The following is a 230,686-nucleotide window of genomic DNA, read 5'->3' on the forward strand; positions in this document are numbered from 1 at the left end:
CTTTATACTTTAGGGCGTTAGCTTCATAATCCTATTATCTCCCCTTTAATTTGGTTTGCCATACACCAATGTTAATAGAATGTGCCGCATAATGCTATGCCAGGCTACAAATTAATCAGCGTAGTAACATAATAATTAATGGTAATCTAAAAAGATAACAAACCGAACTATTTGGCTAAAAAGTAAAGTCGGTTTTTTGAATATTAGTGCGTCTAATGCCCTGTATAACTACTTATAAAATTGAGTAGATATACGTATAATAAATTTACATCACTATCATATATTTGTTAGTAATACGGGCCGTGGATACGTTAAGTACTTAAAACAAATTTTTAATATTTTTTAACAAATCATTCAATAAACTTCACCTAAACACAAAAAACAAAAATGGCAGATTCCCCAACAATTAAATTTTCATGGTTACAATACAACGTTAGCGACATTGAGTCTTTAATGGCAGCTCATCCAAGCATGGATAGCTTTGTATTTGGTTACCTTTTTCCTGAATCAGGCGATGCATTACAACTTGTAGCTTATGTGCACTTATCTGAGGTAAATAAGTACGATCCGCATTATGATGTTTTATCGGTTTACGCAGATGAACCTGCATTATCTGTAAATGGCCCTATTCAGTTATGCGATAATGTGCTTGCTGTTGAAGATATGAGAAAGGAACTCGTAGATGCACACGGTGTAAAGGCTGATTATATAATTTTTGCTCCTATAATAAATGCTGCAAATTATGTCTATTATCAGCTTCAGGCTTATCAAAATGGTGTTGGTGGTGCAAAACCACGCCGTTTGCATGAAGGCGACGATTTTAATACTAATCCATCACCACCTGCAATATAACTGTAGGTTAAAGCATGTTGGAATTTATAACGTTTTTACTTGATTGGTCGGAGGTTTGGGCAATATTAATTCCAGCGGCTATCCTTATCAGAAGAAAACAACCGGAAAAACTTGCTCCGGTTGTTTTTTATGTTTGGATGGCATTATTTATAAATGTTGCTATTGATGTAACCTGGAAATTGCGCACGGTTTTGCCGGCTTCGTATAATTCAAATAACTATTTGTATAACCTGCACTCTGTAGTGCGGTTTTTTTTATTTGCCATATTTTTCATCAGGTTGGAGCAGCCTTTTCTGGCATATATTAAAAAGGCATTAATGGTTATATATGCTTTGTTTTTAATTGTAAATTTTGGATTTTTTGAACGTTTTTTTAATTATTGGCAATTTAGTAATCGCTTATTATCTGTAGAAGCTGTATTGCTTTTATTTTACGTGCTTCAATATTACCTATTCAAAATAGGTGAAGGAATGGAAGTGTTTAGCTATAATTCGGACTTTTGGATAGTAACCGGGCTAGGTGTTTACGTAAGCATTAATTTTTTTATATTCCTTTTATACCATGAGTTAACTGTTCGTATGCAGCACTTCGCTATCAATTTATGGAATGTGCATAATATTACTTTTATAATTTTTAATTTGTTTTTAGCCAAAGGTTTTAATGAATCCAGAGAATGATGATATCCGATTTTATTTGGTAGTGGGCATTGCCGCAATGCTTTTACTGTTTGTAAGCTTTTTGCTTATTTTTATATTCGCTCAACGGAAGCGTATACAGTATCAAAACTCGTTGCAAACATTAAAGGAAAGCCAGCAACACCAGTTAATAGACGCGGCTGTGCGTAGCGAGGAGTCTGAGCGTCATCGTATAGCAGAGGAGCTACATGATGAAGTGGGGGCCATCCTATCGTCAACCAAACTACATGTGTACGGTATAGGCACTGATGATATGGATGAATACCACCAGGTGTTGCATAAAAAGTGTATCGCGTTGCTGGATGATGCTATAATTAAGGTAAGAGGTATATCGCACAACCTGCATTCAAGTATTTTGAAAGAGTTTGGTTTAAATGAAGCAATAAAACACTTTGCCGCTAAAATGAGCTCAGGTACAGTAATGGAAATTACTACAGAACTTGATTATAGTTATATTACAGCCGATCCTAAAGATGATATTAATGTTTACCGGATTATACAGGAATTAACAAATAATATTTTGAAACACGCGCATGCTGATAAGATCCGCATCAAATCGCAGTTTGATAAGAAAATATTGACCATGACAGTTTTGCATAATGGCGATGGGCTTACACAAGCTGATTTTGAGACAAAGAGGTATAACAAAGACGGGCTTGGATTAAAAAACATTCAAAACAGGGCGATACTGTTAAAAGGAAACCTGAATTTTTCGAAGAATGCCAACGGTTCTAAAATTAATATTTTGATTCCACGAAACTAAAATGAGCAAGATAAAAGTTGCTATAGCCGATGATTCCGTCATCTTTAGAGAAGGCCTGAAAGTTAGTTTGTTAGCTGACGAAACATTTGAATTGATATTAGAGGCCGGTAACGGAGAAGAGTTATTGGCAGGTATTGAAAAAGCAATGCCTGATGTTATTTTGATGGATCTTAAAATGCCGGTAATGGATGGCATGGAGGCTACCAAGGCTGTAAAAAAGCGTTATAGTAACATTAAGGTACTTGCTGTAACTATGTATGATGATGAAAACTTCATTATCCATTTAATGGAAAATGGGGCAAACGGCTATCTTTTAAAAAATGCCGACCCGGCAGAAATTAGAAAAGCTATTTATGCCGCTGCCGAAAATGGGTATTACTTTAATGACCTGGTGAGTAAAACACTATTAAAAAAGGTTATAGTAAAACAAAACATAAAGCCCTCGTTCAATAAAAAGGTTGAGTTTACCGACCGGGAACTCGAAGTATTGAAATTGATTTGTAACGAAAAAACAAGTACCGAAATAGGTGAGGCGATATTTTTAAGCCCGCGCTCTGTTGAGGGTATCAGGCAACACTTGCTCGATAAAATAGGTGTGCGCAATACTGCCGGTATAGTAATGTTTGCCGTTAGGAATGGCTTGATATAACGGTGCTTATATCCTAATCGCTCTGAACGCGTAGCGATACTGTTACGTTTTAAGCTTGCAGATTTTTGCAGTCAAATAGTTATTTTTGATTAAAACCATATCCTATGAGCCAGATCAAAAAAGAAGACATCCAACAGGAAGTGTTTGACCTGTATGATGATTACGCCCATGACCGGCTGGACCGCCGTAGCTTTGTACAGAAACTATCGTTATATGCTGTGGGCGGTTTAACTGTACCTGCTCTGATGAGTTTTCTAATGCCGGATTATAAGGGGACGCTCCAGACTAAAATGGACGATTCCCGATTAAAATCTGAATATATTCATTATGATTCGCCAAAAGGCGGCGGTAGCATTAAAGCATTATTATCGGAACCAAAGGATAATAAAAAGAAACTAGGCGGTATTATTGTGGTACACGAAAACCGTGGTTTAAATCCTTATATTGAAGATGTTGCCCGTAGAGCGGCATTAGCCGGTTTTATTAGCCTTGCGCCGGATGCCTTGAGCCCTTTAGGCGGTTACCCCGGTAATGATGATGAAGGCCGCGCCATGCAAAGTAAAAGAGATCCTAAAGAAATGGTGGAGGACTTTTTAGATGCATTTAACTACCTGAAAAATCATCCGGATTGTAATGGCAAGGTAGGTGTAGTTGGTTTTTGTTATGGTGGTGGTATAGCCAATACGCTGGCCGTACGTTTGCCAAACTTGGCAGCAGCGGTACCCTTTTACGGCGCCCAGCCTGTAGCTGATGATGTGCCTAAGATACAGGCGCCTTTATTATTACATTATGCTTCATTGGATACCCGCATAACGGGTGGCTGGCCGGCTTATGAGGCGGCCTTAAAAGCAAATGGTAAAAAATACCAGGCCTATATTTACGAAAATGTGAATCATGGTTTTCATAACGATACAACGCCACGCTATGATAAGGCCGCTGCGGAACTAGCCTGGAAACGGACTATTGACTTTTTTAGCGAGCAACTGAAATAATGATGGATAAGTGTAAGACGATCAGGATTTAGCTGGCAAAATTTGGAGCAATAACTAACGCTCAACAGATACGTTTTTTGCCAGGGTTTTAAATCTGTCACCATTTTCCTGCAACACGGTTATTGTTATGTGGCCGGTCTTACTCGTATTAATATCTTTTACCCGGCCCGTTTTACCCTTGTGCGTGCCACCAATAACCGTGCAGGCTGCACCATCTTTTAAACTGTTATCTGAATCGGTTTGCATATACTACAATGTTAATACACTTAAGCTTATTGAATCCTTTCCCGTAGTCTCCTTTCGATGTTTTTGGAAGGGGATTTTTTTATCTTACCAAAGTTAATAATCAAGTTGTCACTGTTGGTAACTTCTATTTGGAACATCCGAATGAAAAATTAATCTTTAAAGATAACGATCCTACACAATTTTCTAATAGCCTTTAAGCGGATTGGGAAATTAGTTCACCGTAATAAGTATCTTCATAATCAATGGCGAAGTCAAAATCAGCAAATACACCTTCGATTAAGGACAGCAAGCCTACTGGGCATGCCAGAACTACTCCTTCCGAATTGCGATCAGTAAAGCTTTTTTGGGGACTAATGGACGATAAACACATCATGGGCAAACCGGAAGCCTCAGATAAACACCCCAATCATGACGGCATTTTTGAGTTTACGTTGGCTGACGGAACACCAGTAGGCAACTTCGCAGTACAGATCAAAACATTACAAAAACGCTATACCAATAATCCTAAACATCAATGTAAACTTGGCTTTCTTGCTTATTGCCATAAAACCAATCTACCAGTGATTTTAGTTGCGGTCGACCAAGCCCGATCCTTGGTTTATTGGCGTCACATGGATCCTGCCACAATTAACGAAGCCCAGGCAAATATTTCGGGTCAATCCGTGATGATCCCCTTTGCTAATGATCATGTTATCGATTTAGCGCGGCAGGATTATGTCAGGGCATGGCAAACCATCGTCGAGCAAGATGTAGCGTTGCGAAAAAATTCAGACGAGCGTGAACGGGCTTATGAAAGTATGGAAGAGGAATTTAAAGCATTTCGGCAACAATTGGCACCACCAGAAATGCTAAACCAAGAAGAGGTGGCATCTTTTCAGCGGTATCTGGATCAAATCAATTCTATCCTCGACTATGAATTTCCGGTTCTAAAAACTCACGCCTATCCAAATTACTGGAAGATAGGTGTAGCTGTTGCCAAAACGGGCTTGGGTGAGCGTTCTCACTTCATAATCCCTATCGCTTTCGGCAAAAGCGAGCTACCGGTACGCCAACTGGAAATAACCACCGAAAAAGAAATGATGGAAGTCTTTCATCGACAAGGTGCGACCGTATTGTATAGCGGAACGATGGAAAGTATTTTAAACTTCCATGAATATCATGCTTATACCGTGGTAAAAGATGATATATTGCGCGCTTTTAACAAGTCACCGCTATTTGTGCCAGAAGAAAAGCTTGCAAATGAATATTTAGCAGCATTCGTGGGTACTTTTTACGCTTTGCTGGGTTTACACTATAAAGAGCAGCCCATTGCATTAAAGGAACTCCAATATTTATTACATGCTGTTCTGCCTGTGTCCTATGAAACAAGACATAGCGATATCGCTGATGGGGTTACTGACCTTAATTACGGCATTGATAGTGAAAAAGACAGGTTACCACAGCAACATTATAAATATCGCATCGATAAAACGAAAGCATTGCTTCAGGAGGGGTATATACCTCAGTATCGCACGAATACCTATTCTAAACTTTTTTATGTGCCCTTAGTGCATCGATACATTTCTTTTTTATTAGAAGTAGGACAAATTCAATTAATGCCCGTCTTTGCCACCGATCCTTTGCAGCGTAGTCATACGCCTATTCATACTGGCATTCTTAACATGCAGTTAGTGAAGAAAAACCTTCAATTTTTTTTTTAGTCGCATTCAAGAAATATATGAGCGTTATCTCAAAGAGAATTTTAAGCACAGCGTAGATAAAGTTGATTTTTTTGATGGGGCGTCGCTGATGGTATTCGTTCTGCAAACCGTGGGGCATGCGGCTGCGAAACCGTATATAGAGTGCTACCGCATACATGATGACCGCTTCGGGGAACGTCGAATATTGTATTACAATGATACGGATACGGACAATCCGATTGACCGGAAACGATGGTATGTAGACCGCGACCCAACCTGTGTTATTTACGGACAACGTTTTGTCATTTCTTCAATGACCGTTACGCCAATCGACTTTTTATTTGAGCGGTCGCCGTCCTATGCTTTTATCAATAAACAGATATTGAAAAGGTTGGAAAGTTACTTGGAAAAAAAGGCACGCTCACCACGAAATTTATTTATAGAACCAGTGAGCGATAGCGATTCCATTATAAATTAGTAATGTATAGGTTATAGAAGGACTGCTTTACGGGTTATGAGTCTTAGAAACTTGTTGTACCCATGTTGTACCAAAATAAAGCAGCCCATTGCATTTTACTACAACAGGCTGATTATCAAGTAGCGGGGAGCAGGATCGAACTGCCGACCTTAGGGTTATGAATCCTACGCTCTAACCATCTGAGCTACCCCGCCGTTTTGCATTTGTTGATAAGTGGTTTGCTTATCATGCATTTATTTAATTGCAACTACTTACCTTACGGCTGTGTTACCCCTTTTTTAAAAAGGTTTGCAAATATAGCAGAAATTCGTTTCCTTTAGAAAAAATGTTAACATTTACCACCTAAGTAATTTATAACCCTGTACTGTACACATCATCATGTCGGAAAAGAAAAAATTTAATATAGAATACGAAATAAAGTCGTCTCCAAGAATACTGTATAGCTTTCTGAATGAACCCAATGGGTTGGCACAATGGTTTGCCGATGATGTGAACGTAAGAGACTCGATCTACACCTTTACCTGGGATGGCGAAGAACAAAAAGCAAAATTGGTGGGATTAAAAGAATATAAATCGGTAAAGTTTAAATGGATGGACGATGAACCTCAGTGCTACTTTGAGATGGAAATTATCCAGGATGAGCTTACCAATGATGTTGCCCTTAGTGTTACAGATTTTGCTCCCGAAGAAAACATTGCCGAACGTAAATTGATATGGGATAATCAGATTGATTACCTTATCAGCGTTATAGGTGCATAGGGAGAATAAGCGCCCTATTTTTGTATTGTGAAAAAGATACACCTGCTAATTTTAAAAGCCTTTATCAGGCCTTTCATTGTAACCTTTTTCATTGTGATGTTTGTGTTTTTGATGCTTTTCCTGTGGAAATACATCGATGATATGGTGGGTAAAGGCTTCGAATGGTATACCATCCTCAAACTCATGATGTATGCCTCGGTAACCAACGTTGCCATGGCACTGCCCCTGTCGGTACTTCTCTCTTCTATCATGACTTATGGTACGCTCGGCGAAAACTACGAACTCGTAGCGATTAAATCAGCAGGCATATCATTAACCCGGGCGCTTTATCCTATGATTATTGTGGTGAGCATACTGGCCATATCTGCCTTTTTCTTTTCCGATTATACGTTGCCGGTAGCTAACCGCAAGTTTTTGACGTTGTTGTATGACGTTCGCGAACAAAAATCGGCAAAATTGATCAAGGTGGGGGTTTTTAATAACAGCTTCCCGGATTATAGCATACGTGTAGGTCGTAAAGACGCGGATAATCAACGTTTGTACGATATCATGATTTATCAAAAGAACAAAAGCAAAGCCGGTAACGATATTATTTTCGCCAAAGAGGGGGTAATGACCCGCTCGCGTGATAATTCGTACTTAATTCTCAAACTAAAAAACGGGGTGCATTACCAGGAATCAAGCGGCGAGAATGTTTATAACCCACGTCAAAAATTTACACGTTTTTATTTTAAAGAGACTTCTCAAAAGCTGGATTTGTCGGGCTTTACACTGCATCGCACAAACGATTCACTTTTTAATGGGGCTTTCCAGATGATGAGTTCAAAACAATTGATGTATACTTTTAAAACCGTTACAAAGCAAACAGGAGAATTAGAGAAAAACAACTATGCTATTATTACACCCAACATCAAATATTTTGTTGTTCCGCACCAGCCTGTACCACCAATCCCGGTTATTATTCCGTATGGTAAAGTAATTGATGCCATACCGGCCGATCAACAAGCCAATGCCATTCAAAATGCAAGTATGGAAGCAAAGATCATCAAGAACATTATGGGTGATAAAGTGGTAGATTATATGCAAAGGCAAAATGATCTGCGCAAATACCTCGTTGAGTATCAGAAAAAATTTACCCTATCGGCTGCTTGTATAATGCTGTTTTTAATAGGAGCGCCTCTGGGAGCCATTATCCGCAAAGGCGGCCTGGGATTACCGGTAGTGATATCGGTAATATTCTTTCTTATCTATTTTATGATAACCAGTATTGGCGAAAAAACTGCGCAAAACGGCACGCTGTCTCCCATCTTAGGTGCCTGGATGGCTATTATTATACTAACGCCTATCGGGTTATTCTTATCATACAAGGCCTCTAATGACTCTGTGTTATTTGATGCCGAAATGTATAAGCGCTGGATAAATACCCTGGTAGCCAGGTTTAAAAAAGGGTAAGTACATTTGCGTAAGATGGGAGTTATCCCGCAGGGGCTTACCAATGATGCTGCCCTTAGCGTTACAGATCGTGCTCCGGAAGAAAGTATTGCTGAACGTAAATTGATATGGGATAATCAGATCAATTACCTTATCAGCGTTATAGGTGCATGGGGAAAATAAATTCCCTATTTTTGTATTGTGAAAAAGATACACCTGCTAATTTTAAAAGCCTTTATCAGGCCATTCATCGTAACCTTTTTCATTGTGATGTTTGTATTGCTGATGTTATTTCTGTGGAAATACATTGACGACCTGGTTGGAAAAGGCTTTGAATGGTACACCATACTTAAACTTATGATGTATGCCTCGGCAACCAATGTTGCTATGGCGCTGCCCTTGTCGGTACTCCTCTCTTCTATCATGACTTATGGTACCCTGGGCGAAAACTACGAGCTTGTAGCCATCAAGTCTGCCGGTATATCATTAACCCGGGCGCTTTACCCCATGATCATAGCAGTTAGTATGCTGGCCGTATCTGCTTTTATTTTTTCGGATTATATGCTGCCGGTAGCTAACCTTAAGTTTTTTTCGCTTTTGTATGATGCCCGGCAGCAAAAATCAGCCAAGCTGATCAAGGTTGGAGTTTTTAACAGCAGTTTTCCGGGCTATACCATACGTGTAGGCCGTAAGGATGCTGATAACCAGCGTTTGTACGACATAATGATATACGAGAAGACCCTCAATCCCGGAGGGAATAATGTGATATTTGCTAAGGAAGGTGTAATGACACGTTCGCCCGATAATTCATTTTTATTGTTAAAATTGAAAAACGGCGTTCGGTACGAAGAGTCGGCCGCAGAGAACGGGTATAATCAAAGACAAAAATTTACGCGCTTTTACTTTAAAGAAACGGAGCAAAAACTCGATCTATCAGCCTTTAGTTTACACCGTACGCCCGAAAACTTGTTTAAGGGCTCGTTCCAAATGCTGAGCTCAAAACAACTGATAGATACTTTTAAAGTTGCACAAAAGCAGTTTGTGCAATTGAATATTAACAACTACGTAATAATTACACCTAATATAAGGTACTTTATAGTACCACACAGCCCTGTTCCGCCTATAAAAACAGTGATACCACATCATAAAGTTATTGATGCTATTCCTGCGGATGCGCAATTGGCCGCTATTCAAAACGCGGCATCAGAAGCCACCATCATTAAAAACATGATGGGTGACAAGGTTACCGATTATTTGAACAGGGAAAGCATTTTGCGCAGGTACAAAGTAGAGTATCAAAAAAAATTCACCTTATCTGCAGCTTGTTTAATGTTGTTTTTAATAGGAGCGCCATTGGGGGCTATTATACGTAAAGGAGGCTTAGGTTTGCCGGTTGTAATTTCGGTTATCTTTTTCCTTATCTACTTTATTGTATCCAGCATAGGCGAAAAGTCAGCACAGAATGGTTCATTATCGCCCATATTTGGAACATGGATAGCCATTATCATTTTAACACCTATTGGCCTGTTCTTATCGTACAAAGCGGCAAACGATTCCGTATTGTTTGATATGGATATTTACAGACGAGGTTTTACAAACCTGGTAAAACAGGTAAAGCGTAAATTTGCCCGTAATTGATTTTACACTAAACCGACCAGCTTAGTTGCAGAGTTGCGTATTTTTGTATAAATATTGATAACCAGTGGCTTGACAATGAATTATCAATATACTAATATTTTGAAAGCATGTTAAACAGCATACACGAAGCGATTGAAGATATAAAAGCCGGTAAAATTATCATTGTAGTTGATGATGATGACCGCGAGAACGAAGGTGATTTTTTAGCTGCCGCACAATTTGCAACACCCGAGGTAATAAACTTTATGGCCCGTTACGGGCGCGGGCTGATCTGCGCGCCTATTACCCAAAAACGTGCTACCGAATTAGATCTCCTGCCAATGGTGGGCCATAATACTTCATCGCACGAAACTGCTTTTACCGTATCTGTTGATTTGATAGGTAATGGCTGTACTACAGGCATATCAGCAACAGACCGTTCAAAAACCACATTGGCATTGATAGATCCGGCTACAAAACCGGAAGACCTGGGCAGGCCGGGGCACATATTCCCCCTGATAGCAAAAGACGGTGGCGTAATACGTAGGGCCGGCCATACCGAAGCCGCTATTGATTTTGCTGTAATGGCAGGTTTGGAGCCTGCGGGGCTGATCTGCGAGATTATGAAGGAGGATGGTGAGATGGCGCGTGTGCCCGATCTGATGATCATGGCTAAAGAATTTGATATGAAGATCGTATCTGTTAAGGACCTGATAGCATACCGCCTGGAGCACGAAACGATGATACGTAAGGAAGTATCGGTTAAGCTGCCTACAGAGTTTGGAGTTTTTGATATGGTGGCTTACACGCAGTTAGATACAGGCGAGAACCACCTTGCCCTGGTGAAAGGAAGCTGGGAGGATAAAGAACCAGTTTTGGTACGGGTTCACAGCTCATGCGTAACAGGCGATATATTTGGCTCATGCCGGTGCGATTGCGGGCCGCAGCTACACAAAGCCATGGAGATGATAGAGAAAGAAGGCAAAGGCGTGATCGTATACATGAACCAGGAAGGCCGCGGGATAGGCCTTATTAATAAACTTAAAGCATATAACCTGCAGGAAAATGGTTTTGATACCGTTGACGCTAATTTGCAGTTAGGCTTTAAAATGGACCAGCGCGATTATGGTATTGGCGCCCAGATATTACGCAGCCTCAACATCACACAAATGAGGTTAATGACCAATAACCCTAAAAAGCGTGCGGGACTTGTTGGTTACGGGTTAGAGGTTATTGAAAATGTCGCAATGGAGATCGTACCTAATCAGCACAACGAAACTTATTTACGGACTAAGCGCGATAAAATGGGACATTCCATTTTATTGAACCACTAATCGTCGTCTTCGTTTGCCAGTGGGGTTGGTTTTGATTTGTTAACATTGGTTGAATCCTTTTTTGCAGGAGCATTACGCCCGCCGCCAAAAATGTTTTTGAAAAACTCGCCAAACGTATCAAAATCGCGCCGGTAAATTAAGCCCAATCCATTTACATACGTAGGTACCGCTAATGGATTGTTAAGCGTGTTTATTGTGGTGTTATTTAATGCCCGGTAAGAGTACGTTCCCAATAACCGCCCGTCCTTCCGGATAAGGTATTGGATACCAAAATCTTTTGTTAAGTTGTTAAAGTTGGAGCTTAACAAAGTTTGCGAATTAGTGCCTGTGCCGCCAAATAAGTCGCCCTGATTGTTAAATAAGCTACCACTAAGCAATAACCTGTCGTTAAAAAAGTGAAAGGTTGCACTGGCTTCCTGTGCCGATTTAATGTTAATATCAACACCCTTAATATTAGTTTGGGCAAACAGGCTGTTAAACTGGTTAAACACATATTCTGTTAACGCATCCTGGGCGGTATTGCGCACCGTACTGTTTAAATTATTGTTGGCGGTTGATGAGAACTGGCGGCGTACAATTAAGCTTACGGCCTGCAGGCTCCGGTTGGTATTATCGTTTAAATATGTACTCAGATCATCCTTTATATTCGGGTCTGTGGGGAAATTAAAATCGAAATCAATATTTGGTTTGATCAGCGGCCCGCTTAAACCTAATTGTGCCTGCACTAATTCAAACTTGCTTGGCGAGGAAGACCCGGCGGCCTGGTACAAAACAGCAACATCGGCCCTTACATCATATGTTGCTTTAAGATTAATGGTAGCATTGGTTGGATCACCGGCCCAGCTAATGGTACCGCCTTGCGAAACCTCGAATAATTTACTGATCACACTTTTGGCTGTGAACTCAAACTTACCCGACGATATAAGGTATGAGCCATACATATCAAAATCACCAAGGCTGCTTATCCGCAGGTTTAAATCGCGGGCAGTTCCGTTACCGGTTAAAACACCATAATCGGTATAAATTTTAACAGTGGTTTTTTCATCTGCCGAAAGGTCGAAATTAAGTTTTATGCCTTTAAAAATATTGTGCCTTTTTATATTCTTAAGCGTGTCTTTAGGGTTAACATAACGGATAAAATCATAGTCAGATGCTGTACTTGATGTATTTAACGGAATGTTAAAAACAGTCCCTTCATTGGTTGTGGCTTTGATATCAATGCTCATATCATCAACCGGGCCTTTAAACGAAAAATCACCCGTGCCATAAGCCGTACCATAGTATAAGCGGTTATCCCTGTATGTTGTGTTGAGGGCTAACAAACGGGTAGCCCTGACCGCAACATTAAGATCGGGGTTTGAAAGTTCCTTACTCAGGTCAACTGTTCCATTAGCAATACCCTCGCCGCCCTGGTTATCTTTTATGCTCAGGTTATCAATTTTAATCAGGCTATTTTCAATAGTTACCTTATCATTAATTATATATGGCGTTTTAAGATAGTTTACAGTTAAGCCGGTATTTTGTAAGGTAAGCGTACCATTTATTAACGGCTTGAATATAGTGCCTGTTAGTTTCAGATCGGATGAGATGGCTCCTTTTAAATTTGAGACCAGGCTTTTTACAAAGGGCTCTAAAATAATAGCCTGGGTTTGGTTCATTTTAACAACAAAATCGAGGGTGTTATCAGTTGGGGCCAGGTCATAAGTGCCGCTTGCATTCAGGGTTTCCAGGCCCCGGTTAAATACACTTAATTTTGAGTTGAGCACTTTATCAGTACTGTTCAAGCGGGTGTTAAATTTAACATCGCCAAGTAAGGTTTTATTAAAGGACAACGAATCAATGGTAAGATCGGATTCAAACCCAATTTTGCCGGTTATTGATGCGACATTGATATCGCCATTCATGGTGCCATTTAAATAAATACCACTGGCTTTACTTAACTGGTCGAGCGTATTCATATTAAACTTATCAAAAGTAAGCTTTAACATGTCAGCCGGATCGGGTGAGATAATGCCATTGATCTTTACCTTCTGGGGGCCATTGGATAGCTCAAACCCATCTATCTTTGTTTTGCCGCCTGCTATTTTTATCTGAACGTTCTCTTTGAGTTTCCATGTTTTATTTTCCAGGATAATGTCAGATGGTAACAGTTGCAAGGCTGTGGTGGTGTCGCTGTTAAATTTGAACAAGCCATAAAGATCGAGCTGGTTCACAGCATTCTTATCAGATAGTTTTATATTGAAGTTTAAACTGTCGCGCTTTAAAAAGTTTGATATGTTGATGTCTTTTACAAACAGGCTATCGCTAAAATTTACTTTATTTAAAGCAACGTTGAGGTTGAGCAGGTTATCGCTTGTGCTTTCATCAATAACCAGGTCATGAAAAACAATATTATTGTATTTTATCGTTTTTACAGACCCGGTGAGCACCGCGGTTTTATCTATCGAGTTAAATTTGCCTATAAAGCTGCCCTGATCGGGCAGGCTCAATTCGGGTGCAAAAAATTGGGTAAGCGGCTCAAGGTTTCGTATTTTGAAGTTGAACTCAAAATTTTGCGGTTTAATAGCCGCTACACTTGTTTTTAAGGATGGGATATATTTTTTGGCTATTGATTTAAAGTAATCGGGTAATGTGCCAAGGTCATAATTACCTGCTAAACTACCTTCGGCAAGGTCCGATTGTAATATCAGCTTACGCGAATTTTCTACTCCTGAAGCTTTAAAGTAAACAGAATCAATAAAATAGTTTTTGCCGGGCTTTTGCAGGTGTATGGTTTTAAGCAATATGCTGCCATCAATATTGCTGATGTTTGTACCGGTAAAGTTGGTGGTTAGTTCGGCGTCAACGCCAACGGTGTCTTTTAATAATTTAAGCTGGTTAAGCTTGGCTCCTTTTATGCTGGCATAAAAAGTAAATACAGGTAATTTATTACTCAGGTCAATATCACCCGAAAAATCAAGGTGCAGGTTTTTATCATTTACCAATACGCCGCCAACAAATTTCTTTTTGTTAAAGGTGCCGTTAACGGTGAGGTTATTATAACGATACCCCTTAAAATCAAAATAGGTTAATTTGGCATCGAGGTTATTGGCTAAATTTTTAAGCTCGGTACCACGGCCTTTAATATTGCCTGTAAAGGTGGTACGGCCCAGCAGGTCATTATCTGTTAATGTGCCCAGGTCAAAATCGTGCGTGTTTATTTTGCCGCTGTAGCTTGGCACACCTTGCTTATCTATCTTTAAGTTAATATCCGAGTTAAACCTGCCCAGCTTGGTTTTAAATTCGCCATAAGCGATAAAGTCGTTTTGAAAACCGGTGAATTGCCCGCTAAAATTGATGTTACCAAACTTGGCTACTACATCGGGCACGTGCCGGTTAGGTGTGCCGGTAAACCTGCTGTAAAGCAAGTCGATATCTTTTTTGTTGGATGATATTTGATCGAACTTTAAGTCGAGAAAAGTTTTATCCCAGTTGGGCAGGCCTTTTAAATTGAAATCGCCTTTTATGTAAGTTGCCTGCCCGGCGGTAACCATCAGGTTTTTAGCTTTTAAATTATTTACAAGCCCTTTAATACGGCCATTGAGGCCAAGGTCGAAAAATATGTTTTTAAGGTTAATGGTAAAAAAAGCCACATCGAGCGATGATACGTGCGAGGTTTTAAAATGGGCGTCCATGTATACCTTGTTCTCATAATCCGAAAAATCTTCGAAAGATTTGAACTTCATTTTATAGTAATCCTTTACTAATGAACGGTTGGTTTCCAGTGTAAGGTTTTTCAGCTCGATCTGGTTGGTGTCAACTACGGCGTTGGCTGTTAAGTTTTTTAAATTAAAACCACTTTTTTCAAGCAGGGTTAGTTGATGTATATCCGCTTTAAACAAATGATGTTTAATATCGAGCCCGGTTAACACTACCGAAAAGCGTTTTACATCAATATCATCAAAATTTACATGATCGGGAATGGTAATTTCGTGACTCAGATAGTTGCGGTACCTGAATCGTAGGTTGTTTAACGTAAACTGCTTGAAATCGATTTTCCAGGGTTTGTCAACGGTTTTTACCGTATCGTTGGATTTGAAAGCATCCAGTATAAATTTAAAATTGCTGGTACTGTCTTTTTGCCTTTTGATATATACCGAACCGTTATCTAACTGTATGTTTTTAAAAATTAGCGTACGGTTTTGTATACTGCTGAAGATGGAGAAATCCAACAGATCTACAGATAATTTTGGTGTATTGAGCAGGGTGTCTTTTTGTTTATCTAAAACAAACAAATCTTCTAATACTACCGATGAGAACGGTTTGATATACAGGCTTTTTATACCTACCGTTGTACCCAGTTTGGTTGAAAGATAGCTTGTAGCCTTTTTAGCGGCCCATGTTTGTACAGGTTTGTATTGAAACAGCAAAAGTATGGTGCTGATGAGTACCACCAATACCAATACTATCCATAAAACTATTTTGAGCAGTTTTTTAATAACTTTGTAGCGTTAAAATATTTAAAGTGCCAGTAATACTCGGAATAGAATCTTCTTGCGATGAAACCTCAGCCTCTGTTTGTGTTGACGGTAATATACTAAGCAATATTATTGCCAATCAAACAATCCATGCGGCTTATGGCGGCGTTGTGCCCGAACTGGCATCGCGCGTACATCAGCAAAATATCATTCCGGCTGTACAGCAGGCAATTATTAACGCAAAAGTAAGCAAAAATGATATTGATGCCGTAGCTTTTACACGCGGACCCGGACTTTTAGGCTCATTATTAGTTGGGGTGTCTTTTGCCAAGAGTTTCGCACTGGCTAAAAACCTGCCGTTGATTGAGGTAAATCACATGCAGGCACATATTTTAGCGCATTTTATTGGCGATCATAAGCCTAAGTTTCCATTTCTTTGCCTCACCGTTTCTGGCGGACATACGCAAATAGTTTTGGTAAAGGACTATTTTGATATGGAGATCATCGGCCAGACACTGGATGATGCCGCGGGCGAAGCTTTAGATAAAACCAGCAAAATACTTGGTTTGCCATATCCCGGCGGGCCGCTGATTGATAAATACGCGCGCTTGGGTAATGCCAATGCATATGCTTTCCCCGAGCCAAACATACCCGGTTTTGATTTTAGCTTTAGCGGCTTAAAAACAGCGATACTCTATTTTATCCGTGACAACGTAGCTGCCGACCCGCAATTCCTGGAAAAGAATATGCCCGACATTTGCGCTTCGGTGGAGCAACGAGTGGTAACTATTTTGCTGAATAAGTTGAAAAAGGTAGCCGAAAAATATAACATTACACAGTTGGCCTTAGCCGGAGGGGTATCGGCAAATACGGGTTTACGCCAGGGCCTTACCAATTTGTGCGAAAGCAAAGGCTGGGAAAGCTTTATCCCTAAGTTTGAGTACTGTACCGATAATGCAGCCATGATAGCCATTGCCGGATATTACAAATATTTGAATAATGAATTTGTTGGGCAGGATGTTGCCCCGTTGGCACGTATGCCGTTTTAATGATTTTGAGATATGGAATTTAATGCAGCTTCTTTAATTTTTTGGGCAATATTTGTAGTGCCAATGGTAGCGGGTTTAGGCTGGATACTTTGGCAGGATAAACGCCGCCGTAAAAGCGGGCTCATTATGCTGGTCGTGCTGGTTGTAGTGGCTGTTGTTTATATGTATGTGCGTACAAAGGGGCTGTAAGCTACTCGTCCTCGGCAAAGGTGAGCACGTAATCGTTACAATCTTTTATCGAAAACTCGGTAGCGCCATAAAAGGTTTTTTCGAGGCCTTTTAGTATGGTTACTTTATCTTTTATCTCTTCGAAAAAACCGCGGATATTTTTGATGTTGATATAAAATAAAAGCGAGCCGCCATCTGTACGGCTGATATCGCTTAGCTCTTCGCCCAGGCTGGTAAAGGTTTGGAACATCATGGTTACGCCGCCATTCTTCATCATCGCCCAAACGAAATCGCCTTCTTCGGGTACCGTCATCGCGACAGTAAAACCAAGTAATTTGTAGAACGCTATTGTTTCGTTTATGTCTTCGACGAATATGTTAGGGGTTAGTGCTTCCATTTTTCTAAAATACAAGGGATATGGTGATGTTACAAGCACCAATGGATATTTAATAATAACTTAATGTAACTATGGTTTCTATTAGTTAAGTGAAATGAATTGATAAAGTGTAATTGTGTATTGTACTGGTAGTAACTACGGAGAAAAACTCTTGTTTTTTTCTACAAACAGGTAGCCCCGATGGGCATATTTACATTACTCAATAATGTCCAATTAGTTACCGTAATTAGCAAGCTTATCGTAATCGATATCTGGTTTTTGTGATGTGATAATACAACCAAGATATTCAGTTCCTGCATCATTAAAATAGAATGTTTTACCTGACCGGTTTATTTTATGTTGGATGTATACAGTTATCATTTGTTCATCTTCGGCTCTTAAGCGAAGATTACTTTCAAGTTCCAACCAGCCTTCGATATTATAAAACATATCATTAGGTGGCGAAACTAATGTTTGATAAAGCCTTTTTGTACTTTCCACATTGACAGAGCTTGCCGATTGGTTGTACGCGCTCGATTCTCCAATAACCTGTTTAATTAATGGAATGTCAAGTTTTGGATTGCGGTAAATGTCATCTCTATTTAAATAGGCTTGAATAAGTTTCTTAACTGATATAACATCAAATTCAATATCTGTATTTTTATATTGTGCCCCATCACGGTTAACCTGGAAGTTTTTTAGAAGAACCCTGTTAAGATATTTTCTAATAGCAATTTGGTAAATACAGTGATCTGTCCAGCTTCTCGAAAAGTGCAGTGTATCGTTTATTACAAACACATTCCATTTATCATCCATACCTGACGAATATATCCCTTGTTCAAAGACGGCGAACTCTTCGTGTGAAATATAGACTCCAAGTTCTGCCTGATCAAATTTTGTCGGGAACGAATTGATTATTTGTATTTTTCTCGATTCTGTCATTGCTAAATTCCGATTATACGAACTTACAAAACTTCCCAAACAAAAAAAGCTCCCCAAAAAATCGGAGAGCTTTATGCTTTTCGCTTTAAACTTAATTAAGCTTGTTGACGGCGAATAATGTTTAACGCGCCACCTGCTTTGAACCACTCAATTTGTTGCTCATTGTAAGTGTGGTTAACATCAATGGTATCGGTTAAGCCGCCTTTGTGGTGGATAACAACCTGCAGTGGTTTACCCGGCGTAAAGCTTTGTAAGCCTACGATATCGAATGTATCGTCTTCCAGAATCTTATCATAATCGGCAGGGTTGGCAAATGTCAGGCCAAGCATACCTTGTTTTTTAAGGTTGGTTTCGTGTATACGTGCGAACGATTTTACCAAAATAGCGCGTACACCTAAGTGACGTGGCTCCATAGCGGCATGCTCACGTGACGAACCTTCACCGTAGTTCTCATCACCTACAACGATAGAACCAATACCTGCTGCTTTGTAAGCGCGCTGTGTTGCCGGAACCGGGCCGTATTCGCCTGTCAGTTCGTTTTTAACTGTATCTGCTTTATCGTTAAAGTAGTTGATAGCACCGATGAGCATATTGTTAGATATGTTATCTAAGTGACCACGGAACTTCAACCATGGGCCTGCCATAGAAATATGATCGGTTGTACATTTACCTTTGGCTTTTATCAAAAGCTTTAAGCCGGTAATATCAGTACCTTCCCATGCCGCGAAAGGATCAAGCAATTGTAAACGGGTTGATTTAGGGTCAACCTTAACTTCTACTTTGCTGCCATCTTCGGCCGGGGCCTGATAGCCTGCATCTTCCACAGCGAAACCTCTAACCGGTAACTCGATACCCAGTGGCTCGTCAAATTTAACCTGCTCGCCTGCGGCGTTGGTTAAGCTGTCGGTTAACGGGTTAAAGGTTAAATCACCTGCAATAACAAATGCGGTAACAATTTCAGGCGAAGCCACGAACGCGTGTGTGTTCGGGTTGCCATCCTGGCGTTTTGCAAAGTTACGGTTGAACGAGGTGATGATAGAGTTTTTACGTGTAGGATCGTCGGTATGACGTGCCCACTGGCCAATACACGGACCACAAGCATTTGCCAATACCACACCGCCCATACTCTCGAAGGTACCTAAGTAACCATCGCGTTCAACAGTGTAACGTACCAGCTCAGAACCCGGGGTAATGGTAAACTCGGCTGCTGTTTTTATGTTTTTGCTTACCGCTTGTTCAGCTATTGATGCCGCGCGGGTAATATCTTCATAAGATGAGTTGGTACATGAACCGATCAAACCAACTTCCAGTTTAGTAGGCCAGTTGTTCTCTTTTACCGCGTTAGCGAATTTTGAGATAGGCCAAGCCAAATCAGGAGTGAACGGACCGTTTACATGCGGCTCCAAAGTGTTCAGGTCAATTTCAATTACCTGGTCAAAGTATAACTCAGGATTAGCGTAAACTTCAGGATCGCCGGTTAAGTGTTCTTTAACGGTGTTGGCCAGATCAGCTATCTCGGCACGCTCGGTACCACGCAGGTAAGCTTCTGATTTTGCATCGTAACCAAAAATAGAAGTGGTAGCGCCAATTTCGGCACCCATGTTACAGATGGTACCTTTACCTGTTGCAGAAAGCGACTCAGCGCCTTCGCCAAAGTATTCAACTATCGCGCCTGTACCACCTTTTACAGTAAGGATACCTGCAACTACCAGGATTACGTCTTTAGCTGATGCCCAGCCCGACAGTTTACCTGTTAATTTAACACCGATCAGTTTAGGGAATTTAAGCTCCCATGGCAAGCCGGCCATTACGTCGCAGGCATCGGCACCGCCAACACCTATGGCAACCATACCCAAACCACCCGCGTTAGGCGTGTGAGAATCGGTGCCGATCATCATACCGCCCGGGAAAGCGTAGTTTTCTAAAACAACCTGGTGAATGATACCGGCTCCGGGTTTCCAGAAACCAATACCGTATTTATCTGATACAGAAGCAAGAAAGTCATAAACCTCTTTGTTCTGGTCTTTTGCTGTGGTTAAGTCAGTATCGGCGCCTATTTTAGCCTGGATCAGGTGATCGCAGTGTACGGTTGATGGTACGGCAACCTGCGGCCTGCCTGCCTGCATAAACTGCAATAATGCCATTTGTGCGGTAGCATCCTGCATAGCAACACGATCGGGTGCAAAGTCAACATAGTCAACACCACGAGCGTAAGCATTGCTTGCGTTGCCTTCGGTAAGGTGAGTGTATAAAATTTTCTCGGTTAGAGTAAGGGGTTTACCTGTTGCTTTGCGGGCGGCTTCAACACGGCTGCCTAAGCGGGCGTAAACCTTTTTGATCATGTCTAAATCAAACGCCATAATATTGATCTTTTTTATGTGAAAAGTATTTAAAAAACAAATTGCGACCTGCTTTTTAAAGTGTGCGGCGAATGTACAAAATTTAGTATGGAAATGATAATGAAAGGATTGGGAAATTTTATTTAGAAATGTTATAAATAGAGACGGCGGTAAATGCGCCCGCTTAAATCTGAAGCATATCTAATTGTTTTTTAGCTAAAAAATTAATGCATTGTTAATCAGGGTATTATTTAATGCAGCTTCTTTTTTTCGGAATGTTCTCTAACATGTCAATAAAATAAATTAATAACTATTATAATTGCTTTTTGTTTAATGTTTTTATGATCGATATCCCCGTATCTTCCACACCTAATGAGAAAAGTATAAAGGAGTTAATAGCCACACTCCATTTGCTGCCCGGTATATTTATTATACACCAGCTGCCGGATTTTGTGGTAAGGTACATGTCGCCTAACGGATTGGATATGTTGGGCCTTACCCTGGAAGAAGTGTGCAGCATGACTGCCGCTCAATATTTTGAACGTTTTTTTAACCCTGAAGATGTGTACCAGTATGCGCCTAAGGTACGGGCATTTTTAGAGCGAAACGACGAAAGCTCTATCTCGTATTTTCAGCAGGTGCGTTTGAAAAATAACCCCAATTGGGTTTGGCACCTTAGCGTTACGCGGATATTAACCCGTGATGAGAATGGGAAGCCTGTATTATCGATAACAACGGCACACCCGATAGAATCGCACCAGCATGTTACAGTTAAGGTGGACAGGCTACTGGCTGAGAATGAATTTTTACGACAAAACTACACGCAGTTTTCAAAACTATCACAACGGGAACGCGATGTTTTGCGTTTAGAGGTTCTGGGACAAAATTCACAACAGATAGGGGAGCAATTGTTTATCTCGCCCGAAACGGTAAAAACGCACCGTAAAAATATTAACAGGAAACTGAATGTAAAATCAGCATACGAGCTATCGCTTTACGCGCGCGCGTTCGACCTGGTGTGTCTATTCATTACAAGCTCCAGCGTTGTTTGTAGCTTGTGCGCCTGATAGTTCTTTTTCGATGAGCTTGCTATAATAATTTACCGACATTGCTCCCATTGTTACATTGCCGTTTACAACAATAGCCGGTGTACCGGTTATACCCACGCGATGGGCTTCGGCAATATCTTCGTCTATTTTATTTTTATAAGTATGTTTTTGCAGTGCTGCCTTAAACTTTACAGTGTCAATTTGCTTGCTGCTTACCCATTTTGATAGTGTGCTGATATTGAGGTTGCGCTGGTTATCGAACATGATATCATGAAGTTCCCAAAACTTACCCGTTTCATTGGCATAAGCCCCGGTTTCGGCAGCTAAAACAGCATGTTGGTGTATATCGAGCGGCAAAAAGCGGAAATACACTTTAACAAGGCCCTTATCTACATATTTGCTTTTAATTTGCGGAAAAACCTCGCGTGCAAATACTTTGCAAAACTCGCATTCAAAATCAGAGAAAATAGTCATGATAACTTTAGCGGAATCAGCCCCTATAGCCGGTGATGTTTTGCTGAAAGTTAATTTTACAGGAGCGGCAACCGGGGCAGCGGCAGCAGAAATATCGGCAATTTTTTTATTGAGTTTATTGATGCGCCTGTGTAAAATAAAGGTATAGGCAAATAACACAATTAAGATACCTCCTTGCAGGGTGTATATCAAAAAATCGATACGTGTATTTTTAGTACTAAACATTAATATAGCATAGCGTTATAAAATGCGGCAGCCAACTATGGGCTGCCGCATTTTAATAAATGTTAGTTGCAGTAACCGCAGGAAGGTGCGCTTGATGTTTTAATTTGGTTATAAGAACTACAAACCGATTGCACCTGCGCATTTGATAGCGCTTTACCATCAAGGCAGCGGTAGGCATAGGCGGCACCGCAAAAGGCATCAAGCTGGCCATCTTTTGTGGGGCTTTTGTAACTGCCGGAGCATACGCCGCTCGATGAACTTGAACTTGGTTTTGGTTCCTCATCATCGTCTAAAAGATCGCAGGAAGCTAAAGCAGCTACTGCAAAAAAGGTGGCGAAAAAGAGTAGAAATGTTTTTCTCATAATTTTTTGATTTAAGGTGGATTATAAATTAAGTATTAGGCATTAATAATAGAATTGTGTTACTGTACGCTATCCCAAATATCTTTAGGTAACGCGTCTTCGCAGGGGCATTTGCTTTTATCAACAATAATAAGCTTTAATGACCGGGCTACTTTAGCGGCGTAAATTTTAAAGCCCTCTTCATTATAGTAAGCGTGCGCCAACGCGGCAGCGGCGCAAAACGCCCATGCCTGCGTATTAGACGGATCGGTTTTAAGTTTGGCGGTATAGTTATCGGCAATTTGTTTGTATTTGGCAATAACTTCTTTTGGGGCCATACTGTTGGTGCCGGTATTGAAGATCAGTTTGGTTACATTATCCGGCGTGCTTGGGTGGTAGCAACCCAATGTTTTCTGATCTATCACCTCTACAGCGTAATCAATGTTATTAACAGGATTGGTGAAGGTGTAAATATTGTTTTTGGCGTATTTGTATGGCGATGTTTTATTGGGCTCTACAATGGTGAGCGTATTGTTGCTGTACAGGATGTTTACGTTATAATTACCATCGGATGTGGTATAAGTGCCTGTTAAAGGGACTATCTGGGCAAACGCCGACAATAAGCAGCAGGTAAGTATGCAGGTAAAAAGTATTTTCATAAGGATTGGGTTCTGATGCAAGGGGCGACATCAGGTTAGGTAAAATTATCCTTTATACAACGGTACGTCAATACCCATAGTTGGGTATTTTAACGGCATACAGATAAAATAATCAGGCTTAAATTTGCAAAATTTAAGCCTGATGCCAGAAATGATGATTGGGCTGTTTAATGCGCCTCGAGCCAGTTATTGCCGGTGCCTATCTCTACCACAATTGGTACTTCGGTTTTTATGGCATTCTTCATGTTTTCCATAATGATGGGTTTTACCAGTTCGATCTCGTTTTTATGGACATCGAACACCAACTCATCATGCACCTGCATGGTCATGCGCGAATCGAATTTGTGCGCCTTAAACTCGTGGTGAATGTTGATCATGGCTATCTTGATCATATCGGCAGCAGAGCCTTGTATGGGGGCATTAATGGCATTCCGCTCGGCAAAGCCACGTACGGTTTGGTTTGCCGAGTTAATATCGCGCAGGTACCGCCTACGGCCCATCAGGGTTTGTACAAAGCCATTCTCGCGGGCAAAATTCATGGTATCGGCCATATACTGTTTAATGCCGGGGTATTGCGCAAAATATTGTTCAATAATGTCGGCCGCCTCTTTGCGGGGAATACCCAGGTTTTGCGATAAGCCGAATGCTGATTGCCCGTAAATGATACCAAAGTTTACCGCCTTGGCGTTGCGGCGCATGGTGCTATCAACCTCTTCAATGGTTTTGCCATAAACTTTGGCAGCTGTAGCGGTATGAATATCGATACCCTGGATAAAGGCATCCATCATATTGGCATCCTTGCTGATCTCGGCAATGATGCGCAGTTCTATTTGCGAATAATCCGCCGATACGATAACATGGTCATCATTACGTGGTATGAACGCTTTACGCACTTCGCGGCCACGCTCGGTACGGATAGGGATATTCTGCAGGTTGGGATTGTTGGAACTTAGCCTGCCCGTTGCGGCCACGGCCTGGTTGTATGATGTATGTACACGGCCTGTTTTTGCATTAACCATTAAAGGTAATGCATCCACGTAAGTTGATTTTAGCTTTTGCAGCTGGCGGAAATCCAAAATATCGCGAACGATATCACTCTTCGCGGCAAGCGCTAACAGCACATCTTCGCCCGTTTGGTACTGGCCTGTTTTGGTTTTTTTAGCTTTGGGATCAAGCTGCAATTTTTCGAACAATACTTCGCCCAATTGTTTTGGCGATGCTACGTTGAATTTTACCCCCGCTTTTTCGTACACTGTTTTCTCCAGTTTGGCAATATCTGTTTCCAACTCTTTCGAAAATTCTTTCAGTGTATCATGGTCTATCCGTACACCTTCAAATTCAATATCAGCCAATACATAAACTAATGGATTTTCAATTTCCATGGCCAGTTTTTCTGCATTAACTTCTTTTAGTTTTGGTTCGAAAATGTGTTTTAGCTGTAGCGTGATGTCGGCATCCTCGGCGGCGTATTCTTTTATTTTTTCTATCTCTACATCGCGCATGTTGCCCTGGTTTTTGCCTTTGGCGCCAATGAGCTCAGTAATGGAAACGGGCGAGTAACCCAAATAATTCTCCGAAAGGATATCCATACCATGACGCGTATCCGGATCGATCACGTAATGGGCCAGCATGGTATCAAACAATTCGCCCGCCATGGTAATGCCGTAATATTTAAGCACCAGGATATCGAACTTAATGTTTTGGCCTATTTTACCGATGGCGGGGTTTTCAAATAGCTCCTTAAACTCCTGTATCATCGTGGTTGCCAAATCGCAATCCGCGGAAGCGGGCACATACCAGGCCTCGCCCTTTTTAACCGAGAATGACAGGCCCACTAATTCGCATTGGTTAGCATCTGTCCCGGTGGTTTCGGTATCAAAACAAAAGCTGCTTTGTTGGCTGAGTATCGCGATCAGCTCTGCACGTTTTGCGGGCGTATCGGCTAAATGGTACGTGTGCTCTGTATTGCCAATGTTAGTTAACGCAACGGCTGGTTCAACATCGCTGATGTCAATTTCATCTACAACCATAGTGGTGCGTCCTTCATCAACAGGTGCGCCAAACAGGTCTGTTTGGATAGATACCGCCTTGGTTTCGGTGATACTAAATCCATCACCAAACACACGGCGGCCCAAAGTCCTGAACTCTAATTCAGCGAACAGGGGTTCTAACAGATCCTTACTTGGGTCGCACATTTCCAGGCCTTCTTCGTCTAATTCAACAGGGGCATCCAAAATAATGGTCGCCAGTTTTTTAGACATTAAGCCTTGCTGCGCGAAATTGATTACGTTTTCCTGCAATTTGCCTTTCAGCTCATGCGCGTGCTCAATGATGTTTTCCATCGAACCATAAGTTTTGATCAGTTGCTTGGCCGTTTTTTCGCCTACGCCGGGGATACCGGGAATACCATCTACAGCATCGCCCCAAAGGCCTAAAATATCTATTACCTGCAGCGGGTTTTCAATTTCCCATTTGGCCAATACTTCTTTTACGCCCATTATTTCCATCTCGTTTCCCATGCGTGCCGGTTTGTAGATGAAAATATTATCGGATACTAACTGCGCAAAATCTTTATCGGGTGTCATACAATACACCTGGTAACCTTTGGCTTCAGCTTTTTTGGCGAGGGTGCCTATAATATCATCGGCCTCAAAACCATCCGAAGTGATGAGCGGGATTTTGAAACCTAATATTACTTTAAATATGTAAGGCAGGGCAGCGGCCAGATCTTCGGGCATGGCCTGGCGGTGGGCCTTGTATGCTTCGAAATCGGTGTGGCGCTCGGTGGGGGCTTCGGTATCAAAAACTACGGCCATGTGGGTTGGTTTTTCTTTACGTAAAACCTCCAGCAAGGTATTGGTAAAGCCCATTACCGCCGAAGTGTTTACCCCGCCCGAAGTAAATCGCGGAGCTTTGCTCATTGCAAAATGCGCCCGGTATACCAGGGCCATACCATCTAAAAGAAATAATTTTTTCATACTATGATTTCACCGATTGCTTTTGATTTCACCGATTAGGGTTTGGCTCGACACCGATGTTACGAAGTTAATAAATGAACGTTTATAAGGAAAGATAAAGTCGGCAATCGCTTCAATTTTATATATGGCCCTATGCGATTCCCTCGTCAGGGGAGGGCGTTGTGACGTCCTATTTAAATGAGCAATCAAACACATGGTCATTCACCATACCTGTTGCCTGCATATGCGCATAACAAATGGTGGTGCCGAAGAATTTGAAGCCACGCTTTTTCATGTCTTTGGCTATCGCGTCGGAGATATCTGTTCGCGCCGGAATGATATGACCCTTTGTATTGCTGTTATTTATAGCCTTGCCACCCGGCATAAAACTGTACAGGTATTTATTGAACGAGCCAAATTCCTTTTGTATGGCGATGAACAGCCGGGCATTGGTAATGGTTGAATATACTTTGAGCTTATTGCGGATGATGCCTTCATCCTGTAAAATGCGTTGGGCATCTTCATCCGTAAAGGCCGCAACCTTTTGCACATCAAAATTGGCGAAAGCCCGGCGGTAGCCTTCGCGGCGTTTTAATATGGTGATCCAGCTTAAGCCTGCCTGGGCAGATTCCAGTACTAAGAACTCGAATAGGGTTTCGTCATCGTGAACTTCTTTGCCCCATTCTTTATCGTGGTATTCCATGTAAAGCGGGTCGGTTCCGCACCAGCGGCAGCGGGTTAAGTCCGGAGTCTTGAGTCCTAAGTCTTGAGTCGAAAGATTTGAGTCTTGAAGCATCTTATTTAAATTTTTCGTGATTATTGATCATGTAAATTAATAGCCTTGATATTTCATCGGCTTGCTTATCTAACGAGTCGAATTTTTCCTGGTCGATATATTTACAAGCTAATGCTGCATCAAGCCAGGCTTGTGTTTCGCTATTTTCCATATCGGCGTCGGTGAGCTTACTAACAAAGTGATTTGGGTATTTACGCTTTTTGTAAGATTCGGCAATTGATGCAAATACTGACCTTGATGAGCGCCTTATCTGGTCAATCAAGCTATAGGTTTCTTCTTTAGGAAAACTTTTACTTAACCAAAAGATTTCCATCGACAATGAAAAAGCTTTTTTATATGCGATCAAATCTCGAAATGAGCCCATTTAGCTTGCTTTTAATATTTATCGCAATGTAAATAAAATAACAAATACTACGACTCCTGACTCAAGACTCTCGACTCAGGACTTAGATCTCATTTAACTCATCCCAATACTCCACCGCCCTGCGGTAATGTGGTATTACTATCGATCCGCCCACCAGGTTAGCTATCATAAATACCTCATTCAATTCGTCATGCTTTACGCCTGCCTCGTGGCATTTACCTAAATGGTATTTTATGCAGTCATCGCAACGCAAAACCATACTGGCTACCAGGCCCAGCATTTCTTTGGTTTTTACATCCAACGCGCCATCGGCATAGGTAGTGGTATCTAAAGCAAAAAAACGTTTGATATTGGTGTTTGATGATTCCATTATCCTGTCGTTCATTTTGGTACGATAGGTTTCAAAGTCGTCTATTAGTTTTCCCATGGGGGTAGTTGTTGAGTTATTAGGTTATTGAGTTGTTTGGTTGTTGCAGTGCTATGCATTGACGCTACGCTCGCTTTGAGAAGTTTTCTCGCCGCTGCGCTCGCTCGAAATGACAATCTTTTTTATTTATAGTCGTCATAGTTTAACTCTATCGCCGGGTCCCAGAGCAATTTTTTAAAGTTCTTTACTTTATCATCTTCAATTTCAACGCCTTCGTTTTCCAATAATTGCTGCATCATGGTGGGGCTGCCAAAATGGTGCTTGCCGGTGAGCAGGCCAATACGGTTTACTACACGGTGCGCAGGGACAGGCGGCATAAGGCCCGGGCAGTTACCCATTGCGTAACCCACCATGCGCGATGTGCCTGCCGTACCCAGGAAGTTGGCAATGGCACCGTAGGATGTTACTCGCCCATGTGGTATCTGGCGTGCTACGGCGTACACCTTATCGTAAAATGAATCTTCCTGCGTTTTTTTGTGCATGGCTATTCAAACGAAAATTTAACGTAGTTGATGTTTTTATTATGCGCCAGGTATTTACCCTCGTAATATGTTTTTATGGAGAGCACTTCGGTAACAAAAGCCGAATGGTACAGGTCTTCTGTTTGGATATGTTTGTTCAGGCCATACTCTGCTATTTTTTCTACGGTATAAGCGTGCAGGCCGTCGTTATCGGTTTTTAAGTGTACCACGCCGTTTGGTTGAAGCACTATCTTATACATATCCAAAAAACGTTTGGATGTCAGGCGTTTCTTTTCGCGGCTGATCTGCGGCTGTGGGTCGGGGAAGGTGATCCATATTTCTTCTACCTCGCCGGGAGCAAAGTAATCTAACAATGTCTCGATCTGTATGCGCAGGAAAGCCACATTGCTGATGCCATCTTCAATAGCCGTTTTTGCACCGCGCCAAATGCGGTTGCCCTTATAATCAATCCCGATAAAATTTTTATCCGGGAAGAGGCGCGCCATGTTAACGGTGTATTCGCCTTTGCCGCATGCCAGCTCTAATACTACCGGTTTATCATTCTTAAAAAAGTTGTTGGCCCATTGGCCCTTCATTGGTTTGCCTTCGTCAAGTTGCAGTACATTAGCAAAGTCCGCAATTTCGGCAAAGCGTCTTATCTTATCTTTTCCCACGTTTATTCTAAAAAATGTAAAAATAGCTTTTCCTTTTTTATTGGTACGGATAGAGTTTATATATTTGAGCAAAAGACAATATATTTTGGAAAAAGACGCAAAAATATACATCGCCGGGCACCGTGGTATGGTAGGTTCGGCTATACACCGTAAACTGGTTAAAGAGGGTTTTACAAATTTTGTTACCCGCGGCTCAAAAGAACTTGACCTGCGCGACCAGGTTGCAGTAACTGAGTTTTTTGCAGAAGAAAAACCTGATTATGTGTTTTTATGTGCTGCCAAAGTAGGGGGCATTGTTGCCAATAATACTTACCGCGCTGAGTTTTTGTATGATAATTTACAGATACAAAACAACGTGATCCATAACTCGTACCTTAACAATGTTAAAAAGCTGTTGTTTATGGGTTCGAGCTGTATATACCCGAAGATGGCGCCACAGCCTTTAAAGGAAGAATACCTGTTAACAGGGTTGCTGGAAGATACTAACGAGCCTTACGCCATTGCTAAAATAGCAGGCATTAAAATGTGCGATGCTTATCGCGCGCAATATGGCTGTAACTATATTTCGGTAATGCCTACTAACCTGTATGGTTATAACGATAACTATCACCCGCAAAATTCGCACGTATTGCCGGCTTTAATACGCCGTTTCCATGAGGCAAAAGCCAATGGTGTGCCAAACGTTACCATTTGGGGAACAGGATCACCTAAACGTGAGTTTTTGTTTGCTGATGATTTGGCCGAAGCATGCTATTACCTGATGCAGAACTACAGCGAACCCAACCTGATCAACATTGGTACCGGGCATGACCTGTCAATTAAAGACCTGGCTATGCTGGTGAAGAAAACAGTTGGTTACGAAGGCGATATTGATTTTGATACCACTAAGCCCGATGGTACGCCACGCAAGTTAATGGATGTATCGAAATTGCATAGCTGGGGCTGGAAACATAAGGTAGACCTTGAAGAGGGTTTAGCGCTTGCCTACCAGGATTTTTTAAAGCTTACTGAACAAACTGTTAATTAATAGCTTTCGCTAAGCGGCGGAATACCGTAATCTACCGGTTTCTTTTTATCTTTTTTGCCCAATGGGATGAATGATCTGATCTTATCCCAAACGGTAGAAACGGTTTCGTGGTTGATAATACCCGATGCCTTTTGCGATACGAGGTTAACCAGCATTTTTACCAGGAAGTTTGAATTTCTGAACAGGGTTTTGTTTAATGCGAAAGGTAAAAACAGCCTTGATGCCAAAGCCACCAGGTCTTCCACATTAAAGAGATTGTCTTTTGCAGGATTGGAACTAAACCCAGAGAATATAGTGGAAAATATGGCCGATGGGCTGCTGAAGTGTTTTTTTATAGCAGCTTCCTGTTCCGTTTTCTGAACCTTAAGGAGGGCTATTTCTGCCCTCAGATCGTTAATATTATTGATCGCCATTTTCTTCCCCTTTCTTTCCCAATAGTTTTTTGATCAGGAAGTTGATGATCTTAGGTTCGATGAATTTCTTATCAAACACGGCAACAAATACAGCAATAAAAAGATAAATTAAGGCCACAATGCCAAAGCCCATCCAATAAGCACCTAAAGTTGCACCCAGGTATAATGCAAGTGTTATGCTAAAAAACAGGATGGTTACCGCGGTACACAAAAGCACAAAAACCTCGGTAATTAAACTTGCCGAAAAAGATGTGCCCTTTTCAATGGCCTGCAGGCGGGCAAGTTTAATACGGGTTTCAATATATTGCTTAACCTGGTCGGTTAGGCCTGGCTTTTCGCCGTTTGTGCTTTCCATATGGTATTTATTAAACATCCCGCCAGTGGGGGCGGGATGCTATATTATGCGTGTTCTATATCGTCCTGGTATTCTTCTTCAACACCCTTGGCTTTATTTTTAAGGTTGTTAAATACTTTGTCTTTCAAACCTGCAAGGTTGTTGATCTCGGCAGAAGCGGTTTCTTTTATCGAATCGCCAAGGTTTTTTAATGATTCGGATAATTTGTCGCGTGTTTCAGAGCCTGAATCCGGTGCAAATAAAATGCCTAATGCCGCGCCTGCCGCTAACCCTGCCAACAGCGCAACTACTATTTTGGTATCGTCTTTCATAATACTTTGTGTTTAATTGTGATATGATTGATTATTATGTCTTTATTACAAAACTACATCAAATGCCATTAATTACTAACTAATCAACCCTGTTTTTAACAGATTGTTTTGATATTATTCATCATTATTGGTGTTTATCCTGTCTAAACGCTCTTCGGCCATGCGGTTGGTTTCATATATTTCTACCAGCAACAAAAAGAACGATAGTAAAACCGGGCCAAAAACTAAACCCAATATACCAAATAAGGGTATGCCTATAACTACACCAATAATGGTAATGAGCGGGTGCGTATTGGCAACGCGCTTATTAATAAACAGGCGCAGGTAATTATCCAGGTAAACCACCAATACAAAGCCCCAGCCCAATAAAAAGAAACCCTTCCAGGTATGCCCGTTAAAAAATAAGATGATGCTGAAAGCAATTGACATAACAGGCACGCCCACCACGGGCAAAAAAGATATGAATGTACCGATCACTCCCCAGAATATAGGGTCGGGAAAATCAACTATGGTTAGGCCAATAGCAAATATAATGCCTTGCGATAAGGAGATGATGCCCTGCCCCAAAACGTTTGAGTAAGTAGCGTTGCGTAACTCTGATGCGAATTTTAGCGCGTGTACTTCTCTAAAAGGCGCATACCTTACCAGCGTAGCCTCAAACTCTTTTATTTGGGTAAACATATAGAAGAGCAAAAAATACATCACCAATATGGTAAGCGAAATATCAGCCGCGCTGCTTAAAATAGAGGGGAACAGGTTGGTTACAAAGTTCCCTACCTTTTCGTTAATATTTATGGTATCTACAAAGTGGGGCTGGTTAAGGTGCGATCCCGCAAAGGCATCAACCTTACTAAGCCACTCCTGTATAGGTAAATGCGACGAGGCCAGCTCGCTTATCTTATTGACAACCAAAATGCTCACTGCTAAAAATGGGATAACAATAGCAATAAAGGAAATGACTATGATGAGCGTTGTTGCCCGGCCGCTACCCCAGCGCCGCTTTTCGGTAAGGTTTAAATATACCGGCCTGAATATGGTGAACAGTACAATAGCCCCTAAAATTGAATTGGTTAGTCCGCGTAAGGCAAAAACTAAAAAGCATCCTAAAATAACTATACCAACCAGTATAATGTTATTGCGTTGTTTATAGTTAAATATTGACATTGGGCTTTGTTTAATTTATGCATTATAAACAAAATAAAGCTCAAATGTTTGTGTGATATTACAATTAAGGTTTGTTTAAAATGCTGTTAATATTGTTACAGCTTGTGGCAATAGCGTCGAGGTAAAATTTGCAATCGTCGTTTGGGTTGGGTATTTCATAGCGCAATTGCTCAACTGCCAAAATGATATTTGAAAGCTGGTTTTTTATATCGTGCCTTAAAATATGTCCCTCATCGGGTTTTTGCTCATCGCTCATCAGGTTATTATTTATCAAGGTTGTTGGCTTTCATTTTATTGTAGAGGGTTTTACGGTCTATTTTTAAAATTTCGGCAGCTTTGGTTTTGTTAAAGTTTACCTCGCGCAATACGCGCAAAATAGTTTCGTATTCGGCCTCCATGGCGGCGTTCTTCAGGTCGTGCTTAATTTCTTTAACAGGCGTGTGGCCGGTTGGAGCGAATACTGCCTCTGCCATCATTGGACGCGAGTTAATGGTCATTTCTAAAGGCAAGGCTTTTATTTGCACCTCTTCGCCTTCGGTTAGTAAAGCTGCGCGGCGTACCACGTTCTTCAGTTCGCGAATGTTGCCTTGCCACCGGTAGTTCAATAAACACTCGGTAACTTCGGGCGAAAAACGGCTCACATGGCGGCCCAGCTCTTCGTTGGCTAAGGCTAAAAAGTGTTCGGCTAATAACAGGATATCTTTACCACGGTCGCGCAGAGGTGGCAGATCAATAGTAAACTCGTTAAAGCGGTGATAAAGATCTTCGCGGAATTTGCCGTTGCGGATGGCATCCTGCAGGTTCTCGTTTGTAGCCACAATAATGCGCACATCCAGATCTATCTCTTTTGTGCCGCCTATGCGGCGTACTTTGCGCTCCTGTACGGTACGCAGCAGCGCTGCCTGGATATCGTATGATAAGTTGGCTATCTCATCCAAAAATAAAGTACCGCCATTGGCCAACTCAAAATGGCCTATTTTGGTGGTTAAAGCACCGGTGAAAGATCCCTTTTCGTGACCGAAAAATTCGCTGCCGGCCAGCTCTTTAGTGAGTGAGCCGCAATCCATAGCAATGAAGGGTTTATCTGCGCGGTTGCTATTGAGGTGAATACTTTTAGCTACTGATTCTTTTCCTGTTCCGCTTTCGCCGATGATGATAACGCTGTACAGGGTTGGCGCAACCAGCTCTATCTGGTGTACCAATTCTTTTGAGGCACGGCTGGTACCTACAACAAAATCGTTGGAGGCGATGGTTTTTTTTGCCGGCCTGCTTGTTTCGGCAGGGGCAGCAGCAGGAATGGAATGATTGGTAATTTCGGTTAAAGCCTTTTGGGTTTCAATGGCTTTATTTATGGTAGTTAATATCTCATCGGGGTATAATGGTTTGGTAATATAATCATAAGCCCCAAGCTTAATGAGCTCTACCGCCATTTTAATATCCGAGTAACCTGTAATGATGATAACCCCTGTATCCGGGTGCTCGCGCTTTATTTTTTTGAGCATTTCGCGCCCATCGGTATCTTCCAGCCTGAAATCGCAAAGTACAAGGTTGAATTTATTGTTCTTTAACTGCTCGGCTGCGGTGGCACCGCTGGTAGCAGTTGAAACATTAAAGCCATTGCGGGTTAGAAATTTGGAGAGCAAAAGGCCCACATTAACTTCATCATCAATGATCAGGATATTTTTCATCGGACTGGTTTTATAGGTATCAGGTGGTTAAGTTACACACAATTTATCATTTGGGCAAAATTTTCTACAATGTTTATTTATGAGATAATATTATTATAAACAAAAATAGCGATGAGCCTGGAGGCCCATCGCTATTTTTTAACATGTTGGTATGCTTATTACAAACCAAAAGCGTAAGCTAAACGTAAGCCAACAAAGCCTAAGTTGCTACCGTTTGTTACCAATGGGGTATTACCTTCGTAACGTACACCTGCATCAATGTAGTTTTTGCCACCAACAGGGAACAAATAACCTATTTGCGGAGCGTAAGTGAACAAGGTAGAGTTAGTAGCACCGATATCTTTTTTGTTAGCTACGAATGATGCACCAGCTTCTGCCTGTACATAAAGGCTTGGCGTAGCAAAATACTTTAAACCAGCTTTAGCAGGTATCAATTGGATGTTTTTAACATCAACACCACCGATAGTTTTACCTAAGAAGGTATTGTAGCCAGCGTTTACAGTAACAAATAAGTCGGTTGCAACCGGGATATCTGCTTGTAATGAACCGCCAAGGTTAACATTGTAAGCGTTGTTAAAATCGCCAACAGGGATACCGGCTTCTGCACCGATGCTTAAACGAACACCATTATTTGAACTAGATTTTGTACTTGACTGAGCGTTTACGCCTAATGATAAAGCTGCAAATGCTAAAGATAAGATTGAGATTTTAAATGTAGTTTTCATGATCTTGTGATATTATTTTATTGTGTTTTTTAATTAACGCAACAAAGTAACGGTACAAAACATATATGATTTATCATCCAAAAGTAAACACTATTCAATCGATTGATTAACAGCGTTTTATTTTTTGACTTTTATGGTATTTTGGTCAGTTTATTGTCAGGAATGTTAAATTTCGCATATTTTTAAACAAACGAGGTGAATTATTTCATGTTAAATGAATGAAAACATTTTGCGCTTTTAACGTTTTATTAACTGCCGTGATAGAATATTGAGGTAATAATCCCGTTCTTCAAATACAACATCACCAACAACTAAATACTATGGATACCAATCTGAAAAAGATACTGATACTTGATGATAATGAAGATATATTGGAAATGGTTAAAGAAGCGATGCTTAGCGAAGGCTATGATGCTGAAAGCATCAGCGCTACAAACGACATTATACAATCGGTAAAGGAATACGGCCCCGACCTGGTATTGATAGATTATTTATTACCCGGTATAAATGGCGGCGAACTTTGCCATCACATCAAAACCAACCCCGAAACGGCACATATCCCCGTGGTGATGTTATCGGCTTACCCAAGAGTGCTGGCATCTTTAGGTAATTACGGATCGGACGCGTTTATTGCCAAGCCGTTTTCGCTGGAGGAACTGACAGGTACAGTGAAAGGGTTGTTAGATAAAGCTGAGCACGCGGCGGTGTAGACTCACCCGGTCGTTGCTGCGCCGACCACCCTCTCTAACGCAAGCGTTAAAGAGGGTAAAAACAATTAATCACTCCCCTTTAAATTCGGCAGGGCGCTTTTCTAAAAAGGCGGCTACTCCTTCTTTAAAATCATGCGTGCCCATACATTTGGAGAACTCGCTGATCTCGGTTTCAAAACCATTAACATCGCTGCGGGTGGCGGCGTTTACGGCGGTAATGGCCGACGCGATGGCAAGCGGCGCGCGCTTTAATATTTTATTTAATAGCTCTTCGGCTTTGGTTAGCAACTCTTCGGGGCTAACTACATGGTTTACCAGGCCAAACTGAAGTGCATCGGCTGCGGTTACCATATCCGATGTCATGATCATTTCAAGCGCTTTGCCGCGGCCAACCAGTTGGGTTAGGCGTTGCGTGCCGCCGTAACCGGGGATGATGCCGAGGGTAAGTTCGGGTAGGCCCAGTTTGGCATTATCGGATGCGATGCGGATATGGCAGGCCATGGCCATTTCTAAACCTCCGCCCAAAGCGAAACCATTTATAGCCGCTATAACGGGCTTGCTGCCATTGGCTATCAAGTCAAAAACTTTGGTATGGCCGTTTTGTGCCAGCTCGCGACCGGTATGGGCATTCAAATTAACAAACTCGGATATATCTGCACCGGCAATAAAGGCTTTTGGCCCTGCACCTGTAATGATAATGCCGCCCACATCGGGGTTAGCAAAGGCACCGGTAAAAGCAGTATGCAACTCGGCAAGGGTAACCGCATTCAAAGCGTTCAGTTTGCTTTCGCGATTGATGGTGATGTATTGGATGCGGCCCTTATTGGTAATCAGCAGGTTCTCAAATGCCATAATACATTGGTGTTAAAAATTACGGTGCTCTTTTACCCAGTCGGTAATATAGGTAACAATATCTTTTGTGGTTGTGCCGGGCGGGAACAATTGCCCTACGCCCATCTGGTTCAGTTCCTTCATATCACTTTCGGGGATAATGCCCCCGCCGGTAATCAACACATCGTCCATCCCTTTTTCTTTCATGATGGCCATTATTTTGGGGAAAACTGTCATGTGTGCGCCCGAAAGTATGGATACGCCAATAGCGTCAACATCTTCCTGCAGGGCGGCGTTCACCACCATTTCGGGGGTTTGGCGCAGGCCGGTATAAATTACTTCCATACCTGCATCGCGTAAGCTGGTAGCGATGATCTTGGCGCCTCGGTCGTGTCCGTCGAGGCCAACTTTGGCAACCAGCACGCGTATGGGGCGGTTAAATTCGGGTGTAATCATAATTTATTCGAAGCTAAGCATTTTAACAGAATTTCGAATGTTGGATTTTCAATTTCGAATTTTGAGATCAGTCACTTTTTATGTGTAAGGCTATTGGATATACGACGGTACCAGCCGAGCAGGAGCAGGTGGCGAAGTTTATTATGGGGGTATGAGTGAGGGGGGGTTATACAATCGTTTCACTTTCCGGCATGCCATTGATATAAGTGTCAATAAATTTAAGCACCTTATCAATTACCCGCTCTACCACCGGCTTGCGTTCCAATAGTTTTGGTTTTTCTATCAGGATGTCAAATACATCATCTCTCAGCGGCTTGCGCTCTGTGAATAGGTAATTGCCGATAATGTCATTCAATTTTTCCGGCACGAGGCCTTCTTGCTTACATAAGTCTACCAAAGCTTTTCGTTTTTCATCATTAACGAAAGCATCGAATGCGGCCGGGATTTCATCAACGTCCTCAATTAGAGGTAAATTCTCTATGATGAATTTTTCAATCAGTTCCTTTTTTGAACGTAGTTGAATTTCACCTGTCAATAAGTCCAAGATGGCTTTTCGCTGCTGCGCCTGTTCTTCCGTCGTTCCGTATTTTAGTTTGGCTAATAGTTTCAGGATGTATAATACATTGATCTCGTCGCGATGGATTAATTCCAATTCAAAATCAACGTCGTTAAGTATAGATACTTTTTCTACCGAATTATCGGTCTTTACTTTGTCGTATAAGTCGAGGTATTTGCTACGATAGTCGTTAAAGGTTTGCTCGGTCATACCAAGGCTGTCAAAGCTAAAGTCGGCAAAGGTGGTCAAGATGTTTTTGATACGAAGTAATTCCCTGAAGGCTTTTACAAAGGACAATTCATCTTCTTCGTGCTCAAGGTAGTTCACACTGTCAACCGTTGGGGTTATGGCATACAATTCTTCAACGCCCTTATTGAATTGCGCTACATAGTCTTCGATAGGCTGCATGATGATCACATCTATCGCATCTTTGTTTGAGAACAAGGTTATTGCTTCGTCGGTAGCTGCTTTTAGATTGCGAAAAACCACGATGTTACCTTGCGATTTTTGCTCATTTAAAATACGGTTGGTACGAGAATAGGCCTGTATCAATCCGTGATATTTTAAGTTTTTATCAACGTAAAGTGTGTTTAGTGGTTTGCTGTCGAACCCGGTCAAAAACATATCGACTACAAGCAATATATCTACCTCTTTATTTTTTACCTTTTTTGCGATGTCGTTATAGTAATTGTAAAACGACTGGCTGTCTTTTGTAGAAAACTTGGTGCCATACATGGCATTGTAATCTGTAATAAACTCGTCCAGCTTTTCGCGGGTATGTTTGTTTATCGGAGCATTGTCGTCTATTTCCAATTCGGGGTCGGGGATAAACCCGTTGGCGTCTTTATCGTCTTCGTTAGCACCGTAAGAAAATATGGTAGCGATGCGCAGACGATGCTCCCCGGCTAACTTTTTGGCCTTGAATAGCTCGTAGTATTTAATCAGGGTATCAACACTGCTTACGCAGAACATACCGGTGAATGTGCGGCCGTGAGTTTTTTTATCGTGATTTTGAAGGATATAGTCCGTTATCTTGTTTAGCCTGTCAGGCGATTCCAACAACTCTTTTGTATCAATATCTTCAACTTTTATATCGATGTTGTTGTTGCTGTCTTCCTTTTGTTTGTACCTGCCTACATACTCTACCGAAAACTTTAATACGTTCTCATCTTTTATGGCATCGGTTATCACATATTTATGCAGACAATCATCAAAAAGTTCCTTGGTCGTCCGTTTGCCTAATTCATTTTTTATGGCGTTATCGGCAAATATCGGTGTGCCGGTAAAGCCGAATAGCTGGTGGTTATTAAAGAATGCTTTTATGCGGTTATGTGTTTCGCCGAATTGGCTGCGGTGACATTCGTCGAAAATGAAAACGATACGCTTATCCTTCAGCTTTTCCATCCGGCTTAGGTAGCCTGGTTTGCTTATGGCAGTATTGAGTTTTTGGATGGTGGTAACGATCAGTTTGGTATCATCGCCTAACTGTTTTACTAATGCCTGAGTATTATCAGTGCCGTCAATGCTACCTTTGCTAAAGCTGTTGAACTCTTTGGTGGTTTGGTAATCAAGGTCTTTTCTATCTACCACGAAAACTACTTTGTAAACCTGTGGCTGTTTTACCAAAAGCTGACTGGCTTTGAACGAAGTGAGTGTTTTGCCCGAACCCGTGGTATGCCAGATATAACCGTTTTTAGCGGTGGTTTTTACCCGCTCAATAATAGCCTCAGATGCGTAATATTGGTAAGGGCGCAATATCATGAGCATTTTTTGCGCCTCGTTGAGCACTGTATAGCGGGTGATCATTTTTGACACATGGCATGGTTCTAAAAATATCTTAGTAAATTGCTCTAACTGGGTAATTACCTTATTCTCCCTGTCTGACCAATAGAAAGTTTGTTTGAATGACTGATGCGGGTTATTAGCGTAGTATTTGGTATTAACGCCATTACTGATGACAAATAATTGAATGTATAAAAATAAACCGTGCGATGCGCCGTAGCTATGGCGGTGGTAACGATTGGTTTGGTTAAAGGCCTCCTTTAACTCCAACCCTCGACGCTTTAGTTCTATCTGAACCAAAGGCAGCCCATTAACCAATATAGTAACATCATAACGGTTTTTATAAGCCCCCTGCATAGTTACCTGTTGGGTAACCTGGAACTGATTTTGGCACCAATGCTCCTGGTTTATAAACTCGATGTACGCGCTGTCGCCGTTATCTTTGGTGTATTGTACCTTATCGCGTAGAGTTTTAGCCCGCTCAAACAGGTTACCTTTGTTCAAATGATTGAGTGTTTTCTCGAACTCCGTATCGGTTATGGTAACCTCGTTATGCTTTTCTAACTGGCTTTTTAAATTAGCAAGTAAGGCCTGTTCATCTTTTAAGACAACATACGCATATCCCAACCCTTTCAGCTGAATAACTAAATTATCTTCTAAAACTTGCTCGGGCTGGGTTGTCATTTATATGAACATTTGTTGTATTAGTCCTTTTTTAAATATTTGGGCTTGTTGAAGCTGTTGGTTTACAAGGTCGATCTTATTGTCGATAGACGAAAGAAAATCTCCTATTTTTTGTTGTTCTTTTAAAGATGGTAGCTGAATAGTTATCTTGTATATGGTAGACGCACTTAAACTTGGAACTCCAGAAGCTTCATTATACAAGTACCAGTTTATAATCGTAAATCTATGATATAACCATTTGGCAATGCAATTTTCATGCACTTCGGTATAAAACAAAGTGTCAACCGTCCAAAATGGCGTATCCATATATTTGGGATTATCAATTGTTCCTTTGCGGCCAATTAAAACTGACGGCTTATTATATAAAAAATCATTTGTTCGCCCAATTTCGCCTCCCGTTCCTAATATAGGATAAGCACCTTGACTTCTTATAATAGCTTTTTGATCTTTGCCATATTTTATAGTAATCAAATCCTCCAATTTCATTTCTTGCCAATCCGGAAACTCTTTCCCATTCCCATCTTTAAAGCGAATCTCTCGAGCAAATAGCTGTTGACTAGCCCCCTTTTTATATTTTTCTAAAAGTGCCTTTTTGCTGATAAGTTGCTGTATTTTGTCATCGATTGCTGTAAGGAATGTGGCGATCTTTTTTTGTTCTTTCTTTTGAGGAACATATATCGGATCATTTAAAACATAAGCATTATTAATTTTCATATCGTTTTTTGCCCCCTTTTTCACTAGGGGTCGTAAATAACGATTTGTGTTTGCATCTAACGAAAAATAGAAGTCTAAAAAAGTTCCATCAGCGGTATTGCCATTTACTTTGTAAACAGCATATAAAGTAGAAACGATCCCGGGTTTTCCTTTATTAATTTTTATAACGCCATATGGGTTTTCTTTTAATGGACTTTTTGTATAAACTATATCGCCTACTTCTAACACATGGTAATTATGTACTGATTCGCCTGCATACGACCTTCCCAAATGTTTTATCTGATTAACAACTCCAAATTGTTTTGAAACAGATAGCACTTGTGATTTATCATATTTCAACTTGTAATTTCGCTGTTTTGCTTCATACAATAATTGATTTAAAGGCATACGTTTCCATGAAGACCTAAATTCTTTAAACCTCAATGTAGGAAATGCATTTGTGTTATTTTCCATTTTAGAAAGGAGAATCGATATTTAGTTCCCTACAAAAAGCCGCAATAGTTTTATCTATTAAAACAATGTCGTCCTCAAGTTCTCGTAATTCACGAGATATAGTAGTCAAATCTATAGTTTCTTCTTCCTCGAATGTATTTACATACCTTGGAATATTAAGGTTATAATCATTGTCGGAAATTTCTCCAAGTGTTGCAATGTGACTGAATTTATCAACTTCGTTCCTTTCACGGTAAGTTTCTATTATTCTTGCAATGTCTTCTTCTCGTAATGAATTTTGTGTACCTCTCTCAAAATATTCAGCAGAACTAATAAAAAGAACGTTGTCGGGGTTCTCTCGACATTTTTTAAATACCAATATGGCTGTGGGGATAGATGTGCCATAAAACAGGTTGGCGGGTAGGCCTATTACTGCATCCAAGTAGTTACGATCCTCAATTAGATATTGCCTTATGTGCGCCTCTGCACCACCCCTGAATAGTACGCCATGCGCCACAACTACTGCCATTGTACCATTATCGGTCAAGTGGTGCACCATGTGCTGTACAAAAGCAAAATCGGCTGTCGACTTTGGCGCCAGCCTGCCGTATTGGCTAAAACGCTCGTCGCCCATATGCAAAGGGCTTGCACTCCAATGAGCCGAGAACGGCGGATTGGCTACTATCGCCTCGAATTGTTCGCCTATATGTTGTGGTTGTTCCAATGTATCTTCCTGTCGCAAGTCAAACCTGCGGTAATGCACATCGTGCAATATCATATTCATACGGGCCAAATTGTAGGTGGTGCGATTAAGCTCCTGCCCATAAAACTTGCCTACTTCGGTAACCTCCTTAGCTACCCGTAAAAGTAAAGATCCCGATCCACACGCCGGATCGTACACCGAGCGCAGCCGTGTTTTGCCGGTAGTTACCAGTTTTGCCAATACCTTTGATACTTCCTGCGGGGTATAAAACTCACCGGCTTTTTTACCTGCCCCGCTTGCAAATTTACCAATGAGGTATTCGTAAGCATCGCCTAATACATCCGAGTTGGCATCAGCTAAATTAAAATCAATCTTATTTAGATGTGCTAATACTTTGGAAATCAATGAGTTCTTTGCCGATTCGGTACGACCCAGTTTAGTCGAGGTAAGATCAAGGTCTTCGAACAGGTTATCAAAATCGTCCTGGCTATCGGTACCCATTGTACTTTGTTCGATGTTATTGAGTATACGGGCAAGGTCGGGTAGTATAAAATTGCTTTTTACTTCGGCATCCTCATCATCCGCATCAGCGTTACCACGCTTGGCTATTTCGCTGAACAGTTCCGATGGTTTTAAAAAGTAACCTAATTTAATGAGGGCTTCCTCTTTTATCGCCTCAAGGTAAGCATCTCCTTTTTGGGTGCCTTCTTTGATGTTCTCGTATTTTATGCCATCCTCTTTTAATATATCGTCGGCATAGATGTGCATTTTTTCGGACAGGTATTTATAGAATATAAAACCTAATATATAATCGCGAAACTCGTCGGCATCCATTTTGCCACGCAGGGTGTTGGCAATGTTCCATAGTTGCTGCTCAAGCTGCTTCTTTTGATCTTCTGACATTAATAACCTGTAGATTTGGGGACTGTATGCGAAGATAGCAAAGTGTCACGTTTTATGTCAAAATTTTGCAAATCCCACCAAAATTTTGTACCTTGTATGGAGTTACAAAGGAATAAGGAGTAAAGATCAAGGACTTTTTGAAATTCTTACTTTTACCCCCCCCCCCGCCTGTTGGCTACCTGTCGCGCAGGGATTGCTTCGTGCCTCGCAAAGACGTGGTGGTTAGGGTGGCGTTTAAATCTTACTTTATCCCCCCTTTCAATTATTGATTTATTGATTGTCTGAATGATTGAATGGGAAGAGTTGGCTACCTGTCACGCAGGGATTGCTTCGTGCCTCGCAAAGACGTGGTGGTTAGGGTGGCGTTTGAGTCTTACTTTATCCTCATGCCTGTTGGTTACCTGTCGCGCAGGGATTGCTTCGTGCCTCGCAAAGACGTGGTGGTTAGGGTGACGTTTGAATCTTACTTTATCCCCCCCCCCTTGCCAATGATTGAAGGATTGATTGTCTGAATGGTTGAATGACAAAAAGAAATAATGAAAATACCCAAGAATACCCAAGACACCCAAGTCTTTTTGGGGTTACCCATGGCGCTTAGCGCAAGGCCCCGCAAGCAGCTAAATTGCGAATTTGATAATTAGCGTTCTCGAAATTAGCTGAAAACACCCAAGTTTACCCAAGGTTTTTGGGTTTTGTATTGCGAAAATGGCAATGGAGCCAATGGTTGAAGGATTGATTGACAGAATGATTGATTGTTCAAAAAGCATACCTGCCGCCGGCCAATCAAATTGGATAGACAGGTATTCAATCAATCAATCATTCTCTCAATCGATCATTGTTAGTTAGACATGGCTTTGTTGAGCGCGATGATGGCTTCGTCGAAGCTTTCGCGGGCGATAAGGAACTGGATGTTTACCTGGCGCAGGGCGAAGCCGGCGCTTTTGATATCGATACCTTTGCTTGCCAGCGCGCCTGCCGATTTAGCGAGTAAGCCGGGCTGATCGATATTGGAGCCGATGAGGCAAACCATGGCAACGGGTTCAACGGTTACTTTTTCGAAGAGGTCTTCCAGCTCGGCAATGAGCTTTTTGTTGAAGTCTTTCTCCCAGATAACGATGGATATGCTGTTGGCGCTGGTGGCCTTAAAGTTATAGCTGATGCCGAGGTTGTAAAACACCTGCATGATGCGGAAATCGGACCCTACGTTGCCAACCATGAGCGGGTCGTAAATATCGATGATGAGCAGTTTGGTGGTGCCGGTTATTACTTCTACACGCTTGCTGTCGCACACATAGTCTTTGGTGATGAGTGTGCCCGGGTGCTCCGGTTCGAAGGTGTTTTTGATACGTAGGTTGATGTTGTTGATCTCGAGCGGCTTTGATGCTTTAGGGTGGATGGCTTCCATGCCCACATCGGCCAGCTGATCGGCAACATCGTAATTGGTGAAGCCTACGGGTACGCAATTATCTACACCAACCAAAACCGGGTCGGCACTGCAAAGGTGGTATTCTTTGTGGATGATGGCTTCGCCGGGGTTTACGGCAACGGCAATTTTGCAGAAGGTAACCTCGCTGTAACCACGGTCAAACTCGCGCATAATACCTTCGGTGCCTTTGGCGTAGCCGGTTACGATGCAGATGGTTTTGCTGAAATCGATATGGCTGAAGGTATGCTTGATGCGCTGATCGATGGTGTATGATTTATGATCGTGGAAACCACTCAGATCAACCAATGTAGCGTTGATGCCCATGTTCTGCAAGATGTTGGTGAACACCCAGGCAGAGTGGGTTTCGCCGATAGAGGCGAGGATCTCGCGGGCGGCCTGTAAAATGCCTTCGGTGCTTACATAGCCCGAAGCCAGTATATTGGCAAGGTTATCCAGGTAATGCTTGGCATCGCGTACACGCTTCTCGATGAACTCATCGGCAGCAGCAAGGTCAAGGCCCAGGTCGACATATTTTTTGTTGAGGTTTTGGAGCTGGATGATCAGGTCTTCGATAGACTGGTGAAAATCCTGGTATTTGGCAATGCGGTGGTAAACGCCCGGCTCGCCGGTCTTTTTGTTTTCGAGCAATAAATTGGTCACCCCCGAAAATGCCGAAACCACAAAAATGCGGTTGTATAAAGCATCGCCTTCGCGGTTATATAATATGATGTTTTTGATGACATCGCCAAGGGCACTCATGGATGTGCCACCTATTTTTTCTACTGTAAGCATGTTATTTTGCTATCCCTGACTGGTTTAGTGGGCGCAAATTTATAAAAATAGGCTATTAGTAAGAATTTATTATCTATTGGGTTGATAGATTTTACTGAGCCCCCTTTTTAAGCGATGACCCCCTGATGATCATTTCCGATTTCAGTACGATAGACTCGGTTAACATCATGTCCGTCACTTCGCGTAAATGGTTAATAAGGGTACGTGCGGCAACCTCGCCCATTTCATAACTTGGATAGTTAATCGTTGTTAAGTTAGGATCAACCAGTCCCGATATCGGGTCGTTATTAAAACCCGCTATGGCGATATCTTTTGGTATGCTTATGCCGGCCAGTTTGAGTTCGCGCATGCAATAGGCAGCAAAAGCGTCATTGGTAATAAAAGCGCCATCGGGTAAGGGGTTAATAGCGAGTATCTGTTTGGCGGCGTCAACATTTGGGCCAATGTGCTCATCCATGTAATTAATGATGAGTAGCTCGTCGGTATATTTCAAGCCGTTGTCCTCGAGTGCCTTTTTATAGCCTTCAAACCTGTCGGCATATACATTGCGTTTCAGGTTACCGGTAACATGTACTATTTTTTTGCAACCCTGTTCGATCAGGTGGGATGTGATCTCGTAGGCGGCTTTATAATTATCTATCACCACGTTGGGGCAGTCTTTATGCTTATATACCCTGTCGAAGAAAAGCAAAGGGATCTTCTTTTCGATAAAAACCTCAAAGTGGCTGATGTCTTCAGTATCGTAAGCGAGCGATGCCATTACGCCGTCAACCCGGCTATTGAACATGGTGTTGGCATTGGCAATTTCCTTTTCAGTATTTTCTAATGACTGGCTGATAATAAGGTTATAGCCCGATTCGCTGGCCACTTTTTCCATTCCCGCTAAAACGGTTGCAACAAAATAACTGTCTAACCGGTGTATAATTACGCCAATGGTATTGGTACGTTTAAGCCTTAAGCTACTGGCAAAGGTATTGGAGCGATAACCCATCGCACGGGCCGTATCCATTATTTTCTTTTTGGTTTTACGGCTTATTGCCGGATGATCGCGCAGGCCGCGACTTACTGTAGCGGGCGAAATATCAAGCTCTTTAGCAATATCGTAGATGGTTATTTCTTTACTTTTCATTATTCAGCAAGCAACAAGGGTGTAGGTTTTTACAAACTAAATGAAAAATATTATCAAATAAAATTACAATCGGTTGCATTTTAAAATTTAATCAATAATTTTACCCCTGAATTGGTGTATTAACTATACTAATATCCTTTTATAAACTAATAAAATTTGAATGCTGCTTCTCGGTATTGATGTAGGTACATCCTCTATAAAAGTGTCAGTTGTTGATGCGGTATCGCAAACATGCGTTGCATCTGCGCAATATCCTGATACTGAATCGCCCATTACATCGCTGCAGCCCGGCTGGGCAGAGCAATCGCCGCAAATGTGGTGGGAGCATGTGCAAAAGGCCATATTGCTGGTGCAAAAAAAGGGTGGGTTTGATCCTAAAGATATTAATGCAATTGGAATAGCTTATCAAATGCACGGTTTGGTACTGGTTGATAAAGACCAGAACGTATTGCGCGACAGTATTATCTGGTGCGATAGCCGTGCCGTAGCCCTTGGCGAAAATGCTTTTGACACTATTGGCCATGAGCAATGCCTGAGCCATTTGCTCAACTCGCCAGGGAATTTTACGGCTTCAAAACTGGCATGGGTTAAAGCTAATGAGCCTGAAATTTATAGCAAAATTGATAAGATAATGCTGCCCGGCGATTATATAGCCATGAAGCTGACGGGCGATATTACCACAACGGTTTCGGCTTTGTCTGAGGGGATATTTTATGACTTTTTATGCAACAAATTGTCAGATGATGTAATGAAATTTTACGGTTTCAGCGGAAGCGTCATCCCCGATATCCAACCTGTATTTTCAGAGCATGGTTTTTTGAAACAATCGATTGCCGATAGTTTAAATCTTAAAGCCGGTATCCCGGTAACTTATAAAGCCGGCGATCAGCCAAATAACGCCTTATCATTAAACGTTTTACAACCCGGCGAAGTTGCAGCAACAGCCGGAACATCAGGTGTGATATATGGTGTAAGCGATAAACTGGCTTACGACAAGGAGTCGCGTGTAAATACATTCGCGCATGTTAATTATGCCGAAGAGCAAAAGCGTTTAGGTGTATTACTTTGCATAAACGGCACAGGCAGCCTTAACCGCTGGACGAAAAGCCTTTTTGGCGAAAGCGTTAGCTATCAGCAAATGAACGATGAGGCGCAGGGTATAAAACCCGGCAGCGAAGGCTTGCGCATATTGCCTTTTGGCAATGGTGCCGAACGTATGCTGAACAATAAACTTATCGGCGTTCATTTTCATAACATTGATTTGAACTTACATACAAGGGCGCACATTTTCAGGGCGGTACAGGAGGGTATAGCTTTTTCTTTCCGTTACGGATTGGATATTATGCGCAGCAATGGCATGAACCCAACGGTGATACGGGCCGGTAAAGCCAACCTGTTTTTAAGCGGCTTGTTTACACAAGCCTTTGTTGATGTTACCGGCGTACCGGTAGAATTATACCATAACGATGGTAGTGTAGGCGCTGCCTTAGGCGCTGGTATTGGCTGCAGGGTTTATACATCGCCGGCCGAAGCATTTACAAATGCCAAACCAGTGCAACTTATTGAACCGGGCAAGTACAATTACGAGCAGATGTACACCGAGTGGAAAACATTATTACAAAAGCAACTCACAATAGAATAACACACATAAAAATAATAAAATGGCAAATGTAGTTTTAGGGGAAAAGGAATTTTTCAAAGGTATAGCACAGGTTAAATATGAAGGCCGGGAGTCTGATAATCCACTGGCTTTTAAATGGTATGATGAGAGCCGCGTTGTAGCAGGCAAAACACTGAAAGAGCATTTGCGCTTTGCCGGTGCTTACTGGCACTCGTTTGTGGGTAATGGCGGCGATCCTTTCGGTGAGCCTACACACGTGCATCCATGGAACGTTAAAGCTGATGCTGTTGAACGCGCCAAAGATAAAATGGACGCCGCGTTTGAGTTTTTGACCAAAATGAACCTGCCGTTCTATTGCTTCCACGATGTGGATGTGGTTGATTATACCAATGATATTAAAGAAAACGACCGCCGTTTACAGGCACTGGTTGATTATGCTAAACAAAAACAAGCGGATAGCGGTGTAAAACTGTTATGGGGAACAGCTAACCTGTTCTCACACCGCAGGTACATGAACGGCGCTACTACTAACCCCGATTTCCACGTGTTAACACATGGCGCGGCGCAGGTTAAAGCTGCTTTAGATGCTACCATTGCCTTAGGTGGCGAGAACTACGTATTCTGGGGTGGCCGTGAAGGGTACATGACTTTGCTGAACACCGATATGAAACGCGAACAGGAGCATTTTGCAAAATTCCTGCACACAGCTAAGGATTATGCCCGCAAGCAAGGCTTTAAAGGTACTTTCTTTATCGAACCAAAACCTTGTGAGCCATCAAAACACCAATACGATTATGATTCGGCAACGGTTATTGGCTTTTTACGCCAGTACGATCTGTTGAAAGATTTTAAGCTGAACCTTGAAGTAAACCACGCTACTTTAGCGGGTCATACTTTCCAGCATGAGTTACAGGTTGCTACAGATGCAGGCCTTTTAGGCTCGATAGATGCTAACCGCGGCGATTACCAGAATGGCTGGGATACAGACCAGTTCCCTAACAATATTACCGAAATTGTTGAGGCTATGCTGGTAATACTAGATGGTACAGGTTTACAAGGCGGGGGTATTAACTTTGATGCCAAAATACGCCGTAACTCAACCGATCCGGCTGATCTGTTCTACGCGCATATTGGTGGTATGGATATATTTGCCCGTGCTTTGATCATTGCGGATAGCATCCTGCAAAAGTCTGATTACAAAAAAATACGCACGGAACGCTACTCCTCTTTTGATAGCGGAAAAGGAAAAGATTTTGAGCAAGGTAAACTATCGTTAGAAGAATTGCGCCAATTTGCTATAGATAACGGCGAACCGGCAGTTGCAAGTGGAAAACAAGAATATTTAGAAAATTTGATTAACAATTATATTTAATCTATTATTGTAAAATGTACACTAACTAAAGGTGTACATTATAAACCATAAAACCTAAGTATCAAAAATGAAAACACTCCAAACCGGTGATTACCTGGTATTCCTGTTTTACTTTGTTGTTGTTGCCGCCTACGGATGGTGGATATACCAACGTAAAAAGAATGTTAATGCCACATCCAACGATTACTTTTTAGCCGAAGGTTCATTAACATGGTGGGCCATTGGTACCTCCCTGATTGCATCGAACATATCTGCAGAACAGTTTATCGGCATGAGCGGTTCGGGCTTTAAACTGGGCCTGGCTATATCAACTTATGAATGGATGGCTGCGGCTACCCTGGTAATTGTTGCTGTGTTCTTCATTCCGGTATATTTAAAAAATAAAATATTTACCATGCCGCAGTTTCTACACCAGCGGTATAATGGCACAGTGGCCATGATTATGGCTATATTTTGGTTGTTTTTATATATCGTGGTAAACCTGCTGTCAATTTTATACCTGGGCGCTATCGCTATCCATGGTATTGCTCCTGAGTTTTCCATTGGCTTGTGTATTATATTGCTGGCTGTATTCTCGGTAATTATTGCACTTGGCGGTATGAAGGTTATCGGTTATACCGATGTTATACAGGTATTCTTTTTAATATTGGGCGGTTTGGTAGCATCATACGTTGCATTGAACCTGGTAAACAGCTCAACAGAACCATCAAGCGTGGGTGGTATGTTCAGCGGTTTAAAACAGGTAACCACCCAGGCTGCCGATCACTTTCACATGATATTCCAGAAAGACAATAAAAACTATGTCGATCTGCCGGGATTAAGTGTGTTATTAGGTGGTATGTGGATCACTAACCTTAACTATTGGGGCTGTAACCAGTACATTACCCAACGTGCCTTAGGTGCTGATTTGAAGACTGCGCGTAGTGGTATTTTATTCGCCGCGTTCTTAAAGCTGTTAATGCCGCTTATTGTGGTTATACCTGGTATAGCGGCTTATGTGTTGTATCAGCGTGGTATGTTCCATACTGCCGATGCGGCAGGTATGCTTACCCATAACGGCATTACCGATGTAAATAAAGCATACCCATCTTTACTGAACTTGTTGCCTACTTATATGAAAGGTTTGGCATTCGCGGCACTTACCGCGGCTATTGTGGCCTCACTTGCCGGTAAAGTAAACAGTATTGCTACTATATTTACGCTTGATATCTACAAAAAGGCCATTAACCCTGATGCATCAGAGGCCAAGTTGGTAAACCTGGGTAAAATATCTGTAGCTGTTGCTATGGCAATGGGTGTAGTATTAGCCTACCTGGTTGGCGAAGCTTTAATGGGCGAAGGCAAACAAGGCTTTAACTATATACAGGAATACACAGGCTTTTTCTCGCCGGGTATCTTAGCGATGTTCCTGTTGGGTTTCTTCTGGAAAAAAGCTACATCTAACGCGGCCTTATTTGCTACTATAGGTGGTTTTATATTGTCTATTGTATTAAAGTTCCTTCCAAAATTTGCCGACCTGAGCTTTTTAACCCCTTATGGTTACTATGCGCCAAACTACGGTAACGGCGGTGCATACGAAATACCATTCTTTGACCGTATGGGCTTTGTATTCGTTATCTGCGCGGTAGGTATGTGGATCATCAGTATTATTGAGACCAATAAGGGTGTTAAACCTAACAGTCTCGAGGTTGATACTAAAATGTTTAAAGTTACACCGGGTTTCGCTATCGGATCATTGGTGATCTGCGGTATATTAACCGCCTTGTACACCATTTTCTGGTAATATTAATCCTTTAAATATTAAAATGCCGCCCTGCTTAAAAAGGGCGGCATTTTTTTTGCGATAAATTTTGCCCCGCCAATAAAACCTGTATCATTGCATAAAGAATTATATAGTGGACGACATAGCTATCTACCTGCATTACGCGCCAGTTGCCTCGGTTATATTTGCAATTACCATCGCATCATCATTATTGGCTTTTTATAGTGATGACCTGTATACCCGCATGATATTGAACCCTTATAATGTATATAAGGGTAGCGAAATATATACGTTGCTTACCAGTGGTTTTATCCATAAAGATTGGATGCACCTGGCGTTTAATATGATGTCGTTCTCTTGTTTTGCTTTCAGGCTCGAAATGATTTTGGGTCATTGGCAATTCGGATTACTATACATCGCCAGCCTTGTTTTGAGCGACTTGCCTACAGTGTACAAAAACCGGAAAAATTTTTGGTACCGGAGCCTGGGTGCATCAGGAGCAATCAGTGCCGTGGTGTTTGGTTACATCATGTTCGATCCGCTGGCCAAATTGCAGATCATGTTTATCCCAATTGGTATACCGGCTATCTTGTTTGGTGTTTTATACCTGATATATTGCGTATACGCATCACGCCGTTCGGCCGACAATATCAACCATGATGCGCACTTTTATGGAGCAATATGCGGAATAGTATTTACGATTATCCTGATACCCCAATCGGTCCACATCTTTTTTGGGAAGCTGGCGCAAGCCTTTGGTGCTTAATTTAAAGCGGCTGATCAATATGCTCCGCAGGGATAAAGTTGTTTTCCTTATCCAGCAAAAAGCTCATGGGATGCTCAGGGTTTTTAATGATCTCTAACAATAAAAAGCCCCAGCGTTTCCAAAAGCTTTCCAGCACTTGTCCGAATGTTTTACCTAACCACTCGTCAAACAGGGGTTTTACGCTCATACCTTTCAAACTCATGGCTTCTAAATATATCTCATCGCCAACTGGTAAAATATTGTATTCAGGCAAGCGGTTAAACAGGTAGGCTGAGTAAAATATGCGCCCGCAAAACTCCTCGTATTGTATGGGGTGCAAAATCTTATCTTCTATTTTGGATAGGATGTTTTTATGATAGTTGCGGTTAGCTCCGTTATCCTGCAGGCATATAATGAGGCCAAAATCTTTCACGCGGATAGAGAAGGTGAGCGTATTGATCTCATCGCGGTAAGCAAACTCATTTTCCGGGTTGGTTACCTTGAATAAGAACATGCTGTATGGTTTAAACTCTTCGAATATGAGGGGTTTATTAATGCTCTGCAGCATTAAATGCAGGTTGCTGAATTTGTGGATAATAGATTGCGAGATATTAAACTCTTCGCCCTGCTGGTGCGACTGGCGGATGGCCATCTGTACTTCGCTAAAAATAATGCCATATAATAGTTTACCCGCCCATTGAAATAGCTGCAGCTCATCCAAAGCTTTTACAGCCTCATAGCCGCCTTCAAATGCGTTGGCAACGCTTTGCTCTAATGGCTCAAGGTATTGCTCGTTTATGGCAGCAGAACAGGGTATTTTCAAATCCTTATATGTAGCCATGCTTTCGTCGAGCAGCTTAAAGGGCTGGTCGTGCAGGCTATACCTATTCATCAGCCATGCGGGGAAAACCTGTATCTTTTCTTCGGGCGAACTGAGTGTTTCGCCGCTTAAAAAACATTGGTTGTTGCTGAAGTTAAACTTTTCGAACGGCTGATATAATTGTACTGACATTGCCGCAAAGATAAGATTGAAATGCGACAGAATTTTTTAGATTTGATTTTTAACATGCGGCTGACTTACCAACCCTTTTTGCTCGAACTAAAACATCCCTTTACCATCGCTAAGTTTTCGCGTACAGCAACGCCAATAATGCTGGTGCAGTTGCATTATGAAGGTTTTACAGGTTATGGCGAAGCCAGTATGGTACCTTACATGGGCGAAAGCCATCAATCGGCCACGGAGTTTTTGGATAAGGTTGATGTATCGCAGTTTAAATACCCTTTTGATTTTGAAGGCATCATTAGTTACCTGGATCAGTTAGCGCCCGGCCAGCCTGCTATAAAAGCCGCAGTAGATATTGCTTTGCACGATTTGGATGGCAAGTTAAAGCAGCAGCCTTGCTGGCAATTGTTAGGTAACGAGCCTAAACTAATGCCCATTACATCGTACACTGTAGGTATTGATACGCCTGATGTGATGGTGCGGAAGTTAGAAGATGCAGCAAGTTTTAAAGTAATAAAAGTAAAACTGGGTAGTAGTGACGATAAAGCGATAATAAACACCATACGCTTGGTAACAAATGTGCCCTTATATGTGGATGCCAACCAGGGCTGGACAAACCGCGAACAAAGCCTTGACTTGGTCCATTGGCTTCATGAACAAGGTGTAAAGCTAATAGAGCAGCCCTTCAGTAAAACTGACCCGGATAGTAATGCATGGTTAACCGAACACAGCCCCATTCCCATTATTGGTGATGAAGCCGTACAACGTTTACCTGATGTTGCTAAAGCCAAAGGTGTTTACCATGGCATCAATATAAAGTTGATGAAATCGGCTGGAATGTTTGAGGCTAAACAGATGATAGATGAAGCACGAAAACTTGGTTTGCAGTTGATGATAGGCTGCATGAGCGAAACGAGTTGTGCTACTTTAGCTGCTGCCGCACTTGCACCACAATGTGATTATGCCGATCTGGATGGTCCCTTTCTTACCAAAAACAACCCCTATACTATGCCGGGATTTACAGATGGTAAATGGGTGTTAAATGATGGTCCGGGTTTGGGGCTTATAGTTTAAATCACTTTAATTCCACTTTTTTACCTTCAAACATTTTCAGTAATACCTCGTCCAATTCAGCCTCCGTCATACCCCATTTTATAGCAGGGTTATAAAAAGTTTGGATGATGTGCGCATCTAAAGGTTGTATTTTTTCGGGCAGGTTAATGGGGTTATAATCAAACAGACTATGGGTATAGCCCTCAGCGATGCCGGTAAAACCAAAGCCATTCATTATTTGCCTTTGTGCCGCAGGGAGTGTTGCACGCCTTATCAATTCTATCATGGAAGTAAAACCATTTTCGTTCGATGAGTAATATTCACCGCCCACCTTGTTGATTTTCTCCAGGTAGTCCATTGCTTCTGGATTGATCAAGCCTTTTACTTTACTCAATTCCCCGGTAATGATACAAAAGTTCACTTCGCTGTCGTTATCGGTTTTTGTGATACTCAATCCCGTTAAATGCGATAGCTGTGCGAACAAGCTATCTACTTGTGCGAGAGCAAGATCATTGCGCGGTTTATCAGCGCCAAACCTGCCATATACTTTATAACGGATGGGCGTATGCCATTTTTTAACTACAAGCCTGGCATCCAAAGGTGTGTTTTGAGCCAGCACTATCGATTTAAATAATGCAAAATCTTTTAAGGCCTTGTTACCGGAATTACTTTTAGCCGCAATAGCTTGTGATTTGATTTTTTCGGCAACCTTTGCCGAATCGGTACGATGAATGCTATCGCTTAAGCTTTTAACCGACCTGTATTCAAAGGGCAGCATATCGCCTACGCGCTTTACGCTCATATCACCAAACCACTGTAAGCCGGTATCATGAAATCCGTTTTGATCAATATAACAATCCGTTATGGTTTGCGACATCTGCGATGGATAAGCGGTATTGTTATCATGGATAATTACCATGCGGTATTTCAAATTGATCACTTTTTCGAGCTTGTTATTCAAACAAACAATGCTATCGGCATCCATCGGACGCAGATCGGCAGTGTAAATTTTATAGTGTGCTTTTTTTAAGGAGTTGCTCCACAAGGCCCGGATAAACTCCATGCGCGAGCCACTGTATGCATCCTCGCGGTTACGGATGGTCTTTTTTTGTTTAGCGGCAGCGGCATCCTCAGTAAAAATAAAATTGCCCGCAAATTTTACCTCTTTGGGCATCCGTAAAAAGCTGTCTAAAAAATAGCTGATATGATAGCCAAGCTTCTTATTCTCAATTTTAATGGGTCCATCGCAAAAGGCGGTAAGCGCACCCGTTTTTTTATCATAATCTAACTGAATATCATCCATATTGGTAATGGTGCAACTCAAAGCATAATCTGATGTTCCAAGAAATTCACGCTTAAACATCCAAACCTTGTTTTCGCGCGACATGCCGTCCGACCCGATACGCACTTCCCTCAACTGGTGCAGTTTTGGTTTGAGGTAAACTTTTAAAGGCTGGTCTACACTATAACTGGTTACTGTGGTAGAATAATAGCCAATACAACTTACAATAATGGGGATATGCCCAGGCTTTTCTTCGATGGTAAAATTACCATTGGCCCGGGTTAATGTGCCCGACATGGAACCACCATAATACACACTCGCGTTTGCAACCACGGCACTGCTATCATGCTCTGCACGATATACCTTACCGCTCAGTGTTTGCGCACTGAGCCATAGGGGTAGTACAATAAGTAAAGTGATGAATAATGGCCTCATCATAAATTGGTTCAGGTAGGTAAAAATAATAATAATCCAAAATTATTCCGTGCCTGCTGTTACGGTGTTGGCGTATAATCCACAGGTAGCATTTCGGCAACTTTATTCAGGCCCCATGCACCATCGTAGGTAATAGCCGCGGGGTTTGTAAATACACCGTTACTATCAAAAACGGCGTACTTACCAGTAAGCGCAACTACCGTGGTAGGATAATCAGGCATATCAAGCGGGTGATATACATTCTTATTGACGTTGCCATCGTGCTTTTTGGTGTAGATCACATACAGAAAATCAGGATATAACAGGGCCTGCATATCTTTACTGTCGGTTGGGCGCACATAGTCGGTTAAGGCTAATGGCTTACTCACCAGGTACTCCATTGTTTTAGGTAATTGCATTTTTGCACCCCAGTAGTTTAGCGAGTCCTGTGCATGAGCATCAGTAAATTTGTTAAGGACAAACTGCCGCATTTTTGCCCTGATCAAACTATCAGGCGGCCGCGCCGGGTTGGGTTTGCGGATCAATCGCATTACTTTGAACCCTTGCTGCTCAACCTCGGTATTATAAACCGAACGCAAAAAATGCATATCGCTGCCTTTATAAACCTCCAGCCGTTTTTTTGCCCATTGCCGCTGCTGTGATGGTTTGCCTTTCATTTCTTCGAATAAAACCGGCCCCTCGTAATACACAAAGTTACGGCCGTAATCCTTAACAAATTTGTTGACCTGGTAATACAGCTTATATCCCAAAGCATTGTTTTCTATGATGAGGAAATCATCTGTATTGGAGTTTAGGGTTTTGCCGGGTGTATCATAATCAAAATTGATCACATCGGGGTTTAATATTTTACATTGCTGCGCATTATCCGACAGGCCGATAAACTCACGCTTAAAAACTGCTAAATACCTTTCACGGTTAGCATCTATCCCTATCTTAACCTCCTTTAGTTGATTGATCCTGGGCGACAACTCAATAACAGGTAGGTTTATTGCCGCGCCGCTAATGTTAACGTTTTGATGATGTGGCTCAAAACCAATGAATGATACCACCATATCATAGGTTCCGTTTTTGGCATTAGTTAAAGTAAAAGTGCCGTCTTCAGCGGTGCGGGTTCCAATTATCGAGTTACTCAAAAATACCGTAGCATAGCCTACCGGTTTTTTATCCGCAGCGCTTATTACCTTACCGGTGATGGTAGTTTGAGAGAAAGATAAAACAGGCAGCAAGATAAGGAGGAAAGCTGTTTTTATGAATAGAATAGCACAAGTCTTCATAACACGGTTTGATAACTATAAATATAGTTATCAAAAGCTATAAAAACAAATAGTTGACTCTGATCGAGCCAACTAATTTATTCTATGCTTTACATCTCCCCCTTTAGGGGGCAGGGGGGCTAATCTTTTCCCAATATAATGGGTGCACCTTTGCCGTTCCCCATAATGATCACTTTAGCATTTGGCGATAAGGCTATTTCTTTTTGGGCCTTAATGCTTTCGTATTGTAATTGCTTATCGGACAAACCTGTCGAAAGGATCTTTTGGTAATCAGCTATACCTTGTGCTTCTACACGTTTACGCTCAGCTTCCTGCTTTTCTTTTTGCAGTACAAACTGCATTTTCTGCGCATCCTGCTCGGCGTTAATTTTCGATTCGATACTGGCTTTTACCGATGAAGGCAAAGCGATGTTACGCACTAACACACTTTGCAACTCAATACCATTTTTAGCAAACGCTGTAGTAATGGTTTTTTGAATGCGCATCTGGAACTCCTCCCTTCGGGTTGAGTATAATGCCACAGCTTCAAAGTAAACCGCGTTATCACGTATAGCAGTGCGGGATACCGGGCGAACAATGTTATCAATGTAATCGGGGCCTATATTTTGTAACAGGTATGGCGCTTTGCTCGGCACCAGGCGATATAAAACGGTAATATCTATGGTAACCTCCAAGCCGTCGGATGATAACACTCTGATGGCATCATCGCCTACTTTCTGGCCTTCGGTGGTGGCCGCGCTCATGGTATAGTTTTGGGTTTTGGCATCAAATACCGTAACCGATACTGCAGGGTTGATAAAATGGAGGCCGCTTTCCAACACTTCGTTTTGTACTTTACCAAACAGCGATTGTACACCCATTGTACCCTGCTCGATAATTTTAACGGAAGAACTGATGAGGCCCAATACAACCAGCACAACACCACCGATAGTTATTGCGCCCGAGAAACGACTGTTTGGCGAGGGAGTGTTTTTTACCACCATGCCTGCAATAAGCGCGATGATACCAAGAATTGCTATGAACATTGTTTTAAGGATTAGACCCTAAAGTTACTGTTTTTTCTGCATGTTCCTGATGTCTTTTATCAGGCGTATTTTGAAGATGATAACCATTACAGCTAAAAAAATACCACCGGCAACATAAGCCCAGTTATGGTTTTTAACGCTATAATAAACGGTTAACAGGCATAAAAAAATACCTATGTTATATAAAACGTTAAGAAATACTTTTAAGCCCATTAATATACTTCTATGGTAGAATCAATCTCTTCGGCCCAGGCTAATATACCGCCTGTTAAATTATACAGGTTGGTAAAGCCGTATGGCTCCAGTTGCATAATGGCTACGGCACTGCGTTTACCGCTGCGGCATTGCATAATAACAGGTTTATCGGTAGCTATTTTATCTTTTTCTATCAATATACCGGCAAGTGGGATCAAAGTGCCACCCAGGTTTGACATTTCATACTCAAAATCTTCGCGAACGTCGATCAGTTGAAAGTCTTCGCCATTGTCTATTTTCTCTTTTAATTCTTGTACGCTTATTTCTTTCATAGCAAATCAATTATAGCACGAAGATAACCGTTTTTATGAAATTTTGGTGAATTGATAATTACACTTTAAGCTGTAACATTCAAGCCTTACAGGCGTTTAATAACAAACAGTTACAATAATTCGCGATATTACGGCATGAGAAATATAACACGCTTTTTTTGGTTTTGCTCCGGAGCGCATATCGAAACACTAAAAAAATACCCTATCGAACATAACAAGTATGTTGGTATAGGGGCCACTATATTTTTCACGGCCCTGTTTGCCAGCCTTTCGGGTGGTTATGCCATGTACTTTGTATTTAGTGGCAGTGCCTTTGCGGTGGGTTTCGCTATCCTTTTCGGGATAATATGGGGCCTGGCTATTTTTAACATGGACCGCTACATTGTGAGCAGCATTAACAAGCGCGGCACCACCAATCAGCAGATATTACAGGCTTCGCCACGTATTTTACTGGCCATAATGATCGGTTTGGTGATATCGCGCCCGCTGGAATTAAAGATCTTTGATAAAGAGATCCGCGCCAAGCTGCGTACCTCATACCTGCACGGGCAGAAAAGCAAAATTGATACCCTGCAACTGGCCTACAACCAAAAATACGCGCAGGAACTGGGTAAAAACAGCGACCTGAAACACGAGCGCGATTCGCTTACCAAAGACATTAACCGCTCGCGCGTGCAACTTAACCAGGAAGTGTTCGGTAGTAAAAGCGATCAAACTTCGGGCATTGTAGGTTACGGCACTTACGCCAAACAAAAGCAAGGCGTTTTAGAAGAAAAGCAAGCCCGCCTTAAAGTGGTACAGGATGCGTTGGATAAACAAGATGCCTTTTTGAACCAGCGTAAAGATCTCGACGGGCTAAACAATGTGGTGCTGTTCTCGGATAAGCAACTCGACAGCCTTGCCAACATTGCAGGTTTTGCCGACCGTAACTGGGCCTTGGGCCAACTGGCTTTTCGCCCCGATGGTACGCGCGACCTGGATACCTACCTTGCCGAAAGTTTTATAGGCTACCTGTTCATCTTGTTTGAGTGCTTGCCTGTATTTGTAAAACTCATGTCGCCGAAAGGATCATATGATGAAGCCATGGCCAGGATAGAAGATGCAGATGTTCACTTTGCCGAAAGGGACAAAGAGCACGAAATTTCGGTAACAGATCAAAACTTCGACCACCGTTTAAAAACAGATATAGCCAAACGAAAGCAGATCATTACCGATCAATCAGCTTTTGATTTGGAGCGGCATAGGTATGATTAGGTATATAATTTCTTACTTCAAATATAATTTCACATCCTTCATTAACCTACCCACCGGGTAGCGGTTCCCGGTCTTTTCGTGGTAAGGCGAGTTGAGGTAAATAAACTCCAGCTGCGCGTTGGCGCTCTTAATAAAGTTAGGGTCTTTGGCGCTTTGTTCATCCAGCTTTTGTTTCAGGGCCGGGTCTTTCTTTAACAGGTCGGCGGCAATATCCTCAAATACGTAATCAGAGAAATGCTCTTTTTCGGATAGCACCGAGTCAAAAAAGTTCCAGGCGAAAAAGGAATCAACACCCTGCGGCTCCAGCGTTTCAACAATATAGCGGTTAATGGCCTGGTTGGTATAAACCACGTAATCGCCCGCGAAAAACTTAACGGCCATGTCTGTTGGTTTTAGCTGTACATTGCTGTGCAGGTAATGGCCTTCGTAAGGGCGGGTTGGGGTGCGCATATCGCCAATATAATACATCTGCAGGTTCAGTGTAGTATCATGTGTAAGGCGTTTCATGGCCACCTTATTTAATTTAAAAAGGTCTATCACCTTAGCCCATGCCTGCGGGATAATATAAGCCACCGGTTTATCAGCAGTAGCGGTTACTACGTATTTGTTATAGTAACGGATAGGCTTGCTGTAGGGCTTATTACGGTCATAATACAAACGGCTTACACCACTTACATCGCTGGGTTTGTGTTTGGCCTCGTAACCATGGAAAGTTATCGTATCATACGTGCTTGCATCCAGTTTCCAGTTCAGGGCAAATGTTTTTTGTTGCTTCACCTGTTCATCAGCCTGTTGCTGCAGATTGCGGATAAGCGCGGCATCACGTTCACAGATATCGATCAGGTTCTGCATAAAATCGTAAGTAGAATACACGCGCGGCGCAAAGGGCTTTAGCATATGCGTTTCGGTAACATAGCTGATGATGTTATGCTGCACGGTATAACCTGTTGAAAATCGTGGCGTTTCAATAAAAGCCACAATACCCGAGTCGGGCGTACCTCGTACACCTTCCACATAAGGCGTCATTTCATACCCGCTTTTCTTCATGCGTTTGTATAGTTCGGGCGTTAAGGTATTGCCGGTATATTTGGCCAATATGGGGTTTTGTTTGTCTTTTTGTGTTTCAATCAGCGTCATTACGTATTGGTAATCGGCGCCATCGCTGGTGTGGTTATCTAAAAAAACCTGTGGTTGCCATGTGTTCAGTATTTGCATAAAAGCAAGCGCGTTGCGGCTGTCGGCCTTAATAAAATCGCGGTTCAGGTCCAGGTTGCGTGAGTTGCCGCGAAAGCCATAAGCCTCCGGCCCGTTCTGTGTAATGCGCGAAACGCCACGGTTCATGCTGCCATCAATATTGTATAGAGCGATAATGCATACCACCACATTTTTAGGCAGGCTGTTCTTTTTCAGCATATCGCGCACCAGCATCATACTGGCATCAATGCCTTCGGGCTCGCCGGGGTGGATACCGTTATTGATAAGGATAACTGTTTTACACTGCTTTTTGATCTGTGCAGGATCAAAAACCTTATCGCGCGAAAGCACAATTAAACTGAGCGGCTTTCCAATATCTGTCGTGCCGTAATTGATCATTCTTACCTGCGCTTTTCCTTTTACCAGTTTTTGGTAATAGCTAATCACTTCAGGGTAAGTGGCTGTATAGTTTTTATCCTTGTGTTGTTCAAAAGGGGTAAGCTGGGCGCTGGCGGTTTTAATAAATAGTGCCAACAGCAAAAAGGCAAGGCTTTTTTTCATGGTTGTGAAGTCAGTTTAAAACAAATATAAGTTTTGCCGCCATACATTTGATCGGTTTTGGCAGATTATAATTTATATCGGCACAACAAATTTAAGCGTATGATCTGCTTACTTAAAAATTATAATTGTAAAAACGACGTTTATTTATTAGCCTTGTAAATCATTACAAACCAATTATGAAAAAAACACTGATCAGCAATATCATTTTGCTGTTTTTGGCCCTGCCATTTGCCTACGCACAAAAAAAGATAAAAGTGCCCACCGAAAAGGATATGGGCGCTTACCTGATGGTTTATTTTAAAGATGCCGACCATAGTTTGCATTTTGCCCTTAGCAAAGACGGGTATAGCTTTACCGATGTAAATAACGGAGCGCCTGTAATTAAAGGCGATACCATTGCCGAACAAAAAGGCATTCGCGACCCATATATTTACCGCGCACCCGATGGTACATTCTACCTTGCCCTTACCGATCTGCACATCTACGCCCAAAAAGAGGGTTACCGTACCACCCTATGGGAACGCGATGTGGAAAAATACGGTTGGGGAAATAACCGCGGCATAGTTTTAATGAAATCGAAAGACCTGATACATTGGACGCACACCGTGCTGCGGGTAGACAAAGCTTTCCCTGAACTTGCCGACATAGGCTGCGCCTGGGCACCCGAACTGATATACGACGAAGTGAAGAAGAAAACCATGATGTATTTTACCATACATTTTGGTAAAGAAAAGTGTAAGGTATACTATACCTATATGAACAAAGATTTTACAGCGATGGAAACCCTGCCCAAACCAATTTTTGACCACCCCGGCGGCACTGAGTATATTGATGCCGACATTACCAAAGTAGGCAATAAATACCACATGATGTATGCCCTGCACGATGGTGGCTCGCACGTGGAGCAGGCCGTTTCCGATTCGGTGAATACAGGTTATGTTAGTATACCTAAACGGGTGGATGCCGAAAAAGTAGGTGATGAGGCTCCCACCGTTTACAAACTTATTGGCCAGGATAAATGGATATTGGTGTATGATATTTACCGCATTAACCCCCACAACTTCGGCTTTAGCGAAACTACCGACTTTGTAAACTTTACCAACCTTGGACACTTTAACGAAGGAGTAATGAAAGCAACAAATTTTTCCATACCAAAGCATCCGGGCATTATCCAGATCACCAAAAAAGAGGCACAAAAATTGGCGACAATTGGAAAATGACCACGACCTTTTAATTGCAGAGTTATGAATAAGTTATTCGCATTTTATTGCGCATTAGGATGTTTATTTCTGATCGGCACAAGCTGTTTGGGACAAGACTATCCCAAAGTATCCTTAGCTGGAGATTATGGCGACCCGACCATCATCCGCGAAGGCAAGGATTATTATATGACCCACTCTGCATTTTCCAACGCGCCGGGGTTGCTCATCTGGCACTCTACCGACCTGATGCACTGGGAGCCGATTTGCCGGGCGCTGCCATTTGTACCCGGTAACGTGTACGCGCCCGATATGCTTAAATACCAGGGTCGGTATTATATCTATTTCCCGGCGGGCAGCAATTACGTAATATGGGCCGATAAGATAACCGGGCCATGGAGCAAACCTATAAATCTGAAAGTAAATAATATAGACCCGGGCCATGCCGTAGGCGAAGATGGCAAACGCTACCTGTTTTTAAATGGCGGCAACCGCGTTAACCTGACTGACGATGGTCTGGCTACTGATGGCCAACCCATGAAAGTTGTTTACAACGGTTGGGATTTTCCGAAAGAATGGGTAACCGAGGGCAAATGGCTCGAATCACCCAAAATAGTTAAGCATGGCGATTACTTTTATTTAACCAGTGCCGAGGGTGGTACCGCGGGGCCAAAAACAAGTCACATGGTGGTATCGGCACGCTCAAAAAGCATTAACGGGCCCTGGGAAAACTCGCCCTATAATCCCATTGTTCATACCTACTCGGCTACCGAGCCCTGGTGGAGCAAGGGCCACGGTACCATTATTGATGATGTGAACGGCAACTGGTGGATAGTTTATCATGCTTACAAAAACGGCTATTATACTCTTGGCCGTTTTAATTTGGTTGAACCGATAGAATGGACAAAAGATGGCTGGTTCAAACTCGCTAAAACGCCTAAAAAGGCATTGGTTAACGAAGTTAAAAAAAGCGGAATGGAACTATCGGATGATTTTGGTGGGAAAGAACTTGGTTTGCAGTGGACGATATGGTGGCAACCGACGGTAGACAATTTTCAGTTAAAAGACCATAGCCTGTACCTTGATGCCAAAGGCAACGACCCCGCAACCGCGCGCAAATTGGTTTGCATCCCAACAGATACCGCATACCGCGCCGAAGTAACCATACGGCCGGGCGAAGGCTGTTCAGGCGGCTTATTGCTTTCCTATAACGACAAAGCTTTCACAGGCATTATCGCAACGGCAACAAAATATATGGTGTATGATACTGCCCGAAATTATAAGGAGTTTCCGCGAACCAAGAACGGCCCATTTAAATTGCGGATAGACAACAACCGCGAGCACTGCACATTTTCGGTAAGTGATGACGGAAAGAATTGGACGATAGTAGCCAATGATGTTATAGTTACCAGCCTGCAACACAATAATTATAAAGGTTTTTTTGCATTAAAAATAGCTTTGGCCGCCATTGGACAAGGACAGGTGAAGTTTAACGATTTTAGATACCAGGCAACCAAGCCTATTGCAAAATAATCAGTGTAATCAACTTTGAAATCGGTGTAATCAACATATATTTGCGCCAAATTATAATACCATGAGTTTCAGAATAGAACACGATACCATGGGCGAGGTACAGGTACCTGCCGACAAATACTGGGGAGCGCAAACACAACGCTCACGTAACAATTTCAAAATTGGCCCCGAGGCTTCAATGCCTAAAGAAATTATAGCCGCGTTTGCCTACTTAAAAAAGGCTGCAGCTTATACCAATACCGATTGTGGTGTGCTTGGCGCTGATAAACGCGACCAGATAGCAGCCGTTTGCGATGAGATATTGGCAGGTGGTTTGGCATCCGAGTTCCCGTTGGTGATCTGGCAAACAGGTTCGGGTACGCAATCGAACATGAACGTGAACGAAGTTGTTGCTAATCGTGCGCACGTATTGGCAGGTAACAAACTGGGAGAAGGTAAAACCTTTATCCACCCCAATGATGATGTGAACAAATCACAATCATCAAACGATACTTACCCTACAGCCATGCACATCGCGGCATACAAAATGCTGATCGATGTGACCATCCCCGGCATTGAAAAACTGCGCGATACGCTGAAAGCGAAATCTGAAGAGTTTAAAGCCGTGGTTAAGATTGGCCGTACCCACTTAATGGATGCTACGCCTTTAACTTTGGGACAGGAGTTTTCAGGCTATGTATCACAATTAGATCATGGTTTACGTGCTTTACGCAATACATTGGATCACTTGAGCGAACTTGCCCTTGGCGGCACGGCTGTTGGTACAGGCATCAACACGCCTAAAGGTTACGATGTGAAGGTTGCCGATTACATCGCTCAATTTACCGGCCTGCCATTCCGCACTGCCGAGAACAAATTTGAGGCCCTTGCCGCTCACGATGCTATTGTTGAGAGCCACGGTGCATTAAAACAAATTGCCGTATCATTAATGAAGATAGCTAACGATATCCGTATGCTGGCCTCGGGTCCGCGCTCGGGTATTGGCGAAATACATATTCCGGATAATGAGCCGGGCTCATCTATTATGCCGGGTAAAGTTAACCCTACCCAAAACGAAGCCGTAACTATGGTTGCCGCGCAGGTAATGGGTAATGATGTTACCATCTCTATCGGTGGTTCAAACGGCCATTACGAGTTGAACGTGTTTAAACCGGTTATGGCAGCTAACTTTTTACAGTCGGCCCGTTTAATTGGCGATGCCTGCGTATCGTTTAACGATCATTGTGCTGTTGGCATAAAGCCAAACTACGAAGGCATTAAAAAGCACCTCGAAAACTCATTGATGCTGGTAACTGCTTTGAACCCGCACATCGGTTATGAGAACGCTGCTAAAATTGCTAAAACCGCATTGAAGAACGGAAGTTCATTGCGCGAAGCCGCTATCGGTTTAGGTTTACTCACCAACGAGCAGTTTGACGAGTGGGTTAAACCCGAAGACATGATAGGCGGTTTGAAATAAACAAAGCCCGATATTTACACAGACCCTTTCGTGATGAGCGAAAGGGTCTTTATATTTACGCCCAATGCAGAAGCCTTTTAACTTTCAACTCTTAACTTTCAACTTAAAAAGGGCTTCTTGCTTACTGCTTCTTGCTTCATGCCTCTTTTCCTGTAGTTTTAATCCACCGCTCCAGGGCAATGGTGTTAAAGCATTACAAGGCGAGTGGAAACAAGATACCATCGGCAACAGCAAACAACTGGTAAACTATACCCTGTACAACTTCCGCTTTAGCTGCGATTCGGTTTTTATCCGCATGGAAAATTTCAGCAAGGTAAATTATGGTACTGATACCTGCATGAACAAGGGCCACTGGCTTGAATATGCCGGGGCCACTTATGATCAGAAAGAAAGCAAACTCCACGTCAAAGGTTTTTATTGCGATGCCAACTATCATTTGAAAAACCCGGGCGGCTGTTTTAACTCAGGAGTATATGAGGATACCTTTAGCTTGACGATGAAAGACGATTCGGTGTTGGAGTTGTTGCCCGTTTCGAGCACCGTCCCCATCAAACTAAAATTAACTAAACGTACAACCTGTACACCAAAGCCCTTATAATTTATGAAGATACTTATGGTTTGCCTTGGCAACATTTGCCGTTCGCCGTTGGCGCATGGCATTATGGAGCATTTGGTAAAGGAGAACAAACTGGATTGGGAGATCGACTCGGCGGGTACAGGCAACTGGCATATTGGCCAGGGGCCCGATAGGCGCTCCACCCGCGAAGCAAAGAACAATGGCATCGACATCAGCAGCCAGGTTTGCCGTCAGTTTCGCGTAAGCGATTTTGATGAGTTCGACCTGATCTTAGTTATGGACCGTAATAATAAGGCCGATGTATTGCGCCTTGCCAGCACTGATGCCGACCGTGCTAAAGTAAAAATGCTGCTCGGCGATAGAGAAGTACCCGATCCTTACCATGATGATACACTATTTGCACCGGTTTTTAATATGGTGATGGAGGGTTGTAAAAAAATAATAAGTGCTTACCAATAAGTTACTGCATTCAATAAATTGAATATTTGCTAATTTGAAGCCCTTATTTGGGGCTTTTTTTATTGATTTGGTATTTTGTAAGTGCTTGATGCGTGATAAAATGCTATCAATAATTGAAAAAAACAGGTTTATAGCTTTAATGCTTGTATTGTTGAATGTAATTTATTGTATTACATATAAAAATTCATAAAAAACACATTTCCTTGTTGCAGGTTATTAACTTAGCCTATATTTCATAAATACGATTGTACTAACACCCTGATGAAGATATTCCACCTGAGTGCCGAATGTTATCCCGTTGCAAAAGTTGGCGGTTTGGGCGATGTTGTTGGCGCGTTGCCAAAATATCTGAACCAAATGGGCCATGAGGCATCGGTAGTGATGCCTTTTTACGACCGTAAGTTTACCCGGGAAAATGAGTTTGATAGCGTGTTCCGGGGATCAACGCTTTTAGGCAAAAAGCGATACGAGTTTGAAGTATTGAAAGAAAAAACAGATATACTGGGTTTTGAGTTGTTTATGATAAAGGCCCCCGGGCTGCTCGATCGTGAGAACGTGTACAGCTATCCGGATGAAACGGAGCAATTTGTTTTCTTTCAACTGGCTTTTTTAGATTGGATCTACTGGTCGCAACAAAAGCCCGATGTTATTCACTGCCACGATCATCATTCAGGTTTAATACCGTTTTTGATTTATCATTCTGATCTGTATAAACGCCTTGCAAATACGCCTACCGTTTTAACCATACACAATGGCCAATACCATGGTGCGTTCAGTTGGGATAAATCATATTACCTGCCCGAGATAGATCAATGGCAAACCGGTTTGCTGGATTGGCGCGGAGGCATTAATCCTTTAGCATCAGCAGTAAAATGTGCCTGGAGATTCAGTACCGTATCGCCAAGCTACCTGCACGAGTTAACCATTCAATCAAACGGGCTTGAATACCTGTTTTATACCGAGTACAAAAAGGGTGTAGGCATCATCAACGGAATAGATACTCAAGTTTGGGACCCGGCTACCGACCCTATGCTGACCAAGGGATATACTGTTAAAACCGTTGATGCCGGTAAAAAGAAAAATAAAGAAGCACTGTGTGAGCGCTTTGGTATATCATCCGATAAGCCATTGTTCAGCTTTATTGGCCGTTTGGTTGATGAGAAAGGCGCCGACCTGCTCCCGGCTATCATCCGCGCCAGCTTAGACGAGCATAACCAGGAGTTGAACTTTTTGATATTAGGATCAGGCGATACTGAAGTTCAACATGCCTTGCTCGAACTAAAAGAACAATACCCGCAATGCTGCGCAGTATATATTGGCTACAATGAAGAACTGGCGCACCAGGTATATGCCGGAGCCGATTTTCTGCTCATGCCATCGCGGGTGGAGCCTTGCGGCTTAAACCAACTGTACTCGTTACGCTATGGCACCGTACCTATTGTGCGCAATACAGGTGGCTTAAAAGACTCGATAATTGATTTTGGCGAAGAAGGGGGCTATGGTATTAAGTTTAATAACATACGAGCCGAGGAGGCTGTATATGCCGTTAGCCGGGCCTATGAGTTATACAAAAATACACCGCATTTAAAAAAGATCAGACAGATAATGATGGCGCTCGATTTTTCGTGGGATAAATCGGCAAAAGAATACGTTAATTTATATGAAAGCCTTAAACTCTAATAATATGACATCGAATGTAATTTGCATTGTACTTGGAGGCGGCCAGGGTAGCCGCTTATCACCACTTACTGCATCGCGCTCAAAACCCGCAGTGCCTATTGCCGGTAAATACCGGTTGGTAGATATTCCCATCTCAAACTGCCTGCACTCTGGTATCGATCGTATATTTGTGCTCACGCAGTTTAACTCGGCTTCGTTAAATAAACACATAAAAAACACCTACCATTTTAGCAACTTTAGCGATGCTTTTGTTGATATTTTAGCAGCAGAGCAAACACCTACCAGCGGTGGCTGGTTCCAGGGTACTGCCGATGCGGTTAGGCAGAGCCTGCACCACCTTTCGGTACACGAGTTTGATTATGTTTTGATCCTTTCGGGAGATCAGCTTTACCAGATGGATTTTGAAGACATGCTGGATAAACACCAAAAAGCAAATGCCGATATCTCTATCGCTACCATCCCTGTTGACGTTGCGGATGTGCCTGGTTTTGGTATCCTGAAAACAGATAAGGAAAACTGGATAAACGCCTTTGTTGAGAAACCTAAAAAAGATTTCGAAACGTTGGTATCCGAGGTTAGCCCCGAAATGAAAGCCGCGGGGCGTATTTACCTGGCATCAATGGGTATCTATATTTTTAACCGCAAAGTATTATATAGCCTTTTACAAGGTAACGACCGTACCGACTTTGGTAAAGAGATACTGCCGCAATCCATCAACAGCCACAAAGTGTTGAGCTACCAATACGAGGGTTACTGGACCGATATCGGTACCATAGCGTCATTCTTCGAGGCTAACCTTGAGTTAACTGATGATATCCCTAAGTTTAACCTTTTCGGCAAGTACCATATCTATACCCGCTCACGCATGTTGCCGCCCTCTAAAATATCAGGGCCAACCCTAAATAATACCATCATATCTGATGGGTGCATTATTAATGCAAGCCATATTACCCGGTCGGTAATTGGTATACGTACCCGCGTTGGTTTTGATACCGTTATTGATAACTGCTACATTATGGGTAGCGATGAGTACCAAACCATTGAGCAACTACAACAAGCCCGCGAAAGTGGTATCCCTATAATGGGTATAGGAGATAGGTGCCACATTAAAAACGCCATTGTAGATAAGAACTGCCACATCGGTAACGATGTTAAAATTAATGTTAGCGGTACTCCGTTAGAAAATGGTGATTACGGTAAATACACCGTTATGGATGGCATTGTTGTGCTTAAAAAGCGCGCCGTTATACCTGACGGAACAGTGATATAAAAACAATTTGATACTGTAGTAGTTAATTAATAAATCAACAAAAATTAACTATGAAAAAGGTATTAAGTTTAATAGCATTGGCCGCTATAAGTTTTGGCAGTGTATATGCCGCAACACCGGTTAAAAATTTGGCTGTTGCCGATACAACAGTTAAAGTGAAGAAAACCCATAAAGGGGTTATAAAAAAGAAAACAAAAATGAAAAAAGATACCGCAGCTACAAAAATGTAGCCTGCGTTAAATTATCAAAGCTCCGGATGCAAATTCGGGGCTTTTTTGTTTCAGAAACAATTTGGCACAGTAATAGTTGTACATGCATACACTAAAAACTGAGCCATGAAAAAGATAAGTTTATTAATAGCATTAGCTGCATTTTGCTTTGCCGGTGCTTATGCAGTTACTCCGGGTAAAACCGCACCTGCTGATTCTGTAGTTAAAATCAAACGCACCCATAAAGGCGCCATTAAAAAGAAGGTGGTAAAAATCGATACCAGCAAAAAGGCTAAAATGTATCATTACTAAAAAAAATGCCCCCGAAAAACCCAGGGGCATTTTTTATTTACAGTTCCATCGATTCGCCAATGGCAGGCAGGTGGAGGTCAATGCCCGCTTTCCCGAATTTAGAACGGGCCTCGGCCTGGTCTATCTTTATTACCGGGAATGTATCATAATGTACCCCGATAACCTTTTTACAGGCTATAAAATCAGTTGTTTTAATGGCATCATCAATCCCCATGGTATAGTTATCGCCAATAGGTAAAATGGCCCAATCCAGTTTTTCATCGGCAAGCAACTTCATATCATAAGTTAGTGCGGTATCACCGGCAAAGTATATCTTTTTGCCTTGTGCGTATATTACAAAGCCTGCAGGGTTACCACCGTAACTGCCATCGGGCATGGAGCTGGAGTGCAGGGCATATACCATTTTTACCCGGCCAAAGTCAAAATCATATCCACCGCCAATGTTCATTGGGTGTGTATTGCTTATGCCTTGTTTACCCAGCCAATGCGAGATATCGGCAATGCAGATAACCTTGGCGCCGCTGTTTTTTTGGATCGCAAACAAATCCGCAACGTGGTCGCCGTGGCCGTGCGATAATAAGATGTAATCGGGCTTCAGGCTGTTCACATCAATATGCTTAGCCAGTTCGTTTGGTGTGATGAATGGATCAAACAATAGCTTGGTACCATCAATTTCGAGTTCAAATGTTGAATGTCCGTAAAAGGTGAATTTCATGGGGTCTTTATTTTACACTAATTAACCATTACTATTTTAATTTGTTGACCTGCCTGTTTAAATTTATATTTTTTTAAAAAGTACTACGACCTTTCGAGGTATGAAGCAACCTCTGCGCAACGGGTCTTCGACAGGTATCATCGAGGAGCACCTATAGAAATTGTTTCGCTGCCACTCGCAGGGAACTGTTCATATTTTAAATCTGTATTTTAATCTCCCAAGATCTCTATACCCATTAATTCTCCATCTTTAAAATCTAAATATATTGAGGGCCCTGTATATTTCCCTATCAGATCAGATAACCATACTGTTTTGTCAACCTTTTTAGGTTTTTCGGGATCGTTACCTAAATATAAATAACCAACAGCCGGGTCATTCTCACTAACTTTTAAAATCATTTTTTTCTTTTTCATATCAAGAAACTGGTATCCTAAATCTATGCCACCTGCGATATAAACTTCACCAAACACTTCTTTGCCACAGGTAACAACGTTTGCTCCAGCGGGAAACAAATATCGCTTTCCACATGGTATACCGCCGGGTTGGGCAGGTGTTTGTAACGATAAATGAGGTCGCTTTTTATGGCTTCGGGTGTATTGATTATCCCACGTTCGTACAAATCAACAAAGCGGGTATTGATACCGCGGTATTTATCATCCTTCCCCTCAAAAATGGTAATGTTGTATTCGTACACGTAATTGCTTTTTTCGGTACCATTACGCAGTGTAAAATAGCCGTGGTAAGGTAATAGCGGTATTACGCCAACGGTTTCAATGTTGAGGTGGCGCTCCACAAAATCGTAAATTTCTTTGCCTGTTTTTATGGCCGGGTCCATCTGCTTAAGGGCATAAGCTATTATCTGCTCTATCTCCTTTAACAAGTTATCATCTTCCACTATTTTTTGGTAAGTGAGTTTTACGGCCATTATCTCTACCTGTGTTAACCTTTGCGGGAAAGCCTGCTGCAGCGTGTTTTTATTATCCCTAAAGCTAACCAGGTTATTGTAATGGTAGATCAGGTCGGTAAGGTTGGGGTACAGTTTGCTACGGTCAAAGTGGCGGTTTATCTCCTGCAGGTAATCCAGCAGGACGTATTTTTTGAGCTCAAAATCAATACGGCCCTCAATAAACCAGTTAATCCCTAACGATCTCATAATTTACCCTCCTTTCAAAAACCTTAAATTACAAAAAAAAGCCCATTTTTGTATATGCCTAAAGGAACACTTTATTTGGTCCCGGTTCCGCTTGCCGATAACGCGGCGCAAAAATCGTATACCCCTTATCTTACCGAAACAATAAACAGTATTGGCGAGTATATTGTAGAGAACGAAAAAACCGCGCGAAAATTTTTGAAGGAGGCGGGTATCAGCATCCCGCAAAATCAATTGGTTATTCACGACTATGGCAAACACCAGCGCGGCGGCAGCCTGGGCGAGTTTTTTGTCGGGCTCGAATCCGGTCGTTCTGTTGGCCTGATGAGTGAAGCCGGTTGCCCCGGCATTGCCGACCCCGGCGCCGATATTGTTGCCGAGGCACACAAACGCGGTATTAAAGTGGTGCCCTTGGTTGGCCCAAGCTCCATTTTACTGGCACTGATGGCATCCGGATTTAACGGGCAGAGTTTTACTTTCCACGGCTATTTGCCGATAGATAAAGCCGAGCGCGGCAGAAAGATTAAAGACCTGGAAAATAATTCCATCCGCTTTAAGCAAACACAATTGTTTATAGAAACGCCGTTCCGTAATACGCCCATGTTGGAGGAGATATTGCGCAGTTGTAATCCGCGTACACACTTATGCATAGCCTGTAACTTAACTGCCGAAGATGAGTTTGTTAAAACCCAAACCATTGCCGACTGGAAAAAACAAATACCCGACCTGCATAAAAAACCAACCATTTTTCTGTTATCGGGTTTGTAGTTAGGGATGAAAATAACGCAGCAGCATACATCGGTTTTAATTGTAGGCGCAGGCCCATCGGGACTAATGATGGCTGCCCAATTGCTGCGTAACGGTATACAACCTGTTATTATTGATAGTAAGCAAGGGCCAACGCCGTATTCAAAAGCATTAGCTGTTCAGGCAAGGTCGCTGGAGATATACCGGCAATTAGGTATTTTGAATGGCATCCTACCCAATGGTAAAAAGGCGCAAGGCGTATCGCTAAATCAGGATGGCAAAAGAGTAGCCGAGCTTTCCTTGCGGGATATGGGCGGGCAATTAACCCCGTTCCCGTTTTTACTGATGTACCAGCAAAGTAAAAACGAGCGCCTTTTATTGGATTACCTGACCCAAAATTGCTTGCCGGTTTATTGGAATACCACACTTACATCGCTCAGCCAGAAAGGAGACATCACCGAGGTATTGCTTAGCAGCGATGGCGAAGAAATAAAACTGACCTGTGATTGGCTTATCGGCGCGGATGGCGCCCGCAGCCCGGTGCGGAAGGAATTGGATATCCCGTTTAACGGCGATACCTACCAGCACCAGTTTTACCTGGCCGATGTTACACTTGAGAAAGCGGATGATGGCAATGTGCATTTGTACCTTGCTGCACACGGTTTTGCTGCATTTTTTTTGATGCCCGAAGAGAACAGGTACCGCGTGGTAGGTATTTTGCCTGCCGAACTGAACGGGCGCGAAGACCTTACGATAGACGATATTAAACCATACCTTACCGAAGTTGTAAAAGTTGACCTGCCTGTTGTAGCATGCCATTGGTTTACCACATACCGCCTGCATCACCGCATGGCGGATCGTTTTAAAAACGGGAACTGTTTTTTAATTGGCGATGCCGCGCACATCCACTCGCCGGTTGGCGGGCAGGGTATGAATACCGGTTTGCAGGATGCTTATAATTTGGCCTGGAAACTGGCAGGCGTAGTAAACGGGCAATTCAAGCTATCCATATTGGATAGTTATGCCGAAGAACGTATGCCGGTAGCTAAAGACCTGCTAAAAACGACCGATAAGGCATTTACTTTTATCCTTTCGGAAAGGTTTTGGGTGAGAAAGCTAAAGACCTGGTTTTTACCGATGATATTAAAGTGGGCTTGGGGCAGCGTTAAACTGCGACAAAAGTTCTTCATCAAAATATCGCAAACGGGTATCAGCTATCGCGAAAGCAAGCTTAACCTGCACCTGAGCCGATCTGCAAAAATAAAAGCCGGCGACAGGCTGCCCTACCTTAAACTATACGACGAAAAGAAACAAACCGAAACCGACCTGCACGAATGGTGCGCCCAGCCGGGTTTCACTTTCATAGCCATGGGTAAAATTACCGAGATGGACCTTTTCAGCCTGGCCAAATGGATCAGCCAGACCTACCCCAACCTGCTCAACTTTTTCTACCTGCCGCCATCAGCACGTAATCAGCATGTTTTTGATGCTTTTGAAGTAATGGCCCCCTACCAAAAAACACTCATCATCCGCCCCGATATGCATATTGGGCTCATTAATGATGGCATCGACATGGAGATCATCAGGAAGTATATGGAGGATGTGGTGGGTGTTTTGAAGGGGAAGGGTTAAAAACCGCGTCATTGCGAGGCACGAAGCAATCCTAACTTATACATTCGCAGCATTGGATACTGTTTACCAACCTATCGAAAATTGCTTTGTACCTTATAATGACGGTTATACTATTTAATTCTCGTTACACCGTATTCAATACCGGTAGACTTGAAGAAGCCTTTTATAATATCGAACTTCTGCTCGCAAAACTCGCCCATTTTAATTTTTTCGGAACTTACACGGTATTGGTGGCATTCAAAACAAATATCTATATGCGCAAAGGTATTCCCCTTGTCGTCAATAAACAAAATAGCATTTCGGGGAGAGTAACAACTATATCCGGAATCGCCGATCCAGTTAGGTGCCTTATCACCAATATTGTATAGGATATCCGTTAGTTTATTAAGACTGAACTTATCAATCACCTTAATTTCTTTGAAGACGGAATAATTAATGTATTTATTTCTAAACGGAATTTTAGATTCATAAATAGAATCGGTGTTAACCCGTTTTGAAGTATTACCGTCTATATGGATTTTGCTGGGTGGTCCTGCAGAATAATCTTCAAAAGAGACTAATTTAACATACACGGCTTTATTAAACGGATAAAATCGCAGGCGTTGGGATGCCGTATATTTATTCCGGTGTAAGCAATTATTGTTCTGTTCGGCCAGTTTATCTTCAGCATTTGTTGGCCGACGATTTAATGGGTAATGACTTTGCCCAAACACCAAACAAAACTCAAAGCAAAGTAATAATATCAGCGCAGCCTTTCTCATAAGGCTACCCATGTATTGTTTCCTTCTTCCCATAATTCTTAACCACCTCCGCTTCGTAAGCTAAAAACTCCTTCCAGCGGGCATCCACATCAATGGTGCCGGCGTGTTTTTTAGCGAGGCCCAAAAACATGGTGTAGTGGGTGGCTTCGCTTATCATCAGCTCGTGGTAAAATTTGGATAGTTCCTCGTCGTTAATATTTTCGGAGAGTACCTTGAAGCGTTCGCAGCTACGGGCTTCAATCATGGCCGATAGCAGCAGGCGGTCTATCATCTGGTTAAGGCGGCTGCCGCCGGGCTTGTTAAACTTAGCCAACTGGCCCACGTAGTCATCTTTACGCTCCTTGCCTAATACATATCCGCGTGCGATGATAATGTCGTGTACGCGCTTAAAATGGTCCATTTCTTCCTGCACCAAAAGTGCCATTTCGGTTACCAGGTCGGGGAAGTTGGGGTTTTGGGTAATAAGGGTAATGGCATTAGTAGCCGCCTTTTGCTCGCAATAGGCATGGTCGGTCAGCAGTTCTTCAATATTGCTTTCTACCACGTTCTTCACCCAAAGCGGGTCGGTAGGTAATTGTAGTTTAAGGATGGTTTTTTCGCTCACAGGGCAAAGTTAGGGATTATAACTTCTTGGTGAAAGCCGGATTATTGGAGATAGAACGGGAATGATGATGAATGGTTATAATGTGAACTTCTTCGTCCGGTATCACGTCATAAATTATTCGGTAATGTTTAAATAAAAGTTCTCGTGCACCTTCAAAATCTACTGATACCTTTCCACGAGAAGTATTCGCTTTAAGTATTTTGATAACCGTTCTTATATCGTTTACTTCTTTCTTTGCGTAGAACAGCGAATCGCGGCGAATAAAATTATAGATACCTAACAGGTCATTTTTGGCAATATCCGAATAAACTATTTTTACTGCCATGAATCTATTAGCTTATCCATTTCTTCTTCGGTTAAGCTTTCTCCATCTTTAATCTGTTGACGGCCAATTTCAACTTTTTGTAGCAAAATAATTTTTTCTATCAATTCATCTGCCGAAAAATCTTCGGGCATATGATCTATAAGTTCATGTATCTTGTTTTTAGAAAGCATAGCATTTCCTTTTTTTATAAAGATAAGCAATAAGTTTTCAAATTTACATGCCACCAAATATTATTGATACCTAAAAGTGGTAGGAGTTGTAGTTTAGGATGGTTTTTTGCTCACGGGGCAAAGTTAGGGAATTTTTAAATTCGGAATCGGCTTTTAATAAGCGACGCGTGTTTCTCTAACCAAATCCCAATTCCCATTAGTATTTTTAAAAATACAGCGACTTCCACCGTCCGCTCGCGACACCTCAATATAGGCATAACGCCGGTCATTCGAAAAAAATGGTTTCGAAAATCGGAAATAGTTTCGCTCCTCCAAAGGCAAAGCTGAATTTGCTTTTTCGCAATATGCATTATGTGTTGCCGTAGCTTTCTTTAGTGCTTTATCTACCTGTTTTTGGCTTGCGTTTGGGCGACTAAAAACAGCGATGGTATCGTTGTTTTTAAGATTAAGTCTTTTAGCAGCCGCTCGGCTCGTACAGGCTATTATTCGTACAACTTTAACCATCGAATATACGTGCTTGGGCAAATGTTCATTATCCACGCATTTAGCCCGTGGCAACAGAAGTTCGCACCATTTAAATGATGTAGTGTCTGTTTTGACATTTATTTTAAACTCATTGAACGGGATGTTTAAAACAGACTTTGAATCTGATTCTAAATCAAAGTGATCAGTTTCACCTTTTGCCGGTTCATCAAGTAAATAAAAATATTGGTAGTATTTCGGAACCTCCAACTCTATAACTTTCTGCATTAGCTTCAGCATTGTGGTGTCGGCAGCAGAAGCGGTAATGCCGCTTAAAACAAGGAGAACTGTTATTGCGAAGACCTTCATTACTCAAATTTAACTAATTTGAATATCATTCCTGTTGTGCAATTAATGTCGCTGTTTTTACTTGTAAGATGGGTTGCTGAAACAAGTTCAGCATGACCGGTGATAATAAATCCGAAATCGAAAATCCGACTTCCGAAATCAAATTAGTGCCTGTACAATCCCTTGCTCTCAATAAACTTCAGCACAGGCTCGGGTACAAAAAACTGTACGTTCTTTTTCTCGGCGATGGATTTACGGATAAAGGTTGCCGATAGTTCCATCAGCGGTGTCATGGTGATGTGTACGGATGGATGGGTGGCCAGGTCGGTATTTTCATAACCGGGGCGTGGGTACACGTATATCTGGTAATCGCGCAGTATGAGTTTGTAGTTTTTCCATTTGTGCAGGGTAACCAGGTTATCCGATCCCATAATAATGGCAAACTCGTGCTGCGGGTACTTTTCTTTAAGGTGGGTTAGCGTATCGATAGTGTATGATGGCTGGGGCAATTGCAGTTCAACATCGCTAACTTGAATGTTGGTTGCATTATCGGTAGCCAGGCGGGCCATTTCAATCCTGTCGTAGGTGTTGATCAGGTCGCCGTACTTTTTTAACGGATTTTGGGGCGATACCACCAGCCATACCTTATCCAGATCGGTGTGATTTGCCATGTAATTAGCAATGATCATGTGGCCGATGTGTACAGGGTTGAACGAGCCGAATAGTAAGCCTATCTTCATTTGCAATGGGTCAGTTAAATATCCTTCTTTAAAAAATCAGTCACCAAAACCTTAGCTTCGGCGCATGCCGTTTCAAGTTCGTGATTTTTTAGGATGATATCAAATTGTGGAGCATAATTGAGCTCTTTTTCTGCTTTTACAAAACGTTCGGCTAATTTTTCGGCACTATCCGTGCCGCGGCCGGTTAAACGCTTCTTTAAAACCTCTAACGATGGCGGCTGAACGAATATGGCTAAAGCATGCTCTTCATATTTACGTTTTAAGTGCAGGCCACCTTCAACATCAATATCAAAAATAACGTGTTTGCCTTTATCCCAAATGCGCTGTATCTCAGAACGCAGCGTACCGTAAAAAGTACCTGAGTACACCTCTTCAAACTCAACGAACTGTTTTTTTGCTATGCGGTGCAAAAAATCCTCTTTGCTGATGAAATAATAATCTTTTTCATCGCGTTCATCGCCGCGTGGCTGGCGGGTAGTTGCCGAAATGGAAAATTCCAGATCGGGAATTTCCTTTAGTAAGTGCCTTACTATGGTAGTTTTACCCGCGCCCGATGGTGCCGAAAATATGATGAGTTTGCCTTGTGTGCTCATTAGTTAATAGTTGTTGAGTTATAGGTTGTTGAGTTATTAGTTAAAGGTGTTAACAAACAACCTAATAACTCAACAACAAGTAACCTGATAACCCTCGCCTACAATACATTCAGTAGTTGTTCTTTTATTTTTTCCAGTTCTTCTTTCATGCCTACTACCAGCTTTTGCATGTTGGCATCGTTGGCTTTGGAGCCGATGGTATTTATTTCGCGGCCGATCTCCTGCGAGATGAAGCCTAACTTTTTGCCATTGGCGTCAGCACTTTTCAGGGTTTCTAAAAAATAATCACAATGGGCTTTCAGGCGTGTTTTTTCTTCGGTTATGTCCAGCTTATCTATGTAATAGATCAACTCCTGCTCAAAGCGGTTCTGATCTATGTTTTCGCGGCCAACGCTTTCGGATAAAAAGTTATCCAGGCGTTCGCGGATAACGGGTATGCGCTTAGGCTCTTCAATTTCAACTTTTTTAAGGTTATCCATAATGATGAGTATGCGCGATTTGATATCCTGCTCCAGTACACTACCTTCATCCAACCTAAATTGCTGAAATGCCTTGATGGCTTTTTGAAAGGTTTGTTCAACCACTTTCCACTCTTCTTCCGATACTGACTCATCATCGTATTTTACTACTTCGGGTAAACCCAGGGCCAGCTGAAAAAGGTTTGAAGCAGGTTCGTTAAGTTCTTCGCTTACCGATTTTAACTGCTCAAAATAATGTTTCAGTAAAACTTTATCGATGCCTGCCGCTTTAACTGTTTGTGCAGCCTGTTCAACGTTGATGGATAAGTTAACCTTGCCGCGTTCTATTTGCTTGTTGCATTCGGTACGCAGTTGGAACTCCTTATCGGAGAATGAGCGCGGTATGCGCAGGGATAGTTCCAGGAATTTACTGTTCAGGGATTTAATTTCAACGGTGTACTTTGTGCTGCCCGAATCATGGACGGCGAGTCCATACCCTGTCATGGATTTTATCATGCGCAAAGATAGAAATTTATTCGTAAACAGGTGTTTAAATGATATTTAACAAGCTTTTAACAATTTACCGCAGCTAAATGGCTATTTTTATAAAATTGAAAACGATAAGTTATATACCCGCTAAATTTTTGAAGTCAATATTGGTTATGGTGTTGATGGCTTGCTATAGCCTCAGCTTTGCGCAAAGCGCGGCTTTTACTTTAACAGGTGTAGTTTACAACAAAAATGGTTCGGAGCGTGTAGGGCAAGTTATTGTTGCCAATTTAAAAACAGGTTTGATAGCGGGCGGTGATGACATTGGCACCTTTAAAATTAACTGCGCCATTGGCGATACCCTGTTGTTTAAAAAGAAAGGTTATACCGACCAGAAGATACAGGTATTAAGCACTTTTGTACTGGTGGTTTATATGCATACCAACGTTACCCTGAACGAAGTTGAGATACGGGATATTACCAAAAAACAAGAATTGCAGGAGGTAATGAAAGACTATAATAAAAAGGGAGTTTACAATGGCGGTAAGGCAAGTGTATTATCCAACATTTTTCATCCATTAAATGCTTTGTTTAATATTTTTGGTTCGGACTCCAAGAACGCCCGGCGCTTTCAGCGTGATGCCGATAACGAATTACAACAACAGGCCATAAGCCGTAAGTTTACCGTGGCACAGGTGCAATTGGCTACCGGCCTGAAAGACGTAAAGCTGAAAAATTTTATGGACAGCTATCGCCCAACTTATGATGAATGCAAAAACTGGAATGATTATGATGCGATAAGCTATATCAAAAAAGCATACGATAAGTTTGAGAAGGAAGGCGAACCCGCTTTGCCTAAGTTGGTGCCGTAGTTCTCCTCTTTATCATCTATACCAGCGGGAGAGACCTTTGCGAATTATACATTCGGAAGCGATATATCTCGACATGCCTATTTTGTCATCTAGACCAACGGGAGAGAACTTTGCGAATTTTGTATTCGGAACGACAGAGAATCAGGCGATGTATATCTAACGCTTCCGAACATCGCTTGTAGAAATGCCAGATTTTTAAATCCCTAACGCCTCGCAAGCCTTCTCAGCGGCCAGTTTTTCGGCGTTCTTTTTATTAAACTCTTTGCCTATGCCTAATATTTCGCCATCAACGCTGGCCTGCATGGTAAACAGTTTATTATTCTCACCTTCAAGGTTGGCAGCCAACTCAAATGAAACATCTTTGCTGTGGCGCTGGCACCATTCAATAAGTTTACTTTTAAAGTTGGTTTCGGTTTGTTCCAGTTTTTGGATATCAATATGCGATTTGATGATGTGGTTCACCAAAAACTCTTTGGTAAAATCGTAACCTTTATCTAAATACACGGCACCTACCAATGCCTCAAAGGCATCGCCTAATAACGAACCCTGGCGTGTTGAGCTTACCATGCGGTTGTCATACTCTATCAGCTGCTCAAAACCCAGTTTACGGGCCAGTTGATTGAGATTTACACGGCTTACAATTTTTGAGCGCAGTTCGGTTAAAAATCCTTCGTCTTCGTAAGGGTAAAGTTTGAACAGGGTTTCGGCAACTACACTGCCTAACACGGCATCGCCTAAAAACTCAAGGCGTTCGTTACTGTTTTTTACACCTTTTTTAACGTTTTGCGCTGCCGATTTATGGCGGAAAGCCAACCGGTATAACGACAAATTGCCCGGTACAAAGCCGAGCAAATTTTTTAATGATTTTACGTATTTACGGTTAGGCGAAAAATGAAGCTTATATAACCTGATGATAGGCATTCAAAACCAATTAAGCCTGGTATTTTTTGAAAATAACAGAAGCATTATGCCCGCCAAAACCAAAGCTGTTGCTCTGAACGATGTTTACCTCACGCTCCTGTGCCTTGTTAAAGGTAAGGTTGATACGCGGATCGAACGCCGGATCATCATTAAAATGATTGATGGTTGGTGGAATAATGTTGTGTTGCAAAGCCAATATAGCAGCAATTGCTTCAACAGCACCGGCGGCGCCCAATAAGTGGCCCGTCATTGATTTTGTTGAGCTGATGTTGATGCGGTAAGCATCTTCACCAAAAACTTCCTGTATCGCTTTTATTTCCTGCGGATCGCCAATTGGGGTTGATGTTCCGTGAACGTTTACATAGTCAATATCGCCAGGGTTTAAACCGGCATCTTCTAAAGCGGCCTTCATTACCAGGGCGGCACCAAGGCCTTCAGGGTGTGGGGCCGTCATGTGGTAAGCATCGGCACTCATGCCGCCGCCAATCATTTCGGCATAAATTTTAGCGCCGCGTTTCAGGGCATGCTCTAATTCTTCCAAAATAATAGTACCGGCACCTTCGCCTGCCACAAAACCGTCGCGGTCCAGGTCAAACGGGCGTGAAGCCGTTGCAGGGTCGTCATTCCGGGTGGATAAGGCATGCATGGCATTAAACCCGCCAATACCGGCTTCGTTAATAATAGCTTCAGAACCACCACTGATAAACATATTAGCTTTACCCATACGGATATAGTTAAAAGCATCTATCAACGAATTGTTGGATGAAGCACATGCAGATACCGTGGTGAAGTTTGGTCCGCGTAACCCGTATTTGATGGAGATATGGCCAGGGGCAATATCAGCTATCATTTTAGGGATAAAGAAAGGGTTGAATTTGGGCGTACCATCACCTTTTGCAAAGTTAACCACCTCATCCAAAAAGGTTTTTAAACCGCCTATGCCCGAACCCCAGATAACACCAATACGGCTGGTATCCAGTTTATCAAAATCAAGCCCGGCATCTTTAACAGCCTCCTCGGTTGAGAATAGCGCGTATTGAACAAAGGGGTCAAGTTTCCTGGCGTCTTTACGGCCCAAAAAACCATCAGCGTCAAAGTTCTTTACTTCGCATGCAAATTTGGTTTTGAAATAGGTGGTATCAAAACTTTTAATCATGGCAGCGCCACTTACTCCATTCACCAACGCGTTCCAATATTCCGGAACGGTGTTGCCAATTGGAGTAAGTGCTCCAAGCCCTGTAACTACAACTCTTTTAAACTCCATTTAATAGTCTTAGGGAGTTCTTATTTAACGTTTTTTTCAAGGTAAGCAATTGCTTGACCTACAGTACCGATAGTTTCAGCCTGATCGTCAGGTATAGCCACGTTAAATTCTTTCTCAAACTCCATGATCAATTCCACGGTGTCTAATGAGTCAGCACCAAGGTCGTTGGTGAAACTTGCTTCAGGTGTTACTTCACTTTCGTCAACACCTAATTTTTCTACGATAATAGCTTTTACTCTTGAAGCGATATCAGACATACTCTTAATAGTTTAATGATTAAATAAATTCTGTGCAAAGAAAAATAAATTATATCAAATATCAAATCTAAAATCGATTAGGCAAATAATAACATTTTTTGTGCCCTTGCATTTTCCGGATATGATGGATTGGTTTATAAAAATATAGAAGGCTTAATGTGCTTTTTTGTTTGTTTTTATGTAATAATAATCATTGTACATGGTGTTTTCGTTCGTACTTTTACACCAGATTAAAGTTAATATTAATTTTGAATAAGAAAGTACTAAAGTTTGAGATAGACCTGGATTTTGTGCTGATAGCCATCACATCATCATTAAAAGACTATCGCTTGTGCTTTTTAATAAACCGTGCGCTTAATTTTAACTTTGCCAAAATTGATGACCTGGAGATTGACCTGAACATTGGCGGGCAATCGTACTTTTCTTTTTATAACTTTAACAGGGACGATAGCGAAACCGATTACTTTTTTATATCAAATAAAGGTACCGATGGATACCTGATACCCGAAATGAACAAAACCGATTACCTGTTGATGATAAAAAATTATATTGACGAAAATGACCTTGAAACCATCATAACGGGCCTAAACCGCATACCCGAAATAGTGGCCGCAGTAAAGGTTGATCCAAAAAAGATAAAATCACGAGAAAATCTATTATTTTAGCGGCTTAATTACTTGGTGTAATAAGTACACTATATAGCTTGATTAGCCATAAACCAAAAATATTAAAATGAAAGTTTCAAATAACCGGACTAAAATTGTTGCTACACTGGGGCCGGCATCAGTAAAAAAAGATGTTTTATTATCCTTAATTAAGGCCGGCGTTAACGTTTGCCGTCTTAATTTTTCGCATGGCAGGCCCGAAGATCACCAGGTGGCTATTGATACCATCCGCGAGATAAACGAAAAATATAAAATAAACGTAGGTATCCTTGCCGATTTACAGGGCCCTAAAATACGTATAGGTTTAGTTAAAGATGGCGGTATCCATTTAGTGAACGGTACCCGTATCAACATTACCACCAATGAGTGTATTGGTGATGACACCCAGATATACATTACTTACGATACCTTCCCGCAGGATGTACATGCAGGCGAGATCATTTTATTGGATGATGGTAAACTGCAAATGAAAGTAGTTACTACAAACCGTAAAGACACTGTTGTTTGCGAAGTAATGCACGGCGGTATTTTAACATCGCGTAAAGGTGTTAACCTGCCTAATACCAAAGTTTCTATCCCAAGCTTAACCGAAGAAGACCTGGTTAACCTTGACTTTGCGCTGAAGAACGATGTAGAGTGGATAGGTTTATCATTTGTGCGTACTGCCGAAGATATTGTTGAACTGAAACGTATCATCAGCCGCAGTGGTAAATCAAGCCGTGTTATCGCTAAAATTGAAAAACCGGAGGCTATTGCCAATATTGATGCCATTATTGAAGTTACCGATGGTGTAATGGTTGCCCGTGGCGATCTTGGTGTTGAAATGCCTTTGGAAGAAGTACCCTTACTGCAAAAAATGATTGCCCGTAAATGCCGCGCGGCATCAAAACCGGTAATTATTGCTACGCAGATGCTTGAATCGATGATCACTACCCCGCGCCCTACACGTGCCGAGGTGAATGATGTAGCCAACTCTGTATTAGATGGCGCCGATGCGGTGATGCTGAGCGGCGAAACATCGGTAGGTGAGTTCCCGCTGATCGTTATCGAAACAATGGCAAAGATTGTACATAATGTAGAAGAGTTAGGCTATCCATATAACGCGCCAAAAGGTGAGGGTGTTTCATCTTCAAGTTTAATTGGCGACGCGATATGTAACTCGGCGGTATATTTGTCGGAGCAAACAAACGCGGTGGGCATCGTATCAATGACGGTATCGGGTTATACCGCTTTCGAAATTTCGAGCCACAGGCCTAAAGCATCCACTTATATTTTTACATCAAACCGTAACCTGCTTAATGCTTTAAGTTTGGTTTGGGGGGTAAAAGCTTTTTATTACGATAAATTAGAAAGTACTGATAAAACCATTAGCGATGTGAACGGTATCCTGAAAAGCGAAAACCTGATAGAGAATGGTGATATTGTAATTAACACAGCCGCTATACCTATTGCTAAACAAGGTAAAACCAATATGCTGAAAGTAACTGTGGTTGAATAATTTATTTACGTCATTGCGGGGAACTAAGCAATCTTCGATAGGCATGTAACCGCCATGCATTGGCGTGAATGAATAGTTTAGGATTGCTTCGTGCCTCGCAATGACGCAATTTAATAAAAAAAGGCCTTTCATCGTAACGATGAAAGGCCTTTTCATTTAAGGTAGCAGAGTTTTAATATACCCCCGCCACGCAAACTTGCATGAACAACCTGTCGAGGTTGCCGAAGTAATAATTCCAGAATATTACAAGGAAGCTCATCTTTTTCATTTTTAATGTATTGGTTCGACTATAGCTTCAGACAAAAGTTTAAGCCGATTTGTTACGTATACACACCCTGTTGTCATTATTCTTTGACATTCAAATGATGAGGATCATTTCGCTTGTTTTATAGTTTTCAACAGCTCCAAAGCTCTGTATGCTAATAAATTAAGTACTGTTTAGGCTTAAGTATATTGGTACCTAACACGATGTGGAAAACTCTGAATAGTATCGGGTAGCTCAGAAAGATAAATTTGGATTAAAACCCTTTTTAATTTTTCGAGCAGTTACATCTATTTTAAAACATACAGATATGAGCAAAGGCAATACTAAAAAAATGGCAGGGCAAACCGGAAAAGGTTTAAAACTCGACAGGTACTTCAGTAAAGAGGGTGTTAATGTATATGATCTGTTTAAATACGATAAGCGCTCATCGGTAATACGCAATCCTTCCGGCGACGCGGTTTTTGAGATGAATGATGTTGAGGTGCCCTCGTCATGGTCGCAGGTGGCTACTGATATTTTGGCGCAAAAATATTTCCGTAAAGCCGGTGTGCCTTTGGCCGGTGATACTACAGGCTCAGAAAAAAGCATTAAACAGGTTGCCCACCGTATGGCCAATTGCTGGAAAGACTGGGGGCAGCGTTATGGCTATTTCGCGACAAGTAAAGATGCCGATATATTTTATGATGAGATCGTTTACACCATTGTTGGTCAGCTGGCCGCGCCAAACTCGCCACAATGGTTCAATACAGGTTTGCATACTTCGTACGGCATCACAGGCAAGCCGCAGGGGCACTATTTTGTGAACCCGGTTACCGAGGTACTCGAAAAATCAACATCCGCCTACGAGCGCCCGCAGCCACATGCCTGCTTTATCCTTTCGGTTGATGACGACCTGGTGAACGAAGGTGGCATAATGGACCTTTGGGTGCGTGAGGCACGGATCTTCAAATACGGATCTGGTGTAGGTACTAATTTTAGTAAGATACGCGGCGATAATGAAAAACTGGCAGGTGGCGGTTATTCATCAGGATTAATGTCATTCCTTAAAATAGGCGACAGGGCAGCCGGTGCCATTAAATCTGGCGGAACAACACGCCGCGCAGCCAAAATGGTTTGCCTTGACCTGGACCACCCCGAAATAGAAAGCTTTGTAAACTGGAAAGTTGAAGAAGAAAAAAAAGTAGCCGCGCTGATAGCTGCGGGTTATTCATCCGATTACGAGGGCGAGGCCTACAAAACCGTATCGGGCCAAAACTCGAATAACTCGGTACGCATACCCAATACATTCTTTAACGCCTTAGAAGGTGGTAACGACTGGAACCTCACCAGCCGCATGAGCGGCAAAACCATTAAATCTATTCCCGCCCAAAAACTATGGGACGATATCGCATTCGCGGCATGGGCCTGCGCTGATCCGGGTGTACAGTTTGATACGACGATAAACGAGTGGCATACCTGCCCTGCGGGTGGCCGTATTAATGCCTCGAACCCTTGTTCGGAGTATATGTTTTTGGATAATACAGCCTGTAACCTGGCATCCATTAACCTGGCGCATTATTTTGATGCCGATACCCGCGTATTTGATGTAAAAGGCTTTGAGCACAGTTGCCGTATCTGGACCATTGTATTGGAAATATCAGTGCTGATGGCGCAGTTCCCATCAAAGGAAGTTGCACAATTATCATACGATTACCGTACCCTTGGTTTAGGCTACGCTAATTTAGGTTCGGCTTTAATGGTGAACGGCATCCCTTACGATAGTGATAAGGCACGCGCCATTGGCGGTGCTATTACAGCGATAATGACGGGTACAGCTTACGCTACTTCGGCCGAAATGGCACGGGAGTTAGGCACTTTTAGCCGTTATACTGATAATAAAGACAACATGCTGCGTGTAATGCGTAACCACCGCTACGCGGCTTATAACTCAACAGATAATTACGAAGGTTTAGAGATCGCCCCTCCTGGAATTGACCAGAAATATTGTCCGGATTATTTATTATCTGCCGCTTGCAATGCCTGGGACAAAGCTGTTGAAATGGGCGAAAAGTATGGTTTCCGTAACGCGCAAACCACGGTTATTGCACCAACCGGTACTATAGGCCTGGTAATGGATTGCGATACCACCGGTATTGAGCCTGACTTTGCACTGGTTAAATTTAAGAAACTATCTGGCGGCGGCTATTTTAAGATCATTAACCAGGCAGTACCCGAAGCGTTGAGCAACCTGGGTTATAAAGACCACGAGGTTTTAGCGATAGTTAATTACGCCAAAGGCGCGGCTACTTTACATGATGCACCACATATCAATTTACAATCGTTAAAAGCAAAAGGCTTTAGCGATGATGAATTAGAAAAATTAGACAAGGCTGTTGTTTCTGCTTTCGAGATAGGCTTTGCCTTCAACATCTGGACAGTAGGCGAGGATTGCCTGAAACGTCTTGGCTTTACCACCGAGCAATACAATGCAGGCGATTTTAACCTGTTAAAAGCTCTGGGCTTTACCCGTCAGCAGATAGCTGAGGCAAACGAGTACATCTGTGGCAGCATGACCATTGAAGGTGCCCCTTACCTGAAAGAAGAACATTACCCGATATTTGATTGCGCCAATAAATGCGGAGCCAAAGGCGAGCGTTATATACATGCGCACGGGCATATTAAAATGATGGCTGCGGCACAACCTTTCCTTTCGGGAGCTATATCAAAAACTATAAACCTGCCTAACGAGGCTGTGGTTGAAGAGATAAAAGATTGTTACGAGCTATCATGGAAACTGGGCCTTAAAGCCAATGCCCTTTACAGGGATGGCTGTAAATTATCGCAACCGCTATCCACAAAATCAGATACGAAAGAAGATGTATCTGACGAAAAATTGGAAACCGTAGAAGAAGTATTGGGCCAGGCTGCCAATGTAAAGCTAAGCGACCTTACGCCCGAGCAGGTTTTAGAAGCCGCTATAGCGATAATGGAACAAAGTAAAGATACCCGCTTTATGCGTGAGCTAAGCCGCGTGGTGCAAAAGAAAAGCCTGCCGGGCAAACGCCGTGGCTTTACACAAAAAGCAAGTATAGACGGGCAAACAGTGTTCGTACGCACTGGTGAGTATGAGGATGGCACTTTAGGTGAGATCTTCGTGGATATGCACAAAGAGGGCGCTACCTTCCGCTCATTAATGAACTGCTTTGCCATTGCCGTTTCGGTAGGTTTACAGTACGGCGTTCCATTGGAAGAGTATGTGGAGAAATTTACCTTTACCCGCTTTGAACCTGCAGGCATGGTGGCGGGGCACCCGAACATTAAAAGCTCAACTTCTATAATCGATTATATCTTTAGGATGCTGGGCTATGAGTACCAAAACCGTACCGACCTGGTGCATGTGATTACCGAACAAAACGGCATCACCGGCAACCCGATGATGGAGGATGAGGATATGAACCCGGATATGAGCAATGTGTATGAACCGGTTGCTTCGCCAGTAGCAGGAGTAAGTGGCAATAGCAGTCAGAAACAATATACTGTTGACTTGAGCATGGGTGTACAAAGCGATGCGCCAAGCTGTAATGTTTGCGGGCATACTACGTTGCGCTCGGGCACTTGTTACAAATGCTTAAACTGTGGTAACAGTATGGGATGTTCATAATGGCATAATCTACAGAAGTGGAAAGGGTAAAGCTTTTACCTTTTCCGGTTTTAGTACCATGCCTTTGTATAAGTTAAGCCTTTCCGCGTGCTGGCGGGAGGGCTTTTTTGTGGATTAGTTTTAATAGCCGTTGATTGTCTATTCTATCTCAAAATCCACCTTTTAATTGCTCATCCGCAAAATTTTGTACTCTTTTGCGGCATGGCACTATCTTTTAAAGCTTTTATATTCGACCTGAACGGTACCATGATAAACGATATGGAATACCATACCCGTGCATGGCGCTATTTGTTGAACAATGACCTTGGCGGAAATTTTACCTGGGACGAAGTAAAACAGCAGATGTATGGCAAAAACCCCGAGGTGCTGGTCCGTATGTTTGGCCCTGATAGGTTTACGATGGATGAAATGGTGGCCCTATCTTACGAAAAGGAAAAACGTTACCAGCAGGAATACCTGCCTCAACTGGCCCTGTTACCGGGATTGAAAGAGTTTTTAGAAGCCGCTTACCAAAAGGGTATACCCATGGCCATTGGTTCGGCGGCTATTCCTTTTAATATCGATTTTGTGTTGGATAACCTGAATATACGACACTATTTTAAAGCCATAGTTAGCGCCGATGATGTGGTGCTGAGCAAACCACATCCCGAAACTTATTTGAAGGTTGCAGAGCAACTGGGCATTGCCCCCGCTGATTGTTTGGTATTTGAAGATGTACCCAAAGGCGCCGAAGCCGCGTTGAATGCCGGTATGAAATCAGTAGTACTTACTACTACCCATCATCAAGATGAGTTTGCGCAACTACCCAACGTGCTGCACTTTTCGGATGATTTTAGGGATAGCTATTTTGATGGCCTGGTAAGCTAAGCTTACCTTTGAGCTTTTAAAGCGCGCATCATTTCATTGTATCGCATGCGGCCGACCATGGCATTGGCTGTATTAACAATACGTTTATCGCGGGTTTCCCGGGTTTTGGCATCGTTTATCCATTTAACAAAGTAATCGCGGTGGCTTTTGGGTAAGCTGTTGTAAAACTCAAATGCTTCGGGGTCGGCATCAAAATACTCTTGCAGGTCGTCGGGTATCTCAACTTTATAATCCGGGTCGTGTTCAAGCGATACTTTGAGCATCGCACCTTCGCCTTTTCGTATCCCTTTACGTATATCCGCCTTGAGTGCCATAATAAAATTGCCCTCGCCCATGGGCATTAGTGCCATACCGCTTACCGGCAAAGCATCCAGCATGCCGCGTACCCTGAAAGATTTTTTATTGTTGGGCAGCAGTTGTTCGGCTATATCTAACGGTATATCAATATAGCTCCAGCCGGTTTTCTCACCCTGATCGGCAAATTTTAGTATGATGGTGTTAAACTCAACCATAAGCGAATATAACCAAACTCGAAATACATGAAGAATTGAAGTAACCAAATAAATATACGGGTGTCCCTTAAGCAGTTTAGTAATCCATAAAATTAAAACATGCTTATGAAAAATGCAGTAACCCTAACCATGGCCTTAGTAATGCTGATATTCAGCAATACACAGGCCCGCAAAGCAACTACCGATGATATGCTTACGATCAATTACGATCTCAATACGTATTTAAATGCCGTAGGGCGTGGACGGATTGAAGGCCTAAGCAAAATATTGGCTGATGACCTGAAATGTACTATTAAATACACCGGCAAAAGCTACATTGTTGGAAAGGAAGAGCTTTTGAAATACTATAAAAGTGTTGAAAACATTGCGCAGGAATGTTTGATAAACACCAGTGTAATTAATAAAACCCCCGATGTAACTATTGCGCGCATTGAAATGAAATACAGCACCTTTAAGCGCATAAACTTTGTAACTATGGTTAATTCGGAAAAGGGTTGGAAGATTACCAACATCTATTCGGATACCGTGCAAAAAGGTTACAAAGAATAAAAAGCACGAAAACCCGGTTTAAACAGAGATAGCCGTGTTTAAATGTTAAAGGGTTGTTAAAAATAAAAAAAAGTAAAAATTGTGTGTAACGTTCCCCGTGTGGTGTTGTCATATAAGCACAAATAACAAAAAACATAACGATTTTAAAATCATAAAACATTAACAATGAAAACTTTAACTACAACAATCTTAGCTTTAGTAATTGTATTAAGCTTTGGAGCTGCAAAAGCAGACGGATCAAACAACACTGTAAATAGCAACAACGCCAATGCAAAACTTTCTGTTGACTACGCGATAAACACTTATGTTAACGCGGTAACCATGGGCGATGTAAAAGATGTGAACAACATACTGGCCGATAACTTAAAATATAGCATTGAAGGCAGCAATAAAAAGATGGTTTACAACAAGGAACAAACTTACCTTGCTTTCCTGGAAGATGCTGATACCATTCAAGACTGTATTACTACAACAACAGTAAACAACCCAACTCCGGATATCGCAGTTGTAAAAGTTGAAATGCAATATGTTGATTGTATCCGTACAAATTATGTAACAATGAGCAACACCACCCAAGGCTGGAAAGTTACAAACATCTATTCTACCTTTAAATAATTAAAGGTTAGTACTATACAAAAAGAGCGCCCCGCAATTTCGGGGCGCTCTTTTTTTGAGCCAAAATCACCCCAGTGAAAAATTTATTAAAACAGGTGTTTTTGGCATGTTATACCCCGTTAATATATTTACATTTTGTTACTTGTAATTTATTATAACTAACTCACAGCCAGCTATTAATAACAATTAATTAACACAAATGTTAAATATTTGTTAAATGAAAAAAATATTTTTGTTTGGCTGTAACGTATTGTTTTTATCACCGTCATATAGACGTAAATAACAAACAACAATTATTAAATCATAAAAAATTAAGACAATGAAAACTTTAAAAGCAACTATCCTGGGATTACTTATAGTTATGACTTTTGGCGCTGCAAAAGCTAACTCAATTTACAACAACAACGATGACAAGATGAGCGTAAACTACGCCGTAAATGTTTATGTTGATGCCATCAGCCGCGGCCATGTTAAAGAATTAGCACCTTTATTGGATGATAATTTGAAATACAGCATTGAGCAAGGAAGCAAAACAGTAGTATTTAGCAAATCTGAATTTTTGGAGTCGTTAAAAGCAGATCAAAATGTTGAGCAAAACTGCCTTGTTACTACAACAGTTAACGAAAGCACTCCGGATGTTGCTATTGTAAAAGTTGATATGAAATATGCCGGCTTTACACGTACCAATTTTGTAACACTAACTAACTCAAGCAAGGGCTGGAAAGTAACCAACATTTATTCGAAATTTAAATAAGCAGCACATCTGTTTAATAAAAGGCCTCTCCCGACAGCTGTTGGGAGAGGCCTTTTTGTTTATTGCAGCCTGTCTTCAAAAAACAGGAAGGGCAAAAAGCTCTGTATACCTGTTGTTTTCCATATAGCCCCTTTTATACAATATAATAAGATCTGGATAGGCTGTTGTTGTTTTTGCTCGTACTCAGCAATTACCTGCAGGCATGAGCCACACGGCGTTGTAGGTTTGAGTAGCTCAAACTCATCTGTATGAGCTGTAACAGCCATGCTGATAACCGGATCGTTTGGATGATTAGCTCCCCATGCAAATAAAGCCGTACGTTCAGCACACAGGCCCGATGGGTAAGCCACATTCTCCTGGTTGCTTCCGTAAACTATCTTACCGCTTTTTAGCAACAGCGCGGCACCCACCCTGAATTTTGAATATGGCGAGTGCGAATTTTCCATGGCCTTAACGGCTTCTAAACATAAATTTTTATCGGCCACGCTCAATTCATCAAGGCTGGCAAAATCTTCGTAAGCTACTTTAATTTCTTTCTTCATAAAAAATGCCCCTGTTATAAAAAACAAGGGCATACAATATAAGGATAATTTTATAAAATCAAAGTTCTGAAGCCTATACTGCTACAGGCAAAGGATCGGCCATTTCAGCAATGGTGGGGTTAACGCTTTCGTCATCCTTTTCAATGCGCAGGTTGTTTACAATATGTTGCTGCCTGTCGGGTGTATTTTTACCCATAAAGTATTCCAGCAGGCTTTTGATGTTTGCATCCTTCAAAATAACGGGGTCAAGGCGGATGTCTTTTCCAATAAACAACCCAAACTCATCAGGAGAGATCTCACCTAAACCTTTAAAGCGGGTGATTTCGGGTTTGTTGCCCAGCTTCTCGATGGCATTGCGGCGTTCCTCGTCGCTGTAGCAATAAATGGTTTCTTTTTTATTACGTACACGGAACAGTGGTGTTTGCAGGATAGATACATGCCCGGCCTTCACCACATCCGGGAAAAACTGTAAAAAGAAGGTCATCAGCAGCAAACGAATGTGCATACCATCCACATCGGCATCGGTAGCTATAACGATGTTGTTGTAACGGATTCCGTCTAAACCGTCCTCAATATTGAGGGCATGTTGCAAAAGGTTAAATTCTTCGTTCTCGTACACCACTTTTTTGGTGAGGCCAAAGCAGTTAAGTGGTTTACCTTTCAGGCTGAATACGGCCTGAGTCATCACATCGCGCGATTTGGTAATAGAGCCTGATGCCGAGTCGCCCTCGGTGATGAATAATGTTGTATCCTGGCGGCGTTCGTGGGTATCATCAAAGTGTATTTTACAATCGCGCAGTTTTTTATTGTGTAGCGATGCTTTTTTGGCGCGCTCATTAGCCAGTTTTTTAATGCCCGCAATATCCTTACGTTCGCGTTCCGATTGCAGGATGCGTTTTAAAAGCGCATCGGCTGTAGCCGGATTTTTGTGCAGGTAGTTATCAAGCTCGCGCTTTAAGAAATCGTTGATAAAAGTACGTACCGTTGGGGCATCAGGGCCAATATTTTGCGAACCCAACTTGGTTTTGGTTTGCGATTCGAATACCGGTTCCTGTACTTTTATGGCTATTGCCGATACGATAGACGAGCGGATATCCGAGGCATCAAATTCCTTTTTATAAAACTCGCGGATGGTTTTTACCACTGCCTCGCGAAAGGCAGCCTGGTGTGTGCCACCTTGTGTGGTATGCTGGCCGTTTACAAAGGAGTAATACTCTTCGCCGTAATGCTGGCCGTGGGTCATGGCTATCTCAATATCTTCGCCTTTTAGGTGAATGATGGGGTAGCGTATATTTTCGGTATCGGAGTTACGCACCAGCAGATCGTACAGGCCCCGCTCCGAAAAATATTTCTGATTATTAAAGTTGATGGTAAGGCCCGAATTGAGGAATACGTAATTCCATATCATGCTCTCCACAAACTCCGGTATAAAATGGTAATGACGGAAAATGGTATCGTCGGGGTAAAAATTAATGGCGGTTCCGTTCCGTTGCGTGGTTTCTTTTTCAGGCTCATCGCGTATTAACTCGCCTTTGGCAAATTCGGCAAGTTTAGTGCGCCCATCGCGGTATGATTGTACGGTAAAGGCATTAGATAAGGCATTAACCGCCTTTGTACCCACACCATTTAAACCTACTGATTTTTGGAAGGCCTTGCTATCATACTTACCTCCGGTATTTATTTTAGATACGCAATCGATCACCTTGCCCAAGGGTATACCACGGCCATAATCGCGTACTGATACCTTTTGGTCGCTCATGTTAATATCGATGGTACGGCCGGCGCCCATCACAAACTCATCTATCGAGTTATCTACAATCTCTTTTAGAAGTACGTATATACCGTCATCATAAGCGGAGCCATCGCCCAGTTTACCAATGTACATACCGGGGCGCAGGCGGATGTGTTCTTTCCAGTCTAACGAGCGTATACTGTCATTATCATAATTTACATTCTCAGCCATAATACAAAGATAAAAGTGTTAGCCAAGCATTAATAAATAATACTCCACATTGTGTTAAAAACGCTGTTTTTTCGAGATTTAGAGAGGGGAATATGCCTTAATTGTTAAATTTAAGACAGTTTTTCAGCATATTTATTTTTTTGAAAAACTCGGGGCCCCTATCATTTCCAAAGCATGTAACCGCTATACTGCCAAAGTGATTTTTCTGAATGATCACGAGTAAAGCATATTGGTAATGTTTGGTAACCGGCGAATCGGTCAGGCTAAAAAAGTACGATTGGCCAATATCAGCATTATAAAACTGCAATACTTTAGCCGGGATGGCCCTATTGAATTTTCTGCCATCAGTTGCCATGCTGTTTACCAGGGTTGCCGCAACCTTACTATAAAGCGAGTCGGGGTTTACTTTTTCAGGCTCTTTTGCTTTTTCGTACTTTTTCCATTCTCTTTTTGTTTCGCTTACCTGGATGCGTACCTCAAAGTCACTGCCGGGTAGTTCCATCGCATACTGATAGGATGTTTTTTCGTTATTGAGGGGCAATACTTCGGCAAAGCCATCGGGAAAAGTAAAGTTAGCATTAACACCCGCCAACAGCTCTTTAAACGGCTTGTTGCTATGGCTTTCCTGCGCATGGGCAGCACATATCAAAGCCGTTAAGCAAAGCATAGTAAGTATTAATTTGTTTACCGTTTTCAAAGCCTTAATAAATAGGGTATGGTCAATTATTATATGAAGATAAATTTTTTACTATCAATTTAAGTAAAAAATCATCACAACTTTATTATTAACAGCTCAGTTATTTTTTTGAAATGGTTAGACAAGCAAGTACAATAAAAGTTTTAAGCCTTAAAAAAGATTTCAGGTAAGTTACTTCGCCGTTTTTTCATCATAGTACTTACGTAATATATAATAGGCTTTCTTTTTGTTGCCTTTATGGTCAACCAGGCCTTTGTTGTTCCAGCCTTCCTGGTAAACCGGGTTATTACGTTTGGGCGAACGGAAATCGGCCAGTATCCATGGCGATAGGCCTACAAAATTATCGGGCATGCGTTTAAACATGGCCACCTGTTCTTTGTAATACCATTCCTGGTATTCTTCGCTCCAGCGGGTTAAACTATCCGCATGGAAACCACCTAAAGTTTCGGCGCCTGTTTCGCTGATGAAGAATGGCTTATCATATTTAATTTCCCAGTTTGCGGTGCGGCAACTGTTGGGTGTGCCACCGTACCAGCCCAGGTATTCATTAAAGGAAACGATATCTACAAACTCACCCAGCGGGTCGTCAACTACATGTTTCCCTCCTGCGCCATTTACTTCGAGCGCGGCAGAAACCAGGCGGGTATTATCCAGCTCTTTTGCTTTGGTAATGAGGCTGTGCATAAAATCGGTGCGGGCAGGACTAACGGGTGTTTCGTTACCTACCGACCAAATGATGATGCTTGCGCGGTTATGGTCGCGGGTGATCATTTCATTCAACTGGCCCTTGGCTTTTTCCAATACATCAGGGTTGGTAAATTCAATGGTCCAGTACACCGGTATCTCACTCCACACCAATATGCCTAATGAATCGGCCATACGGGTCATTTTTTCATCATGCGGGTAGTGGGCTAATCGTACCATATTACAATGCAATTCTTTTGCCCAGCTCAATAGCATTGCTGCGTCTTTACTGGTATAAGCTCTGCGGCCCTCAACGGGGTTTTCGCCGTGGATACAGATACCACGCATGAATAGCGGTTTGCCATTCAATAACAATTGTTTGCCTTTGGTTTCGATGGTCCGGAAACCTATTTTCTCGGTCACCTTATCAGCCGAAGTGGTGATGACCACCTTATATAGTTTAGGATTCTCCGGCGACCATAATTGCACACCCGGCAGTTTAAAATTAACAGCGCAATTATCACCGTTAACCGGGAATGTCTTTTTCATCTTTAACTCGGGTATTTCAACCGTAGCGGTTTCGTTTGCAGCCGCGTGGTTCAATTTTATCCAGCCTTCAACTTCGGGGGCGGCATTGGTGGTTTCAGGTTTTTTAAGTTGGATCACGTAATCCTGTATCATACTGCCCGGCACTTCAACCAGGTTTACTTCGCGGGTAATACCGCCATAGTTCCACCAGTCGGTATTAAGGGTGGGCACTTCGTCTTTAAAACGTTTGTTATCAACTTTAACTACCAAATAATTGCCTTTGGCTTTGATCAGCGAATCGGCAATCTCAAAATCAAATGCGGTAAAGCCGCCTTTGTGTTGCCCCAATTTGTGGCCGTTCAGGTAAACATCGGCTTTGTAATTAACCGCGCCAAAGTGTAAAAACACCCTGTTGCCGGGTTTAGCCTTTGTAAAATCGAAACTCTTTTTATACCAAACCGTCCCTTCGTAGTAGAAAAACTTTTCGGCTTGTGAGTTCCAGTCGCCCGGAACGTTAAGGGTTTGCTTATCGCTATAACCAAACTCTTTACGGTCGCTTTTATCTTTTGGTACGTCGGTAGTCCAGTAAGCGCCACCGTCAGATGGTTTCATTTCCTTGTAGCGGTAATCGTAAAAGCCGGTTTCGTACGGGTCAACAATATATTGCCATTTGCCGTTAAGGCTGATGGTTTTACGGGCGGGGATATTGGTAATAAGCGGTGTTTGCGCTAAAGCGGATGCGCACATCGCGACAGCAAAAAACAAAGCAGGCAGCTTTATATTTTTCATAGTAAACAAGAAATTGATTTGTGATAGGTTTAATTACAAGATGTTAAAAGTACAATAAAATCAACTAAAATTTTACCGCAAGTTTAGCATTTTTTGGTACTCAGTCTCGGTATAGGATATTGGAGTAATTGTAAGGGTTAAGCTCTCGTCATCGCGTACAAGTAACAGATGTTCACTGAATTTAGAAAGAAATTTGTTTGAATTGATTGGCCTCCAATCATAATTTTTATATCCAAGTATTTCTTTAAAACTTTTTTTTAGACCTATATCTGCCCGATAAACCCACTTTCTGAGGTCGCATTTTTTGTTTTTATCAAATTTGAAAAACATCAAATAAGTATCCAATGTACTATCAGAAAATGAATATGCTAAGCTTGTATCAGTTTTGAAAATTTCAGGATTATATTTTTTAACAAGATATTTCATGTGGCTTTCTACTTTTTCCATCGTATCATATATTGCTGATTGGGCAAATACAGATTGGCAGGCATAGGTAAACAACAAAAGAAGGAGAAGCTTTTTCATCACACCAAAGTACAAAAAAAATGGCGCATCCTTTTCGGGATACGCCAGTAAAATATCAAAAGCTAAAACTTATCTAACGGTCACTTTATAAATGGTAGTGCTATGCAAAGTTTTGCCCGGCTGTAATATGGTGCTCGGGAACGTTGGTTCATTTGGCGAATCAGGGAAATGCTGTGTTTCTAAACACAAAGCGGTATGCTGTGCAATTGGTTTGCCATTGTCTAATTTCAACGTACCATCTAAAAAGTTACCAGTGTAAAATTGTATACCCGGCTCGGTGGTAATTACTTCTAACTGTAAGCCGCTGCGTGCATCATAAACAACCGCTGCCTGGTGCATGGTAGTATCTGATACTTTTAACACAAAGTTATGATCGTAGCCAACAGGTTTGCCCGGTACTTCGTTAATGTGCGCGCCAATTTTGGTTGGTGCGGTAAAATCAAATGGTGTGCCTTTAACATCTTTTAATTCGCCTGTAGGGATAAGGGCATCGCTAACAGGAGTATATTTATCGGCATTGATCTGCACTTCTTCGTCAAGGATGGTATTGGTTGGGTCGCCGCTCAGGTTAAAGTAGCTGTGGTTGGTTAAATTAACCGGGGTAGCTTTGTCTGTGGTCGCGGTATATTCCATTTTCAACTCGTCGGCATCTGTTAAGGTATATTTAACAGTTACTTTTAAGTTACCCGGGTAGCCTTCTTCACCGTCTTTGCTCAGGTAAGTTAAAGTTAAGGCCGGGATGGTATCAACAGTTGGCTCGGCAGTCCATACTACTTTATCATAACCAACATTACCGCCGTGCAAGTGGTTAGGGCCGTTATTGGTAGCAAGGGTATATTCTTTACCATCAACGGTAAATTTGCCTTTGGCAATACGGTTGCCGTAACGGCCTATTATCGCACCAAAATAAGGTACCGCAGGTGTGTATTTTTTCGCGCTGTCAAAACCTAAAACAATATTCTGACTTTTTCCACTTTTGTCTTTGGTTGTCCATGATGTTACTTTGCCGCCGTAGTTTGATATTTTTACCTCAACGCCATTTTTGTTGGTGAGGGTGTACAGGTCAACGGCCTGGTCGCCTACTTTGTCCCAGGCTTGTTTGGTGATGCCCTGTTTTGGGGCTTCGGTAGTTTGTTTATTATTGTTCATACAAGATGTAAAAATTGACCCTATGATGAACAGGGCCGATAAGTTGGTTAAAATGATTCTCTTTTTCATAATTACTGAATGGTTATTCATTTAGGTTATTGGTATATGCTGTTATTTTAGTTCTAAAACTACAACCGAGTGTGGCGGCAGATCGGCTACCAGTTCGTTGCCATCTTTTTTGGCGCCTGCAAAGCTCGCAATTTTAATGTTGCCCGGTTTATCAAAGGTATTAATATCGGTAACTTTTGCCGAGGTTAAAATCTGGCCGGTAACGCTGCTCCATGTTACACCGCTTAGCGCTGTGCGGATATTAATGCTTTTGCTGTTATCAATATTTACTAACGAGATATGCACCACTTTGTTCGAATCGATAGAGGCTGAAGCATTTAAGGCCGGTATTTTTTTATCGCCAACTACATAATCAGGCGAGGTGAATTTGATGGGCAGGTATTTGGCATCCTGGTGCACTTTGTACAGGTCGAACACATGGTAAGTTGGCGTTAGCAGCATTTTTTCTTTATCCGTAAGGATAAGCGCCTGCAATACGTTAATGGTTTGGGCAAGGTTTGCCATTTTAACACGATCGCAATGGTTGTTAAAAATGTTAAGGGTAGTGCCTGCCACCAAAGCATCGCGCATACTGTTTTGCTGGTATAAAAAGCCGGGATTGGTTCCGGGCTCAACATCTGTCCATATGCCCCATTCGTCAACTACTAAGGCCACTCTTTTATTAGGGTCATATTTATCCATAATGGCCGAGTGTTTAGCTACTATGTCATCCATTTCCCAGCAATTTTTCATGGTGTTGAAGTACTGATCTTCATCAAAGCTTGTTGCCGAGCCTTTTTTGCTCCAGTTGCCTGTTGGCAGGGTGTACCAGTGCAGGGTTAGGCCCCACATTTGGGTGCCAATCTTTTTCATACATACCTCGGTCCAGTTGTAGTCCTTCCCGTTGCTTCCGCTGGCTATGCGTTTAAGCGGTGTGCCGGGATAGTTACGCGCATAGGTGGCATAACGGCGGTAGTTATCGCTGTAAAACTCAGGTGTCATATTGCCACCGCAGCCCCAGCTTTCATTACCAACACCCCAAAAGGTAACTTTAAAAGGATCGGGGTGGCCGTTGGCTTTGCGCATATTGGTTACGGTAGTTTCTGCACCACAATTGAGGTACTCTACCCATTTGGCCATTTCTTCAACGGTTCCGCTGCCCATATTGCCGGCAATGTAGGGTTCGCATTTAAGCAGTTTACATAAATCCAAAAACTCGTGCGTGCCAAAGCTGTTGTCTTCGCTTACGCCACCCCAGTTGGTGTTTACCATTTTAGGGCGCTGATCGCGGGGGCCAATACCATCGCGCCAGTGGTACTCATCGGCAAAGCAGCCGCCGGGCCAGCGCAGGTTAGGTACTTTTATTTTTACCAGGGCATTCACAATATCCATGCGGATACGGTCGGTTTTAGGAACATTTAATTTCGGGTCAACCCAAAAACCATCATAAATACAGCGGCCAAGGTGCTCAGAAAAATGCCCGTAAATGTGTTTGCTGATGGTGAGTTTAGCGTCATCGGCAGTGATAGCCAATGTTGCCGATGATTGGCTGTAGCCTTTAAAAAACAAGAATAACAGTAAGATTGACAGTTTTAATGGTGATCTCATACGTTTTTAAATGGTGTGATAGGTAATACGGTTGGTAAGCCGTTTAAAAAACTAAAGATATAAATATTTTACATTAGGTGTCTGTTATACAATTATTTTATTCGTGTTTCAAATATATTTTAAGGCATTATTAAATGTCTATTAATTTACTAATTTTAGCTTTTGATTATAAATAACAATGACCAAGTACGCCCAGCAAGCATCTATCCTTATCGCAGTTGATTGTATAATTTTTGGCTTTGATGGCGATAAATTAAAATTACTGCTTATACAGCGTGGTATTGAGCCCGAAATGCACAAATGGAGCTTAATGGGGGGCTTTGTGCAGCACAATGAAAGCCTTACAGACGCGGCAGACCATATCCTGAAAAAGCTAACCGGTTTAGAGGGCGTTTACATGGAACAGTTGCAGGCATTTGGTGAGGTTTACCGTGATCCGGGCGACCGTATTATTAGTATAGCTTATTTCGCACTGATAGATATTCATAAATACGAAACGCAGCTAAGCCACGAGTACCATGCCGAATGGTTTGAGTTGGACCAGGTACCCCAGCTGATATTTGACCATAATGATATGGTAGAAATGGCGCGTAAAAAATTACGCTATAAAGCTGCACTGCACCCTATATTGTTTGAATTACTTCCCGAAAAATTTACCATACCGCAATTGCAAAGCCTGTACGAAGGTATTTACGACAGTGTTTTTGATAAACGTAACTTTAGCCGTAAAATCCTTTCTACCGGATTACTTATCAAGCAAAAAGATAAGGATAAGCTCAACTCAAAAAAAGGAGCGTTTTATTATATGCTGGATATTGGTAAGTATAATGAAAACTTCCACGCTTTCCTGAACTTAATTCCTAATCCTGATCATTTACAGTTTGTGTAATGGGTTGTTATTCTTCCCAGGGGTTGATCAACTTCAGGGTTTCAATAGCTTGAAAATCTTTGATGTTGCGGGTAAGCAGTGTTAGATCATAAACCAAAGCAGAAGCCGCTATTATTGCATCAGGTAGTTTGATCTTGTGGGCTTTTCTAATTTCGACAGTTTTAGTTTTTATCGCAGCATCCAGGTCAAGTATCATACTGCTCTCAATAAAGTTCCGAATAACTACGATGTTTTCCTCTGTCGAATTTTTCCAGCATAAAAGTTCAATCTCGGTCATTGCCGAAATAAAAGGGGGATCATTCTTTACCAAATCATCGATAAAAAGTTCAGCATTTTCAGGAAGTTGCTGTTGCAAGTAATATATCGCAATATTAGTATCCCAGATATATCTTACTCCCATGCGTCGCGCAACTCTTTCAATTGCCTGTCTATTTCCTCAAGTGGCTGTTTGGTCATTTTTCCTTTTAACATAGCAATTGGAGTTTTCTTTAACAACTGATCATCCTCTTTATGCAATTTTATCAAATGCATCGACTCCAAATTTTCCAAGAGCTTAATAGCTTCGTCGTTGATGATATCTACAGTTACAGTTTGCATAACATGATATGTATATATACAAATATAACACTTAAAACCAGTTTTTATTCTATCGTGTTGTAATATTATCAATTCAAATATTATCACTTATATTTATCTCGAAAACCAAGATAAACCAATGCCAAAATCCTACAATAATTGCACAAACTGATATAGTAAATAATTGACCTAAAATTTTAAAATATCGAAAATTAAGTGTTAATTCGACACGATTAACCAGTTATGAATAAAGATACCTTTGTTATTGGCGTAGATTACGGTAGTGATTCTGTACGCTCAGTTTTAGTTGATGCCAAAAATGGCCGCGAATTAGCTTCGTCTGTGTTTTACTATCCGCGCTGGCAGCAGGGCCTGTTTTGCGATGCACCGCAAAACCAGTTCAGGCAGCACCCTTTAGATTATGTTGAAGGGTTAGAGCAAACCATAAAAGATTGTTTGGCCAAAGCAGGCGGCAACGCGGCATCTGCAGTAAAAGCCATATCGGTTGACACCACAGGCTCAACACCCGTAGCAGTTGATGAAACAGGAACCCCATTGGCATTGCTACCCGGTTTTGAGAACAACCCGCACGCCATGTTTGTGCTGTGGAAAGACCATACCGGTATAAAAGAAGCTGCCGAAATAAACGAGCACGCTACAAAATTTGATACCAATTACCTGCAATACGTAGGTGGCATATATTCATCCGAATGGTTTTGGGCCAAGCTGCTGCGTACCCTGCGTGCTGATGAAGCTGTACGGAACGCCATGCACAGCTGGGTGGAGCATTGCGACTGGATACCGTTTTTACTGACAGGCGGCAAAGATGTTTCGCAAATTATGCGTGGCCGTTGCTCTGCAGGGCATAAGGCTTTATGGTCGGCAGAGTTTGGTGGCTTACCACCGGATGAGTTTTTCTCATCGTTAGATCCGTTGCTGAAAGGCATTACTTCAAAATTATTTAAAGATACCTATACCTCCGATGTTTCGGCAGGTAACCTGAGTGCCGAGTGGGCAAGCCGTTTGGGCCTCTCAACAGATGTGGTTGTTGGTGTGGGCGCTTTTGATGCGCACATGGGCGCCGTTGGCGGGCAGATAGAGGCTTATCACCTGAGCAAGGTAATGGGTACCTCAACCTGCGATATTTTGGTGGCACCAACGCAAGACCTGGAAGGCAAGCTGATAAAAGGCATTTGCGGCCAGGTTGATGGCTCGGTCATTCCCGGTATGTTGGGTATGGAGGCCGGACAATCGGCCTTTGGCGATACTTATGCATGGTTCCGTAACCTGTTGGCATGGCCACTGCAAAACCTGTTATCACAATCAAAATTAATAGACGCGCAAACCGCGGGCGCTTTGCGTGATGAACTTAGCGGTAAAATTATAGCCGAGTTAAGCAAACAAGCCGCTTTATTACCAATAGATGAAAATGAACTGGCCGTTGATTGGTTCAACGGTCGCCGCACACCCGATGCCAACCAGGAACTGAAAGGCGCTATTACAGGTTTAGGTTTGGGTAGCGACGCGCCACGTGTATTTAAAGCTTTGGCCGAAGCTACCTGCTTTGGTGCTAAGAAAATAGTTGACCGTTTTATCAGCGAAGGTGTTCCCGTTAAGGGTATCATCGGCGTGGGTGGTGTAGCCCGCAAATCGCCATACATTATGCAAATGATGGCCGATGTATTGGGTATGCCTATACGCATCCACAGCCAGGAGCAAACCTGCGCCATGGGCGCGGCCATGTTCGCGGCAACGGTAGCGGGTATTTACCCTAACGTTGAAGAAGCCATGAAAGCCATGGGTGCCGGCTTTGATATGGAGTATTATCCCGAAAAGGCAAACCAGGAGATTTATAAACTACGCGCACAGCAATACACACAACTGGGCAATTTTATTGAACAACAAACAGCGAACAAATAATAATGAGCAAATACCAGCATATACAGGAAGAAGCATACGCGGCAAACATGGAGTTGCCCGAGTTAAAATTGGTGATATTTACCTTCGGTAATGTAAGCGCGGTTGACCGCTCACTGGGCGTATTTGCCATTAAACCAAGCGGTGTAGCTTATGAGGACCTGAGTCCTGAAAAAATGGTGATCGTTGATTTTGATGGCAATACAGTTGAAGGTAAGCTTCGCCCGTCATCAGATACCAAAACCCACGCGGTTTTATACAAACATTGGGATAGCATTGGCGGTATTGTGCATACACACTCCACCTATGCTACGGCATGGGCGCAATCGCAGCGCGATATCCCGATCTTCGGCACCACGCATGCCGATTACAATACTGTAAACATCCCCTGTGCGCCGCCCATGAGCGACGAGATGATAAAAGGCGATTACGAGTATCAAACCGGTTTCCAGATCATGAATTGCCTGCAGGAAAAAGGCATGAGCTATAAAGAGGTAGAAATGGTATTGGTGGGCAACCACGCGCCGTTTACATGGGGCAAAAACGCGCACAAGGCTGTACACAACAGTGCGGTGTTAGAAGCTATAGCTCAAATGGCATTGCTTACCGAACAAATAAATCCGAACGCACCACGTTTAAAGGATGCGTTGATCAACAAGCATTACGAACGCAAACACGGCGAAGGCAGCTATTACGGACAATAATTTTAACCAAAATGAAACTAACCGGCTTACTATCGGCATTTGTATTAACTGCCTGCATCGCATCGGCGCAGCCCAAAAAAGTACCCTTTCATGATTGGGCGCCAACACCACCCATGGGTTGGAACAGTTGGGATTGCTTTGGCCCCAATGTGGTTGAAGCTGAGGTAAAAGCCAATGCCGATTATATGGCCAAAAACCTAAAATCGGCAGGTTGGGAGTATATTGTTGTGGATATTCGCTGGTATGTAGGTAACGATAAAGCGCATGGCTATAACGAAACCAACCCCGATTATGTATTGGATGAGTTTGGCCGTTTCCAGCCATCGGTAATTAAATTTCCTTCGGCAGCGGGGGGTAAAGGGTTTAAACCTTTGGCCGATTATATCCATAAAAAAGGATTGAAATTTGGTATCCATATTATGCGTGGTGTGCCTGTTGAAGCAGTTAAGCGTAACCTGCCAATTTTCGGGAGTATTTATACCACCAAGGATATTGCCAACCCGGCCGACCAATGCAAATGGCTGCATGATATGTATGGCACCATTCCAGGCAAGGAAGGCTCGCAGGATTATTATGACTCGTTGTTTAAAATGTATGCCGAGTGGGGTTTGGATTTTGTTAAGGTTGACGACCTGTCGCGCCCTTATCATGGTGCCGAGGTGATGATGATACGTAAGGCCATTGACCGCTGCGGCCGAAAGATTGTGCTGAGCACTTCGCCGGGCGAAACCCCTTTGAACGCTGCCGCAGATGTACAGAAGAATGCAAACATGTGGCGCACCGTTGATGATTTTTGGGATAACTGGAAAATGCTGAAAGAGCATTTTGATGTGTTTGAACGCTGGAACAATTTTAGGATCGCAGGCGGTTTCCCGGATGGCGATATGCTGCCTTTGGGTAAGATAGGCATCCGCGCTGAGCGTGGTAACCCACGTATGACGGCTTTTACCAAAGATGAGCAATATACGCTGATGACGTTGTGGACCATCTTCCGCTCGCCGTTGATGTTTGGTGGTAACCTGCCTGATAATGATGAGTTTACGCTGTCGCTTTTGAATAATAAAGAAGTATTGGAAGTATTAAAGAACAGTACTGAAAACAAACAGATATATCGTAATGATGATAAGGTGATCTGGATAGCTGATGACCCTAAATCGGGCGATAAGTTTGTTGCCGTATTTAATTCGGGCGATGCTGCTGATCCCGTAAAGGTAAGTGTTAACTTAACCGGGCTTGGTTTTACGGGCGCTGCCAAAGTGCGCGACCTATGGACAAAAAAAGATGTAGGAACTTTTAACGGAGTGTTTGAGCCGATGGTGAATAAGCATGGAGCAGGTTTGTATAGAATTTCGGCTAAGTAATTTTTAATTCCCCTCTTGAGAGGGGGTGCGGCGGGTAATAGCGGTGGCAGGGGTGTGTTGTTGAAGCGAGGTGTTTAAAAAGGACACACCCCTCACCCCTCTCAAGAGGGGAGCCCAGCATAGAATAGTTAAATAGAACAATATGAAGAAGCGGTTATTTTTGGCAGTACTAATGATGGGTGCGATGACAAGTTTCGCGCAGCAAAAAGATTACGCCATAAAATCGGTGGATTTTACCAAGGTACAGCTTAACGATAAATTCTGGCTGCCACGGATTGAAACCAACCGGACTGTAACTATACCCGCCAGCTTTGCGCGATGCCAGAGTACAAACCGCATCCAAAACTTTGTGAACGCGGCCAACAAGACGGGCAAGTTTTTAACCACCTTCCCGTTTGATGATACGGATATTTATAAAACCATTGAGGGCGCTTCGTTTTCCTTAGCGGTGCACCCGGATGCCAAGCTGGATAAGTTTGTCGATTCGTTGGTCACCATTGTCGCTGCCGCACAGGAGCCTGATGGTTACCTGTACACCGCGCGTACCATTAACCCGGCTGCGCCGCATTCATGGTCGGGTAAAAACCGTTGGGAAAAAGAACGTGAATTAAGCCACGAACTGTATAACTCGGGGCATTTATACGAGGCCGCATCGGCGCATTACCTGGCTACAAAAAAGAAGAACTTTTTGAACATCGCATTGAAAAATGCAGATTTGGTTTGCTCGGTATTTGGTCCGGGAAAGCTGGCCGTTGCCCCGGGGCACGAGATCGTTGAAATGGGCCTCGTGAAGCTCTATCGCATCACCGGCAAAAAGGAATACCTGGCCACAGCTAAATTTTTTATAGACCAGCGCGGCCATTACGATAAGTACAACAAAGCCAGTAAAGACGAGTGGAAGAACGGCCAGTACTGGCAGGATGATAAACCTGTAACCGAGCAGGACGAAGCCGAAGGCCACGCCGTGCGTGCGGGATATCTATATTCGGCTATGGCCGATGTGGCTGCATTGACGCATGATGAAGCGCTGATAAAAGCTGTGGACAGGATCTGGGATAACATGGTTTCTAAAAAAATGTATGTGCAGGGCAGCGTAGGCGCCATTGGCAGCGGAGAGCGTTACGGTGATAATTACCAACTGCCCAACGCTACTGCTTATAACGAAACCTGCGCTGCTGTAGCCAACGTGTACTGGAACCAACGCATGTTTATGCTGCACGGCAATTCGAAATATATTGATGTGCTGGAAAAGGTACTTTACAACGGTTTAATATCCGGCGAAGGCCTGGATGGTAAATCGTTCTTTTATACCAACGCCATGCAGATAACAAACGGCGTTACAGCCGGTGCCTTCAACAGCTTTAATACCAAAGGAATAGAAACTACCCGTTCGGGATGGTTTGAGTGCTCTTGCTGCCCTACTAACCTGGTGCGGCTGGTGCCATCTATCCCCGGTTATATTTATGCTGAAAAGGGCAATAGTTTGTATGTTAACTTGTTCATCAGCGGTAACGCAAACCTAACGGTAGCCAACAAAGCGGTAGAGGTGATACAGCAAAATAATTACCCATGGGATGGTGGTTTGAAATTCAATATCAATCCTAAAACTTCTACTACCTTTGATTTACTGATACGGATACCGGGCTGGGTGCGGGGTGAGGCTATACCATCCGATCTGTATAATTTTGAGGATAAATCGGCAGCAGCGGTTACCATTAAAGTAAATGGCAAGGCGATTACTTATAAAACGCAAAATGGTTACGCGCTGATTAGCCGCAACTGGAAAAAAGGCGATGTGGTTGATGTAGAACTGCCTATGGCGGTAAAACGCGTTACCGCGAATGTGAATCTGAAAGAAGACCAACAGAAAATTGCTTTGCAACGCGGCCCGCTGATGTATTGCGCCGAGTGGCCTGATAATAATGGCCATACCAGTAATATTACCATTGGTAACGATATACAGTTTGTGCCACAATATAAACCTGAATTATTGAATGGCGTGACGATATTAAAAAGTACCAACGAGAATAAAACCATAGTTGCCATACCTTACTATGCCTGGGCAAACCGTGGCGCGGGCGAGATGCAGGTGTGGTTTCCGGTGAAGTAAGGTTTTAGTTCCCCTCTTGAGAGGGGGCGTGATGGAATAGAGCGGTGGTAGGGGTGTGTTATTGAAGCGAGGCGCAAAAAGGACACACCCCTCGCCCCTCTCAAGAGGGGATCCCGGCTCACAAAGCCATTAATGATTTAAATAGTAAATATTAACACATACATAAAACAATGATCGATCTGAAAGAATACGAGGTGTGGTTTGTTACCGGCAGCCAGGACCTTTATGGGGAAGAGACACTTAAACAAGTTGCGGCGCACTCACAAGAGATAGCCAAGTCTTTTGATAACACGGCCCAGATACCCGTGCGTGTGGTATACAAGCCAACCGTAAAATCTCCGGAGGAAATTTATAACGTTTGTCGTGATGCCAACAGCAGTAAAAACTGTATAGGTATTGTTGCCTGGATGCATACCTTCTCGCCAGCTAAAATGTGGATAGGCGGGTTGAAAATATTGCACAAACCATTGCTGCACCTGCACACGCAGTTTAACCGGGATATCCCTTGGGACAGCATTGATATGGACTTTATGAACCTGAACCAAAGCGCCCATGGCGACCGCGAGTTTGGCTTCATCATGAGCCGCATGCGCATCAACCGCAAGGTAGTTGTTGGCCACTGGCAGGACGAAGAGGTGCTGAGCCAAATTGGCAGCTGGACCCGTGTTGCCGCAGGCTGGGCCGACTGGCAAGGCGCGCGCTTTGTTCGCTTTGGCGATAATATGCGTTATGTTGCCGTTACCGATGGTGATAAGGTAGAAGCCGAAATGCGCTTTGGCTACTCGGTAAACACACACGGTATTGGCGATTTGGTACAGGTGATCAACGCTATCAGCGATGCTGAAATTGATGCGCTTACTGCTGAATACGAAGCTACCTACGCCGTTGTTGATTCGCTGCGTAAAGGTGGCGCGCAATATAATTCGTTGCGCGAGGCTGCTAAAATAGAGCTGGGTATGACCGCTTTTTTAAAAGACGGCAACTATAAAGGCTATACCGATACTTTTGAGGACCTGCATGGCATGGCACAATTGCCGGGTATCCCTTCTCAAAGGTTAATGGGCAAAGGTTACGGCTTTGGCGGCGAGGGCGACTGGAAAACTGCCGCTCTGGTACGCGCTATGAAGGTGATGGGCAGCGGCCTTAAAGGCGGTAACAGCTTTATGGAAGATTATACTTACCACTTCAATCCATCAAATCCATTAGTATTAGGCTCGCACATGCTGGAGATATGCGAATCGATAGCTTTGGGCAAACCTAACTGCGAGATACACCCCTTGGGCATTGGCGGCAAAGCCGACCCTGTGCGTTTGGTGTTTAACGTTGGCGGTGGTGCCGCGCTTAACGCATCTATTGTAGATATGGGCAACCGTTTCCGCCTGCTGGTGAACGAGGTTGAGGCCGTAGCGCCTAAAGAGGCCCTGCCTAAGCTACCTGTAGCCCGCGTACTATGGAAACCATACCCTGATATGAAAACCGGCTGCGCAGCCTGGATATTAGCCGGTGGCGCACACCATACCTGCTACAGCCAAAACCTGTCATCAGAGCAATTAAGCGATTTCGCTGAAATGGCCGGAATTGAGTTTGTGCTGATAGGCAAGGATACCAACATCCCGCAATTTAAAAATGAGTTGCGCTGGAGTGAGGCTTATTATCAGACGCATAAGCAATACTAAGCGATACGCTTTTTGATATTGAAAGCCCCTGAGTGATCGGGGGCTTTTTTTTGTTTTGGGTGGGACACACGCGGCACGCGTGCGCCAGCAAAGGGGAGGCAACGCAAGCAGAATGTTTGGTCGATTTTAGCGAATTTGTAACCTTAAATTGGTACAACTAATATTACATGAATTGTAAATGTGAATTTATATATCTACTATTACACATATATTTTAATATTTCATAATATGAATGAAGCAGCAGTTCAATTGAAGTTATCAACTTCGTACCAAAGTGGTGATGAAGAAACATACAAGGAAATTAAAGAGTTATTAAAGGATACGCATTCAGAAGAATTAATAATAACGCTGTGTGGGTTTATAGGGACAGATATTCATGGGGTATCTAAAAAGCTAAAACTTATTCTTGAAAACGTTTTTAGCTATGAAGTTGAAATTATTAATTTGAGTACATATATTAAAAAACATTCAAAAGAAGCCAAGGATTTAAATCGGGAAGGGGTTACTTATTATGAATATATAAAAAAACTCATTGATGGCGGGAATGAATTGAGGCTATCTCATAGATCAAGCATATTGGCAGAATTGTGTATTCAAAAAATAGCATTTGATAGACATAAAAATAGAGATGATAAAAAAGAGTCAGCTTTTAAGACTAGACGCAAATGCTATATTATTGATTCAATTAAAAACCTCGATGAGTTAGAGTTATTTAGAATAGTTTATAGAGATATTCACTATTCAATTGGAATATTCTCCCCGATTCATATAAGAAAAAGGCATCTTGCAGATTTAGAACAAATGAAGGAATCTGATATTGATAAATTAATAGACCGTGATTCTGGTGAAGAAATCTCTCATGGACAAAAAGTAAGAGATACCTTTATTCAGTCGGATTTTTTTTTAAGATTGGATACTTTCGTTGGTGATGCAATAGAGAAAAGGTTAGAAAGATATCTGCATTTAATTTTTGGCTCTAAAGTGGTTACACCGACACCGGATGAAACAGCAATGTATCAAGCATCATGCGCTGCCGGTAATTCCGCTTGTTTATCTAGACAGGTTGGTGCTGCCTTAACTGATAAATTAGGTGAGATATTGTCAGTCGGTTGGAACGATGTTCCTAAATTTAAAGGAGGACTGTACCAAACGGATAATCATGACCCTTTGGGCGAAAGCGATTCTAGATGCTTTAATGTTGGAAGAGGGTGTTGGAATGATCAAGAAAAAAATATAATTGCTACTGAGTTGGTAGATATTTTAATGAAATCACAACTTATTCAAGAAGCGCAAAGAGTCGATTTTTTAAAAGCGATAAAGAAATCAAAAATAAAAGGGTTAGTAGAGTTTTCTAGAGCAATACATGCCGAAATGCATGCAATTATTACTGGCTCTCAAATTGCTGGTGAAAAAGTGAGAGGAGGTAGTTTATATATTACTACTTACCCCTGTCACAATTGCGCTAGACATATTATAGTTGCCGGGATTGAAAAAGTTTATTATATTGAGCCGTATAGAAAAAGTCTTACAACCAAATTGCATTTTGATGCGATAACAGAAAATGAGCAAGAGAAAGACAAGGTTCTAATATTAATGTATGATGGTGTTGCTCCTACAAGATTTATGGAATTGTTTAAAATGACACCAAATTCGCGAAAGAGTAATAATGGAGATGGAAGACCTATTGATTATGATTTCAAAAAAGCTAAGCCAAAATCCACACTTTCACTTGAAGCTATTCCTGTTTTAGAATTTAAAATAGCTGAAGAACTTAAAAAGGAAGGTTTGGAAATTCAATAAGGAAATATATTTTTGTATTGTTATGTTAGATAATCTTCAGAAAGCATCATTTATTAACAAACATAATTATCAACTGGATCTTTTTAAGGATTTTGATGATGATAAATACGTTCAAAAGTATGTTATGAACAAGTGTGAAGAAATAAATCAAGAGTTTAAAGTAGTGTCTTTATTAGACTTCAAAAAACGGGAGTCAATATGTAAATTTTATGAAGAGGCTCATAAATTTACTTCACACCTTAATAAAACCCTTTAATATTTTAACCTCCTTCTCCATGGGTCGATGCTTCCAGCTTCGTCCTAAAATGTCTCAAGCTTTCAGCTTAACCTCGCAAGCAGGATGCTTGCAACATTGCGGTTAGGACTAAGTTGAAAACTTCGACCAGTTAATGCATGAAGAGATTCTTTCAGGCTGAGCCCAACAGCCAATAAGCCAAAATCATTTTTTTTCGCCACCAAGGCAACGCTTATTTATTATTCGCAGTTATATCCATCAATACCTATTTCTAAAACAAGTTTAATGATGATGAGATCTGTACTAAAATTTATTGCCCTTCCTTTAATTCTTTCGTTGCTGTTAATATCCTGCTGTAAAAAGAGTAATCCTTCGCCCGATGCACCGTTAAGCCCAACTAACCAATGGGCCAGGCTCACTACAATACCCGGTGAAAATATATCCGCGCTGGAGATCATTAATGATGTGATCTATGCCGGGTCGGCAACTTCAAGAAAAGTTTATATGAGTGCTGATAACGGCGCCACATGGGCGGTATCAGCGCAAATCGAACCCGGCATAGTTTCAGCCATTCCAGACATACATATAACGGCCCTGGCTGTGTTCGGTAATAAAATATACGCAGGTACCGATTATAATATCTATTCGAGCAACGACAATGGCAAAACCTGGGCGGATGCCGGAAACCCAACGGAGATGGTAACTTCTTTTGCCACGTGGAACGGTAACCTGTACGCTTCATCTTATCGCAGTGGTGTACTGAAGTTAAATACGATTACAAACCGGTGGGAGTCTTTTACAAACGGGATAACATACCCTGGTTTTGATAATACAGCTACTAAGGTTATAGCTACCGGTACGGATATATTTGCAGCAACCGCATACAGTTTTGCAACCTACAGTACCGCGCAGCAAGCGTGGGTACGTAAAGCGTATTATAATCATGCTACGTATAGCACTAATACATGGTGGTCTGATTATACAATAGATATGGTTTACAACCAGGGCACCCTTTTAGGGCAGGTGTATATGGAGTACCCTACCCAGCAGCTAATTATGCGTAGTGATAACCAGGGAACAAGCTGGGCCGCGGATACGCTTAGATTGAAAACAGATATAACAAAATACCTTATGCATGGGCTATTGGTGGGCAGCAGTAAATATTACTCCATCAGTAACCAGGATACCATAGCAGTAGGTACGTGGATACAGCAGCGTGATAAAGCTGCCCCCGCGGGTACAACCTGGGCAAACGGCGAGGAGTTTTTACCCGGAATAAGCACGGCCGTAATTCGCGAAAATAACGGGGTGCTATTTTTAGCTACGAATAAGGGCCTTTATTATCGCAAAAGCTAAATTTTGCAAGTGCAATTGTGAATTTTAGCAATACCTACAACAGGGTATTTTTACCCTTTTATAGGCTTCAATTTTGAAGTTATGTTTTTTTGCCGTAACATAGCTTACCTAATGTAATCCGACGTTTGAAAACAGTAACATATTATACACAGAAAAAGGCTATTATCCTGTCATTATCGGCGGTGTATTTGCTGATGTGCATTGTTATTTTATTTGTGATGCCTAAAAGCAACAACGGTTGGTTTGCCAATACAAATAAAATAGGCTACGCTAAAATTTCGAACGGGGGCTTTAAAGGTGTGAAAAACACCATTAAACGTACCGATAAGGTTTCAACGTCAACCAGAAAATCGCTTTGCAGTATTCATTCATTTGTTTTTAAAATGGTTTACAGGCATACTTTACCTGTAGAAACTACAAACCAAAACAGGTATGCTAAAGTTAGTACCCACCCAACGGTACCTGTAAAATTTGGCTGCCTGCTCAATTGTTGCCGGCGAATTTGATATTCCTTTATTTCCGGTTGATAGGATGCTGATAGCGCTACGGCGTTCGTCATACTATTATTCATCATTACCGGAACGCCATTACCACAATCAAACTGTTAATAATTTAAAGGCGGGCCGTTTTTTTTATTTAAATAAAGGGATAGAATGCAGATCATAACACAAGGACATGATCCTTCATGTGAATATTGTCATCAGGAGATGGACAGGATAAAAAGGCCAATGCTGGTAAAGTTATTTGTTTTTGGCTTGCCGCTGCAGCGGTTCCGCTGCCGGTATTGCTATAAAAAGAGTTATGTTTTTTTTACAAGACATTATCACAAAACTATAAGCATAGCCACCAAAACAGGTAATACAACCGATTAGATATAGAGAAGAGCGATGTACAAAAAGTTTATTATAATAACGCCTGCTGATAGTAAAAACATAGCGAGGGTAAAGCTGGTACTGCAATACCTGCAATCGTTGCCTGTTTTTACAAAGTTACTTTGGCTTATGGCGGGGGTGCTAACCACACTGTTTTTTTGTTGGGACTAATATGATGCAATTAATGCTGGACGGATTTTTGTACCATGCAGTGTATGAAGGTTTATGCCCCGGTAAGTTGGATGTTAATTGCGTTGTTTTTAGCCTGCACCAGGCCGGGGGGCGGTACTGATTATGAAAGTAATTTGGGTGATACTGTTTTAACCGCTGCGCCTAAAGCCCCTATTACCATAATAACCGGCAGCACTACACCTGCCGAGGTAACAGATTTTGCGAAAACGCTGAATGGTATACCGTACAAATATGCTTCGATAAACCCGGCCGATGGTTTTGATTGCTCGGGATTTATTACTTATGTATTTAATCATTTTGGGATAAGTGTACCGCGGAGTTCGGTTGATTTTACTACGGTGCAACGTGAGGTGAAAGAAAAGGAAGCCAAACCCGGCGACCTGGTACTGTTTACCGGTACAGACAGTACTACCCATATTGTAGGGCATATGGGCATAGTTTTACATAACGGGCCTGCCGGCTTTATATTTATTCATTCCACATCGGGCAGGGCAAATGGTGTTACCGAAACTTTATTGAACGATGATTACCAGCACAGGTATGTTAAAACTGTCAGGGTTTTCCCGCAGAACGATCAATAAAAAGAGGCAGGAAACAAGAATCAGGATGCAAGACAAGCTAAAAAATAACTGTCTTTTTCAAACTATGTCATTGCGAGAAGTGCTTCTATCAGCACGACGTGGCAATCTCAGCGACAGGTAACCCATAAGCAATACTCGTCACTTTCTCGGTGATTGCCACGTCGTTCCTCCTCGCAATGACATACTTACATGTTTTATCCCAGCGCCTTAAACTGGTACCCTTTTTTTGCCCAGTATTTCAGGGCGCGGGGTAGTACGTATTCGAGACGGGGGAAAGCTTTCAGGCTATCGTGGAAAACGATGATAGAACCCGGCTCGGTCGAAGTGAGCACATCTTTAAGGCAAACTTCGGGTTTGAGCTTAATATCAAAATCGCCACTCAATACATCCCACATAATGATATTAACGTTATCTTTCAGTTCTTTTATTGCCGATATCTGGTTGCGTTTGATGCGCCCGTATGGCGGGCGGAAAAGCCGGCTGTGTACCAGATCATCACACTGTTTAAAGTTATCGGCATAAAGTTGGGTATCGGTGTTCCAGCCACGCAGGTGGTTAAAGGTATGGTTACCTATGGCATGCCCGTCGGCGGTAACCTGTTCAAATATGTCGGGATGTTTTTGTATATTATCGCCAATGCAAAAAAAGGTGGCTTTGGCGTTGTATTGTTTTAAAGTTTTTAATACAAATGGTGTAACAATGGGTATAGGCCCGTCGTCAAAGGTTAAATAAATGCTATTTTGAGCCCTGTCTAAATTCCATATCAAATTGGGATACAGCTTTTTTAGCAATAGTGGGGTCTTAATGAGGTACATTGGTTAACAAATAGTTTACAAAGGTATCTTTAATTGGTAAATAATAAATTACAATCAGGCAAAAAAAATTATCCTGGTGGCATAAAACGGAACATGAAAACAGGCTTACCTTATCCACATCAAACAAAAAGCGCCTTTATAGCAATTTGTATTTGCTTTTTGCTGATGTCTGCCACAGCTTTTAAAAGCGATGCGCAAACAGTAATAACCCTGCAAAAGGCAGTGCAGCTTACGCTGGATAATAACCTGCAGATCAAACAATCGCAGTTTAACGAGGCTATAGATAACGAAAACTACAAGCAGGCTAAAAATAATCGCCTGCCAAACCTGTCGGCTAACCCGCAGGCATCGTTCAATTTTGGCCGCAGTGTCGATCCGTCAACCAATCAATTTGTTAACCAGAGTATTTTTGGCTTAAGCGGAAACGTATCATCGCAGGTATTGCTTTTCCAGGGTGGCTTATTGCGTAACCAGATATTAGAGAGCAAGCTGTTACTTGATGTAGATAAAAGCAACACGGCCAAGGTAAAGAACGACCTTGTGCTGAATGTAATTACTACTTACCTGCAGGTACTATCAAACCAGGACCTGGTTAAAGCTGCCGAACAGCAAATAGATATAGCAAACCAAACCTTAGATAAAGTACAAAAGAATTTTGATGTGGGTAACAATACCCTGGCCGATCTGTCGCAATCAAAAGCGACGGTATCCACATCACAGCTTAATTTAACCACGGCTCAAAACCAACTGGATATTTCGATACTGACTTTAAAACAGTTTATGGAAATGGACCCTGCCACACAAATAGCGGTAGAACGCCCCGATATTAGCAAGTTAACCGATGTGAAAACCATGTACGACGCCCAGGCTGTTTTTAACAGCGCGTTGGCCGTTAACCCCGATGTGCGTTTGGCCACAGTGCAAAAGCAAGCTGCCGAGCAAAACATAGCGGTAGCAAAAAGTTATTATTATCCAAGTTTGGCCATGTTTGGGTCGTTCGGGTCAAACTATTCAAACGCGCGTAAGCTAACCACTACCGGGCCGGGTGGTGTGGTGTTTGTGCCTTACCCTTTTACCGACCAGATAAGCGATAACTTTAACCAATCTTTAGGTGTATCCTTACAGATACCCATATTTACCAGGTTTGCTACACGCACCAATGTGAAAAAAGCGCAGATCAATTTTCAACTATCGCAGGTGTCAGAGCAGTTGGCTAAAAACAACCTGAACAAAACCATAGCGCAGGCAGTGCTGGATGTACGTGCGGCTGATAAAAAATACATATCGGCACAGCAAACCTTTCAATCAAATAAAGACGCTTATAATGTAACACAGCAACGTTATACTGTAGGCTTGGTAAATTCGCTGGACTATAATACAGCCCTGACAAACCTGAACAAATCTGAATTTGATATGATACAGGCCCGGTACGAGGTAATATTCCGTAGTAAGGTGATCGATTATTACCTGGGGAATACGATAACGTTGTAAGGGGGATGTTGAAAGGTTGAAATGTTAAAAAATTGAATTAATAAAATAGAGATAAATCCGAAATCGAAAATCCGATATCCGAAATAAAAAGAAATTATGGGAAAGACTACTAAATATATACTGATAGCACTTGGCGTAGTTGTAGTGCTGCTAATTGTTTTAAAATCGGCAGGTATAATTGGCAAGCCGGCGCTTACGCAGGTAGCGGTTGAAAAGGCAGATAAGCGCAATATTGTTGAAACAGTTTCGGCAAGCGGTAAGATCAAACCCGAGGTGGAGATCAAGATCAGTTCGGAAGTTTCGGGCGAGATAGTAGAGTTGCCGATAAAAGAAGGCGATGTGGTAAAGAAAGGCCAGTTGCTGTGTAAAGTTCGCCCGGATATTTTGAAATCGGGTTATGAGCGTGCTGTGGCATCATACAATACCCAAAAAGCGAGTGTGGGCAATGCAGGCCAGATGCTGGCACAATCGCAAGCCAATTTCCAAAACTCAGAAGCAAAATATAAAAGGAGCAAAGAGCTGTTCGCCAAAAAAGTGTTATCAGCAGCAGAAATGGATGCCGCTACGGCGGAGTACCAATCGGCAAAAGCATCGCTTGAGGCGGCCCGCCAAAGCCAGATCGGCTCTAACTATGGTTTAGCACAATCGGCCGCGTCGGTAAAAGAAGCCAGCGATAACTTAGCTAAAACCACCATTTACTCGCCGGTTGATGGGGTTGTATCCAAATTATCAGTTGAAAAAGGCGAGCGTGTATTGGGTACCGTACAAAACGTAGGTACCGAGATCATGACGATATCTGACCTGAGCACACTGGATGTAAATGTTGATGTGAACGAAAACGATATTAACCGTGTTACCCTCGGCGATTCGGCTAAGATACAGGTGGACGCTTTTTTGGGTAAAAACTTTGCAGGTGTGGTGCGCGAAATAGGTAGCTCGGCCAATGTGGTAGGTACCAGTGCCGACCAGGTGACCAATTTTACCGTTAAGATCAGGATATCACCGGAGTCTTACGCTAAACTGGTTCCGGTGGGTTCGAAAAATCCATCGCCATTTAAACCGGGCTTATCGGCTACGGTTGATATACAAACCAACCAAACCATGGCCATGTCGGTACCAATACAATCGGTAACTACCCGCATCGAAAAGAAAAATGACCCAAGTGCGCCTAAAGCTGATGATAAAAAAATTAAAACCACCAGCGATGTAGTAAAGGAATACGTATTTGTTTACCAGCCTGCTACCGCTACTGTAAAACAGGTATTGGTTACCACCGGGATACAAAACGATACTTACATACAGGTATTAAGCGGGCTGAATGGCGGCGAAGAAGTTGTTTCGGGGCCATACTCGGCGATTACAAAAACACTGAACGACAAGATGAAGGTGGAAAAAGTTGACAAATCAAAATTGTTTGCAACCGACGCTGATAAGAAATAGGTTTTAGTTCCCCTCTCGAGAGGGGGTGCGAAGGTATCTGCGGTGGCAGGGGTGTGTTATTCGGCATGCATGTAGCAAATGACACACCCCTGCCCCTCTCAAGAGGGGAGCCCAACACACAGTGCCGATTTATCGTTAGGAAATAGATTATCTGCACAATAATTGCTTATTTTGTCCTGCTGTAAAGAGTCAACCAATCTCTTCGCAGCAGGACATTTTACTTTCAATGGATATAGCAAACAGGAAAAAGATAACCGTAGTAGGCGGGGGCAGCTGGGCCACAGCTAATATTAAAATGCTGAGCGATAACGTGGTAGATAAAGATATCTACTGGTGGATGCGTAGCGAAGAGGCCGTTGAGCATATCCATAAATACAAGCATAACCCGCATTATTTGAGCTCGGTTGAGATCAGGGTGCCTGCGCAGCATATATCCACCAACCTGAAGGACCTGATCGCTAAAGGCGACTATATCCTGCTAAACGTACCCGCCGCCTTTTTGAAAGACGCGCTGAAAGACATAACACCTGATGACTTTAAGGGCAAAAAGATCATATCGGCAATTAAAGGTATTGTACCGGATGAGAACCAGATCATCGGTGATTTTTTGAACCAGCATTATAACATACCCTTCGAAAACTTTGTGGTGATAAGCGGCCCCTGCCATGCCGAAGAAGTGGCGTTGGAAAAGCTATCTTACCTTACCATTGCTTCGCGAGATGCTGACCTTGCCGCAACCTTTGCGGGGATGCTGCGTACCCGCTACATCAAAACCAACGAGAGCGATGATATTTATGGTACCGAGTATTCGGCTGTGCTCAAAAACATATATGCCATTGCCAGCGGTATTTGCCATGGTGTTGGGTATGGAGATAACTTTCAATCGGTACTGATATCAAATGCCATCCGCGAGATCAAGTATTTTGTGGATGCTGTACACCCGATAGACAGGGATATTAATGAATCGGCTTACCTGGGCGACTTGCTGGTTACAGCATACTCGCAGTTTAGCCGTAACCGTACTTTTGGGAATATGATAGGGAAGGGCTATACCGTAAAATCGGCCCAGTTGGAGATGAATATGGTTGCCGAAGGATATTATGCAGTAAATTGCCTACACCAGGTTAATAAAGTGTACAAGGTAAACATGCCTATATGCAGGGCAGTATATGCTATTTTGTATCAGAAACGCTCCCCGGTACTCGAAATGCAACATTTGGCCGAAGAATTGAGTTAGCATACCTGCTGAACTTAATTGGGAGGTATAACAAATGAAAAATTACATCTTAATACTCATACATATAGCCGGGGCCGCTATACTTTTTACAGCGGCATGCAGCAGCAGTCCGGTATCTACTAAGCTAAAAGGCGAGTGGCATTCCACCGATGGCGCTACTATTCTTAAAATAACAAATAAGGCATTTACTTTAGATAGCGACTCCCCTATTGCGGAAGATTATTTTGTAAAACAGGATACCATATTTACCAGTTTCGAAGGTGCTTTACCCTACACCAAATTTGTTGTAAGGAAAGTAGACGACCACGAGTTAAAACTGGAATACCCGGATTCGGCATTGGTGGTGTTTAACAGGTAAGAATATTGAAACTCGCTGAAGCCTATCAGTATTTTAAATATCAGATACTTTGCTTACCTTTAAGTGTAATTTTCACAACATGACTACATTAACATTACAGGTTCCGGAAGCGCTTGAAAATGAGCACGACGAAACTGTCCGTTTGATAGCAGCCAAATTATACGAATCCGGCAAGATATCATTAGGCCAGGCTGCCGAAATGTGTAATATGAAGAAGTGGGACTTTGCCGAAATTCTAATCAAATACGGAGTACATTACTTTAATGATAGTGCCGAAGCTGCTATAGCCGATGCTAAAGGGATATAAGGTAATTATTACTGATACGAGTTGCTTTAGCCTTCTGTTTAAACTTAACGCTCTTGACCTGCTAAATCAGTTATTTCCTGAAGTTATTACAACACCAGAAGTTGTTGCTGAATTTAGGCATCAATTACCCAATTGGGTCTTGATTAAGCAGGTAGAAAATAAACCCCCTTCAAAAGCAGTTTTTAGATCATGTTGACCTTGGCGAAGCGAGTGCTATAGCCCTTGCTTCTGAAATACCTTATGATTTTATTGTTTTGGATGACGCAGCAGCGCGAAGATTTGCCGAAGGATTAGGTTTAACAGTAAAGGGAACCATAGGTTTACTTTTGATTGCGAAGAAGAGCGGCTTGATACCATCCCTTAAGCCCTACTTTGACAATATTCAGCAAACTAATTTCAGAATAGCGCAAAGCATTATTGACCGTGTATTAAAAGACGCAGGAGAATAAATCCCAAAAAGCAAAAACCCCGGCTATCGCCAGGGCTTTGCTAAACTAAACTTAAACCTATGTTCCCGCATGCAGGAACAAACTAACAACTAAGGCCTTCTGCGGCGTTCGCCACCACCATTACCGGAGCTGCGATCTTCGCGGCGTTTGCCCGAGAAATCGCGGAAGCCACCACCTGAGTTACCGCCTTCGCGGCGCTCACGGGGAGCACCGCCACTGTAACCACCTTCTCTGCGGCCACCACCACTATAACTGCCACCTTCGCGGCGTTTAAAGTCGCGGTTACCACCACCTTCACGGCGTTCGCTGGTGCCTTCGCCACTTACTTCTATACGTACAGGGCGTCCGTTAAATTCGGCGCCTTTAAAGCCTTCAAATACTTTGTCCGACTCTTCATTTGGTACTTCAAAGAATGAGAATACACCTTTCAAGTCTATCTTACCTACAATGCGACCGCTAATCTTAGCAGTGTTGCAAATGTAGTTTAACAGGTCGCCGCGACTAAAGTCGTCAACCGAACCTAAGTTGATAAACAACCTTGTGTATTCTGATTTGCCACCTGCAGCGCGTGGAGCACGTTCGCCGCGCTCGCCACGGTCATCGCGTAAGCGATCGTCAGCAGGAGCGTTCAAATCAGGGGCATTCTTATAATATTCTAAAAAGCGGTTAAACTCGATAGACGCGAAACGTTTGATCACATCCTCTTTGCTCAACTCTTTAAACTCATCCATGATGCGTGGCAGGTATTGCTCTATCTGCTGCTCGTTCACTTCTACGTTATGTACTTTGTGAACAATGGCGAACAATTGTTTCTCGCAAACATCAAAACCGTTAGGTATCTCTGCTTTTGTGAATTTTTTACCTATAATGCGTTCAATGTGACGGATCTTACCTAACTCTTTTGAGTTGATGATGGCGATAGACACACCAGTTTTACCGGCACGTGCGGTACGGCCGCTACGGTGGGTGTAGTTCTCAACCTCATCGGGTAACGAGTAGTTAATAACGTGCGTAACATCGTTCACATCAATACCACGTGCGGCAACATCGGTAGCAATTAATAATTGCAGGCTGCGCTCGCGGTAGCGTTTCATTACCTTATCGCGTTGTTGTTGTGATAAGTCGCCGTGCAAAGCATCAGCGTTGTAACCATCTTTAATTAACGATTCGGCAATTTCCTGGGTCTCAATTTTGGTACGGCAAAATACGATACCGAAAATTTCGGGATTGAAATCAACGATACGTTTAAAGGCAGCGTATTTATCACGTGCACGAACGATATAATATTCGTGCTCAATGTTTACGTTACCTGTGTTCTTTTCGCCCATAGTCAGCTCGAACGGATCGGTCATGTATTTTTTTGCGATACGACGAACTTCGGTAGGCATGGTAGCCGAGAACAACCATGTTTTTTTGTCTTCGGGTGTGGTAGACAGGATACTGTCGATGTCTTCCTGGAAGCCCATGTTGAGCATTTCGTCAGCTTCATCCAGCACTACGAATTGTACTTCCGAAAAGTTGATGGCTTTACGGTTGATAATATCGAGCATACGGCCTGGCGTAGCTACTACAATTTGCACGCCGCGTTTAATCTGGCGTAACTGATCAGAAATATTAGCTCCGCCATACACAGCCACAACGTTAACGTTGGTCATGTTTTTAGAGTAATTTTTGATGTCGTTGGTGATCTGTAAACACAGTTCACGTGTAGGGCAAAGGATGAGTGCCTGAGGATGATTTTCTTCGAAATCAAGCAATTCTAACAGTGGCAATCCGAAGGCGGCGGTTTTCCCGGTCCCTGTTTGGGCTAATCCGACAAAATCGTTGCTGCCTGTTAACAATACCGGGATAGATTGCTCCTGGATTGGCGTAGGATTTTCGAATCCTAACTCAGAGATGGCATTAACAATATCATGACGGATCCCAAGTGTACTAAATGGGTTCATGAAATATTTAAAAAACGTATTTAGCTATATTGCTAAATCGGCTGCAAAGGTACGTTTATTTAATTAGAAAAGCAACGGATAGCTAACTAATTGAAATTAAAGCAATTTGATGACAAAGGAAGGAGTGTGATAGGCAGACCTAAGAAGCTAAATAACGTATTGTGCGTACTTCTTCCATTATATCGTCTTCGGATATTTTAAAGTCAGGTAGGTTCGCATCTATCAATTTCCAACGTTCAGCAAAAGTTCGCTCACTGATCTGCTCGAACACATCTAATTGTTCGGGCTTAGAAAGCTTGTTGAACAGTTGAAGCACCTTTGTTTTATCGGCGGTTTGCATTTTTATTTATTTTCAATTAAAGTTACTGGTTTTTTAATAATTATCAAATAACGAAATAACAACAAAGCCCGGCAAAATATTGCCAGGCTTTGTCAAATATGTTAATTTGAATGCTATTACCCTATCATCTCCACAAAATCATCAAACAAATACCTCGAATCGTGCGGGCCGGGGGATGACTCGGGGTGGTATTGTACCGAGAAGGCTTTTTTGCCTTTTACGCGGATGCCTTCTATCGATTGATCGTTCAGGTTGATGTGGGTAATCTCAACTTTATCCGACGCGCGGACAGCATCAGGCACTACACCAAAACCATGGTTTTGCGATGTTACTTCGCAATGGTTTTTGATGATATTTTTAACCGGGTGGTTTAAACCGCGGTGGCCATTGTGCATTTTTTTGGTTGGGATATCATTTGCCAAAGCCAATAATTGGTGGCCAAGGCAAATACCGAACATTGGTTTATCGGCCGCTAATATTTCTTTTACAGTAGCAACAGCGTAAGGCATTGCCGATGGGTCGCCGGGGCCGTTAGAGATAAAGTAACCATCCGGTGCAAATTCTTCCATCTCTTTGAAAGATGTTTTTGCCGGGAATACTTTAGCATAAACATCACGTTCCGAGAAATTACGCAGGATGTTTTTCTTCACACCTAAATCTAATACTGCAACCTTCTTGCTTGCATTTTCATCACCAAAAAAGTAAGTTTCTTTTGTTGATACCTGCGATGAAAGCTCCAGCCCGTCCATTGATGGTACCGCAGCTAATTTTGCTTTTAATTCTTCAATGTCGGTAATTTCTGATGATATGATAGCGTTCATGGCACCCTTATCGCGGATGTGGCGAACCAGTTGGCGGGTATCGATATCAGATATCGATACGATATTTTGCTCCTGGAAGTAATCCTGGATGGATTCGGTAGCGCTTTTGCGGCTGTAGGCGATGTTGTAATTTTTACAAACCAGGCCTGCAATTTGAATATTATCCGACTCAACTTCATCTGCCTGGATACCATAATTGCCAATGTGCGCGTTGGTGGTTACCATAATTTGCCCGAAGTAAGATGGATCGGTAAAAATTTCCTGGTAGCCCGTCATGCCGGTATTAAAGCATATTTCGCCGGTAGTAGTTCCAATCTTTCCGGCGGCTTTGCCATAAAAAACGGTGCCATCGGCCAGTAATAGTATTGCAGGTAATTTGGTGAAATTAGTCATTTGATGAAAATTGCAGGGATTGTAAAAACAGCGGAAATGCAGTTAATTGTCCGCCAAATGTGTTTGAAAAAATGAAGTATGGAACTCCTGTATTCACAAAAGACAAAGGTAGTGATTATTTCGGATATCGGAATTTCGATTTCGAATTTTTTGAATTTTGACTTTGCACTTATCAATAATTCCGGCATCGGACATCACACATCCAAAATAATGATATAACTTTGGCATTCAGAACCAATCATTATGTCAGTACATAAAGAAGTTAAAAGGATAACCACACACATTTTACAGGAAATGAAACAGCGCGGCGAAAAAATAGCCATGCTGACAGCTTACGATTACTCGATGGCCACCATTGTTGATGCCGCGGGGATTGATGTGATATTGGTTGGCGATTCCGCTTCGAACGTAATGGCGGGCCATGAAACCACGCTGCCCATTACCCTTGATCAGATGATATACCATGCATCCAGCGTAGTGCGTGCTATTAAAAGGGCCTTGGTAGTTGTTGATCTTCCTTTTGGGTCTTACCAGGGCAACTCTAAGGAGGCTTTGGCATCGGCTATCCGTATCATGAAAGAATCGGGCGCGCATGCGGTTAAAATAGAAGGTGGTTTAGAAATTGCCGAATCGGTAAGCCGCATTTTAACCGCGGGTATCCCGGTAATGGGGCATTTAGGTTTAACACCACAATCCATTTATAAATTCGGTACCTATACGGTAAGGGCTAAGGAAGAAGCCGAAGCAAGAAAATTGGTTGAAGATGCATTGAAGCTACAGGAACTGGGCTGTTTTTCTATTGTGTTAGAAAAAATACCGGCAACGCTGGCAAAAAAAGTGAGCGACCAGTTAACTATACCCACCATTGGTATTGGCGCAGGCCAGCATTGCGATGGACAGGTATTAGTAATACATGATATGCTGGGGCTGAACAAAGGTTTCCGTCCGCGCTTTTTGCGCCAGTATGCCAGTTTGTACGATGTGATGAACGATGCCATACAAGGCTATATCAGTGATGTGAAAGCTAAGGATTTCCCGAGTGAGAAAGAGCAGTATTAATTATGAGTTCCAACTTCGCTAACAGACCCGAAAACAAAAAGGTTAAATTTGAAAGCCAGCCTGCTTATGATATCACCGATAAGGATATCCTTTACGAGGATAATCACCTTATCGCGGTAAACAAACGCGCCGGCGATATTGTGCAGGTTGATGATACGGGCGATGAATCATTAGATGAAAAGGTAAAAAAATATATTGCCGCTAAATACAACAAACCTAACGGCGCTTTTTTAGGTGTGATACACCGCTTAGACAGGCCGGTGAGCGGCATCATTATGTTTGCTAAAACAAGCAAGGCGCTGGAGCGGATGAATGCCCTTTTTAAAGGCCGCGAAGTACATAAAACCTATTTGGCTGTAGTGCGTAACAGGCCAAAGCCGGAGCAAGGCAACCTGGTACATTGGCTGGTTAAAAACCCGCAAAAAAATGTAACCAAAGCGCACGACAAAGAAGTAAATGGCAGCCTGCGCTCGGAGTTGAACTACAAGCTGATCGGTGAGCTTAACGGCTATTACTTAATTGAGGTTGACCCGATAACGGGCCGCCCGCACCAGATAAGGGTACAGCTATCTACGTTAGATTGCCCGATAGTTGGCGATAATAAATATGGTTACCCCCGCGGCAGCCTCAAAAAAAGTATTTGCCTGCACTCAAGGCGCATCCAATTTATCCATCCAATAAAAAAGGAGCCAATAGATATCTACGCTCCTTTACCTAAAGACGGTTTTTGGGAAAAATTTGAAAGCCTGTTATAAGCGCTTACAAATCGTCAAAATCGTCGTCGTCGTCATCGTCTATATCAAAGTCGATGTCTTTATCAATTTTTAACAATTCGGCATCGTTGGCGTCTTCGTCCAGATCGTCATCATCAAAATCGATCTCATCTTCTTCGTTATCGTCATCATCATCTTCATCATCAGGGCCAATATTCATTGGCAGATCATGTAGCATAACAATTGCTTCTTCAGTGTTTTCGGTGGTGTAGAATGACATGGGGTATGTGCTTTATTTCAAGTTTGAATTTCGTGCTAAAAATATCTCTTTAACTTAAATCTGCAAAAAAAAGTATCATTTAGGTGGCCAATAATTACCCGACAGTATGATCATGTTCAACATCTTTATGCTATTATCGTAGTAATCAAAGTCATCTAACGTAAAGTTAACTATATAATCCCATAATTTATTTAACCAAACCTGGTTTTTTGCATCAACCATTGCAGCAACGGCAAAAGGTGCTATAAAGCTCATGGCTTCAAAATAATGACCCTTAATGTCATTCCCCGCAAGGGTGTAGCCTGCCGAAATATTGTCGGGGTCATCCCTGGTAGTGCCACGCAACCAGGTGTTTACACGGTCGGTAAAAGCTTTTGCATGCATATCGCCATACATTAAATAGTCGGTAGCAAGCCGCCATGGTACACGGCAGGCGTTATAACTGTAAGCGCCATCGTAAACCGATTCTAAAAATTTTGGCCCGGCAGGTTTAGGCTTTTTATTTACGTTCCGGATAAAATCGGGTACCAAACCCGCATCGGGGCTGTACTTATCCTGCATCAGTTTAAACAGTTTATAGTTGTTGATGATGGTCTTGTTCCACCTCAGGTCGCCTGTTGCTAAACTGAATGCCTTAAAATTGGCGGGCATAAAATCGGATGCGCGGGTATCAAAATAATCTTTGCTATCGTACTCAACAGCATTGCTTAGCAGTGGCGCAAAGGTTTTAGGGTTAATTTCCTGCTTCATTATGGCGTTTATCATGGCCAGGGCCTCGGCGCGGTAGTTTATTTCGCCGGTGCTGCCCCATTGCTTATCAGCCAGTAAAAGCGAGTAGGCAATATCCATATCACCATCGGTAGCGCTGCTGCCATCAATATCTTTACAATTACTGTTTTGCGCCCAGGCCATCAGGCGTGGGGCGCGCTTGCTGGGGTGGGCTTTATAGTAACGGTATAAACCATCGTAAGTGGTTTTTGCGGTTTTATCAAAGCCGGCCATCAGGGCAACTATCACCATGCCGTAACCCTGCCCTTCGGATACGCATTGCTTATTGCCCTTTTTTTCGAACCAAACATATAGCTGGCCCGGTTTGCAATTGGTATGGATATAACGCGCCTTCCAGAGGATGTAGAACGACTCCACACTTTTATCCAGTTTGCGCTGTTTGACATGGTTCGGCAAAATACTGCCCGGAGTATAGCGTGCATGCTGCGGGAAAGGCAAGGCTGGTTTTTGCGCCTTAACGCTGATAAATAACAGGCATAATATGGTAAATAGCAGGTATTGTAAAAATCTCATAAACTAAATAACAGCAATATAGTTTGTTGGTTTTATTACAAACTTAAAACCTTGTTCCATATTGCCTCGTTCACGGGGATGCCTTCGCGGGTATTGCGTTCGCGGGTTTTTAGGGCGTTTTCGCCGGGGTACGCCACAACGCCGCCCTCCTTTTCGGGATTACTGGTTTTAGCGTAGCTTATGATTTGTTGTGTTATTTGCTCGGTCAATGCGGCATCGGGCTGATGAATGCAGATAAACACCTGCGATACGCCTGATTCCTTCCCGCTATCGGTAATTTTTTCGGTTGAGTTGCCTTGCGACAGGATGGTGCAAAGCAGATCGAGCATCAGGCTTAAGCCTGAGCCTTTCCAGAACCCTGCAGGCAGCATTCTTTTTGATTGGATAATAGCCGCGGCATCGGTACTCAGGTTGCCCTCCTCATCATACCCTCCCGGCAAGGGTAAAGGCTCGTTATTATTTGCCTTGTGCGATTGGAGCTTGCCATATGCAAATTGCGACATGGCCATATCCAGCACCACATGTCCGCCTTGTTTGGGTACAGCTATAACTAAAGGGTTGTTACCCAGCCGCGGATCGATGCCACCCCATGGCGGCATATTGGCAATGGTATTGGTAAAACAGATGGCTATGCAGCCCGCATTGGCAGCCTGCCAGCCATAAGTGCCGCCCCGCATCCAGTGGTTGGTGTTACGGACGGCTACGCAGCCAATGCCGTTTTGCTTTGCCAAAGCTATGGCCCTATCCATACAAAAAGTCGCGTTTAAAACGCCGGGTGCCAGGTTACCATCCCACTGCTCAATTTGGCCGAGGGTATTGAATAAAGTCGGCTCCGCATCGGGTTGTACCAGGCCATCCTGAACGTATTCAATAAAGCCGGGGAAGCGGTTGATGCCGTGGGTGTAAATGCCATCGCGGCTGTTTTCGGCAAATATGGTAGCGCATTGTTCGGCCTTGGCGGGGCTGAAGTTGTATTTTACGAGTACGCGGAGGAACTCGGCTTTTAATTGATGGAATGGTATTTTCATGATGGTGGACTTATTGGTTTCGAAATTAAGGAAAGTTTATGTTGCTTTTTTATGTCATTTAAAGCCTGTGGTCGGTGTTGTCACCGTACCACAACGGAACGGCTACGATAAGCATCATCGGGTCGCTCATAGCCGCGACAGGCTTAGTTACTTTGGAGCCCCAAAGTAACCAAAGGGCTTGTCAGTAAAAAGGCTTCTTTTCCGCACAGGCCCCGCCCTGCCTTCGCTTAAGCTACGGCGGGCAAGCGCACAAATCTGCGAAAACCTGGGCTGCAACTTTTTGCCCCCGCTTTGCGCGCTCCTGGCCTTGCTTCTGCAAAAATTGCTATGCCCTGCCAACGCTCATGGCCACCATTGTTTTCTCCGCTTTTGCCCGAAGCTGCTTTACTGACGGGGGAAGAAGCAATTTGTTTTTTCGCGTCATTGCGGGGGACGAAGCAATCTCTGCGCGATAGGTGGGCTTAAAGCAGGGTGTGAGCATTTATTGCTGGCTATTGCACACGCGACACGCGTGCGCCAGCCACGGTGGTCCGCTTGTTTACCTGCTTGGCGTTTGACTCACCCCGGCGTTGCTTCGCCGCCGACCCTCTCTTCGCCTGCGGCGGAAAGAGGGTAAAAAAATAATGGGGTTCACCCTCTTTCCCGCTTGTGGGAGAGAGGGTCAAACAGCGAAGCGCATTTGGGGTGAGTAAAACGCGCGCAAGGCTTACAAGGGCGGATGAGTTAGTTTGTTTGTAATAAAATAAACTTGCGAATAACCCATAAAATAACGATATTTGTATTTTAATTATTTCAAAAGTAATAATTATCGCCATTTGGATAAGCGCCTGCTTATCGGCGGTAAGCAACCAAACCATTAACCAAACAAACCCCAAAGCCAATGGACCAGTTTTTGAACCTCAGCCGCAAGCAGGCATTATTTTGTGAAGAGTATTTTAAGGATTTTAACGCGACTAAGGCCGCGCTGCGGGCGGGATATTCGGCAGCGACGGCGCTGAATGGGTATTTGATGACCTTGCCAAAAATCAGGTGCCACCTGCAGCAGCGGGGTGCCGAGGCGGCTGAGCGGGCGCAGGTAACGCAGCAAATGCTGCTGGCTGAACTGAAGACGGTGGGCTTTGCACGGATGAGTAATTTTTTTGGCGCGGATGGTAAACCCAAACCGATGCATGAGGTGGACGAGGATACAAAGGCGGCCTTGCTGAATTATACGGTGACGGAGGATAAGCAGGGCGCGACAACAATTAAGATCAGGATGAATAATAAGCTGTCGGCGCTGGATAAGATAGCAAAGCATATTAAATTTTACGAGGGGCAGAACATAGAGCAGGCGGCTATGTATTGGGTGGTGAGTGGACAAACCCTGGATGAGCAGGACCGTTACGATGATGATAGCTTTGCGAAGAAAGAAACGGAACAAGAGCTGGAGATAGCTAAGCGGATAACAAGGGCTGTGGCGGCTGCCGAGAAACGGATAAAGGCGGAGTTCGCGCTGAAACTGAAGCAGGTGAAAAAGGAGGCGAAGGAGAAATTGAAAAATACCCAAGAATACCCAAGGGTTGGTGTTGAGAATCAAGAGTCGAGAATCAAGAGGCAAGACGAGGGAGGACAGAATCAAGAGTCGAGAATCAAGAGGCAAGACGACGAGAGCCGGATGCCTGAGGGTGGAAGTCAGCAATCTGTGGAGCAGGGTGAGGAGCAAGGACAAGTTGTAGCGGCAGAAAGAAAGGTGTTTGGGGACAGGGAGGGGCAGTATACGGCTGAGGGGTACCTGATTAAACATGATAACCCGGACAGGGATAAGAGTTGCCCGTATTATAGTCCGTACACGGGTTTGTATATTGAGAAAAGGATGGGCAGCATGATGGTTAAAAGTTATTTGCCGGTAAAGCGGTGGTCGAGGAAGGAGGAAACTCAGCCCGGCGTTGCTTCGCCGCCGACCCTCTCTTCGCCTGCGGCGGAAAGAGGGTGAAGAAAATTTAAACAGACTTTGAAACGGAAACGCCGCTTTGTGACCTGTCGCTTTCCGCAGGGTCCCCGTTGGGAGACCCTGCGGGGACTTAAACTCACCCCGGCGTTGCTTCGCCGCCGACCCTCTCTTCGCCTGCGGCGGAAAGAGGATGAAGAAAATTTAAACGGACTTTGAAACGGAAACGCCGCTTTGTGACCTGTCGCTTTCCGCAGGGTCCCCGTTGGGAGACCCTGCGGGGACTTAAAAGACGAAGTTTTTATGATTGGGTCATTAAGTCATTGGTCATTGTGGCATTTGCGCACCGGCACATTCAAAAATCATTCGCACATCGGCACATTTGCACACTTGCACATTGGCGAGGCCCACATCGGCACACTCGCACATTAGCGAAGCATCAAACCCATTTCACTACATTTGCCCACATGAAAATAAAATTAGGTGATTTTGTGCGCTTTGTTGATGAGAAAATGGAGGGCTATGTAACCCGTATTATTGATGATGAGATGGTAGGCGTTACCGGCGATGATGATTTTGAGATCCCTGTTTTAGCAAGCAAAGTAACTACAGTACATGGCCACAAATCAACCGCGGTGGAGAGCCAGGCATTTGATGAGCGCAAGCCCGCTGATGGCGCTTTTGATACCAAAGGTGTTTATTTAGCTGTAACCACCGACCAGCGCATTGCTTCGGTAGTGCATTTTCATTTGGTGAATGAAACTTCATTTCAGTTACTAAGCACATTAACTACTGATAAATTACATAAAACCAAAGGTGAATACGCCGGCATCATCGCACCAAAATCGGCAGCAAAGGTTTACTCGGCCCCGTTGCAGGATATCCAGGTATGGCCCACCTTTAATTTACAGGTACTGTTTTATACCACGCAAAACATCGCGATACAAAAGCCATTGGTTATTAAGGAGAATTTTAAGGCCAAGGATTTTTCGGGAGCTAAAAAATTGGTGCCTTTATTAAAGGAACAGGCATGGCTGATAAGGTTAGATGAACCTGAAGTTGTTATTGATGCCGAAAAATTAAAAGAAAGTTTTTTTAAACCCGCCGAAGAAAAACGCGAAATTGAAAGGCCCGTTAACGAGATAGATCTGCACATAGAAAAACTGCGCGATGATTACCAGTTTTTAGGTAGTGCCGAGATGCTGAATATACAGCTATCGGCCTTCCGCAAAGCGTTGGATGCCGCCATAGTACACAAGCTGCCCGCCATAACTTTTATACACGGTGTAGGTAACGGCACACTAAAAACCGAGCTGCATAAAATAGTAAGCAAACACCCGCAGGTACAAACCTTTATGGATGCCCGCAAAGAAAAATTTGGCTACGGAGCTACAAAAGTGATGTTGAAATAAACTATTTGATACCAAATACCGTTTTGGTCTTAATAATAAATTCTTAGTTATTTGCTTTTATGTAAAGTATTTTGCCTAAGTTTATTTTATTAATAGAAGGATATAGTTTACAGTTAGCTATTGATTTAGTTTGAATTGCCGTTGCCGGCGATAAGAGCAGCTGTCAGTATTTACATTAGCTATCCCTTGTACCAAATAAATTTAAATGAATAACATCAAATCTATTTTTGTTGCCACCGGGAGCTATATACCCGAAAGCATCATACCAAATTCGAACTTTTTAGAACAAAACTTTTTTGAAAAAAGCGGTGAGCGTGTTGAAAAAGACAATGCCACCGTTATCGAAAAATTTAAAGATATATCGGGAATAGCCGAGCGCCGTTACGCGGCTGTTGACCAGGTAGCATCAGATATGGGATATATTGCCGCCACCAAAGCATTTAGCAGTTCGGGCATTAACCCGGAAACGATGGACTATATTATTGTTGCCCATAACTTTGGCGATGTAGCTTTTGGCAGTAACCGCAGCGATACCGTGCCTACGCTTGCATCGCGCATAAAGCAACGTTTGGGTATAAAGAACCCGGACTGTGTTGCATATGATCTGCCTTTTGGCTGCCCGGGTTGGGTACAGGGCATTATACAGGCAGATTACTTTATCCGATCGGGCGATGCTAAACGTGTTTTGGTTATCGGTACAGAAACCTTATCGCGCGTATTTGACAAGTACGACCGCGACTCGATGTTATACAGCGATGGTGCAGGTGCAACGATATTATACGCGAGTACCGATGGCGAAGCAGGGATATTGGCGCATAAAACACAAACTTATGCGATAGACCATTGCAGTTTGCTTGCCATGCAGCAATCGTACAATGATGAGCATGTGCGCGATGATATTTTTTTGAAGATGAACGGCCGCAAGTTGTATGAGTTTGCACTAACCACAGTACCTATGGTTGTTAAGGCTGCGTTAGATAAGGCGGGGGTGCACCTGTCGGAAATTAAAAAGGTACTGATACACCAGGCCAATGATAAAATGGATGCCGCTATAGTTGACAGGTTGTTTAAGCTTTATGATATGGAGTACACCGATCCGGCTATTATGCCTATGACGATATCATGGTTGGGCAACAGTTCGGTGGCTACGGTACCTACCTTGCTGGATTTGATGCTTAAAGGGAAAATTAAAGACCAGGGCATTAACCCGGGCGATAAAGTGGTGATTGCCTCGGTGGGTGCAGGCATGAATATTAACGCCGTGATATACCAGTTTTAGTTTTATAAAATTAAAAATTGCTGTTTATCAATTAATTAGTGTTACCTTGCGCGCTTATTAAAAATTAAAATACAATACAATGCAAGAGGGAACAGTAAAATTCTTCAACGGAACTAAAGGTTTCGGTTTCATCGTACCATCAAATGGCGGTGCCGAAATTTTTGTCCACACTACAGGCCTGGTTGATCAGATCCGCGAAAACGATTCAGTTACGTATGATGTTGAGAACGGTAAAAAAGGCTTAAATGCGACTAATGTGAAAGTTGTTGGTTAATTCCAAATCATCATAAAAATCGTTACAGCATCCACCAAAAAGTGGGTGCTTTTTTTATGCCTTTACACTAACAAATTGATAGTAAATGCTAAATTTTAACGTCACGCTTATCGCATAAAATCGAAAAATGCTGTTTTTTCAATAAATTAGTCTTACTTTGCAACCTTATTCAATAAATTAAATACAATATAATGAAAACTGGAGTAGTAAAATTTTTCAATGAAACTAAAGGTTTTGGATTCGTTAAAGCAGAAAACGGTGAAGAAATTTTTGTTCATGTGTCAGGCTTAATTGATCAAATCCGTGAAAACGATGAGGTTACTTTTGATGTTCAAGAAGGTAAAAAAGGCCTTAATGCGGTAAATGTAAAACTTGCTTAATAAAAAAACATTATAAATTATCGTTACAGCATCCACGAAAGTGGATGCTTTTTTTTGCCTGTTATTTTAGTAGCAAAGTATTATAGTGCATTAATTGCGCTAAGGGGCAGGCTAAACCAAAACGTTGACCCTTTTCCCTCTTCGCTGCTAACACCAATTTGGCCCTGGTGAAGTTTAATGATCTGCATGCAGATATAAAGCCCCAAACCTAAACCCTGGAAAGTATTTTTAGAGCTGTCTATCCTGTAAAAACGTTCAAATATTTTATCCTGCTCTTTTTCTGATACCCCAAGCCCGTGGTCTGTTACAGAGAAAACAAGGTCGCGCCCTTTTATTTCGGAAGTTACCTGTATTTCAAGCCCTTGCGGCGAGTATTTTATGGCGTTAGAGATAAAGTTTGTTATAACCTGGCCAATACGTTCTTTGTCGGCCGTTATCTGGTTTATCTCAGTTAAGCTTGCTTTAATGGTGTGATTAATGGTAGTTTGCTGCGCTAATTCAATAATTTCGAGTGTTATTTTATTAATATCAAATTCGGTTATGTTGAGATTTAGCTGGCCGGTTTGCAAGGTGGTAATATCAAGTAAGGATGTGATCATACGGGTAATATGATTAACCTGCTGATCCATTTTTTTAGCGATACTATAGGATGTTGTATCGGGATTGCTCTTAAAGCGGGCGCGCAGCACCTGTGTATAAGCCTTTAAACTTGTAATAGGTGTTTTTAACTCATGCGATGCAACGCCAATAAAATCTTCACGTTGCTTTTCGAGCGTTATCCGGGCTGTGATATTACTGAAGTTCGAAATAATGGCATTTACTGCAGGCTCTGCCAATAAATTAGTTGTTTTACTTTCTATCCATACCCACGAATTGTTTTTATGCTTCATGCGATGTTGTAAAATGATGGTTTTACCCGGATGCCCTGCAAGGCGATAAAACTCTTCCTTAACATCAAGTTTTTCATCGTTGTGCATCAGCGACCACGATTCAAAGCTTAAAAACTCTTCGGCAGTATAGCCTAATATATCCTCAATTGCCGGACTGCAATAGGTAGTTTGCCCATCAGCATTTACCATAATTATACCCTCTGCGCTTTTTTCTATCAAAGCCTTAAAAAGCCTGTCGGCGGTTTGTACACGCTTTATCGCGCTGGCCAGTGCGCTGCTTAATCCTATAATAAGGCTACACTCTAATATAAATAACGCATCCTGGGTAAGTTCAACCTTGCCTAATGTAATGGTATAGTATGGTGCGATGAAAAGATAGTTGCCAATAAAAAGAGCAATGATACTGGTAACTATTGCCGGCCGGCTGCCAAAGTAACGCGATACGATGATCACTACCCCAAAATAGAGCATGAACGCTATTTTTTTTCCGATGATAATGGCTAACCATAATTTGAATAAGGTAACCAATGCCAACAGCAAAACAGGCACTCCGTATTTTATATAAAACGGGCTATTAATATAGCTTTTTCCGATAGACAGTTTTTTAGTCAGCCTGGGCATTTTTTCTGAATAGGTATCTGGTGAAAGTTACGAAATTTATACGGCTAAGTCATGTTTGAATTAAAAGGCAATGCTTATTAACATTAGCAACAGCATTATAGTTTGAGCAATAAGGAGCAGAAATATGGTAAATAAAAATCTGCCTATATTTACATGCTTTATAAATGGACAAACTACAACCCGATACATCTTCAAAATGGCTTAATGCTTTAATTGCCCTGGCAGTACTGCTTAATTTTAGCGGTTTGTTTGTCCCTGTTATTGCGCCCGATGGCGCATTGTATGCTACCATTGCCAAAACAATGGCTTTGCGTAACGATTATACAAACCTGTTTGCCGAAGGCCGCAACTGGCTTGATAAGCCCCACTTTCCGTTTTGGATAACTGCACTATCATTTAAATGCTTTGGTTTTACTACATGGGCATATAAATTGCCGGGTATATTGTTTTTAATGCTTGGCGCCAGGTACACCTACCTGTTAGCTAAAAACCTGTACAACAAACAAACCGGCCTTTGGGCGGCATTGATATTGCTTACCGCCGAACATATTGTTATATCAAATAACGATGTGCGTGCCGAGCCTTATTTAACAGGGCTTATCATAGCGTCGGTTTACTATTTTTATAAAGCAAATCAAAACAAAATGTTTTGGCCCCTGGTACTGGGTAGCCTGTTTGCCGCCTGTGCCGTAATGACGAAAGGCATGTTTGCCCTGATACCTATTTGCGGTGCCATTGCGGGCGAGCTATTAATAAAAAAACAGTGGAAAGAGCTATTTAACTTTCGCTGGCTCATGGCAGGGCTGTTAATGCTCCTGTTTATTTTACCCGAAATATATTGCCTTTATCACCAGTTTGATAAACACCCCGAGCTGACTGTTTTTGGCAAGCACAATGTATCGGGCATAAAATTCTTTTTTTGGGATAGCCAGTTTGGGCGCTTTTTTAATAGCGGGCCCATAAAAGGCCATGGCGATCCTTCGTTTTTTATTCATACCACCTTATGGGCCTTTTTGCCATGGTCGTTATTGTTGTTTGCTGCAGTGTTTCAGTTCTTGAAAAATGGTATTAAAAATGTAGGTAACATGGAGTGGTATTGTATTAGCGGTTCGCTGTTAACCTTCCTGGTTTTTTCGGCATCAAAGTTTCAATTGCCTTTTTATACCAACATCATCTTTCCGTTTTATGCCATATTAACGGCTCAATATTTGCACAGTGTTAAAAGCATTAAGGCGGTACGCGTGGTGCAGATCATCGTTGTAGTATTACTGATAGCGGGTATAACAATGCTGCACTATTTTTATCAGCCCGAAACCTTCAATTGGTTTATTGCAGCCCTGTTGGTTGTGCTGTTTGTTTTAATGATATTATTGCCAGGCCGTATCACCACGGTAGCTTATCAAAAAATTGGGGTAATGACAGTTTTGGCCGCTTGTATCATTAATGTCTATTTAAACCTTGTTTTTTATCCTTCGCTGTTAAAATACCAGGCAGGTAGCGAGGCTGCTTTTTATATCAATGCGTTTAATAGCCGACAAAAGATGCCTGTTGCACAAAGCATGGGCGATTATACATATCCATTAGAGTTTTATCTGGACCAACCCTTAATTACTGTAGATATTAATGGCGCAGGCAAGCTTCCGGCAAAACCATTTTTACTATATACACCAACAGGCAATATTCAGAACCTTAAAAGCAGGGGATGGAACATAACGCAAGTGACCGAGTTTGACCGCTATTGGATAACCCGCCTTAAGCCCCAATTTTTAAACAAGGCTACGCGCGCTGCTACGTTGGAACATATAAGTCTGGTTATTGTAAGATGATCAAAGCCTGGAGTTAAAAATCAAGGTATCTTGATTATCGGCTTTTGATTCTTGTCTCACCAGCCATAGCTTTAGCGAAGGCTGGCTTCTATCTCTAAGATCTCATTTTCTTTAGCAAGCCCTCAACTACTTTGGGAAAATGGGTGTGCTCTAATTGCTGGCCCTTAAATTTCACCATTTCCAAGTCATCACCTTCATCTATACGGAAGCGTGATTGATGGATGATCTCGCCCTCGTCAAAATTTTCGTTCACAAAATGGATGGTAATGCCCGATTCTTCTTCTTTAGCAGCAAGGATGGCGTTATGTACCTTATCGCCATACATGCCTTTACCGCCATATTTGGGTAACAGCGATGGGTGGATGTTAATGATCTTGTTTGGAAATGCTTTTAATAACGATTGCGGTACAAGCCATAAAAAGCCGGCTAATACAATAAGATCAACCTGCAGGTTTTTTAATAGCCTGATTACGTCATCGGTTTCGTAAAACTCATGCCTGTCAAAAACATGCGATGGGATCTCGAAATTATCGGCCCGCTGCAATACATATGCTTCGGGGTTATTGGTTAAAATAAGCGCGACTTCGGCATCTGCATTTTTTTTAAAATGCTCCATTATTTTTTGAGCATTTGAACCAGAGCCCGAAGCAAAAATAGCGATCCGTTTTTTCAAGAATTAAGTATTTAAAATGCTTTTTTCAAATATAAAATTTTTAACATCCCATTTGCAACAATAGCAGTAAAAAATAGCTATTGGTGTATAAAACCATAACGTGTAATGGTTCTAACAGTTTTAGATGTATATACCGGGCTAATGCTGCCCGTTTGTAATACCAACGAATACTGACCTAAATTAATGATCTGCGAATTTTTAAACAACGTATCGGTGCCAATTATAATTGGCGATTGCAAGGTGATGTTATCCTGCGTAATGTTCCATTGCCCGGTAGCTGTGCCGCTGTTACATTTATAATTTTGGTACAAAGCCGAGTTATCGGGCTTAAAAGTCAGTTTTTGGGTACATGCCAAGGTGATGGTATCTGTCTTTTTTAACGTGTCGCCAACAAAATGAAATACCTGTTGCGAGGCAAGGTTCCAGGTACCGTTAGTTAAAAAATAAGAAAGCTGGTCGTTGTTATCTTTTTTGCACGAGTTGCTTAGCATCGCAACGCCACCTATCACAACAAACAGCAACAAATAAAATTTATATTTCATACCGATAAACACATGCAAAAATAACGAAAAATGCGGGTAATATTGCGTAGTGTTTTAGACGGTAGCTTAAACAGCCTAATATCTGTTTATTAGTTTACACGATATTCTATCAAAATGGTATTTCAGACATCAGTAACTGACTTTGATTTAAACGGCTTTACAATAATAAACGGTATTTATTGCGATGCCGAAATTGAAAATATCAATAGCATAATTAATAACGCGCCAACTAACAAAGATACTTTTCGCAAAACCCAAGACCTGTTTGCTATAAGGCAATTTATAAAGGAAGTGCCACAAGTTGCTGAGGTTGTTTTTAATGATAAATTGAAACAATTGATAGCCGGGCTTTTTGGCAAGGGATATTTTGTTAGCAAGTCTATCTACTTTGATAAGCCAGCACAATCAAACTGGTTTGTTGCTTACCATCAGGACTTGACCATCTCCGTTGATAATAAAATTGAATTGAGTGGTTTCGGCCCATGGACAGTTAAGCAGAACCAATTTGCTGTGCAACCGCCTATCAAAATTTTACAGGATAATTTTACCATCAGGATACACCTTGACGAAGCTAATGAAGACAATGGCGCACTTAGAGTAATACCCGGTTCAAATTTGAAGGGTGTTTACCGTGCAGAAACTATTAATTGGAATACCGAAACGGAAACTACTTGTTGTGTAAAAAAAGGGGGTGTTATGCTAATGCGCCCATTATTGTTACATGCATCGGGTAAAACAGTAAACAATAAGCCGAGGCGTGTTATTCATATTGAGTTCAGTAAAGCAGAGTTGCCAGATGGTATAGCATGGTCTGAAAAATTCGAATATTAATTTATCATGAAAACCATCAATATTCTCGCCATATCGGGCAGCCTGCGCCCTAACTCATCAAACAATGCTATAATCAATGTTATGGCAGGCATGGCCCCTGGTAATGTAATTATCACAACTTACCAAAGCCTGGCAACGCTGCCGCATTTTAATCCCGACCTGGATAATGATATGCCACCAACATCAGTAACAGCATTTCGTACCCAACTAAAAAATGCCGATGCTGTTTTGATATGCACACCCGAATATGCTTTTGGTGTGCCCGGCAGTTTAAAAAACGCGTTGGATTGGACGGTATCATCATCAGATTTTGTAGATAAGCCGGTGGCGCTCATAACTGCATCAAGCCAAGGTGGGCACGCGCATACTTCTTTGCTATTAACCCTTGGTGCTATATCCGCAAAGATTGATGACAATGCTAAACTACTGATATCATTCATCCGCAGTAAAGTAAATAGCGCCGGGCAAATTACTGATCCCGAACTTTTGAAAGAACTGCAAAAGGTGCTGGCAGCACTCATAAGTTCTGTTTGATAAAACATCACGATATAGTACATAATTATTACCTTAGCTATGTCTAAACAGATAATTTAAAAGATGCTGGTAAAAAAGGTGCTTGTTTATTTAATAGTGATCAGCGCGGCTGTGCTGGTGTATTCGTTAGGTATGCCAACCTATACCAACGATACCTACAAACAAGCGCTTGATGACCGTGGTATGAAAGCCATGACCAATCATACATTTAAAGATTTCGAGCCATATTACTACAAAAAACTGGACGACCTGAGAACAAACAGGCCCCAGCTAATGGACATATCTTTTGGTTTACTTATTGCATCAGTTACTATTTATTGCTTTACCTTAAGCACTAAGATCAGGAAGTACCATAACTTTAAAGCTGTTAAAACATTTGACAAAGGCAGCCTTATCTTCGTATCAAACATAGTATGGCTGTTGCTTATCCCGGGTGTATATTGGCATTACCTGTTCAGGAGCGGGCGGGGAGATTATCCCTGGTTTGTTGATGATATCTCTATCCCCTTAGGCAGCAAAATCCCTTTAATAGCGATTGGCTGGGTACTGCTCAATGTTTTTGTGATCTTTTTCGCAAGCAAAGGCAAGTTTAAAGCGCATCTATTCTCGGTACAGCCTCCCGGCTATAGTAAAGGTTTATTATGGGATGTTTTTTGGGGCACCCTTATTTTTATCAATACCCTTATTTTAGTTTTTTTTATTGCCGATGGCGATCATATTTCTATCGTAGTCGATCTGTACCTTACTTATTTACTCCTCAGCCTAAGAGCCGGTATCATTCATGCGATAAAAGTGAGGTTTGTTAAAGAAGCTGAATTAGCCGCCGAAAACCAGTCAGATAAAAATGCAGGATCAGCAGCCCAATAACCCCCTACATGGCAAAACCCTCGAAGCCATTTTAACGCATTTGGTGGAATTTTATGGCTGGGAGCGTTTGGGCAAACAAATAAAGATCAATTGCTTTATCAGCGATCCAAGCATAAAATCGAGTCTGAAGTTTTTGCGTAAAACCGAATGGGCAAGGAAGAAGGTGGAAGAGTTGTACCTGCAAACCCCGCAGTAATCCCATCTGCCAATTTGACAACTCCGTCCCTTTGGAACGGGGCTTGATAATAGCCTATCAGTAAATCAATTCAAAAAATAACACGAACAGATATGCAAGAAAAAGGAACGATCTCGATACATACCGAGAACATATTCCCCATCATTAAAAAGTTTTTATACTCAGACCATGAGATATTTTTGCGCGAGCTGGTATCTAACGCGGTTGATGCTACACAAAAAATAAAACGCCTTGCTTCGCTTGGTCAATATAACGGTGTTTTAGGCGACTTACAAGTTGAGGTTGCTTTTGATGCGGATGCCAAAACTATTACCATCAGCGATAATGGTTTAGGTATGACGGCTGATGAGATCAAGAAATACATCAATCAGATCGCCTTCTCGGGAGCTACCGAGTTTATGGAGAAATTTAAGGATGCCAAGGATGCGAATGAGATCATAGGCCGTTTTGGCCTTGGTTTTTACTCCGCGTTTATGGTGGCCGACCAAGTTGAAATTCAAACATTATCCTACCAGGAAGGCGCAGAACCAGCCCGCTGGATATGCGATGGCAGCACCGAATTTGAAATCAGCGAAGGTAATCGCACCGAGCGTGGTACAACCATCATCCTGCATGTAAATGCTGATGGCGAAGAGTTTTTAGAGAAACACCGCTTAGAGGAAATACTGAACAAATACGGTAAGTTTTTACCGGTACCTATCAAATTTGGTACCCGTACCGAGCGCGATGAGGATGGTGAAGACGAAGAAGGTAAGCCAAAATATACCGAATTTGAAGTTGATAACATCATCAACAATACCAATCCTATCTGGACAAAAGCACCTGCTGATTTGACAGATGCTGATTACCTCGACTTTTACCGCGAGCTATATCCGATGGCGGAAGACCCGCTGTTCTGGATCCATTTGAATGTGGATTATCCGTTCAACCTGACCGGCGTATTGTACTTCCCGAAAGTGAAGAATGACTTTGAGATCACCAAGAATAAGATCAAATTATACAGTCGCCAGGTGTTTATTACTGATGAGGTGAAAGACATTGTGCCTGAATTTTTGATGCTGTTGCACGGTGTGATCGATTCTCCGGATATTCCGCTGAATGTATCGCGTAGTTTCTTACAAGCTGATGGTAATGTGAAGAAGATCAACAACTACATTACCAAAAAGGTTGCAGATAAATTAGCCGAACTGTTTAAAGCTGATCGCAAAGGTTTCGAGGAAAAATGGAGCGATATTGGCCTGTTCGTTAAATACGGCATGGTAAGCGAAGATAAGTTTTATGATAAAGCGAAAGACTTCGCCCTGATCACCAATACTAAAGATGAGTTTTACACCATCCCGGAATATACTGAGAAGGTAAAGGTAAACCAGACCAACAAAGACGATGCTACCGTATTGATCTACACTAACGACCCTGCAAAACAGGATAGTTTTATACAGAGCGCCAATAAAAAGGATTACGATGTTATGCTGATGAACTCGCCGATAGATAACCACTTTGTGGCTTTATTGGAGCAGAAGCTGGAGAAAACCGTAATTAAGCGTGTGGATGCTGATGTAATTGATAAACTGGTAAACAAAGGCGATGCACCTGCACATGTGCTAACCGAAGAGCAAACCACAAGCGTTAAAGCCATATTTGAGAAAGCGATAAGCAAACCAAATATGAAAGTTGAAGTAGAAAGCCTGAGCCCCGACGAATTACCTGTAACAGTTACCATGGACGAGTTTATGCGCCGCATGAAGGAAATGGCAGCTATGGGTGGTGGCATGAGTTTTTACGGCCAGATGCCCGATAATTACAAGGTATCCATTAACGGTAACCACAAACTGATCAGCCGTATTGTTAACGACGGTAACGCCGAAGAACAAACCGCGCTGGCCCGCCAGGCATTTGACTTAGCGTTACTTTCGCAAGGAATGTTAACCGGTGCTGAGTTAACAGAGTTTGTTAACAGGAGTGTGAGCCTGATATAAAGTATATCATTTCAAACAAAAATAGCGATGGGTTTTAAACTCATCGCTATTTTTTTTATGTTATAGTTTTTAACTATCCAACAAGCATAGCCACTATCATTTCTGTCGATAGTTTTTCCTGTTCGCCGGTTTGCATGTTTTTTAGGGTAAGCAAGCCGCTTTCAATTTCGTCGCTGCCTATTACTACTACGTAAGGTATTTGCTTGTTGTTGGCATAATCCAGCTGCTTTTTCATTTTAGCGCCTGCCGGGTAAAGTTCGGCACTGATATCGCGGCTACGTAGTTCCTGTAAAAATGGGAGGGCATAAGTTTCACCGTGCTTATCAAAGCAGCATATTAATACCTGTGTGGTTTGTATGGCCGTTTCCGGGAAAAGTTTAAGCTCTTCCAAAACATCATAGATCCTGTCGGCACCAAAAGAGATACCGCAACCGGTAATGCCTTTTAAACCGAACATACCGGTAAGGTCGTCATAACGGCCACCGCCGCCAATGCTACCCATTGCAGCTTCATTGGTTTTTACCTCGAATATGGCGCCGGTATAGTAATTTAAACCACGGGCTAAAGTAATATCCAGCTCAATGGTAGCCTTGGTGTCGCGCAGATTTTTTAAATAATCAAAAATGGTTTCAATTTCATCACAACCTTTCAAACCTATCTCTGAGTGTTTTAACGCTTTGCGCAGATCGTGCAGTTTTTCTTCGTTACTGCCTTCTAATAAAATTACAGGCATTAATTTCTCAATATCAGCATCGCTGAATCCTTTTTCATTCAATTCTTTTATCACACCATCCAACCCTATCTTATCCAGTTTATCAATAGCAACGGTTAGATCAATGATGTTATCGGATTTATCTATAACTTCTGCAATTCCTGATAGAATTTTTCTATTATTTATTTTTATGGTGAAATCAGTCAGACCTAAATTGCTTAAAGCTTCATCGTATATCAATACAAACTCGGCTTCGTTTAGCAAAGTTTCAGAGCCAACAACATCAGCATCGCATTGGTAAAACTCGCGGTAACGGCCTTTTTGTGGCCTGTCGGCGCGCCAAACAGGCTGTACCTGGAAGCGTTTGAACGGGAATGTGATCTCGTTCTGGTGCATCACCACATAGCGAGCGAATGGAACAGTGAGATCATAGCGGAGGGCTTTTTCCGAAATAAAAGATGTAATGCCATTTGCAAGTAGAACCTTTTGCGCCTGATCTTTATTTTTTAAATATGACAAGATTTTATCTCCGAATTTTTGGCTTTTTGGTATCTCTTGCTCATCTTCTAACTTTGAGATGGCATCTTCAACAGACAAATCGTAGTCACTTAGAAAATCCCCGCTGTTCAAAATCTTAAATATCAGTTTATCGCCTTCATCGCCATACTTACCCATCAGGGTCGATAGGTTTTCCATCGCGGGGGTTTCTATTTGCTGATAGCCATACTTGCGGAAAACCGTTTTAATGGTATCAAAAATATAATTACGCTTCGCCATTTCTGTGGGCGAGAAGTCGCGTGTGCCGCGTGGAGTAGATGGTTTGATGGATGCCATTCGGCAAAGGTACAAAACCATGCCATTTTAAAAACAAAAGCTTATCATGTAAATTTGGTACATGGCTATTATCACGCAAACTCCACGCATCATCATCCGCGAATTTTTACCCGAAGAGCAGGAACTCTTTTTTTACCTGATGAATGATACCCGTATAAATGAATACCTGCCCAAACGTGATGAGCAACAAATACGTGATGTATTTATTGATACCATAGCCGATTACCTGAAAGGCATAAAGCTAACCCGCTGGGGAATGTTTGACAGCCTTACCGGCGATTTTATTGGCCTGGCACTTTTAAAATATGTTGCCGAAGAGCCGCACTGGGCCGAACTGGGTTATGTACTGCACCTTAATTATCATGGCAAAGGTATCGCGACAGAAATGGCAAAAGCTTTACTATCCTACGGATTTGAACAAATGGGTCTTGCCGAAATTTTTGCGGTAACTAATCATGTGAACATCCCATCGCAACAAGTATTGTTAAAAGCCGGATTAAAACAAGGTAAACATATTACCAGGGGAGGCGAGGAGCTGTCATTTTTTAATATAACTAACCAGGACTATAGGAGCTGACCGTAGAATTAGTTACTATGCATGCATTGTAAATTTAAATAATTAACCCGACCTTGGCTTAATAAACCAACTTTAAAAAGCATCCCTTTAAGGGACGGGAGGAGTTAATGAATACTTTACAGGTTACCATAAAAGACAGGCTTGCAGTTATCGCGCTTAACCGGGGCAAATCAAACCCGATGAATGCCGAGATGATAAAGGAGTTGCATACGCTTATCCAAAGCATAGATACTGATGATAATATTGGCGGGCTTATTATCGCCGGAAAGGAAAACTTCTTTTCGGCAGGGCTGGACCTGATAGAGATCTACGATTATAACGAAGAAGAAATAGCTGCTTTTTGGAAAAGCTTTTTGGCCTTGCAGGCTAAAATGGTTTCGTTTAAAAAGCCAATGGTGGCAGCCATAAGCGGGCACAGCCCGGCAGGTGGATGTGTAATTGCTTTATGTTGCGATTACCGGGTGATGGCACAAGGCAAATACATTATTGGTTTGAACGAGATTCCCGTAGGCATCATAGTTCCGGATAGTATTTTTGACCTATATGCTTTTTGGCTGGGTCAACGAAACGCTTACCAATACTTAATAGAAGGTAAACTGCTATCGGTTGATGAGGCTTTACAGGTAGGTTTGATAGACGAGATATCTAATCCCGAAAGCGTCATCAGTACAGCTGAGAAAAAGATACGTACCTACATGCAGTTTAACGCGGCCACATGGAGCCAAAGCAAACTGAACCTGCGTAAGCAGCTGATAGCGAAAGCAAGTGCCGACCAAACCGAAAACCTCAACATGATGCTCAAACAATGGTGGGCTCCCGAAACACGTAAGGTATTGCAAATGATCATTCAAAACTTAAAACAAAAATCAGCATGATACAGGGGATGCTCCGCGACGATGCGCTGAAAGGAAAAACCATTATTGTAACAGGTGGTGGCACGGGCCTGGGTAAAGCCATGAGCACTTACTTTTTAACGCTTGGCGCCAATGTGGTGATCACCAGCCGTAAGCTGGAGGTTTTAACCAAAACTGCCGCCGAAATGGAGTCTGCAACAGGCGGCAAAGTTTTGGCATTGCAATGCGATGTGCGCAATTATGATGAAGTTGAGGCGATGATGAACGCATCCATAGCCCAATTTGGGCAGGTGGATGCATTGCTGAATAACGCTGCCGGTAACTTTATATCGCCAACGGAACGCTTATCTGCAAATGCTTTTTCTACTGTTATTGATATTGTGTTAAAGGGTTCGGTTAATTGCTCGCTGGCCTTAGGTAAATACTGGATCGCTAATAAAATTTCAGGTAATATACTCAACATCGTAACCACCTATGCTTTTACAGGATCAGCATATGTAGTGCCATCAGCCTGCGCAAAAGGTGGCGTACTGGCCATGACACGCTCTTTGGCTGTAGAGTGGGGCAGGCATAATATCCGCACCAATGCCATTGCTCCGGGCCCCTTCCCAACAAAAGGTGCATGGGAAAGATTGCTCCCGGGCGAAATGGCAAGCAAGTTTGATTTCAGGAACCGTGTGCCCCTAAAACGTGTTGGCGAGCACCAGGAACTGGCAAATTTGGCGGCCTTTTTGGTTTCCGATTTTTCGGGATATATCAATGGCGAGGTAATAACCATAGATGGTGGTGAGTGGCTGCAGGGCGCAGGACAGTTCAGTGCGCTGGAAATGGTAACGCCCGAAATGTGGGATGGGATTGAAAAAATGACACGTTCTGCAAAGTAAGTACCTGTTTTTACCTGTTTTTTGGTAAATTTGGAACCTATGTCAACACAGGTAGAAGAAGAGACCCTCACCCTCGAAGAAATTTTGGCCAGCCTGAAGGAAATGCACAGGCTTATTTTGTGGAACGATGATCATAACACGTTCGATCATGTGATATACTGCATGATGAAATACCTGGACTATACTGAATCACAAAGCGAAAAAATTGCCTGGAAAGTGCACAACGATGGTAAATGCGCTGTGTTGGAAGGTTCATTCACCGAAATGGAAATTTATCGCAAAATATTACAACAGGAAGGCTTGACCGTATCGGTTGATTAATTTTTTTGATCTGGCTTAAAATTCAGAATTTCTACAATATCTTGCCTTACACTTGCATTGTATTATTTTTGTTATGACATGCTGTAAAAGGTGTGAATGGGTAACCTATGCATGCATATAACAATATGTTAACCTTGTAATTACACTGCGTTTTTATGACGGGGCTATCTTCGCCAATAATCTTATCACCCGTTCATGAAAAAACTTTTACTCCCGCTATTTCTATTTTTTTGTTCCTTAAATATCGGTTTTGCACAGAGCAATACAACGATAGTAAAAGGTATTGTGCTTGATAAGCATAATGCTGAGCCTTTAATTGGCGCGGTTGTGATCTTAAAAAACAAAGCCGGTTATCAAAAATCTACCGCTACCGGCCTTGATGGTAGTTTTATATTTAAAGGTACTCCCGCCGGTGATTATGAGATTGAAGCCAAATACATTTCATACCAAAGTAAGGATGTTAACTTTCAATTGAAGTCGGGCGCTGTTTTGTCTTTTACTATACAGCTTGAAACTAAACAGAAAGACCTGAAAGAGGTAAGCATTAAAGGAAAAGGAGATAGTGGCAGCGATCAAAGTGCCATAAGAACCGTTCAACGATCAGACCAGATTTTGAATGCCGTTTCAGCAAAAACCATTGAAGTTTCGCCGGATATTACAGTAGCCAACGTTACCCAGCGTGTATCAGGTGTATCGCTTGAGCGGAGCAATAACGGCGAAGGCCAGTATGCTATTATCCGCGGTATGGATAAGCGGTATACTTATACCTTAATAAACGGCTACAAAATACCAAGCCCCGATAACAAGAACCGTTATGTACCACTTGATATTTTCCCTGCCGATATTGTTGACAGGCTTGAAGTATACAAATCATTAACCCCGGCATTGGAAGGCGATGCAATTGCCGGTGGTATCAATCTTGTTTTAAAAGATGCACCCGATAACTTTACTGTAAAACTAAACCTGGGTACCGGCTTTTCGCAAAGTGTGGCTGACCGGGGATTTGTTAAATTTGGTGATAACGATGCTTCGTACCGTTCGCCACGCATTAATAAAGGTGATGACTATATTGCAACCCGTGCTGATTTTTCGAACAACGCGCAACATCTTACCAATTCAAAACTGCCATTAGGCGCTCTTGCCAACTTAAGTATTGGCGGCCGCACTGCCGATAAAAAATTTGGCGCGTTGATCTCTTTAAGCTATCAAAATATATATAAGGATACAAAAAGCCTTTTCTTCTCAACCAGTACAGTTGATAACAGTACCAATCTACCGAACCCCACCAGCATTAGCGATAGATTTTACAGTACCCAGCAAGAACGTACCAGCACTATAGGAAGGTTTGATTATAGATTTAACAACCGTAACAAATTAACGTTCGATGCCGCTTATATCAATCTTACTCAAAACCAATACCGCTTTCAATCAGATACAGGCTTGCAACTGGCACGTACAGCCATTGGTACCGGCACAATTGGCCAGAGGCACAGAACCATTCACAATGTGCAGCAGATCGGTAATTTTTCGTTACGCGGCGACCACCGCTTAAGTGATAAATTAACGTTCAACTGGTCGGGTATTTATTCCAAGGCCGTAGCTAACGAAAACAGGTATACATTAAACCTGTCTACTTCAAATGCATTGGTATCTGGCAGTATTGTTCAGCAACCATTAAAAGTTGATGGCAGCTCCACTAACGGATTTGTACAAACGTTTGCTTACAACGCCGATCAGGATAGAAGCGGTTATGTGAACCTTATTTATACACCAAAGCTATTCAACACCAGTGTTGAATTTAGTGCAGGGGGCATGTATCGTAACAAAACCCGCAGCAGCACTTATGATAATTACATTTTAACCACCCCTGCCACGGCCCCTGCCCAGCTATACGATGGTAATATAGATAACAATACTTTCGAACTGGCCACTAACAGGCAAGGTACCCCCGGCGATGCACTTAACTACACCTTTACCGAAAATGTAGCCGCGGCATACGGTCAGTTTAAGTTTACTATTGGTAAGCTGCAAACCTTAGGAGGCGTGCGTTATGAGCATACCGGTCAAAGCTGGGTTGATGCAGTTCCGGTTACCGCTAACGGTAAAACAGGATCTATAAAATATTACGACCTGTTACCGAGCCTGAGCTTTAAGTACATGCTTTCGGATAAAGAGAACTTACGCGCATCTTACTACTCTGCAATAAGCCGCCCTAACTTTTACGAAATTATACCACATACCAGTGGCGATCCGGAGTCTGATTACCAGGAAGTAGGTAACACCGGTTTAAAACATGCCACAGCAGATAATTATGATCTGCGTTATGAGTTTTTTCCTAAAGCACTCGATCAGCTTTTGGTAGGCGTTTTTTACAAAAAGATAGTTAATCCTATCGAATACGCACTTGGAAGTTCAAGCTCAAACAAAGAACTCGTATTACAGGCAGGCAACTTTGGTACAGCCCACAATTACGGTTTTGAACTGGATGTTACCAAGTACATCAGTCATTTTGGATTGCGTGCTAACTACTCATTCACACAATCAGAAATAACAACATCTAAACAGCAGGCTTATAAAGATGGCGCAGGTAATTTAGTTCAGCGCACGGTTGATCAAACCCGCCCGTTACAGGGCCAGTCTAAAAATATAGGCAACCTGTCGTTATTATATAAGGATTCAAAGATCGGTTTAGACGCACAAATATCTGCGGTTTACACCGGCGAGCGTATCAACAGCATATCCAAATACCTGGATAATGATGTTTGGCAAAAGGGTTTTGTAAGTTTGGATGTATCTGCCGAGAAGAAAGTGTTTAAGCAATTATTTGTGTATGCCAAGGCAACTAACCTGTTAAATACACCATATGAGTTATTTATAAAATTGCCATACCCACCATTGGCTCCCTTTGGATATGCAGGGCAACCTATAGAGCATCAGCAGGCAGGCGAAAATACCTTTGTGCGTAAAGACAGCTATCAGCAATACTACATACTGGGCCTCCACTATAAATTTTAATTACAGCAGCAATGAAAAAGATATTTAGCCAATTAATGATGATATTAGGATTGGGCCTTGTTTTAAGCTCATGCCATCAAAAAGAAATAGTAGATGTTGCCGAGGCCCTGGTGGTTACGGCAAATCCGATCACAACAGATACATTAAAAGGAACAATAAAAGGTACCCTTTTGCACAACAAAACCTATTATTTTAAAAGTGATATTACCATAAATGATGGCGATACCCTGCTATTACAAAGTGGCGTACATTTAATTGCGATATGCGACGGATTAACGGCAGCAACTGCACCCGAAATTTTTAACCACGGTACGTTTATAAGTTTGGGTACTAAAGACGAGCCTAATTATATTACCCCTCAAAACGCTGCCGACCTGCATGCACAAGCTGCTGCACAGAATTATACTAAAGTATTTTTTGGATGGTGGGGTGGTATTACCTCTACACCTGCTGCTGTTACGGCCGCAGTACCAAACCCAAAAGGCGGCGATTGCATTATAAAATGGACGCACATTGAATTTGGCGGCGGCCCTGCAGGGCCTAATGATAATGCTGCTATTTACCCATCCGGAACGGCAAGGTTTAATATGTACTTTGGCAATGTTACCAAAAACCTCATTATTGAAGATTCGTGGTTGTTTGGTGCTAAGGATGATAACATACAGGTTGGTGGGGGCCACATCAGCCTGATGCGTAATACATTTGAATTGTGCGGCGCTACCGGCGGTGAGTTTTTTAATATTAAGACGGGAACTTTAGGCGATATTGCTTACAATGTTTTTATTGGCTCAGCAACTAATTCTACTAAGATTTCAGATTCGGGTACATCTGGTATACAATGTACCGCAACAGTGTATAACAATACCATTATTGATGGCGGTTTCAGGCAAACTAAAACCGGCCGCGGCGGCTCTATCGATTTTGAAAAGGGCGCCAGGGGGCGTGCTTACAATAACCTGATCGTAAATTGCCGTTTTGGTTTGCGTATCACTCCCGATGCAGATGTGAATAATGTACTATACGGTAACAACTATTTTTATGGTTACTCATCAGCTATAGTTGGCCAGTTTTATACTACAGATAGCGCGCCGGCAGTTCTTGCTGCCAAAGCACCAACCGATATCACATCAACTACGCCACAAGCTAATAACCCCAAATTTTATGGCTTTGATGTAAACCAATATGATTTTACTGCTAATCCGGGACCCATTGCCGCAAGTTCTCAGCCATTTATTACGGTAGCTGTAGGTAGCTCAAATCTAAAATTATTGACAGAATCACTGGGCCTGGGCAAGGGTAAAACCGATTTTACCCCGCAAAACAACGTAGCCGCAACCGGCACTTTCGGTGCAAATATTACGTTGCCGGGTAAAGATATTGGTGCTTACCAAAGTGATGGTACCGGCAACTTACATTAATATTGACAAATATTTATTACAGATCGGAAGTTAACAGCTCCCGGTCTTTTTATTTTAAACTTGAAGTATGAACAGGATAGCCCCTTTTGTTTTATTTATCATTTCGGTATGCAGCTTATCTGTACAGGCGCAAACCTGTGCCGATAAATACTGGGGTACAAAAACCGTTTATCAGCCACAGCAAACAAAGTATACCGCAATCCCGAAAGGTTATCACCCTGTTTATATTAACTATGTTGGCAGGCATGGCTCGCGCCATTTAACTAAGGATGTGGCCGGTACACTGGCTTATACCTTGTTGCAAAAAGCAGATAGCGCCAAGGCTTTAACGCCCGAAGGTTATAAACTAAAGGCCATGGTTGACTTACTTCAAAAAATAGAAAAGCCATTATTAAAATCGATATCACTACGTGGTGCCGAAGAGCTCCAATCCATTGGAGAAAGAATGCGGTTACGCAACACAGGTATTTTTAAACCCGGGTATAAGGTAAGCGTTACTATTACAAAAGAAGAACGCACCAAACAAAGTGCCGAAGCTTTTTTAAAAGGTTTGCAATATCCCCCGGATGGAAATGATGCCAGGATAGATAATGATATGCTCCGGTTTTTTTCGATAGCGCCGGCGTACCTTGACTTTGAAAAAAATGGTGATTGGAAGGTTCAGATGGAAAAGCTAACTAAGGTAAATAAACCAAATGATTTTGATTCAAAGATCATTAACAGGTTTTTCACAAAAGCTTTCTCATCGCAACTTAATTCCAACACGCAATATGAGTTTACAGATGATATTTTCGGCTTTAGTAGTATTACAAACTCTATTCAAAAAGAGATCAGTAACGCAGGTTATACATCCTCTCAGTTGGATTTTAGATCTTTGATTACATGCGATGAATTGCGCGTGCTCGACCTGCTTGCTTCTGCCGATGACTTTTTGAAAAAAGGGTCCGCACTTAATGCTGATGGCATTCAAGTGCGTGATGCCGTGCCACTTTTGGTTAGTTTTATAAATACTACCGATGCATATATTCAAAAGCAAAACCTTGTAGCCGATCTGCGTTTTGCACATGCGGAAACCATTGCACCTTTTGCAGCTTTGCTTGGCTTAAGTGGTGCAAGTAAACCCACTACCAATATTTTGCAGTATGAAAAAGTTTGGCAGGCATCAAAAGTAATACCACTGAGCTCGAATATTCAATGGGTATTGTTTAAGGATAGCAAGCAAAACTATCTTATTAAATTTTTTCTGAACGAAAAAGAAGTAAGCATTGGTGGTCTCAGTACCCCAATTTTTCCTTATTATAAATGGAATGCCGTGCGTGCCCACTATCTGAATAAACTCAAAAAATTGCATGTGGAACTTACTGGGAATATGCATGAGTACTTACTTAATCTCAGGTGATAATGATATTGAATGTCTTTAAAAATAAAGCATTATTACGTTAATAAATTATTAGGCCATTATTAACACCTGCCTAATATTTCAGGCTATGTTAAGTTAATATTATTTATAGATTATCTGTTCTGTGGGTAGGTTATAAATTCAGAATTACTACAGCTTTCGGGAGCTTTCTTTGCCGAAATTTAACTCCCGTTTATGCAATACAACTACTTTCTTTACAGGCTATTACTGCTATTTTTACTTGGTTCCGTCATCCCCCTATCCTCATTTGCGCAAGGTATAATCAGAGGTAAGGTTATTGATGCTGCCACCAAAGAACCCATGGTTGGCGCAACCGTACAATTAAAAGGAATTGGCAAAAGTCGGTTCGTTCAACTTGATGGTTACTATACAATTAAAGATGTTAAACCTGGCAGCTATGTGTTGGAGTTTAGCTTTGTTAGCTATGTTACCAAACAGCTTAATATAACAGTAGCTGGCGGCAAAGTTACTGTTATGAATGCCGAAATGGTATCAAACACCCACGAACTTAGTTCGGTTAATATTACCGATAACGATAACTCGAACGACAAACGCGCCCGTACGCTCGAAAAAAGTGCTAATCAATTGGTTAACATCGTTTCAGCAAGGAATATCGAATTATCGCCGGATGTAACTGTTGCTAACGTAATGCAAAGGGTATCAGGTGTTACTATCGAAAGAAGTAACTCCGGCGAAGGCCGTTACCCTATTATCCGTGGTATGGAGAAAAGGTATATTAATACCTTAATTAATGGTATAAAAATACCAAGCCCTGATAATAAAAACAGGTTTATTCCTTTGGATCTTTTCCCATCAGAGTTATTGGAGCGCTTAGAAGTAAATAAAACACTGCTACCATCAATGGAAGGCGATGCTATTGGCGGTACGATCAATTTAGTGATGAAAGAAGCCCCGGCAAAACCCTTGTTCCAGGTTAATTTTGCTATGGGTTACAATACTGTATTAAACGGTCGGGATTTTTTAGAGTTCGACAGGTCTGCCATTAACAAACAGTCGCCATCAGAAGCTAAAGGAAGTAGCTATCATGCAACCGCATCCGATTTCCCGGTTAACAACCTTATTTTCACTCCTGTAAAAAATCCGATCAATACCAATTTAGGCATCACATTTGGTGACAGGATAGGCGCTTCCAAAAAATTGGGGTACATATTATCGGCCAGTTATCAAAATAATTATACAGGTAATAATTCTACTTTTTACCTGCCAAATGCTTCGCCGGCAATTAATAACACACCACAATTTATTGAGTTGCAAAACCGCAGCTACTCGCAGCAAAGCAGGCGCTTAGGTTTAAATGCCAAGCTTGATTATAAGTTTAATAAGGATAACAAAATTTCGTTAGTAAATGTACTTGTACGTACGGATGATTACCAAAGCCGCATTATAAGCGATACCATTGCGTTAAACTCGTTAGTTGATGCGCAAAGCCGCAGCAGGTGGCAATATCAATCCATATACAATGCTACATTACAGGGTGTGCACCAACTTGATGACCATTTAAAAGCAGATTGGTCATTGGCATATTCGCAGGCTAACAGCCACACTCCCGATCAGGCAGATTTTACCCACGAATATCCTATCGTACCCAATCCCAATATCCCCGATATTGTTCAAGGTATGACAAGGATATGGACACACAACGGTGACCAGGATTACTCGGCTTATGCTAACCTTACCGAAAGTTTCAACCTTTTAAAACGGAAATTTGAAATAAAGGCAGGTGGTGTTATCAGGAAAAAAACAAGAGATAATTATTACAACTCTTATAGCCTGAGCCCTGTTTTAGGTGCTACAACATCGCAAGTTTATACAGGAATAGCCAACGCGCAATATGGATTTAAAGGTGCAGATGCTTCTTTGTTTGCGCCGGATGGGAATGATTACACATTTAACGAAACGATAGCGGCAGGATACTTGCAAGGCAAGTGGCAGTTAACCGATAAGTTAGAAGCCATTGGTGGCGTAAGGGTTGAAAACACCGATCAAACTTATAACTCACAATTAAGCGCATCAAGTTATGGCAGGGATGGTAAAATTACCTACCGCGACTTTTTGCCAAGCGGTTTATTAAAATATAATTTGACCGCAAACCAAAGTTTAAGATTATCATATTACAGGGCACTGGCCCGCCCCGGCTTTGCCGAAATGATACCCGATGGCCAGCAGGGCGATTATTTTAAAGAACTTGGTAATCCGAGTGGCTTAAACCATACTACTGCAGATAATATAGATCTGCGTTATGAACTTTTCCCTAAGGATGCGGATGAATTGTTGATAGGTGTTTTTTATAAAAAGATACAAGACCCTATAGAGTACTCTGCTGTTAAAACCGGATATGTGTTAAATGAGCAATTGGGTACTACTGTTCAATCTGGTGCTACAACATTAACGCTGATTCCTCAAAATTTTGGTACAGCAACCAATTACGGTTTCGAAGCGGTTTACACCAAGTATTTTGGCCCTATTGGAATTATTGCTAACTATACCTACACTAAATCATCCATAACAACACCTAAGCTTTATTCTTATTCTGCACCGGGTGTTGGTACAACATCGCGTTTTCAGGATGAAACAAGGCCGCTGCAAGGTCAGTCTGATCACGTAGGTAACATAGCCCTGGTTTACAAAAATCCTAAAATGGGTTTAGATGCTCAGGTTGCCTTTGTTTACACAGGCTCAAGGATATCGATTGTTAGCCCTTATTATGGTTTAGATTACTGGCAAGAGCCTACCAAGCAGCTTGATTTTTCCATCGAGAAAAAATTCATGAAAAAGTTTTCGGTTTACGGTAAGATCAATAACATTACCAACTCTCCGTTTATTTTGGATATCAGACAATCGTATACCGCTTACGCGGCAGCCGGTAACCGTAAACTTGCCCTGCAAACCGATCCCGACAATAAATTTATTGTACAAAAGGATTATTTCAAACCAAATTATTTATTCGGCATCCGCTATAAACTTTAATCATCATGAAAAAGATCATATACATATTTATTGCGCTTAGCGTGGCCTCGGCAGTTTTTTACTCGTGTAAAAAAAATCCGGACTATAAAATTATCTCAACACCTGTAGCTTTAGATGCCTCCCCTATAAGCGATGTAGGTTGCCTGGGAACAGGAACTTCTACTGTGGCGATAAAAGGTACCATGCTTGCCGGTAAAACTTACACTGTTTGCGGCAACTTGCTTGTTGATGTTAAAGATACACTCATTATACAAGAAGGGGTTACAATTAACTTTACAGGTAATTATGGTTTAGGTGTAAAGGGTACCTTAATTTGTTTAGGTACTAAAGATAAACCAAATTTAATAACCTACGCGGGTGTAACCAAAACAGACCAAATAGGAGCCGACCCATCTAAAGACCCTGCGTTTGCAGGTAAATGGACAGGCATCATTGGCGGCCCAACGTGTAAATTAATGGTAATTAAATGGACGCATATTGAATTTGGAGGCGGCGCGCCAAGTGATGCTATTGCAGCGTTGTCAAAAAGCCCGTACCCTGTTTTTTTCCAAAACCCGGGTGGCGTATTTGTTTTAGAAGACTCATGGTTGTATGGCAGTGTTGATGATCCTTTCCGTATTTTGGGTGGTAAAATAGCGGTAATGCGTAATACATTCGAAAAATGCGGATATACGGGTGGAGAAGCGATGAATGCAAAATCGGGCACGATAGGTGACTTTGCATATAACCTTTGTATAGGTATTGCTACCAATGGCCCAAAACTATCAAACTCGGGTGCAGCGGTTGGCGTGCCGGGCTCTAACGTACGTATGTATAACAATACCATTATTAACTGTGGTTATCGCCGTGCCGCTGCTGGCCGCGGAGGTTCTATTAACTACGAAGAGGGTGCCGGTGGTTTGGCTTACAATAATTTAATTGTAAACTGTAAATTTGGCTTAAGGGTAGTACAAAACCCAATTGCCGATACAGCCAATTTAAGGTATGGCTATAATTTTTATTATGCCGATTCGATAGCTGTGGCAAGTCAGAATTATCCGTCGCTTTCTGTTAGCACAGCATTCCCTAAAGCACCACTTACAGATATACCAAGCCCTGATTCTTATTTACCTGCCGGTTGGAAAGCCGGAGATGTGTACACAGCGCCACAATCTGTAATAGGCATTAACAATCCAAGGTTTGTTAATGGTCCGGTGCCCTTACCTGCAGGGGTTAAGTTAAAAGATATAGCTACCGTAGGTTCATATAATTTTGCTTTATTGCCAACATCACCTTGTATAGGCAAAGGGTATACCGGTTTTGCCCCACGTAAAGATGTGCCCATCGATTCCAAATTTGGTGCAACAGAAATAACACCTCCGGGAAGAGATATAGGTGCTTACCAGTCTGATAGGTCTGGCAATCAGCACTTTTAAAATAGTACATATCCGGGCAAATAAAAAATGCGTTGCCATGGCAACGCATTTTTTATTTAATACGTTCTGCTTATATTCGGGCAATTGTATAATTATACCTTTAGGGTATCGTTATATATTTTCTGAAATAGCCTGACATAATTATAACAAATGAAAAAAAGCCTGTTTTACTTATCTTTTTTAACAAGCCTTGCCTGCGTAAACATCGCGAAAGCGCAAAACAATTGTTCCGACCAGTTTTGGGGCAGCGAATCGCTTTACACATTTACCCAGCCCGAATACACACCAACACCAGCCGAGTATACGCCCATTTTTATAAATTATATTGGCAGGAACGGGGCATCGCATATGCTTAAAGATGTAACTACATCATTTGTGTACAGCATTTTGATGAAAGCGGATAGTGCCCACTCTTTAAAAGTGGATGGTAACAAACTACGAAAAATGCTTTTATTGATACAAAGTATTGAACGGCCCAAACTTGATAATTTATCCTTGTCGGGAATAGATGAATTGAAGGGTATAGGCACACGTATGAGGGTTAATTACCGCGATGTTTTTAAGCCGGGTTCATGTGTTAAAGTATCGGCTTTAAAACAAAACAGGATGACTCAAAGCGCCGAAGCATTATTGGCTGGTTTAGGCCGTAGCTTAGATAATCCGGCATGCGATAAACCAGATTACAATGATGATGATAACCTGCAACCTTTAGGTGCTGCCCCGGGTTTAAAAGAGTTTGCAACAACCGGCGATTGGAAAGACAATGTTGACAATATACGCGATGCAAAACGCCCCGAAAACTTTAACGTACGTTTTTTAACCCGCTTTTTTGAGCAAAAGTTTTTTGATAGCATTGACGAAACCGTACAGAATAAATTTATTGCCGATATGTACGACCTGAGTTTGGTAACAAACTCCATTAAACGCGAAATTACGCAAGCCGGTTATACCTGGGCACAACTGGATATCCGTTCGTTTTTTACCTGCGAGGAGCTGGAGCTGTTTGATAAACTAAATTCGGCAGCGGAGTTTTATAAAAGCGGACCGGGTAATGATAAAGCAGGAATACAGGTACGCAGTGCAGTACCTTTATTGGTTAATTTTATAAATACCACCGATGCATATTCGGTAGGCCAAACTGTTGCTGCCGATGTGAGGTTTACTACATCCGGGTCTATCGCTTCGCTTGCCGCATTAATGAATATTAAGGGTGCAAATAAAGAGAGCGCCGATATTTATAAGTTTGATAAAGTTTGGAAAGCATCCGAGGTGATACCTTTGGCGGCTAACATACAATGGATACTGTACAAAGGTACCACGCCCGATACCCGCCGCTATTACGTAATTAAGTTTATGATGAATGAGAAAGAAGTGGCTATTGATGGATTAAAAACAAACGCTTTCCCGTATTATCAATGGGATGATGTAAAGGCATATTTCCTGAAAAAGTTAAACGATGAGTGGGATGTAGAAAAGCTAAGCGACAACATGCATAACTACCTCTTAAACCTCAAGTAAAACAAAAATGGGCCGCAAATATTGCGGCCCATTTTTGTTTACGGCTAAACTTAAACCTGTTATTCTTCTTTGGTGATACGCTTTAAACCGATTTTAGCGCCCTGTTTAACCTGCAGATAGTAAACACCGTTTTGCGGCATATCAAAGCTTTTGGCAAAATTTACTGAGCTTGTTTTTTCTGTCCAAATTACTTTGCCTTCGGTGTTTTTCAATGTAATCTCGGCATAGCCTGCTACGGGTAACGAGAAACTGATATTAGTTTTACCTGATGAAAACAATGGGGTTATGTTAAGGTCTTTTATTTCCAGGTCGGCTTTTTCATTGCCGGTTATTCTTTTAACGTTCTCAGCGCTTGCATCGCCGGCATTAAAATTAATATGTGTGCTAATGCCATCTTTATCAGTATATGCATAATTAAAGCTTTGTGTGTTCTTACGGTTCATTCGCGTTATACCTGCGCGGGGGCTGTTATAAGTAAATACCTGCGGAAAATCATTGCCGGGATATTTTGGCTCAAAACGAAAGTTCATATCCGGCATCATATCATCACCCTTGAACAATTTGCGCAACTCAACTTTACCGGCGCTATCGGCAGTTTCAAATCTGAAGCTTTTTTCCATATCGGGTATTGTAGCAATAATTTCATCCAGCCCGCCTCTTTTTTGCATAATTATATCCTGCGACTTGTCGCCATTTGTTCGCATACGCAAAGTAAATCGTTTGGCCGAGTCTTTTTCGCTATCAATTTTCAGGTTAAAATCACTGTTAAGGTTGTTGAGTTTTTTTAACGCGTCTTTGCGCTCGCCAGCCGGCAGTTCTTTAATATTTTTTCCGTTTATTGTGGTATCGCTGTTGGTGATAGTAACATTAAGTTCTTTATGCTCTTGCGCCATTACAATAGGGGGCAATGCAAATATGGCAATTAGGCCAAGCGCGAAGGCAAATTCAAAACCGGGGTTTATTAATTTTTTCATGACGAGGGGTTTTAATGAACAATGAATTTTATACATCAAAGTTACTAAGCCGTTGTACGCTAATGTGTTAAATGATATGTTAAAATATGTTAAAGACGATTTTATTGATGTTAACTTCGATATTTTTGTAGTTGAATGAAAAAGAGGAGTATAGTTTTAATTACCGTATCAATGGCTGTTGCCTTATTAGGTGTTATGGCTATGCAATTCTATTTCCTGCGCCAGTCATACCGTCTGCAGTCAGAGTTGTTTGATAGCTCTGTTAACGAAGCGCTGAACAACGTCATATCAAAAGTAAACCAACACGATCAGATCAGTTTTTTAAATGCCAGGGCAAGGTTTCAACCCATGCTTACCGATGAGGAACGAAAAGCTGTTCCGGCCAATGTAAAATACAAACACAAAAAGTTTGTTTATCAATCAGTTGATAACGGTACAAAAACAACCATAATGCGCGATAGTGCCGATAGTCATTTTTCGTCGGTTATTGTAATGCGCAATGGCAGCAAACTTAACAAGGAACGTATTGCTAAATTAAAAGACAGCCTGAAACAATTGGTAGCTATGCACAACTTTGACAGGGACCTTGATGAGGTTGGCCTGCAGGTTAATGTAGAAGAGTTTACCAATGAATTTGGACAGGTACAGCGTACCATTACCCCTAAACTGGTACCTTTGCCAACTATGCGTATTATAGGTAAACTCAATAAATACGATACCACACGCTTTGTATACAATGATCCTCAGTTTGGTCCGCAGATCATATCAGAGCGGCATATTAATCCGTTATGGCAACGCGATCATGACAGGAAAGAGAAGGAACTGCAGCTTAAACGCGTGCAGCACATGTTGCAGGTAGAAACTGGCGATCAGCCGGAAAGCCCTGCAAAGCCAAAAACAGCCATATTTGAAAAACTGGCTAATGATTACCAACGTACCGATGAGCCTTTACAACAACGGTTAAATCAGGCCATGATCGATTCTCTATTACGCTTTGAGCTCATCAACAGCGGCATTACGCTACCCTTCAGCTACGAGGTAACAACAGCACATAATGATTCGCTTATATTTTCCAAGGCGATGGATACAAAAGGTGAGCGCCCTGTTTTTGTTGCCGGTAATACTTACAAAAGGCCCATATTTAACCAGGAGGTGATAAAAGATCCCGGCCAGTTACAATTGCTGTTCCCGCAAAAAAACTCCTTAATATTGAGCAGGATGGGAGCATCTATGGCTACAACAGGTGGTTTATTAATGGTGCTGATCTTTTGCTTCGGTTTTACCATTTATGCGATATTGAGGCAAAAGAAGATATCGGAAATGAAAACCGATTTTATCAACAACATGACCCACGAGTTTAAAACCCCGGTCTCAACCATCATGATAGCGAGCGAAGCCTTGCGGGATGATGAGATAGCGCAGGATAAAAAACGGGTATCAAAACTGGCCAACATCATATACGAAGAAAATGTGCGCCTTGGCAGCCATATTGAGCGGGTGCTAAACATAGCAAAGATTGAAAAAGACGATTTTAAACTCGATATTAAAACTGTTGATGTAAATGAGATGATTACTACTGTGCTTGATAGCATGCTGTTAAAACTGCAAAAGCATGATGTTAAGATGGAAATGGACCTGGCCAGTGCCGACGAATCTTTAATGATAAAAGCCGACGAGCTGCATTTCTCGAACGTGATATATAACCTGGTTGATAACGCTATTAAATACAGCGCCGATAAACCCGAAATTACCATTACCACACAGATAAAAAATAAACAGGTGCTGATCAAGGTAGCAGATAAGGGCATTGGCATGAGCTATGATCAACAGGCAAAAATATTTGAGCAGTTTTATCGTATACCCACCGGTAACCTGCACGATGTTAAGGGCTTTGGCTTGGGCCTTAGTTATGTAAATACCATTGTAAAGCGTTTGAATGGAAGTATCAGCGTAAAATCTGAAAAGGACAAAGGCTCTGAATTTGAATTGAAGTTTGATAGGGTTTCAGCTTAAAAAAAAATCACTGCATGAAAAAAATACTACTTGTTGAAGATGATCCCAATTTAGGTTTGCTGTTGCAGGATTACCTGGAACTGAAAGGTAAGTTTGAAGTAGTATTATGCAAAGATGGTGATGAAGGCCTCAAGGCATTTACCAAGGCCCAGTATGATCTGCTGATACTCGACGTAATGATGCCTAAAAAAGATGGCTTTACCCTCGGCAAAGAGATCCGTAAAATGAACGCTAATGTACCTATCATTTTTGCTACCGCTAAGGCGATGATAGAAGATAAAACCCAGGCTTTTAATTTGGGTGGCGATGATTATATAACCAAACCTTTCAGGATAGAAGAACTATTGTTGCGCATAAACGCTTTACTAAAACGCGTAAACGAAGGGGGCAAGGAAGGCTCCAATAGTCAAACCAGTTTTAGAATAGGTAAATATGAGTTTGACTACAAAAGCCAGATGATACACGAGGGTGATAACCATCAAAAATTATCAACAAAAGAAGCCGAGTTATTACGTTTACTATGCCTTAAACAGAACGAGGTACTAACCCGCGAAGAAGCCCTGCTGAACATATGGCATGATGATAACTACTTTAACGGCCGAAGTATGGATGTGTTTTTAAGTAAGATACGCAAGTACCTTAAAGACGACTCAAAAGTAGAGATCATTAACGTGCACGGCAAAGGGTATAAGCTGTTAGTGAATTAACAGCTATTTACCAAACATCCCGCCAAGACCACCAAGTCCGCCAAACATTTGTTGTGTCATAGCAGCCATTTCGGCCTGGTTTACGTTTTCGGCTTGCTCCAGAGCTTTGTTAACAGCAATCAGTAACAGGTCTTCCAATTGCTCTTTATCGGCTTCCTGCACTATTTCCTCATCAATACTAATGGAGATAATCTTTTTATTTCCGTTAGCGCTAACGCTTACTTTGCCACCTTCGGCAGTACCGGTTACTGTAATGGCATCGAGCCTTTGTTTAACTTCGCCCGCTTTTTGCTGGGCTTCTAATATTTTATCGAACATCGTTTTATATTTTACTGGTTAACACCAATTAGTCGTCGCTTGTTTCGCCCGTGCCATTATATGCGCTTTTGCGCACTACCGGCATACCCGCGGCTTTAAACAGATCGTCAAGGTGTAACAAACTGCCATTGGCTAAGTTTGAGAGTAGTACAATGGTTATATCATTCTTCAGGTCTCTCAGGTAAATATGCCTGAACCCGTGCCACCAGCCGGTATGGTAAATTACCTGTTGTCCCGGCGCTTCAAAAACCCGCCAGCCGTATCCATAGCTAAAATGGCCATGCAGCATAGGGTTACGTGGTACATAGGCCGAATCCATACTCGCCTTTTTAAGCAGGATGCCTCTGCGCAAAGCATTGTCAAAAAGGTAAAGATCACCTGCTGTACTGTAAACCCCTTTATCGCCTACAGGCCCATCTAAAAAGTTTTGTGCTACCGAGTATTTCCACTGACCCCTGTCGTGCCCAACCACGTCAACAGGTATCTTATCATACTCGGCTTTTGAATATACGGCTGTATGACTCATACCTGCCGGTGCAAATACATTCTCTTTCATGTATTTGGAGTAGGGCATACCGGTAACTTTTTCTATGATAGAACCGAGCACCATAAAGTTAGAGTTATTATATAAAAACCGCTTATCAGGCACATTAAAGCGTGCGGGTTTATATTTTGCTATCAGGTTCATTTCGTCCTGGTTGCTGATGCCCTTGCGTTGATCGCGATGCTCTTTGCGATAAATATCATCTGTAAAGTACACATAGTTCATCATGCCAGAGCGGTGTGTAAGCAACAATTTAATGGTTACACCATCATACGGAAAGTTAGGGAAAAAGTCTTTTACATTTTGATCCAGCTTAATTTTTCCGCGTTCTACCAATTGCAAAATAGCGGTCGATGTCATTGTTTTTGTTACCGATGCAAGCTCGAATTGTGAGTCCATAGTGAGCATTTTTTTGCGCAGGTAATCGGCCCATCCAAAGCTGTTCTCGTATATTATTTTACCGTGTTTGGCAACCAGCACATTGCCGTTAAACCCGGCGTGGCTGTGCAGGTGCTGCATTACCTCGTCAATGCGCTTATCCGCGTTGTTCTTGTCGTATTTAAGGATAGAAAGATCGGGCTTCGCACGCTCTTCGGAAGCGCCTTTATCCTTGTCTTTACTTTGTGAGCATGATAATATCGACAAGGTAAAGAAAACAGACAGCAATGTGTTTTTAGAAACAGAACTCATAAAATTTAACATAGAATTGAACCACCGCAAAAATTATTAATTATATGTTAAGTTAACCGCAATAGTTTTACACAATGTTGCTTTTTCTGTTTAAAAACAATTAAAACATATCCGAAGAACTGAATCAATGCTAAGCGGTAATTCAGTCATTCCAAAAGAAAGAAAGAAGAGGAATATTAGTGTATTGGCCTGCGATATGAGGTTATGCTGCCAAAATTAAACTTAACACCTATATTAAACCCGCCAAATTGCTCGAAGGTCTTTTTTACAACCAGCGGGTCGGCATAACCATCAAGGCCATAGCCTAAAACCCAGTTGCGTTGATAACCTACTTCAATTAAAACAGAAGGCATATCATAATTGTTAAATATTTTATGCTGATAACCTACCCGTAAAGGGATAACAACATCCTGACTATTATCCGATCCGCCGATGTAATAAGTGCCATCGGGGCTAAGGCGGTCGTTATTATCGCTAATGCTGTTAAATACCAAACCAACACCCGAACCGACATAAATATTCTTTAATATCTTGTTTATAATGCCATCATTTGCATAATCCATAAACTCGCCAAGTTGCACATCGGCATAAATATTAAGTTTTTGGAAGTTATTGGTATAGCTAAGGTGGTAAGGGTCTAGTAGATCATAAGTCTTAGTTAAAAGCTGGAACATAGTAGCATAATTAGGATCAGTAATATCTAAAGCCGCTACAGCTTTAGGATAATACTCATTATAGCCACCCGATAATTTACCAAACTGGTAATCGAGCGTAACGCTTATGTATGGCGATACATTATAGCCGAGATTAAAATTAAAAGCCGGATGTGATGATTCGCTTTGTACGTTGGTGCTGCCTTTTAAATAGCTTATGCCGGTACCTAAACTCCATTGTGCGTAATTATACCCAATTTGTGCATTGGCGGTAAAAATTGATGCCTGAACCAGAAGAAGAATTATTAAAGCTTTTTTCAAAATATAATATTATTTGTAGCCCGGCCGGTTTATACCCGGCAATATTTTTTAACTAAGTTTACCAAAAATAAAGTTTCATTTGGTATTATCATGACTTCTTTCAAATTTTCTGATCTTAAGTCTACAGTAGCTGAACGATTTTTGCGCTATGTTATTGTGGATACGCAGTCCGATCCCGCATCAAAAACTTGTCCGTCAACACCTAAACAAAAAAACCTGGGCAATATCCTTGTTGCCGAATTGCTCGACATAGGTATTACTGATACGAATATAGACGAATTTGGTTACGTTTACGCAACTATTCCGGCAAATACAAACAAACAAAATGTGCCTGTAATTTGCTTCTGCTCGCACATGGATACCTCGCCCGATTGTACCGGGCTTAATGTGAAACCAATTGTTCATGCAAACTATGATGGCCGTGATCTTATTTTGCCCGATGACGAGAGCCAGGTACTCCGTTTAAGCGAGCACCCCGACCTTAAGAACCAGATAGGCAACGATGTGATTACTGCCAGCGGTACTACTTTGCTTGGTGCGGATAACAAAGCAGGTATTGCCGAAATTATGGATGCTGCATACCAGTTGGTTAACCACCCCGAAATAAAACATGGAACAATAAAAATACTGTTCACGCCTGATGAAGAAATAGGGCGCGGTGTTGATAAGGCTGATCTGAAAAAGCTTGGTGCCGATTTTGCCTATACCATTGATGGTGAAAGCGCCGGTACAATGGAGGATGAAACCTTTTCGGCAGATGGTGCGAAACTGATCATCAACGGTATTAGCGCGCATCCCGGCTTCGCTAAAGGCAAAATGCAAAGCGCTATAAAAATTGCAGGTGCTATTGTGGCTGCTTTACCGTATCACCTGTCGCCCGAAGGTACATCGGGCAAACAGGGTTTTGTACATCCGGTTGATATTGGCGGGCATGTAGAGGAGGCAACAGTTGATTTTATCATCCGCGATTTTGAAGATGAAAAGCTGAAAGAGCATGCCGATGTGATTAGAAAGATCACTGAAAATGTATTGCTGGCTTATCCCGGGGCAAGTTATGAGTTGCAAGTAAAAGAACAGTACCGCAACATGAAACAGGTATTAGATAAACACCCGGCTATTGTTGATAATGCCATGGAAGCTATCAGGCGTGCAGGTATGGAGCCGCGTTTACGCAGTATCCGCGGCGGAACTGATGGTTCGCGCCTGTCATTTATGGGTTTGCCATGTCCTAATATTTTTGCGGGCGAGCATGCCTTTCACGGTAAGCAGGAGTGGGTATCTGTACAGGATATGCAAAAAGCCGTGTCCACAATTCTGCATTTATGCCAGGTTTGGGAAGAGCAGGCCTAAAGCGTAATTGCCCATCTCAAAAAGGTTAGCCAAACACATTGATCGTATAAATCGTTATAATTACTATTTTTACGCCCAACACTAAGCATGCCTATGCCTGTAAATATCCGCAGTTTCATTACCAAACATCTCGATTCACTCATTGCCGCTATAGCAGGTTTTTTTGTAGTCAATATATTTACGCGATATGCCGGAGTGGGTATTTCGCCCGACAGCATTATGTACCTTAGTACCGCCCGTAATTTAAACGCGCACCACGGGCTCATCTTTTTTAGTGGTAAACCCATCGTAGCTTTCCCGGTGTTCTTCCCCATATTTTTGGCAATTGTACAGTTCATCACTCATACCGATGTATTGGCTTTAGCCTCCACGCTAACAGGCCTTATGTTCGCTTCGGTTATTTTCCTTTCGGGAGTGGTTATGGAGGGCTTTACTTATCCATCAAAACTATACAAATGGTTTATCCTCATCGCTTTGGTGCTTAGCCCATCGCTGCTCGAAATATACAGCATGTTATGGTCCGAAACGCTGTTTATGGTGCTCATGTTGCTGTTTTTCATAGCATACAAAAACTATCTCGATACACATAGTATAAAAGCTTTGTTATGGGTTAGTGCCATAGCTGCCATTGCCTGTATAACACGTTATGCCGCTATAACTTTAGTACTTACAGGCGGCCTGCTTTTATTATGCGATAAGCAACTCAACATCCGCAAAAAAATAAGTCATATATTTTTGTTTGGAGGTATCAGCGTATCCTTGCTCATTGTAAATATCATACGCAATTCGTTAGTAACACATACGGGTACGGGGCCGCGTTACAAATCCGTAACATCGCTCAGCCAAAACATGCACTATACAGGCACCGTATTTTGCGATTGGTTTACCCTTACCGAAAAGCAGTATGGCTGGGCCATTATTATTACGGCATTGCTGGTGCTGGCTTTCAGCGGGATATTTTTATACAACACCCTTGTACGCAAGGCCCGTTTTACCACTTACGAAAATATTATCATCACCTATTTTATTGCTTGTAGTTTGTTTATGATACTATGGGCAACCGTAAATAAGTTTGAAACGCTGAACAACCGCTTGCTATCTGCTTTGTTCATCCCATTTTTGCTGGGATGTACGTATTGGCTGCCCATGGTTTTAAAATATAGCCGGTCAAGATTCCGCCTCATCGCCATTACCTTAGCCACTTGTGTGGGATTAATATTTATTTATAACGAATACAATATTGATTACCAGCGCTACTATGACCAAGGGGACTATGGTGTTCCCGGCTTTACTGATGATAGCTGGAATAAATCGCCATTGGTGGCAACCCTCAAAAAGCCAAATCTGTTTAAGGCAGGATACCCAATTTATAATAACCTGTGCGAGGGCTTCTATTTTTTCACTGGTAAAGGGTCGGAGTATATCCCCAATATTGATTCGGCAAAACAGATCAAAAAGTTTTATGCGCAAAAGCATTTCTATATAGTTTATTTTGATCAGTTACCGGATAAGGCTTTGTTTACCTTGAAACAGGTACAGCAGCAACGCCCCCTAAAAACAATATTCCAATGCCCCGATGGCGGCATTTATGAGTATAATGAAAAGAAGAAATAACTATTTTTGCTACAACCAATTAAACCAATAATGAAAAAGTATTTATTGATAGCTTTGTTATTTGCATGCTTTTGCCCGGCTTATTTATTCGCTCAAAAACTGAGCCCTGCCAGCGTTCCTCTTTCTGTAAGGTCGGAATTAATGCGACGCTACCCCGATGCCGGTAAAGCGACCTGGGAAAAACGGGGTGCAAACTACCAGGCCAACTGGGGTAATAAAACCAACAAAGAAAATTCAGCGATATTTACGCCCTCCAGCGCTTTTGTACGCCTCAGTAATCCTACCGACCCTAAGTTTTTACCTGTTGCGGTTATAAGCTACGTGCAAATGCATTACCATAGCCCTATTATTAAAGCCGGCAAAAGTATTGATGTTACAGGCAAGCAGTTTTATGATATACAGGTAAAAGGCGGACAATGCCTTTTGTTTACAAGCGAAGGCAGGTTCGTGAAAATAGAATAGTCAAACACGCTGTCTACATTTTTACTACAGAATAGTTACAGTTTTTCATCAGAATGGATACTTAAAATTGGTAAAAATCAATTTAAAAATACCATCATGAAAAAGAGTTTATTAATAACAGGTTTGCTGGCATTAAGCACCAGCGGTTACCTGTTCGCACAGGATGTAAAAGCATCAGCAGTGCCTGCTGCCGTTAAGGCCGAGTTTGCTAAGCGTTACCCTGCGGTTACAAAAGTTGGCTGGGAAAAGGAAAAAGGCAACTACGAAGCCAACTGGGGTGGTAAATCGGGCGAAGACAATGCCGCTATGTTTACACCTGCCGGTGTTTTTGTAGAGTATGTACATATCATCCCGATAAGCGAGCTACCGAAAACTGTAGTGCCTTATGTTAAAGAGCATTATAAAACCGCAGTAAAAGAAGCCGGTAAAGGAACAGATGCCGAAGGTAAGCCATTTTACGAAGCCGAGATAAAAGGCGCCAAAGATGTTGTTTTTGATATTAATGGTAAGTTTATCAAAATAGACTAAAACCAAAAGCCGGAAGATGCATTAAACATCTCCCGGCTTTATCCCACCTCACATTTATTTCTTATTTATATATATACGTTGTTGAACGGTAACCTGTGCCTGTATTGCTGTACCAATCAGTATAACTGCTACCGCTTGATGTTGCCCAATCACTAAAGTGTAAATATGCTTTGGTAATATCCGAACCTTCGGAAGGGTAACTGAAAGTTGATACCGGTACATCTAAAGCGTATGGTAAACCTGTTTTAGTTACATAATACCTGCTTGATGCTACACTTGAGTTATCATCTTGTGTGCCCAGTAAGGTTTTATCAGCAAGGTCTGTTGGCGTTTGTCCCATCAGGTGAACCTCGCGATTGCGCCCGAAGTTATAGATGAACGGATTATACGAGCTTAAACCGAAGGCTGATAATGTAGGGCCGTTAGTGATATTGAATAATACTGTATATGTTTTAGTTGCAGTTGTTGTTGCACCTGCTACCGTATTCCAGTTAGCCATTTCGTTGCGCGAATCGCTGAACAGTATAACAACTGCTTTAGTTTGGCCGCTCTCTAAAGTACCGCCGGTTAAACCACTAACGCTTGCATATGTTGTAGGGAACTGTACGCCAAAACCGTTTGATACTGTACCGCCTGTTGCCATTAAGCTGTAGGCAGCGCTTACTTGTACAACCACGTTGCTTGCATTGGTTACAATTTTATATTTATAACCTATTACAAGGTCATTCATATCATAATCACCTTTTGCGGGCCATTGATCTTCAAAAGCTACCACGCCGCCACTTGCTGCCGATGGATAGTAGTTATCATAAGCTTTTGTTTTATCAGTTGGGTAAGCGTCAAGGTTATCGGCAACACCATCACCATCAGTATCTGTTACTGTAGGCGTACCATTACCATCGCTGTTACAGCCCGATGTTGCAATGTAAACAGAGCAGCCTTGTGCCGCACCACCAGAAAAACTGCCATAATTTGTAAATGATCCACCGGAGCAGTATTGGATAGCATTTTGTACCGTACCGCTGCTGTTAATAGTAGTGTTACCTGATATTTTAACAAGGGATGTACTACCCGAGCCAATAATAGCACCGTTAAGCATCATCGTAACAGCCGATATCATAGCGCCATTGTACATGTACAGGTAATTGTTACTGTTAATTGTTGCTGTGCCTGCCGCTTTTATCAGGTTGTAGTTTTTAACTGTACCGTTATCATTAAAGTTGCCTCGTGCATTCAGCGAACAGTTATTAGTAAAGTTACTGTTTGAGTTAGCAGTAAAGTCGCCGGTTGTTGTTATCGAACCACTGTTTGTTGTTGCATTGCTGGTATTAACATTCATAGCCCCGCTAACGGTCATGGTGCCATTGTTGGTAAAGTTTGAGTTGCTGTTCATGTTAAAATCGCCACTGTTGGTAAACGTACCTTCGTTATCAAAAATACCATTATCGCTAAACGAACCTGAATAAGTAAGCGTACCAAAGTTTTGCAACGTAGCAGAAGTAGAGTTGATGTTACCAGACATTGTAGCCGAACCACTGCTGGTAATAATTAAACTTGATGAGTTATTTAAGTTAGCATTTTGCAAAGTAACATTGCTGCCGCAAACCCTTACGGTACCTCCATTAATATTGCTGAAACTTACAGTAATGTTGCTGCCTGTAATACAAATCAAATCGCCGGTGTTTACATTTAAGTTATTGGTAGACGATGTAATGGTTACGGTACAACCGCTATTACAATCGGGGCTGGTAACGGTACCGCCTAATATTTTAGCAGATGAAGACGAACCTACAGAAGCTACAGCCGGATCAATAGCGCCAATAGTAATTGATACAGGCGCTGTACCCACTGTTACTTTTTGTGTGATGCTCGAACCATCAGGTGATGTTTTAACAACATATACCTGTTTAATTTGATTTGATAAATACAGATTGCTTGTATAAGCGGTGGTAGTAGTTGCCGAACCACGCGATACTAAGCTGCCGCCATTGCTTGGGTCGCCATCGTAAACTGATATTACATGTACGGCGTTGGTGCCAAAACGAGAGTCGGTCATGTTTACGGTAAAGCTTACCGCTCTGGAGCTTTCCCAGGTAAAACCGGCAGGTACCTTAATATCATTAATGGTAGTGTTTACTGCTATTTCGCCATTATCAGCTACTTTTTTACATGATGTTATTGCAAACGTGCTCATCAATGCTGCAACAATTAGTACTTTTATTTTCATAGGATGAAAAATATTTTAGTTGTTTTTAATTTCAACACAGGGGAAAGGGAACATAATTTACGTAACTTCTTTAAAAAAAGTTTTTTTAATAGCGGCAAAAATTTGTTAAGTTGCTAAGTAACATTCAATAACTATGCCTTTAATAAAAAAGTTGCCCGCCCCACTTACTATATTGCTCATTGTTATTATTATTTCGGCGCTTACCACCTGGTTGTTGCCACCGGGGGAGTATAATAAGCTGAGTTATTCCGATAACGTATTTTCGCTCAATACCCCTAAAGGTACGCTAAGTTTACGTGCAACCCAGCATACGCTCGATAGCCTGAACGTACGCATACCGCTCATCAAATTTAAGAGCGGCGATATCCGCAAGCCGGTGGCTGTTCCGGGTACATATCATCAATTGCACCCTAATAAGCAAGGTGCTGTAAAGGTAATGCAGGCACCCATAAAAGGGTTGACTGATACAGCCGATATTATCTTCTTTATCCTCATTATTGGTGGTTTTATGATGGTTTTTCAGGAAACCGGAGCTATGGAGCAAGGTATAAAATACCTCTCCTATAAAATGAAAGGGCGCGAAGCCTGGCTCATCATCAGCCTTACTTTTTTCTTTTCCTTCTGCGGCTCAAGCTATGGAATGGCTGAAGAAGCGTTGGTATTTTACCCGGTTTTAGTACCGCTTTATCTTGCCGCCGGATATGATCTTCTGGTGCCCGTGGCTGTAATTTTCGCGGGTACGCAACTGGGCACACTGTCTTCTTTTTCCGACCCGTTTTCGGTAATTATTGCGTCGAACGCCGCTGGAATTAACTGGACCGATGGATTACTTGAGCGCATGGTAATTTTTTTTATAACCACGATTGTTACCATCGCATATATTGTGCGTTATGCCAATATGTGTAAAAAAGACCCCACAAAATCTTTGGTCTATCGTTTCGACCGTGGAAATTCCTCACCATACTCTGCCATTGTGCATAATGATGTTAATTCCCAAACCACACTAAGTTCACGTAACATTGGGCTGCTATGTTTGTTCTTTGTTACGTTGTTTGGCATGATAGCAGGCGTAATATGGCTTGGCTGGTGGATGACCGAGATGTCGGCTATCTTTCTCGCTGCCGCCATACTCGTCGCCTTCCTGGTCAGGATGAATGAAAAGGTATTCCTCGAGCGCTTCATCCGTGGTGCGCAAGATCTCATCAGCGTAGCCTTCATCATCGGCGTTGCCCGCGGTATTACTATCATACTCAATGATGGCCACATCAGCGATAGCATCCTTTTTTACTCCGCGCAAATGGTTGGCGGTATGCCGCCCATGCTATTCATCATCGTATTGTTTCTATTGTATGGGGTATTCACGCTGTTTATCTCCTCTTCATCGGGTATGGCGGTGCTGACCATGCCCATCTTCGGCTCGTTAGCGGCGGTAGTTGGTGTGCCCGGCCGCGAAATTGTTAACTGCTACCTTTTCGGGATGGGGGTTATGGGTTTTATTACTCCAAATGGGCTCATCCTCCCATCGTTGGCCTTAGTGAACGTAAGCCTCAAAACGTGGATTCGTTTCATCGGCCCGCTGTTGCTCATATTAACTGCAATTTGTGCTGCGTTCCTGGTGATAGGTGTGCTGATGAAGTAGAAATGGTATTAGCCTGCGGTCGGTGTTATCACCGCACCGCCTCAAACCCCTATTTCTTCACAAAGCTCACCTGGTATAAATGCGGCCATTTTTTACCGGTAACAAAAATGCGTTTGGTGGCTTTATCATAAGCAATACCATTCAGCACGTTATTGCTTTCATCAAAATCCAATGGGCGGTCTGCTTGCGGGTAAATGCCTTTCATATCTATCTTTTGCTCAACCGCGCCTGTTTTAGGGTTTATTACTAAAATATTATCTGTTGTGTATACGTTGGCGTAAAGCTTGCCATTAATCATTTCCATTTCATTAATAGCATTAACAGGTCCCTTGTCGTCATACACATCAATAAAGCCGGTTGGTTTAAAAGTATCCTTGCTCAAAAACCAAATGCGGTTACTGCTGTCGTTCTGATATAGTTTGGTGCCATCATAACACATACCCCAGCCTTCGGGCCCCCAGTTATAATTAAGGCTGTCTATCACTTTAAAAGTCTTCTTATCGTATATAAAGGCTACCTTTTCTTTGTAGGTCAGTTGTAAAATCTTATTGCCAACAACAGAGATACCTTCACCAAAAAACCTGGCCGGCATGTTGGTACTTTGTACTACTTTGCCCGTATTCAGATCAACACGGCGCAAGCCCGAACGACCATAATCGCCCTTGCTTTCGTACAGGTAACCGTCCAGGTATTCCAGCCCCTCGGTATAGCAAGCCGTATCATGCGGAAAAACCTTCTCCACTTTATAAGTATACTCAACCGGTGGCTTTGCTGCCTTGATCACCACATTGGTAGAAACCTCCTGTGCTTTACCGCCCGAATATACACGCGCAGTAATCAGTTTTGAGCCGCAGGTCATCGAGTCGGTCTTCAATTTTTGGGTCAGGGTATCCTTGCGGGATGTAAACCTTACCGAATCTACCAAATACACTACCGAATCGGCTTTTATATCTGCCGGGTATTGCACGCTAACCGCTATTTCATCGCCCAGCTTATAACTATCGCCGGCGTCGGGTTTTATGCCTAATGAAGCTGGTTGGTCCTTATCACGGCAACCGGTAATTATTAAAGCGGTACATACTGCAAATAGCGCTATTCTTAATTTCATTATCTTTTATTCAAATTGACGAGGACGGCCAAAAGGCATCCTCAATATGTTTTAAACTATGTTGTTGTTGCCCTTTAAACAATATCGATATAATGTCGAACCTCGCGTCGCCCTGGTGGTTTACCAGGTAAATATATTCATCTGCCGCGTTGGCCAGCAATTTTTGTTTCCGATTGTCCACAAAATCTTCCGGCTCGCCAAAACCATTGCCGCTACGGGTTTTCACTTCAACAAATATAATGGTCTTATCTTTATATGCTATCAGGTCAACTTCGGCTTTGCCATATGTCCAGTTCTCGTCCAGTATCTCATAACCCAAAGCAAGCAAATGTGTTTTAGCTAATTGCTCGCCGTGGCGGCCAAGGTCGTTATGGGTAGCCATTATTCGGTAATTACAATGCCCAGGTAATCGGCTATGGTTTTCTGCACCTTCTTCATATGCAAAAACTGGCTCAGCAGTATTTCTTCATCTTCGGGCCCCTTGGTTTCCTGCAGTTGTTTTTGGATGTTCTTTAATATTACCCCAACCTTTTGTTTTTTTAAATGGAATATGGCGTTCAAAATGGTCGCTTTCATATTCTTCGTTTCATCCGATGTATGTATCTGGTGCATCTCGTACCAGTTAGGGCTCAACTCATATAATGACAATAGCAAAGTAATGGTTATATCGGCTATTTGCTTATTGCTATGGTTGATAAAGTAGGTCTCCTCGGGCAGATTGCCTTTTTCTACCTCTTTCAAATAATCGGCAACAAAAGCTTTATAAACCGGATATTCAAATTCAATATCATTTAATTCGGCAATCATAAACGGGCCGATATAAGTATTTGCAATGCCATCCCAGTTGATTATTTGATTACCATATGTGAGTAATAGGCGAATGATTTCTTTTTCCTGACCCATCCCAGGATATAATAATTCGCTTTCTTCTTTTGCTAACTGTTGGACGTTTGGTTTTTCTACCTCTTCTACTTCAGGAGTTTCAAGCCGTGGTCTTTCTTTTGTGGTGAATTTTTTAACAAACGCTTTGTTTACAACAGAAAGATAAGCCCTCTCATCGATACGAAGTCTTTCAGCAACTTGCTTGACATAGCTACTTCTAAAATAATCATCAGGATGGTTCGAGATTATTTCCGCTAAATCGTCACTAACTTTTATTTTTTTTAACGGGTCGGCTAATTCCTTCTCATCTATAATGCTTATATAAAACTCAACTAATCCTTTAGAGGCCCTATCAATAAAATCTATGAATTTAGATGATCCTAAACTTCTTACATAAGAATCCGGGTCGTTGCCTTCTGGAAATAGTACAACTTTTATATTAAATGACTCCTTATATAACAGACTAAGCCCTCGGATAGCGGCTTTAACCCCTGCAGAGTCACCATCATATAAAATGGTCAGCTTTTTTGTTTGTCTACTTACTATTTTAACCTGCTCAACTGTAAGCGATGTGCCCGATGATGCAACAACATTTTCAATACCTGCTTGATGAAGTGAAATGACATCAGCATACCCTTCAACTAAATAACAAAGGTCTTTTTCCCGAATTGCTTTTTTTGCCAAATGAAAGCCGTACAGCACATTCGATTTATGGTATATCTCCGATTCGGGCGAGTTAACATATTTGGCTACATTCTTATCCTTTTTGAGTGTCCTTCCACCAAATGCTATTACTCTACCAGTAGGACTATGTATAGGAAAAATCACCCGACCGCGGTATCGATCATTCAATGGCCCTTCTTCCCATCTTACCGATAGTCCAGTCTCCAATAAAAATTCCGGCAGGTAGCCGTCTTTTACAGCCTTTTCCGAGAATGCATTTCGCTGCTCGGGGGAGTAACCCAACTCAAATTTTTTGATGGTGGCATCGTTAAAGCCACGCTCGCGGTAATAGCTCAGGCCAATGGCTTTGCCCTCATCAGTCTGCAGCAAACTCTCGTGGAAAAACTTTGAAGCATAACCTGTAACGATCAGCAGGCTTTCGCGATGGTTTTCGGCCTCGCGGTTTTCGGGCGCTTCCTGTGTTTCCTCTACCTCGATACCATATTTTTTGGCCAGCCATTTTAAGGCTTCGGGGTAGCTAAACTTTTCATGCTCCATTAAAAAGGTAACGGCAGAGCCACCTTTCCCTGTCGAAAAATCCTTGAAAATGCCCTTAACGGGAGATACCGTGAACGAGGGCGTTTTCTCGTTAGTGAAAGGCGAAAGCCCCACGTAATTAGCCCCCCGTTTTTTAAGCACAACAAACTCGCCGATCACTTCAACAATATCGGTGGCCTCCATTATCTTATCAACGGTGAGTTTATTTATCATGGATCACAAAAATACAATTTATACGCAGCTACCTAAACGATAAGAATAATTAAAAATGTCATTTCGAACGAGCGATAGCGAGGAGAAAACTTCTCAAAGCGACATTTGTATCCCAACGATGTAATTCGAGAAGTTTTCTCACTCGTACCTTGTTTCGAAATGAAGTTTTGCTAAACCTCGCTCTAATCAAATATAATTAAAGTTAACCAATCAATACCCGTTTCTTCACAAACGTAACCCCAATACCCAGCAAAACTATCGCGCCACCAACCAGTTCAACAAAATCGACCCGCTCGCTTAACATTACCCAGGCCAGCAATGCTGTAACTACTGATTGCCCCAACAGCGCGATGGCTACACGGGTAGGGTCCATGCGGCTCATGGCATGGTTAATGGTTAGCCAGCCAATCAGTTGGCAAATAATACCCAATGTAATTAATATTAGCCAGCTATGCCCGGTATAATTCCACAACTGGTCGCCATTAATAAGGCAGAACGTACCCAACGCTACGGTTGCCGCCAACATATTGTAAAACATAAATACAATGGCATCCATGCGGTTAAGCACACTTTTACTGATGAGGATGTAAATAGCATACAATACACTCGATGCCATTGCATAAAGCACACCCTCATTAAGTTGCAAATTCAGCAAATTATCTATCCCCACCAAAATACACATGCCGCTTATCGCGATCAACGTACCCAGCCAAAAGCTGATGCCGGGTTGCTTTTTCAGGATGAGCAGACTTAAGATACCCACCCAAACCGGCGCGAGGTTGGCGATAAGGGTTGATACAGTAGCTGTTATTTTAAGAAGAGAGATATTCCAAACCGCCAGATCGAGCGCGAATACGAGGCCGCCTATGAGCGCGGTAACCAGCACCTTTGGGTCGAGCCGCAGGTTTTTGTATATAAAGCAGTAGGGCGCCATTACCATCCAGGCAAAAAGCATGCGGTAAAATGCCGCGCTCAGTGCAGATACCCCGGCTATTTTTACAAATATGGGCGAAAACGCGATGCAAATAACACCGATGAACAAGCTCAGTTTCGGATTCATAACGGGCAGAATGTTGCTGCAAACTTATAAAGGTTCGGCCAATGTAGAAAGGTAATCCGGATAATACTTTTTAAATGAACTTTGACAGGATAGCCATTAGACAGGTTGCTCCATGGGAGCAAAAGCTCGGTAGTAATAAATTTCAAACAGGCAAAACCGTGCCGTAGGTACGTAACCGAATGTAGCGTACCTACGGCACGCAAATACCTAAAATGTATTTTTCTACCGAGCTTTGATCCCTACGGGATCGTCAGTCTGTTTATTATAATGGCAAATTCCATTCCCCTAGTTGCCAAATAATTGTATTTTTGCGGCTCATACATTTTAACATAATGAGCCAGAGAACAAAGATCAAAGCACTATTGCAGTTGGAAGAAACCGGGTTTGAAGTAACCGTTAAAGGTTGGGTACGTACGTTCCGTAACAACCAGTTTATCGCTTTAAATGATGGATCGACCAATAATAATTTGCAGATCGTTGTTGCTTTGGATAGCCTTGACGAAGATACCCTGAAACGTATTACCACCGGCGCCGCCATCAGCGTTACCGGCGAAGTTGTGCCATCATTAGGCAAGGGACAAAAGGTAGAGGTTAAAGCCAAAACTTTACAAATACTGGGCGATTGCGACCCAACTACTTACCCCATCCAACCTAAAAAACACAGCTTAGAGTTTTTGCGCGATAACGCCCACCTGCGCTTCCGTACCAACACGTTTGGTGCAGTATTTCGCGTGCGTAACACGCTGGCATTTGCCGTGCACAAGTTTTTTAACGAGCGCGGCTTTGTTTACCTGCATACGCCGGTAATTACGGCATCGGATGCTGAGGGCGCAGGCGAAATGTTCCGCGTAACTACATTGGACGCTGTTAAGCCGCCATTGAATGACGAAGGGCATGTTGACTTTAAACAAGACTTTTTTGGCAAAGCTACCAACCTTACCGTATCCGGCCAGTTAGAAGGTGAGCTTGGCGCGATGGCACTGAGCGATATTTATACCTTTGGCCCTACGTTCCGTGCTGAAAACTCGAACACTACCCGCCACTTAGCTGAGTTTTGGATGATAGAGCCCGAAATGGCTTTTTGCGACCTGACCGAAAACATGGATACAGCCGAAGCTTTATTGAAATATGTAATTGCCTACGCTTTGGAACATAATGCCGAAGACATTGAATTTTTAACCCAACGCTTGTTAGAAGAGGAAAAACAAAAACCACAGCAAGACCGCTCTGAACTGAACCTGTTAGAGAAGCTTCAGTTTTGTTTAGGGAATGATTTTGTACGTTTAACATATACCGAGGCTATCGATATCCTAAAGGACTCGAGCCACAACAAGAAAAAGAAATTCCAATATCTGATAGAAGGTTGGGGTACCGACCTGCAAAGCGAACACGAGCGCTATCTGGTAGAGAAACACTTTAAAAAACCCGTAATATTAACCGACTACCCCAAAGAAATAAAGGCCTTCTACATGCGCCAGAACGAAGATGGTAAAACCGTACGCGCGATGGACATCCTGTTCCCCGGCATTGGCGAAATTGTGGGTGGCTCGCAGCGTGAAGAACGCTTAGATAAATTGGAACAGCGCATGAACGAAATGGGCATCCCAACCGAAGAGCTATGGTGGTACCTTGATACCCGCCGCTTCGGTGCCTGCGAACATGCCGGCTTTGGCCTAGGCTTTGAGCGTTTGGTGCTGTTTGTTACCGGAATGGGCAATATTCGTGATGTGATCCCTTTCCCAAGAGCACCTAAGACAGCGGAATTTTAGACTTTTGGTTTGCAAAATATCTTTACAATTAGGTAAATTAGATGAGCATATTTTTATATGCTCATTTTTTTGTAGCGGTCGTCGCAAACTATGCGTAATGGCATATAAACCAATAAAATCTCATATGAAAAACCTTACCTGGATAATTTGCCTGCTTGCTTTAGCTTCATGTAAAAAAAACGACAGTGCCGATGTCCCCATTCCGTCCAATCGCTACAGCGATGCCAAGGGCACCTGGATAAAAGTTGACAGCACACAATGGTACCTCACCAGGCTCTACAATGGCGGTATGGTTCATGTAAAGCTGAACGGGACAACCAATGCAGATAAGATCGTTATTCGTACTTCGGGTGATGGTGTCTCGAATGATAATTTATTACCTCTTGACGCCAATAAAGGTTTTAGCACCGATGTGGTCAACTCATTTTCAGTATCGTCTGTACAAACGGGGAGCTTTGTGAGCAGTACCAGGTTAGTTGCATATCGGGGTACGGATACCTTAACGGTAACATTAACCAGCGGGCCATTAAAGTATTAATACTACTTTTCTTTTTGATAGTTTTTATGAACGATCAAAAAGCTCGCGCGTTCTTGTTTGTGGAAAGGGATATCCCAGTTTCCCTGGTAGGTGATCTTAACAGGCAATAATTGCCCGCCAAAATTATTGCATTCAATATTCATCTGCACATCAAAGTCAACCAAAAAGTTGTGGAATTTAAGATCCATATACCGGCCCAGTATCTGGAAGGTACGCATATCAAATATGGTGGTGATCTCTTTCTCCATCACATCATCATCGGCGCTGCTTTTCTTTTGCGTGATTTTAAAGCGGTAAACCGGGATGGTATCTAAATAAGTTCCGCGTGCAAACTGGTAATCATAAAACTCTTTCAGGTCGGGGCCGAATATTTCGGTTTTACCACTCACAAAGGGTATGCCTTTTACCTTGCGGCCGGGTGTAAATATCAGTGTCTTCAGTTTGTCTTTATACCCCTCATTAGTACCTTTAGGCACCGGCCCGCCGGCATTCTTCGACATAAAGTCCGAGTTATAATCGTTCATGAAAATGTAGTCAAACATTTCCATGGTGTACAATTGGTACTTGCCGTTCTTTTTGTAGAGGTCGCCGCTTTCCTGTTTTTCAAGAATGGTCATTTTATGAGGGCCGCCCAGGTTACTGTGGTGTATCTTGCGGTACACCTTGCCATTTACCTTGTTATTTTTGTCGTAGCTGAATACGCGGTTCTCGGCATCAAAGCTGTAGGCTTTCATGTTCTGGAAAGCTTTGTAAAAGCCTGTATCGCGCAGCATGGCATTAATAAAATCCTGCACGTTTAACCGGTGAGCCCGGATATTTACATAGGCCGAATCAATGACGATGGTATTTAATGTATCAGGATTAAAACGCAGTATATGTTGCGAGTAGCCACGACCGGCAATAAAAAGAAAGAATATGATGATGGCGGCTTTTTTCATTAATTATATTATAAACTTCTCGTCTTTGCGAGGAACGAAGCAATCCTAAACTATTCATTTGCATCGTGCATGTCGCCTACCTGCCTATCGAAGATTGCTTCGTACCTCGCAAGACGATTTTTTAGTTACCCAACTCTTTCAAAGCTAAATACGCCATCAGGCCGGTACTTACTTCCAGCGCCTTTTCATCAATATCAAAGGTTGGGGTATGTACCGATGAGGTAATGCCGCGCTCTTCGTTGCGGGTACCCAAGCGATAGAAACAAGCATCAGATACCTGCGAGTAGTAGGCAAAATCTTCAGCAGCCATCCACAGGTCAAGGTCCAGCACATTCTCTTTACCTAAATAATCCTGGGCATGCGCTATACTGCGTTTAGTAAGCTCTTCTTCGTTGATGAGGAAAGGGTAGCCGTTCACAATATTAAAATCAACCGTAGCGCCCATGCTTTCCACAATACCTTCGGCCATTTTCTTCATTTTCTGATGAGCCTCAGCGCGCCATTTTTCATCAAGTGTTCTGAATGTACCCTCTAAATAAACCTCGTTTGGTATCACATTGGTTGCGCCGTTAGCAATCACTTTACCAAATGACAATACCGTAGGTAATTTCGGGTCGGCAAAGCGGCTTACCACTTGTTGCAAAGCCACAAGCATGTGTGCTGTAATAATTACCGGGTCGATGTTTTGCTGTGGTTGCGCGCCGTGGCCGCCTTTACCTTTTACGGTAACGTATATCTCATCGGTACTGGCCATGTATTTACCCGGGCGGAAACCTACCTTACCGGCATCTATCAAAGGCATTACATGCTGCCCTAATACTGCCGCCGGTTTCGGGTTTTCCAATACACCTTCCTTTATCATCACACTCGCGCCACCGGGCAAACGCTCTTCGGCAGGCTGAAAGATGAATTTCACCGTGCCGCCAAAATCAGCCTTTAGCTCGCTTAATATTTTAGCTGTACCCAACAACGACGACGTATGCACATCATGCCCGCAGGCATGCATCACTCCTTCGTTTTTCGATTTGTAGGGCACATCATTAGCCTCCAAAATAGGCAGCGCATCCATGTCCCCGCGCAGGGCAATAACTTTATCGGATGGTTTGGCTCCTTTAAGTAAAGCCACTAAACCGGTATCAGCCATTTTTTGGTAGGGAATACCCAAAGCATCTAATTGCGCAGCCACAAATGCCGAGGTATTGTATTCGTTGAATGATAACTCGGGGTTAGCATGGATATGCCTGCGGTTGGTAACCACATCATCAAAAATGCTTTTAGCAAGCTGCTGTACTTTTTCCTTTATCATTTGGTGTCGGGAAGGTTAATTTTTTCGAAAATAATAAACAGGCTGGTAAACTGTCCGCGTAATTGTTCCATCAGGCGGGTAGCTTCCAATTTAGTCCTGAAATCTCCGGCGCGAACCTTAAAATTGGGTTCGCTATAAATAATATAAGTTTTATATTCAGGGTAAAGCTCGTTAAACCTGGTTTGGGCATTGTAAGCTTCGGTACGGTTTGAGCTGACAAAAAACTGCACCCTGTAACCATTTCCCGAATTGTTGATGGTTGCTGCCGATGAACCACCTGCCTTGCTTAACTCCAATCGTTTGGCAATCAACGTATCAATCCTGGCATCTTTAACAACAGTTAAAGTACCGCGCGTTTGCGCCATCGATGCAACGGATATTAAAACAAAAAAAGCAATAACACATCGTTGCGCTACCTGGCTTATTGATATGTTATTGCTTTTATTCATTATGTTTTTTCAATTCCCCCCTTTAGGGGGTTAGGGGGCTTTACCCCTCACCTACACCATGGCAGCTTTTATATTTTTTACCGCTACCACAAGGGCAGGGGTCATTACGGCCAATTTTTTGCTCCACACGCACCGGCATTTGTTTTTGCAGTTCGCGGGTATCATCAAATTCAGGTATACCTGCGCCGCTGTCGCTGATCAATTCCGGTTTCGATGTGCGCATTTTACGCATATCGGTTTTAGGTTGTGGTTTAGCCTCAACAACATCCTCTTGCTGTTGTACCGGGATACCGCCACGGAACAGGAAGCTTACGATCTCTTTATTGGTATTCAGCAACATTTGGCGGAACAGCTCAAAAGCCTCAAACTTGTAAACCAACAGCGGGTCTTTTTGCTCATAAACCGCGTTCTGAACCGATTGTTTTAATTCGTCCATTTCGCGCAGGTGCTCTTTCCAGGCATCATCTATCAGCGAAAGCGTAACGTTTTTTTCGAACGATTTGAACACTTCCAGGCCATGATTATCGATCGCTTTCTTTAACGGGACAACTACCTGTAAACCATGAATGCCATCCGTAAACGGAACAACAATATTCTCGATACCCTGACGGCTGTCATGAACGTCTTTCAATACAGGGTAAGCCTGGTTAGCTATACCTTCGGCTTTGCGTTTATAAAAATCCGTAACCTCCTGGAAGGTTTGCTCGGTTAAGTTAGCGGGGGAAATTGTAAGAAATTCTTCAGGAGAGATCGATGGATCGGCCGAGAATAACCTGATGATCTCTAACTGGAATCCTTCAAAATTAGCGGCTTCTTTGTATTCGGTAACTACGTCTTCAACAACATCATAAACGGTATTGCTCAAATCAACATCCAAACGTTCGCCAAACAAAGCGTTTTTACGTTTGGTGTAGATAACGGTACGCTGCGAGTTCATCACATCATCATACTCTAACAAACGTTTACGTATTCCAAAGTTGTTCTCTTCTACTTTCTTTTGCGCACGCTCAATTGAGTTGGTTATCATGGAGTGCTGTATCACTTCGCCTTCCTCAATACCCATCTTCACCATCAGGCTCGATATACGCTCCGATCCGAATAAACGCATCAGGTTATCTTCTAATGATACGAAGAACTGTGAAGTGCCCGGATCGCCCTGGCGCCCTGCACGACCGCGCAACTGCCTGTCAACCCGGCGCGACTCATGGCGCTCGGTGCCGATGATGGCTAAACCGCCAACTTCTTTAACACCTGCACCTAATTTAATATCCGTACCACGGCCGGCCATGTTGGTAGCTATGGTTACCGTTCCGCTTTTACCTGCTTCGGCAACAACATCAGCCTCCTTTTGGTGCATTTTGGCGTTCAATACATTGTGTTTGATGCCCCGCAGTTTTAACATACGGCTCAATAACTCAGATATCTCAACCGAAGTTGTACCTACCAGTACCGGGCGGCCTGCTTGTGTTAGTTTTACTATTTCATCCGCAACAGCGTTATACTTTTCGCGAATGGTACGGTAAACCAGGTCTTGCTCATCCTTACGGGATGTTGGCGTGTTGGTTGGAATCTCCACCACATCCAGTTTATATATTTCCCAAAACTCACCTGCTTCAGTTACGGCAGTACCCGTCATACCGCAAAGCTTGTGGTACATACGGAAGTAGTTTTGCAGGGTAATGGTAGCAAAGGTTTGCGACGCGTCTTCCACCTTTACGTTCTCTTTAGCTTCGATAGCCTGGTGTAATCCATCCGAGTAACGGCGGCCATCCAATACACGGCCGGTTTGCTCATCAACAATTTTTACCTTGCCATCGTCCAGAATGTACTCCGTATCTTTTTCGAATAAGGTATAAGCTTTAAGCAATTGGTTAACCGAGTGGATACGCTCCGACTTGATCGAGAAATCGCGCATCAGGGCGTCTTTCTTAGCGATTTTTTCTTCGGCGGCTAAGCTCGATTTTTCTATATCGGCAACTTCAGTGCCCACGTCAGGCATCACAAAAAAGTGTGGATCTTCGCCCGAAGTGGTGATGAGTTCAATACCTTTTTCAGTCAGCTCAACCTGGTTGTTTTTTTCATCTATCACAAAAAACAATTCAGAATCAACTTTAGGCATTTCTTTGCCCTGATCCTGCATGTAATAGTTTTCTGTTTTTTGCAGCGTTGTTTTGTTACTGCCTTCGCTCAAAAATTTTATTAAAGCTTTGTTTTTTGGTAAGCCGCGATGTGCGCGTAATAATGATAAACCGCCATCCTCAATACCGGTATTACCTTCGGTTATTTGTTTTTTAGCTTCATTAAGTACGCTTAATACATATGATTTTTGCGCGTTTACCAAACGCTCAATGCGTGGTTTTAACTCGTAAAACTCATGTTCATCACCACGTGGTATAGGGCCCGAAATGATCAAAGGCGTACGAGCATCATCGATCAATACCGAATCCACCTCATCCACCATGGCGTAGTGTAATTTGCGTTGCACCAACTCTTCGGGGCTACGTGTCATATTGTCACGCAGGTAATCAAAACCAAACTCGTTGTTGGTACCAAATGTAATATCGGCCAGATACGCGTTGCGGCGTTCTTCGCCATTAGGCTCGTGCTTATCAATACAATCAACCGACAGGCCATGGAACTCGTATAACGGGCCCATCCACTCGGAGTCACGTCGTGCTAAGTAATCATTCACAGTTACAATGTGTACACCCTGGCCGGCAAGGGCGTTAAGGTATGCAGGCAAGGTTGCAACCAAGGTTTTACCCTCACCTGTAGCCATTTCGGATATTTTACCCTGGTGTAAAACAATACCGCCTATTAACTGCACATCGTAGTGTACCATGTTCCAGGTCATTTCATTATCCGCCGCCAGCCATGTACTGCTGTGGGTGGCTTTATCACCTTTAATCACTACATTTTTCTTTTTGGCGGCAAGGTTGCGGTCAAAATCAGTAGCGGTAACTTCAATGCTTTTAAGCTCGGTAAAGCGGCGGGCAGTTTCTTTTACTACAGCAAAAGCCTCGGGCAATATCTGCATTAAAATAACCTCAAGCTCTTTGTTGCGGTCTTTTTCAAGCTTATCTATCTGCGAATACAGCTCAACTTTAGCACTTACTTCAAGTTCGCTGTCTTCGGCCTGTGTTTTAACATCGGCTATCTGGGCGTCAATATCGGCGAGGCCGTTTTTAATTCTTTCTTTAAAGTCAAGGGTCATCGCTCTAAGCTCATCATTGCTGATGTTGCCAAGCTTTGCGTACTCTGCTTTTATTTTTTCAACTATAGGTTGTATACTCTTTACGTCGCGGTCCGATTTGTTTCCGAAAAGCTTACTGATAAATCCCAACATGGTTTATAATATTATGATAAAGTAATGGCTGAATCAACAATTAAGCCATTACTTATTTAAAGTCAATATGACAGGCGAAATTACGGTTTATTGCCGAAACTACGGTAACAAACAATGTGCAAATATGCAAATGAGTAAATGTGCAGATGATGTTTGATTTGAATAGTCATTTGCACATCAAAAACTCATTTGCACATACACACATTTATCTATCTTTGCCTGCATGAATATCCTTATCATCGGTTCGGGTGGCCGCGAAAGCGCTTTCGCCTGGAAATTAAGCCAAAGCCCAAAATGCAGTAATTTGTTCATCGCGCCGGGTAATGCCGGAACAGGGCAATACGGTACAAACGTTGACATTAAAGTGAACGATTTTAAAGCCATTGGCGATTTTGCGCTTAATAACGCTATTGAACTGGTTTTGGTTGGCCCTGAAGAGCCACTGGTGAAAGGTATTCACGATTATTTCCTTGCGGATGAAAAGCTAAAAGGTATTCCCGTTATAGGCCCGCAGGCCGAAGGCGCGCAACTGGAAGGCAGCAAGGATTTTTCCAAACAGTTCATGTTCCGGAACGGTATACCTACCGCGGCCTCTAAAACTTTTACCATTGATACTTTGCAGGAGGGCTTAGCTTACGCGACAACGTTGGGATTACCCGTGGTATTAAAAGCGGATGGTTTGGCTGCAGGTAAAGGCGTACTGATATGCACTACCAATGAAGAAGCACAAACAGAACTGACGCTGATGCTGAAAGACGCTAAATTTGGCGCGGCAAGCTCAAGCGTTGTTGTTGAGCAGTTTTTACAAGGTATTGAGCTTTCTGTTTTTGTGATGACCGATGGTAAGAACTATAAAATACTACCCGAAGCAAAAGATTACAAACGTATAGGCGAGGGCGATACCGGTTTAAATACAGGCGGTATGGGTTCGGTATCGCCGGTTCCGTTTGCCGATGCTGAATTTATGCGTAAGGTTGAGGAGCGTGTGGTAATACCTACCGTTGAAGGCTTAAAGAAAGAGAACATCCCCTACAAGGGCTTTATATTTATAGGGTTGATGAATTGCAACGGTGAGCCGCAGGTAATTGAGTACAACTGCCGCATGGGCGACCCGGAAACCGAAAGCGTAATGCCACGTATCGAATCGGACTTTGTGGATTTGTTGTTAGGCGTAGCAAATGAAAACCTTGATACCGTAGAACTAAAAATATCAAACAAAACCGCCGCTACGGTAATGTGCGTTGCAGGCGGTTACCCCGGCGATTATGTAAACGGCAAGGCAATTTCGGGTATTGATAACGTTCGCGATTCTATCGTGTTCCACGCGGGTACAATGTTGGAGAATGACGAGGTTAAAACAGCAGGCGGCCGTGTATTGGCGGTAACCACCATTCAGGATAACCTGTTCGAAGCATTACAACATGCCACAACCGATGCCGCCCGTATTTATTACGATGGGGTGTATTTCAGGAAAGATATTGGTTTCGACTTAATTTAGTTGCGTGTTGCCTGTTATGTGTTAGAGAATTAACGACTCCTTATTTTACTCATAACACACAACCCAGAACCCACAACTTACCTGATCTCTGAAAATGGCACATTGGTAATGGCATAAAAGTGCCAGTCTTTATAATCAAAGTGCCACCATTCAAACTCGTTCACTTTAAATCCATTAGCTTCCATTGTTAAGCGGAGGAGGTCGCGTATTTTACGTTGTTGCGCGGTACCACCAGTATAGGTAGGGTAACTGCGTTCAGTCATTTCATCATAAGCTCCAGTCATTTCAATTTCTTTGCCCGTTTTGAGGTCGTACAAACTGAGGTCTACTGCACAGCCCCGGTTATGTTTTGAACCCTTTTTTGGGTCGGCAACAAAGTTTTTTTTATTAACCGGTGTAATATCCCAAAACATTTTGGTAATACTCCAGGGGCGGTAACCATCAAAAATAAGTAAGCCATAGCCAAGCGGCTTTAAGGTATTGCTCACTTTTACCAAAGCTATGGCTGCGGGCCGTTGCAAAAAGGCGCGGGCCTGTGTGTAAACCGGGCGATGAGTAAAGTTGTTCTTTGTAGCATACCTGATATCAAGTTTAACATTAGGCACTATGTTTTTCAGTTCAACAAGATCGGTTTGTTTAAAGGTGCCGGTTTCAACGGGAGGTTGGGCGACAGAAGAAATAGAAAGCAGCACAAAAGCAATACAATATAAGCAAGTATATGCTACCGGGAGTTTTTTCATATGGATAAATATACGGCTTTAAACAAAAATAGCGATGAGTTTGAAACCCATCGCTATTTGTAGGGAGGATTGCTCCTTTACATTTTAAATATTTCTGCCAGTTTAATTTGCAGTTCAGCCCCTCTCAAATTTTTGGCAATGATCTTACCTGTTGGGTCTATCAAAAAATTCTGAGGAATAGAACTTATCCTGTACAAGGCAGCAACTTCGTTGTTCCAGAAAGCCAGGTCGGATACATGGTTCCAGGTCAGGCCATCATCTTTTATCGCTTTTATCCAGGCTTCCCTATCTGTAGGCCTGTCTAACGATACGCCCAAAATGGTGAAGTTTTTGGTTTTATATGTGTTATAGGCTTTTACAACATTGGGGTTTTCCTGGCGGCAGGGGCCACACCATGATGCCCAAAAATCTAACAAAACATATTTTCCACGAAAAGATGATAGTTTTACCTGCTTGCCGCTGGTATCAGCCTGCGTAAAGTCAGGAGCCATAGATCCAACTGCCGTTAGCTTTAATGCATTGAGCGATTTAAGGAACTCTTTTGCAGTTTCGGTTTGTTTGATCGCGGGAGATAATAAATTAAAGTACTTTTCTTCCTCATCCAAATCGCCGGTGGGGCCACTGATCGAACCAAGCGCAGCTAAGCTGATATAGCTGTCGGGATTTTCTTTAATGAATTTTTTGATGAGATTTTCTTGTTGAAACTGCACTACTTTATATTTCTGCTGCACACCGTTCTGAAAAGCGGGGTCTATCTTTAAAGCATCCGGCGCCTTTCTCGCCTCATCCATTACCGCTTTAGCCTGCGCCAAAATCGGCTTTAAAGCTTCTCTTAATTTGATGTTATCATCATTGGTTTTTGAGCCGGTAATTGTAGCCTTAACTACAGAATCTGCACTATTAACATTAATTGTGCCTTTTTCAAGGTAAAGATTTAGCGCATCGGCACTCCTGTCCATATTCCTCAAGCCTGTGCCTTTTGCATCTATCACAATAATAGCCCCGTTTGGCTCGCGCACATAGCCATGAAAGCTAAAGGCGCCACCAATAATATTAGTGGAGTCGATAATGTTTTTGCCCCCTGCGGTATGTATCAGGTAGGCCCTGGCAGGGGTAGTTATGTTGCTGCCAATTTTACTGGTTATGGTATAATTATCGGGTGTTTGTGCAAACAAGGCAGCTGGTATGGCCGCCAATACTAATAAGATGATCCGTTTCATTGTTTGGTTTTACTCTTTTTAATTGGTACTGGTGTTAAACCAGTTTTTGATATGTGCGCCACCATAGGTCGGGCATTTCGCCACCCACGGCAGTATTATAATCTTCATAACGGCAGGGTACTAAATGAAAACGCTCATTTTTTGAGCCACCTGCCGGGTAAGGTACCTGCATCCACCAACGGTCAGATTTTTTGCTTTTTACAAATACCACCTCGTGATCCTCATGCTTTAAACTCGTTTTGTATATCAAATATTGTGAGCGCGGCTGTAAAGGGAAATCTTTTTTCCGGTTATAGTACCCATCAATAAAGTACCATATCATCTGCGCCAGCAGTTTCGCGGTTTGCCCGTTGTCATCATAGGCAGGGTTGTATTCATAAAACCCTATCGAACTTAATTTATCGTTAAAACCTGCATAGCGGCAAAGCTGGCATGCTTCCTCACCATAAAAACCATTGGGGTTGGCATTGGCATTCGCCTTCGCGTCTGATGAGCGTATCGCACCGATATCAAAACTGATCATGCTGGCATTGCGGATGATGGGTTCGGCAACATTGATCTTGCCGCTGAGCTCGCCAAGGCGGTGCGCATCAAAATATAGTTTTTCCATTACACGCAAACTCTCCTGGCTGGCAAAATAGGTTTGGTAGCCCAGGTTGCTAAAGTTGAACAGGTAATTGGGCTCGTGTAAAAATATACGGTTAAGGTATGATATGGAGGTGGTTTGAATATTTTGTTGGGTTATATCATCATCCAGGTCAAATAAACCATCTATCACTACTACATCTACCTTTTGCTCAAGGCCTTCGTAAGCCAGGTATTGCGGGTAGGTAAGGTCTTGTCCGCCACCTAATATAACAGGCAATATGCCGTTCTTTATCAATTCGCCGGCAACGGTTTTTAAGGCAACATATGTATCAGTTATGCTCTCGCCTTGCTTTATATTACCCAGATCGGTAATTTTTGTGGAATAAGGCCCCTCGTTAAGCAGGTACAGTTTTTCGCGGATATAATCAGGCCCAAGCGCGCAGCCCGAATTATCAATGGCGTGGCGGTCTTCCTGTACGCCGATAATGGCAATATCGGGTTTGTCATTTTCAAGGTCGGGAAAGGTTTCTGTGTATGCCGATATTTTCATACCCAGGTGGCTGGTATAATAGCCCTGTGTTGGGTATATCTTTTTAATATCTATCGGCGCAAAGAAATCTGCTAAAGTCATACTGTTATTAAATCAGGCACTCAAATATCAACTAATTTTGCATAAAATTGCATCGGTTTGAATAAAAATAGCAGCAATATACTGGTTACGGGTGCAACAGGTTTCCTCGGTGCCGAAGTTGTAAAGCAACTCGCGGCAACAGGGGATAATATAACCTGTACTAAACGCGAATTATCTAAGATACCACAACAGCTATTGGCCATCCAAAATATCCGCTGGCTTGATGCTGATGTGCTGGATATCCCTGCTTTGGACGATGCCTTTGATGGCATTACCCATGTTTACCATTGCGCGGCCATTGTATCATTTAACCCGGCACGCAAGGCCGAAATGGTAAAAACTAATGTGGAGGGTACAGCCAACATCGTAAACCTTTGCCTTAAAAACGGTGTTCGGCTGGTGCATGTAAGCTCTATTGCTGCAATTGGCATGGCCAAACCCGGCCAGCTCACTACCGAGAATAACCACCTGGAAGAAACGCCGCATGAGGATGGCTATGCCATATCAAAATACGAAAGTGAAATGGAAGTTTGGCGTGGTATTGCCGAAGGTTTGGATGCGGTAATTGTTAACCCATCGCTTATTATAGGTGCAGCCGCAGGAACAGAAGGCACAGGCAAAATATTCGCTGGTGTACGCAAGGGCATGAAGTATTATACCGGTGGCAGCTGCGGTTTTGTTGATGTGGAAGATGTGGCTAAAAGCATGATAGCCCTGATGGATACGGATATAACCGGCAAGCGCTACATTATCAATGCCGAAAACTGGACCTGGAAAAACCTGCTTACCGAGGCCGCTGAAAATTTTGACCTTAAACCGCCGCAACGCGAAGCCAAACCCTGGATGCTTGGTTTAGCCTGGCGTGTATCAGTTGTACTTGGCGCGATAAGCGGTTTTAGAGGTTTGGATAAAGTATCGGCACAAGCGGCATCAAAATCAATGAACTATTGTAATAAGAAAATAAAGAAAGCTATCGGGATAGAATTTAAACCGGTTAGTAAAAGTATTGGTGAAATTTGTGCAATATTGAGGATTTCGTAAATTTCAGCGCCAGATTTGACAACTTTTTAAAAGTTGTCAAATCTTTACCACCTTTAAAATTACTCTACTAAAATCGTCAACTAATTCGCACATTTGCACATCTGCAAATTTGCACATTACACACATGAGTCAGTATTTTATTATAGATTTTGACAGTACTTTTACCCAGGTTGAGGCCCTCGACGAATTAGCCCGCATATCTTTAAAAGATCATCCCGACAGAGAAAGCATCTACAAAAAAATTGAGGACCTTACCAATGCCGCTATGGAAGGTAAGCTTTCGTTTTCTGAAAGTTTGGAAGGCCGTGTAAAACTGTTAGAGGCAAACCAGGACCATCTGCAACAGCTTATCCGCCATTTAAAAAAGAAGGTATCCGCGTCTTTCTCACGTAATAAAAAGTTTTTCCGTGACCATGCTGATGAGGTATTGATCGTTTCGGGTGGCTTTAAAGAGTTTATTACCCCGGTTGTTACCGAATATCATATTAAGAAAGAGAATATTTACGCCAATACATTTGAGTTTGATGCTGATGGCAATATTATAGGCTATGACCATGATAACCCGCTTTCGCAGGAGGGTGGTAAGGTGAAGCTATTAAAGGTGCTTGATCTGCAAGGCGAAATATTTGGTATTGGCGATGGGCACTCTGATTTCCAGTTGAAGGAATCGGGAATGATCAAAACCTTCTTCGCCTTTACCGAAAATATTGAGCGCAAGGCCGTGGCTGAAAAGGCCGACCACGTTACGCCAAGCTTTGATGAGTTTTTATACCTCAACAATTTTCCACGGGCCATATCATACCCTAAAAACCGCATCAAGTGTTTGGTAGTTGGTGATGTTGCCGAGGAGGCGCTCACGGCGCTTCAAAAAGAGGGTTACAACATTCGTCACCGTGATACTGTTGAAGATAAGTACCTGGAAGAAGCCGGTATCCTGTTTTGCGATGAGGCGCATCAGCCTACCGCTGAGCAATTAGAAAATGCGCCCCGACTTAAAGCTATTGGTTGTTTTGGCAAAGTTAACTACCGCCAGATAGCCGAAACAGCCTGCGAAAACGGCATCATTATTTTTGATGATCCTAAGTATAATCCACGTAATATTGAGTTTATCCCTAAAAGGGTAATGGACTTTATGAACGAGGGCAAAACGCACCTGAGCTGTAATTTCCCCGAGCTACAGCCCCCACGTGTAAACAACGCGCACAGGCTTATTCATATCCACAAAAACGTTCCCGGTATTTTGGCACAGATCAACGAGATATTCGCATCACATAACATCAATATTGTGGGCGAGTTTTTGGTAACCAACCCGCAAATAGGCTATGTTATTACTGATGTGAACGCTGGTTATGATAAAGAGCTGCTTACCGAATTAAAGCAGATAGAGCATACCATTAAGTTCAGGCTGTTGTATTAAGCCATATCCTCTTCTGCCGGAACGATAAGTACCGGTATAGGCGAATGGTGCAAAATCCGTTCGGCAACACTGCCCATCAACAGGCGGTCAAACCCGCTGCGTTTGTGCGTCCCAATAACAATAAGGTTTGCTCTAAACTGAACAGCGCAACTGATAATGGTATCGGCAGTTGAACCCAGTTCGCTGAATTGGGTAACTTCAAGACCATCCCCTAATGTTGCAATAGTTTCGTCCAGCAGTTTCTTTGATTGGTCTTCCTGTATCTTTTCAATCTCCATGTTCTCTGTACCCATACTTGGTACAAATGCGCCAAGCATGCTTGGATCGTTAGGTTGCGTTATCACTACCGGCTCAACAATATGAACCAGGGCTACTTCGGCTTTAAATGTATGGGCCAGCTCAAAACCATATTCGGCTGCGTGCCTGGAGTATTTTCTATCGTCAATAGCGATCAGGATCCTTTGAAATTTCATGATGCGGATTTTTAGGTATAAGGTTAATATATTAACGCAACCAAAGGCAAAATGTTTCTTGTTTTAGGTTATATCTTATACTTCGACAACTTATTTCTCAGGTATCGTTTTCTGTCTGTGGGTTGGCTGTTTTTAAACTGTGCCGGGTAGATGCCCGAGTTACCGTTAAACAGGTAGGCTATAAAACAAGCCACCGCGAAGTACGGTGCATATTGTATGCCAAAAAGTTCCATTCCCATTATGGTACAGGCAACAGGTGTATTGGTAGCACCCGAAAAAACCGCGATAAAACCCAAAGCCGCAAACAAGCTAACCGGCGCGTTAAGAAACGTTGCCACCGTATTACCCAGGCTTGCCCCAATATAAAACAATGGCGTAACCTCGCCGCCCTTAAAGCCTGTACCGAGGGTTATGGCGGTATAAATGAGTTTCCAGAACCAGCTCAATACATCGGCGCCACCGTTATGGAAGGCTGATACAATGGTTACTGCACCTGGATATTCGGCATCAACACCCAAACTCAGGTAATCGGGTTTGCCCAGTAGTAGTGTTAGCCCGATGATAATAACGCCGCCGAAAACGGGGATCAGCCAGGTTATCTTAAAAAGCTTCAAAAATGTTTTTTTAATAAGATGTGCCAGGTCTGAAAACAACCAGCTTACCAACCCGAATAACATCGCCGCAAGGATAACCTTTAACAGCATGAGGGTATAAAAAATAAAGTCGCCGGTTACAAAGGCATCAATATGGTAAACGGTATGCTTAATGCGCCACAGGTAAACGGTGTAATCGCCAATAAAGCCCGCCAGTAAGCAGGGCCATAGGTCGGCATAATGGGTTTTGCGGCTGTTCAATACTTCCACAGCAAAAACAGCCCCTGTAAATGGTGTGCCGAATACTGCGCCAAAGCCTGCGGCTATGCCCGCGGTAAGTAATGTTTGCACCTCTTTTTGCTCCGGCTTAAACCAGCCTGCAAACAGGTTAGCTATACTACCGCCAATTTGTACGGCAGTACCCTCGCGCCCTGCCGAGCCGCCAAATAAATGGGTAATAACGGTAGTTGCCAAAATGAGCGGGCCCATGCGCTTAGGTATACCCGCGCCGGGCTGGTGTATCTCATCAATAATGAGGTTATTGCCACGTTCTGATGAACTGCCATAGTATTTATATGCCAGGTGTATCATTATCCCCGCCAGGGGCAATAAATATAGCAGCCAGGGATGTGCAAAGCGGTAATGAATGGCCCATCCTAATAACCACAAAAATAAGGCTACCATGCTGCCGGTAACTGCCGCCACGGGTATAACCAGTGCCACCCAACGGAACAGGTATTTTACAGTATCAACAATTGGCTTAAGCATTCTGCAGGCAAATTAAGCAAAAAATGCTTTGCCCGCTTGGCTTTAAAATAACTTCATGCCGCTAATGATCGGCTTCAGGTAATTTTGAACCCCTGTTTGATGGATCTGCACATCGCGGTGAACAAGGAATGATGATATCCGTGCCGTGCCGTTAAGGTTCAGATCTGCATTGCTGTTAAACACACTCATTAACGACATGATGCTGCCACTCCCTACGCTGATAGTAGCATTTATGGTGTACTCTCCTTTTGAGTTACCGGGCAAAGTTACAGGCAGGTTTTGTTTAATACGGGCTATCTCTTTATTGCCGGCTAAAACGCTTACATCGGCATTTTGGGCTTTTATACGATAACCATTAGGGTTTTCAATAGGCAGGGTAGCCTCAATAGTGATGCCGCCGGTGGTAAAGCTTTTCACATTCACATTGTGCACAAGGCCAAAGTTAAGGTCTTTAGGCTGGCCACAGCTTGCCAACGCGGCGATAAGTACTAATGCCGGAATGGCTTTAATGTATTTCAGGATAAATTTCATTTGAGCTTTGTTTTGATATATAACGCTAAAGAAGTGAAATTGATGCAATTATTATCAATTAACAAAATAAAACATATTAAAACATTGACCGTTATATAGTTAACCAATAAAGTAAATTATGAATAAGACTGGAATCTATTTCATGATAGCAGGTGTTGCTGTTGTGATCATCGGTGCAATGTTTTTTCAGAACCTGCACACGTTAAACGCGGTTCAATCAACTGATAGTACGGTTAATTTAAATGGTATCAGGTCCTTCGCCTGGCCGCGTTTTATCGGCATTGTTTTGTTTGTGATAGGTTTAATAACCGTTATTACGCCTAAGCACGAGCCCGGGCACCGCTACTGATCAGGAGAACTTTTCAATCAGCACTTTTTGTGCCGACAGGAAGAACTCTTCGATAGCTGAAGTAGGGAACTCAACAGAAAATAAGCTGGAAAAGATCGACTTGGATTCGGTCTTACAGGTTTTCTTTGCCTGTGCATCCGCTTTTTTAACAGGGCTTGCAGGTTTTATTTTGGATAAAGAGTCAACCACACATTTGCCATTGGCAAGCTGTTTCGGGCAGCTGCATAGTTTTTTATCAATAGCGGCAGGAGCAGTTGCAAACACCGTAGCGGCGAGTAACATTGCAAATAATAAGACCCCTGTTTTTTTCATGATGATGCAAATGTAAGATGCTCAGGCGATTAAAACAATTAAAATAATGTTAAATTATATTAAGATATGTTAAATATGGTTGGATAAATTCACCATGACAATACAATTGTCACATCTTCTTTCATCAGCCGTAGCTTTAGCGAAGGCTGACGTCTTACATCCTACGCCAGTATCTCCTTAATATCATCCGCCGAAAGCGATTTAATAAAACTCTCCTCCGTAGTAATCAACGCCCTGGATAAACTTAGCTTGCGTTGCTGCAATGCCAGTATCTTCTCTTCCACTGTATCCTTGGTGATGAACTTGTAAATGAATACGTTCTTCGTTTGCCCTATGCGGTGCGTACGGTCAATAGCCTGCTGTTCAACAGCCGGGTTCCACCATGGGTCGAGGATGAATACATAATCAGCTTCCGTAAGGTTCAAGCCTACGCCACCAGCCTTTATCGAGATGAGGAACACCCTTGTATTCTCATCCTCCTGGAACTTTTTAACGATCTCGCCCCGATTTTGCGTGCTGCCATCAAGATAAGTGTAAGGTATATGCTCCTTTTCAAAATGCTGACGATAGATGGTAAGCTGCTTTACAAACTGCGAGAAGATGAGCACCTTATGCCCGCCATCAAGCACGTTCATCAGGGTATGCGTAACGCTTTCAAATTTGCCCGAATCACCCTCATAGTTCTCGTCTATCATACCCGGGTGATTAGCTATCTGGCGCAGCTTTATCAAGCCCTGCAATACCTGCATCTGCGCTTTGGCAAAGGTGCCATCCTCTAAAGCCTGCAACAACTCGTTTCGGTATTCCGATTTTACCTCCTCGTACACATTGGCCTGCTCCTCGCTCATCTGGCAGTAGAACAGGTTTTCGGTCTTTGGCGGTAACTCGGTTGCTACCTGTTCTTTTGTCCTTCGCATCACAAAGGGTTTGATGAGCGCCTGCAACTTGCGCGCCTTCTCCTCATCTTTCTTCTTTTCTATCGGCGTTACAAACTCATCCATAAAAAACTTCTGACTCCCCAGCAATCCCGGGTTGATAAAGCTCATCTGCGTCCACAAGTCGTTAACCGAGTTCTCAACCGGCGTACCGCTCAGTATCAGCTTAAAGCCCGATTTTAGCAACTTTACTGCCTGGTACGATTTGGACGATGGATTTTTGATGTTCTGACTTTCATCCAGAATAATATAGTCGAAGTAAAAGGCTTTCAATACATCAATATCTATCCGCGTAATGCCGTAGGTGGTTATCACCACATCATACCGGCCAAATACCTCCGGGTTCTTGTTACGCAGTGTACCCGTATGCACCATCATTTTCAGCTTCGGCGCGAACTTTTTGGCCTCGTTCAGCCAGTTATATATCAGCGAGGTCGGCATAATAATGAGCGATGTACACTTACCACCTTGCGCCTCCGCATCCTCCTTGTTTTTTTGCAACAGGGCAAGGGTTTGTATGGTTTTACCCAAACCCATGTCATCAGCCAAACAGCCGCCAAAATGGTACTCCTTTAAAAAGTGGAACCAGTTATAGCCCGCCTTTTGGTAATGGCGCAACGTACCCGTAAAATTTTGCGGCATGGCTACCTCTTCCATCTGCTCAAAGTCGGTAAGGCGTTGCAGTTTGCGGTTAATGGTGATGCCCGCCAGTTCGCCATCCGCCAGATCGTTTATTAACCCGATATGGTGCTTGCGCAATTTCAGGCCTTTATCCTGCTCGGCAAAAACCAGCAGGTTACCGTATTGCGAGAACCATTTTTCGGGTATTACGGCTATCTCACCGCTCGGGAGCAAAAACTCTTTTTTGCGATTCAGGATATGGTTACGCAGTTCCATAAACGGTATCTGGTATGGTCCGAAATGCACTACGGCATAAATATCGAACCAATCATTACCTTCCTTTACCTGCAGGTCAATCTTGCTGTTGCCAAAGAGGTAACGCTTTTGACCCTCAGGTTGCTCCAGTTCAAAGCCATCGGCAATCAGTTCATCATGGTGCTGGTTCATCCACTCGAACACCGAGAACGACCTGTCTTCCTCTTCACCTTCAACAGCCACCTCTAAATTCTGGAACAGCGACGATACCATCTTCAATCCCATCTTTTCCACCTGCTCTAACTTGCCTTTTTCCCAGGCAATGGAGCGCTTTACGCGATGGAAGAAGTACTCGTCGCCCTGCTTCTCTATCCGTACCGAAACCACCCTGCCATCCCCGTAAGGGAACACATAATCCGCATAGCGGAAGTACAGTTGCAGTTGCGATACACCGCCTTCCACGTATATGGGTTTCAGTATCGGTGTGGCCTCAAACTTCTCGCTCACAATAGTAAAGCCTTCGGCATATACGTTATGCTTTTCTATCAGCGGGGCCACAAACTTCTCCATATAGCTTTGCTCATTGCTTCGCGCGATGGCTATGTAGCGCTTGTTTAAAAAAGGCACCAGCTTTTTGCCCTCAATCTCTTTGTCGAAGTAGTACAGCACATCATCCAGCAACATCCAGGCGGGGTGGTTACATATCACCTCCGCGTTTTTGAACATGAACTCGATGCGCATACCCTGGTATTTTATGGTGGGGAAATACCGTATCTCTTCCTCATTCCGCCTGAAATGGAACAGTACCGAAGCCGCCTCTTCGGCTATCACCACCTTTTTGCCGGCAGGGTAGCCCTCCTTGCTCATCTGGTATATCTGCTTATCGCGCATCAGGGCGAGGGCCTCTACCATGCGCTTTTCCATTTTGGGGCGTATGGTATCAAAAAACTGGTCGTTGAAGATTTTGGCGAAGAACTCTATCGGCCTGATCTGCTTTTTATGATATTTACGTATTACGTTGGCCTGCTCCAGTTCGTCCAGTATCTTAATAAGCTTGATATCGGTATCATCTATACAGTTGCCAAACTCCTTGGCCGTATTACTGAATAAACGTTGGTAAGTAAGCGAAAACTCGCCGTTGGGGTTCAACTGAACAATGTGCGGCTCAATAACATAGCCTAAAAACTCATGCTTACATATACTGTAAACAATCTGACAAGGCTTGCTGCTATCGACACGTAACATAGGTTGATGTAAAAAATTTAAAGAAGCTACATCAACAAAAAATTCAAACCTACCTATAAATTACAGCATCCCCAAAAAATTCGGGCACAAATTTAGCGGCAATTAACCTAAGTTCGTAAAATTGCAAATCTCATAATCAAACCCCTCAAAACCGCCCTAACCCTTGGGTATTCTTGGGCTAAAAATGATGGGTGTATTGCCATTTTGATAATTTATCCCTTATGCAGATTTGCCAACTCTTTAAGAGTTGGCAAATCTTATCCGTCCAACCCTTGGGTATTTTTGGGTATAATTCGTTTCCATTACCTCATCCACCATGTCATTTCGAGCGAGCGCAGCGACGAGAAAACTTCGCGAACTAAACAGGCATTCCATACATGTCAAATGCCAACCTATCGCTTTCGAACATCGCTTTGAGAAGTTTCCTCCCTACGGTCGAAATGAAAAAGGGGGGGAAGTATGAATAAAACACACCCTTCTATTTGTCTTGCCTCTTTATTCTGGCTTCTTGCCTCTTTCTTTAGAGGGGGGATAAAGTAAGAACATTTCAAAGAAAAAATCAGTGCAATCATCCAACAATCGGTGAAATCACAGACACCCATAAAGATAACGAAAAAACGGCGCTTTCGCAAGTTTCGGCTACGCTTTCAAACTCGTGCCAGGTGGGGTCGAAGTCGTCATCGAAGGTACCCAGGAGCAGATTCGGTACACCAAATTCCTTATGGTAAAAGTAAGTTTCATCAATCAGTTTGGCTTTAATACCGGCTTCCACCTCAGCCAAGGGGATATCATCAGGATTAGCAAACACCACCTCGCCAAAGGCTTTGTAATTGCCGCCATCACGGTAGAGGTAGCTAAATTTGATGTTGGGCATTCGCTGTAAAACTAATTTGAAGTATTAGTTTGAGAAAGCTGCCGCTTTGCTCGGCTGGGAGTATGTCGAATTGGCTATTGTTCAATAAAAACTGATGCGAATCTTTTAAATAGTACATCATATAGTCGTCGCCTTCCCAAACTGTATCTGGCAGCATTCCCGATAGCGAAGCCGTAAACAATCTAATAAATCTGCTCTCATAAAAATACCACCCGCCATGTAACTTAAAGTTCATTGGGTTAGCTTGTTTTAACAGCTCTAACAATTCTGAGGTTTTTGATACACCAGTTTTGTATTGATGATAAAGAATAAAAGCAAGCAGTTCGGGCAAACGCGACTCCAGCATCCTCAAATTTAAATCAAAACATTCCGACTCGACTTTAAGGAATTGAACTTCGGGCTTAAGCCGATAAATGAACTTGGTGCCATTTTCTGCTTTTAGCAGGGGCTTTGAAAAGTCGATTGGGTAATTCACTCATTTGGTTTTGAATGAGTAAAGGTAAGTTGGTGGGAAAATTTGTCAATCGGATATAAGTGAACTTTAGGATTTGAAAATGAATTTCCTGTGATAGTCCAAATATTTTTCCCTCCCTTTGGGTTGAATTTTATAAATTTTGTTCTTAATTATGTTCAATTTCTTAATGTTTAATGGCGAGATATATGGAGAGATTAATAGCTTTCCTTCATCATCAAACGAAATAAAACCCTGATCAAACATTCTATCATATGTTGGAGTTAAGATTATTCCATTAAAGGGGTCGGTCTTTTCTTTATCTGTTGATTTAACCCATGGCTTTATGTGACTTGCCATCAATAACCTTTCATCAGAAACTTCTGTAATAGGACATGAAAACATTTGTTGTAAAAGCTTTTCTCTAAACTTTCCCTGCCCTATTCTCGCACTAATAATAACCTCCTTCTTTGTGGTACTAATTGAAGTTGATTCTTCAATAGCCTTTTCTTCTTGTCGGATTTTAGAAGGATGGTTATTTGTATTAAAATGATAGTCTAAAAATATTTTGAAATAATAATATATGTTTCCTTCTTTTGATTTTAATTTCAATATTGACAAATAAGAAATTCTTGGTAAAGCAATTACTCTAAATAACTCCCAAGCATCATCATTAGATCTAATATAAAAACGCGCTTTATCTTTAGTTCCTGTTGCGGGTTCAATCGCAAATAAAAAAAGATCTTCTATACGTTCCTTTGTATCGTCAATGTTTTCAGACCATAAAGGTTTTAAATCCTTATTATATTCTTGTTCTTGATTTTTATACTCATATTCTGCATCATTTAAGTAATCCAAAAAATCCGATTTAAGAAAGAAACATGAATTATCTTGAAAATAATTAAAGAAGACCTTAAAATCATTATCAATTGACTGAGGCCCAACATATAATCTAGCCTCGCCATGGCCTGGTTTAGCTCCTACTATAATTGGCTTTAACTTATTGACTTTGACAAATGAATCTACAATTGCGATACTTTCAATCTCGTCAACAATCTCATAAGATTTATTCAAAATGTCAATTCTATTCATATTTATTTGCTGAATTTAGTAATATCCATCTGCTTTAATATAGCAATAAGCATGTCAACGATGATACTGTTTCCTGCTTGACGATAGGCTTGAGTATCGCTTACTTCTATTTTAAAATCATCTCGAAAGCCCATCAAACGCAAGCATTCTCTTGGTGTAAGCTTTCTAATCCGCCCTTTATGCGTTACATAATTATCAACTCCAGCGCGATGCATTTTATGCATTGACTGTAGCAAAGGCCTTGCTATAGAAAGGTCTGTTTTTGTACTGGTTTTCCAGTTTTTTGTGCCACCTGCTAAAACATAATCACGTACTTTGTCTGATAGATAGTATTTTTCTTCAACATCTCTAACATCAAAAATAAACTCATCGAACGCTGTATCATCAAATTCAGGTTCAAAAATAAAATCACCATGCCAGTTAAATTGCTGATTTGCCTTTTGACATAGGGCTATATCCCCATTAATTTGAGTATACCTTTTCATCCTATTTTTCGTACTGGTTACAAATTTGATTCCCTTTTCTTTGAGATAGTACTTTGTTTCCGTAAAGTCTTCCAAAAAATCTTGCATGGTATGCTCCAACGGTATTTTTTCCGGAAAACTAAAATCGACATTATTGTCGAGAAATCCGACAACAACAATTCGTTCCCTATGTTGTGGAATGCCGAAGTCTTTACCATTAAGTAACTGCGTGTAGATCTTGTATCCAAGATCTTTAAAGACATTTTGTACTACCTTCCAAGTATTACCACCATCGTGATTTGTTAATCCTTTTACATTTTCATAAATAAAGACCTTAGGTTGGGTTTCACTAACTATACGGGCAAAATCATAGAATAATGTTCCCCTTATATCCTCCAGTCCTAACCGTTTACCTACCATAGAGAATGCCTGGCACGGGCTTCCACCAACAAGTAAATCTACGCTGTTTTTATATTTTTTAGCATCAAATTCTGTTACATCGTTGTACCAGTCTTTGGGATCCAAATCATAATTTGCCATGTAGCTTTTTTTTACATGACTATCAATATCACTAGCAAATGTAATAGAGGTGCTCAAGTTAAGCCTATGAAGAGCGTGCTCAACTGCACCAATACCGCTAAACAAAGTAGCCAGTTTAATAGTGGCATTAGGATTAGTGAATGTTTTTTGTTGCCAGTGACCACTTTGCAATTCTGCATCTAACGCTGTTTGATAGGCGACTAAAGGTTCAGTCAAAAGTAATTCTGTTTCGCTCATATATAATGTTAATGCTCAAATATAAAATTTAAATATCAAAACCAGAATATTTAGCAAAATAAAAACTAATATATCTGGCAATTAGAATTGGTAAATTAGAATTATCTGACTATTAAGTTTAGTTTTATTTTGTCCAAAAGACATTCAAGAATTTGGGGGACCGAGGCTTTTTTCAGTTCACATTCCCAAAGATTAATTAAATTCCAACCGAGCATTATTAGTTGACTTTTAACCTCATTGTCTCTCTTTTTATTTGTTTCAATCTTATTTAACCACCATTCAGTACGTGTTTTAGGAACCACGTAATACTTACAGCCCTCATGCCCATGCCAAAAGCAGCCATGAATAAATATTACGGTTTTGTATTTGGGTAAAACAATATCGGGCTTGCCGGGCAGGTCTTTTAAGTGCAGGCGGTAACGGAAACCGTTTTTGTGGAGAAACCTGCGTACCAGCATTTCGGGCTTGGTATCCTTACCCTTTATACGCGACATGTTATAACTTCTAACCGCCTTGCTGTGTACATCTGCCATATACAAAGCTACAAATCGCAGCCATTAAATGTTTCACAACTATTACCTACCTTTAAACCATGGGACTCGATATTCACCTCGGCACCAATAACCCTGACCTATGGTTAGAAGACGGCCACGATTATTTTTTTGAGAACAGCTTAAGCAGAACCTTTTGCAACCTGATGTGCCGTCGCGATGTTGTTTTTGACGAAGAACCGGAACTCGACCAAATAGGAACAATCACGGGCATCGATATCTCGATACTCTATGAAATGAACAATTATCCAAATGTTGATGCGATGGACTATTTTCTTTCGTCGGCAAATAATGAGCAGGAACGGCAAGACATTTTAAAGAAAGCTGCTGCCGACAAAGCCAAACTCGACAAGAATATCGACGAAGTTTCAGCGTTCATCGATATATTAATTGAAAAGGTAAGTAAAATAGATAACCTGCCCTCGCTTTTTGCGCCAACAGCATTTGAAACTATAAACCGCGAAGTATATTTTAGCGACTTTGAAAAAGATACAGGTGATGACTACATCGGCAACAATTTCGGGCAAGACCTCAGAAACTTTAAAGCTTTCTTAATCTTCGCGAAAAGCAAAGGCGCAACAGGGGTGCATTTTAACTACGGGTAAACGGTGAAACCCTTTACGAAGTTAATCCGAAATCAAACATCCGAAATAATCAACTCCGACTTCCGCCCTCCGACATCAGACCTCCAAAAAACCCTCAAACACCTTCACCGCAGGCCCTTCCAAAAATATATGGCTAAACTTAGCCCCTTCATAATCAAAACAAATGCTCAAATTACCACCCAGTACTTTTATCGGAGTAACAATATGCCCGGTTTGCCCTTCGCGCAGGGCCATGGCTAAGGCTACGGCGGTTACGCCGGTGCCACAGGCGTAGGTTTCATCTTCAACGCCGCGTTCGTAAGTGCGCACAAAGTAGCCGTCGGTAGCGGGTTCCACAAAGTTAATGTTGATGCCTTCGGCACGGTAAGTATCGTTATAGCGTATGGCGTGTCCTTCATGGTACACATCTTTATTGGCCAGGCCGGTAGCCAGCCGCACATAATGCGGCGAGCCGGTGTTGAGCACATAGGCATCGCCGTCGCGGTCAATATGGTCAACATCAATCATCTGCAAACTCACCCAGTCGCCGCTTTCTGAAATTTTGGCATAATGCGGCCCGTCCACTGCCAAAAAGTTCGTCTCCTCGCCAATCACACCTAAATATTTAGCGAAGGCCACAATGCAGCGCCCGCCGTTGCCGCACATGCTGCTCGGGTTACCGTCGGCATTGTAGTATACCATTTCAAAATCAAAGCCATCGTGAAGTTGTAAAAACATCATACCATCGCCACCTACGCCAAAGCGGCGGTCGCAAATGCGGGCAATAGTTTCGGGATTTTGGTGATTAAATGATAGATCGCGGTTATCCACCAATACAAAATCGTTGCCTGCGCCCTGGTATTTATAAAACTTTGTTTTCACGTTGCAATATTAACTGGTTTAATTTAAAATGGCGTAATTTTAGGGTAAAATGTTAAAAGCATTGGCCTGTGCTATTCCCTCCCAACGGGAGGGTGCAGGGAGGGTTTATGCAATAGGCATGGCGAATAACCCCTCCCTGCCACTTCACAATCCGGCGCGCCCCTCCCCAAGGAGGGAATAAAAAGCGTTTTAACATATTTTAACACATTGACAGGTAATTTAGTATTGACAAATTCGTCTATATGGTATTAAATTTGAGATCGATATTTAGAACAAGGAGAAAATAGAAAATGAATATGAAAAGTTTTGGATTAACACTTTTAACAGCCTTTGTAGGCGGCGCCATCGCAGTAGGCGCGTACAAGATCATCGAACCTAAAACCAGCGGTTTATCTTTCGAAGATCAGCAAAAGGTTTACTTCGCCAGTAACAAAACTGCCCCCATCATGGCATCATCCACCGGCGACCTTGATTTTACCGAAGCAGCCGCGGCTGTAACGCCGGCCGTAGTGTATATTCGTACCACCTACGCGGCGGCAAGCAATGGCGGGCAAGATCAAATGGAACAAATGTTTGGCCAAATGTTCGGTCAGCGTGTGCGCCCGCAGGGCCCGCAACGTGCATCAGGTTCAGGCGTGATTATCTCGCCCGACGGCTATATCGTTACCAATAACCACGTGGTAGATAAGGCCGATAAGATAGAGGTAACCATGAATGATAAGCGTACCTTTCAGGCCAAAGTGATCGGTACCGATCCTAATACAGATCTGGCTTTGATCAAAATTAGCGGCACCAATTTGCCAATCGTAAAATTAGGCAACAGCGATAATGCCCGTGTTGGCGAGTGGGTATTGGCTGTAGGTAACCCTTTTAACTTAACCTCTACAGTAACAGCCGGTATCATCAGCGCCAAAGGCCGTAACATCGGTATCATTGGTACCCATGAGGATGACGAGCAGGATGCAAATCCTTTTGGCGGCCGCATGAGGCAGCAGCAACCCGCTGCGCCTAAAGCAAACAAAGCTATCGAGTCGTTCATACAAACAGATGCGGCCATTAACCCGGGTAACAGCGGCGGTGCATTGGTAAACACCAAAGGCGAGCTCATCGGTATCAACGCGGCTATCGCATCACAAACAGGTTCTTACGAAGGTTATGGCTTTGCCATCCCGGTTAACCTGGCTAAAAAAGTATTGAACGATATCCAAAAATATGGTGCTGTAAAACGCGCGTTCATAGGTGTTAGCTTCCGCGAATTAAACCCGGATGTTGCACAGGAATTAAAAATAAGCACCACCAACGGTTTGTATGTTGATGAATTGGTAGCAGGCGGCGCCGCAGAGGCAGCCGGTGTTAAACCTGCCGATATCATCACCAAAGTAAATGGCAGAACTATTACTGAGTCATCCGACTTACAGGAAACCATCGGCCGCTTACAACCCGGCGATAAAGTTGACCTGACCATTATGCGCGATGGCCACGAAAAAAACTTTAACGTAACCTTAAAAGGCGAAACTGCTGTTGCTAAAAATGCTTTGGCGTCAAAATCAGCCGAAGAGATCTACAACAAGCTTGGCGCGAGTTTCCAACCGCTTGGCGCGAGCCAGAAAGCTAAATTCGGTGTAAAATCGGGCGTAGTAGTAACACAGGTTCGTTCAGGCAAAATGTTCGATGAGTTAGGTATCGAAGTTGGCTCGGTTATTACCAGCATCAACCAGGTACCGGTAAACAGCTCAGCCGATATTGATAAAGCCATAGGCGGTATTAAAGACGGTAACCTGCGTATCTCAGGTATCGATCCGCAAGGCGGCACATTTAACAATGTGTATGGCGGTATCAGGTAATTGTATCTAACTATATAAATAACAAAGCCTCCCGTTAATTTTAGCGGGAGGCTTTTTGTTATAATGCACCAAATTTCTTACAAAAGGCGGTGGCCTGTGCGATTCCCTCCCAACGGGAGGGTGCAGGGGAGGGGTTTGTAGGTAAAACCTTCTCCAACTATCTCATTATCTTACCAAACCCTATTGCAAATTAATATAATATGATTACCTTTGCAGCCCCGCAGAATAGGCTCCGGGAAATATGTTGAATACATAAATTTAAAAAATGGCAACTAAAATCAGATTGCAAAGACACGGTAAAAAAGGAAAACCTTTTTATTATATCGTAGTAGCCGACTCACGCGCACCACGCGATGGTCGTTTTATTGAGCGTTTAGGTTCATATAACCCAAACACTAACCCTGCAACTATCGATATCAATTTCGATAAAACTTTAGAGTGGGTTAACACAGGTGCACAACCAACCGATACCTGCCGTGCAATATTATCTTACAAAGGTGTTTTGTACAAAAAACACTTAGAAGGTGGTGTTAAAAAAGGCGCATTAACTGCTGAACAAGCCGACGAGAAATTCCAGGCCTGGTTAGATCAGAAAGATGGCAAAATCACAGGTAAAAAATCAAGCTTAGTATCAGCTAAAGAAGAAGCCCGTAAATTGGCTCTGATTGCTGAAGCTAAAAAGAAGGAAGATAAAGCCGCTGCAGTAGCTGCTAAATATGCTCCTCCTGTTGAAGAAGTAGAAGAAGAAGCTGCGGTTGAAGAAACAGAAGAGGCACCCGTTGCCGAAGCTGCTGAAGAAACCCCTGAAGCACCGGCTGCTGAAGAAGCTCCTGCTGAATAATTGCAGTAAAACACATTAAGCTATAGCGAAGCACCTCTTTTAACCAGGAGTACTTCGCTATACTTTTTTAAAGGCATTTGTAAACCACACCATGAAGATAGAAGATTGCTTTAGGATAGGATCAGTATTAAAAACCCGCGGGTTAAAAGGCGAGCTGCAGGCTTATATTGATTATGATGCACCCGAGAAACTGCAGTTTGATTCCCTGTTCCTTGAGGTGAACGGCAAACTTGTACCGTACTTTGTGGAGTCGTTTAAAATGCCAATGAAGAACACCGCTTACATTTACCTGGAAGATGTTGATCATATTGACAAAGCCACCCCGCTTGCCAAAAAAGACATCTACCTCTCCAATAAACTAAAACCTGTAAAAGACGAGAACGAGTTTACCCTGCGCGACCTGATGGGCTTTACCGCCATTGATGAAGACGAAGGTGAACTTGGAGAGATCATTGAACTGCAGGACCTTCCACAGCAATTAATAGCCACCGTAGTCTATAAAAACCGCGAAGTACTCTTCCCGCTCAGCGAAGGTATAATCACCGGGATTGATGTAGTGAAAGAAATTGTGTACGTTGACCTGCCCGAAGGTTTACTGGATATTTATTTGGAGTAAGGAACGCGGTCGCATACATCTCCTCGTTAGGTAGTCTTCCAAAAAGTAATGATCAGTCCGCCTGATATCACTAAAATGCCACCAACAATAACGGGCATGGTAGGTACCGATTTAAATGTGATATAACTTATCACCTGCCATACAACAAACAGCGTGGCAATGTAAAGGCCAACCACTTTGCCAAATTCCACCGGCGCAAGGTTAAGGAAAAACCCATACCCAAACAGCAATAAAGCTCCTGCCGCTGCCAAGCCAAGCCTTGTAATACCGGTATGGTCATAAATTGATTTTCTTACTATGGCATCGCCCGTAACTTCAAGCGTGGTGGCCACGATCAAAAAAATGATAGGATGTATATTTTGCAGGATTGATTTCATGTAGCTGTGATGATGTTTGCCTAAATATAAGCATTTACCTTTTACTGTGCCTGATCAATATCACGTGAAGCAGTAAAAATAATTTGTACAGTATACTTGACATAAGTAAAATTTGTTGGTAACTATATATCAGTTGGGACAAAGCGTTTAAGGATTGCGGTACGCATACATCTTTGTCGTTTCGTCTTTTGACCTTATTAGTTTGCCTTGTCTTACCATAACCAGTATTATCCCTGATACTTGGTTAGTGTAGAATACTTCGCCGCTCTGTTCTACTATTGCATTGGTTATATCAGCCAGTGAACGATTTGTTTTGAAATAATCGTTTTCAATAAGCCCATTTATCAGCCTTGTAACTTTTGGTGTTTTCTTTGCCATCCGTTATTCCCACTTAAATATACGAAATTAAATAATATGGTTTTTCGTAGTTAAACGAAACATGTGTTCATTTTGCATACATACCTGTAAAAAAGCATTTGAAAAAGTTACAAGAACTTATCAGAGATAGCAAGGCTATCAAGATTACATTAAGCGAGAATGAGATAATGGTTACGCAGGGCGGTAAAGTTTTCAGATTTCAATTTCGGTTCGCCGATCCTGAAATTCAGGCAGAATTTTCCGATTTCTATTATAAATACGCGCGTGGTTTATTGATTAAATTATACGTAGTATAATTTACATTTATTTGAAAATGCCCTTGCTTTGGCAGTAACTTAGTAGGTGCATATAAACCCCTGTGACCGAAATTAGTACGGTTCGAAACGGAACAGAGTAGTGAGGGGCTTATGTGGATTTCAGACCATCGATGAGCGCTTGTATTTTGTTTGAGGCTATCATAATATCCCCAATCAGGGTTTCAAATTGCTCTTGAGTGTACCATTTGATTTTTACGCTGTCCCTGAATTCAGCTAATCCAATGACATTATCTGTTATCGCCATTGGCATAACCATGACATAGTGTGCAAAATAAATTCGATGGTCGTTTAATCTTCTTATCTCATCGAAAAACTTGCTTTCAGGGTAACTATTATTCTTTGTTTTTACAAATCCATTTTCAACCGACCGCTTATCTAAAATAGCCTTAAAAGATGTTCTCTTTGCCTCGAAAGTTAGTCTATCCAATATGATGTTTGACATCTCGTTACCCTTGTCTTTGTCATCAATAAAGTAGCTTACAATAAATTTTTCTATCTTTTTTTCAAGCCCTGAAAATTCATTTATCAATACGCCTCTTAAGTAATGTCCTTGCGATAAATGCTCAAATTGATAGGTGGGTAAATCTATTGGTAATTTCATCGATTTGGGTTTAAATATCTAACCTACAAATATATTTTCAAATAAATTAGGTAGTTTGTGGGACTTGTTTTATATTTGTCCCATTAAGTTATTAATATTAAGTAAATGACATCACAATTCAACAGCCTTTTACAAGTTTTAGACTACTTCAAAAATGAGGAAGTTTGTATTTCTTACTTAGCCAAGAGCCGTTGGAGTGATACACCGTCATGCCCTCACTGTGGTAACGTAGGGGCTTATATTACTAACAGAGGCTACAAATGTAAAGCGAAAGAGTGCGCTAAGAAGTTCAGCGTAACAACAGGTACAATCTTTGAAAATACCAAGATCAGTTTGCGCACCTGGTTTGCCGCAATGTACCTATGTACAGCACACAAAAAGGGTATTAGTTCTTTACAGTTAAGTAGGGATTTAGCCATCACTCAAAAGACCGCATGGTTTCTTTTACACCGTATCCGTGAAATGCTGTTAAGCAACCAATCAGAGCAATTAGATGGTACGGTTGAAATTGATGAAACCTATGTAGGTGGTTCTTTAAAAAATAAAAGCAATAAGAAACGTGCCGCTATGAGGGCAGTTAACGGTCAATGGGTAGACACTAAGACAGCCGTGTTTGCTATCGTTCAAAGGGACGGTCAGGTTCGCACTACGCTACTATCAACCACCCGCCCGAAAACATCTGATGTGTTACCTATCATACAGGCAAATGTAAGAGAGGATGCTTTAATTGTGACTGACAGTTCAACTATGTATGGCAGCCTCAAACATTCTTACAAGCACGAGGTAGTTAATCACGCTACAAGTGAGTATGTAAGAGGAGTGTTTCACACAAACACAGTAGAGGGCTTTTTTAGCCTGTTAAAGAGAGGTATTATCGGCATCTATCACTACGTATCACCAAAACACTTACAACGCTATTGTAATGAGTTTGGGTATCGTTATAACACCCGCAAGGTATCCGACTGTTTAAGGTTCGAGGATGCTATTAAAAACGTTAACGGTGTACGCTTGACTTATGCTAACTTAATTAAGTAACTTTGAATATGGCAGAGGAAAAAAAACCAAAGGTTAAGCGCAAGGTACGTGCCGAGGCTTACGACCCTAAAGTAACTTTTAATGGTACGCTTGAGGATATGATTAAGATGGCGGCTAATACAAAGCCTCCTATTAAAAAAGAAGAAAGTTAGTTATAGGTGTTATGCTTCGGGTCAAACCAAACTACGTAGAAGGTTTGATTAATAAAAAACCCAATAACCCTCCCATGTTCATTTGCTGAGATTCCGAATTGAAATGGTTTGTCAACCAACTGCTCTTCGTTTGGTAAGCCGAAGCAATCTTGCGTAGTATGATCCCAATTTATGTAATGATTTCTTAAAGATTGCACGGTGGGATATTTTAAAGATGCACAAGTCATCCGACATATCGTTTTTATTCGTTCAAGAAATTTCAAAAAATAATCAGTGTCTCTATCCGATATAAGGTAAGATTGATGTTCTGTATCTAAATATTTGAATGAGAATTTAACAAGTTCAAGGTGTGCATTTTCTTTAGAAACTAACTCCTTGGTGGGGTTAATGAATTTTGTGTTTTTAACCTCACTCTTTTTTTTATCCCACTTAGCCATCTATCAAAAATTGACTATAATAAGCCGCTATATTTTCTTTACTAATAACTGTTGTACATGGCTCGTCTTTCGGCAACCCCGCACGTGCTATAAGCCAAGGATCTTCAAGGTGGGTGCTTAATTCCAAAGCATACGCCTCCATGCCGAAATACTCGCTAACTACATTATCCAAAACCTCCTGAGTTTCAGGAGAAAAATTAGAACCGATCTGCTTTAATGTATCCTCGTTTAAATCATCCCTTATTATCGGATGCCATTTATATGAGTTGTATTGAAAGTACAAAGATGGTATAACAGGCCCATGAACCCACGCCTGAAAATCCTCTTCAAAAAGTGGCTCTTTAACAACTGCTATATGCCATGCTTGTGCATAATAAACCAATTTTTGCAACTTTAAATTGCTAATTAAGTTTTCCGTTGCATTTGACAGCGATATAAAATAGTCTGCTATATTAGTTGCAGTTAACATGTTGGTAGTTGGTTAATGTTTCGTTTGGGTATGCAAAGATACGCAATTAACATACCATTTTATCAAGTTATCCACAATTTGTTAGCTAAAATGGCTTGTTTTTATCAACAATTGACTTTTAAGTTATTGATTTTCTATGATTTATGGTGTGATTTATTTGCTAAATATTTTAGTAAGTCATTGTGCTATGGCTCGGCGATTCAGGAAGATATTTATAGTGTATGAGGATAATCGCTATCTTCGGTAAACCCTAATATATTATGTCGTCAACCCAAAAACTTTCATTACATCAACAACTTGATAAGGTTCTATTTTCATTTAAAATAGAAGAAAGAAATCAGAAAATGAATATTAGTTACGTGAATGATATTCTTATGAAAAATGGTGTTGATATAGAAGTTGTTACGTTTAGGGAGATTTTAAGGAAAATCCATAAAGACGGATATATTGAGGTGCATACAGATAATGATGTGCTACCCAATTACTACTTAACTATTGAAGGGTCAATATTTCAAGGGACTGGCGGGTATGAAAAACAGCTTAATACTGAGCAAACATCAAATAAGAGGCGTAACGTTCGGGAATTTGCTTTGACATGGGGGACAGTACTTGCTGGATTAGCAGCATCGGCTCTTTTGGTGTGGCAAATCTATTCTTACTTTCACCCATCGCAAATACCCTTAAAATAAACCTGTCCCAACTGATATATAGTTACCAATTTGTTTTACATTTGGTAAAACAAATTTTACTTATTTATGAAACCTCAATTCCTATTCCCTACCTGGACGCGCTGGCTGGGGCTCGCGCTGTTCCTGGTTCACTTACCGGTAATGCATATCTGGGATATTTACCACCTGCATTCTTATGATGATGGCAATCTGTTTAACCTGCCGTACTTGTTCTTTATCGCCACGGTGGTACTCATGGTGCTGGGCTTGTTCCTCATCGCTTTTTCGCGCGAGAAGATCGAGGATGAGCAGATCTATCAAATCCGTTTATCATCATTGCGCTGGGCTATTTTTGCTAATTATTTGGTGCTCATTATCTGCCTTATCTTTACCAATAGCAAAGCCGATTATAAAGACATGCTTCGCCTTAATTTATGGGTGCCGCTCATGTTGTTTATCATTATCTTCCGCTGGAAAATGTTCAGGCTTAACCGCTCATTAAAGGAGGAATAACATTATGAAAAATACCATCCGCGTTGAGCGCGCCATAAAAAATATTACCCAGGCCGAGCTTGCCGATCTCATCAGCGTATCGCGCCAAACCATTAATACCATCGAGAGTAATAAATACGTACCCTCAACCGTACTGGCACTAAAAATTGCCCGTGTTTTTGAAAAACCTGTCGAGCAAATATTTACATTAGAGGATACAGATTAAAAAGCATCACCTAATGAAAACTAAAACAGCATTCGCACCTATGCTTGCCATCGGCAAAAACATTCATGAGGCAGGTTTTTACACCAGGGCATTTGGCGCGGTTGAAGACTGGTGTATCCGTAATGATGACGGCAGTATTCACGTGGCGCAGTTTAATATAGACGGCGCCACATTTCATATCCACGAAGTAATGCCCAACTCAGGCGATATTTTGCCTGCTGACCATAACAGTGTTACTATAGTTATTGGTTTGATGACTGATGATGTACATGCCCTGTTTAACCAAGCCGTAGCAGCGGGTGCAACCATAATTACCCCGGTAACCGATCACGACTACGGCTGGCGCCAGGGCGAGCTTGAGGACGTTTTTGGCCACCGATGGGTGATACAGAAGGTAATGTAGCGGCATCAAGGCGATAAGTAAATTAAATTCGTCTTGCTTCCTGATTCTCGATTCTTGATTCTATCTTTGAAAATGCGTTTTGATATCATCTCTGTACTTCCCGGTTTGTTGGAAAGCCCCTTTGCCCACTCTATTTTACAACGTGCGCAAAAAAAGGGCGTTGCCGAAATTGTAGTACATAACCTGCGCGATTACAGCACCCAAAAGCAAAAAAGTGTTGATGATTATCCTTACGGTGGTGGCAGTGGCATGGTAATGACCATCGAACCTTTTGCCCGCTGCATTGAGAAGTTGAAAAGTGAACGTGATTATGATGAGATCATCTTCATGTCGCCTGATGGGGAAACGCTGAACCAGAAGATCGCCAACCAACTTTCCATCAAAGGCAATATCATCATCTTGTGCGGCCATTATAAAGGCATCGACCAGCGCATCCGCGATATCTTTGTAACACGGGAGATCTCCATTGGGGATTATGTACTCTCAGGCGGCGAACTGCCCGCAGCGGTGCTTGTAGATGCCGTGGTGCGATTGATACCCGGCGTATTGAATGATGAAACTTCCGCTTTATCCGATTCTTTCCAGGATGATATGCTGGATGCCCCTGTGTACACCCGCCCGGCAGATTGGAACGGCCATAAAGTGCCCGATATCCTGCTCAGCGGCAACACGCCCGAAATTGAAAAATGGCGCTTTGACCAAGCCCTCGAACGCACTAAAACCCGCCGCCCCGATCTGTTGAAAGACAATGACTGATGATCTTACAGAAGCATTAAACCTGTTGCACAACCTGCTCACACCGGTTTCAAAAAACTGGATGATCATAGGCTCGGCAAGTTTATATTTACACGGCTTGCCTGTTAAGCCGCACGATGTTGATATTTTATGTAGCACGGAAACAGCAAGGGCATTCGAAGAGCTGTTATCTGCCTATCGTATCAAAACTAAAATAACCGCGGGTAAAGATAAATTCACATCGCAGTTTAGCCAGTATATAATAAACAATACACCTGTTGAGGTAATGGGCGACTTGCTGGTGAATACCCAAGCAGGTTGGATAAACCTTTGGGAAATGATCGGTGTGCTCCAACAAATAGAACTGGCTGACAAAACTTTTTTGATCCCCAACATTGCTGACCAGCTAAAAATATATACCCTGTTTGGCAGGGATAAAGATCAGGCTGTTTTAACCATGTTAAATCGGGGATAACAAAAAAACCTCCCTGTTTGCACAGGAAGGCTAATTGAATATTTCTTCTAAAAAGAGATTAAACCCTTTTTGATTTGATACGTGCTGCTTTACCGGTAAGTTCGCGCAGGTAATATAATTTAGCACGACGAACTTTACCTTGGTTGTTCAACTCGATTTTATCGATGTTTGGAGAGTTGTAAGGGAATATACGCTCAACACCAATACCGTTAGATACTTTACGTACGGTAAAAGTTTCGGTGCTGCCGGCGCTGTTACGTTGAATAACAACTCCTTGGTAAACCTGGATACGTTCCTTGTTACCTTCTCTGATTTTATAGTGTACACTGATAGTATCGCCTGCTTTGAAAGTAGGATACTGCTTTTTTTCTACTGATTGTTCTTCAACAAATTTTACTAAATCCATGATTTTTAGCGCTTAAAGCCGATTTTTAACCCGTAAAAATCGGATTGCAATTATAGGGAAATAATTTGATTTAAAAAAACAGAATTTAAAATTTTCAACAATTAGTACGATCTTAACAAAAACAGTATCAGGTAGCAAGTATCATGTAGCAGGATTCAGGCGGGGTAATCACCTTGTTTTTTGAATTTTGACTTTTAATTTTTGAATTATCAAATCAGCTATTCATCACCGCCCCGCCATTAATATCAAAGGTTTGCCCTGTTATTATTTTCTGGCTAAGCAGATAGGCTACCAGGTCGGCAATTTCTTCGGGCTGGCTCATGCGGCGCAAGGGTACGCTTTGCATTGCCATATCATAAAACTCATCTTTAGTAATTCCTATCCCATCGGCAATACCCTGCAAACCTTCCTGACTCATTTCGGTATCCACCCAGCCCGGGCAAATGGCATTCACCAATATCTTCTCAGTCGCGTACTGTACCGCCCAGCTCCGCATCAAACCCAGCAACCCCGCTTTCGAAGCACAATAAGCTGAATAATTAGCCACGCCCAAACGCGCCAATACCGATGAGGTGATGAGTACATGTGTTTCAGTCTGCTGGTCTTTCAAATTAGGTAAAAAGGTATTCACAAAATTATAGGTCCCGGTAAGATTGGTACTGATAATATCATCCCAGCGGTCGTTAACACCCCATTGGTTCTCGCCACCAATACCCGAGTTAGCTATCAGTCCACTGATCTTTATATCACCCAAGGTCTTTGCTGCTTGCGCAAGGCTGTGTATACTTTTAATATCAGCCACCAAAATTTGGTGTCCCCCACCCTTTAATGTTGCCAAAGTTTGTTGCAGGCTGGCTTCATTGCGCCCCAGTAAAACACATTGGTTTTGTTCCGATAGTTTTTGCGCGATTGCCCTGCCAATACCGCTACCCGCCCCGCTGATGATATATGTTTTAAATGCCATGCGCCTAAGTTAATACTTTTATTATTTCGGGAACATATCCTACAACATCCCCCTCAAAGTCTCGATCGTATCCGCCTCTTCCATCGGCTTATCCATCCGCCATCTTAATATCCGCGGAAAGCGCAACGCGATACCCGATTTATGCCTTGTCGACCGGTTTATCCCTTCAAAACCGATCTCAAAAACCAATTGTGGCTTCACGGTACGTACCGGTCCGAACTTTTCCAGCGTGTTGCGCTTTACAAAATTATCTACCTTGCGTATTTCTTCATCGGTAAGGCCCGAGTAGGCTTTAGCAAAAGGCACCAGCTTATCGCCATCCCAAACGGCAAAGGTATAATCGGTGTACAGGTCGGCACGACGGCCATGGCCTTTTTGGGCATATATCATTACCGCGTCTACCGATAAGGGATCAATCTTCCATTTCCACCAGTCGCCGCGGCGGCGGCCTACCTGGTAATGCGCGCTTTTACGTTTTAGCATAATGCCTTCGGCTATCATACTGCGCGATCGTGTGCGTATCTCCGCCAGTTCATCCCAATCGCTAAAATTGATCAGTTCCGATATGCGGAATATTTCGGGTTCATCCGTTTCCTGTTGCAATTGCTCCAAAATAGCACGGCGCTCCACCTGTGTTTTATTGCGGATATCTTCGCCGCCATACTCTAAACAATCATAAGCTATAACCGCCACCGGGCCTTCTTCTAATATTTTTTTGCTGAGATTTTTGCGGCCTATCCTTGTTTGCAAAACATTAAAGGGGAGGGGCTGCCCGTTCTGAAAACTCAGTATCTCCCCGTCCAATACGGTACCATCGGGTAGGGCATTTAAAAAGGGGTGCAACTCCGGGAACTTCTCGGTAGCGAGGTCTTCGCCACGGCTCCATATAAATATCTTGCCGTCGCGCTTGATCATTTGCGCACGTATGCCATCCCATTTCCATTCGGCCTGCCATTCTGCGGCATCACCCAGGCTGCCGTGCAGCTCTTCAGGCGACTTCTGTTTTTCCGATGTCTCCTGTATCGGGTAAGCCAAAAAGAAAGGGTAGGGCCGAGATATATCATCCGAGGCACCCTGTTCGGCAATCAACTGGTCAAAGGTGTAATCTTCCGGCATCCAGTTACCCATAATGCGGTGGGTAAGCGTAGCGGCATCAAGTTTGGATATATCTGCCAAAGCTTTGATCACCAGGTTTTGCGATACCCCAACACGGAAGCCACCGGTTAGCACCTTGTTAAACACAAACTTTTCCTGACTGTCCTGCATCCCCCATGATTCGATCAGCCATTGTTTTTTTTCTTCTTCGGTGCGTGCCCCTACGGTATTAATTTCGGCTATCCATTCCGTCAAGGTTTTGCTGTTGCTGATGGTATTCTGAGGCAACAATAGCGATATGGTCTCTGCCAGATCACCTACTACCTGGTAACTCTCTTCGAACAACCAAACCGGGATATGTGATAGTTCCATGGCCCAGGTGCGTATCAGTGTGGAGTTGATGGGTCGCTTCGGCTTACGACCGGTAAACAAGGCCAGCATGTGCATCTTATCTGTATCGGGTACCGATAAAAAGTAATCCTTTAATACCCTGACCTTTTCATTGGTCTTATTAGTTTCATCAAGCGATAGAAACAACTGCGCGAAGGCCCTCATATTAAACCCTCCTCTTTCGCTTCGCCAATATCTGCAGCTGTGGATAGGTCGCTTATTTTCACTTCGCTGCTATCATCTCCAACCGGGTCGGCTTTGGGTTCTTCTTCATTTTCATCGCCACCATATAAAGTATGCACCTCGTGCGCGTCAAAGCCGATCTCACTTAAATACCTCGAAAAGCTGGCTGTATAACCATGTGTCAGGTATACCTTCTCACAACCTGTAGCATCGATCGCGCTGATCAGTCCATCCCAGTCGGCATGGTCCGATAGTACAAAACCCCTGTCGGCTGCGCGGCGTTTCTTGGCGCCGCGTATACTCATCCAACCCGAACAATATCCAAAATCGTATGGGCCGAAACGCCTCATCCATGGCGTACCAACTGATGATGGCGGCGCGATGATAATACCTTTTCGCACTTCCTCTTTCGTGGTAAGTGGCGTTATCCTTTCGGTAGGGTTCAGGATGATACCATTACGCCTTAGTGCCTCGTTGGTGTTTTCAATAACGCCATGGGTATATACTTTCCCGATAGAAAGATCGAGGTTTTGCAGAACGCGCTGCGCCTTGCCCAGGCTGTAGCCCACAATAACTGTAGCTACATTATTCTCCGCGTTTTGCCGCCACCAGGTATTGATCTCGTTAAAGGTATCCGTTTGCGCTTTCCATTTATAAACCGGCATCCCAAAAGTACATTCCGATATAAAGTGGTGGCAGCGCACCGGCTCGAAAGGTGTAGATATGCCGTCATCTTCCACCTTATAATCGCCGCTCACCACCCAAACTTCGCCTTTATAACTCAGCCGCACCTGTGCCGAGCCAATCACATGCCCCGCCGGGAATAAGCTGATCTCCACGCCGTTCTTCATCACGGTTTCGCCATACTCCACGGTTTGCAGTTGTATGTCCGCTCCCAAACGGTACCGCAATACTTGCTCGGAGTAATGGTGAGCTAAATATCGTTTGTTACCCATACGGGCATGGTCAGAGTGGGCATGTGTGATCACCGCGTCATCAACCGGCAACCAGGGGTCTATATAAAATAAACCCTGAGCGCAATATATCCCACGATCAGTAAATTCAAGCAGCGGTTTTTTAGCCATAAAAAAAAAGGCTTAGTGATATACTAAGCCTTTGGATAACATGGTTTTGTTATCAATGTTTTGATGGGATATCTTATTAATGCGTACCGTTAACCTTAGTTATCTTGTTATCCAGCATAATGTAGTCGGTCAGTATTTGGCCGGCTTCCTTCTTAATAAAGTCAATATCTTCGTTCTTCGGTTTTTTATCACCTTTCTTTAAAGCCGGGTATCCCATGGCTACACGTATTGTGTTTTCACGGGCCAGATTCTTTTCAGAATCTGCATCACGCTGTTTTTTCAAGGCTACCTCATTTAGCGATACCGATTTTTCAGTATCCTGTTTTTTGTAGTCGGCCTGTATATCCATCAGGTATTTGTAGGTAGGGTTGTTTACCTGGCGAGCTTTGTAAAGCTGTGTTAGTTTCGGTAAAACCGTTGTAAAGTTTCCAACTTTGGTATAATTGCTTGCCGCGATGGTATCCCATGGCATAGCCGATGGTTCGGTATCCTCACCATATTTTTCCATCGGGATAAGCGATGGGAAAGCGATATCCGGTGTTACACCTTTATGTTGAGTTGAGCTGCCGTTAACACGGTAAAACTTGGCAATAGTTAAATTAAGCTGACCAAATGTGCTTTGGTTGGTTGGCGCTGCAACGATCTTACCTGTAGAATCAACCTTGCCTGTGATAGCTTTGCCTGGTGCTGCTTTTAGGCGCGCGCTCATGGCATCCAACACACGTTGTTTCATAACCGGACTGATCACGTTATCAAGGTCTATCTCGTTTTGTACGGACCCTTTACCATAGGTTTGTGTACCGATGATAATGCCACGGCCGTAATCCTGTATCGCGCCCGAGAATATCTCTGATGCCGACGCGCTGAAACGGTCAACCAATACAGCCATAGGGCCTGCGTAAGATACCGATGTGTCATCATCCTCGTCAACCTCGATACGGTTCTGCGAATCGCGAACCTGTACTACCGGACCCGATTTGATGAACAAACCTGTCAGGCTGATGGCTTCTGATAATGAACCGCCGCCATTTTCGCGCAGATCGACTACAATACCATCAACATTCATTTGTTTCAGGGTATCCAGTATCAGCTTCACATCGCGGGTGGTGCTTTTGTAGTTCGGGTCGCCGGCACGGTAAGCGTTAAAGTCGATATAAAATGCAGGGATATTGATGATGCCGATCTTGGTGATCTTGCCGTTGTTGTTATAAGTTTTGATCTCTTTTTTAACCGACTGATCCTGCAGTATGATCTTCTCACGAACGATCTCTACAATTTTAGGCTGATCAGAAGTTGCTTTTCCTTTTGGGATAACCTTCAGTTTTACCAAAGTACCCTTATGGCCACGGATCAAGCCAATGGCGTTATCTAAGCGCCATCCTATAATATCCTGGTATTCGCCATCTTTACCTTGTGCAACGCCAACAATATGGTCGCCAACATCAATTTGCTTGCTTTTGTAAGCCGGGCCGCCGGGCACAATGCTTTGTATGGTCACCATGTCGTTCTCGGTAGTCAGCGTAGCGCCAATACCTTCCAGCGAGCGCGACATTTCCATGTTGAATTGGGACGCGTTAAATGGTGTAAAGTAATTGGTATGCGGGTCAACAGCTTCGGTAACAGCTTCCATATATTTCTGGAAAACATCTGCAGCCGAAAGCTTTTCCGATTGGTTCAACAGGTTTTGGTAACGTTTTCTCAATGTTTCTTTGTCCTTGGCCAGGTCGGGCGTAGCCAGTTTAAGGCTTAACAGGTCATATTTAACACGTTTTGCCCACAACTCGTCCGATTCTCCTGTCGATTTTGCATAAGGCAGTTTTTCGCGGTTATAGGCAAAAACCTCATCTTTTGTAAAGTCGTAATCTTTATCCAACTGTGCTATCGAGAATTTAACACGCTCTACATAACGTTTTTGGAAAACGTTATACATATAAAACACGTTGCTCAGGTCGCCGCTTTTTAAATCGTCGTCAAGCTTGGTTTTATATTGCTGAAAACCCTCAATATCCGATGCTAAAAAATAATCGTGGTTATCATCAAGGCTTTTTACATAACGGTTAAATATCACGGCTGATAATGAATCGTTAAGCTTTACCTTTTTGTAGTTGTTATTGGTGATCATCTGGGCCACTACACGGCTCACCAAACTTTGCTTTTCATCAGGCTGCAGATCATTAGAGCCATCAACCCTGGCCGATTTTTTAACCGGTGTTATCCCATCTTCCAAATGCAATTCGCTCAGGTCGAAATTTGACGAGCCTACCGGCGATGCGTTACATGCCAATGCGGCTCCTAAAATTAGTAGTACATATATTCTCTTAAACATATCTTTTACTGCAGTTAAATTAAATCCCGAACTAAACATTTATAAACGTAATATTTTGGCTAAAGTATATAAAAAAAGAAACAGCTTGCAGCCATTGCATAATAGAATAACAATATTACAATAATGTTTTATTTGTTTGACAATAGGATGAGGCTGAAGTTACATTACTTGCCGTTTTTTTCATCCTCAACAACGGCGGCATACCGGTTTTCGCTTTTGGTATTGGCAACCTGTTTTATTTTGAGCAGGTTAAGGCGTTTATCAATATCGGCAACATCATTGGCGCGTAAATAGTAGGTGGCAATACTGCGTGCCTGTACCAGGTCTTCTCGCGCAAGTTCAAACTCGCCAATTTGTGTTTTAACAGCAGCTACCTGGGTAAGCGAGTACAGGATGGTTTCAGTATCGCCAATTTGTTGCGCCAGGAAATTACATTGCAGCAAATGCCATTTAGCCTCGGAGTAGTGGCCCTGGCTAATATACAGGTCAATAAGGGCGCGGTAGTTTTTAATAGCCTCCGCATCCTGGTGAAACCGGCGGGTATGGTATAAGGCTTTTAAAGTAGCAGCCTCAGTCGCTTCAAAGCAGTAGAGCGTCATCCCAAAATCTACATTGGGTTTTATGGCAGGATGGCTTACAGGAGCATCAAAATTAATAGCGGGCATACGTGCCGGCGCTACATCCGGGTTGCGAACAACAACCGGTTCCTTTTTTTTGAGCCATGCAAACTGTGCGCTGGCAGGCAAACAAAGTATAAATAATAAGGGAATGAGTATCAGTACTCTAAACATTTTCAACATTAAGGGTCAATCTTCAAATATACATTTTTTAATCAGCAGTTAAAAACGGCTGGATAGAATTTTTATTTCACATTTAGCGATGGGTTTCAAATCCATCGCTAAAGGGAGGGCGTTTCATTTGCACAACTGCACATATTCCATTTGCACATTAAACGCTCTTCCGCTCCTCCAAATAAAAATGCCACAACAACATGGTAGCCACTGTTCTATAAGGTGCCCAAGCCTCTGCTATCAACAACAAATCTTCACGGCTAACCGATGCAGGCAAGCCTTTTACTTTTTTCAACGCATTTACCGCTGCCAAATCGCCAACCGGGAAAACATCTGCCCGGTGCAGTACGAACATTAGGTATACATCTACCGTCCAGTTGCCTATGCCTTTAACTGCGCAGAGCTGTTTACGTATGTCATCATCATCCAGTTGCGGCAACTCATCCAGCTTTAACTTTCCGCTGACAATGTGCTCTGCCAAATGCTTTACATACAGTGTCTTTTGGCGACTAAAATAACAGGCCCTTAACTCCTCGTCCGTCAACAGTGACACCCGCAAAGGTGTTATTTCCTGTATCCGTTCCTTCAACTTATTCAATGCCGCCAATGCCGATGCCAACGATACCTGCTGCTCCAGAATAATATGTACCAATGATTCGAAAGTGTTTTCCCTGCTCCACATCGGCGGATAGCCATACTTTTGCAGGATGTTGTTCAGATCATAATCTGTTTTACAAACTTCATCACACAAGTGAAGGAAAGTAGATTGATCAAAACTAAGGCTCATTAAATATGTTTTGCTAACAAAATTAGGATTTAGTAATTGAATTTTCGAATTTTACAATCATGAGTAATCTACCTCCTTTAGCCGAGCGCATGCGCCCCAAAAACCTCGACGAGTATGTTGGGCAAAAACATTTGGTTGGCCCCGGCGCGGTATTACGCAAAGCCATTGAGGGTGGTGCATTGCCATCCATGATATTCTGGGGGCCGCCGGGTGTGGGTAAAACTACGTTGGCTTATATCATATCACAATCGCTTAACAGGCCATTCTTTACGCTTAGCGCTATAAACTCCGGTGTTAAAGATGTACGTGAGGTTATAGAGAAAGCTTCCATCCTGCGTGAACAGGGCGAGTCTTTACCCGTGCTGTTTATTGATGAGATTCACCGCTTCTCCAAATCACAGCAAGACTCATTGCTGGGTGCTGTTGAACGCGGCATCGTTACCCTCATCGGCGCAACAACCGAAAACCCATCTTTCGAAGTCATTTCGGCTTTGCTGTCGCGCTGCCAGGTGTATATTTTGAAATCGTTAAGCGAAGACGATCTGATCCACCTGCTCCAAACCGCCCAACAGGTTGACGAGGTGATCAGTAAAAAGAATATCAACATTGAAGAATACGAGGCCCTCATCCGCCTTTCGGGAGGCGATGCGCGTAAACTGCTCAATATTTTCGAATTGCTGGTTAATGCCTTTGATGGTAAGAAACTTACCATCACCAATAAATTAGTACTGGAGCATGTACAGCAAAACATGGCGCTGTATGATAAGGCGGGCGAGCAGCATTATGATATTATTTCGGCCTTCATCAAATCAATGCGCGGCAGCGACCCGAACGGCGCGGTATACTGGCTTGCGCGGATGATAGCCGGGGGAGAAGATCCGCTTTTTATTGCCCGGCGTATGCTCATCCTCGCATCCGAAGATATTGGCAATGCTAACCCTAACGCGCTGCTATTGGCCCAAAGTTGCTTTAACGCGGTGAATGTGATCGGAATGCCCGAATCGCAGCTCATTTTATCCCAAACAGTAATTTACCTAGCTACCTCGGCAAAAAGCAATTCGGCAACTACGGCTATTGGCGCTGCTATGGCCCTGGTGCGCGAAACCGGCGATCTGCCCGTACCCCTGCACCTGCGCAACGCCCCAACTAAACTGATGAAGAACATTGGATATGGTAAAGATTATAAATACGCCCACGGCTACGAAGGCAACTTTGTAGATCTCGACTTTCTGCCCGATGCCATCCGCGGCACCAAAATTTACGAACCCGGTAACAATCCGCGCGAAGCAGAGTCAAAAGAGAAGTTAAAAAAACTTTGGGGCGACAGGTATAAATATTAGTTATATTAGCAACTGTAGCCCTCTGTCATTTCGACCGCAGGGAGAAATCTTTACAAAGCGATTAAAGCACTCAATGTATTGCTGATGTTATTCGCGAAGTTTTCTCCTCGTTTCACTCGTTCGAAATGACAATATTTAATATGTAACTGACAACATAAATGACTATAACTTTTATCCAACACGAACTAAAGTCGTTTTGGCGCTCCAAGGGTACAGGTAAAACTATAGCTGTACGTATTGTAATGGGGGTTTTAATCCTCATTATGTTGCTTTATGTTTTTGCGCTTGGCTTTTTTTTAGATAAGATATTAGAAGAGGTGGCCCCAACCGAAAACCTGGTTCACATATTTTCCGGTATTATCCTGTATTATTATTTGTTCGATTTGTTGATGCGGTTTCAATTGCAGGAACTGCCAACTTTAAAAGTACAACCCTACCTGCACCTGCCGATAAAAAAGAATACAATTATCAGATATCTATCTTTCGTTTCCTTACAGTCGTTTTTTAACCTGTGGCCGTTCATTCTCTTTTTACCTTTTATATTTAAAGTGGTAAAGCCCGATAGTGGCGGTTTGGTAGCAACGGCATTCATTCTATCTATTATAGGTTTTATGGTGCTTAATAACTATTTAAGCCTTTACATAAAACGCCGGTCTAATTTAAATGGCTGGATTTCGGTAGGTTTTGCCGCGTTTCTTGTCTCCCTCTTAGCTGCCGATTACGGCTGGCATATTATCTCATTCAAAAACCTGTCGTTCCTTTTCTTCGGGCATTTGCAAACCATGCCATGGTTGTTTTTACTGCCGGTGTTGCTTGCCACAGCAATGTACTATATCAACTTTTTGTATCTCAAACAAAACCTTTACCTGGAAGACCTGGGTTCGCAGAAAAAAGAAGCCTATAAAACCAGCACCGAAATACCGGTACTTAACTATTTTGGCAAAGTAGGCGATCTGGTTGGCAACGAGATCAAACTCATTTTACGCAACAAACGCTCCCGCTCAGCATTGGTTATTTGTGTTATTATGATGTTTTATGGTTTGATGTTTTATATCCCATCTATTAACCCCAAAATGGCAAATTTCCAGGCCGGCAAGGTTTTTTGCGGCATGTTCATGACGGGGATATTCATCATTAGCTACGGGCAGCACATGTATGGCTGGCAAGGCAGCCATTTTGATGGCATATTGGTAAGCAAGGTTAACTTTCGCGATTTTTTACGTGCCAAGTTCCTGCTGTTCACCACCATATCAACCGTAGCGTTTTTGCTCACTATACCATATGTGCATTTTGGCTGGCATGCTGTATTTATAAACTTTGTAATGTATTTGTGGAACATTGGGGTTAATACACTTGTGGTATTGTTTTTTGCTAACCGCAATTATAAACGTATCGATCTGAGCAAGGGCGCGGCCTTTAACTGGGAAGGCGTAGGGGCAACGCAGTTGCTCATCGGTTTCCCGCTCATGATAACACCGTTCATTATTTATGCCCCGCTTTCATTTTTTCATCATGCCGATATGGCTTTGATCATCATCGGTATAACAGGCGTGCTTTTTGTATTTACGCGTAGTTACTGGATCAAAAAACTGGAAGCTGATTTTCAGGAAAAAAGATACACCATAGCCGAAGGCTTTAGAAATAAATAATTTATGATAGAAGTTAAGAATCTAAAAAAAGTATATGCCGGTGTTATAGTAGTTAATGTACCGCAAATTGAGATACGCAAAGGCGAAAGCGTAGGGCTGATAGGCAATAATGGCGCAGGTAAAACAACCCTGTTCCGTATGCTGCTCGATCTGATACGCCCCGAAAGCGGCGAAGCGCTGATAAACGGCGAGAACGTTGCCCGGGGCGAAAAATGGAAAGACACCAGCGCAGCCTACCTTGATGAAGGCTTTTTGATAGATTACCTTACCCCCGAAGAATATTTTTACTTCATCGGCGGCCTGCATAACCAAAGCCGTGCCCATGTGGATGATTTCCTTGCGGGATACGGTGAGTTTTTTAACGGTGAGATACTGAAAAAAGGCAAATACATCCGCGATCTGTCGAAAGGCAACCAGTGCAAGGTTGGTGTTGCCGCCTGCTTACTGCAAAGTCCGGAATTGTTAATGCTGGATGAACCTTTCGCCAATATTGACCCAAGCACCCAGATACGTTTAAAAAACCTGCTGAAGGACCTGAACAAAACCAAAGGCATGACAACCATTGTATCAAGTCACGATTTGAGCCATGTTACCGAGGTATGCGACCGTATTTTGCTGATGGAAAAAGGTAAAATAATTAAAGATATTGTTACCAGCGCATCAACATTAAAAGAACTGGAAGCCTATTTCTCTGCCGGTATTATTGCAGAAACAGAAGCTGAATAACAATGCCCTACCAAATTCGAGAAGCCAATATAGCTGATGTTGGTGCCATTATCAATATCGCCCAAAAAACCTGGTGGCCCACTTATTCGCCTATATTGGGCGCAGAACAGATCACCTATATGTTATCTGTTCTGTATTCCACTGAAAAGATAAGCCAACAGATTGCCACCGGCGAGCAAAGCTTTTTATTGCTCATTGAGGATGAAGAACCCGTAGCTTTCGCAGGATACTCGCCCCGCGACGAAAACCCCGACATCTACAAACTTCACAAACTCTACTGTCTGCCCCAAACCCAGGGCAAAGGCTATGGCAAAATTTTGATAGACGAAGTTTGCCGTCGTGTTATAAACGCAGATAGTTACGCGCTTGATCTTAACGTGAACCGATATAACAAAGCCAAAGGATTTTACGAAAAGATGGGATTTTATGTGATTGGAGAAGAAGATATTCCCATCGGGGATTATTGGATGAACGATTATGTGATGAGGATGGATTTGTAAGGAAACAAAAAAGCCACCCTTTTACAGATGGCTTCATTATCAACTTGATCGAAAAACAATCGATCAATCAAAAATCACTCAATCAATCATTGCATTACACCGCGTCCGACAACGACGAGAAAGTAAAGTCCCTGATCTTCATCGGTGGTATCATATAGCTTTGGTATGATTCTACGCTGATGCTGCGCTCCGGTTTACCGAGGGCTTCCAGGTTGTTCAGCATAATTACCGGGCTTTCGTTAAAACGGAAGTTCTTCACCGGGAATTTGATCTCGCCATTCTCAATATAGAAAGTACCATCGCGGGTTAGTCCGGTTAACAGCAATACCTGCGGGTCAACCATGCGGATATACCATAGGCGCGATACTAAAATACCTTTTTCGGTACTTTTGATCATTTCTTCGAGCGAGGTGTTTCCGCCCATCATAATGATATTGCCCGGGCCCGGTTGCGGTGCAACACCTTTCTTTTTGGCCCAGTATTTCGAATAGCTTAACGTGGCTACTTTACCTTTATCTATCCAAACTGTTTTTTCGCGCGGCAAGCCATCACGGCCCCAGGTTGATGATGGCAGATCAGGATCGAACGGATCTGAATAGATGGTTACTTTCTCATCCATCAATTGCTCACCTAAACGGGTTCCGCCACCCTTTTTACTTAAAAAGCTACGGCCTTCCTCGGCGCTGCGTGCATCAAAACGGAACATGTTTTCCATCATATAGGTAGCCGCAACGGGTTCCAGTATCACCGTGTATTTTCCAGGCTCAATGGCGCGTGCGCCTAATGATGCATTGGCTTTCATAGCGGCAACACGTGTTGCCGATTCGGTATCTAACTTACTCACATCGGTAAAACCACGTGCCGCGTAGCCCGATGCTGTACCGGCATCGTTACGGGTAGTAACCGAGAATATCACATCGGTGCTTTTGTTATAGGCAAAAAAACCTTTCGAGTTCATTACCGCGCTAAAAGTGGTACTGTTCTCTAAAAATCCTGCTGCGCTTAGGTTGGCTTTCTTGGTTACGTCCAGGCTTTTAGCTACCAATTCGGCGCGGCTTTCGGGCGTCATGGCGGCGGTTTTTGGGTTATACGTTGTTGACTCTTTAAAGGTAGCCGGACCGGGCATATCTTCGCGCTCCGGGTTTTCAGGGGCTAATTGTGCCAACTCTTCTGAACGGCGTACCACGCGCTCTAAAGCCGCATCATCAAATTCATTAATATTAGCGCTGCCGCTTTTTTTACCATAGGCCGATGTTACCGAAAGGCCGGTAGTACTAATATCGCCCGCCGTAGAAACCGCGTTCAACGCGTAACGGATGTTACCGCCATCGCTGCCAAACAAGCTTACTTCGCACTCTTCGGCTTTTGAATAACTAAGCACCTTCTTTAATAAAGCCTGTGCTTCTTCTTTACTTAATATAGGCATACAATTATCCGATCTTTCGTTTAGTATTAATTACGTTAACTCCATTAAATCGCGCTGTTGACGAACCGTGCGATACCGCGCTTGATTGTGAAGGCTGGCCCTTACCATCGTTGAACGAACCACCCATGCGGTAATCGCGTTCATCGCAAACGGCTACACAGCTATTCCAAAACTCTTGCGTATTGGCCTGGTAAGATACATCGTTAAGCATGCCAACAATTTTACCTTCCTTAATTTCGTAGAACATTTGTCCGCCGAACTGGAAGTTATACCGTTGCTGATCGATAGAGAACGAACCATCGCCAATGATATAGATACCTTTAGCTACGTTTTTGATCATCTCATCAACACTCAGCGGTGTTTTACCCGGTTGCAACGATACATTAGGCATCCGCTGAAACTGTACATCGTTCCAGCTTTGCGCGTAGCAGCAGCCTTGAGATTCTTTCAAACCGATGATATGCGCCTGATCGCGGATGGCCTGGTAATTTACCAATACACCATCTTTAATAATATCCCATTTACCGCATTTAACACCTTCGTCATCATACCCAACAGCGCCTAACGAACCATACTGCAGTTTATCGCCAACAATGTTTACATGCTCACTGCCGAATTTGAAGTTTTTAGATTTCCATTTATCTAAGGTTAAAAAACTGGTACCTGCAAAATTTGCTTCGTACCCTAATACACGATCCAACTCAGTTGGGTGGCCTACCGATTCGTGAATGGTTAACCATAAATGCGATGGATCCAATACCAGGTCATACTTACCCGGATCAACCGATTTAGATACTACCTTTTCACTCGCCACGCGCGACATTTGTTTGATATCCTCTAACAGATCGTAACGATTTTTATAACGGGTTACTACGCCGGTTACTTTCTCAGCATCAGACGGTGTCATATATTCATAACCTAAACCTTTAGGAGAGCTTGAACCACGGATAGACTCAAAGCTACCGGCAGCACGGTCAACCTTGCTGATGTTAAAGTTTGGATAAATGCGGTGAACATCCTGGTCTATGTATGAACCATCTGTCGAGGCAAAGTATTTTTGCTCGTTAATGGCAAACAAGGTAGAGTTTACAAAGCTTGCGCCCGAAGCCATGGCGATACCATTTGCATTCAGCAACAGGTCAACCTTTTCTTTAATAGGAACCTCGAAAGCGTTTTTTTCGATAGGTGTTTTCCAGCTTACCTCGCCATACCCTTTTTGCGGGGCAAGCTCAACCGGTTTACCTCCAATTTTGGCATTCGCTTTTGCCACTGCCACCGCTTTTGCGGCGGTGGCTGCCATACCTTCCTTGGTCATTTGGTTGGTAGCGGCAAAGCCCCAGCAACCATTTGCTATCACGCGGATACCCACGCCATATGATTCGCCGCTGCCAACATTTTGCACGCGGTTTTCGCGGGTAATAATGGCCTGGTTCAAATAACGGCCAATACGCACATCGGCATAGGTTGCACCCTTTGCTCTCGCGGCGGTTAAGGCGGCATCGGCCAGTTCCTTTTTAATTTTTACGTCCACGTATTCTAACGCGGCCTCCTGGTCTATCGGCTTACCCAATGATGGCAAACCCGGCAGCATCAGCGCCGTAGCGCCCACTCCTGTTAAATAAAGAAAATCTCTGCGTCTCAAGGTTTCATCCTCCTTTTGTTTATGAAGTTTAGTGTTAGTTTTTTCAACGTTATGCTGAACCGAATTTAGCCTCGGCCCACAAAAAAGAACAAGCGGCCAACAACAGCAGGTAAAACCATATCTGGGAGATTGGCTTTACTATTGGTCGCTCAGTTGATGTCCGGAGGGTGTAATTTAGCAAATTTTCTTTTGTGTAACTATTTGTAACAAAAATCTTTCGCATGTTTTTAATGGTTTTCCAGTCTTTCTCACTAAAAGCATAAAAATCATTGCCATCATCACCAATATTTGCCACCGTTTGCCATCCCGGTTTAACGGGCCAAATACTCGCCGACCATAAAAATGGCATAGCCACACTTTGCACAAACGCCGGGTTTGTTGCCGCAACACTCACCTGTCCCGGTGCTGATCCGCTTAAAACCTGCATCCTTGTTTCATGATTAACCTGTGGAAAATCATCTACCAAATTGATCGATACGGGCACAGCTGCTTTACGGGCCGCCTTACTGATCAGCAAACTCCAATAAGCCGTATAATCATTTTCATCACCGGCCAGCATCCAACTGTAAGTGTTGTTAATGGTACTGAATATCACCTTACCCGAACCGGCAAGACAGGTGCTTACCAATGCCTTATTCCGGGCATCGCTCACCAAAATCTGTGTACCTTCTTTATAAATTATATTTACAGGGTCAGTAACCAACTTTTCTGTTTGTATGGTTTTTCCGGATAACTGCAAAGCCGCCGCGCTTTGGGTTTGTCCCGATATACGGTTAAGCGGGAAGCTGTTTCCAAACCAAATCGCACCCTTATCCGTACTATCCGCCCGAACAATTAACCCCAAGCCCTT

223 protein-coding genes and 1 tRNA gene (1 of these 224 cut by a window edge) are annotated in these 230,686 nt (G+C 42.5%); 110 read left to right on the plus strand and 114 right to left on the minus strand.

From position 1 onward, the window contains the following. Positions 1-387 precede the first annotated feature (387 nt). The 5 genes from KXQ82_RS00005 to KXQ82_RS00025 all read left to right on the plus strand — a co-directional run bounded on the left by KXQ82_RS00005 (position 388) and on the right by KXQ82_RS00025 (position 3,951). Positions 388-852, plus strand: a complete 465-nt coding sequence (locus KXQ82_RS00005) for a hypothetical protein (RefSeq protein ID WP_219485492.1) — start codon at positions 388-390, stop codon at positions 850-852. A gap of 14 nt (positions 853-866) precedes the next feature. Further along, entirely contained in the window at positions 867-1,529 is a 663-nt protein-coding gene (locus tag KXQ82_RS00010; RefSeq protein ID WP_219485496.1) for a hypothetical protein, read from the plus strand. Next, a complete protein-coding gene (locus KXQ82_RS00015) occupies positions 1,513-2,310 on the plus strand; it encodes a sensor histidine kinase (RefSeq protein ID WP_219485499.1) in 798 nt (265 codons plus the stop codon). The genes KXQ82_RS00010 and KXQ82_RS00015 overlap by 17 nt, the downstream gene beginning before the upstream one ends. Before the next feature lies 1 nt (position 2,311). Further along, positions 2,312-2,959, plus strand: coding sequence for a response regulator transcription factor (locus KXQ82_RS00020; protein ID WP_219485503.1), 648 nt, complete (start codon positions 2,312-2,314; stop codon positions 2,957-2,959). A gap of 104 nt (positions 2,960-3,063) precedes the next feature. Continuing rightward, positions 3,064-3,951 carry a dienelactone hydrolase family protein gene (locus KXQ82_RS00025; RefSeq protein ID WP_219485505.1) on the plus strand — a complete coding sequence of 296 codons (888 nt, stop codon included), beginning with the start codon at positions 3,064-3,066 and terminating at the stop codon, positions 3,949-3,951. Positions 3,952-4,005: 54 nt separating this feature from the next. On the opposite strand, the gene KXQ82_RS00030 is transcribed toward KXQ82_RS00025, so the two are convergent. Next, positions 4,006-4,197, minus strand: a complete 192-nt coding sequence (locus tag KXQ82_RS00030; protein ID WP_219485509.1) for a KOW motif-containing protein — start codon at positions 4,195-4,197, stop codon at positions 4,006-4,008. A gap of 242 nt (positions 4,198-4,439) precedes the next feature. On the opposite strand from KXQ82_RS00030, the gene KXQ82_RS00035 reads away from it, so the two are divergent. Continuing rightward, positions 4,440-5,897 carry a DUF4365 domain-containing protein gene (locus KXQ82_RS00035; protein ID WP_219485511.1) on the plus strand — a complete coding sequence of 486 codons (1,458 nt, stop codon included), beginning with the start codon at positions 4,440-4,442 and terminating at the stop codon, positions 5,895-5,897. Between the two features lie 577 nt (positions 5,898-6,474). Here KXQ82_RS00035 and KXQ82_RS00040 read toward each other — a convergent pair. Then, positions 6,475-6,548: transfer RNA gene (locus KXQ82_RS00040), tRNA-Met, on the minus strand. Between the two features lie 184 nt (positions 6,549-6,732). Here KXQ82_RS00040 and KXQ82_RS00045 point away from each other — a divergent pair. From KXQ82_RS00045 to KXQ82_RS00065, 5 genes are all read left to right on the plus strand, one after another. After that, a complete protein-coding gene (locus KXQ82_RS00045) occupies positions 6,733-7,113 on the plus strand; it encodes an START-like domain-containing protein (RefSeq protein WP_219485514.1) in 381 nt (126 codons plus the stop codon). Positions 7,114-7,140: 27 nt separating this feature from the next. Further along, entirely contained in the window at positions 7,141-8,565 is a 1,425-nt protein-coding gene (locus tag KXQ82_RS00050) for an LptF/LptG family permease (protein ID WP_219485517.1), read from the plus strand. 15 nt (positions 8,566-8,580) lie between these two features. Next, positions 8,581-8,727, plus strand: coding sequence for an START-like domain-containing protein (locus KXQ82_RS00055; protein WP_219485519.1), 147 nt, complete (start codon positions 8,581-8,583; stop codon positions 8,725-8,727). A gap of 18 nt (positions 8,728-8,745) precedes the next feature. After that, on the plus strand, positions 8,746-10,182 hold the full coding sequence (locus KXQ82_RS00060; RefSeq protein ID WP_219485521.1) for an LptF/LptG family permease: 1,437 nt from the start codon (positions 8,746-8,748) through the stop codon (positions 10,180-10,182). 107 nt (positions 10,183-10,289) lie between these two features. After that, entirely contained in the window at positions 10,290-11,495 is a 1,206-nt protein-coding gene (locus tag KXQ82_RS00065) for a bifunctional 3,4-dihydroxy-2-butanone-4-phosphate synthase/GTP cyclohydrolase II (protein WP_219485525.1), read from the plus strand. On the opposite strand, the gene KXQ82_RS00070 is transcribed toward KXQ82_RS00065, so the two are convergent. After that, the gene (locus tag KXQ82_RS00070; RefSeq protein ID WP_219485527.1) at positions 11,492-15,904 is read right to left on the minus strand and encodes a translocation/assembly module TamB domain-containing protein; all 4,413 of its coding nucleotides are present in this window, start codon (positions 15,902-15,904) and stop codon (positions 11,492-11,494) included. The genes KXQ82_RS00065 and KXQ82_RS00070 overlap by 4 nt on opposite strands. A gap of 95 nt (positions 15,905-15,999) precedes the next feature. On the opposite strand from KXQ82_RS00070, the gene tsaD reads away from it, so the two are divergent. Continuing rightward, complete coding sequence (gene tsaD, locus KXQ82_RS00075) at positions 16,000-17,001, plus strand: tRNA (adenosine(37)-N6)-threonylcarbamoyltransferase complex transferase subunit TsaD (protein WP_219485530.1); 1,002 nt, start codon at positions 16,000-16,002, stop codon at positions 16,999-17,001. A 12-nt stretch (positions 17,002-17,013) separates the two neighbouring features. After that, the gene (locus KXQ82_RS00080; protein WP_219485533.1) at positions 17,014-17,190 is read left to right on the plus strand and encodes a hypothetical protein; all 177 of its coding nucleotides are present in this window, start codon (positions 17,014-17,016) and stop codon (positions 17,188-17,190) included. A 1-nt stretch (position 17,191) separates the two neighbouring features. Here the strand turns inward: KXQ82_RS00080 and KXQ82_RS00085 are convergent, their stop codons facing one another. From KXQ82_RS00085 to KXQ82_RS00095, 3 genes are all read right to left on the minus strand, one after another. Further along, on the minus strand, positions 17,192-17,566 hold the full coding sequence (locus KXQ82_RS00085) for a VOC family protein (protein WP_219485537.1): 375 nt from the start codon (positions 17,564-17,566) through the stop codon (positions 17,192-17,194). Positions 17,567-17,779: 213 nt separating this feature from the next. Next, positions 17,780-18,487: a hypothetical protein gene (locus tag KXQ82_RS00090; RefSeq protein ID WP_219485539.1), complete on the minus strand. Its 708-nt coding sequence runs from the start codon at positions 18,485-18,487 to the stop codon at positions 17,780-17,782. Between the two features lie 95 nt (positions 18,488-18,582). Then, on the minus strand, positions 18,583-20,847 hold the full coding sequence (locus tag KXQ82_RS00095; protein WP_219485542.1) for an aconitate hydratase: 2,265 nt from the start codon (positions 20,845-20,847) through the stop codon (positions 18,583-18,585). A 320-nt stretch (positions 20,848-21,167) separates the two neighbouring features. Here KXQ82_RS00095 and KXQ82_RS00100 point away from each other — a divergent pair, with 320 nt between their 5' ends. Then, on the plus strand, positions 21,168-21,893 hold the full coding sequence (locus KXQ82_RS00100; RefSeq protein ID WP_219485546.1) for a LuxR C-terminal-related transcriptional regulator: 726 nt from the start codon (positions 21,168-21,170) through the stop codon (positions 21,891-21,893). Here the strand turns inward: KXQ82_RS00100 and KXQ82_RS00105 are convergent. From KXQ82_RS00105 to trmB, 9 genes are all read right to left on the minus strand, one after another. Further along, positions 21,849-22,574, minus strand: a complete 726-nt coding sequence (locus tag KXQ82_RS00105; protein WP_219485548.1) for a DsbA family protein — start codon at positions 22,572-22,574, stop codon at positions 21,849-21,851. The two genes, KXQ82_RS00100 and KXQ82_RS00105, sit on opposite strands and share 45 nt — an antisense overlap. A gap of 62 nt (positions 22,575-22,636) precedes the next feature. Continuing rightward, positions 22,637-22,936 carry a hypothetical protein gene (locus KXQ82_RS00110; RefSeq protein ID WP_219485551.1) on the minus strand — a complete coding sequence of 100 codons (300 nt, stop codon included), beginning with the start codon at positions 22,934-22,936 and terminating at the stop codon, positions 22,637-22,639. Between the two features lie 59 nt (positions 22,937-22,995). Next, the gene (locus tag KXQ82_RS00115) at positions 22,996-23,574 is read right to left on the minus strand and encodes a hypothetical protein (protein WP_219485554.1); all 579 of its coding nucleotides are present in this window, start codon (positions 23,572-23,574) and stop codon (positions 22,996-22,998) included. 167 nt (positions 23,575-23,741) lie between these two features. Continuing rightward, the gene (polA, locus tag KXQ82_RS00120; RefSeq protein ID WP_219485556.1) at positions 23,742-26,552 is read right to left on the minus strand and encodes a DNA polymerase I; all 2,811 of its coding nucleotides are present in this window, start codon (positions 26,550-26,552) and stop codon (positions 23,742-23,744) included. A gap of 169 nt (positions 26,553-26,721) precedes the next feature. Further along, positions 26,722-27,327: a DNA-3-methyladenine glycosylase I gene (locus KXQ82_RS00125; protein WP_219485571.1), complete on the minus strand. Its 606-nt coding sequence runs from the start codon at positions 27,325-27,327 to the stop codon at positions 26,722-26,724. 1 nt (position 27,328) lies between these two features. Further along, a complete protein-coding gene (locus KXQ82_RS00130) occupies positions 27,329-27,691 on the minus strand; it encodes a four helix bundle protein (RefSeq protein WP_219485582.1) in 363 nt (120 codons plus the stop codon). A gap of 82 nt (positions 27,692-27,773) precedes the next feature. Then, positions 27,774-28,118 (minus strand): carboxymuconolactone decarboxylase family protein, encoded by a 345-nt coding sequence (locus KXQ82_RS00135; protein WP_219485584.1) that lies wholly within the window; start codon positions 28,116-28,118, stop codon positions 27,774-27,776. 122 nt (positions 28,119-28,240) lie between these two features. Further along, positions 28,241-28,600 (minus strand): MGMT family protein, encoded by a 360-nt coding sequence (locus tag KXQ82_RS00140; RefSeq protein ID WP_219485595.1) that lies wholly within the window; start codon positions 28,598-28,600, stop codon positions 28,241-28,243. 2 nt (positions 28,601-28,602) lie between these two features. Next, positions 28,603-29,253: a tRNA (guanosine(46)-N7)-methyltransferase TrmB gene (trmB, locus tag KXQ82_RS00145; RefSeq protein WP_219486869.1), complete on the minus strand. Its 651-nt coding sequence runs from the start codon at positions 29,251-29,253 to the stop codon at positions 28,603-28,605. An 85-nt stretch (positions 29,254-29,338) separates the two neighbouring features. Between trmB and KXQ82_RS00150 the strand changes: the two genes are divergently transcribed. Further along, positions 29,339-30,280 (plus strand): GDP-L-fucose synthase family protein, encoded by a 942-nt coding sequence (locus KXQ82_RS00150; protein ID WP_219485605.1) that lies wholly within the window; start codon positions 29,339-29,341, stop codon positions 30,278-30,280. Here KXQ82_RS00150 and KXQ82_RS00155 read toward each other — a convergent pair. The 7 genes from KXQ82_RS00155 to KXQ82_RS00185 form a co-directional block, all read right to left on the minus strand. Further along, the gene (locus tag KXQ82_RS00155; protein ID WP_219485607.1) at positions 30,277-30,693 is read right to left on the minus strand and encodes a hypothetical protein; all 417 of its coding nucleotides are present in this window, start codon (positions 30,691-30,693) and stop codon (positions 30,277-30,279) included. The two genes, KXQ82_RS00150 and KXQ82_RS00155, sit on opposite strands and share 4 nt — an antisense overlap. Then, entirely contained in the window at positions 30,680-31,048 is a 369-nt protein-coding gene (locus tag KXQ82_RS00160) for a phage holin family protein (RefSeq protein ID WP_219485610.1), read from the minus strand. Before KXQ82_RS00160 ends, KXQ82_RS00155 begins: the two co-directional genes overlap by 14 nt. Before the next feature lie 44 nt (positions 31,049-31,092). Continuing rightward, entirely contained in the window at positions 31,093-31,359 is a 267-nt protein-coding gene (locus KXQ82_RS00165; RefSeq protein ID WP_219485613.1) for a YtxH domain-containing protein, read from the minus strand. A 114-nt stretch (positions 31,360-31,473) separates the two neighbouring features. Next, positions 31,474-32,523 carry an AI-2E family transporter gene (locus KXQ82_RS00170; protein WP_219485616.1) on the minus strand — a complete coding sequence of 350 codons (1,050 nt, stop codon included), beginning with the start codon at positions 32,521-32,523 and terminating at the stop codon, positions 31,474-31,476. A gap of 64 nt (positions 32,524-32,587) precedes the next feature. Beyond that, positions 32,588-32,779: a hypothetical protein gene (locus KXQ82_RS00175; RefSeq protein ID WP_219485619.1), complete on the minus strand. Its 192-nt coding sequence runs from the start codon at positions 32,777-32,779 to the stop codon at positions 32,588-32,590. A 7-nt stretch (positions 32,780-32,786) separates the two neighbouring features. Further along, entirely contained in the window at positions 32,787-34,211 is a 1,425-nt protein-coding gene (locus KXQ82_RS00180) for a sigma-54-dependent transcriptional regulator (RefSeq protein WP_219485622.1), read from the minus strand. 158 nt (positions 34,212-34,369) lie between these two features. After that, positions 34,370-34,936, minus strand: a complete 567-nt coding sequence (locus tag KXQ82_RS00185; RefSeq protein ID WP_219485634.1) for a hypothetical protein — start codon at positions 34,934-34,936, stop codon at positions 34,370-34,372. 320 nt (positions 34,937-35,256) lie between these two features. Between KXQ82_RS00185 and KXQ82_RS00190 the strand changes: the two genes are divergently transcribed. Next, a complete protein-coding gene (locus KXQ82_RS00190; protein ID WP_219485636.1) occupies positions 35,257-35,646 on the plus strand; it encodes a response regulator transcription factor in 390 nt (129 codons plus the stop codon). A gap of 69 nt (positions 35,647-35,715) precedes the next feature. Here KXQ82_RS00190 and KXQ82_RS00195 read toward each other — a convergent pair whose 3' ends face one another. The 7 genes from KXQ82_RS00195 to KXQ82_RS00225 all read right to left on the minus strand — a co-directional run bounded on the left by KXQ82_RS00195 (position 35,716) and on the right by KXQ82_RS00225 (position 46,054). Next, positions 35,716-36,498, minus strand: coding sequence for an enoyl-CoA hydratase/isomerase family protein (locus KXQ82_RS00195; RefSeq protein ID WP_219485639.1), 783 nt, complete (start codon positions 36,496-36,498; stop codon positions 35,716-35,718). A 12-nt stretch (positions 36,499-36,510) separates the two neighbouring features. After that, a complete protein-coding gene (locus KXQ82_RS00200; RefSeq protein ID WP_219485641.1) occupies positions 36,511-36,933 on the minus strand; it encodes a cobalamin B12-binding domain-containing protein in 423 nt (140 codons plus the stop codon). A gap of 166 nt (positions 36,934-37,099) precedes the next feature. Next, entirely contained in the window at positions 37,100-39,955 is a 2,856-nt protein-coding gene (locus KXQ82_RS00205) for a type I restriction endonuclease subunit R (RefSeq protein ID WP_219485651.1), read from the minus strand. Next, complete coding sequence (locus KXQ82_RS00210) at positions 39,956-41,122, minus strand: restriction endonuclease subunit S (protein WP_219485653.1); 1,167 nt, start codon at positions 41,120-41,122, stop codon at positions 39,956-39,958. A 1-nt stretch (position 41,123) separates the two neighbouring features. After that, on the minus strand, positions 41,124-42,707 hold the full coding sequence (locus KXQ82_RS00215; RefSeq protein ID WP_219485668.1) for a type I restriction-modification system subunit M: 1,584 nt from the start codon (positions 42,705-42,707) through the stop codon (positions 41,124-41,126). Positions 42,708-43,545: 838 nt separating this feature from the next. Then, on the minus strand, positions 43,546-44,925 hold the full coding sequence (locus KXQ82_RS00220) for an aspartate kinase (RefSeq protein WP_219485670.1): 1,380 nt from the start codon (positions 44,923-44,925) through the stop codon (positions 43,546-43,548). Positions 44,926-45,016: 91 nt separating this feature from the next. Next, entirely contained in the window at positions 45,017-46,054 is a 1,038-nt protein-coding gene (locus tag KXQ82_RS00225) for a LacI family DNA-binding transcriptional regulator (RefSeq protein ID WP_219485673.1), read from the minus strand. Positions 46,055-46,214: 160 nt separating this feature from the next. Between KXQ82_RS00225 and KXQ82_RS00230 the strand changes: the two genes are divergently transcribed. From KXQ82_RS00230 to KXQ82_RS00245, 4 genes are all read left to right on the plus strand, one after another. After that, positions 46,215-47,696, plus strand: coding sequence for a xylulokinase (locus KXQ82_RS00230; protein ID WP_219485675.1), 1,482 nt, complete (start codon positions 46,215-46,217; stop codon positions 47,694-47,696). A 19-nt stretch (positions 47,697-47,715) separates the two neighbouring features. Continuing rightward, complete coding sequence (xylA, locus tag KXQ82_RS00235; RefSeq protein ID WP_219485678.1) at positions 47,716-49,047, plus strand: xylose isomerase; 1,332 nt, start codon at positions 47,716-47,718, stop codon at positions 49,045-49,047. Positions 49,048-49,114: 67 nt separating this feature from the next. Next, the gene (locus KXQ82_RS00240; protein WP_219485680.1) at positions 49,115-50,830 is read left to right on the plus strand and encodes a sodium:solute symporter family transporter; all 1,716 of its coding nucleotides are present in this window, start codon (positions 49,115-49,117) and stop codon (positions 50,828-50,830) included. Positions 50,831-50,942: 112 nt separating this feature from the next. Next, positions 50,943-51,575, plus strand: coding sequence for a rhomboid family intramembrane serine protease (locus KXQ82_RS00245; protein WP_219485684.1), 633 nt, complete (start codon positions 50,943-50,945; stop codon positions 51,573-51,575). Position 51,576: 1 nt separating this feature from the next. On the opposite strand, the gene KXQ82_RS00250 is transcribed toward KXQ82_RS00245, so the two are convergent. After that, on the minus strand, positions 51,577-52,566 hold the full coding sequence (locus KXQ82_RS00250) for a hypothetical protein (protein WP_219485686.1): 990 nt from the start codon (positions 52,564-52,566) through the stop codon (positions 51,577-51,579). Between the two features lie 54 nt (positions 52,567-52,620). Between KXQ82_RS00250 and KXQ82_RS00255 the strand changes: the two genes are divergently transcribed. After that, a complete protein-coding gene (locus KXQ82_RS00255; RefSeq protein ID WP_219485688.1) occupies positions 52,621-53,631 on the plus strand; it encodes a dipeptide epimerase in 1,011 nt (336 codons plus the stop codon). Between the two features lies 1 nt (position 53,632). Here KXQ82_RS00255 and KXQ82_RS00260 read toward each other — a convergent pair whose 3' ends face one another. The 5 genes from KXQ82_RS00260 to KXQ82_RS00280 all read right to left on the minus strand — a co-directional run bounded on the left by KXQ82_RS00260 (position 53,633) and on the right by KXQ82_RS00280 (position 58,153). After that, a complete protein-coding gene (locus KXQ82_RS00260) occupies positions 53,633-55,330 on the minus strand; it encodes a carboxypeptidase-like regulatory domain-containing protein (RefSeq protein WP_219485690.1) in 1,698 nt (565 codons plus the stop codon). Positions 55,331-55,386: 56 nt separating this feature from the next. After that, positions 55,387-56,601 carry a carboxypeptidase-like regulatory domain-containing protein gene (locus KXQ82_RS00265; RefSeq protein WP_219485693.1) on the minus strand — a complete coding sequence of 405 codons (1,215 nt, stop codon included), beginning with the start codon at positions 56,599-56,601 and terminating at the stop codon, positions 55,387-55,389. A gap of 119 nt (positions 56,602-56,720) precedes the next feature. Then, complete coding sequence (locus KXQ82_RS00270; RefSeq protein WP_219485695.1) at positions 56,721-57,626, minus strand: prohibitin family protein; 906 nt, start codon at positions 57,624-57,626, stop codon at positions 56,721-56,723. Between the two features lie 24 nt (positions 57,627-57,650). Continuing rightward, entirely contained in the window at positions 57,651-57,839 is a 189-nt protein-coding gene (locus KXQ82_RS00275) for a DUF6358 family protein (protein ID WP_219485697.1), read from the minus strand. After that, positions 57,839-58,153, minus strand: a complete 315-nt coding sequence (locus tag KXQ82_RS00280; protein ID WP_219485699.1) for a rhodanese-like domain-containing protein — start codon at positions 58,151-58,153, stop codon at positions 57,839-57,841. The genes KXQ82_RS00275 and KXQ82_RS00280 overlap by 1 nt, the downstream gene beginning before the upstream one ends. Positions 58,154-58,288: 135 nt before the next feature. Between KXQ82_RS00280 and KXQ82_RS00285 the strand changes: the two genes are divergently transcribed. Continuing rightward, positions 58,289-59,407: a DUF4407 domain-containing protein gene (locus tag KXQ82_RS00285; protein WP_219485701.1), complete on the plus strand. Its 1,119-nt coding sequence runs from the start codon at positions 58,289-58,291 to the stop codon at positions 59,405-59,407. A gap of 12 nt (positions 59,408-59,419) precedes the next feature. On the opposite strand, the gene KXQ82_RS00290 is transcribed toward KXQ82_RS00285, so the two are convergent. After that, entirely contained in the window at positions 59,420-61,162 is a 1,743-nt protein-coding gene (locus KXQ82_RS00290) for a M14 family zinc carboxypeptidase (RefSeq protein ID WP_219485704.1), read from the minus strand. 176 nt (positions 61,163-61,338) lie between these two features. On the opposite strand from KXQ82_RS00290, the gene KXQ82_RS00295 reads away from it, so the two are divergent. From KXQ82_RS00295 to KXQ82_RS00335, 9 genes are all read left to right on the plus strand, one after another. Next, positions 61,339-62,382, plus strand: a complete 1,044-nt coding sequence (locus tag KXQ82_RS00295) for a glycoside hydrolase family 43 protein (RefSeq protein ID WP_219485706.1) — start codon at positions 61,339-61,341, stop codon at positions 62,380-62,382. Between the two features lie 24 nt (positions 62,383-62,406). Next, positions 62,407-63,894, plus strand: coding sequence for a family 43 glycosylhydrolase (locus KXQ82_RS00300; protein WP_219485712.1), 1,488 nt, complete (start codon positions 62,407-62,409; stop codon positions 63,892-63,894). Positions 63,895-63,955: 61 nt separating this feature from the next. Then, positions 63,956-65,353, plus strand: a complete 1,398-nt coding sequence (gene fumC, locus KXQ82_RS00305; RefSeq protein WP_219485715.1) for a class II fumarate hydratase — start codon at positions 63,956-63,958, stop codon at positions 65,351-65,353. 64 nt (positions 65,354-65,417) lie between these two features. After that, positions 65,418-65,951, plus strand: coding sequence for a fumarate hydratase (locus tag KXQ82_RS00310; protein ID WP_219485718.1), 534 nt, complete (start codon positions 65,418-65,420; stop codon positions 65,949-65,951). A 3-nt stretch (positions 65,952-65,954) separates the two neighbouring features. Further along, positions 65,955-66,389, plus strand: coding sequence for a low molecular weight protein-tyrosine-phosphatase (locus KXQ82_RS00315; protein WP_219485721.1), 435 nt, complete (start codon positions 65,955-65,957; stop codon positions 66,387-66,389). 261 nt (positions 66,390-66,650) lie between these two features. Beyond that, the gene (locus KXQ82_RS00320; RefSeq protein WP_219485724.1) at positions 66,651-68,069 is read left to right on the plus strand and encodes a glycogen synthase; all 1,419 of its coding nucleotides are present in this window, start codon (positions 66,651-66,653) and stop codon (positions 68,067-68,069) included. A 4-nt stretch (positions 68,070-68,073) separates the two neighbouring features. Next, positions 68,074-69,339: a glucose-1-phosphate adenylyltransferase gene (locus KXQ82_RS00325; protein WP_219485727.1), complete on the plus strand. Its 1,266-nt coding sequence runs from the start codon at positions 68,074-68,076 to the stop codon at positions 69,337-69,339. A gap of 50 nt (positions 69,340-69,389) precedes the next feature. Continuing rightward, positions 69,390-69,569 (plus strand): hypothetical protein, encoded by a 180-nt coding sequence (locus KXQ82_RS00330; RefSeq protein ID WP_219485730.1) that lies wholly within the window; start codon positions 69,390-69,392, stop codon positions 69,567-69,569. A gap of 105 nt (positions 69,570-69,674) precedes the next feature. Beyond that, positions 69,675-69,860, plus strand: coding sequence for a hypothetical protein (locus tag KXQ82_RS00335; protein ID WP_219485733.1), 186 nt, complete (start codon positions 69,675-69,677; stop codon positions 69,858-69,860). Between the two features lie 37 nt (positions 69,861-69,897). Here KXQ82_RS00335 and KXQ82_RS00340 read toward each other — a convergent pair whose 3' ends face one another. The 3 genes from KXQ82_RS00340 to KXQ82_RS00350 all read right to left on the minus strand — a co-directional run bounded on the left by KXQ82_RS00340 (position 69,898) and on the right by KXQ82_RS00350 (position 71,728). Then, positions 69,898-70,575 (minus strand): metal-dependent hydrolase, encoded by a 678-nt coding sequence (locus tag KXQ82_RS00340; RefSeq protein WP_219485736.1) that lies wholly within the window; start codon positions 70,573-70,575, stop codon positions 69,898-69,900. A 209-nt stretch (positions 70,576-70,784) separates the two neighbouring features. Continuing rightward, positions 70,785-70,988 (minus strand): DUF2283 domain-containing protein, encoded by a 204-nt coding sequence (locus tag KXQ82_RS00345; RefSeq protein ID WP_219485739.1) that lies wholly within the window; start codon positions 70,986-70,988, stop codon positions 70,785-70,787. A 23-nt stretch (positions 70,989-71,011) separates the two neighbouring features. After that, positions 71,012-71,728, minus strand: coding sequence for a hypothetical protein (locus KXQ82_RS00350; RefSeq protein WP_219485741.1), 717 nt, complete (start codon positions 71,726-71,728; stop codon positions 71,012-71,014). Between the two features lie 54 nt (positions 71,729-71,782). On the opposite strand from KXQ82_RS00350, the gene KXQ82_RS00355 reads away from it, so the two are divergent. Beyond that, positions 71,783-72,493, plus strand: a complete 711-nt coding sequence (locus KXQ82_RS00355) for an SAM-dependent methyltransferase (protein WP_219485745.1) — start codon at positions 71,783-71,785, stop codon at positions 72,491-72,493. Between the two features lie 6 nt (positions 72,494-72,499). Further along, positions 72,500-74,104, plus strand: a complete 1,605-nt coding sequence (locus KXQ82_RS00360) for an FAD-dependent monooxygenase (protein WP_219485747.1) — start codon at positions 72,500-72,502, stop codon at positions 74,102-74,104. 110 nt (positions 74,105-74,214) lie between these two features. Here KXQ82_RS00360 and KXQ82_RS00365 read toward each other — a convergent pair whose 3' ends face one another. The 8 genes from KXQ82_RS00365 to KXQ82_RS00400 form a co-directional block, all read right to left on the minus strand. Beyond that, positions 74,215-74,898 carry a hypothetical protein gene (locus tag KXQ82_RS00365; RefSeq protein WP_219485749.1) on the minus strand — a complete coding sequence of 228 codons (684 nt, stop codon included), beginning with the start codon at positions 74,896-74,898 and terminating at the stop codon, positions 74,215-74,217. After that, on the minus strand, positions 74,870-75,469 hold the full coding sequence (locus KXQ82_RS00370; protein ID WP_369412406.1) for a MiaE family protein: 600 nt from the start codon (positions 75,467-75,469) through the stop codon (positions 74,870-74,872). The genes KXQ82_RS00365 and KXQ82_RS00370 overlap by 29 nt, the downstream gene beginning before the upstream one ends. 16 nt (positions 75,470-75,485) lie before the next feature. Continuing rightward, on the minus strand, positions 75,486-75,794 hold the full coding sequence (locus KXQ82_RS00375) for a type II toxin-antitoxin system RelE/ParE family toxin (RefSeq protein WP_219485751.1): 309 nt from the start codon (positions 75,792-75,794) through the stop codon (positions 75,486-75,488). Then, positions 75,785-76,018 (minus strand): hypothetical protein, encoded by a 234-nt coding sequence (locus KXQ82_RS00380; protein WP_219485753.1) that lies wholly within the window; start codon positions 76,016-76,018, stop codon positions 75,785-75,787. The genes KXQ82_RS00375 and KXQ82_RS00380 overlap by 10 nt, the downstream gene beginning before the upstream one ends. Before the next feature lie 99 nt (positions 76,019-76,117). Then, entirely contained in the window at positions 76,118-76,795 is a 678-nt protein-coding gene (locus KXQ82_RS00385; protein WP_219485755.1) for a hypothetical protein, read from the minus strand. Between the two features lie 143 nt (positions 76,796-76,938). Beyond that, complete coding sequence (gene nadD / locus KXQ82_RS00390) at positions 76,939-77,514, minus strand: nicotinate (nicotinamide) nucleotide adenylyltransferase (RefSeq protein ID WP_219485757.1); 576 nt, start codon at positions 77,512-77,514, stop codon at positions 76,939-76,941. A gap of 14 nt (positions 77,515-77,528) precedes the next feature. Further along, the gene (gmk, locus tag KXQ82_RS00395) at positions 77,529-78,107 is read right to left on the minus strand and encodes a guanylate kinase (protein WP_219485758.1); all 579 of its coding nucleotides are present in this window, start codon (positions 78,105-78,107) and stop codon (positions 77,529-77,531) included. 98 nt (positions 78,108-78,205) lie between these two features. After that, entirely contained in the window at positions 78,206-79,081 is an 876-nt protein-coding gene (locus KXQ82_RS00400) for a YicC/YloC family endoribonuclease (protein ID WP_255563330.1), read from the minus strand. A 77-nt stretch (positions 79,082-79,158) separates the two neighbouring features. On the opposite strand from KXQ82_RS00400, the gene KXQ82_RS00405 reads away from it, so the two are divergent. Next, a complete protein-coding gene (locus tag KXQ82_RS00405; RefSeq protein ID WP_219485762.1) occupies positions 79,159-79,926 on the plus strand; it encodes a hypothetical protein in 768 nt (255 codons plus the stop codon). A 195-nt stretch (positions 79,927-80,121) separates the two neighbouring features. On the opposite strand, the gene rnc is transcribed toward KXQ82_RS00405, so the two are convergent. From rnc to KXQ82_RS00420, 3 genes are read right to left on the minus strand one after another with little or no spacing between them, the layout of a single operon-like run. Continuing rightward, the gene (gene rnc, locus KXQ82_RS00410) at positions 80,122-80,847 is read right to left on the minus strand and encodes a ribonuclease III (RefSeq protein ID WP_219485764.1); all 726 of its coding nucleotides are present in this window, start codon (positions 80,845-80,847) and stop codon (positions 80,122-80,124) included. A gap of 10 nt (positions 80,848-80,857) precedes the next feature. Beyond that, positions 80,858-82,111 carry a beta-ketoacyl-ACP synthase II gene (fabF, locus tag KXQ82_RS00415; protein ID WP_219485780.1) on the minus strand — a complete coding sequence of 418 codons (1,254 nt, stop codon included), beginning with the start codon at positions 82,109-82,111 and terminating at the stop codon, positions 80,858-80,860. Positions 82,112-82,131: 20 nt separating this feature from the next. Next, positions 82,132-82,368 carry an acyl carrier protein gene (locus KXQ82_RS00420; RefSeq protein WP_008508386.1) on the minus strand — a complete coding sequence of 79 codons (237 nt, stop codon included), beginning with the start codon at positions 82,366-82,368 and terminating at the stop codon, positions 82,132-82,134. A 248-nt stretch (positions 82,369-82,616) separates the two neighbouring features. On the opposite strand from KXQ82_RS00420, the gene KXQ82_RS00425 reads away from it, so the two are divergent. From KXQ82_RS00425 to KXQ82_RS00440, 4 genes are all read left to right on the plus strand, one after another. Further along, entirely contained in the window at positions 82,617-83,033 is a 417-nt protein-coding gene (locus KXQ82_RS00425; protein WP_219485783.1) for an IPExxxVDY family protein, read from the plus strand. A gap of 67 nt (positions 83,034-83,100) precedes the next feature. Beyond that, positions 83,101-84,531 carry a pyruvate kinase gene (gene pyk / locus KXQ82_RS00430; protein ID WP_219485798.1) on the plus strand — a complete coding sequence of 477 codons (1,431 nt, stop codon included), beginning with the start codon at positions 83,101-83,103 and terminating at the stop codon, positions 84,529-84,531. A gap of 572 nt (positions 84,532-85,103) precedes the next feature. Then, positions 85,104-88,436, plus strand: a complete 3,333-nt coding sequence (locus KXQ82_RS00435; RefSeq protein ID WP_219485801.1) for a vitamin B12-dependent ribonucleotide reductase — start codon at positions 85,104-85,106, stop codon at positions 88,434-88,436. Between the two features lie 201 nt (positions 88,437-88,637). After that, complete coding sequence (locus tag KXQ82_RS00440; RefSeq protein ID WP_219485813.1) at positions 88,638-89,303, plus strand: HAD family hydrolase; 666 nt, start codon at positions 88,638-88,640, stop codon at positions 89,301-89,303. A 2-nt stretch (positions 89,304-89,305) separates the two neighbouring features. Here KXQ82_RS00440 and KXQ82_RS00445 read toward each other — a convergent pair whose 3' ends face one another. Beyond that, a complete protein-coding gene (locus KXQ82_RS00445) occupies positions 89,306-89,815 on the minus strand; it encodes a YdeI/OmpD-associated family protein (RefSeq protein WP_219485817.1) in 510 nt (169 codons plus the stop codon). 105 nt (positions 89,816-89,920) lie between these two features. Between KXQ82_RS00445 and KXQ82_RS00450 the strand changes: the two genes are divergently transcribed. From KXQ82_RS00450 to KXQ82_RS00460, 3 genes are all read left to right on the plus strand, one after another. Further along, positions 89,921-90,364, plus strand: coding sequence for a nuclear transport factor 2 family protein (locus tag KXQ82_RS00450; RefSeq protein ID WP_219485819.1), 444 nt, complete (start codon positions 89,921-89,923; stop codon positions 90,362-90,364). 165 nt (positions 90,365-90,529) lie between these two features. Next, on the plus strand, positions 90,530-90,979 hold the full coding sequence (locus tag KXQ82_RS00455; RefSeq protein ID WP_219485822.1) for a nuclear transport factor 2 family protein: 450 nt from the start codon (positions 90,530-90,532) through the stop codon (positions 90,977-90,979). Between the two features lie 319 nt (positions 90,980-91,298). After that, positions 91,299-91,733 carry a nuclear transport factor 2 family protein gene (locus KXQ82_RS00460; RefSeq protein WP_219485825.1) on the plus strand — a complete coding sequence of 145 codons (435 nt, stop codon included), beginning with the start codon at positions 91,299-91,301 and terminating at the stop codon, positions 91,731-91,733. Positions 91,734-91,792: 59 nt separating this feature from the next. Here KXQ82_RS00460 and KXQ82_RS00465 read toward each other — a convergent pair whose 3' ends face one another. The 7 genes from KXQ82_RS00465 to KXQ82_RS00495 all read right to left on the minus strand — a co-directional run bounded on the left by KXQ82_RS00465 (position 91,793) and on the right by KXQ82_RS00495 (position 100,266). Continuing rightward, positions 91,793-92,275 (minus strand): cytidine deaminase, encoded by a 483-nt coding sequence (locus KXQ82_RS00465; RefSeq protein WP_219485828.1) that lies wholly within the window; start codon positions 92,273-92,275, stop codon positions 91,793-91,795. A gap of 73 nt (positions 92,276-92,348) precedes the next feature. Further along, positions 92,349-94,238: a DNA topoisomerase IV subunit B gene (locus tag KXQ82_RS00470; RefSeq protein WP_219485831.1), complete on the minus strand. Its 1,890-nt coding sequence runs from the start codon at positions 94,236-94,238 to the stop codon at positions 92,349-92,351. Between the two features lie 97 nt (positions 94,239-94,335). Then, the gene (locus tag KXQ82_RS00475; RefSeq protein ID WP_219485832.1) at positions 94,336-94,935 is read right to left on the minus strand and encodes a hypothetical protein; all 600 of its coding nucleotides are present in this window, start codon (positions 94,933-94,935) and stop codon (positions 94,336-94,338) included. A 171-nt stretch (positions 94,936-95,106) separates the two neighbouring features. Beyond that, complete coding sequence (locus tag KXQ82_RS00480) at positions 95,107-96,936, minus strand: glycoside hydrolase family 2 protein (protein ID WP_219485834.1); 1,830 nt, start codon at positions 96,934-96,936, stop codon at positions 95,107-95,109. Positions 96,937-97,008: 72 nt separating this feature from the next. Further along, the gene (locus KXQ82_RS00485; RefSeq protein WP_219485844.1) at positions 97,009-97,461 is read right to left on the minus strand and encodes a hypothetical protein; all 453 of its coding nucleotides are present in this window, start codon (positions 97,459-97,461) and stop codon (positions 97,009-97,011) included. Between the two features lie 69 nt (positions 97,462-97,530). After that, on the minus strand, positions 97,531-98,679 hold the full coding sequence (locus tag KXQ82_RS00490; RefSeq protein ID WP_219485848.1) for an aldose epimerase family protein: 1,149 nt from the start codon (positions 98,677-98,679) through the stop codon (positions 97,531-97,533). 42 nt (positions 98,680-98,721) lie between these two features. Further along, positions 98,722-100,266, minus strand: a complete 1,545-nt coding sequence (locus KXQ82_RS00495; RefSeq protein WP_219485850.1) for an alpha-N-arabinofuranosidase — start codon at positions 100,264-100,266, stop codon at positions 98,722-98,724. A gap of 178 nt (positions 100,267-100,444) precedes the next feature. On the opposite strand from KXQ82_RS00495, the gene KXQ82_RS00500 reads away from it, so the two are divergent. Then, positions 100,445-101,155 (plus strand): NUDIX hydrolase, encoded by a 711-nt coding sequence (locus KXQ82_RS00500; RefSeq protein ID WP_219485852.1) that lies wholly within the window; start codon positions 100,445-100,447, stop codon positions 101,153-101,155. 7 nt (positions 101,156-101,162) lie between these two features. Here KXQ82_RS00500 and KXQ82_RS00505 read toward each other — a convergent pair whose 3' ends face one another. Together KXQ82_RS00505 and KXQ82_RS00510 are read right to left on the minus strand one after the other, a co-directional pair. Beyond that, complete coding sequence (locus tag KXQ82_RS00505; RefSeq protein ID WP_219485854.1) at positions 101,163-101,555, minus strand: type II toxin-antitoxin system VapC family toxin; 393 nt, start codon at positions 101,553-101,555, stop codon at positions 101,163-101,165. Continuing rightward, positions 101,546-101,752 carry a hypothetical protein gene (locus KXQ82_RS00510; RefSeq protein WP_219485855.1) on the minus strand — a complete coding sequence of 69 codons (207 nt, stop codon included), beginning with the start codon at positions 101,750-101,752 and terminating at the stop codon, positions 101,546-101,548. Before KXQ82_RS00510 ends, KXQ82_RS00505 begins: the two co-directional genes overlap by 10 nt. 222 nt (positions 101,753-101,974) lie before the next feature. Here KXQ82_RS00510 and KXQ82_RS00515 point away from each other — a divergent pair, with 222 nt between their 5' ends. From KXQ82_RS00515 to KXQ82_RS00555, 9 genes are all read left to right on the plus strand, one after another. Further along, positions 101,975-103,651 (plus strand): ribulokinase, encoded by a 1,677-nt coding sequence (locus tag KXQ82_RS00515; protein ID WP_219485857.1) that lies wholly within the window; start codon positions 101,975-101,977, stop codon positions 103,649-103,651. A 2-nt stretch (positions 103,652-103,653) separates the two neighbouring features. Beyond that, positions 103,654-104,352, plus strand: coding sequence for an L-ribulose-5-phosphate 4-epimerase (locus tag KXQ82_RS00520; RefSeq protein ID WP_219485859.1), 699 nt, complete (start codon positions 103,654-103,656; stop codon positions 104,350-104,352). A gap of 11 nt (positions 104,353-104,363) precedes the next feature. Further along, positions 104,364-105,713: a glycoside hydrolase family 27 protein gene (locus KXQ82_RS00525; RefSeq protein WP_219485861.1), complete on the plus strand. Its 1,350-nt coding sequence runs from the start codon at positions 104,364-104,366 to the stop codon at positions 105,711-105,713. Between the two features lie 142 nt (positions 105,714-105,855). After that, positions 105,856-107,823, plus strand: a complete 1,968-nt coding sequence (locus KXQ82_RS00530; RefSeq protein ID WP_219485863.1) for a glycoside hydrolase family 127 protein — start codon at positions 105,856-105,858, stop codon at positions 107,821-107,823. Between the two features lie 170 nt (positions 107,824-107,993). Next, on the plus strand, positions 107,994-109,499 hold the full coding sequence (araA, locus tag KXQ82_RS00535; RefSeq protein ID WP_219485865.1) for an L-arabinose isomerase: 1,506 nt from the start codon (positions 107,994-107,996) through the stop codon (positions 109,497-109,499). Positions 109,500-109,727: 228 nt separating this feature from the next. Then, positions 109,728-111,299, plus strand: a complete 1,572-nt coding sequence (locus tag KXQ82_RS00540) for an anti-phage dCTP deaminase (RefSeq protein ID WP_219485867.1) — start codon at positions 109,728-109,730, stop codon at positions 111,297-111,299. Between the two features lie 520 nt (positions 111,300-111,819). After that, positions 111,820-112,890, plus strand: a complete 1,071-nt coding sequence (locus KXQ82_RS00545; protein ID WP_219485868.1) for a hypothetical protein — start codon at positions 111,820-111,822, stop codon at positions 112,888-112,890. A 125-nt stretch (positions 112,891-113,015) separates the two neighbouring features. Further along, entirely contained in the window at positions 113,016-113,396 is a 381-nt protein-coding gene (locus KXQ82_RS00550) for a hypothetical protein (RefSeq protein ID WP_219485870.1), read from the plus strand. A 572-nt stretch (positions 113,397-113,968) separates the two neighbouring features. Next, positions 113,969-114,535: a C40 family peptidase gene (locus KXQ82_RS00555; RefSeq protein WP_219485872.1), complete on the plus strand. Its 567-nt coding sequence runs from the start codon at positions 113,969-113,971 to the stop codon at positions 114,533-114,535. Positions 114,536-114,729: 194 nt separating this feature from the next. On the opposite strand, the gene KXQ82_RS00560 is transcribed toward KXQ82_RS00555, so the two are convergent. Continuing rightward, positions 114,730-115,350, minus strand: coding sequence for a polysaccharide deacetylase family protein (locus tag KXQ82_RS00560; RefSeq protein WP_219485875.1), 621 nt, complete (start codon positions 115,348-115,350; stop codon positions 114,730-114,732). 93 nt (positions 115,351-115,443) lie between these two features. Between KXQ82_RS00560 and KXQ82_RS00565 the strand changes: the two genes are divergently transcribed. From KXQ82_RS00565 to KXQ82_RS00590, 7 genes are all read left to right on the plus strand, one after another. Beyond that, entirely contained in the window at positions 115,444-116,841 is a 1,398-nt protein-coding gene (locus KXQ82_RS00565; protein ID WP_219485876.1) for a TolC family protein, read from the plus strand. Between the two features lie 96 nt (positions 116,842-116,937). After that, positions 116,938-118,281, plus strand: a complete 1,344-nt coding sequence (locus KXQ82_RS00570) for an efflux RND transporter periplasmic adaptor subunit (RefSeq protein WP_219485877.1) — start codon at positions 116,938-116,940, stop codon at positions 118,279-118,281. 226 nt (positions 118,282-118,507) lie between these two features. Further along, positions 118,508-119,518: an NAD(P)H-dependent glycerol-3-phosphate dehydrogenase gene (locus KXQ82_RS00575; RefSeq protein WP_219485878.1), complete on the plus strand. Its 1,011-nt coding sequence runs from the start codon at positions 118,508-118,510 to the stop codon at positions 119,516-119,518. Positions 119,519-119,552: 34 nt separating this feature from the next. Beyond that, complete coding sequence (locus KXQ82_RS00580; RefSeq protein WP_219485879.1) at positions 119,553-119,876, plus strand: hypothetical protein; 324 nt, start codon at positions 119,553-119,555, stop codon at positions 119,874-119,876. A 79-nt stretch (positions 119,877-119,955) separates the two neighbouring features. After that, positions 119,956-120,183, plus strand: a complete 228-nt coding sequence (locus KXQ82_RS00585; protein WP_219485880.1) for a UPF0175 family protein — start codon at positions 119,956-119,958, stop codon at positions 120,181-120,183. Further along, positions 120,167-120,379, plus strand: a complete 213-nt coding sequence (locus KXQ82_RS20020) for a PIN domain-containing protein (RefSeq protein ID WP_500796413.1) — start codon at positions 120,167-120,169, stop codon at positions 120,377-120,379. The genes KXQ82_RS00585 and KXQ82_RS20020 overlap by 17 nt, the downstream gene beginning before the upstream one ends. Next, entirely contained in the window at positions 120,342-120,632 is a 291-nt protein-coding gene (locus KXQ82_RS00590) for a PIN domain-containing protein (RefSeq protein ID WP_500796414.1), read from the plus strand. Before KXQ82_RS20020 ends, KXQ82_RS00590 begins: the two co-directional genes overlap by 38 nt. Before the next feature lie 89 nt (positions 120,633-120,721). Here the strand turns inward: KXQ82_RS00590 and KXQ82_RS00595 are convergent, their stop codons facing one another. The 3 genes from KXQ82_RS00595 to carA all read right to left on the minus strand — a co-directional run bounded on the left by KXQ82_RS00595 (position 120,722) and on the right by carA (position 124,132). Next, positions 120,722-122,578 carry a DEAD/DEAH box helicase gene (locus KXQ82_RS00595; protein ID WP_219485882.1) on the minus strand — a complete coding sequence of 619 codons (1,857 nt, stop codon included), beginning with the start codon at positions 122,576-122,578 and terminating at the stop codon, positions 120,722-120,724. 139 nt (positions 122,579-122,717) lie between these two features. Then, a complete protein-coding gene (locus tag KXQ82_RS00600) occupies positions 122,718-122,918 on the minus strand; it encodes a hypothetical protein (RefSeq protein ID WP_219485883.1) in 201 nt (66 codons plus the stop codon). A 116-nt stretch (positions 122,919-123,034) separates the two neighbouring features. Next, positions 123,035-124,132 (minus strand): glutamine-hydrolyzing carbamoyl-phosphate synthase small subunit, encoded by a 1,098-nt coding sequence (gene carA / locus KXQ82_RS00605; RefSeq protein ID WP_219485885.1) that lies wholly within the window; start codon positions 124,130-124,132, stop codon positions 123,035-123,037. A gap of 243 nt (positions 124,133-124,375) precedes the next feature. Between carA and panB the strand changes: the two genes are divergently transcribed. Both panB and KXQ82_RS00615 read left to right on the plus strand, forming a co-directional pair. Next, complete coding sequence (gene panB, locus KXQ82_RS00610) at positions 124,376-125,191, plus strand: 3-methyl-2-oxobutanoate hydroxymethyltransferase (RefSeq protein WP_219485886.1); 816 nt, start codon at positions 124,376-124,378, stop codon at positions 125,189-125,191. A 2-nt stretch (positions 125,192-125,193) separates the two neighbouring features. Continuing rightward, a complete protein-coding gene (locus KXQ82_RS00615; protein WP_255563331.1) occupies positions 125,194-125,946 on the plus strand; it encodes an RluA family pseudouridine synthase in 753 nt (250 codons plus the stop codon). A gap of 4 nt (positions 125,947-125,950) precedes the next feature. Here KXQ82_RS00615 and KXQ82_RS00620 read toward each other — a convergent pair whose 3' ends face one another. From KXQ82_RS00620 to KXQ82_RS00635, 4 genes are all read right to left on the minus strand, one after another. Then, a complete protein-coding gene (locus KXQ82_RS00620; RefSeq protein ID WP_219485888.1) occupies positions 125,951-126,184 on the minus strand; it encodes a hypothetical protein in 234 nt (77 codons plus the stop codon). Positions 126,185-126,259: 75 nt separating this feature from the next. After that, positions 126,260-127,486 carry a family 8 glycosyl hydrolase gene (locus KXQ82_RS00625; RefSeq protein WP_219485890.1) on the minus strand — a complete coding sequence of 409 codons (1,227 nt, stop codon included), beginning with the start codon at positions 127,484-127,486 and terminating at the stop codon, positions 126,260-126,262. A 35-nt stretch (positions 127,487-127,521) separates the two neighbouring features. Next, positions 127,522-128,514 (minus strand): 3-dehydro-L-gulonate 2-dehydrogenase, encoded by a 993-nt coding sequence (yiaK, locus tag KXQ82_RS00630; protein ID WP_219485892.1) that lies wholly within the window; start codon positions 128,512-128,514, stop codon positions 127,522-127,524. Between the two features lie 491 nt (positions 128,515-129,005). Next, positions 129,006-129,371: a hypothetical protein gene (locus KXQ82_RS00635; protein WP_219485894.1), complete on the minus strand. Its 366-nt coding sequence runs from the start codon at positions 129,369-129,371 to the stop codon at positions 129,006-129,008. Between the two features lie 23 nt (positions 129,372-129,394). On the opposite strand from KXQ82_RS00635, the gene KXQ82_RS00640 reads away from it, so the two are divergent. The 5 genes from KXQ82_RS00640 (at position 129,395) to KXQ82_RS00660 (ending at position 133,786) form a co-directional block, all read left to right on the plus strand. Next, complete coding sequence (locus tag KXQ82_RS00640) at positions 129,395-130,486, plus strand: terminase small subunit (protein ID WP_219485896.1); 1,092 nt, start codon at positions 129,395-129,397, stop codon at positions 130,484-130,486. 422 nt (positions 130,487-130,908) lie between these two features. After that, positions 130,909-131,853 carry a Smr/MutS family protein gene (locus tag KXQ82_RS00645; RefSeq protein ID WP_219485898.1) on the plus strand — a complete coding sequence of 315 codons (945 nt, stop codon included), beginning with the start codon at positions 130,909-130,911 and terminating at the stop codon, positions 131,851-131,853. Between the two features lie 205 nt (positions 131,854-132,058). Then, complete coding sequence (locus KXQ82_RS00650) at positions 132,059-133,132, plus strand: 3-oxoacyl-ACP synthase III family protein (protein ID WP_219485900.1); 1,074 nt, start codon at positions 132,059-132,061, stop codon at positions 133,130-133,132. A 79-nt stretch (positions 133,133-133,211) separates the two neighbouring features. After that, the gene (locus KXQ82_RS00655) at positions 133,212-133,406 is read left to right on the plus strand and encodes a cold-shock protein (protein ID WP_219485902.1); all 195 of its coding nucleotides are present in this window, start codon (positions 133,212-133,214) and stop codon (positions 133,404-133,406) included. A 191-nt stretch (positions 133,407-133,597) separates the two neighbouring features. Continuing rightward, positions 133,598-133,786, plus strand: coding sequence for a cold-shock protein (locus KXQ82_RS00660; protein WP_219485904.1), 189 nt, complete (start codon positions 133,598-133,600; stop codon positions 133,784-133,786). Between the two features lie 80 nt (positions 133,787-133,866). Here the strand turns inward: KXQ82_RS00660 and KXQ82_RS00665 are convergent, their stop codons facing one another. After that, positions 133,867-135,297: an ATP-binding protein gene (locus tag KXQ82_RS00665; protein WP_219485905.1), complete on the minus strand. Its 1,431-nt coding sequence runs from the start codon at positions 135,295-135,297 to the stop codon at positions 133,867-133,869. A gap of 164 nt (positions 135,298-135,461) precedes the next feature. Here KXQ82_RS00665 and KXQ82_RS00670 point away from each other — a divergent pair, with 164 nt between their 5' ends. Next, positions 135,462-137,123 carry an ArnT family glycosyltransferase gene (locus tag KXQ82_RS00670; protein ID WP_219485906.1) on the plus strand — a complete coding sequence of 554 codons (1,662 nt, stop codon included), beginning with the start codon at positions 135,462-135,464 and terminating at the stop codon, positions 137,121-137,123. 94 nt (positions 137,124-137,217) lie between these two features. On the opposite strand, the gene purN is transcribed toward KXQ82_RS00670, so the two are convergent. Continuing rightward, the gene (gene purN, locus KXQ82_RS00675) at positions 137,218-137,796 is read right to left on the minus strand and encodes a phosphoribosylglycinamide formyltransferase (RefSeq protein ID WP_219485907.1); all 579 of its coding nucleotides are present in this window, start codon (positions 137,794-137,796) and stop codon (positions 137,218-137,220) included. A gap of 77 nt (positions 137,797-137,873) precedes the next feature. Continuing rightward, a complete protein-coding gene (locus tag KXQ82_RS00680; protein ID WP_219485908.1) occupies positions 137,874-138,338 on the minus strand; it encodes a hypothetical protein in 465 nt (154 codons plus the stop codon). A 114-nt stretch (positions 138,339-138,452) separates the two neighbouring features. On the opposite strand from KXQ82_RS00680, the gene KXQ82_RS00685 reads away from it, so the two are divergent. The 5 genes from KXQ82_RS00685 (at position 138,453) to htpG (ending at position 142,742) form a co-directional block, all read left to right on the plus strand. After that, a complete protein-coding gene (locus KXQ82_RS00685; protein WP_219485909.1) occupies positions 138,453-139,169 on the plus strand; it encodes a phytanoyl-CoA dioxygenase family protein in 717 nt (238 codons plus the stop codon). Positions 139,170-139,175: 6 nt separating this feature from the next. After that, positions 139,176-139,703 (plus strand): NADPH-dependent FMN reductase, encoded by a 528-nt coding sequence (locus KXQ82_RS00690; RefSeq protein ID WP_219485910.1) that lies wholly within the window; start codon positions 139,176-139,178, stop codon positions 139,701-139,703. A gap of 63 nt (positions 139,704-139,766) precedes the next feature. Continuing rightward, a complete protein-coding gene (locus KXQ82_RS00695) occupies positions 139,767-140,570 on the plus strand; it encodes a hypothetical protein (protein ID WP_219485911.1) in 804 nt (267 codons plus the stop codon). Beyond that, positions 140,548-140,766, plus strand: a complete 219-nt coding sequence (locus tag KXQ82_RS00700; RefSeq protein ID WP_219485912.1) for a VF530 family protein — start codon at positions 140,548-140,550, stop codon at positions 140,764-140,766. The genes KXQ82_RS00695 and KXQ82_RS00700 overlap by 23 nt, the downstream gene beginning before the upstream one ends. A gap of 92 nt (positions 140,767-140,858) precedes the next feature. Further along, positions 140,859-142,742, plus strand: a complete 1,884-nt coding sequence (gene htpG, locus KXQ82_RS00705) for a molecular chaperone HtpG (protein WP_219485919.1) — start codon at positions 140,859-140,861, stop codon at positions 142,740-142,742. 73 nt (positions 142,743-142,815) lie between these two features. On the opposite strand, the gene hisS is transcribed toward htpG, so the two are convergent. Then, positions 142,816-144,288 carry a histidine--tRNA ligase gene (gene hisS, locus KXQ82_RS00710; RefSeq protein WP_219485920.1) on the minus strand — a complete coding sequence of 491 codons (1,473 nt, stop codon included), beginning with the start codon at positions 144,286-144,288 and terminating at the stop codon, positions 142,816-142,818. A gap of 61 nt (positions 144,289-144,349) precedes the next feature. Between hisS and KXQ82_RS00715 the strand changes: the two genes are divergently transcribed. The 10 genes from KXQ82_RS00715 (at position 144,350) to KXQ82_RS00760 (ending at position 158,698) form a co-directional block, all read left to right on the plus strand. Beyond that, a complete protein-coding gene (locus KXQ82_RS00715; protein ID WP_219485922.1) occupies positions 144,350-144,865 on the plus strand; it encodes a GNAT family N-acetyltransferase in 516 nt (171 codons plus the stop codon). 107 nt (positions 144,866-144,972) lie between these two features. Continuing rightward, positions 144,973-145,740 carry an enoyl-CoA hydratase/isomerase family protein gene (locus KXQ82_RS00720; protein WP_219485924.1) on the plus strand — a complete coding sequence of 256 codons (768 nt, stop codon included), beginning with the start codon at positions 144,973-144,975 and terminating at the stop codon, positions 145,738-145,740. Beyond that, entirely contained in the window at positions 145,737-146,603 is an 867-nt protein-coding gene (locus KXQ82_RS00725; protein ID WP_255563332.1) for an SDR family oxidoreductase, read from the plus strand. Before KXQ82_RS00720 ends, KXQ82_RS00725 begins: the two co-directional genes overlap by 4 nt. Before the next feature lie 39 nt (positions 146,604-146,642). Further along, positions 146,643-146,924 (plus strand): ATP-dependent Clp protease adaptor ClpS, encoded by a 282-nt coding sequence (locus tag KXQ82_RS00730; protein WP_219485926.1) that lies wholly within the window; start codon positions 146,643-146,645, stop codon positions 146,922-146,924. 195 nt (positions 146,925-147,119) lie between these two features. Continuing rightward, positions 147,120-149,939 carry a TonB-dependent receptor gene (locus KXQ82_RS00735; RefSeq protein ID WP_219485928.1) on the plus strand — a complete coding sequence of 940 codons (2,820 nt, stop codon included), beginning with the start codon at positions 147,120-147,122 and terminating at the stop codon, positions 149,937-149,939. 11 nt (positions 149,940-149,950) lie between these two features. Further along, complete coding sequence (locus KXQ82_RS00740; RefSeq protein WP_219485930.1) at positions 149,951-151,357, plus strand: hypothetical protein; 1,407 nt, start codon at positions 149,951-149,953, stop codon at positions 151,355-151,357. Between the two features lie 67 nt (positions 151,358-151,424). Then, complete coding sequence (locus KXQ82_RS00745) at positions 151,425-152,756, plus strand: histidine-type phosphatase (protein WP_219485932.1); 1,332 nt, start codon at positions 151,425-151,427, stop codon at positions 152,754-152,756. Positions 152,757-152,951: 195 nt separating this feature from the next. Then, a complete protein-coding gene (locus KXQ82_RS00750) occupies positions 152,952-155,765 on the plus strand; it encodes a TonB-dependent receptor (protein WP_219485934.1) in 2,814 nt (937 codons plus the stop codon). Between the two features lie 5 nt (positions 155,766-155,770). After that, positions 155,771-157,180 carry a right-handed parallel beta-helix repeat-containing protein gene (locus tag KXQ82_RS00755; protein ID WP_219485935.1) on the plus strand — a complete coding sequence of 470 codons (1,410 nt, stop codon included), beginning with the start codon at positions 155,771-155,773 and terminating at the stop codon, positions 157,178-157,180. A 150-nt stretch (positions 157,181-157,330) separates the two neighbouring features. Continuing rightward, entirely contained in the window at positions 157,331-158,698 is a 1,368-nt protein-coding gene (locus tag KXQ82_RS00760) for a histidine-type phosphatase (protein WP_219485936.1), read from the plus strand. A 59-nt stretch (positions 158,699-158,757) separates the two neighbouring features. On the opposite strand, the gene KXQ82_RS00765 is transcribed toward KXQ82_RS00760, so the two are convergent. Beyond that, complete coding sequence (locus KXQ82_RS00765; protein WP_219485941.1) at positions 158,758-159,672, minus strand: T9SS type A sorting domain-containing protein; 915 nt, start codon at positions 159,670-159,672, stop codon at positions 158,758-158,760. Between the two features lie 135 nt (positions 159,673-159,807). On the opposite strand from KXQ82_RS00765, the gene KXQ82_RS00770 reads away from it, so the two are divergent. Together KXQ82_RS00770 and KXQ82_RS00775 are read left to right on the plus strand one after the other, a co-directional pair. After that, the gene (locus KXQ82_RS00770; RefSeq protein ID WP_219485943.1) at positions 159,808-161,685 is read left to right on the plus strand and encodes a sensor histidine kinase; all 1,878 of its coding nucleotides are present in this window, start codon (positions 159,808-159,810) and stop codon (positions 161,683-161,685) included. 14 nt (positions 161,686-161,699) lie between these two features. Further along, positions 161,700-162,392, plus strand: a complete 693-nt coding sequence (locus KXQ82_RS00775) for a response regulator transcription factor (protein ID WP_219485944.1) — start codon at positions 161,700-161,702, stop codon at positions 162,390-162,392. A 3-nt stretch (positions 162,393-162,395) separates the two neighbouring features. On the opposite strand, the gene KXQ82_RS00780 is transcribed toward KXQ82_RS00775, so the two are convergent. The 3 genes from KXQ82_RS00780 to KXQ82_RS00790 form a co-directional block, all read right to left on the minus strand. After that, the gene (locus KXQ82_RS00780) at positions 162,396-162,710 is read right to left on the minus strand and encodes a YbaB/EbfC family nucleoid-associated protein (protein ID WP_219485946.1); all 315 of its coding nucleotides are present in this window, start codon (positions 162,708-162,710) and stop codon (positions 162,396-162,398) included. A 28-nt stretch (positions 162,711-162,738) separates the two neighbouring features. Continuing rightward, the gene (locus KXQ82_RS00785; RefSeq protein ID WP_219485948.1) at positions 162,739-163,944 is read right to left on the minus strand and encodes a serine hydrolase domain-containing protein; all 1,206 of its coding nucleotides are present in this window, start codon (positions 163,942-163,944) and stop codon (positions 162,739-162,741) included. A 176-nt stretch (positions 163,945-164,120) separates the two neighbouring features. Further along, positions 164,121-164,918, minus strand: a complete 798-nt coding sequence (locus KXQ82_RS00790) for a hypothetical protein (RefSeq protein ID WP_219485950.1) — start codon at positions 164,916-164,918, stop codon at positions 164,121-164,123. A 90-nt stretch (positions 164,919-165,008) separates the two neighbouring features. On the opposite strand from KXQ82_RS00790, the gene pepT reads away from it, so the two are divergent. From pepT to KXQ82_RS00810, 4 genes are all read left to right on the plus strand, one after another. Continuing rightward, positions 165,009-166,268 carry a peptidase T gene (gene pepT / locus KXQ82_RS00795; RefSeq protein ID WP_219485952.1) on the plus strand — a complete coding sequence of 420 codons (1,260 nt, stop codon included), beginning with the start codon at positions 165,009-165,011 and terminating at the stop codon, positions 166,266-166,268. A gap of 87 nt (positions 166,269-166,355) precedes the next feature. Beyond that, the gene (locus KXQ82_RS00800; protein ID WP_219485954.1) at positions 166,356-167,882 is read left to right on the plus strand and encodes a hypothetical protein; all 1,527 of its coding nucleotides are present in this window, start codon (positions 166,356-166,358) and stop codon (positions 167,880-167,882) included. 30 nt (positions 167,883-167,912) lie between these two features. Then, complete coding sequence (locus tag KXQ82_RS00805; protein ID WP_219485957.1) at positions 167,913-168,344, plus strand: hypothetical protein; 432 nt, start codon at positions 167,913-167,915, stop codon at positions 168,342-168,344. Between the two features lie 96 nt (positions 168,345-168,440). After that, a complete protein-coding gene (locus KXQ82_RS00810; RefSeq protein ID WP_219485959.1) occupies positions 168,441-168,872 on the plus strand; it encodes a PepSY-like domain-containing protein in 432 nt (143 codons plus the stop codon). Positions 168,873-168,933: 61 nt separating this feature from the next. Here KXQ82_RS00810 and KXQ82_RS00815 read toward each other — a convergent pair whose 3' ends face one another. Further along, positions 168,934-171,099, minus strand: a complete 2,166-nt coding sequence (locus tag KXQ82_RS00815; RefSeq protein ID WP_219485961.1) for an LruC domain-containing protein — start codon at positions 171,097-171,099, stop codon at positions 168,934-168,936. Between the two features lie 133 nt (positions 171,100-171,232). Between KXQ82_RS00815 and KXQ82_RS00820 the strand changes: the two genes are divergently transcribed. Next, positions 171,233-172,738, plus strand: a complete 1,506-nt coding sequence (locus tag KXQ82_RS00820; RefSeq protein WP_219485963.1) for a YfcC family protein — start codon at positions 171,233-171,235, stop codon at positions 172,736-172,738. Between the two features lie 49 nt (positions 172,739-172,787). Here the strand turns inward: KXQ82_RS00820 and KXQ82_RS00825 are convergent, their stop codons facing one another. The 4 genes from KXQ82_RS00825 to KXQ82_RS00840 all read right to left on the minus strand — a co-directional run bounded on the left by KXQ82_RS00825 (position 172,788) and on the right by KXQ82_RS00840 (position 177,222). Continuing rightward, on the minus strand, positions 172,788-173,846 hold the full coding sequence (locus KXQ82_RS00825) for a glutaminyl-peptide cyclotransferase (RefSeq protein ID WP_219485964.1): 1,059 nt from the start codon (positions 173,844-173,846) through the stop codon (positions 172,788-172,790). A 10-nt stretch (positions 173,847-173,856) separates the two neighbouring features. Further along, positions 173,857-174,228, minus strand: a complete 372-nt coding sequence (locus KXQ82_RS00830; protein WP_219485966.1) for a YraN family protein — start codon at positions 174,226-174,228, stop codon at positions 173,857-173,859. After that, positions 174,228-176,162: a DNA primase gene (gene dnaG / locus KXQ82_RS00835; RefSeq protein WP_219485968.1), complete on the minus strand. Its 1,935-nt coding sequence runs from the start codon at positions 176,160-176,162 to the stop codon at positions 174,228-174,230. Before dnaG ends, KXQ82_RS00830 begins: the two co-directional genes overlap by 1 nt. A gap of 202 nt (positions 176,163-176,364) precedes the next feature. Further along, entirely contained in the window at positions 176,365-177,222 is an 858-nt protein-coding gene (locus KXQ82_RS00840; protein WP_219485970.1) for a DMT family transporter, read from the minus strand. Between the two features lie 332 nt (positions 177,223-177,554). On the opposite strand from KXQ82_RS00840, the gene asnS reads away from it, so the two are divergent. Both asnS and KXQ82_RS00850 read left to right on the plus strand, forming a co-directional pair. Then, positions 177,555-178,991, plus strand: a complete 1,437-nt coding sequence (gene asnS / locus KXQ82_RS00845; protein ID WP_219485971.1) for an asparagine--tRNA ligase — start codon at positions 177,555-177,557, stop codon at positions 178,989-178,991. A gap of 124 nt (positions 178,992-179,115) precedes the next feature. After that, complete coding sequence (locus KXQ82_RS00850; RefSeq protein ID WP_219485972.1) at positions 179,116-179,529, plus strand: hypothetical protein; 414 nt, start codon at positions 179,116-179,118, stop codon at positions 179,527-179,529. A gap of 2 nt (positions 179,530-179,531) precedes the next feature. Here the strand turns inward: KXQ82_RS00850 and KXQ82_RS00855 are convergent, their stop codons facing one another. From KXQ82_RS00855 to secA, 4 genes are all read right to left on the minus strand, one after another. Next, positions 179,532-180,467, minus strand: coding sequence for a hypothetical protein (locus KXQ82_RS00855; RefSeq protein ID WP_219485973.1), 936 nt, complete (start codon positions 180,465-180,467; stop codon positions 179,532-179,534). Positions 180,468-180,588: 121 nt separating this feature from the next. After that, a complete protein-coding gene (locus KXQ82_RS00860) occupies positions 180,589-181,773 on the minus strand; it encodes a M20 metallopeptidase family protein (RefSeq protein ID WP_219485974.1) in 1,185 nt (394 codons plus the stop codon). After that, positions 181,770-182,222 carry an SPOR domain-containing protein gene (locus KXQ82_RS00865; RefSeq protein ID WP_219485975.1) on the minus strand — a complete coding sequence of 151 codons (453 nt, stop codon included), beginning with the start codon at positions 182,220-182,222 and terminating at the stop codon, positions 181,770-181,772. Before KXQ82_RS00865 ends, KXQ82_RS00860 begins: the two co-directional genes overlap by 4 nt. A gap of 40 nt (positions 182,223-182,262) precedes the next feature. Next, positions 182,263-185,568 (minus strand): preprotein translocase subunit SecA, encoded by a 3,306-nt coding sequence (gene secA, locus KXQ82_RS00870; protein ID WP_219485983.1) that lies wholly within the window; start codon positions 185,566-185,568, stop codon positions 182,263-182,265. 223 nt (positions 185,569-185,791) lie between these two features. Here secA and purD point away from each other — a divergent pair, with 223 nt between their 5' ends. After that, positions 185,792-187,066 carry a phosphoribosylamine--glycine ligase gene (gene purD, locus KXQ82_RS00875; RefSeq protein ID WP_219485985.1) on the plus strand — a complete coding sequence of 425 codons (1,275 nt, stop codon included), beginning with the start codon at positions 185,792-185,794 and terminating at the stop codon, positions 187,064-187,066. Between the two features lie 77 nt (positions 187,067-187,143). On the opposite strand, the gene KXQ82_RS00880 is transcribed toward purD, so the two are convergent. From KXQ82_RS00880 to KXQ82_RS00890, 3 genes are all read right to left on the minus strand, one after another. Continuing rightward, positions 187,144-187,806, minus strand: a complete 663-nt coding sequence (locus KXQ82_RS00880; protein WP_219485987.1) for a M15 family metallopeptidase — start codon at positions 187,804-187,806, stop codon at positions 187,144-187,146. 77 nt (positions 187,807-187,883) lie between these two features. Next, positions 187,884-189,026 (minus strand): TlpA disulfide reductase family protein, encoded by a 1,143-nt coding sequence (locus tag KXQ82_RS00885; protein ID WP_219485989.1) that lies wholly within the window; start codon positions 189,024-189,026, stop codon positions 187,884-187,886. 34 nt (positions 189,027-189,060) lie between these two features. Beyond that, the gene (locus tag KXQ82_RS00890) at positions 189,061-190,245 is read right to left on the minus strand and encodes a formimidoylglutamase (protein WP_219485990.1); all 1,185 of its coding nucleotides are present in this window, start codon (positions 190,243-190,245) and stop codon (positions 189,061-189,063) included. A gap of 57 nt (positions 190,246-190,302) precedes the next feature. On the opposite strand from KXQ82_RS00890, the gene KXQ82_RS00895 reads away from it, so the two are divergent. Together KXQ82_RS00895 and KXQ82_RS00900 are read left to right on the plus strand one after the other, a co-directional pair. Next, on the plus strand, positions 190,303-191,286 hold the full coding sequence (locus tag KXQ82_RS00895) for an NAD-dependent epimerase/dehydratase family protein (RefSeq protein WP_255563334.1): 984 nt from the start codon (positions 190,303-190,305) through the stop codon (positions 191,284-191,286). A 124-nt stretch (positions 191,287-191,410) separates the two neighbouring features. Next, entirely contained in the window at positions 191,411-192,703 is a 1,293-nt protein-coding gene (locus KXQ82_RS00900) for an HAD-IB family phosphatase (RefSeq protein WP_219485992.1), read from the plus strand. Here KXQ82_RS00900 and KXQ82_RS00905 read toward each other — a convergent pair. The 3 genes from KXQ82_RS00905 to KXQ82_RS00915 all read right to left on the minus strand — a co-directional run bounded on the left by KXQ82_RS00905 (position 192,700) and on the right by KXQ82_RS00915 (position 195,068). Further along, a complete protein-coding gene (locus KXQ82_RS00905) occupies positions 192,700-193,176 on the minus strand; it encodes a universal stress protein (RefSeq protein ID WP_219485995.1) in 477 nt (158 codons plus the stop codon). The genes KXQ82_RS00900 and KXQ82_RS00905 overlap by 4 nt on opposite strands. Before the next feature lie 68 nt (positions 193,177-193,244). Beyond that, complete coding sequence (locus KXQ82_RS00910) at positions 193,245-194,537, minus strand: voltage-gated chloride channel family protein (RefSeq protein ID WP_219485997.1); 1,293 nt, start codon at positions 194,535-194,537, stop codon at positions 193,245-193,247. A gap of 42 nt (positions 194,538-194,579) precedes the next feature. Then, on the minus strand, positions 194,580-195,068 hold the full coding sequence (locus KXQ82_RS00915; protein WP_219485999.1) for an LEA/WHy family protein: 489 nt from the start codon (positions 195,066-195,068) through the stop codon (positions 194,580-194,582). A 118-nt stretch (positions 195,069-195,186) separates the two neighbouring features. Between KXQ82_RS00915 and KXQ82_RS00920 the strand changes: the two genes are divergently transcribed. Further along, positions 195,187-195,417, plus strand: coding sequence for a hypothetical protein (locus tag KXQ82_RS00920; protein ID WP_219486002.1), 231 nt, complete (start codon positions 195,187-195,189; stop codon positions 195,415-195,417). On the opposite strand, the gene KXQ82_RS00925 is transcribed toward KXQ82_RS00920, so the two are convergent. The 7 genes from KXQ82_RS00925 to KXQ82_RS00955 all read right to left on the minus strand — a co-directional run bounded on the left by KXQ82_RS00925 (position 195,418) and on the right by KXQ82_RS00955 (position 202,976). Next, positions 195,418-195,729, minus strand: coding sequence for a hypothetical protein (locus KXQ82_RS00925; RefSeq protein ID WP_219486004.1), 312 nt, complete (start codon positions 195,727-195,729; stop codon positions 195,418-195,420). Positions 195,730-195,890: 161 nt separating this feature from the next. Then, positions 195,891-198,785, minus strand: a complete 2,895-nt coding sequence (locus KXQ82_RS00930; protein ID WP_219486005.1) for a DEAD/DEAH box helicase — start codon at positions 198,783-198,785, stop codon at positions 195,891-195,893. A 568-nt stretch (positions 198,786-199,353) separates the two neighbouring features. Next, positions 199,354-199,659, minus strand: a complete 306-nt coding sequence (locus KXQ82_RS00935; protein WP_219486007.1) for a hypothetical protein — start codon at positions 199,657-199,659, stop codon at positions 199,354-199,356. Continuing rightward, positions 199,640-200,134 (minus strand): HpaII family restriction endonuclease, encoded by a 495-nt coding sequence (locus KXQ82_RS00940; RefSeq protein WP_219486009.1) that lies wholly within the window; start codon positions 200,132-200,134, stop codon positions 199,640-199,642. Before KXQ82_RS00940 ends, KXQ82_RS00935 begins: the two co-directional genes overlap by 20 nt. Before the next feature lie 66 nt (positions 200,135-200,200). Continuing rightward, complete coding sequence (locus KXQ82_RS00945) at positions 200,201-201,202, minus strand: HNH endonuclease (RefSeq protein WP_219486011.1); 1,002 nt, start codon at positions 201,200-201,202, stop codon at positions 200,201-200,203. Between the two features lie 2 nt (positions 201,203-201,204). Beyond that, positions 201,205-202,443 (minus strand): DNA cytosine methyltransferase, encoded by a 1,239-nt coding sequence (locus KXQ82_RS00950; protein ID WP_219486013.1) that lies wholly within the window; start codon positions 202,441-202,443, stop codon positions 201,205-201,207. A gap of 101 nt (positions 202,444-202,544) precedes the next feature. Continuing rightward, positions 202,545-202,976 carry a very short patch repair endonuclease gene (locus KXQ82_RS00955; protein WP_219486015.1) on the minus strand — a complete coding sequence of 144 codons (432 nt, stop codon included), beginning with the start codon at positions 202,974-202,976 and terminating at the stop codon, positions 202,545-202,547. A gap of 59 nt (positions 202,977-203,035) precedes the next feature. On the opposite strand from KXQ82_RS00955, the gene KXQ82_RS00960 reads away from it, so the two are divergent. Beyond that, entirely contained in the window at positions 203,036-203,599 is a 564-nt protein-coding gene (locus KXQ82_RS00960) for a hypothetical protein (RefSeq protein WP_219486017.1), read from the plus strand. Between the two features lie 75 nt (positions 203,600-203,674). Here the strand turns inward: KXQ82_RS00960 and dapF are convergent, their stop codons facing one another. Next, a complete protein-coding gene (gene dapF, locus KXQ82_RS00965) occupies positions 203,675-204,460 on the minus strand; it encodes a diaminopimelate epimerase (protein ID WP_219486019.1) in 786 nt (261 codons plus the stop codon). Between the two features lie 296 nt (positions 204,461-204,756). Between dapF and KXQ82_RS00970 the strand changes: the two genes are divergently transcribed. From KXQ82_RS00970 to rimM, 3 genes are all read left to right on the plus strand, one after another. Next, positions 204,757-206,304, plus strand: coding sequence for a trypsin-like peptidase domain-containing protein (locus tag KXQ82_RS00970; protein WP_219486875.1), 1,548 nt, complete (start codon positions 204,757-204,759; stop codon positions 206,302-206,304). Between the two features lie 265 nt (positions 206,305-206,569). Further along, the gene (locus tag KXQ82_RS00975; RefSeq protein ID WP_219486021.1) at positions 206,570-207,145 is read left to right on the plus strand and encodes a 30S ribosomal protein S16; all 576 of its coding nucleotides are present in this window, start codon (positions 206,570-206,572) and stop codon (positions 207,143-207,145) included. Positions 207,146-207,236: 91 nt separating this feature from the next. Then, positions 207,237-207,761 carry a ribosome maturation factor RimM gene (gene rimM / locus KXQ82_RS00980; protein WP_219486024.1) on the plus strand — a complete coding sequence of 175 codons (525 nt, stop codon included), beginning with the start codon at positions 207,237-207,239 and terminating at the stop codon, positions 207,759-207,761. Positions 207,762-207,787: 26 nt separating this feature from the next. On the opposite strand, the gene KXQ82_RS00985 is transcribed toward rimM, so the two are convergent. The 3 genes from KXQ82_RS00985 to KXQ82_RS00995 form a co-directional block, all read right to left on the minus strand. Beyond that, positions 207,788-208,138: a hypothetical protein gene (locus KXQ82_RS00985; RefSeq protein ID WP_219486026.1), complete on the minus strand. Its 351-nt coding sequence runs from the start codon at positions 208,136-208,138 to the stop codon at positions 207,788-207,790. Positions 208,139-208,285: 147 nt separating this feature from the next. Further along, positions 208,286-208,516 (minus strand): hypothetical protein, encoded by a 231-nt coding sequence (locus KXQ82_RS00990; RefSeq protein WP_219486028.1) that lies wholly within the window; start codon positions 208,514-208,516, stop codon positions 208,286-208,288. A gap of 405 nt (positions 208,517-208,921) precedes the next feature. Further along, a complete protein-coding gene (locus KXQ82_RS00995) occupies positions 208,922-209,434 on the minus strand; it encodes a hypothetical protein (RefSeq protein WP_219486030.1) in 513 nt (170 codons plus the stop codon). A 105-nt stretch (positions 209,435-209,539) separates the two neighbouring features. On the opposite strand from KXQ82_RS00995, the gene KXQ82_RS01000 reads away from it, so the two are divergent. After that, positions 209,540-210,469: an IS1595 family transposase gene (locus tag KXQ82_RS01000; RefSeq protein WP_219486032.1), complete on the plus strand. Its 930-nt coding sequence runs from the start codon at positions 209,540-209,542 to the stop codon at positions 210,467-210,469. A gap of 8 nt (positions 210,470-210,477) precedes the next feature. Continuing rightward, positions 210,478-210,621: a hypothetical protein gene (locus tag KXQ82_RS01005; RefSeq protein ID WP_219486035.1), complete on the plus strand. Its 144-nt coding sequence runs from the start codon at positions 210,478-210,480 to the stop codon at positions 210,619-210,621. On the opposite strand, the gene KXQ82_RS01010 is transcribed toward KXQ82_RS01005, so the two are convergent. Both KXQ82_RS01010 and KXQ82_RS01015 read right to left on the minus strand, forming a co-directional pair. Beyond that, positions 210,618-211,058, minus strand: coding sequence for a hypothetical protein (locus KXQ82_RS01010; protein ID WP_219486036.1), 441 nt, complete (start codon positions 211,056-211,058; stop codon positions 210,618-210,620). The genes KXQ82_RS01005 and KXQ82_RS01010 overlap by 4 nt on opposite strands. Continuing rightward, the gene (locus KXQ82_RS01015; protein WP_219486037.1) at positions 211,051-211,527 is read right to left on the minus strand and encodes a Panacea domain-containing protein; all 477 of its coding nucleotides are present in this window, start codon (positions 211,525-211,527) and stop codon (positions 211,051-211,053) included. The genes KXQ82_RS01010 and KXQ82_RS01015 overlap by 8 nt, the downstream gene beginning before the upstream one ends. 260 nt (positions 211,528-211,787) lie before the next feature. Here KXQ82_RS01015 and KXQ82_RS01020 point away from each other — a divergent pair, with 260 nt between their 5' ends. From KXQ82_RS01020 to KXQ82_RS01045, 6 genes are all read left to right on the plus strand, one after another. Continuing rightward, the gene (locus tag KXQ82_RS01020) at positions 211,788-212,216 is read left to right on the plus strand and encodes a hypothetical protein (protein ID WP_219486038.1); all 429 of its coding nucleotides are present in this window, start codon (positions 211,788-211,790) and stop codon (positions 212,214-212,216) included. A 66-nt stretch (positions 212,217-212,282) separates the two neighbouring features. Continuing rightward, the gene (locus KXQ82_RS01025) at positions 212,283-212,708 is read left to right on the plus strand and encodes a hypothetical protein (RefSeq protein WP_219486039.1); all 426 of its coding nucleotides are present in this window, start codon (positions 212,283-212,285) and stop codon (positions 212,706-212,708) included. Positions 212,709-212,712: 4 nt separating this feature from the next. After that, on the plus strand, positions 212,713-212,913 hold the full coding sequence (locus KXQ82_RS01030) for a helix-turn-helix transcriptional regulator (RefSeq protein ID WP_255563337.1): 201 nt from the start codon (positions 212,713-212,715) through the stop codon (positions 212,911-212,913). 13 nt (positions 212,914-212,926) lie between these two features. Next, positions 212,927-213,316, plus strand: coding sequence for a VOC family protein (locus tag KXQ82_RS01035; protein ID WP_219486040.1), 390 nt, complete (start codon positions 212,927-212,929; stop codon positions 213,314-213,316). A 72-nt stretch (positions 213,317-213,388) separates the two neighbouring features. Then, on the plus strand, positions 213,389-214,072 hold the full coding sequence (gene trmD / locus KXQ82_RS01040; RefSeq protein ID WP_219486041.1) for a tRNA (guanosine(37)-N1)-methyltransferase TrmD: 684 nt from the start codon (positions 213,389-213,391) through the stop codon (positions 214,070-214,072). After that, positions 214,065-214,526 carry a nucleotidyltransferase domain-containing protein gene (locus KXQ82_RS01045; RefSeq protein WP_219486042.1) on the plus strand — a complete coding sequence of 154 codons (462 nt, stop codon included), beginning with the start codon at positions 214,065-214,067 and terminating at the stop codon, positions 214,524-214,526. Before trmD ends, KXQ82_RS01045 begins: the two co-directional genes overlap by 8 nt. Positions 214,527-214,584: 58 nt before the next feature. On the opposite strand, the gene rplS is transcribed toward KXQ82_RS01045, so the two are convergent. The 7 genes from rplS to KXQ82_RS01080 all read right to left on the minus strand — a co-directional run bounded on the left by rplS (position 214,585) and on the right by KXQ82_RS01080 (position 222,553). Continuing rightward, complete coding sequence (gene rplS, locus KXQ82_RS01050; protein WP_219486043.1) at positions 214,585-214,932, minus strand: 50S ribosomal protein L19; 348 nt, start codon at positions 214,930-214,932, stop codon at positions 214,585-214,587. A gap of 214 nt (positions 214,933-215,146) precedes the next feature. Beyond that, positions 215,147-215,896 carry an SDR family NAD(P)-dependent oxidoreductase gene (locus tag KXQ82_RS01055; RefSeq protein WP_219486044.1) on the minus strand — a complete coding sequence of 250 codons (750 nt, stop codon included), beginning with the start codon at positions 215,894-215,896 and terminating at the stop codon, positions 215,147-215,149. Positions 215,897-215,935: 39 nt separating this feature from the next. Further along, positions 215,936-217,546 carry an ATP-dependent DNA ligase gene (locus tag KXQ82_RS01060; protein ID WP_219486045.1) on the minus strand — a complete coding sequence of 537 codons (1,611 nt, stop codon included), beginning with the start codon at positions 217,544-217,546 and terminating at the stop codon, positions 215,936-215,938. Next, complete coding sequence (locus KXQ82_RS01065) at positions 217,543-218,649, minus strand: ligase-associated DNA damage response exonuclease (RefSeq protein ID WP_219486046.1); 1,107 nt, start codon at positions 218,647-218,649, stop codon at positions 217,543-217,545. The genes KXQ82_RS01060 and KXQ82_RS01065 overlap by 4 nt, the downstream gene beginning before the upstream one ends. Before the next feature lie 76 nt (positions 218,650-218,725). Further along, a complete protein-coding gene (locus tag KXQ82_RS01070) occupies positions 218,726-220,975 on the minus strand; it encodes a carboxy terminal-processing peptidase (RefSeq protein WP_219486047.1) in 2,250 nt (749 codons plus the stop codon). Between the two features lie 164 nt (positions 220,976-221,139). Further along, on the minus strand, positions 221,140-221,766 hold the full coding sequence (locus KXQ82_RS01075; RefSeq protein WP_219486048.1) for a hypothetical protein: 627 nt from the start codon (positions 221,764-221,766) through the stop codon (positions 221,140-221,142). A gap of 157 nt (positions 221,767-221,923) precedes the next feature. Continuing rightward, a complete protein-coding gene (locus KXQ82_RS01080) occupies positions 221,924-222,553 on the minus strand; it encodes a DNA-3-methyladenine glycosylase family protein (RefSeq protein WP_219486049.1) in 630 nt (209 codons plus the stop codon). A 59-nt stretch (positions 222,554-222,612) separates the two neighbouring features. Here KXQ82_RS01080 and KXQ82_RS01085 point away from each other — a divergent pair, with 59 nt between their 5' ends. The 4 genes from KXQ82_RS01085 to KXQ82_RS01100 all read left to right on the plus strand — a co-directional run bounded on the left by KXQ82_RS01085 (position 222,613) and on the right by KXQ82_RS01100 (position 226,768). Beyond that, positions 222,613-223,893 (plus strand): replication-associated recombination protein A, encoded by a 1,281-nt coding sequence (locus KXQ82_RS01085; protein ID WP_219486050.1) that lies wholly within the window; start codon positions 222,613-222,615, stop codon positions 223,891-223,893. 158 nt (positions 223,894-224,051) lie between these two features. Then, a complete protein-coding gene (locus KXQ82_RS01090; protein WP_219486052.1) occupies positions 224,052-225,542 on the plus strand; it encodes a DUF5687 family protein in 1,491 nt (496 codons plus the stop codon). A 3-nt stretch (positions 225,543-225,545) separates the two neighbouring features. Further along, complete coding sequence (locus KXQ82_RS01095; RefSeq protein ID WP_219486054.1) at positions 225,546-226,268, plus strand: ABC transporter ATP-binding protein; 723 nt, start codon at positions 225,546-225,548, stop codon at positions 226,266-226,268. Positions 226,269-226,270: 2 nt separating this feature from the next. Further along, on the plus strand, positions 226,271-226,768 hold the full coding sequence (locus KXQ82_RS01100; protein ID WP_219486056.1) for a GNAT family N-acetyltransferase: 498 nt from the start codon (positions 226,271-226,273) through the stop codon (positions 226,766-226,768). 94 nt (positions 226,769-226,862) lie between these two features. Here KXQ82_RS01100 and KXQ82_RS01105 read toward each other — a convergent pair whose 3' ends face one another. The 3 genes in view from KXQ82_RS01105 to KXQ82_RS01115 are tightly spaced (at most 49 nt apart) and all read right to left on the minus strand, a layout consistent with a single transcriptional unit that may run on beyond the window. Next, positions 226,863-228,194 (minus strand): TldD/PmbA family protein, encoded by a 1,332-nt coding sequence (locus KXQ82_RS01105; RefSeq protein WP_219486057.1) that lies wholly within the window; start codon positions 228,192-228,194, stop codon positions 226,863-226,865. Positions 228,195-228,198: 4 nt separating this feature from the next. Further along, entirely contained in the window at positions 228,199-229,836 is a 1,638-nt protein-coding gene (locus KXQ82_RS01110; protein ID WP_219486058.1) for a TldD/PmbA family protein, read from the minus strand. A gap of 49 nt (positions 229,837-229,885) precedes the next feature. Next, positions 229,886-230,686, minus strand: the 3' end of a protein-coding gene (locus KXQ82_RS01115) for a hypothetical protein (protein WP_219486059.1). The gene runs 987 nt beyond the window's last position; only the last 801 of its 1,788 coding nucleotides appear in the window; the start codon falls outside the window, past its right edge; the stop codon is at positions 229,886-229,888.

It is taken from the genome of Mucilaginibacter rivuli (assembly GCF_019391655.1).
GTDB classification, from domain to species: Bacteria; Bacteroidota; Bacteroidia; order Sphingobacteriales; family Sphingobacteriaceae; genus Mucilaginibacter; species Mucilaginibacter rivuli.

What these genes read in the sequence shown, in the direction of transcription:
- KXQ82_RS00530 (WP_219485863.1), top strand. Translation starts at nt 105,856, where the DNA reads ATGAAGAAGCGGTTATTTTTGGCAGTACTAATGATGGGTGCGATGACA.
- KXQ82_RS00140 (WP_219485595.1), bottom strand. Translation starts at nt 28,600, where the DNA reads ATGCACAAAAAAACGCAGGAAGATTCATTTTACGATAAGGTGTACGCC.
- KXQ82_RS00805 (WP_219485957.1), top strand. Translation starts at nt 167,913, where the DNA reads ATGAAAAAGTATTTATTGATAGCTTTGTTATTTGCATGCTTTTGCCCG.
- KXQ82_RS00090 (WP_219485539.1), bottom strand. Translation starts at nt 18,487, where the DNA reads ATGACAGAATCGAGAAAAATACAAATAATCAATTCGTTCCCGACAAAA.
- KXQ82_RS00760 (WP_219485936.1), top strand. Translation starts at nt 157,331, where the DNA reads ATGAAAAAAAGCCTGTTTTACTTATCTTTTTTAACAAGCCTTGCCTGC.
- KXQ82_RS00295 (WP_219485706.1), top strand. Translation starts at nt 61,339, where the DNA reads ATGAAAAAAACACTGATCAGCAATATCATTTTGCTGTTTTTGGCCCTG.
- KXQ82_RS00995 (WP_219486030.1), bottom strand. Translation starts at nt 209,434, where the DNA reads ATGAAATTACCAATAGATTTACCCACCTATCAATTTGAGCATTTATCG.
- nadD (WP_219485757.1), bottom strand. Translation starts at nt 77,514, where the DNA reads ATGAAGATAGGCTTACTATTCGGCTCGTTCAACCCTGTACACATCGGC.
- KXQ82_RS00945 (WP_219486011.1), bottom strand. Translation starts at nt 201,202, where the DNA reads ATGAATAGAATTGACATTTTGAATAAATCTTATGAGATTGTTGACGAG.
- KXQ82_RS00620 (WP_219485888.1), bottom strand. Translation starts at nt 126,184, where the DNA reads ATGTCATTCTACACCACCGAAAACACTGAAGAAGCAATTGTTATGCTA.
- KXQ82_RS00890 (WP_219485990.1), bottom strand. Translation starts at nt 190,245, where the DNA reads ATGACTTTAGCAGATTTCTTTGCGCCGATAGATATTAAAAAGATATAC.
- KXQ82_RS00575 (WP_219485878.1), top strand. Translation starts at nt 118,508, where the DNA reads ATGGATATAGCAAACAGGAAAAAGATAACCGTAGTAGGCGGGGGCAGC.
- KXQ82_RS00290 (WP_219485704.1), bottom strand. Translation starts at nt 61,162, where the DNA reads ATGAAAAAAAGCCTTGCCTTTTTGCTGTTGGCACTATTTATTAAAACC.
- fabF (WP_219485780.1), bottom strand. Translation starts at nt 82,111, where the DNA reads ATGGAGTTTAAAAGAGTTGTAGTTACAGGGCTTGGAGCACTTACTCCA.
- KXQ82_RS00660 (WP_219485904.1), top strand. Translation starts at nt 133,598, where the DNA reads ATGAAAACTGGAGTAGTAAAATTTTTCAATGAAACTAAAGGTTTTGGA.
- KXQ82_RS00975 (WP_219486021.1), top strand. Translation starts at nt 206,570, where the DNA reads ATGGCAACTAAAATCAGATTGCAAAGACACGGTAAAAAAGGAAAACCT.
- KXQ82_RS00505 (WP_219485854.1), bottom strand. Translation starts at nt 101,555, where the DNA reads ATGGGAGTAAGATATATCTGGGATACTAATATTGCGATATATTACTTG.
- KXQ82_RS00355 (WP_219485745.1), top strand. Translation starts at nt 71,783, where the DNA reads ATGCCTAAAGGAACACTTTATTTGGTCCCGGTTCCGCTTGCCGATAAC.
- KXQ82_RS00880 (WP_219485987.1), bottom strand. Translation starts at nt 187,806, where the DNA reads ATGAAAAAACTCCCGGTAGCATATACTTGCTTATATTGTATTGCTTTT.
- KXQ82_RS01000 (WP_219486032.1), top strand. Translation starts at nt 209,540, where the DNA reads ATGACATCACAATTCAACAGCCTTTTACAAGTTTTAGACTACTTCAAA.
- trmD (WP_219486041.1), top strand. Translation starts at nt 213,389, where the DNA reads ATGCGTTTTGATATCATCTCTGTACTTCCCGGTTTGTTGGAAAGCCCC.
- KXQ82_RS00155 (WP_219485607.1), bottom strand. Translation starts at nt 30,693, where the DNA reads ATGGCGATCAATAATATTAACGATCTGAGGGCAGAAATAGCCCTCCTT.
- KXQ82_RS00820 (WP_219485963.1), top strand. Translation starts at nt 171,233, where the DNA reads ATGCCTTTAATAAAAAAGTTGCCCGCCCCACTTACTATATTGCTCATT.
- KXQ82_RS00770 (WP_219485943.1), top strand. Translation starts at nt 159,808, where the DNA reads ATGAAAAAGAGGAGTATAGTTTTAATTACCGTATCAATGGCTGTTGCC.
- KXQ82_RS01015 (WP_219486037.1), bottom strand. Translation starts at nt 211,527, where the DNA reads ATGTTAACTGCAACTAATATAGCAGACTATTTTATATCGCTGTCAAAT.
- KXQ82_RS00085 (WP_219485537.1), bottom strand. Translation starts at nt 17,566, where the DNA reads ATGGAAGCACTAACCCCTAACATATTCGTCGAAGACATAAACGAAACA.
- KXQ82_RS00730 (WP_219485926.1), top strand. Translation starts at nt 146,643, where the DNA reads ATGTCAACACAGGTAGAAGAAGAGACCCTCACCCTCGAAGAAATTTTG.
- KXQ82_RS00955 (WP_219486015.1), bottom strand. Translation starts at nt 202,976, where the DNA reads ATGGCAGATGTACACAGCAAGGCGGTTAGAAGTTATAACATGTCGCGT.
- KXQ82_RS00560 (WP_219485875.1), bottom strand. Translation starts at nt 115,350, where the DNA reads ATGTACCTCATTAAGACCCCACTATTGCTAAAAAAGCTGTATCCCAAT.
- KXQ82_RS01075 (WP_219486048.1), bottom strand. Translation starts at nt 221,766, where the DNA reads ATGTTTAGAGTACTGATACTCATTCCCTTATTATTTATACTTTGTTTG.
- KXQ82_RS01105 (WP_219486057.1), bottom strand. Translation starts at nt 228,194, where the DNA reads ATGCCTATATTAAGTAAAGAAGAAGCACAGGCTTTATTAAAGAAGGTG.
- rplS (WP_219486043.1), bottom strand. Translation starts at nt 214,932, where the DNA reads ATGGATTTAGTAAAATTTGTTGAAGAACAATCAGTAGAAAAAAAGCAG.
- KXQ82_RS00740 (WP_219485930.1), top strand. Translation starts at nt 149,951, where the DNA reads ATGAAAAAGATATTTAGCCAATTAATGATGATATTAGGATTGGGCCTT.
- KXQ82_RS00320 (WP_219485724.1), top strand. Translation starts at nt 66,651, where the DNA reads ATGAAGATATTCCACCTGAGTGCCGAATGTTATCCCGTTGCAAAAGTT.
- KXQ82_RS00810 (WP_219485959.1), top strand. Translation starts at nt 168,441, where the DNA reads ATGAAAAAGAGTTTATTAATAACAGGTTTGCTGGCATTAAGCACCAGC.
- KXQ82_RS00720 (WP_219485924.1), top strand. Translation starts at nt 144,973, where the DNA reads ATGAATACTTTACAGGTTACCATAAAAGACAGGCTTGCAGTTATCGCG.
- KXQ82_RS01035 (WP_219486040.1), top strand. Translation starts at nt 212,927, where the DNA reads ATGAAAACTAAAACAGCATTCGCACCTATGCTTGCCATCGGCAAAAAC.
- KXQ82_RS00855 (WP_219485973.1), bottom strand. Translation starts at nt 180,467, where the DNA reads ATGAAAAAAGCCGCCATCATCATATTCTTTCTTTTTATTGCCGGTCGT.
- KXQ82_RS00960 (WP_219486017.1), top strand. Translation starts at nt 203,036, where the DNA reads ATGGGACTCGATATTCACCTCGGCACCAATAACCCTGACCTATGGTTA.
- KXQ82_RS00465 (WP_219485828.1), bottom strand. Translation starts at nt 92,275, where the DNA reads ATGAAGAAAGAAATTAAAGTAGCTTACGAAGATTTTGCCAGCCTTGAT.
- pyk (WP_219485798.1), top strand. Translation starts at nt 83,101, where the DNA reads ATGAAAGTTTCAAATAACCGGACTAAAATTGTTGCTACACTGGGGCCG.
- rnc (WP_219485764.1), bottom strand. Translation starts at nt 80,847, where the DNA reads ATGCCTATCATCAGGTTATATAAGCTTCATTTTTCGCCTAACCGTAAA.
- KXQ82_RS00225 (WP_219485673.1), bottom strand. Translation starts at nt 46,054, where the DNA reads ATGAAAAGTAAAGAAATAACCATCTACGATATTGCTAAAGAGCTTGAT.
- KXQ82_RS00340 (WP_219485736.1), bottom strand. Translation starts at nt 70,575, where the DNA reads ATGAAATTCACCTTTTACGGACATTCAACATTTGAACTCGAAATTGAT.
- KXQ82_RS00990 (WP_219486028.1), bottom strand. Translation starts at nt 208,516, where the DNA reads ATGGCAAAGAAAACACCAAAAGTTACAAGGCTGATAAATGGGCTTATT.
- carA (WP_219485885.1), bottom strand. Translation starts at nt 124,132, where the DNA reads ATGACTAATTTCACCAAATTACCTGCAATACTATTACTGGCCGATGGC.
- KXQ82_RS00925 (WP_219486004.1), bottom strand. Translation starts at nt 195,729, where the DNA reads ATGAAAAAAACAGGGGTCTTATTATTTGCAATGTTACTCGCCGCTACG.
- KXQ82_RS00585 (WP_219485880.1), top strand. Translation starts at nt 119,956, where the DNA reads ATGACTACATTAACATTACAGGTTCCGGAAGCGCTTGAAAATGAGCAC.
- KXQ82_RS00680 (WP_219485908.1), bottom strand. Translation starts at nt 138,338, where the DNA reads ATGAAATATAAATTTTATTTGTTGCTGTTTGTTGTGATAGGTGGCGTT.
- KXQ82_RS00325 (WP_219485727.1), top strand. Translation starts at nt 68,074, where the DNA reads ATGACATCGAATGTAATTTGCATTGTACTTGGAGGCGGCCAGGGTAGC.
- KXQ82_RS00345 (WP_219485739.1), bottom strand. Translation starts at nt 70,988, where the DNA reads ATGAAAAAGAAAAAAATGATTTTAAAAGTTAGTGAGAATGACCCGGCT.
- KXQ82_RS00440 (WP_219485813.1), top strand. Translation starts at nt 88,638, where the DNA reads ATGGCACTATCTTTTAAAGCTTTTATATTCGACCTGAACGGTACCATG.
- KXQ82_RS01095 (WP_219486054.1), top strand. Translation starts at nt 225,546, where the DNA reads ATGATAGAAGTTAAGAATCTAAAAAAAGTATATGCCGGTGTTATAGTA.
- KXQ82_RS00700 (WP_219485912.1), top strand. Translation starts at nt 140,548, where the DNA reads ATGCAGGATCAGCAGCCCAATAACCCCCTACATGGCAAAACCCTCGAA.
- KXQ82_RS00775 (WP_219485944.1), top strand. Translation starts at nt 161,700, where the DNA reads ATGAAAAAAATACTACTTGTTGAAGATGATCCCAATTTAGGTTTGCTG.
- KXQ82_RS00865 (WP_219485975.1), bottom strand. Translation starts at nt 182,222, where the DNA reads ATGAATAAAAGCAATAACATATCAATAAGCCAGGTAGCGCAACGATGT.
- KXQ82_RS00765 (WP_219485941.1), bottom strand. Translation starts at nt 159,672, where the DNA reads ATGAAAAAATTAATAAACCCCGGTTTTGAATTTGCCTTCGCGCTTGGC.
- KXQ82_RS00830 (WP_219485966.1), bottom strand. Translation starts at nt 174,228, where the DNA reads ATGGCTACCCATAACGACCTTGGCCGCCACGGCGAGCAATTAGCTAAA.
- KXQ82_RS01065 (WP_219486046.1), bottom strand. Translation starts at nt 218,649, where the DNA reads ATGGCTAAAAAACCGCTGCTTGAATTTACTGATCGTGGGATATATTGC.
- KXQ82_RS00280 (WP_219485699.1), bottom strand. Translation starts at nt 58,153, where the DNA reads ATGAAAGAAATAAGCGTACAAGAATTAAAAGAGAAAATAGACAATGGC.
- KXQ82_RS00520 (WP_219485859.1), top strand. Translation starts at nt 103,654, where the DNA reads ATGAGCAAATACCAGCATATACAGGAAGAAGCATACGCGGCAAACATG.
- KXQ82_RS00335 (WP_219485733.1), top strand. Translation starts at nt 69,675, where the DNA reads ATGAAAAAGATAAGTTTATTAATAGCATTAGCTGCATTTTGCTTTGCC.
- KXQ82_RS00035 (WP_219485511.1), top strand. Translation starts at nt 4,440, where the DNA reads ATGGCGAAGTCAAAATCAGCAAATACACCTTCGATTAAGGACAGCAAG.
- KXQ82_RS01010 (WP_219486036.1), bottom strand. Translation starts at nt 211,058, where the DNA reads ATGGCTAAGTGGGATAAAAAAAAGAGTGAGGTTAAAAACACAAAATTC.
- KXQ82_RS00025 (WP_219485505.1), top strand. Translation starts at nt 3,064, where the DNA reads ATGAGCCAGATCAAAAAAGAAGACATCCAACAGGAAGTGTTTGACCTG.
- KXQ82_RS00125 (WP_219485571.1), bottom strand. Translation starts at nt 27,327, where the DNA reads ATGCTTCAAGACTCAAATCTTTCGACTCAAGACTTAGGACTCAAGACT.
- KXQ82_RS00725 (WP_255563332.1), top strand. Translation starts at nt 145,737, where the DNA reads ATGATACAGGGGATGCTCCGCGACGATGCGCTGAAAGGAAAAACCATT.
- KXQ82_RS00285 (WP_219485701.1), top strand. Translation starts at nt 58,289, where the DNA reads ATGAGAAATATAACACGCTTTTTTTGGTTTTGCTCCGGAGCGCATATC.
- KXQ82_RS00215 (WP_219485668.1), bottom strand. Translation starts at nt 42,707, where the DNA reads ATGTCAGAAGATCAAAAGAAGCAGCTTGAGCAGCAACTATGGAACATT.
- KXQ82_RS01085 (WP_219486050.1), top strand. Translation starts at nt 222,613, where the DNA reads ATGAGTAATCTACCTCCTTTAGCCGAGCGCATGCGCCCCAAAAACCTC.
- KXQ82_RS00715 (WP_219485922.1), top strand. Translation starts at nt 144,350, where the DNA reads ATGGCTATTATCACGCAAACTCCACGCATCATCATCCGCGAATTTTTA.
- KXQ82_RS00665 (WP_219485905.1), bottom strand. Translation starts at nt 135,297, where the DNA reads ATGCCCAGGCTGACTAAAAAACTGTCTATCGGAAAAAGCTATATTAAT.
- KXQ82_RS00385 (WP_219485755.1), bottom strand. Translation starts at nt 76,795, where the DNA reads ATGAAGGTCTTCGCAATAACAGTTCTCCTTGTTTTAAGCGGCATTACC.
- KXQ82_RS00105 (WP_219485548.1), bottom strand. Translation starts at nt 22,574, where the DNA reads ATGTTTAGTACTAAAAATACACGTATCGATTTTTTGATATACACCCTG.
- KXQ82_RS00055 (WP_219485519.1), top strand. Translation starts at nt 8,581, where the DNA reads ATGGGAGTTATCCCGCAGGGGCTTACCAATGATGCTGCCCTTAGCGTT.
- KXQ82_RS00265 (WP_219485693.1), bottom strand. Translation starts at nt 56,601, where the DNA reads ATGAAGACTTGTGCTATTCTATTCATAAAAACAGCTTTCCTCCTTATC.
- fumC (WP_219485715.1), top strand. Translation starts at nt 63,956, where the DNA reads ATGAGTTTCAGAATAGAACACGATACCATGGGCGAGGTACAGGTACCT.
- rimM (WP_219486024.1), top strand. Translation starts at nt 207,237, where the DNA reads ATGAAGATAGAAGATTGCTTTAGGATAGGATCAGTATTAAAAACCCGC.
- KXQ82_RS00100 (WP_219485546.1), top strand. Translation starts at nt 21,168, where the DNA reads ATGATCGATATCCCCGTATCTTCCACACCTAATGAGAAAAGTATAAAG.
- KXQ82_RS00300 (WP_219485712.1), top strand. Translation starts at nt 62,407, where the DNA reads ATGAATAAGTTATTCGCATTTTATTGCGCATTAGGATGTTTATTTCTG.
- KXQ82_RS00095 (WP_219485542.1), bottom strand. Translation starts at nt 20,847, where the DNA reads ATGGCGTTTGATTTAGACATGATCAAAAAGGTTTACGCCCGCTTAGGC.
- KXQ82_RS00670 (WP_219485906.1), top strand. Translation starts at nt 135,462, where the DNA reads ATGGACAAACTACAACCCGATACATCTTCAAAATGGCTTAATGCTTTA.
- KXQ82_RS00250 (WP_219485686.1), bottom strand. Translation starts at nt 52,566, where the DNA reads ATGTCAGTACAATTATATCAGCCGTTCGAAAAGTTTAACTTCAGCAAC.
- KXQ82_RS00260 (WP_219485690.1), bottom strand. Translation starts at nt 55,330, where the DNA reads ATGATGAGGCCATTATTCATCACTTTACTTATTGTACTACCCCTATGG.
- KXQ82_RS00175 (WP_219485619.1), bottom strand. Translation starts at nt 32,779, where the DNA reads ATGAGCGATGAGCAAAAACCCGATGAGGGACATATTTTAAGGCACGAT.
- KXQ82_RS00445 (WP_219485817.1), bottom strand. Translation starts at nt 89,815, where the DNA reads ATGGTTGAGTTTAACACCATCATACTAAAATTTGCCGATCAGGGTGAG.
- KXQ82_RS00490 (WP_219485848.1), bottom strand. Translation starts at nt 98,679, where the DNA reads ATGAAAAAGAGAATCATTTTAACCAACTTATCGGCCCTGTTCATCATA.
- KXQ82_RS00015 (WP_219485499.1), top strand. Translation starts at nt 1,513, where the DNA reads ATGAATCCAGAGAATGATGATATCCGATTTTATTTGGTAGTGGGCATT.
- KXQ82_RS00515 (WP_219485857.1), top strand. Translation starts at nt 101,975, where the DNA reads ATGAATAAAGATACCTTTGTTATTGGCGTAGATTACGGTAGTGATTCT.
- KXQ82_RS00130 (WP_219485582.1), bottom strand. Translation starts at nt 27,691, where the DNA reads ATGGGCTCATTTCGAGATTTGATCGCATATAAAAAAGCTTTTTCATTG.
- KXQ82_RS00655 (WP_219485902.1), top strand. Translation starts at nt 133,212, where the DNA reads ATGCAAGAGGGAACAGTAAAATTCTTCAACGGAACTAAAGGTTTCGGT.
- KXQ82_RS00450 (WP_219485819.1), top strand. Translation starts at nt 89,921, where the DNA reads ATGAAAAATGCAGTAACCCTAACCATGGCCTTAGTAATGCTGATATTC.
- KXQ82_RS00600 (WP_219485883.1), bottom strand. Translation starts at nt 122,918, where the DNA reads ATGCAAACCGCCGATAAAACAAAGGTGCTTCAACTGTTCAACAAGCTT.
- panB (WP_219485886.1), top strand. Translation starts at nt 124,376, where the DNA reads ATGTCAGTACATAAAGAAGTTAAAAGGATAACCACACACATTTTACAG.
- KXQ82_RS00920 (WP_219486002.1), top strand. Translation starts at nt 195,187, where the DNA reads ATGAATAAGACTGGAATCTATTTCATGATAGCAGGTGTTGCTGTTGTG.
- KXQ82_RS00780 (WP_219485946.1), bottom strand. Translation starts at nt 162,710, where the DNA reads ATGTTCGATAAAATATTAGAAGCCCAGCAAAAAGCGGGCGAAGTTAAA.
- KXQ82_RS00170 (WP_219485616.1), bottom strand. Translation starts at nt 32,523, where the DNA reads ATGTCAATATTTAACTATAAACAACGCAATAACATTATACTGGTTGGT.
- KXQ82_RS00270 (WP_219485695.1), bottom strand. Translation starts at nt 57,626, where the DNA reads ATGTTCATAGCAATTCTTGGTATCATCGCGCTTATTGCAGGCATGGTG.
- KXQ82_RS01030 (WP_255563337.1), top strand. Translation starts at nt 212,713, where the DNA reads ATGAAAAATACCATCCGCGTTGAGCGCGCCATAAAAAATATTACCCAG.
- KXQ82_RS00650 (WP_219485900.1), top strand. Translation starts at nt 132,059, where the DNA reads ATGAATAACATCAAATCTATTTTTGTTGCCACCGGGAGCTATATACCC.
- KXQ82_RS00815 (WP_219485961.1), bottom strand. Translation starts at nt 171,099, where the DNA reads ATGAAAATAAAAGTACTAATTGTTGCAGCATTGATGAGCACGTTTGCA.
- KXQ82_RS00750 (WP_219485934.1), top strand. Translation starts at nt 152,952, where the DNA reads ATGCAATACAACTACTTTCTTTACAGGCTATTACTGCTATTTTTACTT.
- hisS (WP_219485920.1), bottom strand. Translation starts at nt 144,288, where the DNA reads ATGGCATCCATCAAACCATCTACTCCACGCGGCACACGCGACTTCTCG.
- KXQ82_RS00910 (WP_219485997.1), bottom strand. Translation starts at nt 194,537, where the DNA reads ATGCTTAAGCCAATTGTTGATACTGTAAAATACCTGTTCCGTTGGGTG.
- KXQ82_RS00850 (WP_219485972.1), top strand. Translation starts at nt 179,116, where the DNA reads ATGAAAAACCTTACCTGGATAATTTGCCTGCTTGCTTTAGCTTCATGT.
- dnaG (WP_219485968.1), bottom strand. Translation starts at nt 176,162, where the DNA reads ATGATAAATAAACTCACCGTTGATAAGATAATGGAGGCCACCGATATT.
- KXQ82_RS00200 (WP_219485641.1), bottom strand. Translation starts at nt 36,933, where the DNA reads ATGATTACACCCGAATTTAACCGCCCCATACGCGTGCTGGTTGCCAAA.
- KXQ82_RS00860 (WP_219485974.1), bottom strand. Translation starts at nt 181,773, where the DNA reads ATGATAAAGGAAAAAGTACAGCAGCTTGCTAAAAGCATTTTTGATGAT.
- KXQ82_RS00745 (WP_219485932.1), top strand. Translation starts at nt 151,425, where the DNA reads ATGAACAGGATAGCCCCTTTTGTTTTATTTATCATTTCGGTATGCAGC.
- KXQ82_RS00635 (WP_219485894.1), bottom strand. Translation starts at nt 129,371, where the DNA reads ATGGTTTGGTTGCTTACCGCCGATAAGCAGGCGCTTATCCAAATGGCG.
- KXQ82_RS00935 (WP_219486007.1), bottom strand. Translation starts at nt 199,659, where the DNA reads ATGCCCAACATCAAATTTAGCTACCTCTACCGTGATGGCGGCAATTAC.
- KXQ82_RS01060 (WP_219486045.1), bottom strand. Translation starts at nt 217,546, where the DNA reads ATGAGGGCCTTCGCGCAGTTGTTTCTATCGCTTGATGAAACTAATAAG.
- KXQ82_RS00275 (WP_219485697.1), bottom strand. Translation starts at nt 57,839, where the DNA reads ATGGGCTTAAAAGTATTTCTTAACGTTTTATATAACATAGGTATTTTT.
- KXQ82_RS00755 (WP_219485935.1), top strand. Translation starts at nt 155,771, where the DNA reads ATGAAAAAGATCATATACATATTTATTGCGCTTAGCGTGGCCTCGGCA.
- KXQ82_RS00435 (WP_219485801.1), top strand. Translation starts at nt 85,104, where the DNA reads ATGAGCAAAGGCAATACTAAAAAAATGGCAGGGCAAACCGGAAAAGGT.
- KXQ82_RS00315 (WP_219485721.1), top strand. Translation starts at nt 65,955, where the DNA reads ATGAAGATACTTATGGTTTGCCTTGGCAACATTTGCCGTTCGCCGTTG.
- KXQ82_RS00065 (WP_219485525.1), top strand. Translation starts at nt 10,290, where the DNA reads ATGTTAAACAGCATACACGAAGCGATTGAAGATATAAAAGCCGGTAAA.
- KXQ82_RS00545 (WP_219485868.1), top strand. Translation starts at nt 111,820, where the DNA reads ATGATGATGAGATCTGTACTAAAATTTATTGCCCTTCCTTTAATTCTT.
- KXQ82_RS01090 (WP_219486052.1), top strand. Translation starts at nt 224,052, where the DNA reads ATGACTATAACTTTTATCCAACACGAACTAAAGTCGTTTTGGCGCTCC.
- secA (WP_219485983.1), bottom strand. Translation starts at nt 185,568, where the DNA reads ATGTTGGGATTTATCAGTAAGCTTTTCGGAAACAAATCGGACCGCGAC.
- KXQ82_RS00625 (WP_219485890.1), bottom strand. Translation starts at nt 127,486, where the DNA reads ATGAGATTTTTACAATACCTGCTATTTACCATATTATGCCTGTTATTT.
- KXQ82_RS00690 (WP_219485910.1), top strand. Translation starts at nt 139,176, where the DNA reads ATGAAAACCATCAATATTCTCGCCATATCGGGCAGCCTGCGCCCTAAC.
- KXQ82_RS00565 (WP_219485876.1), top strand. Translation starts at nt 115,444, where the DNA reads ATGAAAACAGGCTTACCTTATCCACATCAAACAAAAAGCGCCTTTATA.
- KXQ82_RS01045 (WP_219486042.1), top strand. Translation starts at nt 214,065, where the DNA reads ATGACTGATGATCTTACAGAAGCATTAAACCTGTTGCACAACCTGCTC.
- KXQ82_RS00255 (WP_219485688.1), top strand. Translation starts at nt 52,621, where the DNA reads ATGCGGCTGACTTACCAACCCTTTTTGCTCGAACTAAAACATCCCTTT.
- KXQ82_RS00420 (WP_008508386.1), bottom strand. Translation starts at nt 82,368, where the DNA reads ATGTCTGATATCGCTTCAAGAGTAAAAGCTATTATCGTAGAAAAATTA.
- KXQ82_RS00480 (WP_219485834.1), bottom strand. Translation starts at nt 96,936, where the DNA reads ATGAAAAATATAAAGCTGCCTGCTTTGTTTTTTGCTGTCGCGATGTGC.
- KXQ82_RS00455 (WP_219485822.1), top strand. Translation starts at nt 90,530, where the DNA reads ATGAAAACTTTAACTACAACAATCTTAGCTTTAGTAATTGTATTAAGC.
- KXQ82_RS00190 (WP_219485636.1), top strand. Translation starts at nt 35,257, where the DNA reads ATGGATACCAATCTGAAAAAGATACTGATACTTGATGATAATGAAGAT.
- KXQ82_RS01100 (WP_219486056.1), top strand. Translation starts at nt 226,271, where the DNA reads ATGCCCTACCAAATTCGAGAAGCCAATATAGCTGATGTTGGTGCCATT.
- KXQ82_RS00640 (WP_219485896.1), top strand. Translation starts at nt 129,395, where the DNA reads ATGGACCAGTTTTTGAACCTCAGCCGCAAGCAGGCATTATTTTGTGAA.
- KXQ82_RS20020 (WP_500796413.1), top strand. Translation starts at nt 120,167, where the DNA reads ATGCTAAAGGGATATAAGGTAATTATTACTGATACGAGTTGCTTTAGC.
- purD (WP_219485985.1), top strand. Translation starts at nt 185,792, where the DNA reads ATGAATATCCTTATCATCGGTTCGGGTGGCCGCGAAAGCGCTTTCGCC.
- KXQ82_RS00230 (WP_219485675.1), top strand. Translation starts at nt 46,215, where the DNA reads ATGCTGCTTCTCGGTATTGATGTAGGTACATCCTCTATAAAAGTGTCA.
- KXQ82_RS00485 (WP_219485844.1), bottom strand. Translation starts at nt 97,461, where the DNA reads ATGAAAAAGCTTCTCCTTCTTTTGTTGTTTACCTATGCCTGCCAATCT.
- asnS (WP_219485971.1), top strand. Translation starts at nt 177,555, where the DNA reads ATGAGCCAGAGAACAAAGATCAAAGCACTATTGCAGTTGGAAGAAACC.
- htpG (WP_219485919.1), top strand. Translation starts at nt 140,859, where the DNA reads ATGCAAGAAAAAGGAACGATCTCGATACATACCGAGAACATATTCCCC.
- KXQ82_RS00495 (WP_219485850.1), bottom strand. Translation starts at nt 100,266, where the DNA reads ATGAGATCACCATTAAAACTGTCAATCTTACTGTTATTCTTGTTTTTT.
- KXQ82_RS00555 (WP_219485872.1), top strand. Translation starts at nt 113,969, where the DNA reads ATGCAGTGTATGAAGGTTTATGCCCCGGTAAGTTGGATGTTAATTGCG.
- KXQ82_RS00970 (WP_219486875.1), top strand. Translation starts at nt 204,757, where the DNA reads ATGAAAAGTTTTGGATTAACACTTTTAACAGCCTTTGTAGGCGGCGCC.
- KXQ82_RS00580 (WP_219485879.1), top strand. Translation starts at nt 119,553, where the DNA reads ATGAAAAATTACATCTTAATACTCATACATATAGCCGGGGCCGCTATA.
- KXQ82_RS00045 (WP_219485514.1), top strand. Translation starts at nt 6,733, where the DNA reads ATGTCGGAAAAGAAAAAATTTAATATAGAATACGAAATAAAGTCGTCT.
- KXQ82_RS01080 (WP_219486049.1), bottom strand. Translation starts at nt 222,553, where the DNA reads ATGAGCCTTAGTTTTGATCAATCTACTTTCCTTCACTTGTGTGATGAA.
- KXQ82_RS00330 (WP_219485730.1), top strand. Translation starts at nt 69,390, where the DNA reads ATGAAAAAGGTATTAAGTTTAATAGCATTGGCCGCTATAAGTTTTGGC.
- yiaK (WP_219485892.1), bottom strand. Translation starts at nt 128,514, where the DNA reads ATGAAAATACCATTCCATCAATTAAAAGCCGAGTTCCTCCGCGTACTC.
- KXQ82_RS00460 (WP_219485825.1), top strand. Translation starts at nt 91,299, where the DNA reads ATGAAAACTTTAAAAGCAACTATCCTGGGATTACTTATAGTTATGACT.
- KXQ82_RS00400 (WP_255563330.1), bottom strand. Translation starts at nt 79,081, where the DNA reads ATGATAAAATCCATGACAGGGTATGGACTCGCCGTCCATGATTCGGGC.
- KXQ82_RS00785 (WP_219485948.1), bottom strand. Translation starts at nt 163,944, where the DNA reads ATGAGTTCTGTTTCTAAAAACACATTGCTGTCTGTTTTCTTTACCTTG.
- KXQ82_RS01025 (WP_219486039.1), top strand. Translation starts at nt 212,283, where the DNA reads ATGAAACCTCAATTCCTATTCCCTACCTGGACGCGCTGGCTGGGGCTC.
- pepT (WP_219485952.1), top strand. Translation starts at nt 165,009, where the DNA reads ATGACTTCTTTCAAATTTTCTGATCTTAAGTCTACAGTAGCTGAACGA.
- KXQ82_RS01070 (WP_219486047.1), bottom strand. Translation starts at nt 220,975, where the DNA reads ATGTTTAAGAGAATATATGTACTACTAATTTTAGGAGCCGCATTGGCA.
- KXQ82_RS00360 (WP_219485747.1), top strand. Translation starts at nt 72,500, where the DNA reads ATGAAAATAACGCAGCAGCATACATCGGTTTTAATTGTAGGCGCAGGC.
- KXQ82_RS00080 (WP_219485533.1), top strand. Translation starts at nt 17,014, where the DNA reads ATGGAATTTAATGCAGCTTCTTTAATTTTTTGGGCAATATTTGTAGTG.
- KXQ82_RS00030 (WP_219485509.1), bottom strand. Translation starts at nt 4,197, where the DNA reads ATGCAAACCGATTCAGATAACAGTTTAAAAGATGGTGCAGCCTGCACG.
- KXQ82_RS00525 (WP_219485861.1), top strand. Translation starts at nt 104,364, where the DNA reads ATGAAACTAACCGGCTTACTATCGGCATTTGTATTAACTGCCTGCATC.
- KXQ82_RS00115 (WP_219485554.1), bottom strand. Translation starts at nt 23,574, where the DNA reads ATGAAAATACTTTTTACCTGCATACTTACCTGCTGCTTATTGTCGGCG.
- KXQ82_RS00685 (WP_219485909.1), top strand. Translation starts at nt 138,453, where the DNA reads ATGGTATTTCAGACATCAGTAACTGACTTTGATTTAAACGGCTTTACA.
- KXQ82_RS00470 (WP_219485831.1), bottom strand. Translation starts at nt 94,238, where the DNA reads ATGGCTGAGAATGTAAATTATGATAATGACAGTATACGCTCGTTAGAC.
- KXQ82_RS00010 (WP_219485496.1), top strand. Translation starts at nt 867, where the DNA reads ATGTTGGAATTTATAACGTTTTTACTTGATTGGTCGGAGGTTTGGGCA.
- KXQ82_RS00135 (WP_219485584.1), bottom strand. Translation starts at nt 28,118, where the DNA reads ATGGGAAAACTAATAGACGACTTTGAAACCTATCGTACCAAAATGAAC.
- KXQ82_RS00185 (WP_219485634.1), bottom strand. Translation starts at nt 34,936, where the DNA reads ATGAAAACTACATTTAAAATCTCAATCTTATCTTTAGCATTTGCAGCT.
- KXQ82_RS00595 (WP_219485882.1), bottom strand. Translation starts at nt 122,578, where the DNA reads ATGAACCCATTTAGTACACTTGGGATCCGTCATGATATTGTTAATGCC.
- KXQ82_RS00165 (WP_219485613.1), bottom strand. Translation starts at nt 31,359, where the DNA reads ATGAAAGACGATACCAAAATAGTAGTTGCGCTGTTGGCAGGGTTAGCG.
- KXQ82_RS00510 (WP_219485855.1), bottom strand. Translation starts at nt 101,752, where the DNA reads ATGCAAACTGTAACTGTAGATATCATCAACGACGAAGCTATTAAGCTC.
- KXQ82_RS00570 (WP_219485877.1), top strand. Translation starts at nt 116,938, where the DNA reads ATGGGAAAGACTACTAAATATATACTGATAGCACTTGGCGTAGTTGTA.
- KXQ82_RS00240 (WP_219485680.1), top strand. Translation starts at nt 49,115, where the DNA reads ATGAAAACACTCCAAACCGGTGATTACCTGGTATTCCTGTTTTACTTT.
- KXQ82_RS01020 (WP_219486038.1), top strand. Translation starts at nt 211,788, where the DNA reads ATGTCGTCAACCCAAAAACTTTCATTACATCAACAACTTGATAAGGTT.
- KXQ82_RS00695 (WP_219485911.1), top strand. Translation starts at nt 139,767, where the DNA reads ATGCTGGTAAAAAAGGTGCTTGTTTATTTAATAGTGATCAGCGCGGCT.
- KXQ82_RS01055 (WP_219486044.1), bottom strand. Translation starts at nt 215,896, where the DNA reads ATGGCATTTAAAACATATATCATCAGCGGGGCGGGTAGCGGTATTGGC.
- KXQ82_RS00020 (WP_219485503.1), top strand. Translation starts at nt 2,312, where the DNA reads ATGAGCAAGATAAAAGTTGCTATAGCCGATGATTCCGTCATCTTTAGA.
- KXQ82_RS00905 (WP_219485995.1), bottom strand. Translation starts at nt 193,176, where the DNA reads ATGAAATTTCAAAGGATCCTGATCGCTATTGACGATAGAAAATACTCC.
- KXQ82_RS00915 (WP_219485999.1), bottom strand. Translation starts at nt 195,068, where the DNA reads ATGAAATTTATCCTGAAATACATTAAAGCCATTCCGGCATTAGTACTT.
- polA (WP_219485556.1), bottom strand. Translation starts at nt 26,552, where the DNA reads ATGAAAAAATTATTTCTTTTAGATGGTATGGCCCTGGTATACCGGGCG.
- KXQ82_RS00405 (WP_219485762.1), top strand. Translation starts at nt 79,159, where the DNA reads ATGGCTATTTTTATAAAATTGAAAACGATAAGTTATATACCCGCTAAA.
- KXQ82_RS00350 (WP_219485741.1), bottom strand. Translation starts at nt 71,728, where the DNA reads ATGAGATCGTTAGGGATTAACTGGTTTATTGAGGGCCGTATTGATTTT.
- KXQ82_RS00885 (WP_219485989.1), bottom strand. Translation starts at nt 189,026, where the DNA reads ATGAAACGGATCATCTTATTAGTATTGGCGGCCATACCAGCTGCCTTG.
- KXQ82_RS00195 (WP_219485639.1), bottom strand. Translation starts at nt 36,498, where the DNA reads ATGGCATTTGAGAACCTGCTGATTACCAATAAGGGCCGCATCCAATAC.
- KXQ82_RS00950 (WP_219486013.1), bottom strand. Translation starts at nt 202,443, where the DNA reads ATGAGCGAAACAGAATTACTTTTGACTGAACCTTTAGTCGCCTATCAA.
- KXQ82_RS00220 (WP_219485670.1), bottom strand. Translation starts at nt 44,925, where the DNA reads ATGCTTACAGTAGAAAAAATAGGTGGCACATCCATGAGTGCCCTTGGC.
- KXQ82_RS00180 (WP_219485622.1), bottom strand. Translation starts at nt 34,211, where the DNA reads ATGAAAAATATCCTGATCATTGATGATGAAGTTAATGTGGGCCTTTTG.
- KXQ82_RS00005 (WP_219485492.1), top strand. Translation starts at nt 388, where the DNA reads ATGGCAGATTCCCCAACAATTAAATTTTCATGGTTACAATACAACGTT.
- KXQ82_RS00800 (WP_219485954.1), top strand. Translation starts at nt 166,356, where the DNA reads ATGCCTATGCCTGTAAATATCCGCAGTTTCATTACCAAACATCTCGAT.
- KXQ82_RS00985 (WP_219486026.1), bottom strand. Translation starts at nt 208,138, where the DNA reads ATGAAATCAATCCTGCAAAATATACATCCTATCATTTTTTTGATCGTG.
- xylA (WP_219485678.1), top strand. Translation starts at nt 47,716, where the DNA reads ATGGCAAATGTAGTTTTAGGGGAAAAGGAATTTTTCAAAGGTATAGCA.
- KXQ82_RS00615 (WP_255563331.1), top strand. Translation starts at nt 125,194, where the DNA reads ATGAGTTCCAACTTCGCTAACAGACCCGAAAACAAAAAGGTTAAATTT.
- KXQ82_RS00500 (WP_219485852.1), top strand. Translation starts at nt 100,445, where the DNA reads ATGACCAAGTACGCCCAGCAAGCATCTATCCTTATCGCAGTTGATTGT.
- KXQ82_RS00375 (WP_219485751.1), bottom strand. Translation starts at nt 75,794, where the DNA reads ATGGCAGTAAAAATAGTTTATTCGGATATTGCCAAAAATGACCTGTTA.
- KXQ82_RS00365 (WP_219485749.1), bottom strand. Translation starts at nt 74,898, where the DNA reads ATGGGAAGAAGGAAACAATACATGGGTAGCCTTATGAGAAAGGCTGCG.
- KXQ82_RS00840 (WP_219485970.1), bottom strand. Translation starts at nt 177,222, where the DNA reads ATGAATCCGAAACTGAGCTTGTTCATCGGTGTTATTTGCATCGCGTTT.
- KXQ82_RS00930 (WP_219486005.1), bottom strand. Translation starts at nt 198,785, where the DNA reads ATGTTACGTGTCGATAGCAGCAAGCCTTGTCAGATTGTTTACAGTATA.
- KXQ82_RS00210 (WP_219485653.1), bottom strand. Translation starts at nt 41,122, where the DNA reads ATGGAAAATAACACAAATGCATTTCCTACATTGAGGTTTAAAGAATTT.
- KXQ82_RS00110 (WP_219485551.1), bottom strand. Translation starts at nt 22,936, where the DNA reads ATGAGAAAAACATTTCTACTCTTTTTCGCCACCTTTTTTGCAGTAGCT.
- araA (WP_219485865.1), top strand. Translation starts at nt 107,994, where the DNA reads ATGATCGATCTGAAAGAATACGAGGTGTGGTTTGTTACCGGCAGCCAG.
- KXQ82_RS00540 (WP_219485867.1), top strand. Translation starts at nt 109,728, where the DNA reads ATGAATGAAGCAGCAGTTCAATTGAAGTTATCAACTTCGTACCAAAGT.
- KXQ82_RS00160 (WP_219485610.1), bottom strand. Translation starts at nt 31,048, where the DNA reads ATGGAAAGCACAAACGGCGAAAAGCCAGGCCTAACCGACCAGGTTAAG.
- KXQ82_RS00825 (WP_219485964.1), bottom strand. Translation starts at nt 173,846, where the DNA reads ATGAAATTAAGAATAGCGCTATTTGCAGTATGTACCGCTTTAATAATT.
- KXQ82_RS00735 (WP_219485928.1), top strand. Translation starts at nt 147,120, where the DNA reads ATGAAAAAACTTTTACTCCCGCTATTTCTATTTTTTTGTTCCTTAAAT.
- KXQ82_RS00900 (WP_219485992.1), top strand. Translation starts at nt 191,411, where the DNA reads ATGAGTCAGTATTTTATTATAGATTTTGACAGTACTTTTACCCAGGTT.
- gmk (WP_219485758.1), bottom strand. Translation starts at nt 78,107, where the DNA reads ATGAGCACACAAGGCAAACTCATCATATTTTCGGCACCATCGGGCGCG.
- KXQ82_RS01005 (WP_219486035.1), top strand. Translation starts at nt 210,478, where the DNA reads ATGGCAGAGGAAAAAAAACCAAAGGTTAAGCGCAAGGTACGTGCCGAG.
- KXQ82_RS00645 (WP_219485898.1), top strand. Translation starts at nt 130,909, where the DNA reads ATGAAAATAAAATTAGGTGATTTTGTGCGCTTTGTTGATGAGAAAATG.
- KXQ82_RS00205 (WP_219485651.1), bottom strand. Translation starts at nt 39,955, where the DNA reads ATGACAACCCAGCCCGAGCAAGTTTTAGAAGATAATTTAGTTATTCAG.
- KXQ82_RS00310 (WP_219485718.1), top strand. Translation starts at nt 65,418, where the DNA reads ATGCAGAAGCCTTTTAACTTTCAACTCTTAACTTTCAACTTAAAAAGG.